This is a genomic window from Natrinema halophilum, from assembly GCF_013402815.2.
Lineage (GTDB): Archaea > Halobacteriota > Halobacteria > Halobacteriales > Natrialbaceae > Natrinema > Natrinema halophilum.
In genome coordinates this window covers 2742438-2971736 of sequence record NZ_CP058601.1, presented here as the reverse complement: position 1 = coordinate 2971736, position 229299 = coordinate 2742438, and the positions used below count along the sequence as shown (strand labels likewise).

210 protein-coding genes, 1 tRNA gene and 7 pseudogenes (1 of these 218 cut by a window edge) are annotated in these 229299 nt (G+C 60.8%); 112 read left to right on the top strand and 106 right to left on the bottom strand.

All coding sequences use genetic code 11. From position 1 onward, the window contains the following. Together HYG82_RS35065 and HYG82_RS35060 are read left to right on the top strand one after the other, a co-directional pair. A protein-coding gene (locus tag HYG82_RS35065) for an SWIM zinc finger family protein (RefSeq protein ID WP_179261913.1) crosses the window boundary here: on the top strand, positions 1 to 505 show its 3' portion. The gene continues 128 nt to the left of window position 1, outside the view; 505 of the gene's 633 nt are visible here — the last part of the coding sequence; its start codon lies beyond the left edge, outside the window; the stop codon is at positions 503 to 505. A gap of 239 nt (positions 506 to 744) precedes the next feature. Next, positions 745 to 2673, top strand: coding sequence for an acyl-CoA dehydrogenase family protein (locus HYG82_RS35060; RefSeq protein ID WP_179261911.1), 1929 nt, complete (start codon positions 745 to 747; stop codon positions 2671 to 2673). 134 nt (positions 2674 to 2807) lie between these two features. Here HYG82_RS35060 and hjc read toward each other — a convergent pair whose 3' ends face one another. From hjc to HYG82_RS35045, 3 genes are all read right to left on the bottom strand, one after another. After that, entirely contained in the window at positions 2808 to 3332 is a 525-nt protein-coding gene (gene hjc, locus HYG82_RS35055) for a Holliday junction resolvase Hjc (RefSeq protein WP_179261909.1), read from the bottom strand. 86 nt (positions 3333 to 3418) lie between these two features. Continuing rightward, on the bottom strand, positions 3419 to 4237 hold the full coding sequence (locus HYG82_RS35050) for a CPBP family intramembrane glutamic endopeptidase (RefSeq protein ID WP_179261907.1): 819 nt from the start codon (positions 4235 to 4237) through the stop codon (positions 3419 to 3421). A 56-nt stretch (positions 4238 to 4293) separates the two neighbouring features. Continuing rightward, entirely contained in the window at positions 4294 to 8592 is a 4299-nt protein-coding gene (locus HYG82_RS35045) for a PAS domain S-box protein (RefSeq protein WP_179261905.1), read from the bottom strand. A gap of 302 nt (positions 8593 to 8894) precedes the next feature. On the opposite strand from HYG82_RS35045, the gene ddfA reads away from it, so the two are divergent. Continuing rightward, positions 8895 to 9152, top strand: coding sequence for a DdfA family disk-determining factor (ddfA, locus tag HYG82_RS35040; RefSeq protein ID WP_179261903.1), 258 nt, complete (start codon positions 8895 to 8897; stop codon positions 9150 to 9152). Positions 9153 to 9404: 252 nt separating this feature from the next. Here the strand turns inward: ddfA and HYG82_RS35035 are convergent, their stop codons facing one another. The 3 genes from HYG82_RS35035 to HYG82_RS35025 form a co-directional block, all read right to left on the bottom strand. Next, the gene (locus HYG82_RS35035) at positions 9405 to 10694 is read right to left on the bottom strand and encodes an adenosylhomocysteinase (protein ID WP_179261901.1); all 1290 of its coding nucleotides are present in this window, start codon (positions 10692 to 10694) and stop codon (positions 9405 to 9407) included. A gap of 137 nt (positions 10695 to 10831) precedes the next feature. Continuing rightward, complete coding sequence (locus HYG82_RS35030; protein ID WP_179261899.1) at positions 10832 to 11419, bottom strand: hypothetical protein; 588 nt, start codon at positions 11417 to 11419, stop codon at positions 10832 to 10834. A 162-nt stretch (positions 11420 to 11581) separates the two neighbouring features. Continuing rightward, complete coding sequence (locus HYG82_RS35025; protein WP_179261897.1) at positions 11582 to 12880, bottom strand: amidohydrolase; 1299 nt, start codon at positions 12878 to 12880, stop codon at positions 11582 to 11584. 94 nt (positions 12881 to 12974) lie between these two features. Here HYG82_RS35025 and HYG82_RS35020 point away from each other — a divergent pair, with 94 nt between their 5' ends. Both HYG82_RS35020 and HYG82_RS35015 read left to right on the top strand, forming a co-directional pair. Continuing rightward, complete coding sequence (locus HYG82_RS35020) at positions 12975 to 13646, top strand: stage II sporulation protein M (RefSeq protein ID WP_179261895.1); 672 nt, start codon at positions 12975 to 12977, stop codon at positions 13644 to 13646. Between the two features lie 108 nt (positions 13647 to 13754). Then, a complete protein-coding gene (locus HYG82_RS35015; RefSeq protein WP_179261893.1) occupies positions 13755 to 14690 on the top strand; it encodes a DUF4382 domain-containing protein in 936 nt (311 codons plus the stop codon). 339 nt (positions 14691 to 15029) lie between these two features. Here the strand turns inward: HYG82_RS35015 and HYG82_RS35010 are convergent, their stop codons facing one another. Continuing rightward, complete coding sequence (locus tag HYG82_RS35010) at positions 15030 to 15617, bottom strand: AsnC family transcriptional regulator (RefSeq protein ID WP_179261891.1); 588 nt, start codon at positions 15615 to 15617, stop codon at positions 15030 to 15032. Between the two features lie 128 nt (positions 15618 to 15745). Here HYG82_RS35010 and HYG82_RS35005 point away from each other — a divergent pair, with 128 nt between their 5' ends. Further along, positions 15746 to 15943 carry a heavy-metal-associated domain-containing protein gene (locus tag HYG82_RS35005; RefSeq protein ID WP_179261889.1) on the top strand — a complete coding sequence of 66 codons (198 nt, stop codon included), beginning with the start codon at positions 15746 to 15748 and terminating at the stop codon, positions 15941 to 15943. Positions 15944 to 16153: 210 nt separating this feature from the next. On the opposite strand, the gene HYG82_RS35000 is transcribed toward HYG82_RS35005, so the two are convergent. Beyond that, positions 16154 to 17551: a permease gene (locus HYG82_RS35000; protein ID WP_179261887.1), complete on the bottom strand. Its 1398-nt coding sequence runs from the start codon at positions 17549 to 17551 to the stop codon at positions 16154 to 16156. Positions 17552 to 17965: 414 nt separating this feature from the next. Between HYG82_RS35000 and HYG82_RS34995 the strand changes: the two genes are divergently transcribed. Continuing rightward, positions 17966 to 18334 (top strand): SHOCT domain-containing protein, encoded by a 369-nt coding sequence (locus tag HYG82_RS34995; RefSeq protein ID WP_179261885.1) that lies wholly within the window; start codon positions 17966 to 17968, stop codon positions 18332 to 18334. A 112-nt stretch (positions 18335 to 18446) separates the two neighbouring features. On the opposite strand, the gene HYG82_RS34990 is transcribed toward HYG82_RS34995, so the two are convergent. Together HYG82_RS34990 and HYG82_RS34985 are read right to left on the bottom strand one after the other, a co-directional pair. Further along, positions 18447 to 19343 carry an ABC transporter permease subunit gene (locus HYG82_RS34990; protein WP_179261883.1) on the bottom strand — a complete coding sequence of 299 codons (897 nt, stop codon included), beginning with the start codon at positions 19341 to 19343 and terminating at the stop codon, positions 18447 to 18449. Beyond that, positions 19340 to 20299, bottom strand: a complete 960-nt coding sequence (locus tag HYG82_RS34985; RefSeq protein ID WP_179261881.1) for an ABC transporter ATP-binding protein — start codon at positions 20297 to 20299, stop codon at positions 19340 to 19342. The genes HYG82_RS34990 and HYG82_RS34985 overlap by 4 nt, the downstream gene beginning before the upstream one ends. A 176-nt stretch (positions 20300 to 20475) precedes the next feature. Here HYG82_RS34985 and HYG82_RS34980 point away from each other — a divergent pair, with 176 nt between their 5' ends. Next, complete coding sequence (locus HYG82_RS34980) at positions 20476 to 21123, top strand: helix-turn-helix domain-containing protein (RefSeq protein ID WP_235217705.1); 648 nt, start codon at positions 20476 to 20478, stop codon at positions 21121 to 21123. Positions 21124 to 21293: 170 nt separating this feature from the next. Here the strand turns inward: HYG82_RS34980 and HYG82_RS34975 are convergent, their stop codons facing one another. After that, positions 21294 to 23648: a heavy metal translocating P-type ATPase gene (locus HYG82_RS34975; protein ID WP_425495353.1), complete on the bottom strand. Its 2355-nt coding sequence runs from the start codon at positions 23646 to 23648 to the stop codon at positions 21294 to 21296. Between the two features lie 138 nt (positions 23649 to 23786). Here HYG82_RS34975 and hisG point away from each other — a divergent pair, with 138 nt between their 5' ends. After that, a complete protein-coding gene (gene hisG / locus HYG82_RS34970; RefSeq protein ID WP_179261879.1) occupies positions 23787 to 24647 on the top strand; it encodes an ATP phosphoribosyltransferase in 861 nt (286 codons plus the stop codon). Positions 24648 to 24658: 11 nt separating this feature from the next. Here the strand turns inward: hisG and HYG82_RS34965 are convergent, their stop codons facing one another. Further along, the gene (locus HYG82_RS34965) at positions 24659 to 25078 is read right to left on the bottom strand and encodes a DUF7344 domain-containing protein (RefSeq protein ID WP_179261877.1); all 420 of its coding nucleotides are present in this window, start codon (positions 25076 to 25078) and stop codon (positions 24659 to 24661) included. 331 nt (positions 25079 to 25409) lie between these two features. Continuing rightward, entirely contained in the window at positions 25410 to 25970 is a 561-nt protein-coding gene (locus tag HYG82_RS34960) for a TATA-box-binding protein (RefSeq protein ID WP_006671604.1), read from the bottom strand. A gap of 218 nt (positions 25971 to 26188) precedes the next feature. On the opposite strand from HYG82_RS34960, the gene HYG82_RS34955 reads away from it, so the two are divergent. Further along, complete coding sequence (locus tag HYG82_RS34955) at positions 26189 to 27292, top strand: THUMP domain-containing protein (protein ID WP_179261875.1); 1104 nt, start codon at positions 26189 to 26191, stop codon at positions 27290 to 27292. Between the two features lie 212 nt (positions 27293 to 27504). Here HYG82_RS34955 and HYG82_RS34950 read toward each other — a convergent pair whose 3' ends face one another. Together HYG82_RS34950 and HYG82_RS34945 are read right to left on the bottom strand one after the other, a co-directional pair. Next, positions 27505 to 28509 carry an AAA family ATPase gene (locus tag HYG82_RS34950; RefSeq protein ID WP_179261873.1) on the bottom strand — a complete coding sequence of 335 codons (1005 nt, stop codon included), beginning with the start codon at positions 28507 to 28509 and terminating at the stop codon, positions 27505 to 27507. A 55-nt stretch (positions 28510 to 28564) separates the two neighbouring features. Next, a complete protein-coding gene (locus HYG82_RS34945) occupies positions 28565 to 29695 on the bottom strand; it encodes a DUF7282 domain-containing protein (RefSeq protein WP_179261871.1) in 1131 nt (376 codons plus the stop codon). A 301-nt stretch (positions 29696 to 29996) separates the two neighbouring features. Here HYG82_RS34945 and rnz point away from each other — a divergent pair, with 301 nt between their 5' ends. Further along, positions 29997 to 30923 (top strand): ribonuclease Z, encoded by a 927-nt coding sequence (gene rnz, locus HYG82_RS34940; protein ID WP_179261869.1) that lies wholly within the window; start codon positions 29997 to 29999, stop codon positions 30921 to 30923. Between the two features lie 71 nt (positions 30924 to 30994). On the opposite strand, the gene HYG82_RS34935 is transcribed toward rnz, so the two are convergent. Beyond that, entirely contained in the window at positions 30995 to 32986 is a 1992-nt protein-coding gene (locus tag HYG82_RS34935) for a fibronectin type III domain-containing protein (RefSeq protein ID WP_179261867.1), read from the bottom strand. Between the two features lie 868 nt (positions 32987 to 33854). Between HYG82_RS34935 and HYG82_RS34930 the strand changes: the two genes are divergently transcribed. Together HYG82_RS34930 and HYG82_RS34925 are read left to right on the top strand one after the other, a co-directional pair. Then, positions 33855 to 35831, top strand: a complete 1977-nt coding sequence (locus HYG82_RS34930; RefSeq protein WP_179261865.1) for a DUF460 domain-containing protein — start codon at positions 33855 to 33857, stop codon at positions 35829 to 35831. Positions 35832 to 36032: 201 nt separating this feature from the next. Further along, complete coding sequence (locus HYG82_RS34925) at positions 36033 to 36542, top strand: hypothetical protein (protein WP_179261863.1); 510 nt, start codon at positions 36033 to 36035, stop codon at positions 36540 to 36542. 126 nt (positions 36543 to 36668) lie between these two features. On the opposite strand, the pseudogene HYG82_RS34920 reads toward HYG82_RS34925, so the two are convergent. Both HYG82_RS34920 and HYG82_RS34915 read right to left on the bottom strand, forming a co-directional pair. Then, positions 36669 to 36902 (bottom strand): annotated as a pseudogene (locus HYG82_RS34920) (DUF8015 family protein); the annotation flags it as partial. A 91-nt stretch (positions 36903 to 36993) separates the two neighbouring features. Next, positions 36994 to 37173, bottom strand: coding sequence for a DUF7470 family protein (locus HYG82_RS34915; protein ID WP_179261861.1), 180 nt, complete (start codon positions 37171 to 37173; stop codon positions 36994 to 36996). Between the two features lie 145 nt (positions 37174 to 37318). On the opposite strand from HYG82_RS34915, the gene eif1A reads away from it, so the two are divergent. Then, positions 37319 to 37609 carry a translation initiation factor eIF-1A gene (gene eif1A, locus HYG82_RS34910; RefSeq protein WP_179261859.1) on the top strand — a complete coding sequence of 97 codons (291 nt, stop codon included), beginning with the start codon at positions 37319 to 37321 and terminating at the stop codon, positions 37607 to 37609. A gap of 453 nt (positions 37610 to 38062) precedes the next feature. Then, positions 38063 to 38659 (top strand): hypothetical protein, encoded by a 597-nt coding sequence (locus HYG82_RS34905; protein ID WP_179261857.1) that lies wholly within the window; start codon positions 38063 to 38065, stop codon positions 38657 to 38659. Positions 38660 to 38739: 80 nt separating this feature from the next. Here the strand turns inward: HYG82_RS34905 and HYG82_RS34900 are convergent, their stop codons facing one another. Beyond that, the gene (locus tag HYG82_RS34900; RefSeq protein ID WP_179261855.1) at positions 38740 to 38910 is read right to left on the bottom strand and encodes a hypothetical protein; all 171 of its coding nucleotides are present in this window, start codon (positions 38908 to 38910) and stop codon (positions 38740 to 38742) included. A gap of 202 nt (positions 38911 to 39112) precedes the next feature. Between HYG82_RS34900 and HYG82_RS34890 the strand changes: the two genes are divergently transcribed. From HYG82_RS34890 to HYG82_RS34880, 3 genes are all read left to right on the top strand, one after another. Next, entirely contained in the window at positions 39113 to 39262 is a 150-nt protein-coding gene (locus HYG82_RS34890) for a hypothetical protein (RefSeq protein WP_179261853.1), read from the top strand. Positions 39263 to 39825: 563 nt separating this feature from the next. Continuing rightward, positions 39826 to 41415, top strand: coding sequence for an ATP-binding protein (locus HYG82_RS34885; RefSeq protein WP_179264538.1), 1590 nt, complete (start codon positions 39826 to 39828; stop codon positions 41413 to 41415). A gap of 56 nt (positions 41416 to 41471) precedes the next feature. After that, positions 41472 to 41714 carry a hypothetical protein gene (locus HYG82_RS34880; protein WP_179261851.1) on the top strand — a complete coding sequence of 81 codons (243 nt, stop codon included), beginning with the start codon at positions 41472 to 41474 and terminating at the stop codon, positions 41712 to 41714. 367 nt (positions 41715 to 42081) lie between these two features. Here the strand turns inward: HYG82_RS34880 and HYG82_RS34875 are convergent, their stop codons facing one another. The 3 genes from HYG82_RS34875 to HYG82_RS34865 form a co-directional block, all read right to left on the bottom strand. After that, the gene (locus HYG82_RS34875) at positions 42082 to 43194 is read right to left on the bottom strand and encodes a pyridoxal-phosphate-dependent aminotransferase family protein (RefSeq protein ID WP_179261850.1); all 1113 of its coding nucleotides are present in this window, start codon (positions 43192 to 43194) and stop codon (positions 42082 to 42084) included. 401 nt (positions 43195 to 43595) lie between these two features. After that, the gene (locus tag HYG82_RS34870) at positions 43596 to 44090 is read right to left on the bottom strand and encodes a plastocyanin/azurin family copper-binding protein (RefSeq protein WP_179261848.1); all 495 of its coding nucleotides are present in this window, start codon (positions 44088 to 44090) and stop codon (positions 43596 to 43598) included. A 122-nt stretch (positions 44091 to 44212) separates the two neighbouring features. Further along, positions 44213 to 45445 carry an MFS transporter gene (locus HYG82_RS34865; protein WP_179261846.1) on the bottom strand — a complete coding sequence of 411 codons (1233 nt, stop codon included), beginning with the start codon at positions 45443 to 45445 and terminating at the stop codon, positions 44213 to 44215. 146 nt (positions 45446 to 45591) lie between these two features. Between HYG82_RS34865 and HYG82_RS34860 the strand changes: the two genes are divergently transcribed. Continuing rightward, positions 45592 to 46248, top strand: a complete 657-nt coding sequence (locus HYG82_RS34860) for a DUF6517 family protein (RefSeq protein ID WP_179261844.1) — start codon at positions 45592 to 45594, stop codon at positions 46246 to 46248. A 271-nt stretch (positions 46249 to 46519) separates the two neighbouring features. Then, positions 46520 to 47242: a hypothetical protein gene (locus HYG82_RS34855; protein WP_179261842.1), complete on the top strand. Its 723-nt coding sequence runs from the start codon at positions 46520 to 46522 to the stop codon at positions 47240 to 47242. Between the two features lie 275 nt (positions 47243 to 47517). On the opposite strand, the gene HYG82_RS34850 is transcribed toward HYG82_RS34855, so the two are convergent. Next, positions 47518 to 47856, bottom strand: a complete 339-nt coding sequence (locus HYG82_RS34850) for a DsrE family protein (RefSeq protein WP_179261840.1) — start codon at positions 47854 to 47856, stop codon at positions 47518 to 47520. 273 nt (positions 47857 to 48129) lie between these two features. Here HYG82_RS34850 and HYG82_RS34845 point away from each other — a divergent pair, with 273 nt between their 5' ends. The 3 genes from HYG82_RS34845 to HYG82_RS34835 all read left to right on the top strand — a co-directional run bounded on the left by HYG82_RS34845 (position 48130) and on the right by HYG82_RS34835 (position 51735). Beyond that, a complete protein-coding gene (locus HYG82_RS34845) occupies positions 48130 to 49446 on the top strand; it encodes an O-acetylhomoserine aminocarboxypropyltransferase/cysteine synthase family protein (protein WP_179261838.1) in 1317 nt (438 codons plus the stop codon). Positions 49447 to 49621: 175 nt separating this feature from the next. After that, positions 49622 to 50830, top strand: a complete 1209-nt coding sequence (gene metX, locus HYG82_RS34840) for a homoserine O-acetyltransferase MetX (RefSeq protein WP_425495352.1) — start codon at positions 49622 to 49624, stop codon at positions 50828 to 50830. 134 nt (positions 50831 to 50964) lie between these two features. Then, on the top strand, positions 50965 to 51735 hold the full coding sequence (locus HYG82_RS34835; RefSeq protein WP_179261836.1) for a DUF7978 family protein: 771 nt from the start codon (positions 50965 to 50967) through the stop codon (positions 51733 to 51735). Positions 51736 to 51960: 225 nt separating this feature from the next. Here HYG82_RS34835 and HYG82_RS34830 read toward each other — a convergent pair whose 3' ends face one another. Both HYG82_RS34830 and serB read right to left on the bottom strand, forming a co-directional pair. Beyond that, complete coding sequence (locus tag HYG82_RS34830; RefSeq protein WP_179264534.1) at positions 51961 to 52344, bottom strand: hypothetical protein; 384 nt, start codon at positions 52342 to 52344, stop codon at positions 51961 to 51963. Positions 52345 to 52541: 197 nt separating this feature from the next. Continuing rightward, on the bottom strand, positions 52542 to 53186 hold the full coding sequence (gene serB, locus HYG82_RS34825) for a phosphoserine phosphatase SerB (RefSeq protein ID WP_179261834.1): 645 nt from the start codon (positions 53184 to 53186) through the stop codon (positions 52542 to 52544). Positions 53187 to 53309: 123 nt separating this feature from the next. Between serB and HYG82_RS34820 the strand changes: the two genes are divergently transcribed. Beyond that, a complete protein-coding gene (locus tag HYG82_RS34820) occupies positions 53310 to 54005 on the top strand; it encodes a DUF7978 family protein (RefSeq protein WP_179261832.1) in 696 nt (231 codons plus the stop codon). A 23-nt stretch (positions 54006 to 54028) separates the two neighbouring features. Here HYG82_RS34820 and HYG82_RS34815 read toward each other — a convergent pair whose 3' ends face one another. Continuing rightward, positions 54029 to 54484 carry a universal stress protein gene (locus tag HYG82_RS34815; protein ID WP_179261830.1) on the bottom strand — a complete coding sequence of 152 codons (456 nt, stop codon included), beginning with the start codon at positions 54482 to 54484 and terminating at the stop codon, positions 54029 to 54031. A 206-nt stretch (positions 54485 to 54690) separates the two neighbouring features. On the opposite strand from HYG82_RS34815, the gene HYG82_RS34810 reads away from it, so the two are divergent. The 9 genes and pseudogenes from HYG82_RS34810 to HYG82_RS34770 all read left to right on the top strand — a co-directional run bounded on the left by HYG82_RS34810 (position 54691) and on the right by HYG82_RS34770 (position 62536). Then, positions 54691 to 55587: a DMT family transporter gene (locus HYG82_RS34810; protein ID WP_179261828.1), complete on the top strand. Its 897-nt coding sequence runs from the start codon at positions 54691 to 54693 to the stop codon at positions 55585 to 55587. A 70-nt stretch (positions 55588 to 55657) separates the two neighbouring features. Then, positions 55658 to 57244 (top strand): phosphoglycerate dehydrogenase, encoded by a 1587-nt coding sequence (serA, locus tag HYG82_RS34805; protein WP_179261826.1) that lies wholly within the window; start codon positions 55658 to 55660, stop codon positions 57242 to 57244. A 158-nt stretch (positions 57245 to 57402) separates the two neighbouring features. Then, complete coding sequence (locus tag HYG82_RS34800; RefSeq protein WP_179261824.1) at positions 57403 to 57678, top strand: hypothetical protein; 276 nt, start codon at positions 57403 to 57405, stop codon at positions 57676 to 57678. 207 nt (positions 57679 to 57885) lie between these two features. Beyond that, on the top strand, positions 57886 to 58692 hold the full coding sequence (locus HYG82_RS34795) for a hypothetical protein (protein ID WP_235217703.1): 807 nt from the start codon (positions 57886 to 57888) through the stop codon (positions 58690 to 58692). Between the two features lie 6 nt (positions 58693 to 58698). After that, a pseudogene (locus HYG82_RS44665) lies at positions 58699 to 59072 on the top strand (zinc ribbon domain-containing protein). A 336-nt stretch (positions 59073 to 59408) separates the two neighbouring features. Then, positions 59409 to 59894: a hypothetical protein gene (locus HYG82_RS34785; protein WP_179261822.1), complete on the top strand. Its 486-nt coding sequence runs from the start codon at positions 59409 to 59411 to the stop codon at positions 59892 to 59894. Positions 59895 to 59910: 16 nt separating this feature from the next. After that, a complete protein-coding gene (locus HYG82_RS34780) occupies positions 59911 to 60354 on the top strand; it encodes a hypothetical protein (RefSeq protein WP_179261820.1) in 444 nt (147 codons plus the stop codon). A 633-nt stretch (positions 60355 to 60987) separates the two neighbouring features. Then, positions 60988 to 61356 (top strand): phosphoribosyl-AMP cyclohydrolase, encoded by a 369-nt coding sequence (gene hisI, locus HYG82_RS34775; protein WP_179261818.1) that lies wholly within the window; start codon positions 60988 to 60990, stop codon positions 61354 to 61356. A 1-nt stretch (position 61357) separates the two neighbouring features. Next, positions 61358 to 62536 (top strand): DUF7118 family protein, encoded by a 1179-nt coding sequence (locus HYG82_RS34770; RefSeq protein ID WP_179261816.1) that lies wholly within the window; start codon positions 61358 to 61360, stop codon positions 62534 to 62536. Between the two features lie 172 nt (positions 62537 to 62708). Here the strand turns inward: HYG82_RS34770 and HYG82_RS34765 are convergent, their stop codons facing one another. Both HYG82_RS34765 and HYG82_RS34760 read right to left on the bottom strand, forming a co-directional pair. Then, positions 62709 to 64178 carry a PH domain-containing protein gene (locus HYG82_RS34765; protein WP_179261814.1) on the bottom strand — a complete coding sequence of 490 codons (1470 nt, stop codon included), beginning with the start codon at positions 64176 to 64178 and terminating at the stop codon, positions 62709 to 62711. Beyond that, a complete protein-coding gene (locus tag HYG82_RS34760) occupies positions 64175 to 64624 on the bottom strand; it encodes a PH domain-containing protein (protein ID WP_179261812.1) in 450 nt (149 codons plus the stop codon). Before HYG82_RS34760 ends, HYG82_RS34765 begins: the two co-directional genes overlap by 4 nt. A gap of 156 nt (positions 64625 to 64780) precedes the next feature. Here HYG82_RS34760 and HYG82_RS34755 point away from each other — a divergent pair, with 156 nt between their 5' ends. Continuing rightward, positions 64781 to 65122 (top strand): hypothetical protein, encoded by a 342-nt coding sequence (locus HYG82_RS34755; protein WP_179261810.1) that lies wholly within the window; start codon positions 64781 to 64783, stop codon positions 65120 to 65122. A gap of 33 nt (positions 65123 to 65155) precedes the next feature. Here HYG82_RS34755 and HYG82_RS34750 read toward each other — a convergent pair whose 3' ends face one another. Further along, positions 65156 to 66016, bottom strand: coding sequence for a halocin C8-like domain-containing protein (locus HYG82_RS34750; protein WP_179261808.1), 861 nt, complete (start codon positions 66014 to 66016; stop codon positions 65156 to 65158). 148 nt (positions 66017 to 66164) lie between these two features. On the opposite strand from HYG82_RS34750, the pseudogene HYG82_RS34745 reads away from it, so the two are divergent. Further along, positions 66165 to 66467: pseudogene (locus tag HYG82_RS34745) on the top strand (universal stress protein); the annotation flags it as partial. A gap of 194 nt (positions 66468 to 66661) precedes the next feature. Here HYG82_RS34745 and HYG82_RS34740 read toward each other — a convergent pair. From HYG82_RS34740 to glmM, 5 genes are all read right to left on the bottom strand, one after another. After that, positions 66662 to 68869, bottom strand: coding sequence for an amino acid permease (locus HYG82_RS34740; protein ID WP_179261806.1), 2208 nt, complete (start codon positions 68867 to 68869; stop codon positions 66662 to 66664). A 3-nt stretch (positions 68870 to 68872) separates the two neighbouring features. Next, the gene (locus tag HYG82_RS34735) at positions 68873 to 69313 is read right to left on the bottom strand and encodes an NAD-binding protein (protein ID WP_179261804.1); all 441 of its coding nucleotides are present in this window, start codon (positions 69311 to 69313) and stop codon (positions 68873 to 68875) included. A 284-nt stretch (positions 69314 to 69597) separates the two neighbouring features. Beyond that, positions 69598 to 70068 (bottom strand): Lrp/AsnC family transcriptional regulator, encoded by a 471-nt coding sequence (locus HYG82_RS34730; RefSeq protein WP_179261803.1) that lies wholly within the window; start codon positions 70066 to 70068, stop codon positions 69598 to 69600. Positions 70069 to 70515: 447 nt separating this feature from the next. Continuing rightward, entirely contained in the window at positions 70516 to 70689 is a 174-nt protein-coding gene (locus HYG82_RS34725) for a DUF1059 domain-containing protein (protein WP_179261801.1), read from the bottom strand. Between the two features lie 407 nt (positions 70690 to 71096). Further along, positions 71097 to 72473, bottom strand: coding sequence for a phosphoglucosamine mutase (gene glmM, locus HYG82_RS34720; RefSeq protein ID WP_179261799.1), 1377 nt, complete (start codon positions 72471 to 72473; stop codon positions 71097 to 71099). Positions 72474 to 72567: 94 nt separating this feature from the next. Here glmM and HYG82_RS34715 point away from each other — a divergent pair, with 94 nt between their 5' ends. The 3 genes from HYG82_RS34715 to HYG82_RS34705 all read left to right on the top strand — a co-directional run bounded on the left by HYG82_RS34715 (position 72568) and on the right by HYG82_RS34705 (position 75358). Next, positions 72568 to 73464: an HVO_0234 family beta-propeller protein gene (locus HYG82_RS34715; RefSeq protein ID WP_179261797.1), complete on the top strand. Its 897-nt coding sequence runs from the start codon at positions 72568 to 72570 to the stop codon at positions 73462 to 73464. A 122-nt stretch (positions 73465 to 73586) separates the two neighbouring features. Further along, positions 73587 to 74444: a ribose-phosphate diphosphokinase gene (locus tag HYG82_RS34710; RefSeq protein WP_179261795.1), complete on the top strand. Its 858-nt coding sequence runs from the start codon at positions 73587 to 73589 to the stop codon at positions 74442 to 74444. Positions 74445 to 74818: 374 nt separating this feature from the next. Further along, positions 74819 to 75358 (top strand): heme NO-binding domain-containing protein, encoded by a 540-nt coding sequence (locus HYG82_RS34705; RefSeq protein ID WP_179261793.1) that lies wholly within the window; start codon positions 74819 to 74821, stop codon positions 75356 to 75358. A gap of 215 nt (positions 75359 to 75573) precedes the next feature. Here the strand turns inward: HYG82_RS34705 and HYG82_RS34700 are convergent, their stop codons facing one another. Continuing rightward, complete coding sequence (locus HYG82_RS34700) at positions 75574 to 77700, bottom strand: hypothetical protein (protein WP_179261791.1); 2127 nt, start codon at positions 77698 to 77700, stop codon at positions 75574 to 75576. A 280-nt stretch (positions 77701 to 77980) separates the two neighbouring features. Between HYG82_RS34700 and HYG82_RS34695 the strand changes: the two genes are divergently transcribed. Then, entirely contained in the window at positions 77981 to 82024 is a 4044-nt protein-coding gene (locus HYG82_RS34695) for a glucodextranase DOMON-like domain-containing protein (protein ID WP_179261790.1), read from the top strand. A gap of 474 nt (positions 82025 to 82498) precedes the next feature. On the opposite strand, the gene HYG82_RS34690 is transcribed toward HYG82_RS34695, so the two are convergent. From HYG82_RS34690 to HYG82_RS34675, 4 genes are all read right to left on the bottom strand, one after another. After that, entirely contained in the window at positions 82499 to 82708 is a 210-nt protein-coding gene (locus tag HYG82_RS34690) for a hypothetical protein (protein ID WP_179261788.1), read from the bottom strand. Positions 82709 to 82757: 49 nt separating this feature from the next. Next, positions 82758 to 83393, bottom strand: coding sequence for a hypothetical protein (locus HYG82_RS34685; protein ID WP_179261786.1), 636 nt, complete (start codon positions 83391 to 83393; stop codon positions 82758 to 82760). Between the two features lie 305 nt (positions 83394 to 83698). Further along, positions 83699 to 86905: an isoleucine--tRNA ligase gene (gene ileS, locus HYG82_RS34680; protein ID WP_179261784.1), complete on the bottom strand. Its 3207-nt coding sequence runs from the start codon at positions 86903 to 86905 to the stop codon at positions 83699 to 83701. Between the two features lie 96 nt (positions 86906 to 87001). After that, a complete protein-coding gene (locus HYG82_RS34675; protein ID WP_179261782.1) occupies positions 87002 to 87232 on the bottom strand; it encodes a DUF8151 family protein in 231 nt (76 codons plus the stop codon). A gap of 118 nt (positions 87233 to 87350) precedes the next feature. Here HYG82_RS34675 and HYG82_RS34670 point away from each other — a divergent pair, with 118 nt between their 5' ends. The 6 genes from HYG82_RS34670 to HYG82_RS34645 all read left to right on the top strand — a co-directional run bounded on the left by HYG82_RS34670 (position 87351) and on the right by HYG82_RS34645 (position 90996). Then, complete coding sequence (locus HYG82_RS34670; RefSeq protein ID WP_179261780.1) at positions 87351 to 88073, top strand: uracil-DNA glycosylase; 723 nt, start codon at positions 87351 to 87353, stop codon at positions 88071 to 88073. Positions 88074 to 88632: 559 nt separating this feature from the next. Beyond that, complete coding sequence (locus tag HYG82_RS34665; RefSeq protein WP_179261778.1) at positions 88633 to 88959, top strand: DUF4870 domain-containing protein; 327 nt, start codon at positions 88633 to 88635, stop codon at positions 88957 to 88959. Between the two features lie 190 nt (positions 88960 to 89149). Then, positions 89150 to 89524, top strand: coding sequence for an SRPBCC family protein (locus HYG82_RS34660; protein WP_179261776.1), 375 nt, complete (start codon positions 89150 to 89152; stop codon positions 89522 to 89524). Between the two features lie 170 nt (positions 89525 to 89694). Further along, entirely contained in the window at positions 89695 to 90114 is a 420-nt protein-coding gene (locus tag HYG82_RS34655; RefSeq protein ID WP_179261774.1) for an HIT family protein, read from the top strand. An 83-nt stretch (positions 90115 to 90197) separates the two neighbouring features. After that, positions 90198 to 90425 carry a hypothetical protein gene (locus HYG82_RS34650; RefSeq protein WP_179261773.1) on the top strand — a complete coding sequence of 76 codons (228 nt, stop codon included), beginning with the start codon at positions 90198 to 90200 and terminating at the stop codon, positions 90423 to 90425. A gap of 154 nt (positions 90426 to 90579) precedes the next feature. Further along, positions 90580 to 90996, top strand: a complete 417-nt coding sequence (locus HYG82_RS34645) for a hypothetical protein (RefSeq protein ID WP_179261771.1) — start codon at positions 90580 to 90582, stop codon at positions 90994 to 90996. 84 nt (positions 90997 to 91080) lie between these two features. Here the strand turns inward: HYG82_RS34645 and HYG82_RS34640 are convergent, their stop codons facing one another. The 5 genes from HYG82_RS34640 to HYG82_RS34620 all read right to left on the bottom strand — a co-directional run bounded on the left by HYG82_RS34640 (position 91081) and on the right by HYG82_RS34620 (position 96720). Next, on the bottom strand, positions 91081 to 92145 hold the full coding sequence (locus HYG82_RS34640; RefSeq protein ID WP_425495351.1) for an A24 family peptidase: 1065 nt from the start codon (positions 92143 to 92145) through the stop codon (positions 91081 to 91083). Positions 92146 to 92232: 87 nt separating this feature from the next. Next, entirely contained in the window at positions 92233 to 93381 is a 1149-nt protein-coding gene (locus tag HYG82_RS34635) for an ABC transporter ATP-binding protein (RefSeq protein ID WP_179261769.1), read from the bottom strand. Positions 93382 to 93400: 19 nt separating this feature from the next. Beyond that, a complete protein-coding gene (locus HYG82_RS34630; protein ID WP_179261767.1) occupies positions 93401 to 94312 on the bottom strand; it encodes a carbohydrate ABC transporter permease in 912 nt (303 codons plus the stop codon). Then, on the bottom strand, positions 94309 to 95352 hold the full coding sequence (locus tag HYG82_RS34625) for a carbohydrate ABC transporter permease (protein WP_179261765.1): 1044 nt from the start codon (positions 95350 to 95352) through the stop codon (positions 94309 to 94311). Before HYG82_RS34625 ends, HYG82_RS34630 begins: the two co-directional genes overlap by 4 nt. 30 nt (positions 95353 to 95382) lie before the next feature. Next, entirely contained in the window at positions 95383 to 96720 is a 1338-nt protein-coding gene (locus HYG82_RS34620; protein WP_179264528.1) for an ABC transporter substrate-binding protein, read from the bottom strand. A gap of 250 nt (positions 96721 to 96970) precedes the next feature. Here HYG82_RS34620 and HYG82_RS34615 point away from each other — a divergent pair, with 250 nt between their 5' ends. Continuing rightward, positions 96971 to 97477: an HPP family protein gene (locus HYG82_RS34615; RefSeq protein ID WP_179261763.1), complete on the top strand. Its 507-nt coding sequence runs from the start codon at positions 96971 to 96973 to the stop codon at positions 97475 to 97477. 1554 nt (positions 97478 to 99031) lie between these two features. Here the strand turns inward: HYG82_RS34615 and HYG82_RS44660 are convergent. Next, positions 99032 to 99181 (bottom strand): annotated as a pseudogene (locus tag HYG82_RS44660) (creatininase family protein); the annotation flags it as partial. A 1283-nt stretch (positions 99182 to 100464) separates the two neighbouring features. Here HYG82_RS44660 and HYG82_RS34610 point away from each other — a divergent pair. The 3 genes from HYG82_RS34610 (at position 100465) to HYG82_RS34600 (ending at position 103053) form a co-directional block, all read left to right on the top strand. Further along, on the top strand, positions 100465 to 101601 hold the full coding sequence (locus HYG82_RS34610; protein ID WP_179261759.1) for a 2,5-dihydroxypyridine 5,6-dioxygenase NicX family protein: 1137 nt from the start codon (positions 100465 to 100467) through the stop codon (positions 101599 to 101601). 6 nt (positions 101602 to 101607) lie between these two features. Continuing rightward, entirely contained in the window at positions 101608 to 102012 is a 405-nt protein-coding gene (locus HYG82_RS34605) for a hypothetical protein (RefSeq protein WP_179261757.1), read from the top strand. Positions 102013 to 102252: 240 nt separating this feature from the next. Continuing rightward, positions 102253 to 103053, top strand: a complete 801-nt coding sequence (locus HYG82_RS34600; RefSeq protein ID WP_179261755.1) for an IclR family transcriptional regulator — start codon at positions 102253 to 102255, stop codon at positions 103051 to 103053. A 23-nt stretch (positions 103054 to 103076) separates the two neighbouring features. Here the strand turns inward: HYG82_RS34600 and HYG82_RS34595 are convergent, their stop codons facing one another. After that, positions 103077 to 104396 (bottom strand): nickel pincer cofactor-dependent isomerase, group 22, encoded by a 1320-nt coding sequence (locus HYG82_RS34595; RefSeq protein WP_179261753.1) that lies wholly within the window; start codon positions 104394 to 104396, stop codon positions 103077 to 103079. A gap of 221 nt (positions 104397 to 104617) precedes the next feature. On the opposite strand from HYG82_RS34595, the gene HYG82_RS34590 reads away from it, so the two are divergent. The 6 genes from HYG82_RS34590 (at position 104618) to HYG82_RS34565 (ending at position 111284) form a co-directional block, all read left to right on the top strand. Further along, complete coding sequence (locus HYG82_RS34590; protein ID WP_179261751.1) at positions 104618 to 105844, top strand: mandelate racemase/muconate lactonizing enzyme family protein; 1227 nt, start codon at positions 104618 to 104620, stop codon at positions 105842 to 105844. A gap of 183 nt (positions 105845 to 106027) precedes the next feature. Continuing rightward, positions 106028 to 106645, top strand: coding sequence for an ECF transporter S component (locus tag HYG82_RS34585; protein WP_179261749.1), 618 nt, complete (start codon positions 106028 to 106030; stop codon positions 106643 to 106645). A gap of 374 nt (positions 106646 to 107019) precedes the next feature. Further along, on the top strand, positions 107020 to 107469 hold the full coding sequence (locus HYG82_RS34580; protein WP_179261747.1) for a nucleoside 2-deoxyribosyltransferase: 450 nt from the start codon (positions 107020 to 107022) through the stop codon (positions 107467 to 107469). Positions 107470 to 107700: 231 nt separating this feature from the next. Beyond that, on the top strand, positions 107701 to 108552 hold the full coding sequence (locus tag HYG82_RS34575; protein WP_179261745.1) for an energy-coupling factor transporter transmembrane component T family protein: 852 nt from the start codon (positions 107701 to 107703) through the stop codon (positions 108550 to 108552). Next, positions 108549 to 110309 carry an ABC transporter ATP-binding protein gene (locus tag HYG82_RS34570; RefSeq protein WP_179261743.1) on the top strand — a complete coding sequence of 587 codons (1761 nt, stop codon included), beginning with the start codon at positions 108549 to 108551 and terminating at the stop codon, positions 110307 to 110309. Before HYG82_RS34575 ends, HYG82_RS34570 begins: the two co-directional genes overlap by 4 nt. 150 nt (positions 110310 to 110459) lie before the next feature. Beyond that, entirely contained in the window at positions 110460 to 111284 is an 825-nt protein-coding gene (locus HYG82_RS34565; RefSeq protein ID WP_235217700.1) for a mycofactocin-coupled SDR family oxidoreductase, read from the top strand. A 377-nt stretch (positions 111285 to 111661) separates the two neighbouring features. Here the strand turns inward: HYG82_RS34565 and HYG82_RS34560 are convergent, their stop codons facing one another. Together HYG82_RS34560 and HYG82_RS34555 are read right to left on the bottom strand one after the other, a co-directional pair. Continuing rightward, positions 111662 to 111928 carry a hypothetical protein gene (locus tag HYG82_RS34560; RefSeq protein ID WP_179261741.1) on the bottom strand — a complete coding sequence of 89 codons (267 nt, stop codon included), beginning with the start codon at positions 111926 to 111928 and terminating at the stop codon, positions 111662 to 111664. A 232-nt stretch (positions 111929 to 112160) separates the two neighbouring features. After that, positions 112161 to 112988 (bottom strand): NAD-dependent epimerase/dehydratase family protein, encoded by an 828-nt coding sequence (locus tag HYG82_RS34555; RefSeq protein ID WP_235217699.1) that lies wholly within the window; start codon positions 112986 to 112988, stop codon positions 112161 to 112163. Between the two features lie 132 nt (positions 112989 to 113120). Here HYG82_RS34555 and HYG82_RS34550 point away from each other — a divergent pair, with 132 nt between their 5' ends. Beyond that, positions 113121 to 113858 carry an MBL fold metallo-hydrolase gene (locus tag HYG82_RS34550; protein WP_179261739.1) on the top strand — a complete coding sequence of 246 codons (738 nt, stop codon included), beginning with the start codon at positions 113121 to 113123 and terminating at the stop codon, positions 113856 to 113858. Positions 113859 to 114261: 403 nt separating this feature from the next. Here the strand turns inward: HYG82_RS34550 and HYG82_RS34545 are convergent. After that, positions 114262 to 114706: pseudogene (locus HYG82_RS34545) on the bottom strand (integrase core domain-containing protein); the annotation flags it as partial. 629 nt (positions 114707 to 115335) lie between these two features. On the opposite strand from HYG82_RS34545, the pseudogene HYG82_RS44655 reads away from it, so the two are divergent. Then, positions 115336 to 116161, top strand: a pseudogene (locus HYG82_RS44655) (winged helix-turn-helix domain-containing protein). 522 nt (positions 116162 to 116683) lie between these two features. Here the strand turns inward: HYG82_RS44655 and fer are convergent. From fer to HYG82_RS34525, 5 genes are all read right to left on the bottom strand, one after another. Then, positions 116684 to 117073 (bottom strand): ferredoxin Fer, encoded by a 390-nt coding sequence (gene fer, locus HYG82_RS34540; protein ID WP_179261737.1) that lies wholly within the window; start codon positions 117071 to 117073, stop codon positions 116684 to 116686. Positions 117074 to 117429: 356 nt separating this feature from the next. After that, positions 117430 to 117762, bottom strand: coding sequence for a hypothetical protein (locus tag HYG82_RS44500; RefSeq protein WP_343233058.1), 333 nt, complete (start codon positions 117760 to 117762; stop codon positions 117430 to 117432). 102 nt (positions 117763 to 117864) lie between these two features. Continuing rightward, the gene (locus HYG82_RS44495) at positions 117865 to 118218 is read right to left on the bottom strand and encodes an inorganic phosphate transporter (protein WP_343233057.1); all 354 of its coding nucleotides are present in this window, start codon (positions 118216 to 118218) and stop codon (positions 117865 to 117867) included. Positions 118219 to 118346: 128 nt separating this feature from the next. Continuing rightward, on the bottom strand, positions 118347 to 119528 hold the full coding sequence (locus tag HYG82_RS34530; protein ID WP_179261735.1) for an inorganic phosphate transporter: 1182 nt from the start codon (positions 119526 to 119528) through the stop codon (positions 118347 to 118349). Between the two features lie 36 nt (positions 119529 to 119564). After that, on the bottom strand, positions 119565 to 119717 hold the full coding sequence (locus HYG82_RS34525) for a hypothetical protein (protein ID WP_179261734.1): 153 nt from the start codon (positions 119715 to 119717) through the stop codon (positions 119565 to 119567). A gap of 170 nt (positions 119718 to 119887) precedes the next feature. Between HYG82_RS34525 and HYG82_RS34520 the strand changes: the two genes are divergently transcribed. Continuing rightward, on the top strand, positions 119888 to 120313 hold the full coding sequence (locus HYG82_RS34520; RefSeq protein ID WP_179261732.1) for a hypothetical protein: 426 nt from the start codon (positions 119888 to 119890) through the stop codon (positions 120311 to 120313). 11 nt (positions 120314 to 120324) lie between these two features. On the opposite strand, the gene HYG82_RS34515 is transcribed toward HYG82_RS34520, so the two are convergent. The 3 genes from HYG82_RS34515 to HYG82_RS34505 form a co-directional block, all read right to left on the bottom strand. After that, the gene (locus HYG82_RS34515) at positions 120325 to 120753 is read right to left on the bottom strand and encodes a universal stress protein (protein WP_179261730.1); all 429 of its coding nucleotides are present in this window, start codon (positions 120751 to 120753) and stop codon (positions 120325 to 120327) included. A 36-nt stretch (positions 120754 to 120789) separates the two neighbouring features. After that, on the bottom strand, positions 120790 to 121968 hold the full coding sequence (locus HYG82_RS34510) for an inorganic phosphate transporter (protein WP_179261728.1): 1179 nt from the start codon (positions 121966 to 121968) through the stop codon (positions 120790 to 120792). 315 nt (positions 121969 to 122283) lie between these two features. Continuing rightward, a complete protein-coding gene (locus HYG82_RS34505) occupies positions 122284 to 124146 on the bottom strand; it encodes an SLC13 family permease (RefSeq protein WP_179264522.1) in 1863 nt (620 codons plus the stop codon). 118 nt (positions 124147 to 124264) lie between these two features. Between HYG82_RS34505 and hisA the strand changes: the two genes are divergently transcribed. Beyond that, the gene (hisA, locus tag HYG82_RS34500) at positions 124265 to 125026 is read left to right on the top strand and encodes a 1-(5-phosphoribosyl)-5-[(5-phosphoribosylamino)methylideneamino]imidazole-4-carboxamide isomerase (RefSeq protein ID WP_179261727.1); all 762 of its coding nucleotides are present in this window, start codon (positions 124265 to 124267) and stop codon (positions 125024 to 125026) included. A gap of 171 nt (positions 125027 to 125197) precedes the next feature. Here hisA and HYG82_RS34495 read toward each other — a convergent pair whose 3' ends face one another. Next, complete coding sequence (locus tag HYG82_RS34495) at positions 125198 to 125467, bottom strand: DUF8028 family protein (protein ID WP_179261725.1); 270 nt, start codon at positions 125465 to 125467, stop codon at positions 125198 to 125200. Between the two features lie 305 nt (positions 125468 to 125772). Between HYG82_RS34495 and hisB the strand changes: the two genes are divergently transcribed. Further along, positions 125773 to 126360: an imidazoleglycerol-phosphate dehydratase HisB gene (gene hisB, locus HYG82_RS34490; RefSeq protein ID WP_179261723.1), complete on the top strand. Its 588-nt coding sequence runs from the start codon at positions 125773 to 125775 to the stop codon at positions 126358 to 126360. Positions 126361 to 127016: 656 nt separating this feature from the next. Here the strand turns inward: hisB and HYG82_RS34485 are convergent. Continuing rightward, the gene (locus HYG82_RS34485) at positions 127017 to 127961 is read right to left on the bottom strand and encodes a hypothetical protein (RefSeq protein WP_179261721.1); all 945 of its coding nucleotides are present in this window, start codon (positions 127959 to 127961) and stop codon (positions 127017 to 127019) included. Between the two features lie 153 nt (positions 127962 to 128114). Here HYG82_RS34485 and trpY point away from each other — a divergent pair, with 153 nt between their 5' ends. Continuing rightward, positions 128115 to 128618: a TrpY family transcription regulator gene (gene trpY, locus HYG82_RS34480; protein WP_179261719.1), complete on the top strand. Its 504-nt coding sequence runs from the start codon at positions 128115 to 128117 to the stop codon at positions 128616 to 128618. A 21-nt stretch (positions 128619 to 128639) separates the two neighbouring features. Here trpY and HYG82_RS34475 read toward each other — a convergent pair whose 3' ends face one another. After that, positions 128640 to 129083: a DUF7522 family protein gene (locus HYG82_RS34475; protein WP_179261717.1), complete on the bottom strand. Its 444-nt coding sequence runs from the start codon at positions 129081 to 129083 to the stop codon at positions 128640 to 128642. Positions 129084 to 129302: 219 nt separating this feature from the next. On the opposite strand from HYG82_RS34475, the gene HYG82_RS34470 reads away from it, so the two are divergent. Next, positions 129303 to 129911, top strand: a complete 609-nt coding sequence (locus HYG82_RS34470; protein WP_179261715.1) for an IMPACT family protein — start codon at positions 129303 to 129305, stop codon at positions 129909 to 129911. Positions 129912 to 129960: 49 nt separating this feature from the next. On the opposite strand, the gene HYG82_RS34465 is transcribed toward HYG82_RS34470, so the two are convergent. Further along, positions 129961 to 130713, bottom strand: coding sequence for a hypothetical protein (locus tag HYG82_RS34465; RefSeq protein ID WP_235217698.1), 753 nt, complete (start codon positions 130711 to 130713; stop codon positions 129961 to 129963). 384 nt (positions 130714 to 131097) lie between these two features. On the opposite strand from HYG82_RS34465, the gene HYG82_RS34460 reads away from it, so the two are divergent. Next, positions 131098 to 131301: a YgaP family membrane protein gene (locus HYG82_RS34460; protein ID WP_179261711.1), complete on the top strand. Its 204-nt coding sequence runs from the start codon at positions 131098 to 131100 to the stop codon at positions 131299 to 131301. A gap of 86 nt (positions 131302 to 131387) precedes the next feature. Here the strand turns inward: HYG82_RS34460 and HYG82_RS34455 are convergent, their stop codons facing one another. Both HYG82_RS34455 and upp read right to left on the bottom strand, forming a co-directional pair. Next, positions 131388 to 131765 carry a cupin domain-containing protein gene (locus HYG82_RS34455; protein ID WP_179261709.1) on the bottom strand — a complete coding sequence of 126 codons (378 nt, stop codon included), beginning with the start codon at positions 131763 to 131765 and terminating at the stop codon, positions 131388 to 131390. Positions 131766 to 131879: 114 nt separating this feature from the next. After that, entirely contained in the window at positions 131880 to 132557 is a 678-nt protein-coding gene (gene upp, locus HYG82_RS34450) for a uracil phosphoribosyltransferase (protein WP_179264520.1), read from the bottom strand. A gap of 412 nt (positions 132558 to 132969) precedes the next feature. On the opposite strand from upp, the gene HYG82_RS34445 reads away from it, so the two are divergent. The 4 genes from HYG82_RS34445 to HYG82_RS34430 all read left to right on the top strand — a co-directional run bounded on the left by HYG82_RS34445 (position 132970) and on the right by HYG82_RS34430 (position 136513). Beyond that, the gene (locus tag HYG82_RS34445; RefSeq protein ID WP_235217697.1) at positions 132970 to 133572 is read left to right on the top strand and encodes a hypothetical protein; all 603 of its coding nucleotides are present in this window, start codon (positions 132970 to 132972) and stop codon (positions 133570 to 133572) included. A gap of 120 nt (positions 133573 to 133692) precedes the next feature. Beyond that, positions 133693 to 134415 (top strand): DUF5828 family protein, encoded by a 723-nt coding sequence (locus tag HYG82_RS34440; protein ID WP_179261707.1) that lies wholly within the window; start codon positions 133693 to 133695, stop codon positions 134413 to 134415. A 115-nt stretch (positions 134416 to 134530) separates the two neighbouring features. Beyond that, a complete protein-coding gene (locus tag HYG82_RS34435) occupies positions 134531 to 135718 on the top strand; it encodes an inorganic phosphate transporter (RefSeq protein WP_179261705.1) in 1188 nt (395 codons plus the stop codon). A 48-nt stretch (positions 135719 to 135766) separates the two neighbouring features. Next, positions 135767 to 136513 carry an LptF/LptG permease family protein gene (locus HYG82_RS34430; protein WP_179261703.1) on the top strand — a complete coding sequence of 249 codons (747 nt, stop codon included), beginning with the start codon at positions 135767 to 135769 and terminating at the stop codon, positions 136511 to 136513. Between the two features lie 10 nt (positions 136514 to 136523). Here the strand turns inward: HYG82_RS34430 and HYG82_RS34425 are convergent, their stop codons facing one another. Continuing rightward, entirely contained in the window at positions 136524 to 137930 is a 1407-nt protein-coding gene (locus HYG82_RS34425) for a hemolysin family protein (RefSeq protein ID WP_179261701.1), read from the bottom strand. A 199-nt stretch (positions 137931 to 138129) separates the two neighbouring features. Between HYG82_RS34425 and HYG82_RS34420 the strand changes: the two genes are divergently transcribed. From HYG82_RS34420 to HYG82_RS34410, 3 genes are all read left to right on the top strand, one after another. Beyond that, entirely contained in the window at positions 138130 to 138435 is a 306-nt protein-coding gene (locus HYG82_RS34420; RefSeq protein WP_179261699.1) for a glutaredoxin family protein, read from the top strand. Next, positions 138435 to 138950, top strand: coding sequence for a redoxin domain-containing protein (locus HYG82_RS34415; protein WP_179261697.1), 516 nt, complete (start codon positions 138435 to 138437; stop codon positions 138948 to 138950). Before HYG82_RS34420 ends, HYG82_RS34415 begins: the two co-directional genes overlap by 1 nt. A 61-nt stretch (positions 138951 to 139011) precedes the next feature. Further along, positions 139012 to 139596 (top strand): L-threonylcarbamoyladenylate synthase, encoded by a 585-nt coding sequence (locus HYG82_RS34410; RefSeq protein WP_179261695.1) that lies wholly within the window; start codon positions 139012 to 139014, stop codon positions 139594 to 139596. A 45-nt stretch (positions 139597 to 139641) separates the two neighbouring features. Here the strand turns inward: HYG82_RS34410 and HYG82_RS34405 are convergent, their stop codons facing one another. From HYG82_RS34405 to HYG82_RS34395, 3 genes are all read right to left on the bottom strand, one after another. Next, positions 139642 to 140325 carry a CRISPR-associated protein Cas4 gene (locus HYG82_RS34405; protein WP_179261693.1) on the bottom strand — a complete coding sequence of 228 codons (684 nt, stop codon included), beginning with the start codon at positions 140323 to 140325 and terminating at the stop codon, positions 139642 to 139644. Between the two features lie 239 nt (positions 140326 to 140564). Next, on the bottom strand, positions 140565 to 141155 hold the full coding sequence (locus HYG82_RS34400) for a conditioned medium-induced protein 4 (RefSeq protein WP_179261691.1): 591 nt from the start codon (positions 141153 to 141155) through the stop codon (positions 140565 to 140567). A 141-nt stretch (positions 141156 to 141296) separates the two neighbouring features. Next, on the bottom strand, positions 141297 to 142529 hold the full coding sequence (locus tag HYG82_RS34395; protein ID WP_179261689.1) for an RNA-guided endonuclease TnpB family protein: 1233 nt from the start codon (positions 142527 to 142529) through the stop codon (positions 141297 to 141299). A gap of 55 nt (positions 142530 to 142584) precedes the next feature. Between HYG82_RS34395 and HYG82_RS44340 the strand changes: the two genes are divergently transcribed. The 3 genes and pseudogenes from HYG82_RS44340 to HYG82_RS34385 all read left to right on the top strand — a co-directional run bounded on the left by HYG82_RS44340 (position 142585) and on the right by HYG82_RS34385 (position 147948). Beyond that, positions 142585 to 142713 carry a hypothetical protein gene (locus HYG82_RS44340; protein ID WP_284144999.1) on the top strand — a complete coding sequence of 43 codons (129 nt, stop codon included), beginning with the start codon at positions 142585 to 142587 and terminating at the stop codon, positions 142711 to 142713. 906 nt (positions 142714 to 143619) lie between these two features. Next, positions 143620 to 145197, top strand: coding sequence for an oligosaccharide flippase family protein (locus tag HYG82_RS34390; RefSeq protein ID WP_179261687.1), 1578 nt, complete (start codon positions 143620 to 143622; stop codon positions 145195 to 145197). 568 nt (positions 145198 to 145765) lie between these two features. Then, a pseudogene (locus HYG82_RS34385) lies at positions 145766 to 147948 on the top strand ((Fe-S)-binding protein). A gap of 96 nt (positions 147949 to 148044) precedes the next feature. Here the strand turns inward: HYG82_RS34385 and HYG82_RS34380 are convergent. The 6 genes from HYG82_RS34380 to HYG82_RS34355 form a co-directional block, all read right to left on the bottom strand. Next, a complete protein-coding gene (locus HYG82_RS34380; protein ID WP_179261685.1) occupies positions 148045 to 148332 on the bottom strand; it encodes a hypothetical protein in 288 nt (95 codons plus the stop codon). A gap of 126 nt (positions 148333 to 148458) precedes the next feature. After that, complete coding sequence (locus HYG82_RS34375; protein ID WP_179261683.1) at positions 148459 to 149199, bottom strand: type 1 glutamine amidotransferase; 741 nt, start codon at positions 149197 to 149199, stop codon at positions 148459 to 148461. 197 nt (positions 149200 to 149396) lie between these two features. Further along, positions 149397 to 150638, bottom strand: a complete 1242-nt coding sequence (locus HYG82_RS34370; protein ID WP_179261681.1) for an AMP-binding protein — start codon at positions 150636 to 150638, stop codon at positions 149397 to 149399. A 223-nt stretch (positions 150639 to 150861) separates the two neighbouring features. Further along, entirely contained in the window at positions 150862 to 151656 is a 795-nt protein-coding gene (locus HYG82_RS34365; RefSeq protein WP_179261679.1) for an alpha/beta fold hydrolase, read from the bottom strand. A 210-nt stretch (positions 151657 to 151866) separates the two neighbouring features. Continuing rightward, positions 151867 to 154641 (bottom strand): alanine--tRNA ligase, encoded by a 2775-nt coding sequence (gene alaS, locus HYG82_RS34360; protein ID WP_179261677.1) that lies wholly within the window; start codon positions 154639 to 154641, stop codon positions 151867 to 151869. A gap of 7 nt (positions 154642 to 154648) precedes the next feature. Further along, positions 154649 to 154834 (bottom strand): hypothetical protein, encoded by a 186-nt coding sequence (locus HYG82_RS34355; protein ID WP_235217696.1) that lies wholly within the window; start codon positions 154832 to 154834, stop codon positions 154649 to 154651. Positions 154835 to 154919: 85 nt separating this feature from the next. Here HYG82_RS34355 and HYG82_RS34350 point away from each other — a divergent pair, with 85 nt between their 5' ends. After that, the gene (locus tag HYG82_RS34350) at positions 154920 to 157133 is read left to right on the top strand and encodes a sensor histidine kinase (RefSeq protein WP_179261674.1); all 2214 of its coding nucleotides are present in this window, start codon (positions 154920 to 154922) and stop codon (positions 157131 to 157133) included. Between the two features lie 280 nt (positions 157134 to 157413). Here HYG82_RS34350 and HYG82_RS34345 read toward each other — a convergent pair whose 3' ends face one another. From HYG82_RS34345 to HYG82_RS34320, 5 genes are all read right to left on the bottom strand, one after another. Next, complete coding sequence (locus HYG82_RS34345; protein WP_179261672.1) at positions 157414 to 158058, bottom strand: hypothetical protein; 645 nt, start codon at positions 158056 to 158058, stop codon at positions 157414 to 157416. A 753-nt stretch (positions 158059 to 158811) separates the two neighbouring features. Beyond that, positions 158812 to 159015, bottom strand: a complete 204-nt coding sequence (locus HYG82_RS34335) for a hypothetical protein (RefSeq protein ID WP_179261670.1) — start codon at positions 159013 to 159015, stop codon at positions 158812 to 158814. 606 nt (positions 159016 to 159621) lie between these two features. After that, entirely contained in the window at positions 159622 to 159762 is a 141-nt protein-coding gene (locus HYG82_RS34330) for a hypothetical protein (protein WP_235217695.1), read from the bottom strand. Positions 159763 to 159807: 45 nt separating this feature from the next. After that, positions 159808 to 160266: a response regulator gene (locus HYG82_RS34325; protein WP_179261668.1), complete on the bottom strand. Its 459-nt coding sequence runs from the start codon at positions 160264 to 160266 to the stop codon at positions 159808 to 159810. Between the two features lie 272 nt (positions 160267 to 160538). After that, positions 160539 to 161531 (bottom strand): replication factor C small subunit, encoded by a 993-nt coding sequence (locus tag HYG82_RS34320; RefSeq protein WP_179261666.1) that lies wholly within the window; start codon positions 161529 to 161531, stop codon positions 160539 to 160541. Positions 161532 to 161789: 258 nt separating this feature from the next. Between HYG82_RS34320 and HYG82_RS34315 the strand changes: the two genes are divergently transcribed. The 4 genes from HYG82_RS34315 to HYG82_RS34300 all read left to right on the top strand — a co-directional run bounded on the left by HYG82_RS34315 (position 161790) and on the right by HYG82_RS34300 (position 164392). Beyond that, complete coding sequence (locus HYG82_RS34315) at positions 161790 to 162884, top strand: bactofilin family protein (RefSeq protein ID WP_179261664.1); 1095 nt, start codon at positions 161790 to 161792, stop codon at positions 162882 to 162884. Positions 162885 to 162973: 89 nt separating this feature from the next. Then, positions 162974 to 163237 (top strand): ubiquitin-like small modifier protein SAMP2, encoded by a 264-nt coding sequence (samp2, locus tag HYG82_RS34310; protein WP_179261662.1) that lies wholly within the window; start codon positions 162974 to 162976, stop codon positions 163235 to 163237. 249 nt (positions 163238 to 163486) lie between these two features. After that, complete coding sequence (locus HYG82_RS34305) at positions 163487 to 163918, top strand: GNAT family N-acetyltransferase (RefSeq protein WP_179261660.1); 432 nt, start codon at positions 163487 to 163489, stop codon at positions 163916 to 163918. Positions 163919 to 164017: 99 nt separating this feature from the next. Further along, positions 164018 to 164392, top strand: a complete 375-nt coding sequence (locus HYG82_RS34300) for a hypothetical protein (protein ID WP_179261659.1) — start codon at positions 164018 to 164020, stop codon at positions 164390 to 164392. 114 nt (positions 164393 to 164506) lie between these two features. Here HYG82_RS34300 and HYG82_RS34295 read toward each other — a convergent pair whose 3' ends face one another. From HYG82_RS34295 to HYG82_RS34285, 3 genes are all read right to left on the bottom strand, one after another. Next, positions 164507 to 165031 carry a hypothetical protein gene (locus HYG82_RS34295; RefSeq protein ID WP_179261657.1) on the bottom strand — a complete coding sequence of 175 codons (525 nt, stop codon included), beginning with the start codon at positions 165029 to 165031 and terminating at the stop codon, positions 164507 to 164509. Positions 165032 to 165620: 589 nt separating this feature from the next. Further along, positions 165621 to 166631 (bottom strand): twin-arginine translocation signal domain-containing protein, encoded by a 1011-nt coding sequence (locus tag HYG82_RS34290; protein WP_179261655.1) that lies wholly within the window; start codon positions 166629 to 166631, stop codon positions 165621 to 165623. Between the two features lie 448 nt (positions 166632 to 167079). Beyond that, on the bottom strand, positions 167080 to 168258 hold the full coding sequence (locus tag HYG82_RS34285) for an aspartate kinase (protein WP_179261653.1): 1179 nt from the start codon (positions 168256 to 168258) through the stop codon (positions 167080 to 167082). A 220-nt stretch (positions 168259 to 168478) separates the two neighbouring features. On the opposite strand from HYG82_RS34285, the gene HYG82_RS34280 reads away from it, so the two are divergent. Next, entirely contained in the window at positions 168479 to 168916 is a 438-nt protein-coding gene (locus HYG82_RS34280; protein ID WP_179261651.1) for a hypothetical protein, read from the top strand. Between the two features lie 211 nt (positions 168917 to 169127). Here the strand turns inward: HYG82_RS34280 and HYG82_RS34275 are convergent, their stop codons facing one another. Continuing rightward, positions 169128 to 170702, bottom strand: coding sequence for a DNA-directed DNA polymerase II small subunit (locus HYG82_RS34275; RefSeq protein WP_179261649.1), 1575 nt, complete (start codon positions 170700 to 170702; stop codon positions 169128 to 169130). A gap of 180 nt (positions 170703 to 170882) precedes the next feature. On the opposite strand from HYG82_RS34275, the gene HYG82_RS34270 reads away from it, so the two are divergent. Continuing rightward, on the top strand, positions 170883 to 171761 hold the full coding sequence (locus HYG82_RS34270) for a S24/S26 family peptidase (RefSeq protein ID WP_179261647.1): 879 nt from the start codon (positions 170883 to 170885) through the stop codon (positions 171759 to 171761). Positions 171762 to 171825: 64 nt separating this feature from the next. Beyond that, entirely contained in the window at positions 171826 to 172785 is a 960-nt protein-coding gene (locus tag HYG82_RS34265) for a S24/S26 family peptidase (RefSeq protein ID WP_179261645.1), read from the top strand. Positions 172786 to 173301: 516 nt separating this feature from the next. Here HYG82_RS34265 and HYG82_RS34260 read toward each other — a convergent pair. Further along, entirely contained in the window at positions 173302 to 175065 is a 1764-nt protein-coding gene (locus HYG82_RS34260; RefSeq protein ID WP_179261643.1) for a Cdc6/Cdc18 family protein, read from the bottom strand. 1557 nt (positions 175066 to 176622) lie between these two features. Between HYG82_RS34260 and HYG82_RS34255 the strand changes: the two genes are divergently transcribed. The 5 genes from HYG82_RS34255 to HYG82_RS34240 all read left to right on the top strand — a co-directional run bounded on the left by HYG82_RS34255 (position 176623) and on the right by HYG82_RS34240 (position 179961). After that, complete coding sequence (locus tag HYG82_RS34255; protein ID WP_179261641.1) at positions 176623 to 177261, top strand: Era-like GTP-binding protein; 639 nt, start codon at positions 176623 to 176625, stop codon at positions 177259 to 177261. Between the two features lie 5 nt (positions 177262 to 177266). Beyond that, positions 177267 to 177668, top strand: coding sequence for a DUF2073 domain-containing protein (locus HYG82_RS34250; RefSeq protein WP_179261639.1), 402 nt, complete (start codon positions 177267 to 177269; stop codon positions 177666 to 177668). Continuing rightward, entirely contained in the window at positions 177668 to 178738 is a 1071-nt protein-coding gene (locus HYG82_RS34245) for an OapC/ArvC family zinc-ribbon domain-containing protein (RefSeq protein ID WP_179261637.1), read from the top strand. Before HYG82_RS34250 ends, HYG82_RS34245 begins: the two co-directional genes overlap by 1 nt. Positions 178739 to 179083: 345 nt before the next feature. Continuing rightward, positions 179084 to 179173 (top strand): hypothetical protein, encoded by a 90-nt coding sequence (locus HYG82_RS44650; RefSeq protein ID WP_425495350.1) that lies wholly within the window; start codon positions 179084 to 179086, stop codon positions 179171 to 179173. Next, positions 179173 to 179961, top strand: coding sequence for a DUF7089 family protein (locus HYG82_RS34240; RefSeq protein WP_179261635.1), 789 nt, complete (start codon positions 179173 to 179175; stop codon positions 179959 to 179961). The genes HYG82_RS44650 and HYG82_RS34240 overlap by 1 nt, the downstream gene beginning before the upstream one ends. A 44-nt stretch (positions 179962 to 180005) precedes the next feature. On the opposite strand, the gene HYG82_RS34235 is transcribed toward HYG82_RS34240, so the two are convergent. Next, positions 180006 to 180584, bottom strand: coding sequence for a DUF7090 family protein (locus tag HYG82_RS34235; RefSeq protein WP_179261633.1), 579 nt, complete (start codon positions 180582 to 180584; stop codon positions 180006 to 180008). Positions 180585 to 181038: 454 nt separating this feature from the next. Here HYG82_RS34235 and HYG82_RS34230 point away from each other — a divergent pair, with 454 nt between their 5' ends. Beyond that, positions 181039 to 181719 (top strand): class I SAM-dependent methyltransferase, encoded by a 681-nt coding sequence (locus HYG82_RS34230; protein WP_179261631.1) that lies wholly within the window; start codon positions 181039 to 181041, stop codon positions 181717 to 181719. A gap of 320 nt (positions 181720 to 182039) precedes the next feature. Here HYG82_RS34230 and HYG82_RS34225 read toward each other — a convergent pair whose 3' ends face one another. The 3 genes from HYG82_RS34225 to HYG82_RS34215 form a co-directional block, all read right to left on the bottom strand. Then, positions 182040 to 182618, bottom strand: a complete 579-nt coding sequence (locus tag HYG82_RS34225) for a DUF1684 domain-containing protein (RefSeq protein ID WP_179261629.1) — start codon at positions 182616 to 182618, stop codon at positions 182040 to 182042. Between the two features lie 279 nt (positions 182619 to 182897). After that, positions 182898 to 183278, bottom strand: a complete 381-nt coding sequence (locus HYG82_RS34220; RefSeq protein WP_235217694.1) for a hypothetical protein — start codon at positions 183276 to 183278, stop codon at positions 182898 to 182900. Further along, entirely contained in the window at positions 183275 to 184072 is a 798-nt protein-coding gene (locus HYG82_RS34215) for a PKD domain-containing protein (RefSeq protein ID WP_179261627.1), read from the bottom strand. Before HYG82_RS34215 ends, HYG82_RS34220 begins: the two co-directional genes overlap by 4 nt. A 116-nt stretch (positions 184073 to 184188) precedes the next feature. On the opposite strand from HYG82_RS34215, the gene HYG82_RS34210 reads away from it, so the two are divergent. Both HYG82_RS34210 and HYG82_RS34205 read left to right on the top strand, forming a co-directional pair. After that, entirely contained in the window at positions 184189 to 186612 is a 2424-nt protein-coding gene (locus HYG82_RS34210) for an ATP-dependent DNA helicase (protein ID WP_179264513.1), read from the top strand. A gap of 125 nt (positions 186613 to 186737) precedes the next feature. After that, positions 186738 to 188615 (top strand): SLC13 family permease, encoded by a 1878-nt coding sequence (locus HYG82_RS34205; protein ID WP_179264511.1) that lies wholly within the window; start codon positions 186738 to 186740, stop codon positions 188613 to 188615. 16 nt (positions 188616 to 188631) lie between these two features. On the opposite strand, the gene HYG82_RS34200 is transcribed toward HYG82_RS34205, so the two are convergent. From HYG82_RS34200 to HYG82_RS34180, 5 genes are all read right to left on the bottom strand, one after another. Further along, positions 188632 to 188844 (bottom strand): hypothetical protein, encoded by a 213-nt coding sequence (locus HYG82_RS34200; RefSeq protein ID WP_179261625.1) that lies wholly within the window; start codon positions 188842 to 188844, stop codon positions 188632 to 188634. Positions 188845 to 188921: 77 nt separating this feature from the next. Then, positions 188922 to 189233: a carboxypeptidase regulatory-like domain-containing protein gene (locus HYG82_RS34195; protein WP_179261623.1), complete on the bottom strand. Its 312-nt coding sequence runs from the start codon at positions 189231 to 189233 to the stop codon at positions 188922 to 188924. A 72-nt stretch (positions 189234 to 189305) separates the two neighbouring features. Then, the gene (locus tag HYG82_RS34190; RefSeq protein ID WP_179261621.1) at positions 189306 to 190343 is read right to left on the bottom strand and encodes an ABC transporter ATP-binding protein; all 1038 of its coding nucleotides are present in this window, start codon (positions 190341 to 190343) and stop codon (positions 189306 to 189308) included. Beyond that, complete coding sequence (locus tag HYG82_RS34185) at positions 190340 to 192253, bottom strand: ABC transporter permease (RefSeq protein ID WP_179261619.1); 1914 nt, start codon at positions 192251 to 192253, stop codon at positions 190340 to 190342. The genes HYG82_RS34190 and HYG82_RS34185 overlap by 4 nt, the downstream gene beginning before the upstream one ends. Positions 192254 to 192257: 4 nt before the next feature. Beyond that, complete coding sequence (locus tag HYG82_RS34180; protein ID WP_179261617.1) at positions 192258 to 193379, bottom strand: thiamine ABC transporter substrate-binding protein; 1122 nt, start codon at positions 193377 to 193379, stop codon at positions 192258 to 192260. A 64-nt stretch (positions 193380 to 193443) separates the two neighbouring features. On the opposite strand from HYG82_RS34180, the gene HYG82_RS34175 reads away from it, so the two are divergent. Together HYG82_RS34175 and HYG82_RS34170 are read left to right on the top strand one after the other, a co-directional pair. Next, positions 193444 to 194586, top strand: coding sequence for an AI-2E family transporter (locus HYG82_RS34175; RefSeq protein WP_179261615.1), 1143 nt, complete (start codon positions 193444 to 193446; stop codon positions 194584 to 194586). Positions 194587 to 194662: 76 nt separating this feature from the next. Further along, positions 194663 to 195274 (top strand): DUF5518 domain-containing protein, encoded by a 612-nt coding sequence (locus tag HYG82_RS34170; RefSeq protein WP_179261613.1) that lies wholly within the window; start codon positions 194663 to 194665, stop codon positions 195272 to 195274. Positions 195275 to 195322: 48 nt separating this feature from the next. Here the strand turns inward: HYG82_RS34170 and HYG82_RS34165 are convergent, their stop codons facing one another. Genes HYG82_RS34165 through HYG82_RS34155 form a run of 3 tightly spaced genes read right to left on the bottom strand, consistent with a single transcriptional unit; the run spans position 195323 to position 197595 of the window. Further along, positions 195323 to 196642 carry an ABC transporter permease gene (locus HYG82_RS34165; protein WP_179261611.1) on the bottom strand — a complete coding sequence of 440 codons (1320 nt, stop codon included), beginning with the start codon at positions 196640 to 196642 and terminating at the stop codon, positions 195323 to 195325. Further along, the gene (locus tag HYG82_RS34160; protein WP_179261609.1) at positions 196639 to 197391 is read right to left on the bottom strand and encodes an ABC transporter ATP-binding protein; all 753 of its coding nucleotides are present in this window, start codon (positions 197389 to 197391) and stop codon (positions 196639 to 196641) included. Before HYG82_RS34160 ends, HYG82_RS34165 begins: the two co-directional genes overlap by 4 nt. 21 nt (positions 197392 to 197412) lie before the next feature. Next, positions 197413 to 197595, bottom strand: coding sequence for a hypothetical protein (locus tag HYG82_RS34155; protein WP_235217692.1), 183 nt, complete (start codon positions 197593 to 197595; stop codon positions 197413 to 197415). A gap of 196 nt (positions 197596 to 197791) precedes the next feature. Between HYG82_RS34155 and HYG82_RS34150 the strand changes: the two genes are divergently transcribed. The 3 genes from HYG82_RS34150 to rpiA are packed head-to-tail and all read left to right on the top strand — an operon-like array spanning position 197792 to position 200329. Then, the gene (locus HYG82_RS34150; protein WP_179261607.1) at positions 197792 to 198730 is read left to right on the top strand and encodes an ABC transporter ATP-binding protein; all 939 of its coding nucleotides are present in this window, start codon (positions 197792 to 197794) and stop codon (positions 198728 to 198730) included. Further along, a complete protein-coding gene (locus HYG82_RS34145; protein WP_179261605.1) occupies positions 198727 to 199569 on the top strand; it encodes an ABC transporter permease in 843 nt (280 codons plus the stop codon). Before HYG82_RS34150 ends, HYG82_RS34145 begins: the two co-directional genes overlap by 4 nt. Positions 199570 to 199621: 52 nt before the next feature. Beyond that, complete coding sequence (rpiA, locus tag HYG82_RS34140; protein ID WP_179261603.1) at positions 199622 to 200329, top strand: ribose-5-phosphate isomerase RpiA; 708 nt, start codon at positions 199622 to 199624, stop codon at positions 200327 to 200329. 526 nt (positions 200330 to 200855) lie between these two features. On the opposite strand, the gene HYG82_RS34135 is transcribed toward rpiA, so the two are convergent. Both HYG82_RS34135 and HYG82_RS34130 read right to left on the bottom strand, forming a co-directional pair. After that, complete coding sequence (locus HYG82_RS34135; RefSeq protein WP_179261601.1) at positions 200856 to 201332, bottom strand: hypothetical protein; 477 nt, start codon at positions 201330 to 201332, stop codon at positions 200856 to 200858. 177 nt (positions 201333 to 201509) lie between these two features. Next, positions 201510 to 201677 (bottom strand): DUF1931 family protein, encoded by a 168-nt coding sequence (locus tag HYG82_RS34130; RefSeq protein WP_008013450.1) that lies wholly within the window; start codon positions 201675 to 201677, stop codon positions 201510 to 201512. Positions 201678 to 201950: 273 nt separating this feature from the next. Between HYG82_RS34130 and larB the strand changes: the two genes are divergently transcribed. The 5 genes from larB to HYG82_RS34105 all read left to right on the top strand — a co-directional run bounded on the left by larB (position 201951) and on the right by HYG82_RS34105 (position 205933). After that, the gene (gene larB, locus HYG82_RS34125) at positions 201951 to 202709 is read left to right on the top strand and encodes a nickel pincer cofactor biosynthesis protein LarB (protein ID WP_179261599.1); all 759 of its coding nucleotides are present in this window, start codon (positions 201951 to 201953) and stop codon (positions 202707 to 202709) included. 119 nt (positions 202710 to 202828) lie between these two features. Further along, positions 202829 to 202978 carry a DUF7563 family protein gene (locus tag HYG82_RS34120; protein WP_179261598.1) on the top strand — a complete coding sequence of 50 codons (150 nt, stop codon included), beginning with the start codon at positions 202829 to 202831 and terminating at the stop codon, positions 202976 to 202978. 74 nt (positions 202979 to 203052) lie between these two features. Further along, positions 203053 to 203301, top strand: a complete 249-nt coding sequence (locus HYG82_RS34115; protein ID WP_179261596.1) for a GIY-YIG nuclease family protein — start codon at positions 203053 to 203055, stop codon at positions 203299 to 203301. A 111-nt stretch (positions 203302 to 203412) separates the two neighbouring features. Beyond that, the gene (locus tag HYG82_RS34110) at positions 203413 to 204393 is read left to right on the top strand and encodes a DUF8054 domain-containing protein (RefSeq protein WP_179261595.1); all 981 of its coding nucleotides are present in this window, start codon (positions 203413 to 203415) and stop codon (positions 204391 to 204393) included. A 139-nt stretch (positions 204394 to 204532) separates the two neighbouring features. Further along, entirely contained in the window at positions 204533 to 205933 is a 1401-nt protein-coding gene (locus HYG82_RS34105; RefSeq protein ID WP_179261593.1) for a phosphoglucomutase/phosphomannomutase family protein, read from the top strand. A 21-nt stretch (positions 205934 to 205954) separates the two neighbouring features. Here the strand turns inward: HYG82_RS34105 and cysE are convergent, their stop codons facing one another. Further along, positions 205955 to 206470 carry a serine O-acetyltransferase gene (gene cysE / locus HYG82_RS34100; RefSeq protein WP_179261591.1) on the bottom strand — a complete coding sequence of 172 codons (516 nt, stop codon included), beginning with the start codon at positions 206468 to 206470 and terminating at the stop codon, positions 205955 to 205957. 256 nt (positions 206471 to 206726) lie between these two features. Continuing rightward, entirely contained in the window at positions 206727 to 207395 is a 669-nt protein-coding gene (locus tag HYG82_RS34095) for a metallophosphoesterase family protein (protein ID WP_179261589.1), read from the bottom strand. Between the two features lie 250 nt (positions 207396 to 207645). Here HYG82_RS34095 and HYG82_RS34090 point away from each other — a divergent pair, with 250 nt between their 5' ends. Further along, on the top strand, positions 207646 to 208431 hold the full coding sequence (locus HYG82_RS34090; protein WP_179261588.1) for a methyltransferase domain-containing protein: 786 nt from the start codon (positions 207646 to 207648) through the stop codon (positions 208429 to 208431). A 215-nt stretch (positions 208432 to 208646) separates the two neighbouring features. Here HYG82_RS34090 and HYG82_RS34085 read toward each other — a convergent pair whose 3' ends face one another. Then, positions 208647 to 209237, bottom strand: coding sequence for an IMP cyclohydrolase (locus HYG82_RS34085; RefSeq protein ID WP_179261586.1), 591 nt, complete (start codon positions 209235 to 209237; stop codon positions 208647 to 208649). 101 nt (positions 209238 to 209338) lie between these two features. Here HYG82_RS34085 and HYG82_RS44490 point away from each other — a divergent pair, with 101 nt between their 5' ends. The 3 genes from HYG82_RS44490 to HYG82_RS34070 all read left to right on the top strand — a co-directional run bounded on the left by HYG82_RS44490 (position 209339) and on the right by HYG82_RS34070 (position 211249). Then, a complete protein-coding gene (locus tag HYG82_RS44490) occupies positions 209339 to 209782 on the top strand; it encodes a homing endonuclease associated repeat-containing protein (RefSeq protein ID WP_343233056.1) in 444 nt (147 codons plus the stop codon). A 504-nt stretch (positions 209783 to 210286) separates the two neighbouring features. After that, positions 210287 to 210359 (top strand) — tRNA-Gln (locus tag HYG82_RS34075). Positions 210360 to 210487: 128 nt separating this feature from the next. Further along, complete coding sequence (locus HYG82_RS34070) at positions 210488 to 211249, top strand: rhodanese-like domain-containing protein (RefSeq protein WP_179261584.1); 762 nt, start codon at positions 210488 to 210490, stop codon at positions 211247 to 211249. Positions 211250 to 211276: 27 nt separating this feature from the next. On the opposite strand, the gene HYG82_RS34065 is transcribed toward HYG82_RS34070, so the two are convergent. Together HYG82_RS34065 and HYG82_RS34060 are read right to left on the bottom strand one after the other, a co-directional pair. Then, on the bottom strand, positions 211277 to 212656 hold the full coding sequence (locus HYG82_RS34065) for an oxidoreductase (protein ID WP_179261582.1): 1380 nt from the start codon (positions 212654 to 212656) through the stop codon (positions 211277 to 211279). A gap of 127 nt (positions 212657 to 212783) precedes the next feature. Next, on the bottom strand, positions 212784 to 213827 hold the full coding sequence (locus tag HYG82_RS34060) for an NAD(P)-dependent alcohol dehydrogenase (RefSeq protein ID WP_179261580.1): 1044 nt from the start codon (positions 213825 to 213827) through the stop codon (positions 212784 to 212786). Between the two features lie 182 nt (positions 213828 to 214009). Here HYG82_RS34060 and HYG82_RS34055 point away from each other — a divergent pair, with 182 nt between their 5' ends. Together HYG82_RS34055 and HYG82_RS34050 are read left to right on the top strand one after the other, a co-directional pair. Continuing rightward, the gene (locus HYG82_RS34055) at positions 214010 to 215074 is read left to right on the top strand and encodes an amidohydrolase family protein (RefSeq protein ID WP_179264509.1); all 1065 of its coding nucleotides are present in this window, start codon (positions 214010 to 214012) and stop codon (positions 215072 to 215074) included. Beyond that, positions 215074 to 215880: an iron-sulfur cluster assembly protein gene (locus HYG82_RS34050; protein WP_179261578.1), complete on the top strand. Its 807-nt coding sequence runs from the start codon at positions 215074 to 215076 to the stop codon at positions 215878 to 215880. Before HYG82_RS34055 ends, HYG82_RS34050 begins: the two co-directional genes overlap by 1 nt. 75 nt (positions 215881 to 215955) lie before the next feature. Here HYG82_RS34050 and cgi121 read toward each other — a convergent pair whose 3' ends face one another. Both cgi121 and HYG82_RS34040 read right to left on the bottom strand, forming a co-directional pair. Next, the gene (gene cgi121, locus HYG82_RS34045) at positions 215956 to 216462 is read right to left on the bottom strand and encodes a KEOPS complex subunit Cgi121 (protein WP_179261576.1); all 507 of its coding nucleotides are present in this window, start codon (positions 216460 to 216462) and stop codon (positions 215956 to 215958) included. Further along, the gene (locus HYG82_RS34040; protein WP_179261574.1) at positions 216462 to 218831 is read right to left on the bottom strand and encodes an ATP-dependent DNA helicase; all 2370 of its coding nucleotides are present in this window, start codon (positions 218829 to 218831) and stop codon (positions 216462 to 216464) included. The genes cgi121 and HYG82_RS34040 overlap by 1 nt, the downstream gene beginning before the upstream one ends. 131 nt (positions 218832 to 218962) lie before the next feature. Here HYG82_RS34040 and HYG82_RS34035 point away from each other — a divergent pair, with 131 nt between their 5' ends. Beyond that, a complete protein-coding gene (locus HYG82_RS34035) occupies positions 218963 to 219403 on the top strand; it encodes a universal stress protein (RefSeq protein ID WP_179261572.1) in 441 nt (146 codons plus the stop codon). 18 nt (positions 219404 to 219421) lie between these two features. Here the strand turns inward: HYG82_RS34035 and HYG82_RS34030 are convergent, their stop codons facing one another. After that, positions 219422 to 220627: an inorganic phosphate transporter gene (locus HYG82_RS34030; RefSeq protein WP_179264507.1), complete on the bottom strand. Its 1206-nt coding sequence runs from the start codon at positions 220625 to 220627 to the stop codon at positions 219422 to 219424. 388 nt (positions 220628 to 221015) lie between these two features. On the opposite strand from HYG82_RS34030, the gene HYG82_RS34025 reads away from it, so the two are divergent. From HYG82_RS34025 to HYG82_RS44325, 5 genes are all read left to right on the top strand, one after another. Continuing rightward, positions 221016 to 221261, top strand: coding sequence for a ferredoxin (locus HYG82_RS34025; protein ID WP_179261570.1), 246 nt, complete (start codon positions 221016 to 221018; stop codon positions 221259 to 221261). A gap of 396 nt (positions 221262 to 221657) precedes the next feature. Continuing rightward, complete coding sequence (locus HYG82_RS44335; RefSeq protein WP_179261568.1) at positions 221658 to 223139, top strand: carbohydrate-binding protein; 1482 nt, start codon at positions 221658 to 221660, stop codon at positions 223137 to 223139. An 837-nt stretch (positions 223140 to 223976) separates the two neighbouring features. Further along, the gene (locus tag HYG82_RS44330) at positions 223977 to 225461 is read left to right on the top strand and encodes a carbohydrate-binding protein (protein WP_179261566.1); all 1485 of its coding nucleotides are present in this window, start codon (positions 223977 to 223979) and stop codon (positions 225459 to 225461) included. A 291-nt stretch (positions 225462 to 225752) separates the two neighbouring features. Then, positions 225753 to 225950: a hypothetical protein gene (locus HYG82_RS34010; RefSeq protein WP_179261564.1), complete on the top strand. Its 198-nt coding sequence runs from the start codon at positions 225753 to 225755 to the stop codon at positions 225948 to 225950. Positions 225951 to 226340: 390 nt separating this feature from the next. Further along, entirely contained in the window at positions 226341 to 227495 is a 1155-nt protein-coding gene (locus HYG82_RS44325) for a carbohydrate-binding protein (RefSeq protein ID WP_179261562.1), read from the top strand. A gap of 160 nt (positions 227496 to 227655) precedes the next feature. On the opposite strand, the gene mdh is transcribed toward HYG82_RS44325, so the two are convergent. Then, complete coding sequence (gene mdh / locus HYG82_RS34000) at positions 227656 to 228570, bottom strand: malate dehydrogenase (protein WP_179261560.1); 915 nt, start codon at positions 228568 to 228570, stop codon at positions 227656 to 227658. A 215-nt stretch (positions 228571 to 228785) separates the two neighbouring features. Here mdh and HYG82_RS33995 point away from each other — a divergent pair, with 215 nt between their 5' ends. Continuing rightward, complete coding sequence (locus tag HYG82_RS33995; RefSeq protein ID WP_179261558.1) at positions 228786 to 229244, top strand: TIGR00725 family protein; 459 nt, start codon at positions 228786 to 228788, stop codon at positions 229242 to 229244. Positions 229245 to 229299: the final 55 nt, after the last annotated feature.

Here is a 229299-nt window from a genome sequence, read left to right as displayed (position 1 = left end):
CGAATCTGCAAGCGACCACACCTACCTCATCGATCTCGAGAGCGGTCGATGTACCTGTCCGGATCACGTTTTCCGCAAGGCCCGGTGCAAGCACATCCGCCGGGTCGCGATCGAGATTACGGAGGGCCGGACTCCGCCGCCGGGCGAGATCGCAGCCGACTGCCACGACTGCGATGAGACGATGTTCGTCGACGAGAACGCGGACGCGCCCTTCTACTGTGCGGATCACGAAATCTTCCCGAGCGATACCGTCGTCGACCGCGAGACCGGCGACCGGCTCACTGTCGTCGACGTCTCGGAACTGCGAGCCGACGCGGTCGAGATCGGGGCGGCCGACACCACCGTCGCCGAATACGCGACGAACGAGAACTACGACCCGGACGTCCCGGTCGTCGGCGCGATCTATCCCCACGCGCGAGTCGCTCGAAACGGCGTCGTCCCATCGTCGCTGAAGGTCTACGTCTTCCCGCGGACACGACTCGAGCGAGAGGTCCGAGCGGAGTGAGGGCTCCGGACGGAAAAGCGGAGCAGAACGATCCGCAGCAAGAGACCCGAGCGATTTGAGACTGAACGTTTCAAGCCCTGCGGGTAGAATGCCGCGCGAAGACGCGGTGAGGCACTCGAAGGACGGCAGCCGCCGAACCGGCTGTCGCCTCCGCCGTCGTCTCTGCGCCGAAACGACTTGCAACGCACCGGGCGTTGACAACGCCCGCTTTCTTGGTGGCTGCTATCGATAGAGGTGCCATGGGAGCGGGTATCGATTACGGCGAACTCGACGGGGGACGACATGTGAACTACTGGACGCTCGATCGCACGCTCCAGCGCGAGCTTCGCCGGGTTTACGACGACGACGAGTTCGAATGGGCCGAGCCGAAGCTCACCGAGTTCGGCGAGCTGATCGGGCATACCGTCGCGGAAAACGCGGATTACGTCGACGACCACGGGCCGGAACTCGAGACGTACGACGAGTACGGCAATGTGCAGAATTTCGTCCGCTATCCGGCCGAACAACTCGAGAACGATCGAACGGTCTACGAGATGGGGATCATCGCCGACGCGTTCGAGGCCCCACCCGGGCGCGACGAGCCGATGCCGTTCAGCCACTTCCTCGCGATGTTGCACCTGCTGTGTTACGCCGACGCCGGGTTCGGCTGCCCGATCGCGATGACCGCCGGCGCGGCGCTCGTCCTCGAGCGCTTCGACGACGGCACCGCCGCGAGCAACGCGACGTCAGCGCGTCGCTCCGACGGCGACCTCGAGCCCTACTATCGGGGACTCGTCAGCCGTGACTACGACGGGCTGATCGAGGGGGCGATGTTCCTCACGGAAGAGCAGGGCGGCAGCGACGTCGGTGCGAACGAAACGATGGCTCGGTACGACGATGAGGCCGATTGCTGGCGGCTCACCGGCGAGAAGTGGTTCTGTTCGAACGTCGACGCCGAGGGAACGCTCGCGCTCGCCCGAACCGAAGACGCTCCGGCGGGAACCGACGGTCTCTCGATGTTCCTCGTCCCGCACGGCGATCCCGACGAGGGTGTCCTGACCAAGGGCGATCGCAAAGCGTTTGACGGGCCACCGCCGGGAGACGCGCTGAACGAGCAGTTATACCGACGCCTGAAGGACAAGCTCGGGACGATCGCCGTCCCGACCGGCGAAGTCGAATTCGAGGACACGAAGGCGTTCCTCGTCGGCGAGCAGGAGGGCGGCTTCGAACAGATGACCGAGATGCTAAATCTGGAGCGACTCGCGAACGCCGCCGCTTCCTGCGGGGTCATGGGCCGTGCGCTCCTGGAGAGCAAAGTCCAGGCCGCGACCCGCGAGGCCTTCGGCAAGACGATCGACGAGTTCCCGCTGATGCGCGAGGATCTCGTCGATATGACCGTCGACTACGAGGCTGCGACCGCGTACGTCTCCGAGGTCGGCCGGCTGTTTTCCGAACGTGAGCGAGCGCGACGGCGCGAGGGATCGGGCAACGTCTCTCGGAAGACAACCGACGGGAACGACGATTCCGAGGGAGCCGGCGACGAGGACGACGACTACCAGTTACTGCGGCTGTTGATTCCGATCGCCAAACTTCGCACGGGCAGGATGGCCGTCGACACTACCTCCTATGCCATGGAGATCCAGGGCGGAAACGGGTACGTCGACGACTTCGTAACCAATCGCCTGCTTCGGGACGCGCAGGTATTGCCGATCTGGGAAGGGACCGAGAACGTCCTCTCGCTCGACGTCCTCCGCGCTCTAGAACGGGAAGGCGCCCACGAGCCGCTCATGGGGGCAATCGAAGCGCGACTCGAGGCCGTCACGCATCCGGCGCTTGCAGATGCAGCCGACACGGTTGCGGCGGAGTACGAGGAGCTAACAGCAGCGTTCGTGACGCTGGCGGGCGAGGACCCCGACTACGCCCAGCTCTCGGCGAAGCGGCTCGCACACTACGTCTTTGAGGTGTTCACGGCCGCGCTCTTGCTCGAAGAGGCACAGACCGATCTCGAGAACGGCGACGGGCGAACCGCGCTCGTCGCACGGCGATTCGTTACGACGGAACTCGAAAGCCGCGAGGCTCGGGGCATCACCGGCGGCGACCGGTCCGTCCTCGAGACGTTCGAGCCGATCATCCAGCACACGCCGGTCGATCCCGACACGATCTCGGAGACCGTGGCCGCCGACGACTGAGGGCGATCGATTCGGTTTGGGCGTCCCTCCTTCCCCGGTTCAACCGCGAACACGATCCGCAGCGGGATCGTCTCGACCGTACTCGATCGAGATCCCTGTCGGACGATTACTCGATCTGAAAATCCGACGGCCGATCACTCGAGCAGTTCCGCGGCTTCGGTGGCGCCCATCACGCCCTGCTGGACCGCGTTCAGAACGCGAAGAATCTCTTCGTCCGGGCCGTCGTCGTCGGGGTCGTCGCCGACTTCCTCGAGTGTGATTTTCTCCGACTGGCCGGTGAACTCGGGAAAGTCGATTCCCTCGGCGAGTGCCGTTTCCTTCTTGACGCGATAGTTCCCGCCGTCGGTGACGTAGAGGTCACCGGGATGGAAAAAGTACCAGTCTTCGCGGTCGAAGCGGACGCCGATTCGGGGTTTCGCGCCGAAGTTCCGTGCGAAGTAGATCAGCGCTTCGACCTCCTCGCCGGTTAGATAGATCGGATCGCCGGAGCTCGATTTCGCTTCGATCGCGTAGAACTGCTCGCCGTCACCTGCGAGAACGTCGGGGAGTTCTCGTTCGGTCGCGGAACCGCTTGCGGGCGCTCGCATTACCGCGAACCCGGCCTCGTCGAGCGCGTTGACGAGTTCCCGTTCGCGGCGGTCGCCCTTCGACTGAGACATACCCGTCTCTCACCCGCGGGCGGTAATAAAGGGCCGGAGAGTGCAGCGAAAGTGGTGATCCGGGCGGACCTGATAACCGAAATCGGTTACGGGGGGAGGGAGGGAAGGATGCCGACGATCGCCGATGGGGAGGTCCCGACGCCCTCCACGTTGTATTCGATAGCGAGGTAGAGCACGCCGAATTGGAAGGCGTTCAGTGCGGCGTGTGCAGCGATCGGCACGACGAGGTTTCTGGTCTTTACGTACAGGGTACCGAAGATGATCGCGCCGCCGAACATGATGGCAAGCGACGTAAGCGTTGCAGCGATCGAGTCGGCGAGCGCGACGTACATCGGGAAGTGAACGAGGGCGAAAATAGTGCTCGCGAGCAACACCGACTGCATCCTGGTGAAGGCCTCGTAGAGCCGTTTCTGGACGACGTTTCGGAAGAGAAACTCTTCGGCTGGTGCGTTGAAGAAGACCACGATACCGATCATGATCAGAATCATCGTCTGATCCTGTCCGACGATCGCGACGACCTCGCTTTCGGCGGCGGGCAGGGACAAGAGCTGCACGACGATATTGACGACAAAGAGAAACGCGATGCTTGCACCCATGCCGACGAGGACGTATATCCACCCCGTCGTGGATGGCAGACGAAAGTCGACGTACGACCATCCCCGTCCGGTTGCGGCGAGGTAGATCGCGCCGGCCAGTGCCATCCCGACGAAGTTCAGGATCATGTAGAGGGTCTGCCCTTCGATCGAAGCGGCGGCCACCCCTTTGGCGAGCATCGGATCGACGAGCACTGCCGGAAGCGTCGCGATGGCGGCCCCCAGCAGACCGAAAATTGTCAAACCGATCGCGACCAGCGTCGATCGAAGCGGGGCACTTTCGCGACGAGCCGAACGAACGGGCGTTTCCATACCCTCGACTACGGTAGCCGCGGCCTTGGATATTTCCCTGCCGAAGGCGCCGGAACTTACGACGTACCGGCGGACGAAAGCGGATCGGTCTCGAACAACTGCGCCAACAGGCGCTGCTGGCCGATCCGCAAGTGCCGGTTGACCGTCGGCTGGGTCACCTCGAGCATGTCGGCGAGTTCCTCACCGTTCGTCTCGCGAGGCCAGTCGAAGAAGCCGGCGAAGTAGGCGGTCCGGAGCACCTCGAGCTGTCGATCGGTCAGTGCATCGAACAGCGTCGTTACGAGTTCGCTTCGGGTTCCCATGGAGCGCTCGACGTGACGGCGGCCCTGCAACTCGACGGGTGCGTGCTGCTCGCGGAGCATCTCGACGAATTCGCGGACGTCGGTACCCATCGGGACGTCAACGGTGACCTCGATCCGATCACCGTCTGCGTGCATCGAGCGCGGACTCCCGCCGTGGCGGACCAGCCGCGAGGCGATCGTGTCGCCCGAGACGGACACCTCGAAGCGACAGTCGTCGTCGGCGTCGCTAATCAGCCGGTAATCGGTGACCGAGACGATCTCCTCGAGCGCGGAGCGGACCTCGTCGGGCGGGATGCCGCTCGTTGCGAAGAACAGCAGCGTCTCATCGGCGGTGTGTGTCCCGAGCCCGTCGTATTCGACGTGCGCACCCGTCATCGCCGCGATCCGGGAGAGCAGGTCGGTCGACTCATCGATCTGAAGTGTGAGCTCGATTACAGTTTCTGCGTGTAGCGCTTCCCGCGTTTTCACCGCCGTAATCGCGTTTGCAATCCCCTCGCCGAGTTCCGTCACGACCGATCGCTCGAGGTCGGCAAACGCATCCGGCTCGGTGGCGTACATCGTGAGCACCCCGTAGGTGTACTCGGCGTAAGACAGCGGGACGCTGATGACCGATTGAAATTCTCGATCCAGTGCATCTCGTCGCCAGGGCTCGTTCTGAAGCCCCTCGACGACGTTCGGGACGACGGTCGGGGTTTCCGTCCGGGCGGTTCGGGCGGCCGGTTCGGTCGACGCGTCGTAGGACAGCGAGACATCGTCCAGATACTCCTGTCCCTCGCCGGCCCAGGTACGAGGGACGAGATGTGTGCCGCTGGATTCGAGTGAGCCGATCCAGGCGAAGGCGATGTCGTCAGCCTCGACCAGCCGTTCCGGAACGGTCCGCTCGATTTCCTCCTGGCTGTCCGCACCGATGAGCAACTGGTCGATCCGCCTGATGAGTTCCGTGGTTGCCATCTGGCGGTTGAGCCGACGGTTTCGGTCTTCGAGTTCCGCCTCCCTTTCGAGAAGGCTGGCCTCGCTCTCGATGCGGTCGAACGCGGCTTCGGTCGTCGCGGCGAGCGTCTCGATCAGTTGCCGAGCCTCGTCGTCGATCGGGTTCTCTCCAGACGCAACTGCGAAGAGACCGTGATCACCGATCGGTACGACGACGCCGCTTTCGACGGTGGGACCAAAGACTCGTGATCGATCGAACGTCTCCGGGTCGTCGACCTCAGTTCTCGTCCCTGAGACGTAGGTGTTCCAGAAGACCGCATCAGTGTCGCCCACGTCGACCGAGGGAGCGCCGTCACTGAGCGTCTCGAACCCGTCGGTGTACGCGAGCGGGTCCAGCCGGTTTACGTCCGGGTCGAGTCGATAGACGGCAACGCCCGTGGCTTCGAGGATGTCGGCCGCGGTCTCGACGACGAGTTCCGCGGCCTCTCGGTCGGAGTCGGTTCCGAGCAACTCCCGTGCACCGCTGTGAAGCGCCTCGAGCGCCAGTTCGTGTTCCTTGTGCGCGGTGATGTCCTGAATCGTCCCGCGTATTCCGGCGGCCGCGTCGGTCTCGGACCCCCCCTCGTTGCGCGAGGAACGACCCTCGCCATCGGCCCTGAGCGGTTCACCGATGGATCTCACCCACCGTACGTTTCCCTGTTCCGTCTGCAAACGGTGTTCGATCTCGTAGCTCTCGCCGTCCACGAGCGCCGATTCGATGGTTTCGATGACCCACTCTCGATCGTCCGGATGTGGGAACTGAGACGCCCGCTCGAAATCGATATCCGCATCCGGCGGGACGTCGGCCAGCCGGCGGAGCCCATCCGTCAGGGTAAGGTCCCTCAAGTCGCCGCTTTCGACGAGCTCCCAGCCGCCGATGCCGGCGAGCCGTTCGGCCTGTTTGAGTAGCTCGGTCGTCCGCTCGAGTTCGCGTTCGTGCTCCTTGCGTTCGGTGATGTCACGGATGACACCTGCAGTTCCGGCGAATTCGCCGTCGGACATCGGCAACAGCGCCATGTGATTCTCCACGTCGATCACGTCGCCGCCGTCAGTCTTGAGGTGCGTCTCGAACGTTCGGGAGAGTTCGCTGGATCGAAGTAATTCGCGGATCCGGTCCCGGGTGATTTCGAGGGGATCAGAGGACATCACCACCGATACGTGTTCGCCGATCAGTTCCTCGGGCTCGTAGCCCAGAATCGACGCGGTCGCGTCGTTCAGGAAACGGAACCGGCCCTCTGCGTCCAGCGTGTACACCATTTCGTCGAGGGCCTGGATGATCGTCTCAGCGCGCTCGAGTTCCCGCTCGCGCTCCTTGCGTTCCGTGATGTCCTGAAACGCCCCGAACACTTTGACGACCGCTCCGTCATCCGTGCCGGACCAACCGTCGGAGAGACCGTCACCCTCCCCGCCATCGCGGAAGGGATCACCGATTGTCCGCACCCACCGCAGATCGCCGTCAGCCGTGATGATTCGGAGCTCCAGATCGAACGTCTCACCGTGCTCGATGGCTCGTTCGACCGCCTCGCGGATCTTCGGCCGGTCGTCTGGATGGTAGAAATCTATCGCCTGATCCAGATCGATATCCTCGTCCGAGGGGACGCCGTGAATCCGACAGATCTCGGAAGACCACTGGAGTTCGAACGGCTCCTCGGATACGTCGAGTTCCCACGCGCCGACCTTCGCCTGCCGCTGGGCTTGCTTGAACATGTGCGTCGTCCGCTCGAGACGCGCCTCGCGCTCCCGGAGCCGCCGTTCTTTCGCCTGCCGTTCGCTGACGTCCCGGCCGACGCCGGCGATTACCCGGTCACCGTCAGGGTTCTCGAGGCACGATCCGGTGAACTGGTACGGAATCCGTTTGCCATCGCTGGTGACGAGTGGAACGTCGATGCGTGCGTTTCCGGACTCGAGTACCTCGCCGATCGCATCCATCACCCGATCGTGATCCGCTTCGTCGAAGAAATCGAGTGCGTGCATCGACTCGATGTCGTCGTTCGAATAGCCCGTCGCCTCGCATAGACTCTGGTTCCACCGTCGCACCTCGCCGTCCTCGTCGAGCAGGTAGACGACGTCATTGACCGCATCCAACATATCGTCGGTGAACTCACGCGCGCGCTCGAGTCGTCGCTCTCGCTCGCGGATCGCCTGGATGTGTGACCGCCGTTCGATGGTCTGGCTTATACAGCGGGCCACCAGGTCGACAAACGACGTTTCGTCAGGCGTGAAGGGGGCGTCTCGAGGCTGCCTGTTCGTAAAGCAAAGCGCCCCGTAGAGGTCGCCTTCGACGCCGATAGTGTCACAGGCGTAACAATGTATCTCGGCATCGGTGCTGGCGAGCAGCGTTTCCGTTCCCATTTCCGCCGCGTCGGAGACGGTCAGTACGTCGTCAGATTCGAGCGACTCATCGAGAGCCGTTTCCGACAGGTCCATCGTCGTTCCCTCACGGTCTGTCGCCTGTCCGACAGCCGTCTCGATCTCGTACCGGTCGGTCGATTCGTCGAATCGGGAGATGAATCCAGTTTCGACCTCGAGCCGATCACATCCCAGCTCGAGCAGTCTGCGGATCGTCGCTTCACAGCCCAGCGACGGATCGGACGTAATCCGGGACAACTGCTGGCGATAGCGTTCGTTCTCTGTTCGCCGTCGCTCTCGGTCTCGCACCGCCGTTGCCAGATCGTCGATCGCCTCGGACAGTCGCCCGACTTCGTCGTCCCGGTCTAGGGTGAAGTCGATCGGTTCATCGACGTTCTCGAGTCGGTCGGCGGTCTCGGACGTCTCGGCGGTTTCGGTCCCTCGGACTGGGGCGTCTCCGTCGAGCCGACTCACGAACTGTCGAAGGTCGCCCGTGAGTCGTTCGATAGCGGTCGCCCGATCGGATCCACTCCTGGCGGCGAGACCGATCAAAATCAAGCTGGTTCCCGGTCCCAGCGGTCCCCCTATAGCGACGCGGTTCAGAATCGGTATCTCGATGGCAAGTTCGACGATCGCTCCGATCATACTGACGATACCAACTACACTCGAGAGGATCGCGAACATCTCAGCTGTGGCATCTGCAAGTACACCAACGCTGGCCACGGCAACGAACATAACCCCGTTACGTCCCGACCAGCAATGACACGTGCGGTTAATTTTTCAGACACTGGCAGAGCGATATTTTCAGCAGTGGGCTATGCAAAGCGAGCCGTTTCGATCGATATCGCTCGCCCCCGCGACGTATTCGTGACAATACTCGAACCCTTCGTTGGTGCCGATATCGAACGTTAGAAGCCGTGTAGGCCGGTTGACAAGCATCGGCTACCGAGACACTATACACGTAGTGTCGTCCCAGGAGCAAAATTATGCATATAACGGGTAACCCGATACCGCCAGGTCCCGTTGTCTCAAACAGCATGACTGGCACTACCTTAGACTACCACCACGATTCTATGAGTCTCCGGGTCATCGAGGCCATCGCAAGCGAGACGAACACGGACGCACACGAACTCGATCCGCTGTACTACGTCGTTGATCCGGAAGCACTCGACCAGCTCTTCCAGTCCGACTCGAGCGCGCCCGTTCGCGTCGAGTTCGAGTACGATGGCTTACTGGTCGAAGTACGACACGACGGGACGATAGCGGTCGACGGAACGGTCCATAGACGAGGGTAAGTAACGGCACCAGTATCGCGTTCTGGCCCGGGTGCGCTTCCGATCCGTCCACGTCCCGCCAGTCATTCTCGGATCGTGCAGGATCGAGAGAACCGATCGTCATCGGTGCGATACGGGTTTCATCGCAGGGGTCACGATCGGGAGAGAATGCATTTTTGAACTACGCCACCAACTCGTCGCTGAGAAACGGCCTCGTTTCATCGAGGAAGGGACGACAGTCGACCGATTCGATAACCGCCCATACCGTCGAGATTACGTTCCGTGATCCCAGCTCTCCATGTAGTCGCGCTGAGCGTCGGTCAACGAATCGAAGTCAACGCCTTCCGCTTCGAGTTTGATCTCGGCGATCTCTCTGTCGAGCTCGTCGGGAACGTCGTGGACGCCCGCATCGTACGACTCACCGTTCTCGAGTAGCTCGCGGACGCAGACGGCCTGGACGCCGAACGACTGGTCCATCACTTCGACCGGGTGGCCGAGCGAAACGGGCGCAGCCAGGTTGACGAGGCGGCCTTCGGCAATGACGTTCAGGCGTCGGCCGTCTGCCAGCTCGTAGGCTTCGACGCCGTCGCGGGCCTCGTAGCGGTCGGACGCGAGTCCGTCGAGCGCCTCGAGATCGATCTCGATGTCGAAGTGACCGGCGTTGGCGAGCAGGACGCCGTCGTTCATCTTCTCGAAGTGTTCCTCGACGATGACGTCACGATTGCCCGTCGTCGTCAGGAAGACGTCGCCGATTTCGGCGGCTTCGTCCATGGGCATGACGTCGTAGCCCTCCATGTGGGCCTCGAGCGCGCGGCGAGGCTCGACCTCGGTGACGATGACGTTCGCGTTCTGTCCCGACGCCTTCTGTGCGACGCCCTTGCCGCAGTAGCCGTAACCCGCAACGACGACGTTTTTACCTGCCCACGAGAGGTTCGTGGTCATCGCGATCGACGCGAGCGAGGACTCGCCCGTGCCGTGGACGTTGTCGAACAGACGCTTCATCGGCGTGTCGTTGACCGCGAAGACGGGATACTCGAGCGCCCCGTCCGCGTCCATCGCGCGCAGGCGGTGGACGCCGGTCGTGGTCTCCTCCGCACCGCCGATGATGCCGTCGATCAGTTCGGGGTAGTCGTCGTGGATCGCGGCCACGAGGTCCATGCCGTCGTCGACGGTGATCGTCGGTTCGTGAGCGATGACGGCCTCGATCGCGGCGTAATATTCCTCGTCGTCGACGCCGCGTCGAGCGTAGCTGATAATGTTTTCGTGTGCGTCGAGTGCCGCAGAGACGTCGTCGTGGGTCGATAGCGGGTTGCAACCGGTGACGACGACCTCCGCGCCGCCGTCCGCGAGCGTCTCGACGAGGATCGCCGTCTTCGCCTCGACGTGCATCGCCATCCCGATCCGTTCGCCTTCGAACGGCCGATCTGCGGCGAACTCCTCGCGCAACCGCTCCATGATCGGCATGTGCTGTGCAGCCCAGTCCATCTTCCGGCGCCCCTCCTCGCGAGCCTCGTCGACGTCCGTCAGTTGCTCGCTGATCGGGGGGTACTCGGTATCGGTCATGAGTCGACTGAGAGGGACCGAGGCCAAAACGGTACCGAACCGTCCCGAGGGCGATTTCGAACGGCGCGAACGGGGGTCACGGGCGTCAAAACGGTGGTGGGTGTACTACGTGTCTGATCGAACGCGGTGGTCTCGCGTTATTCTTCGGTGACTTCCGTCGCTTCGATCCCGTCGTTACCGGGCGATCCGGCGTGATCCGGCGGACCACCGCCCGATTCGTCCCCGTTCCCGGTTCCATCTTCATCCGGCTGGTCCGTGTGACCTGGCAGGCCGCTCTCGTTACCGCTCTCGTTGCCATCTGCACTCGGCGGTCCGTGCTCGTCACCGCTCTCGTTGCCGTCCTCACCCGGCGGGCCCGCGTGTTCCGGCGGGTTACCCGGGTTATTGTCGAGGACGAAATTCGCCACCGCGATGCCGACCGACTCGGTGGAGTCGTTCTGCTGGTTCGAGACGAACTCGGAAACCATCGCGCCGAAGTTCAGCCCGGTCTCGGTTTCGTTGTCGGTCTCGTTGGTGTCGTCGTCGGTCTCGTTGGTGTCGTCGTCGGTCTCGTTGGCGCTGTCGGCATCGGCGGTCAGCGTCGCGGTCGTCGCCGTGTCGTTTCCAGTCGAGGCGGTGACCGAGAGGTCCCCGTCGCCGTCTTGCGCCGCCGTGGCGGCGGGCGCAAACGCGGTCAGAACGACGGTAGCGACCAGTGCGATCGTGAGTAGTTGGTTCCGTTGCATTCGATCGTGACTTTCAGGATATCGGAGATAAAGCCGGCCGGCAGTTCTCGGCGTTTGTCTGGAGACAAAACCGATAGAGATTCGTTCAGATGGTTTATCTGAATATCTGTGAGTTTATTTTCCGTTTACCGATCGTGACAGTTCTGCGACTCGAGTTCGCGGCTATCCGTCGACTCGAGCCGACAACGCCTCGGCTGCCTCGAGCGCGTTTTCCCGGACCGCCGCTTCGTCGAGCGTGAGGACCTCGCGGTCGCGCATGAGAATCCGTCCATCGCAAACGGTGTGGCGGACGTCGGCCGCCGCAGCCGCGTAGGTGAGGTGACTGACGAGATCGTGTGGCGGCGTCAAATGCGGCTGTTCGAGGTCGATCACGGCGAGGTCGGCCGGCGCACCCACCTCGAGGCGGCCGGACTCGAGACCGATCACAGCCGCGCTCTCCCCGGTCAACATGTCGACGACGGCCTCGGCGGGCACCGCGCTCGCGTCGTCGGCGGCGAGTTTACCGAGCATGGCCGCGTCGCGCGCCTCGTCGAGCATCGAGAGGTCATTGTTCGAGGCGGCGCCGTCGGTTCCGAGCCCCACGGTGACGCCTGCCTCGAGCAGTTGCTGAACGGGAGCCATTCCGCTGGCGAGTTTCATGTTCGACGCCGGGCAATGGACGACACCTGTCCCGGCCTCTGCGAGTAAGTCGATCTCGGTATCGTCTACGTGAACGGCGTGAGCGACGAAGTCCTCGGGTTCGAGCATTCCCATCTCGGCCGCGTACTCGAGCGGCCGAACACCGCGTTCGTCGACGATCGGTGCAACCTCGTCTTCGGTCTCGTTTGCGTGATAGTGGACCGGCACGCCCGCCGCACGAGCGTCGGGAACGAATTCGTCGAGATACTCGCTCCCGACCGTCGTCAGCGAGTGGGGCATAAACGCCGTCGAAATACGGCCGTCGGCCGCGCCGTCGAACTCGCGAGCGATCTCGAGGCTCGTCCTGGCGTCTTCCCGGGCCGCGTCGCCATCCTTGCCGACGGTGACGATACCGTGACCGAGGCGGGCACGGAGGCCAGCCGTCTCGACTGCATCGGCGATATCGGGGATGTGAAAGTACATGTCCGCAAAGGCGGTTATCCCCGATTTGATCATCTCGAGGAGGCCCAGTTCGGCTCCGGCACGAACGTCATCGGAGGTGAGCGCACCCTCCGCGGGCCAGATGTCCTCCTGCAGCCACGCGTCGAGCGGTTTGTCGTCGGCGTACCCCCGCAGGAGCGACATTGCGACGTGACAGTGTCCGTTGACGTACCCCGGCGTGACCAGCGAGTTCGCCGCGTCGAGCGTCTCGTCGGCGTCGCCGGCGAGATCGGGACCGATCGCCGAAATCTCGCCGCTGTCCCGATCGATCAGTACGTCGGCTGCCGTCACCGACAGATCGGGTCGGAGGATCCGCCCCTCGGTGATCGCAAGCATGGTCATGGGAACAGCGTTCTCCTCGGAGGGCCTTAGCCTGTCGATAGACGGCGGCGAGACGAGTCGCGGGGTTTATGGTTTATATCGGTCACGTGAAACTATGGACGAGCAAACTCGACGCGAGCGTGATCGGACCGGAAGCGGTGGTGGGTATCCTCCGCGCGAGGCGCTCCGGGACGCGTGGGACGAACACAGACGATACGTCGAGTTCGCCACCGGACTGTTCGCGGTCGGGATTCTCGTCGGTATCGCCCTGATGGCCGCCGGATACAATCTGCTCGAGATCATCGAGGAGGCCGCCGGTGAGCCGCTCTTCCCGGATATCGGCGGTGAAAGCAAACTCGAGTTAGCCCGGTTTTTGCTCGTGAACAACACGCGAGCGTTCGTCGTCTCGATACTCGGCGCGTTCTCCCTGGGTCTGCTCACCGCCTGGGCGATGCTCTTCAACGGTATTATCGTCGGAAATATCGGCGCGTTCGTCGCCAGCGACGCGGGAGTCGGCTACATCCTCGTTGGGTTGCTCCCGCACGGAATCTTCGAACTCTCCGCGCTCTTCGTCGCCGCCGGCGTCGGCTTCCGACTCCTCTATCGGATCGGACAGCGCGTTCGCGGCACTCGAGACGCTATCTTCTCGAAACCCTATCTCTATCGGACCGCCATTTTCGTCTTCGTCGCGTGGCTACTGCTCGTCGTTGCCGCCTTCGTCGAGGCGTTCGTCACGTCCGCTCTACTCGAGACGCTGTTTACCGGGCAAGGGCAGACACCCCCCTAATTCGAACGGGGCGACCCTCCAATTTCGGCCAGTTTACGGGTCTGAACGATCCTGAACGGAGTGGATCGACGCCCCCCTTTTTATCTGATTGATAGACTGTCATCGGATATGAACAGACGTGCGATCCAACTGATACTCGTGGCGGCCCTCGTCGCAATCGCCGGCTGTGCAGGCGGTATGGGCGGGGAGCCAGCACAGAGTCCGGAAAGCGACGATCCGCAGATGGCGGACGACTCGAGCGGCGAAACGGGAACGGCCGCGTTCTACGTTAGTGACGAACCGAGCCAGATCGATAACTTCAAACACCTCAACGTGACGATCACGAAAGTCGGCTTCAAGAAGACCGGAGACGCAACCGACGGGGAGAGTGACGAAGGCGACGGCGGAAACGAATCCGACGAGAACGAGACCGAGTCGGACGACGGAACTGAAGACGGAACCGAATCGGCCGACGATGACGAATCGACGAACGAAACGGTAGCCGACGAGACGGAACCCGACGACGAAGACGAAGGGAAAGAGGGCAACGGAGATGACGGAGGCGAAGACGGGAAAGATGACGGCGCGTCCGAGGAGCAGTGGGTCGAATACGACGTCGACGAACGAACGGTCGACCTCACCGAGTTGAAAGGCGCGAACGCGTCCATGATCGACGAGTTCGAATTGCCGGCCGGCGAGTACGAAACGGTCTTCATCTACGTGAGCGACACCGAGGGAATCCTAACTGACGGCACCGAAACGAACGTGAAGCTACCGAGCAACAAGCTCCAGTTGCACACGACGTTTACCATCGGGAACAACGAATCGGTCGACTTCGTCTACGACATCGCACCGCACAAAGCCGGTGGGAGCGAGAAGTACATCCTCAAGCCGGTTGTCAGCCAGAGCGGCACGGGCGACGACGTCGAAATCCGCGATGTCGACGAGAAGAAAGAAGCGAACGAGAAACGAGACGGCAACGAGAGAGACACAGGCGAGAGCGACACCCCTGACGGTAACGGTACCGATAACGGTAACGCCAAAGAAAGACCGAAGCAGGACTGACGCGATCGTTCCGCTCGAGTACGAGACGGCCTCTTTTCGGGTACTGTCGGAGTTTCGACCCGCGCCATCGAACGAATCCGCGAATTCGCCGATCGGTTACAACCGGGTCCCGTTATCGCACCGTGGCGGATCAGGTGTACAGTCCGCGGACTCGCGACGGACGGTAGTAGATCAGGTGTACAGTCCGCGGACTCGCGACGGACCGTAGTGGATCAGGTGTACAGTCCGCGGACTCGCGACGGATCGCTGGCGGAACGCACCCTACTGCTGATTCGGACGGCGCTCGTTTTGTCGATAGAAGTACAAAGCGTTACGCGCCGGCAGCTCCGGAACCGGACGTCACACTCCTTCCTCGAGCCGCTCGTATCGTCCCTCGAACCGGCTCGAACAGGAGGAACAACAGAAGTGGTAGACGTCGCCGTCGATGCGGGTCGACTCTCCCTCGCTGTCGACGGTGTTGCCACACTCGGCGCAGGTGAGTGCGAACGACGTGCCGTCGAGCGAGGGTGACCACTCGGCGTCGTCGATCAGCGTCACCTCGTAGTCGGCGTCGTCGCCGGGGAGAATCCCATCCAGCCACTCGCGGACCTGCTGAACCTGCGCACGAGCGTAAAACAGGATATCGCCGTCCGCGGACACGAACACGTGTTCGACGGCATCGGCGGCGGCGATCGCGGCTCTGCAGTCGTCGACCTCGCTCGCGGGAACGGACACCCGAACGAACACCGGGACGCCCGCCCGGAGCTGCGACTGGTCGACGTTGACGGTAAAGCCTTCGATGACTCCCGCGTCCTCGAGACGCCTGACGCGGTCCGAGACAGCCGGCCCGGAGAGACCGACCTCCTCGGCGATGTCGCTGTACGGCCGACGAGCGTCGTCGCCCAGCAGTCGTAGAATCGTCATATCCGTCTCGTCGAGATCGCGCATGTCGCACGGATAGGAGTTCGATTGCAAAGAACGTGGCGGCTATCGCTTTCGATACGAAAGGCTTGGTCGGAATTCACTTATCACCGAGAAGAGTAATCCACAAAGAATAGCGACCCGTACGTACTCACATGAGCCAGACGATTACCGTCGAAGGGATGTCCTGCGAGCACTGCGAACAGACCGTCGAAGCGGCACTCGAGGACGTCGACGGCGTAACGACCGTCGACGTCGACCGCGACGCGGAACGGGTGACCGTCGACGGGGATGTAGCGCCACAGGTGCTCGTCGACGCAGTCGACGAGGCTGGCTACGACGCATCCGCATAAAAGCGCCGACGCGTCGGCGTACCCGCTTTCTCGAGTCGACCAGCAGAACCGCTGTTCGAACTACCCTGTCGCGTGGTGAGCGGTGCAACGGATACCGTCGGTTTCGGCCGGAACGGACGGCCAAGCAGTACGATCGCTTCGGAACGATATCGGGAGTGTTGTTGCCGAACGACCGCGATCCCCCGCCAAATAGCCCCACAAATCCGGTTTTCAGTGGTGATCGTGTGCTGTTTCGGAACCGGAACTGTGCGATGGGTGCCCTGCGAACTCGGATGGCGAATCTTCGAACGTCCGCTTGCAGGCGGTCGAGCAGAAATAATAGGTATCACCGTCGTGCGTGGCACTCGGGCCAGTATCGTCGGTCCGCATGCCACACACCGGATCGCGATGCTGTCCAGGTGCGCCGAGTCCGCGACGGTACACGTACAGGAGGAAGCCGGAAAGTGCGAACGCGACGAGGTTAAGATAGAAGGTGTAGTTGAACTCGAAGTACGTCGCATCGGTTGCCGTTTCGCCGCCGGCCAGGTTCGGCACGATTCCGAGCGCGTCGAAGAGCAGTTCCATGAGAAAGCCGGTAAAGGCCATGGTCACGAAAAAGACGCCGAGGATGTACAGCATGATCGACCAGCCGTAGTACTTCCGGTAAACGTTCAGTACCGGGATCGTGATGAGATCAGCGTAGACGAACGCGATGACGCCGGCGAAGCTGATACCGCCGCCCCAGAGCGCGACCGCAAACGGGACGTTCCCCATGCTCCCGACGAAGCTGATGACCGCGATCGCGACGCCCATGATCGCGTTCTCGGCGGTCACGAACAGGCCGTCGCCCTGAACGAACAGCGCGTTCCAGACCCGCTGGGGGACGAACACGATGACGAATCCCGAGACGAGAAAGCCCGCGACGACGTCCTTCCAGATCATCGACCACTCTTTGCGGTACTGGTTGCCGAGTTTGTACCAGCCTCCCCAGGAGCGGAGTTCGTCGTGCCACTCACCGCCGCCCGCCGTTTGCTGACGATAGGTCTCGAGACATCCCTCGGAGCAGAATTGCAGCGTCTCGCCGCCGTCGGTCACGATGGAGTGCTCGTCGCTCCCTTCCATCCCGCACGTCGGGTCTTCCGTGACACCGCGGTCGCGGTCACGCCGATTGAGTTCCGCACGAACGTCATCGAAGAGCGCCTCCGGGAGCGTCAACTGGACGATAGCGGCCATGACCGCGATGAGGATGAGTCCGCCAAGGAGTTCCGCGACGAGAAACTCCCACCCCAGGAGGATCAGAATCATCAGTCCAAGTTCGACGATCAGGTTCGTCGAGGCGAACATGAACGCGAGAAAATTCACTGCGTGAGCGCCCTTCGCGAAGAGGCCCTTGCCAATGGCGACGGCACCGAAACTACACCCGCTGCTCGCCGCGCCGAAGACGGTCGCCTTCGCGAGACTTTCGAGGTCGCTTTCACCGAGCACTCGCGCCATACGCTCCTTCGAGACGTACACCTGGACGAGGCTCGTGATCGTAAGCCCCATGATGATCGCCCACGCCGCCGTCCAGAGGAATCCGAGTCCGATCCGAAGTGACTCGAGGACCCCCTCGACAAGTGTCGGTTCCATGTATAATACGTCGGAAAGATCGGCTATTGCAGTTGTCGTTCAGAATCCTATGCGTTGACGGCCGAAAAACACGGGTGCGAAAGCAAGGGCCGGAATAGAGGAGGGTTTCCAACGTGAAGATCGCCTGGGAGTAGTCGACTGGTGCGTAGACGGCTTCGATAGCAGGAACTCACACCGCCAGAAGCGCTCGAGTATCGGCTGCGGATTTTCGCAGAAACGCTGCCAGACGGCACGATACCCTCGAATGCATTGTTTCGAGGAATTCAGAACCGATCTCGAAAGTCGAGTGCAAATAGACTATGGAAAATGAAGAAGACCGCGGAATCAAACCAGATATTCTAAAGGACAACTGCATTGAGAAAGGCGCACGTTTCTCTACCTGGAGGCGGAACGATCCGTCACCGGTGAGATCCCATGACAACACGAACTGAAGACACGAATATTGTCACGATCGTCCTCGTTACCCTCGGTATCCTCGTGGTTCTCCCCGCGATTTTCATGGGCGTCGGAATGATGGGGTTCGGCCCGATGATGGGTGGCGCGTGGGGCCACGGAATGTGGGGTGGCGGCACGGGAGCCGGTTGGATGGCTCTCGTCGCCGTCCTGATGCAGCTCCTGTTCGTCGCCGCCATCGTCGGCGCCGGATACTACCTCGTTCGCACACTGGCCGGCGGAGACGACACCGATCGAGCGCTCGAGGAACTTCGCCTCGCGTACGCCCGCGGCGACCTGAACGACGAGGAGTACGAACGGCGACGAGATGCACTCGAGCGAAACGAGTGACCGACTTCGATGGGCGAGGATCAGCCGACCGAATCGGCTCGAGACCTCCTTCGCCGAAGTGATGCTGGTACTCGTCTCGCTCGGCTCCGAATCGGTCGCAGGCGAATCGAGGTCAACCGAGATCCGCGTTCTCGAACCGCCAGTAGCCGACAGCAATGGGAACGAGTCCCCACGTGAGCAGGACGACAACGGAGAACCAGTCCGCGAGGTAGAACGGAATTTCGCCCGCGACGCGATTGGCGAGTTCGAGTTGGTCGGGCGAAACCGACGCGGGGACGTCTTCTATGGGAAACTCGGGAACTTCGGCCACCCGCCGGTCGAGGACGGCTCCGGTGAGGACGCGGTAGGCCTCGAGCGGATTCAACCGCTTCAGGAAGAAGTACCATCGATCCGCTCGAACCCCCGGGAGTGCGCCGGTGACGACGTAGTACAGGCCGACGACGATCGGTTTCCAGAAGAATACCATTCCGACGAACGAACCGATCGTGAGCGTCCGTGCTCGCCCTCGAGTCGACGCGGCAGCCGACCCCCCGACTGCGAGGCCGGTGAACGTCACCCCGAGCAGAACGCCGGTCGCCACGAATCCGATGAACGTCATCGTGCCGGAAAACCCGTACAGCGACACTGTGATGGCGCTGGCAACGGCGAATCCGACGGCCAAGGCCGTACCGGTGACGAGCAGTCGACCGACGAGTTTTCCGGCCACCACGTCACTCCTGGAAAACGGATAGCTCAGCAGCACCCGGAGGCTCCCGGTGCGGCGCTCGCCGACCACCGACATGTAGCCCGCAACCAACGCGATTCCGGGAACGAACAGCTGTGCGAGCATCGCGACACCCGTTAGCGCCATCGTCGCGTCGACGGTCACGGACTCCGAGAAGAGTTGGTCGGCGGACAGCAACGACATCACCAGAAAGGCGACAAAAACGGTGATGAGCCCCCACAGGAGCTTCGACCGCACGGCGTCCTCGAAGTCCTTCCGGGCGACATCCGTCCAGGAGGCCGTCACGGAATCACCTCCCTGACCCCATCGGGATCAGCATTCACCGGTTCGAGACCGTTACTCTCGGAGGTATAAGCCGTAAAGACGTCCTCGAGGGACGCGTCCTCGGAGTCGACGTCGAGGATATCGACGCCGGCGTTCGTCAACTGCGTGACGACTCGCGCTTTCGCACGCGAATCCGAGCAGGTGACCCGAAGGATGCCACCAGAAAGCTGCACCGAATCGACGCCCGCGGTGGCGGCCACGTCGGCATCGATATCGCCGGCCACGCGGAGCCGCAGTTCGGAGCCAGCCCCGACGGTCGTGCGTAATCCCTCGACCGTGTCGACGGCTACCAGTTCGCCCTCGTACAAGATACCGACGCGATCGCAGACCGCGTCCACCTGATCGAGGATGTGGCTCGAGAAAAACACCGTCGTTCCGTTCGCCGCCTCCCGGCGGACCAGCTCCCGCAGCTCGCGAATACCGTGCGGATCGAGCCCCGAAGTGGGTTCGTCGAGGATGAGCAGGTCGGGATCGCCGACCAGTGCCATCCCCAGTGCGAGCCGTTGTTGCATCCCCTTCGAATAGTCGCCGATCGGGCGAGCGGCGTCGGACTCGGTCAGTCCCACTCGAGCCAGCACCGCGCCGGGATCGTCGCCGGCGTCGGCCCACTCGATCGCGAACTCGATGTGGCGGCGGCCCGTCAACCGGTCGTAGAGGGAAATCCCGTCGGGAAGCACGCCGATACGCTCCCGGAGCGCCGCTGAGTCCTCGTGAACGTCCATGCCGAGGACCGTCGCGGTTCCATCGGTCGGGCGGACGTAGTCCAGCAACATATCGATGGTCGTCGATTTGCCGGCGCCGTTCGGCCCGAGGAAGCCGAATACTTCGCCCTCGTCGACGTGCAGGTCGAGCCCGTCTACGGCCAGGATATCGTCGCCGAAGCGTTTGGTCAGGTCGGTCGTCTCGATAGCGGTCATCGGCGAACGATACCGGACTGAAACGCATGGATCGTTCTCCGAGTATACTGGGCCGGTTTATGTCCCCCTCGTGCGGCCGCCGGACCACAGCCTCGGGCAAGGGACGAGTCGACGGGCGGCCGCTCGGCACGGACACGAAGCGCAACGGTGGAAAACGCTTTGTTCGTGCGCGACTGATGTCACCGTTGACCATGCGCGAAGCGCGGGTGGCGCTCGGCGAGACGGCGTTCGAGACGATGGGTATCGCGGAACTCGTGTCCCTCAGTCGTGACTCGGGCGTTCTGGGATTCGAGGCGCTCGCGTGTCACGGGACCGGTGCGATCGTCCAGGTCGCGGTCGAGCGGTCGATCGACGAAGACCGACTCGACGCGCTCGAGTCCGTCGACTGGTGGGAGCGGATCGCGGAATCCGCCGACGAACACCGCTACGTGATCGCGTTTACCGCGTCGGAACTCCCCGAAAGCCTCGCCGACAGCGCGGACGATCTGGTCGGAACCTGCGACCCGAACGTGAGTCGGCGAGGTGTCACCCTCTCGTTGGTTGGATCGCAGGAAACGATAGCCGGAACCGTCGACGATTACGAGGCTGCGGGAGTATCGCTGGACCTGCGGAAATTCGGACCGTATGAGGGGCGCGACCACCCGCTGGCCGAACTGACCGCCCGCCAACGGGAGGCGGTCCGGACCGCTCACGAACTGGGGTATTACGAGGTCCCACGAACGGTGACGACCGAAGACGTCGCGGCCGAACTCGGCGTCGATTCGTCGACGGTCGCCGAGCACCTCCAGCGGGCCGAGCGGAATCTGTTCGGCCATCATCTCTGACTCGAGACTGGACCCGTTCGTCCGCCCGGGGGTGGCGTTGCGGGCGCACGAATCGTCGAGCGGATCTGGTACTAAAAGGGCTGTCGCGATCAGCTCCCACCCGATGGCAAACGGGAGCGCAGTCGGCCAACGGGAAACGTCTGGTGAGCGCCTCGCGATTCGCTCGCCGGTCAGTCTGCCGGTTGTGGTTCCCGCGGCGCGGAGACCCCCGGTAGACTCGGCACGGAGAGGTCGATGCGCCGGAGGAACTGCGCGTTGATCGCGACGATCACCGTGCTGAGCGACATGAGCAGCGCGCCGACGGCCGGCGAGAGGAGGATACCGATCGGAGCGAGGATTCCGGCAGCCAGCGGGAGCGCGAAGACGTTGTACCCAGCGGCCCAGACGAGATTCTGTTGCATCTTCCGGTAGCTCGCTCGGCTGAGCGTTACGAGCCGGACGACGTCCATCGGATTGTTCTGGACGAGAATGATGTCCGCAGACTGGACGGCGACGTCCGTCCCGCTCCCGATCGCGATGCCGATATCCGCTCGAGTGAGCGCCGGTGCGTCGTTGACGCCGTCGCCGACCATCGCAACCATATCACCCCGCTCGCGGAGTTCCGTCACTTTCGCGTCCTTGTCCTCCGGTAACACCTCGGCGAAGACCGTATCGATCCCGAGGTCGTCCGCGACGGCGCGGGCCACGTCCTCGGAATCGCCGGTCAACATTGCCACCTCGAGCCCGAGTTCGTGGAGCGCGTCGACGACTTGATAGCTCTGGTCGCGGATGACGTCGGCGAGCGCGAATGCGGCCACCGGAGTTCCCTCCCTGACCAAATAAACGACCGTCTGTGCGTTCTCACCGGCCCGGTCGGCGAACTGCTCGAGTGCTGCCGGCACGTCGCCTTCGAGTTCGGAGAGGAGATTCGGGCCACCGACGTGGACGCGTTCGCCGTCTCGCGGCTCATCGCCGCGAGACAATCCGGCCGCGCGGAGCGCCGCCCCGTCCACCGTCGCGCGAACGCCACGTCCTTTCAGCGCCTCGAAGTCGGTCGCGGTCAGCCTCGAGATGCCGCGTTCGTCGGCCGCCTCGCGGATCGCTTGCGCGATCATGTGTTCCGAATCCGCTTCGACGGAGGCTGCGAGCGTGAAGGCTTCCTCCTCGGTGACGCCATCGACGGTTGCGATATCGACGACGCCCTGCTCGCCCTCGGTGAGCGTCCCGGTCTTGTCGAAGACGACGGTGTCGAGGTTCCGTGCCTGCTCCATGGCGATTCGATCCCTGACGAGCATGCCGTTGCGCGCGGCGAGCGAGGTGTTGATCGCGATGACCAGCGGGATCGCCAGCCCGAGGGCGTGCGGACAGGCGATGACGAGGACGGTGACGACGCGTTCGATCACCGACGAATCGAACCCCCTCGCGACCGTCCACGCGACGGCCGTGACGACGGCCGCACCGAGCGCGACGTAGAACAGCCAGCCGGCCGCGCGATCCGCGAGCGCCTGCGTCCGCGACTCGCTCTGCTGGGCCTCCTCGACGAGACGCATGATGCCAGCCAGCGTCGTCTCCTCGCCCGTCGCACTAATCCGGACGCGAAGGCTCCCGTCGCCGTTTACCGTTCCGCCGATCACCTCGGCACCGGGTTCCTTCGAGACGGGCGTGGACTCGCCGGTGATCATCGACTCGTTGACGTCCGAATCACCCTCCTCGACGACGCCGTCGGCGGGGACGCTCGCACCGGGCCGGACGAGCACGAGATCCCCTTCCTCGAGTTCGTTCGCGGGAACTTCCTCCGTCTCACCGTCGTCGGTGATCAGCTCCGCAGTATCGGGCATGAGCCTCGCCAGTTCGTCCAGCGCGCTTGAGGCCCGCCGGACGCTGCGCATCTCGATCCAGTGGCCGAGCAACATGATGTCGATGAGTGTGACGAGTTCCCAGAAGAACGCCGATTCGGTGGGGACGACGACGCTCGCGAGGCTGTAGACGAACGCGACGGTGATCGCCATCGAAATGAGCGTCATCATCCCCGGCGCGCGCTCGCGCAATTCGGGTGCGGCCATCCGGAGGAACGGGACCCCGCCGTAGGCGAAGACGATCACCGCGAAAACGGGGTTGATCCACTCGCTGCCGGGAAACGCCGGGACCGAGAAGCCGAGCCACTCCTGGAGCGTTTCGCTGTACAGGAGGACCGGAATCGAGAGCAGCGTCGAGACGAAAAACCGTCGACGGAACATGGTTTCGTGGCCGGCGTGCATACCGCCACCGCCGTGATCGTCGTGCTCGCGGTCGGTACTGTGCATCCCATCCCCGCCGTGGGTATCCCCGTTGTTGCCGCCACCGCCGCCCCGGTGGGCGTCACCGGTCTCGTGTTCGTGCCCCGCGTGGTCCCCTTGGTGCTCCTGTCGGTCGCGGATCTCGTCGCGACCTCGCTCCGCGTCGTCCGCCTCGTCTTCGAGCATCGACTCCTCGACCCGATCCGACCGCAGGTGGTCATCTCGGTCGTCGTCGGACGCGTTCCCGGTTCCGTGATCGCGGTCGTCCATCATTCAGTTCACGGGCGGAAAGACGGGATCATGCACCAAGGAGCTGCGGGTGGCGATGTCCGGAACGAGGCCGCAACGTGAGCCGGCCGCTCGGCTGGATGAAAAGACAATTCCCCGCTGACGTGCAACGCGGCGTATATGCGAATTGCCGTTCCCAACAAGGGCCGCCTGCACGAGCCGACGATCGACCTCCTGGAGCGGGCGGGGCTCCACCTCGAGAACGGGGCCGATCGGAAACTCTACGCCGATACCGTCGATCCGGACGTCACGGTGCTGTTCGCCCGCGCGGCCGATATCCCGGAGTACGTCGCCGACGGCGCGGCCGATCTCGGTATCACCGGCTTCGATCAGGTCCAGGAAGCCCGCGTCGACAACGTCGCCGAGTTGCTCGACCTCGAGTTCGGACGCTGTCGACTCGTGTTAGCAGCACCCGAAGACGGGGACATCGAGAGCGTCGACGACCTGGCGGGCAAGATCGTCGCCACCGAGTTTCCGAACATCACCGCCGATTTCTTCGCCGGTACCGGCGTCGAACCCGACATCGTCGAAGTGTCGGGCGCGACCGAACTTACACCCCACGTCGAAATGGCCGACGCCATCGTCGACATCACGAGCACCGGGACGACGCTGAAGATGAACCGACTGGCCGTCGTCGAAGAGGTTCTCTCAAGTTCCGTCCGACTATTCGGCCGCGATGACGTCCTCGAGGAATCGAAGGTCGAAGAGGTCAGGACCGCCCTCTCGTCGGTGAAACGCGCCGAGGGGAAGCGGTACCTGATGATGAACGTTCCCCGGGATCGACTCGCGGATATCCGTGACGTCATTCCCGGCCTCGGTGGGCCGACGGTGATGGACATCGCCGACGAGGACGAGGACGAAGCGACCGTCGCGGTTCACGCGGTCGTCAACGAGGGGGACGTCTTCGAGACGATTACGGAGGTAAAAAACGCCGGCGCGAGCGATATTTTAGTGACGGAAATCGAGCGACTCGTCGAGTAGTCGCAGGCGGTTCATCCCAGCCGACCGGTGATTGGACGTTCGAGCGACTCGTACTCGAGTACTGATTCGAACGCAGCGAGGTTTGCTCCAGGCCCGACGAGACTTCGAACCCGATCGTAGGTCACGATATCCTGTTCATCGAGCAACGGAAGGTGGGTCCGACACAGGGAGACGTGAATCCGCTGGCGTAGCTGATGGATCGTCGTCTCGAGGGTCGCATCGTCTTCCGCGTCTGCAAGGCGGCCGACCAGCGTTCGGACCGCGATCGGCCCGTCCGCAGCGAGGAGGCATCGAATCACCTCGCTCCGACGGTCGCTGTCGAGTACTTGATCGAGTGTCTCCCGCGGAAGCGACCGATGACCGACTGCGCCGCCGTTCGCGGATACCATCCGATCAGAAACGGGCGTCGTTCGGTCCGAGTGAATCGTCATGGGCACGTGAGACTCGGCGGTCGATTATGGAATAAACGCAGTCGGTCGTTTCGTCGAATCAGCACCGATTCACGCGATTCTGGCCCCGTCGACCGTATTTGAACGATCGGTAATCCGATCCAACCGACGCGAAGTGTCGGGTCGAACGATAGTGTGACGGGTATAGCGTTCGGTGATCTCCAGTGGGCCGGGTCTCGAAATCGAGTGCGACGGGAATCCGGAATTCGAGGAGAGAAGCGATCGGATACGAACGTGACTGGACCGAACGCCGAAACGAGGTGAGTGTGGCGTCGGTGATCTCTCGAACGACCGGCGAGGAAAGCTGACGACGTTATTCGAGCAAGCCCAGATCCTCGAGTCGGGAGACGATCTTGTCGACGGCGTGTTCGGCATCTTCGGGCTTTTTACCCCCGGTGATAACGAGTTTGCCGGAGCCAAAGAGCAGAGCGACGACCTCCGGTTCGTCGAGGCGGTAGACGAGGCCCGGGAACTGCTCGGGTTCGTACTCGATGTTCTCGAGTCCCAGCCCGATGGCGATCGCGTTCAGGTTGAGATTTCGGCCCAGATCGGCCGAGGTAACGATGTTCTGGACGACGATTTCGGGGTCTTCGTTGACCTGAATCTGGAGTTCGCGAAGCTTATCGAAGACGATGCGAAGACTCTCGTGGACGTCGTCGGTGCTTTTCGCGCCGGTACAGACGATTTTCCCCGATCGAAAGATCAGGGCGGCGGACTTGGGATTCTGGGTGCGGTAAACGAGACCGGGGAACTGTTCGGGGTCGTAGTCGGCCCCTTCGAGGTCCATTGCGACGCTCTGGAGGTCGAGTTCCTGCCCGATGCCGGTCGACGCCACCACGTTTTCGATGTTGATGGTGTCCTTCGGATCCGTCATTAGTCGCTTAAAAAGACGTATTTAAGGTTTATAAAGGTTGGTACCGCCACCTGATATATCCGGTATATACGACTAACATCAATTCAGGGCCATCGTAGACGGCCAGCAGTCGACGCTACCAGCCACGATCCCTCGAGAGCGACGATCGACCCGGACGCAGCGACGACCGAGTCACCGAAAACGGCAGCCTCATACGCAAGTGGCGGTGACAATTCACCGTGTATCTGCTCGAGTTGGGTGGAGAGGACGACGCGTTCGCGGCTCGAGAGGCCCGAAGCGCGGCGGCCGGCGTCGATCGGATCGCGCCCGGTCTCGCCGTCGCCGACGCGACCGTCCCCGAGCGCGTCCGAGGTCTCGCCTACACCCACCGCGCCAGCGAGTGCCTCGGCCGGGGCGAGGCGGACCTCGCGAGCGCCCGCGCAATTCTCGAGGCCACGGCGATCGACCGAACCGGATCGGTCGCAGTGCGCGGGACCGACGTCCACGGTTCGACCGGCGTGAGTACCGAGCGTGCGGAACGGGAACTGGGTCAGATACTGGTCGACCGGGGCTTTACGGTCGATCTCGAAGATCCGGACCATCTTTTGCGGGTCGTCTTTTCCGAGGGGATTCTCGAGTCCGGCGGGGAATCCAGCGGGCGGCGGTCTCTCGGAGACGGCTTCGAAAGTAGCGACGACGACCCGGATGGCGAACCGGTCTCCGTCTGCGCGCTGGGGTGGCTGGTCGCCGAGAGCGTCCGCGACTTCGGGACTCGAGCGCCGACGGACAAACCGTTTTTCCAGCCCGGGAGTATGGACCCCTTGCTCGCGCGCGCCGTCGCGAACGTCGCAGGTGCTCGACAGGGCGCGACGATCCTGGATCCGATGTGTGGAACCGGCGGCGTCCTCGTCGAAGCCGGTCTCGTCGGCGCAGACGTGATCGGTACCGACGCGCAAGCGAAGATGGCCGCGGGAGCGCGGGAAAATTTGAGGCACTTCCTCGAGACCGACGAACCGTCGCCGACCGGCGTTACTCGGGGCTCGTGGCACGTCGGCCGCGGCGATGCGACGCGGCTTCCATTGGCGAACGACGCCGTCGATGGCGTCGTCTTCGACGCGCCCTACGGCCGCCAGTCGAAGATCGACACCCACCGACTCGAGGACCTCGTTGCAGGTGCGCTCTCCGAGGCTCACCGGGTCGCGCCGCGAGCGGTCGTGATCGCGGATCGGACGTGGGCCGGCGAGGCCCGAGCGGCCGGCTGGAAACTCGAGTCGGCGTTCGAGCGGCATGTACATCGGTCGCTAACGCGATACGTGATGGTGCTCGAGCGGCGATCGAAGTAGGCCGGGGAAACCAGCTACGACCGACGACACGTGTCGATGGGGTCACCGGGATAGATTCGGACCAGATCCGTCCGAGTGTGCGTCTCACCATAATTATCCGGTTCCCGAAACGGTGCTCGAGTGCTTTCACCACGTTACCGAGTCGTGAGGCACTACAGATCGACCGGTCGGACAACGGAACGCTCAGATCGTGTAAGTCGACAGCAGGGGGCTCAGGCCTCTCGGCCGAGTTCCGCCAGCAGGTGCGAGACGTGGACTCGGTCGCTCGTCCCCTCGTGCATCTCGAATTCGATGTCCGCAGCCAGCCGGTGGATTCGCGCGAGCTGTCGCCCCTGGTACCGCTTGCGTCCGATCCGCAGAATCGCCTCGAGCACCTTGGTACCGTCCAGTCCTTCGTCGACGAGCAGTTCGTCCAGCGTCTTGCGGGCGTCCGTAAACTCGCCGGCTTCGGCGTCGTCCAGCATCGATTCGACTTCGTCGTCCAGACCGACGTCGCCGATCGTCTCGTAGGCCGCGCTCATCGTCAGTTCGCCCGCGTCTTCGACCGTCGTCTGCGCTGCCAGGATTGCCTGCCTGAGGTTCCCGTTAGCGTAGCCCGCGACGAACTCGAGGCCGTCTGCGTCGTAGTCGACACCCTCTTGGGCGACGATGCGGTCGAGGGTAGTAACGATTTCCTCGCTCGTGGGGGCGCGAAACGAAACGGGGAAGCATCGCGACCGGATCGGCGGGATGAGCTTGGTGGGCTGGCGTGTGGCGACGATAAACTGCGTCGTCCGGTGGTGTTTCTCCATGATTCGCCGGAGGGCCTGCTGAAAGTCTTCGCGAACGTCCTCGGCGTTGTCGAGCAAGATGGTGGTGTATCCGCCCGAAACGGGAGCGTAGCTCGCAGACTCCTTGAGGACGTGATTTATCATATCCCGTTTCGACATCGAGGAGCGACCGACGAGGAAGTGTTCGAACCGTGGATCGTTTTTGATCTCCGTCTTGGTCCGGCCGAAGAAGTCGGCGACGTTGATCTCGACGAAATCGTTGTCCGGGTCCTCGTGAGCCTCACGGGCCAGCGCGCGTGCTGCGGCCGTCTTTCCGCTCCCGGGCGGGCCTTGCAAAAGGAGGTTGATCGGCTCCTCGACCGCTCGCTCTAAGTACTCGCGAGCGTCGTCCTGTGGCAACTCGGCCAGCTCCGGGGCGTGGGTTTCGGTCCACAGCGGCGCGTCCATCGCCAGCGGATAGGGGAGGGACGGGTAAGAATCGGTCGATTGTACTGTCGGCCAGTTAGCCAACGTTCGACTCGTTGTCAGATCCAGGGCCGGTGGCTTCGGAGTCGTCGGCAGCCGCCTCCGCGATCGTGAACGTGGTTCGCACGGGCGCGCCCTCGTACTCGATCGTCGAAGCCGCATCGACGTTTTCTGATGCGCCGCCGTAAAGCGTCGCCGTCAGCTCGGCCGTGGCGTTCACCGAGCCGTCGTCCTCCAGATCGACGGTGACGTTCTCGTGCTCGCCGGGTCGGAGTTCGTCGCTGGTCCCGAGTACGATCCCGTTTCGCTCGACGGCGACGAACCCGCGTTCGGGAATCGCGGCCGACACCGTCACGCTCTCGTTGCTCGCGTCGGAAACCGCGACGGTCGGATCGGTGTGGAACTCGAGGTCGATCGAGGCGAGTTCGCCGTCGTCCTCGGTGTAAACCCCGATGGTCTGGGTGCCGGCTGGTGCGCGGTTCGTGTTCGTCTCGAGGGTCACGTTCCGAGTCTCGCCGCCTTCGAGTTCCAGAACCTGCCTGTCGATGACAGAACCGTCGACGCGAACCTCGACCGGCTGTTGCGTCCGGAACTCGGTCGGGTTGCGGACCCGAGCGTCTATCTCGATCGTCTCGTTGGTCGTCGCCGTCGCCGGTGCGTCGATCGACTCGACGAGGAAGGAGTCACTGAGCGCGCTCTCGTCGGACGAGGTCACCGTCGCAGTGTCGCTGACCGGGAACCCGTCATCGAGGTACGGCTGGTCTTCCTCGCCGTTGCTCGACTCGTAGGCGTAGCCCGCTTCGTCAGCAGTGTCCTGATGCACCGTCGCCGTCAACTGGCCGATCAGTTCGCGCGTCGCATCGTCCTCGCGCTCGACCGTGACGTTCTCGTGGGTACCCGCCTCGAGACGGTCGGAGACGGCCAACGGCTCGTCGCCGCCGTCGGTGATGACGACGTAGCCGCCGTCCGAGAGAGTCACTTCCCGGATCGTGACGGTAGAGCCGTTGCCCTGTTGATCTTCGAACGTGATCGACGCCTTCGGTTCCTCCTCGACGCCGAAGATCATGGGGGCCTGACCCACGACGATACCGGCTGCGGCGACGATCACGATCGCGATCAGGATCGCACCGATTCGCTTGACCGTGCCAAGCGTCTGTCTCGAGCTCATTGGGGTGTCGTCGTCACGGTGGTAGCATTCGACGGACGTAAAACGCGCAGTCCGTTCGCAAACTGACGATCCGATTCGGGGCAGCTTATCTGAATAATCTCGAATTACGACGGTTCGGACGCGTCGTTCGAGGACGAAACGAACGGGCTCTATGCGAGAACCGAACGAGTTGCCGGACGGTAGGCGCCCTCGATAGTCCGTTTGGCACCCCATACCATGTCGGGCCGGGGAGAATGCCCCACAGATACCGTCGGCGAGCGATCCGAAGCGGGTTTAGCCGCGGCCCGTCGAACGTTTACCGATGCCACTGCGCGTGACGTTCCTGGGGACGGCCGGTGCGATTCCGACGACGGGGCGGAATCCGAGCAGCGTCTTCGTCGCCCGCGACGGAGAGGGACTACTGTTCGACGCCGGCGAGGGGACCCAACGCCAGATGATGCGGTTCGGAACGGGGTTTTCCGTCTCGCAACTGTTCGTCACGCACCTCCACGGCGATCACGTCTTCGGAATTCCCGGATTGCTCCAGACGATGGACTTCAACGACCGCGAGGAGCCACTGGCAATCTACACACCCCGCGGCACGCGCCGCCAGCTCAAATCGCTCGTGTCCGCCCTCGGAAACCACCCCTCGTTTCCCGTTCGGATCAACGAGGTCGGCGGCGGGGACGTCGCCTCCCGCGCGGAAGAGTACGAAATTCGGGCGTTCGATACCGATCACGACACCCGGTCGGTCGGCTACGCGCTCGTCGAAGACGAACGCAAAGGCCGTTTCGACCGCGAGCGCGCCGAAGAGCTGGGCGTCCCGGTCGGCCCGAAATTCTCGACACTCCACGCGGGCGAATCCGTCGAACTCGAGGACGGCACCGTCGTCGAGCCCGATCAAGTAGTCGGTGACCCGCGTCCGGGCCGGGCGGTCGTCTACACGGGCGATACGCGTCCCACCGAGTCGACGATCGGCGTCGTCGACGATCCCGACCTGTTGATCCACGACGCGACGTTCGCCGACGACCGCGCCGATCGGGCCACCGATACCGCCCACTCGACGGCACGACAGGCCGCAGAAATCGCGAACCGGGCCGGTGCCGACTGCCTCGCGCTGATGCACCTGTCCTCCCGGTATGCAGGCGACACCACGGGCCACGAACGGCAGGCCAGGGAGGTCTTCGAGGGTGACGTCATCCTCCCCGACGACGGCGACGCACTCGAGATTCCGTATTCGGACGACTGACCGGCGACGCTCGAAGTACGGCCGTACAGTTCGAGGGCGGAAGACGACTCGGCCGGCGCTCTGGGCCGCGGTCAGGAGACAATGATCTCGATTTCGTGGGTTGTCTGTCGTCCCAAGTTATCCACCGCCGTGAGAGTCACGGCATAGGTGCCACTGGAATCGTAGGAGTGACCGACGTACCAGCCGCTGGCGGTCGTTCCGTCACCGAGATCCCACTGAAGCGTGTCGACCCAGTAACTGGAAGCCGTCTGCTCCCGAACCTGGAAAACGATTCGTTCGCCGACTCCGACTGTTGTCGCGCTCGGTTTGATCTTTGCAAGGTAGTCCACCTCGAGCGGGATCTCGCCGTTTAGTGGAGCCCAGGCGTAATTCACCTCGTAGCGGGGCTCCGCGTTTTGATTTTTCCACTGTGCGACCCAGACTTCGCCGTTCCAGCGGACGCGATCACCCGACTGGTAGAGAACGCTCGAGTCCCACTCGGGGTAGCCGCCACTGCCGCCCTCGTTCTGATCGCCCTCACCGTTGCCGGCATTTTTCGTCGTCGCCTGCACGGTTACCACGTCCGACCTGGCACCTCCCTGACCGACGGCGCTGACGCCGACCTCGTAGGTCGTGTCCGCATCGAGTCCGGTGATGGTCGCGCTCGTCGACGTCGTCGTCGTTTGTTGTGTGCCGTCGACGAATATCGCGTATTCGACCGCGTTCGAGACTGAACCCCACGATAGTTCGACCGACGTCTCGGTCTCGGCGGTGACTTCGAGCCCCTCAGGGGGAGTGGGCGACTCGGGGTCTGAATCGCTTTGGCCGCCGACGGTAAGCGTCGCATCCTCGACCGTGGCCTCGACGCTATTGGCATCCGTGTCCTCGAGCCGGACGATCTCGACCTCGACAGCGGTTTCACCGTTCGCAACGGCCTCGAGTTCGACGTGACCGAAATCGATGTCGGTAGTGCCGGCGTCGAGGGTGTATATCGCGCGGAGCATCGCGGAGCCCGCTCCGGTCTCGACTTCGCGGAACAGGGTCGATCTGTACGTCTCGCCGAGTTCGGCATCGACGATGGTCGCGACTTCAGTATCGACGCTGGGCTCGATCTGGAAGCCAACCAGCCCGGTTGGCGCTTCAGTCAGACCGAAATTGACAGTCGTCGTCTCGCCGGGCTGGATCATCGCGGTTTCGAGGTCGACTGTGAGCGTTGGCGTGTCCGCCTGCGCACCGGCGGCCGTCGTTACCTGTACGGTCGCGGCGTCGGACGCGACGCCGCCCTGCCCGACGGCGCTGACGCCGATCTCGTAGGTCGTGCCCGCGTCGAGTCCGGTGATGGTCGCGCTCGTCGAAGTCGTCGAGGTTTTCCGCGTTCCGTCGACGGAGACGGCGTATTCGACGGCGTTCGAGACCGAACTCCACGAGACCTCGACCGACGTCTCGTTCCCGGCGACGACTTCGAGATTCGTGGGCGTGTCGAGCGCAACGGGGTCGGCTCCGGACCCGGAGTCCGTGCCGACGGTTACCGACGGTGCGTCGTAGCTTGCGTTCTCGATTGTGCCATCGTCCGGCGGAGTCAACACGAAGTCGACGAGTTCGAGTTCGGTTGTGCCGTTCCCCTGGCCCTCGAGTCGAAGCGTTGCCAACTCGTACTCGGTCTCGTCGATCGATCCGAAGACGCTCGGGTCGATCGACGAGACCGAGCCGCCGTTGGCTTCAATTTCGCTGTTTAGCTGGTCTTCGATGATATCCCTCCCGTACTCGCCCAGTTCGACCGCAGTGATCTGGGCGACGTCGGGGTCGACCGCGAACTCGGTGGTACAGCCGGCCGAACCCTCAGGCGAGTTCTCGATCCGAATCGTTGCGGTTGTCGCCCCGCCGGATTCGATCTGATCGTCAGCGAGCGTAACCGATACCGTCGGCCGACTCTCCTGGGCCGAAGCCGGTGACGCCCCGAGTGCGAGCGTTCCCGCACCGGCACCGGCGGCCTGTACGAAAGTGCGTCGTGAGGGGGGCGAATTCGCCGGAGTGTCTGATTCGAAGAACTGTTCATCGTCGTCTGTATCGTTCGGATGAGTCATTGCTGTGTTCCCATAGCGATCATGTCATCTACATTTTACATCCCATCTGTGGGTGCTAAATACAGAAGCGCACGGGCCCTTGCAGCGCGCTCGTTGCTCCCCCTGCCCTCGGTGCAACCGTTCATCGCAACAGATTCCGTGTCAGTTTGTACCATTGTCTCAGATGATCTGATTTCCAAGAACCACTCGAGAGGGTCTGCAAAGGCGACTAACGAGGTCCCTCGTTCAGTAGCGAATCGCCAATCTAAGCCGTTGCAACGCCCGTGACGACGCCGGGGCTGCCGATCGAAAATGTACTCGCCCCCATGAGGCGCCGATATCGTTCGATAGCCTGCCGAGACGCCACCGTTTCGGCTAGTAGACTGCGCCTTCGAATCCGTTTGATTTTCGTTCTCTGACATGGTCTGACGTACGCACCTGAGGAACGAAACTTTCGATTCGTCGTCAGGGAACGCTGGCCCCGATATGTATACGATAGAAAGCGTAATGAAATTTTATACTACTGGCTCAGTAATTATATCTTCACAGGCAAAATAATGATTTTTGTTTCATATTCTCGCTCACAGCCGATTCAGGACCGCGAAATCGTCTGACTGACTGCCCCCGACAGAACCGGATCGTAACCCACGAAAACGGACTAGACGGTCCGTCTGGTGAAACGCGCCTGTAAACCGGATACCCGCTCCACTGGCTACGTCGTACCGTCAGCGCCCGCCTCCTGAACGCCTCGCACATCCCGGTATCGGCGGTCAGCATCCACTACTCGGGAAGAGTGCCGATCACGACCGGGACACCAATCAGTTCCGGGCTGACTCACGGACAGAAGTGCCGCGTCGGATTTATAGCCGACTCGTTCCTATACCCCCCTGTGAGTACGCGAACGAGTGCGCTCGATGCGGTCGTCTTCGGAGTCGACATCCAGAGCGGTGACGTGCGTGGTGATGCGCCATCGTACGCACTGACGGTTTTCAACGGCGACGACGTCACCCGTGACGTCGTTTCTCACCGGAAACTCAGGCGTCTAATCGACGACGAAGAGCCGGCAATCGTCGCGACGGACAACATGTACGAGCTCGCAGCCGACAAGGATCAGCTCATCCACTTCCTCGGTTCGCTGCCCGCCGGCACTCGACTCGTCCAGGTGACCGGTGACGAGCAACCCGAGCCGCTCTCTCGCGTCGCGAAACGCCACGGAATCCCCTACGGAAAGGACCCAATGAAAGAAGCCGAGGCCGCCGCTCGGCTTGCCGCCCACAACGTCGGTTACGAGGTATCCGCGTTTACGGATACGACCGAAGTCAAGGTCTCGCGGGGCCGCTCGACCGGCAGCGGTGGCTGGAGCGAAGACCGCTATACCCGTCGCATTCACGGCTCCGTCAAACGCCGATCCCGCGAAGTTGAATCCGAACTCGAGGACGAAAACCTCGAGTTCGAAAAAGAGGTTCGGGAGTCCTACGGCGGGTACGCAAACGCCGTCTTCACCGTCCAGGCCAAGCCGAACGACATTCCCGTCTCGCGCAATCGATCGGGCGACGTCCGTGTCGAGATCGAGCGCCAGCGCCGCGACGGCATCGAGTTCAGCCCGCTCGTCAAACGCCGAGATCACGTCGTCGTCGGGATCGATCCCGGAACGACGACTGCCGTCGCGATCGTCGGCCTCGAGGGAGAGGTGCTCGACGTCTGGAGTTCACGTACCAGCGACACCGCCGACGTAATCGAGTGGATCGTCGAGCGGGGCCGACCGATCATCGTCGCAGCCGACGTGACGCCGATGCCCGAGACCGTCGAGAAGTTCCGCCGGAGCTTCGATGCCGCGGGCTGGACGCCCGACCGGGACCTGCCGATCGACGAGAAACAGCACCGAACCCGCGACCACCCCTACGACAACGACCACCAGCGCGACGCGATGGCAGCCGCACTGTACGCCATCGACGCCCACGAGGGTCAATTCAGGCGGATCGCGGACAAGCTCCCGCCGGGAATCGATCGGGGTGAGGTCACCGCCCGTGTCGTCGCCGGCGAGGAAAGCGTCGAGGCAGTCCTGCGGGACCTGACCGACGACGAAGCCGGCGATGAAGAAGAGGCAACCGAACACGAACCCCGCGAGCTTACCGCAGAGGAAAAGCGAATCAAAGATCTGGAACGGCAGGTCGAGCGCCTCCAATCACACGTCGAGCGCCTCGAGGGACGCATCGAGGATCGCGACGACCGAATCGACGAACTCGAGACGGAGCTCAGTACCGCTCGCCGCGAGGAACGACAAGAAGTCCGTCGCAATCGGGAGGTGAGCCGCCTCGAGCGGAAAGCCAATCGGCTCGAACGCGAGCGCGACGACGCCCGCGAGGAGGTCGAAACGCTCGAGAAGAAAGTCGAGCGAATGAAAGCGCTCTGGAAGCTCGATCACTCGAACTTCAGCGACGTCTCGGCGAAGAAAGAGGGGTTGGTCCCGGTCAAGGTCGTAGAGAAGTTCACGAAGGGCGCGATCCGCAAGGCAGACGAACAGTACGGCATCGCGTCCGGCGACGTCGTCTACATCCGGGACGCAAGCGGCGCGGGCCGATCGACGGCCGAACTCATGGCGGAGTTCGACCCCCGCGTCATCATTAAGGACGGCGGCCTCTCGGAGATTGCCGACGAACTCCTCTTCGACGCCGAGATTCCGGTCGGCCCCGCCGACGACGTCGCGATGCAGGAAGTTGACGAACTCGCCGTCGCCCGCGAGGACGACGTCGAAGCCGTAATCGACGACTGGCACGAGCGCGCGCGGGATCGAAAGCGGGACCGCAAGGCGGCGATGGTCGACCAGCTCATCAGCGAACACCGGGCAGGCGATAACGAAGTGTAGCGGCGAGTTCCCGACCGACGGCGATCGAAATCCGTCGGTGTCTCCCGTTCGATCCGGAAGCGAGCTCAGTCCGGACTTTATTTTCGTCCCTGTCCCACGAGTATTATGCGCGGCTATGCTATCGGCACCAGTACGACAGGACGGTGTTCGGGGTGAACTGAGGATGCTAGCAATCGGTTCGTCCCCGCGTTCCTCTATCAGGTGGTCGGGTCGGAAGCGATACAGTTCGTTCCCCAGTACCATCCTGGCGATGGAGCGGCGACAGCCGCGTTCTCCGTGATCGTAATCGGCATCCCGTTCGTCGTCAGCTACCGGGCCGCTCATCGGGGTGATTACGTCGCCAGTGATCGTATCGGTCGACTGTTCTTCGCCGTCGGGAGTAGCTGTGGATTTCTCGGGCGGATATTCGCATTGCGACTCGGTACAGGAGCTGCGAGTGTCGATCGACCGCTGCTGGAAATCGTCTTTCTCGCTGGGTTTACGGGCATCTTCGTGGGCGGTGGCGTGATCTGTGGCTTCGGTCTTGCCACTGCGATCACCGAACCCGAGCGTTTCCATAGTCGACTGCCGGCCCTCGCCGGGATTGCGATGACGCTCACCGGGCTCGTGTCTTTTGTAACCCCGTACGGATCGCCCGACTTTACCCTCGCATCGGGAGGGTGGTTTCTCGCAGTAGCGTGGCTTTCGATGGCTGACGAGGCCCCGGATTGACGGGATCCTGGCGGACCAAGACTCTGCCAGCGCTCCGGCAGAGCACAGCGACCGGATACCGACGTACCAGGGAAAGTGGGATTCCGAACTCGCTCTCGAGCCGCGCAGATACGCAGGGATGCGATCTCAGTCTGCCGATTCCATCGGCGACAGCACCATCGGCACCTCCACTATGGCGACCTCTTCGGTCAGGTCGTCAATGTCGCCGACCGGGCCGTTGAGGAACAGCGCGTGGGCGATGAGCCCGATCGCGACGGCACCGAGCCCGACGATCGCAACTGGAGACGGGATGGACGTCACGTCGCCGATCAGGACTCCGATTCCGAGGCTCGTCCCGATACCGCCCAATATGAGATCGGAGTACTGGAGCGTATATCCATACGAGGGAGACGCGGATCAGGAGTGAAACGCTTCAGCCTTGGTACGTGGGGCAATCGACGCTCGAGAGCGGTCAGAACATGCCGAAGTTCTGTAGCAGCCCGGAGATCAACGATCGGACGACGAGGCCGAGACCGGCGACGATAAGCGCCATGCCGACGGCGATCAACAGGTTTTCGTACGCGATGAGAGCGATACCGGCGAGCAGGAGAGCGATACCTGCGAGACCGAGCGCACCGAGGTTTCGCAACATACGGAGGGCTGTCGAGGCGAACGAAATAAACGGCGTGGTTTCTCCGCTCGCAAACGCCTCACGCATCCCCGCGCTCGCCACTCACGCCGCTGGACCGGCGCAGGATCGATAAAACGTTAAACCCCTCGACCGCGAACCCGCGGCCATGAGCGACGACGGTGACGGCGGTCGGAAGAACCTCCGGATGCCCGAGGACGACGAGGTCTTCGCGACCGTCACCAACATGCTCGGGGCGAATCGGGTGAAGGTACGCTGTGCCGACGGGAAAGAACGCACCGCGCGGATTCCCGGCAAGATGCAAAAACGCATCTGGATCCGCGAGGACGACGTCGTCCTCGTCGAACCGTGGGACTGGCAGGACGAAAAGGCCGACATCACCTGGCGCTACGAGAAAAGCGATGCCGACCAACTTCGGCGCGAAGGCCATATTCAGTAAACCGGAATTTTACGCTGCGGTCTCCGACGGCGCCCGGCAGCGTCGCTACCGGCGCCGTCGCATCCCTCGGCAAAATTTCGATCAAAAACACTCCTCGTTCCCCACCATTCACTGCGTTCATTCCGGATCAATCGTCGGCCCGCTCGCGCCTCCCGCGCTCGCGGTCAACGGCATCACTTGGATTCTGCGAACCGCTCGTTCGCCGGTGCTCGAGCGAGTTCTCGAAGGGGGTTCCGATATTTCCACTCGGCTCTGTTGAAATCGTCAGTAGATGACGAAAAATCCCTGCTTACTAGAGCGGTTGAATTGATCAGCGCGGTCGCTCACGAACGAACCGTTAGGGAAGTCCGAAACACCGGATGTTATTTTTTAGTATCTAAAGAAAATTCTCCGAAATAGCGCCAGCCATATTATGCTCCTGCTCATCGTATCCGGAGAACAAAGAGGGATCGAATGAGTATTACAGTGAATCTCAAGGAAGATCAGAGCGTCCAAGTAACCGACCAAGTCATCGAGACGAAACCACCGGCTCGAGTCGCATTTGCAGCCGAGGGGGTGATAACGATGACTAGGGACGTGCTGGAAGAATTCGCAGGATCGTCTCTGAGACCGGTCGAGATCGAGATGGCAATCGGCGAGTCAGAAACCGTCAACATCGACCTTTCGAAAGAGGCGTCTCTCCGGCTCGATACGGTAGACATCGGTGTAGAGAGTCCCGATACGAACGATCTTTCGCCCGGAATGGATACAATTCCCTCGTCATCAGACGACAACTCCGACGTGAACAACACACATCCCGGTGCGATTGCCTTCACCGTCGAAGGCGTGATTCGAGACACGCCAGAGGAGGTACGCAAACCTATCACCGATGCCTCCCCGCGTTTGGAGGCAATCACGTTCGCTGCCAAAAACGCACTCAGAAGCGACGGTGGCTCTGGTACTGACATCATTTTGGAAGTTTCCCTCCTCGGATACGGCATCAGTATACACCGAAACGGTGTCATCGACATCGGTACAGGCAGCGATGTGACCGACGTTGGACTTCCCTAATGGCGCATCCGGTTCAGAGTCCATCGATTGTATTCAGGTGACATCCTCCCCGCCGTAAACGGAGAGGGACCGTCGGTCCCTCAGGCAGTCGGGCGTCGTCCGACGACGGCGGGGCTTCCCCTCCACGGGGAATCCAGGTTGGCAGGTTTCAGTCCGAGCACGCCGCGAGCGTCATTTGCGAGGGGTTCTCGCTCGTCGATCCGCCACTCGGTGGCGTCACGTTCCTGCAGGCGCTTCAGAGTCGTGAACATCTCTTTGCGGAGGTGTCGCGCTCGACTGCCACTTTCGAGCGTCAAAGGCGGCGTGGAGTGCGTCGCGGTAGGTGTCCAAGAGGTTCTGCAGGCGTTGCTCTTTGCCCGTGGTGGGCGTGGCAAGTGTGGCTTGCAGCGTTTTCGTCACCGTCTCGGACACACCAATTACTACGACACTATCTCTCTTTAATGTAATATAGGTATGAAACTAAACATCGGGTGCGTCAAGATAGAGTTCGACGTCGAATCACAGTACGGAAGCCTGAAAGAGACGAAAGAGCACCACGGTCTTACGGGGAAAGGGATGCTACTCCACGCTCAGCGGGAGTTGGATTCCGAGAGTGCCGATTGAGCGGTAGAGAGTGGAGTCACGTGATACGATTCCCTATCCGGCCTAAAGGTCGGGGTTCCCTCGCTGGTTAAAGATGGATCGTGGCATGCTGTCACTGAATTAGCTACTCCATTGTTCATCTGTACGTAACGCCAAAGTCGGGAGGGTCTTGTGACCGATATGCGCTCTGTATTTAGCACCGGCGATAGCCGTTTACCAATAATATGTCGGTGGAAATGCACTGAATGTAGAGGATGAGTTTAGCATGCTACCACCGTTAGTTCCGGAAGATCGAGGCGGAATCAGCCGGTCCGTAGATATGTATGGTTACCAGAAGAAGTTCTGTCAACAGCAACGTGCGTCCATCGGTTCGTGCTGGAGACGTGACTCTTATTTTGTAGCCAGCGTTGGCACTCGCCTTGCAAAGTGTGGCTCCTGACTGGTACGGAACGCTAATTGTCTCTCCGTAAACAGCGTCCGATAACTGTTCCTTTCGTGTATCCTTCAAGAGAAAATCTCTGTTTGAGCAAACTGTATATTGTGGAGAATATTTATAAAAGGCGTATGTAATTTCACGATGTGTGATGGATACGCGTATGAACTATAGCGGTTTCGTCATCGCTGGGATCGGATTCTTCACGACGCGGTTTACGGTTACACTCGCTATCTATGAGGAACCGATCCAGTTCTATCTTGGGGGAATTGTGCCGCTGGCACTCGGTCTTGGATTGGCAGCCTTCGGCATGGCGCTGGCAGTCGCTGATGTGAAAGTGTCGCTGGTCCGGACGACGGCACTTTGGTGCGTCATTGGTTTTGTTACGATGTTCGCTCTTGTCGTCCTCACTATTTTGGGATCCTCTCAAAATGGCTTCGCGGACTTTGCGACGACTCGCTCGCAAACGTATCTCTCGAACTTTCTTATCGGCGGGAGTATCGGTGGTACCTTAACAGGACTCTATGCCTCACGCACCCAACAACAACGGAGTGACCTCCAGCAACAGGCAAACCGATTGGTAGTTTTCAACCGGTTGCTCCGTCACGAAGTACTCAACGCGGTGTCTATTATCCAGGGATATGCGACGGCAAATAGCAACGAAAACCTAGATGCCACGAAAGCGATTGAGGAGAGTTCACTTGTCATCGAGCAGACCATTGAAGAAGTGAAGTTCCTCAGCCAGCAAACTAACCAAGGAAAGACGCCAAGTGTTCCAGTCTCTCTGGAAGAGTGTCTACGGGAGAGCATATCAACAGTCACCGACCAACATCCGAACGCCAATGTCTCGGTCGGAAACGTCCCGGAAAATCTCACGGTACGAGCCAACAACCGGCTACCGCAGGTTTTCACACATTTGATTGATAATTCCATAGTCCACGCGGTGGACGACAACCCTGTAGTCACAGTTACCGAGATGAAGAATAGCGTCCGTGTCAGCGTGGCAGACGAAGGACCTGGCCTCCCCGAGAATCAACAGCATCTGCTTGAAACCGGCGATATTGAGGAGTTCGACGATCCCACAGCAGGATTCGGGTTGAACGTCGTTCGTCTACTCGTCGAGAGTTATGAAGGGAGGATCGAAACTGAGGTCACGGAGAACGGGACAACAGTCACGGTCGTACTTCCCAAGGTGGAGGATGAGATCAGAAGTGTGGAGGCGAGTCATGCGAACCTAGCTGGCGTACGCCTCGCTCTTCCTTCCCTGCTCGTCACCCTACTGGCAGCGTTGATTGCGGGCGTGCTATATGGAATTACGTCGGAGGCTCTCGGGGGTGCTATCGCTGGTATTGGGGTTTTTTACGGGACCGCGAATCAAACCGTCGGTTGGATAACGCATGAGTTTCACAGCGTAGTTTTCGGCTTCGTCTTCGTCAGTCTCGTCTCATTGGCACCGGAACAATATCGTGAGAGCGTATTCACCTACGCGGCTATCGGAATTGGCTGGGCGCTCGTTCTGTGGATCGTTGCCGCTGGTGTCATTGCACCGATTTGGTTGCGACTGTTAGGGATTCCTGCATCGCTTCCGAATATCTCGTTTTCGTTGATGCTGAGTCACCTCGTTTGGGGACTGTCGCTTGGAGTGTTCACCGCGTGGGGATACAAATACGTCCTCCCCTGGGTAGCCCGTATCGATGAGCAATTAAGACGTAGGGTAAGAAACGCTGACCGTCTCTTCTGACCTAATGGGCAATGGGTTTCATCCGTAGAGTTACCATTTCCGTGCTACATTCTATCGTGGTTTCAGGGAATCGTTTCGAGGTCTGGAGCAACGACCCACCGTATGCAGACCGCTGCGATCGCCCCGGCGAGGCGGTACGCGGGGATCGAGTGATCCGCGTCTCGAGCGAGCCGTGTCCCGACCTCGCCGATCGGTACCGAGCGGTCAGCCGAAGCTACTGTCCGGATTGTGTGGCCGGCATCGGGTTACTCGCGGTTTCGACCGACACGATGGCTCGTCTGCCGACGAAAACCGAGTGAGCGGTCCTGCGGTGGACTTCTCCCGCTAGATAGTTCAGTCGACAAGAATTAAGTCGCGGGGCCAGCGCATCGACGGCATGGAATCGTAAGGCTTCGCCGTTCTGTTCGTACTCGACGTAATCGCGACCACCGTCGGTATCTTCGTCTACATCGCAATCGGTGGGTCGTTCTGACCGGTGATTTGAGGGGCGTATCGGAGAGTTCGACACAGCCGATACCGCGAACGTTTGAACGAGCGTATCCGACTGCAATCTGGCTCGTGTACACCCTCAAATCGGTCCGCGACCGGTCCCCGAGGCGGAGATGTCGGGGGCGGCTTCGGCGAGTCGGATCTAGATTCGCGCCCTCGAACGTTTGCGAACGAGACTTACAATCCGGCGACGTCTTCGATTGCGTCGGTGAGTTCCGTGATCGACTCGAGGTCGTGTTCACCCATGTGACCGATCCGAAACGTCTTTTCGCCGAGTTGGGAGCCGTACCCGTTCGAAAACACCATGTCGTACTGTTCATCGACGGCCTCGATGGTCTCGGCCACGTCGATTCCCTGCGTGTTCTCGATGCAGGCCACCGTCTGCGATTCGTACCCCTCCTCGGGAAACATGTCGAAGTGGTTGCGGGCCCACTCGCGCGTGTACTCGGCCATCTCTCGATGACGCTCGTCGCGGGCGTCGTGGCCCTCCTCGAGCATGTACTTCATCTGTTTGCGGTAGGCCAACATGATCGGAATCGCCGGCGTCGAGTGGGTCTGGCCCTTCCGGTCGTAGTAATCGAGCGTCCGCTGGAATCCGCCGTACCACGACGCGGAGTCGCTCTCGAGTTCGCGCTCGTAGGCGTCGTCGCTGACGACGCAGACCGCCAGTCCGGGGGGCATCGCGAAGGCCTTCTGAACCGAGGTGAAGATGACGTCGATGCCGTGGTTGTCGATGTCGACGTAGTCGCCGCCAAGCGACGAGACGGCGTCGACGACGAAGTACGTGTCCGGATACTCGGCCACGACGTCGCCAATCTCCTCGATGGGGTTGCGGACGCCGGTCGAACTCTCGTTCATCACGCAGGTCACGGCGTCGTACTCGGTATCCCTTTCCTCGAGCGCTTCGCGGACGTCCTCGGGTTTGACCGCCCGACCCCACTCGTACTCGAGGGTCTCGACGGACTTGCCGAGACGTTCGGCGACGTTGGCCTGTCGCTCGCTGAAACTGCCACAGGTCGTACAGAGGACGTTTTCGTCGACGAGGTTGAGGATCGAACTCTCCATGAACTCGGTCCCCGACCCCGTCAGGATGACGACGTCGTTGTCGGTGCCGAGGAACTCTTTCGTGTCTTCGACGATGGTCGTGTACAGGTCCGTCATCCGGTCCATGCGGTGACCGAACATCGGCTCGCACATCGCTTCGATAACGTCCGCACGAACCTCGGTCGGGCCCGGGATATACAGCGTTTTGTCTGGGTAGTCGTCTTTATATTCGCGTTTCGTGGTCACGCAATTCACCTGAGTACAGCCTACTGGGTCGCGAAGTGGTATGGTACTTTTGATGGCGCATCGGGAGACCGTAGCCGGTCGGCGGGCTAATCTGTCGAGCAGCGAACCGTGACGCCGCCGAACACGACGCTTCGTTTCTCACTGACGGCGTCGTACCGGTTTGGATAGCGCCACCGGCTCATCGGCCGTCACCACGAGAGCGCCTCAGGCAATGCTGTCGGCGGTACTGCCGCGGGTAGTGTCATCGAAATCGTTCCGCTAGCGGCCTGGAATGGCGCTCTGCGGATGAAACTGAAGAGAGAAAAGACGGTAGCTGTGGACCCTGTTCGTGAATGAACGGGCCAACCGGCCGTGTCGTCGTCGCGCCGACTCGAAGAGCGAAATCGAAACTATCGACGATCTTACTCGACTTCGATAGTGCCTTTCATTCCGCTCGAGTAGTGGGGAATACAGACGTATTCCGCGATGTCCGTGCTGGCCGTGAACTCGAGCGTCTGGCCCTCGCCAGTGCTGGAGGCGACCTCCGTCTTTTTGCCGTTGTACACGCTTCCGTCGCTGTTGTAGAGCGCGATGTTGTGGCCGGGTTCGTTCTGCGTCCAGCCGATCGTGTACGACTCGCCGTCAGTGAGCTGAATCGTCGGGTTCGTCTTGCCTTCGATCCCGGACGGTTCCTTGCCGACCCACGACTGGCCGTCGGCTTCGAACATGATCGTCGATCCGGCCTCGATTTCGACGGGGCCGCTGCCGCTGCCGTTACCGTTACCGTTGCCGTTGCCGTTTCCATTGCCGTTCCCGTTGCCGCCACCGCTGCTGCAACCGGCGACGAGCGCTGTCGATGCGGCCGCGCCCGTCACCTTCAGTGCTGTCCGCCGTGAAACTGCCTTATCTCGTGCCATCAGCGGGATTTGGGAGTGTGAACATAAAAATTGATACCTTCCGCCCCCACAATGTTATGACCACACATACCACAAAGTAAGAGTCTTGCACCGGCTGATTACTTGACATGCCCCGGTCTTGATCACGCGTCGCCGTGATCGCCGGTCTGGAACCGATCGGTTCGTCCCACCGACAGTCGAAGGAATATCGGAACGGTAACGACGGCAATCGCGATCTCGAGGCCGCCCACGACGATGAATGCGAGTTCGTAGCCGTAGCTGCCGGCGACGATCCCGCCGAGGAGAAACCCACCTAAAAAGCCGACGCTGCCGGCGAGGTTGAATCCGGCCATGGCGGTTCCGCGCTCGCTCTCGTCGGCGAGGTCGGTGACCAGCGCCATCGTCGCCGGAGCGACCAGCGCTCCGAGAACGCCGACGCCGACCATCGCCACCGCAGCAGTCGGAACGGACGGTACGGCTCCGACGGCGAGAATGCCGACGCCGTAACACACTGATCCGACGACGATCGGAACGGTTCGGCCGATTCGATCCGAAAGGGCACCCATCGGATACTGCAACAGGGCGAACGGGCCGAAAAAACACGCCAGCAGGAGGCCAGTCGTCCCGGCTCCGATTCCGAAGGTGTCCTGAAAGTAGAGCGTCCCGACGAGGGCGAAAAAGCCTGCCGTGAGTCGATCGACGAAGCCGAACGCGTACGGAACCAAGACTGTCGGTCGTCCTCGGACGCCTTCGACGAGTGCGCGAGCCGTCCGCCGGTCGTCAGGCGTGCGGTCGCCGACGAGCGAGACGAGCGCGCCCACGCAGACGAGAAGGCTGGCCGCGACGACTAGCGGTGCGATGGGAGACAGCTCCGTCAGTTGCCCGCCGGCGGGGGCGCCCAGAGCAGCGCCGAGCCCGATCGCGATGCCGGCCGCGCCCATGTTCCGACCGTGACCGCCCTCGAGATCCATCAGCATGGTCATCGTCAGGGAGAACGCGCCGATGGTCATCGCCCCCTGGAAAACACGCAGCAGAAGGACGCCCTCGAACGGAACCGCTCCAATCGTGGGGACGGCAGCGAGGGCGGCGTAACCGACCGCACCGGTCAGCGCACCGGCGACGATGAAAGAGCGGCGGCGGCCGGTCACATCGCTCGCAACCCCCCAGACGCCGACGAACGCGACGTAGGCGGCGAACTCGGCGACCAGAAACCACATGCTCGCGTCGAGCGCGGTCGCCGCAAACGCCGACGTCCCCGCGTCAGCACCCAGCGTCTCCACGAGCGTCGCGACGCCCGGATAGAGCAACACCTGCGAGAACAACACCGCGAAGACGAGCGCGGCGAGCACGACCCGATCGCGGTCACTCGAGTGCACGGCGGATCCTTGGCGCTCCGAGCGTATGAAATCCTCCGATTCGGCGCGATCGAATTACCGGCACTCCGTCGGGCCGAACGTCTGGTCCCCGTCACGGCGCAGCTGAAACCGATGTATTTTCCTTCGGTGCCGTCCCGTAGCTACCGATGACAATCACGCGTCGACAGCTCCTCGCGGCGGGAGCGACGACCGGGATGGGGTCCCTCGCCGGCTGCACCGGGTTGCTTCGAGACACGCTTTCATCGACGCCGGCGACCGTCTCCGGGGGGGCACTCGAGGAAAGCGGCTACAGCAAACACGCAGTCGATGAGGTCCCCATCGAGCGGACCGTCGGCCGGTTCGGGATCGAGCGAACCGTCGAGGTTCGAAACTGGTACGCCGAGTATGACCGGTCGGTGTCACTCGATGAGCTCGGGCTGACACGCGTGCAGGCGGCTATCGTCGCTGCCCTCACGACGCCACAAATATCGTTCCTCGGGAAGACGTTCAATCCCGTCGGAGAGTACTCGACGGCGGATCTCGTCGAGTTGATCCAGAGCCGGTACGACCGTCTCGAGGACGTCGAGTACGTCGACGCGGAATCGATCTCGATTCTGGGTACCGAAACGACGCTCGCTCGATACGACGCGCGCGCCCGATTGCTCGCCCAGGAGACTACGCTCGACGTCTACGTGCAGGTTAGCGAGCCCGTCGCTCACGGCGACGACTTCGTGATCTGTGTCGCGGCCTATCCGCAGGTCCAGGGCCTCGAGACCGAGTCCGACGAGGTCCGAACGCTGCTCGAGTCGCTCGAGCACGAGTAACGAGGCACCCTGCTGGTACAGTCGAGCCGAAATGGTTGGGCTGTCGGGCCTCGAGGGGCTGACGCGGTGACGTTTCGAAGACCGGTTACCGAGGAGGGGACGCGGTGGCCCGTGACCGTTCTCTCACTGGCGGCGATAGTCTGATCCTCGAGGGATGACAGGCAGTGGTCGTGTAGCCTCTCGTAACTGAGTCGTCGATGCGGCGCCTCAGTTCTCGCTGTCGGTAATCTATCTATACTAAACAAACGCCCGAGTGTACGCACGCGCTCAGATGAAACGAAGACGCGTCATGCAAGTCGTTTCACTGGGAGGTCTCGCACTCCCGCTTGCCGGCTGTACGAACGATGTAGCCGAAGACACCGACGACCCTGAGGGTACCGGGGGTGCCGACAACGGAACTGACACTGATAGCGGAGACGATACCGGAAACGAGACCGACGAGGACGGGGGCCCCGCGACCGAGTCGGGCCAGCAAGAGTTCTCCGGAAGCGGTGAGTCGCTTACCGATGACTTCGCTATCGAGGGTGGCCTCACTATCGTCGACGCCACGCACGATGGTGACGGCGACTTCGGCGTCCGACTTATGCCCGAGGACGGCGGCGAAGGAACAATCTTTGCCGATTCATCGGGGACCTACAATGGGCAGACGGCCATGCACATGACCAGCGGATCGTACCGACTCAGCGTCGTGGCCGGGGGTGATTGGGAGGTGGTCGTTCAACAACCGCGTGACACGAGCGGGGAAACCCCGCCGCTTTCTTTCAGCGGCAGTGGGAACGAAGTTCACGGTCCGTTCGAATTCGACGGGACGTACCGGCCGTCCGGCGAGAACGATGGGGAGCGCATCAGCGTCAACCTCCTCTCGTCGACGAGCGACTCCCGCGAATTCCTGTTCCACCATGATAGTATCAGGAATCCGTCGTCGTTCGAGTCCCACGATGTCGGCTACATAGAGGTCAAATCTGACGGCGAGTGGTCGGTCGAGATCGAGTGACTGCCGCTCGGTTGAGATTGTAACGGACACGCATCCTCGAGTTCGGTTCGACGCTGCCGTCTGTTGTGCTCATCGGAACTCCGGATGCAACCGAGAGCATTCAGATTCCGTGGCAACGGCGATCGAAGCGGTTGGTAATCGAATCAGTCTCTGTGACTCCGTACCGACAGTTCCGTACCGTGCGGTTACTGCGGCGTCGACGAGTTGAGGTTACTGCGGCGTCGACGAGTCGAAGTTACTGCGACGGTGACGAGCCGAATTGCGAGTTCGATCGCCTACGGTCGGATGTAGGCGTACCCTTCGCTTTGCAATCGTGTCAGTTCGCCGCCGCCGGACGGGACGGTTTCGACGTCCGCTACGAGGTCCGATTCTGCGAGGTCTTTCAGATCGAGGGTGTTGCTGCAGGCTTTGACCGAGATGCCGTCGTCCAGTAGCGATTCGACCATGTCGCTGCCGTTCCCGCCTGCTTTCAGCGGTTCGATGCCGTCGCCCTGCGCGACGATAGCGACGTCGTCGATTTCGACTGACTCGTCCTGTGTGAGGTTCTCAGCGATGGTGAGCGCAGTTTTCTGTTGGTCCGGATCGCCGGCGATGAGGTGGAACACTGTCTGCATGCTCGAGACGAGAGGTCATCGGGCAATAGGAATTGAGCCTGCAGGCGAAGCGCTCGTTGGTGCTGGCCGTGCAGGCGAAACGTGCCACAGGGACAGAAACCGTGGTACGGGAACGGACACTCGTGAGACTACGTCTCGGGTCCTGTGCGTTGTCCGCTGTCTGACGAGTGGGATCGTTTCGAGCGGCCCACGACCGTGAGAGACGTTCGCTAGACTGGCCGTATTTGCCGTTACTGAGACGCATATGAATGTGGAGAAGTATGCATACTAAACATGAGCGACGACGCGAGCGACGGACACGATACCGATGCCGAGCGTGGCGAGCGCGGCTTCGGAACGCGCAGCGTCCACGCGGGCCAATCCCCCGACTCGGACACCGGCGCGATGGCACCGCCGATCTACCAGACGACCTCCTACGTCTTCGAGGACGCTGACACGGCCGCCGCCCGCTACGCCCTCGAGGATGACGGCTACCTCTACTCTCGCATCGCCAATCCGACCGTCGTGACCCTCGAGGACCGTCTCGCCTCGCTCGAAAGCGGGGCCGGTGCGGTCGCGACGGGAAGCGGCATGGCCGCGCTGGATTCCGCCGTGTTGATCCTCGCGAAAGCAGGCGAGAACGTGGTCTGTTCGACCGACACGTACGGCGGAACGACCGCGTATTTTTCGAAAACTGCGAGTCGGCGAGACATCGAGCCCCGGTTCGTCCCAACCCTCGAGTACGACGAGTACGACGACGCAATCGACGAGGACACGGCATTCGTCCACGTCGAAACGATCGGCAACCCGTCGCTGGTCACGCCCGATTTCGAGCGCGTCGCGAAGATCGCACACGAAAACGGCGTCCCGCTCGTGGTCGACAACACGTTCGCGACGCCCGCGCTCTGTCGCCCGCTCGAGCACGGCGCCGACGTCGTCTGGGAGTCGACGACCAAGTGGCTCCACGGCTCCGGGACGACCGTCGGCGGCGTCCTCGTCGACGGCGGGTCGTTCCCGTGGGGCGAGCACGGCTACGACGAAATCGCCGGACAGAATCACGCCTATCACGACGTCGACTTTTCGCGGGACTTCCCCGAAGCACCGTTCGCCGCCACGGCCAGGTTCCGCTCGCTGCGTAGCCTCGGCAATCAGCAATCGCCGTTCGACGCCTGGCAAACGCTGCAGGGGCTCGAATCGCTGCCCCTGCGCGTCAGCAAGCACTGCGAGAACGCGGCGATCGTCGCGGAATACCTCGACGATCACGAGGACGTCGCGTGGGTCACCCATCCCGGCCTCGAATCCCATCCGACCCACGAAAACGCCGAACGCTATCTCGAGGACTTCGGCGGCATGGTCGCGTTCGGACTCGAGGGAGGCTACGAAGCAGGCAAGGCCTTCTGCGAGAACGTCGAGGTCGCCCAGTTCCTCGCGAACATCGGCGACGCGAAGACGCTGGTTATCCACCCGGCCAGTACCACTCACGGCCAGTTGACGTCCGAGGAGCGCGAGGACGCGGGCGTGACCGACGACCTCATCCGGATGTCCGTGGGGATCGAAGATCCCGCGGACATCCTCGCGGATCTCGAGCAGGCGATCGAGAGCACGAAGTAACGAACGACGCACTCACTCCGGCATCGACGGGTCAATCGCGAAGAAGCGAATCTTGCCGTAACTGCGAGTTATTAGATCGTCCGGTAATATGCACCACATACATGATACGCGACCGAACGGAGACTGAGCCGACCCGCCGGCAGTGTCTCCGAAAGACGCCGACGAGGTGGCCGACGTGAGTACGACCAAAGACACGGTCGACCTCGGCGAGTTCCAGTTCGAGTCCGGGGAATCGATCCCCTCGCTCGAGGTGGCCTACGAAACTTACGGCGACTTTACCGGAGATAATGCGGTACTCGTCTGTCACGCGCTGACCGGCAGCGCCCACGTTGCCCGCCGGCCGGACGCCAGCGGTGAGACTGCCGGCCAGGCCCGCGCCTGGTGGGGTGACGTCGTCGGCCCCGGGAAAGCGATCGATACGACGGAGTACTACGTCGTCTGTGCGAACGCGCCGGGGTCGTGTTACGGGACGACCGGACCCGCAAGTGAGAACCCCGAAACGGGTGAGCCCTACGGCACCGACTTCCCGCCGGTCACGGTCGGCGACTGGACGCGCGCCCAGCGCGAGTTACTGGACGCACTCGGCGTCGGACGGATTCACGCCGTTATCGGCGGCAGCGTCGGCGGAATGAACGTCCTCGACTGGCTGCGACGGTTCCCGGACGACGTCGAACGAGCCGGCGCGGTCGCCGCCGCCGCTCGACTCGACGCGCAGTGTCTCGCGCTCGATACCGTCGCCCGACGGGCGATCACGTCCGATCCGAACTGGAACGGTGGCCACTACTACGGCGGCGAGGAACCCGAAGACGGACTGGCTCGAGCCCGCCAGATCGGGCACATCATGTACCTCTCGAAGGCTTCGATGGCCCGCAAGTTCGGCCGCCGTTCGGCGGGCCGAGAGGCGGTCCGCGAGGAGCCGCCGGACGCCGCTGCCGCATTCTTCCCGTATCGTGAAGTCGAATCCTACCTCGATTATCAGGCCGACAAGTTTACCGATCGGTTCGACGCGAATAGCTACCTCTACATGACCCGCGCGATGGACGACTTCGATCTATCGGCGAGCTACGAGTCCGACGCGGACGCGATAGCGGCGTTCGAGGGCGAGCTCCTGCTCCTCTCGTTTACCGGGGACTGGCACTTCACCGTAGAGCAATCCGAGGCACTGGCAGAATCCTGTCGGGAGGCTGGCGTCGACGTGGCCCACCACGTGATCGAATCCGACCACGGACACGACGCCTTCCTCGTCGAACCGGAGAAGGTCGGACCGCCGCTCTCGGACCTGCTCGAGGACGGTCTCAGCGGCCGTGCCATTACCGATACAATGCGCGAAGCCGACGATTCGGGGGAGTTCGCCCCAGTCCACACGAGCCTGTTTTCGGAGTGATTTGTCGTAATAATTAATTCTGGAAGCTTCCCGGTCGTTTTAGCGGTGCCTGAGCCGTTCTGACACCATTTTATATTGACAGGTTGATGAACTATGCCGAAAAATATAATATTCCGCTCTTTGATGTATTAGTGATGTCAGATGGGAAGCAACTGGACTACGAGGAGGAATCGGCAGGCCAACAGCAGATATCACGGGACGCCGGAAGTGATTTGCCGCTCAAAGAGGGTGCCGTATTCGGGATTGTCGGGGTAGTTATAACGTATTTGACTCATCTCTATTTGACGGTCGCACAGGCCGGTCAAACGACGCCGGTATCGTACACTGACGACGGTTCGACGGTCGTGACGGACCTGGTGAGCTCGTGGGTCGCAGCGGGCTGGAGTTTCCTCGGAACGTTCGGCGTCAGTTTCGAGGCGGGTGGTGAACGGGCCGCGCTCGGTTCCGCTCCGAACAACGTCGCCGCGCTCGCAAACGGTTCCGCTCCCTTCGTACTCGCGGACACAATCCTGTTCATCGTGACGGTTGGGACGCTTGTCGGGCTCGGCTACGGCGTCGCACGGTACACGGATGCCGAGGGGCCGGTCGAAGCGGTGAAAGCCGGTTTGACAATCGTCCCACCGTATATCGTCTTCGCCGCACTTGCTGCGTTCGTGATGACTCACGAATACTCCGACCCGCAACTCATTTCGAGCGTCGTCAATAGCGTCGCTCCGCTCACGGGAGACACGTTCTTCAACAACAGCGGTGAGGTCGTCTCCAACCTCACGTTCAAACCGTCGCTCAACGAGGCTATCCTCTTTGCCGGGATCATTTTCCCCGCTCTGTTCGCGGTTCTGGGGGCAATCATCGCCCAGGGCGAAGACGTCATCGACACCGCGGTTGCCAAGGTAAACGAACGGTAAGTGCCGCCGAACGAGCGAGCAGTTCGCTCGGACACCGTTTTTATTCGCCGATCCGATCGACGTTCGTCGCGTCACCGAGACTCGAACGGAACTCACCAGCCACCGCCGACGACGTCGATTCGGTACCACCGGCGCAATCGCGACTGCGAACTCTAGAACGGACGGATAGTGCTCTCCGATACTCGAACGACGTCTCAGGTCGCGTGAACACGAGGCGAGACGGCCCTAACGGCCGTTTCCCTGGCCGCGAGGGTCATCGAACGAGACGAAATAATCGGCGTGCGAGCGCTCGGAGCGCCGACGATCGATCCAGTACTGCAGGTCAGAGACGAACAGGGCGAGATTTTCGCGGGCGAAGAGTTTCATCGAAGCCCCACAAGGCGAGCGGAACAGGGCGATGAGAGACCACATCGAACCGGCGGCGAACGCACCCAGTGCCGAGAAATCCATCCCGAGCGTGAAAAACGTCGTCGCGTAAACGAAGCCGATCCCCATCGACGGAAGGCTCGTTCCAAGCGGGACTCGCGCACTGGTGTCGCTCAGCGTCGGCGCGAGAAAAATGATCGAGAGGCCACTTCCGAGCATGAATACGAGGTCTTGCCACATCATCATAGTTACTTACTCGGTCACGAGTTAATAACTCCATTGGTGCTACAATCAGTTCTTAGTACTGACAATCGCCGATGGGGACCACTTGCGAATCGCGACGGAAACGAAAGCGAGCGCGGGTGCTTTGAGGTGGTATCGAGTGTTTCGGAACAGTAACGCGAAATTACGGGAGTATACACGCTGTGTACGAGCCCCAATCAGCCCTCGAGGATTGCGGTTTCCGCGAGCAGCGTCTCGCGGGCTTCGGACATCGACGTGACGACGACGTCACAGTGGGGTTCGACTGCTGGTTTCGGTTCGAAGCCGATCGCCAGGCCGGCAACCTCGAGCATCGGCAGGTCGTTCGCCCCGTCACCGATGGCGATGGTCTCGGCGAGGTCGACGCTCACGTCGTCGGCGAGGTCTTCGAGCGCGTCGTCTTTGGTGCCGTCGATCAGCGGTCCCTCGACTGCGCCGGTTAGTTCACCTGCCTTCATCGGGAGTCGGTTCGAGACGATGTGATCGACGGAAACGTCCTCGCGCTCCAGGGCGGCAGCAACACCGCGTTCGAAGCCACCGGTAAGGATAGCGGTCGTGACGCCGGCGTCGTTCAGTTCCGCGATGAGATCGGCGGCCCCCTCCCGGAGGACGACATCGTCGAATGCGGCCTCGGCTTCGGCCTGGGGAAGCCCCTCGAGCAGGGCTGCGCGCTTGCGCAGGCTCTCAGCGTAGCCGATTTCGTCGTTCATTGCGCGCTCGGTAATGTCTGCCATGTCCGCGGCGACGTCGCGGCGGTCCCCAAGCAACACGGTCATTTCGGAGTCGGAAAGCGTCCCGTCGAAGTCGAAAGCGACGACTGTCATTGCCCCACGATTGTCGGTCCCCGGATAAACCTGTTCAGGTTTCTATCCTCCGTCCACCCGCAGGATGGTTTCGAGTTCGTACCGACCGAAACATATTATCGGATCGCCACCGATAACGGGCACATGTCGTCTGAGCGACGATTCGAATACGAGAAGGGCCCCTCCCTCACGAACGAGCAAGAAACCGACGACAGTGATAGCGAAGACGGTGTCGATGGCGATCCGGACGACACGAACCAACGCGAGCGAACGCGACTAGTCGTCCAGCCCTGGAAAGCCGGGACCGTCTCGGGTGTCAGCGCTTTCGTCGTCGTCTTCACAGTGCTTTACAATTTCGTCGGGGCGATGGTCGCAGGGGGGTTGTTCAACGGACCGGAGAACAAGCCAAGTCGCTGGGTGGTGACGGGACTAATGACACTGGGAAACCACGGAGTGACGATCGAACAGGGCGAAGAGACGATACAGGGCGCGTTCGGATTGGGTCGTGGACTGACCAGCCACGTGACGGCCCTCGTCCCTGTCGTCGTGTTGCTTACCGCCGGTTACCTTCTCGTCCGACACGTTCGCCTCGAGACGCGCCGGGAGGTCGGATTCGCGCTCGGTTCCCTGGTCATGAGCTACATCATCCTGCTGATTGGACTCGCGATGACCGCCCAGTGGACGCCAGAGCAGGCATCCAGTACCACCGAGGGAGGGGCGACGATTGCCGCTGCGACCGATCTCGGGACGGTCGTCTCGGTCGGTACCACCGCACTCGTGTTCGTCGCGATCGGAGCCACCGTGGCCGCTCTTCCGCAGATACGGGCAGCCAAACGGTGAGTTCGGCGCTCGAGCCGATCCCCCTATTCGCTTCCCTCGACCGGAGTCTTGACGATCGTGACCGGCCGCGAGGCGAGGCGAGCGACGCGGTCGGTGACGCTCCCGAGCAACTGGCGGTACTCGCCGGGGCGTTCCTTCGATCCCATGACGAGCAGATCGACGTCCGCCTCGTCGGCGTAGGCGAGGATCCGCTCGTGGGGCGACCCGTGCTGGACGACCGTCGTAGTCTCGATCCCCGCCTCCTGGGCCGCCTCGGCCGCCGAGGCGAGGGCATCCTCGCCGACCTGCTCGAGGGCGGCCTCGAGTCCCTCGAACTCGTGGACGTACTCGTCGCCGCTGTACGAACTATAGACGTCGCTGTCGACGACGTAGAGCAGGTGCAACTCCGCGCCGGCATCCTCGGCGACTGCGATCGCGTGTTCGATCGCGTGCTCGGTCCCCGCTTCCGCATCGGTCGGCAACAAGATTCGATCGTGCATGGGTACCCATACGTAGTCGGGGGCAAAATCCGAATCGGCTATTTTCGCGCTGTGGGAACGGCATCAAGACCGGCGGATCGCAGTCTCGGACGGCTAACGCGTACGGTGCACGGTGGAGCGATATCGCAACACTCTCGCCGGGGTACTCAGAACGGTTCCACTGTGCGATCGAACGTCGATCACCGATCAGCGACGGGGCCGAACCGATGACGAGTTCGGTCCACGAAGTCATCGTGCTCGCGTTGGTACCGGCCATCCTCTGGGGGTTCACCCCAGTCTTCGACAAGCGCGGAATGAACGCGGGCGGCAGTGCCCTTCAGGCATCGCTAGTCGTCGTGATCGTCGATTCCACGCTCTACTGGCTGGCCATCGCGGTATTGTACGGCCGCTCGGCGTTCGCAGGACTGACTCCCGAAATTCTCTTAATCTTCGCATTCGCGGGTGTCGTCGGCACCGCGCTCGGGCGAGTCACCATCTTCGTCGGCGTCGACAAAGTCGGAGCGAGTCTCAACAACGCAATCCTCAGTTCTCGCCCGCTTTTCGCAACGGTGATCGCACTCGGCTGGCTCGGCGAGCCGCTGGGCCCGATAACTGGCGCCGGCATCGCCGTCCTCGTGGCGGGCCTCGCCCTGCTTGCGGTCTCGAAGGGCGGCGATCTCGATGGGTGGGAACCGCGCGACCTCTGCTGGCCGATCGCCGCTGCAGCCACCTTTGCGATCGCGAACGTCAGCCGTCGGTACGGCATGCTCCAGACACCGCTGTCCGCGCTTGAGGCGGTCGCCCTCAACGAGACGGCTGGGCTGATCGTACTGGTCGCGTACGTCCTCGCTCGCGGCGGCCGCGACGCGCTCGAGAGGCCCCGGGCGTCGTATCGGTACTTCGCCGGTAGCGGCCTTCTGACGACTGCCGCAATGCTTTCGCTGATGGCCGCACTCGGTCTCGAAAGCGGCCGGATCGCCATCGTCGATCCGCTCGTCGCAACCGCACCGCTGTTTACGCTACTCTTCGCCGCAATCCTCCTGCGCGACCTCGAGCGGGTGACGAAAGGAGTCGTCGGCGGTGCAGTGCTGATCGTCAGTGGCGCGATCCTGATTACGAGCTGAAATTGCGGTATTTTTTGCCGGCCCCGGCCACAACGGAAGGGTTTACCTGCTTCGCCCGGTTGTCTCTCGCATGAAGGTTCTCGTCACGGATCCGATCGCGGATGCGGGTCTTGACGTACTCAGAGACGCCGGCCACGAGGTCGAAACGGGCTACGAACTCGAGGGCGACGACCTCCTCGAGGCGGTCTCGGACGCGAACGGATTGATCGTTCGCTCCGGTACCGAAGTTACCGACGAGGTCCTCGAGGCCGCCGAAGAATTGGTTATCGTCGGACGAGCGGGGATCGGCGTCGACAACATCGACATCGACGCTGCGACGGACCACGGCGTCATCGTCGCCAACGCCCCGGAGGGGAACGTTCGCGCCGCCGCCGAGCACACCGTCGCGATGACGTTTGCGGCCGCCCGCTCGATCCCGCAGGCACACATCCGCCTGAAGAACGGCGAATGGGCGAAAAGCGACTATCTCGGTGCCGAGCTCGACGGGAAGACGTTGGGCGTCGTCGGCCTCGGCCGCGTCGGCCAGGAAGTTTCCAAAAAACTCGACTCGCTGGGAATGGACATCGTCGCCTACGACCCCTACATCAGCGAGGAACGTGCCCAGCGCATCGGTGCCGAGCTCGTAGACCTCGAGGCGAGCCTCGAGCGGGCCGATTTCCTGACCGTCCACACTCCGCTGACGCCGGAGACGGAGGGGCTGATCAGCGAGGACGAACTCGAACTGCTCGGAAACGGCTACCTGATCAACTGCGCTCGGGGTGGCGTCGTCGACGAGGACGCGCTGGCCGCCAAGGTCGACGACGGCACGGTTGCCGGCGCGGCACTGGACGTATTCGCCGAGGAACCGCTCTCGGCTGACTCGCCGCTGCTCGAGCACGACGACATCATCGTCACGCCCCACCTCGGGGCCTCGACGGAGGCCGCACAGGAGAACGTCGCCACGTCGACAGCCAAACAGGTCAACGCTGCACTGGTCGGGGAACCAGTCGCCAATGCGCTGAACGCCCCCTCGATCGACGAGAGCGCGTTCCCCCGAGTCGAACCGTACATCGAACTCGCGGATACCGCCGGCAAGGTCGCAGCCCAGTTGCTCGACGGCCGAATCGAGGACATCGAGGTCACCTACGAGGGCGACATCGCAAGCGAGGACGTCGAATTCGTCACCGCCTCGGCACTCAAGGGCGTCTTCGAACCGCTCGAGTGGCAGGTCAACGCGGTCAACGCGCCCCAGATTGCAGAGGACCGCGGCGTCGACGTCACCGAGTCCAAAACCCGACAGGCCGAGGACTTCCAGAGCCTGATCACCGTCACCGTCAGCAACGACGATGACCAAGTGTCGGTCGACGGAACCCTCTTTGCAGGTGACGATCCGCGGATCGTCCGCATCGACGGCTACCGCGTCGACGCCATCCCCCACGGCCGGATGGTCATCACGCGGAATACCGACGAACCCGGCGTCATCGGCCTGATCGGTACCGTCATGGGCGACCACGGCGTCAACATCGCCGGCATGTTCAACGCCCGCGAGGCCATCGGCGGCGAAGCGCTGACCGTCTACAACGTCGACAATGACGTCCCCGCGGCGGCCAAAACAGAACTCGAGGAAGACTCACGGATCATCGGCGTCAGCGACATTACGCTGAACGGCCAGGGCTGACTGCTCTCGAACAACGATATCGATGCAGGAGTCGAGTTCGCTTCGAGTCGATTACTGAACCCCTTCTGTCGAAGCCTACCCGCGAACCGGAGAGTCCATATCGCCACAAACGCCGTTTATGCTGGTAGATAGACTCCGTTCAGGCGGTGAGGAAGGAGATGACAAATCCATACCGCGGCCCGGAACACCAGCCGACCTCGAGCGCTCGCGAGGACGCCGCAGAAACGAGATGGATGGTCCGCGAGGGGATCGGCCTCGCGATCGCCTCGATGTTCGGCCTATTGCTGCTGGTAGTGGGCCTCATGCTGGCGTCGGGACAGATCGCGGCGTCGACGACCACCGCTATCACGATTGGCGTTGCGATCGGCTTCGTCGTACTCGCCGTCGCGCTCGTCGCTCTCGCGAGTTGGAGGTGGAACGGGCGAGAGTCGTAGCCGCTGGTCCCACCGTGGCACGACCGTCCTCGAAACCGGATCTTCCGTTTGAATTCGCTCAGCGTACGCTGATCGCTCACTTGCTCGCGATGCCAACCAGCGAGTCGAGAGAATGGAGAACTACCCGCTTGCAAAGAAGCGATCTCCTCGAGTGCGATTCGCAGATCACCGGTCGCAGCGATATAACGCTAACCGGGCAGTAACGGATTGTCGGACGATCTGCCACACACTCATTCTGATAAATACTGTGCCAACACCGCGAGCGAGTGGTGCTGGCACGGAGACGACGGCTACCACGTCACATCGAAAGCCAAGGCCGAACGCGGCCTGTACGACCAGCTACGTGAGAACACGAAGTTGACCGCGAATCTCATCCAGAAGGGGATTCGCCAAGCCGTCGAATCAGTCAAGAGCGGCGTCGAACGCCTCAAGAACGGCCAAGATACGTCTCGTCCGACGTTCACGGCTGATACCGTCGTCTACGACAAGCGAAGCGCCACGTTCCACCGCAACCACGGTTCGCTATCAACCGTGAACGGACGTATCGAGTGCGAGTACATTCTTCCCGACGACGTCGAAAAATCGCCGACGAAGTACGTCGCCAACGAGGACTACGAGTTTCGGCGGGCGACACTCCACCGACGTGATGGTGACTGGTATCTTCATGCGTCGATGCTCAAAGAGGACGGCGACACCAATTCCACCACCGAGCACAGAACAGTCCTCGGTGTGAATCAACTCGCAGTCGCATCGACCGGACGGTTCTGGTCGGCAGACGAGTTTAACCCCTGGAAGCGAGAGTACGAGAAGCAGCGTGGCGACCTCCAGCAGTGCGGGACGCGGGCCGAACACGACGCGATAGCAGGCGTAGAGCGCAAAGCGGACTGTCGCTTCGAGATATTCCTGCATCGTGTCGCCAACGAAATCGTGGCCGAAGCTCTCACTCACACCTGTGCGCATATCGTGTTCGGGAACCTGACCGACATTCGTGAGAACGTGCCAGAAGCCTCGTGACACCATCTGTGGGCGTTCCGTCGTCTTTATCAGTACGTCGTATATAAAGCCGGAGAGCAGGGCGTCGAAGCCGTCCAAGTTGACCCACGGAACACGTCGAAACGGTGTTCGACTGTGGGTTTACCCACGATGACAACCGCCGCGGCGAGGACTTCGAGTGTCAGGATTGCGGCTACCAGAACCACGCCGACTACAACGCGGTCATCGGATTACATCCGACAGGCACCAAAGTCGTGCAGCGACTTTGCGACGGCAAAGAACATCGATTTTCAGTATCCCCGACGTCGGCAAAACGCAGACGACGGAGGCGAACCTGTAGACGTGCGCTTGAATCGCGGGACGCTGAACGTGAGTGGAGAGTACGACCTTCCCGCCGCTGATGCGGCGTAGAACGGGAGTCCACGCGAAAGCCCTACCCTCAACGAGCGAGTGGGGCCATTGCCCCCGAGCGAAATAGGGTAGGGTAGTTTACGTACCGGTTTGTCTATCTGTGGTTGAGACACTGTTTTCTTACCAATCGGTATCTCTTGATCACGTTCTCATTAGAACCTCGAGTTCGGTTAGACATTGTAACTAAACGCAACAACTATTGAATTTTTTAAGTATCGGGGACCCTTTGTGAGATGTATTCACATTTTTACCCATAATATAAATAATTGATTTTAATATTGTATTCAAAAGCAAAGCTTATTACCATGTTTAATCTACTTCATAGTATGATGGATAGAATTACTCGAAGAGGTGCTATTATTACCTTGGCATCAGTTATGACCGCTTTCACCTCACTATCTGGGAAAGTTATGGCCGAAAACAAAGATTATCGCAATTTTAACCCATATAGGTTTGAAGAAGTATATGATTTCATAAGGCAATACCGGGAGTGTGAAGAAGACGAACGTGAGGAACTTGAGGAAAATCTCTCAGAAAAAGAACAGAATGCAATAATGATATTCAACAGGCCCGCTGAAACTGTAATATATGAAATTCGTGCTTCTGGCCGCCGCAATCAGTTGGAATCATTGGACCCAATTGAGATGGTTAGAAGTAACAAAATTGCCACATCAAGAATGAGGACACAAAGCAATCGAAGAGATGTGAACGATAATAATACGATTGGCTCTCTAAAATGGAACAGAGATAATGTGGAACAACTCATAAACGAAGATAACCAAGAATCGCTCGCTCTTTATCAAAAAAAATGATCTATGGAAAGATAGTGTGACAACAAACAGATCACAGACTGTTAGAACTGCAGCACGCAGAGGAAGTGATAGCTATGCAAATATAGTTGAAGAAAACAGCCTTTTAGGCTCAACTACATTTAGATGGCAGCATAAAATCTATTGGGATTGGAGGATAGATAACAAAGGAGGAAGAATTTATAACACTCGAAACAAACACAGCCCAAAACACACTACATACTTCATGTCTTATGATGGTAAAGTTGATGAATGGGAGAAAATTGACCGGGTTGGAAAGACTGGTCCTCAAGACAATATATTTCAAGAGAGGTATATTTCGTATATACAGGGCCATATGGAACATTTTGCGCCGGTGATTGGTGTATCAGCCTACGATGGATATCCATATTCAAAACTTCTCGGGAGAGATGGAGGTAGTGATACAGATTCCTGGACCATTGATTCCGGAATAGAGACTTGACAAACGTTTCAGGATCATCTGATCTAGTTTCGAGTGTTATATTCAAAAGATGATTTTGTATATAACTGTAGATAGTTTATATAATAAGGATTTTAGTATATTAGAACAAATCCACCAATAATGGCCGGGTTAAACATACCATTGGGACCGATAGAAATTGCCATCTTGCTTGTATTGGCAGTATTACTAGCAACAGCCATCTATATCGACGCGAGAAAAAGAAATATAAACAGACCGTTAGTGACCTCTTTAATTATCCTGGTTTTGCTGTTGATCAATATTGTTCCAGGCATTCTCGGGATATCCTTGTATCTGATTCTCAGGAATGAAAGCAGTGAATAGGTGTGATTTGTCTATGGAGTGCCTTTTGCCAGACAGATTCTCAGTAGGAAAGTTATCAGAGAGAGCTATCAAGGAAACAGATATTATAGCCGAAAAGTGCGAATTGCTTTCGCGAATTTCCGACAGTTCGACCCGGATCGATCGACAACGCCACGAAACGGAACCAACCTCGCATCGGACACCTGAAACGAGCGGGCGGGAGTCACCAGCGGAAACTCGGACCCGATAGTTCGACATCGGCGATTCGTTCGCGGCAAAAGACCTATCGCTCGGACGAACATCACCTCGAGTATGGACGACGACGTTTCGGTCGACTTCGGCGAGGACGGACTCGTCCCCGCCGTGGCACAGGACGCCGGAACCGGCGAGGTGCTGATGCTCGCGTACGTCTCCCCGGAGGCGCTCGAGCAAACGCGCGAGACCGGGCGGGCCCACTACTACTCCCGGAGTCGGGACGAGCTCTGGGAGAAAGGAGCGACGAGCGGCCACGTGCAGACGGTCGAGGAGGTCCGAGTCGACTGCGACGCCGACACGCTCCTCTACCTCGTCGATCAGGAAGGCGGAGCGTGTCACACCGGCCACCGGTCGTGTTTCTATCGGACAGTCGACGGCGAGACCGTCGGCGAACAGGTGTTCGACCCCGACACCGTCTACGAATAGGATGAGCGAGCGCGCCCACCCGTCGGACGTCGGCTCCAATGGCGGTACCGGGAGCGACGACGAACCGACCCCGCTCGAGTCGCTCGAGGCCGCCCGGCAACGCCTCGAGACGGTCGAACGACGGATCGCGGAGTACGGCAACGAGTCCGTTGAGGAGGTTGCCACGGCTTACCACGACGCGACGAACCTGCTGGACGAGTACGTCGACCGCGCGACCGGGACCGGCCGAGAGAACTTTCAGGCGTACGTCGAACTCGAAGGGCGGTTCGATACGCTCGTCTCGAACCTATCCGACGATCTCATCGAGCACGAGGCGTTCGAGGACGCACTCGACGCGATCGACAAGCGGCGACTCAGCGAATCCGACTTCGAGCGGGCCCACGACGCTCTCGAGCCCGCAGCGACGTTCTCGGAACTGCTCGACGAGCGCGAGGCCGCCCGCGAGGAACTGGCGGATGCGCGGACGGACGCGAACAAACGTCTGCGGACGATCGACGACGAGATCGGCGAGCGCGAACGGCTGCTCGAACTGGCGACGGCCGACCTGGACGCGCCGGTCGAACGGCTCCGGGACCCCGTCGAGACCTACAACGATGCGATCCGCGACGCGTTCGAATCGTACCGCCACGAGGCCTCCACACGCGAGGTATTCGACTTGCTCGAGCGGAGTCGATGGTACCCGTTCGTGAACTACGAACGGCCGCCCGACGATCTCGAGCGCTACGTTCGGACCGATCCGGCCGGCGACTACACGATTCCGGAACTGCTCGAGTACGCCGAGTATTCCCGGTCGAAGCTCTCCCACTACGTCGACAGCGCGGACGAACTCAAGCGCAACGTCGCAACCCAGCGGACCTATCTCGACGGCATCGGACCCGAGCCGCTGACGATCGACTGGCCGCCGGAACCGGCCGGCGCGCTCCGCTGCCGTGCGCGGGAGTATCGCCCGTTCGTCGACCGCGTCGCCGACGAGGACACCGTCGCGGCACTGCGCGACGTTCGACTGCTCACGACCGACACCGACTACGACCGCCTCCAGACCGCAGCCCAGGCCGTCGATCAGCTTACGGCCGCCGAGCGCGAGCGGTTGACCGACGGCCGTGTCGAAGCCGAACTCGAGGATCTCCGACGCGAACGGGAGCGCCTCGAGGACGCGCTCGAGAACGATTATCTCGAGTAACTCGGCTCACGTCGGTTCCGTCTCGGAATAGCCACACGCCGAGTTTCTGGCCGCTTGCTCGACGTCCAGTCGTTCGATTCGGGAACGAATGTCTCTAATCACTCGACTCGTGATCGCGGCTGTGTCACATCGACAGCGGTGCTCCGGCTGTCAGGCGACGGCTGATCGTTGGTTACAGGTGCCTGCGCAATCGATCACCGAATCCTATCGCGGTTTCAGTATCCATGTCGGGGACACTCGCACCGATCGAAAGCGGAAATGCGGCCGTTTCGATCCGCAGCGTCGAGAGATCGTGACGGCGCTGCAGTATAGTCTGTGAGACGGTGTACCGCTGTACGTTTCGGTAGGGCAGGATGTACTCCCGCCGTCGCCAGAACCCGTTACAAATCCGAAGATGGTCTGTTCCGAAGGTATACGAGATACTGGACCAGCGAACGTGTGCCGCGACTGGTACCATTAACATCGGAATAGCGTACGCAGCAAGCGGGATCGATGCGAGCGCAGCGGCATAATCCCGACCGAAGACTGTCGCAGAGAGAGCGAGCACCACGACCAGCAGATACCGGACAACGTATCGCTTCCGTGCGGATTTCGGGATGGTCGCCGCATCGTCGAGGTCAAAGGGGAGGATCAGTCGTGCGATTTCCTCGGCGTCTGCGCGAGGCGCTAACGGAACGAGCGTCGTCTTCGAGTCGAACGGCATGATCTCGCTTCCACCCGCCGTCTGGATTTCGAGTTCCGTCTGCCCGAAGGCTCGAACGAGCGGGTTGTCACTACACCGGACGATCTGGACGTTGTCGATCGGGATCTCTTCTTCGACTCGAGTGAGGAGTCCGTGACGTCGGTACAGCGTGCCGTCATCGCGCGTGAGTTGAAATCCATACAGTCTAATTGCCGTCCGGGCGGCACCGACGACCCAGCCAGCGATGATCGCGAGAACGATCAATACTCCCCACTTCGATAGTCCAAAGCCGGCGGGAAGCGCAGACCGGACGGACGTAACGACCAGCGCATCGAGCGAGGCCGTCGCCTCGAACGGAAGGACCGCAATCGAAACGACGGTTCCGACCGCGAAGATCACCGGGGCGTAATGGATTCTGAGCAGGCTGTACGCCGCTAACTGGCGCGCCGAGAGGTCGTATAACCGCGTTTCGTCCGAACGAGACTCGTGTGGCCGATCGAGACGGCTCGACTCGAGCGTTTTCCGCAGCCGGCTCGCCGTCTCCGGAGAGACGTATCGGAGTTTGACTTCGCTTTTATCTCGCGTTCCGGCGGTCTCGCAGTGGACGCCGGTAACGCCGAACAGACGGCTCGCGGGGGATTCGAGCAGCCGTACGTGCTCGATCCGACCGAATGGAACCGTGCGGTGACGACGCCGAAGCACGCCGGAGCGGATGCTTATCTCGTCTTCGTCCGTCACGCGGTAGGTGAATCGATACCAGTAGAGACTCTCCCACAGCGCTGCTGCGAGAAAGTACAGGAGGACGAACGGAAGCAGATAACGAAGATTGCGAACCCCGTCCTGGTACACGAACAAGACGCCCGTTACCAGGACGACTGATCGACTCATGTCGTCCATCGCACGGCAAACGATCGACCTGACGTGGAGCCTCGAGCCGTCGGGTATCGTCCGTTCCTTCATGACAACTTCTCCTGAAGCACGAGCGCATCGCTCGAGTCGAGTCCGGGGACCACCAGGTCCGAACGCGGTGTACCGGCCGTGTAGACGACGAGACGGGACAGTCCGAACACCCGCTCGAGCGGTCGTGCTTCCACGTCAATATGCTGTATCTGCTTGTAGGGAATAAACGTCTGTTTCGTCCGGAGGACGCCACGTTGAAGGCGGAGTTCCTCGTCTTGCATCATGACGTCCCAGGATCGATACTGAAGCATTAGATAGGCGAGTCCGATGACGAAACTGACTCCGGGGACGACGATAGTCACGGTCGCTGAAATCGAGGTCACGGACGATTGCAGGACGCGCAGCGAACCATACATGATGGCAGAAATGACGAGGAGATACACAGTCCAGACGAATACGATGCGCCTATTCAACCCGACCATAGTACCATCGAACCGTAGTTGCATGGTCAGGACGGTTTCCGCTCGAAGCCAGATTCGTTCCGGTGGATATTTTCTCTAACGCCGTCATAGGAACCATTTCAGGGACTCGACACCGATCGGCAAACTGTTCGCAGTCGATCACACTATGTTTTAATAACCGAGGCGGGATAAATATATCTGATGGAAATGGCAGATGGATTGATGACGAGCACGAAATCAACCGTGAAGATAGGCTTTGGAATCGTCATAGTCGCGCTCGTACTCGGGTCACTGCTTGTTGGGAGTGAACAGGCGGAATTCGGCCTTCAAATTCTTGTTCAGGCTGCGATACTAACGTATGGAGTGAGCGAAGCATATCAATGGAGACAGCAGGCGACTCCCATGATAGCGTCCATCCTTCTCGTCATTGGCGGTGGCTATGGGTGCTACCTCGTCTGGATGGGCGCCAACGCATTCACAAACGTACTTTATCTGGGGCTCGTCGGCGGTGGGTTACTAGGCGTGCGCATTGTCGACGAGTAAGAAATCCCACCCCCCAGACACTCTTTTCGCGGATTAACAGACGTCGATTCCGGCACAGATAGTCCCGGCACCGACCGCACAGCCGTAGTTATTGATCGCATCAACGATCACGAAGCATGCGCCGCCACAGGCACCGTATCCCCACACGCTTCCGAGGAAGGGTGCGCAGGCTTCCAGACACGCATACCGGGAAACGGAGCCGGTGGCACCGTCACAGAGCGTCCCGACGATGGCAGTGCACGCACCACAGCCGAGTGCGTCTCGCCAGTCCTGCGTAGTCACGCCACCGTCGGCATCCGATGAGCCGTCGGCAACCGGATTTCGAACCGGTTCGCGCTGAACCACCGACGCAGTTCCCTGTTCATCAGCGGTGATCGTCTTTAGTTCGAAGTCGCCCGCCGAATGCGAACTCACCGACACCCGCTTTTCGTTCGGTGAGTCGATCGTCCGTCCGAACGCCATCATTGGCTCTCTCGTGCTCGTTTCCTCGTCTGGGGTCGTATCGACAACGATCGAAACCAACATCCCAGCGGCCTCCCGCCCGGGTTGGTCAGGCCGGTATCCGCCAAAGAGGATCACCGGGTCCGTTTTGTTTATTTCAGGATCGTCAGTTTCGAACTGGATCCCGAACCGTCCGGCTACCTCGACGTCCGATTCCGCCTGGATCGCCCGATCGAGATTCTGGACCGCAGACGACTCCAATAGGTGACCAAATTCGGTCTGCACCCGGTCGTCTGAGAGTTCAGTTTGATTTACGACCTCGAAATCGGGAGTTCCCTGCTCTGCAGAGGCGGTGTTTGCGGCCGAAGCGAGCGTCACTGTGGCCGCGCTCGCAGCGGTCTTTCGCAGTACACTTCTTCTGCTGAATCCGTCGTTTTTATTTTTCTCAGCCATTGTCGGCAGCTGATAATTCCAGGCTATTATTATTAAAAGTTTCCACTAGTTAACGCCGTAGAAAATTCTGCCGGCGGTCTATATTCCGTTCCGATATTCTCCCTAAACTGGCCCGGAAGCGATTCAACAGGAGGGATCTGGGTTTGGGACGCTCCTCTCCGTGATCAGCGACCTCGAGGCGAGCTATGGCAGTGTAGCGGCCGCAGATCCAGAACCTGAGTTCTTCGCCGACGTTCGATGGGTAGCCGACGAGTACGATCGACAGGTCGAGACAACCGTCGTCGAAGGGGCTGGAACGGCGGATTCGATCCTCGAGTACGCGTCGGATGCGGGTGTCGACGCGATCGTAATGGGGGGCGAAGGCAAGGCAGGCGTCTCGCGGATGCTGCTGGGTAGCGTCGCGGAAGGAGTTACGCGGCGGGCGTCAGTCCCGGTGACGATCGTCCTCTGACCGCGGCCGGGAGAGGATCTCGTCTTGACGACGCCCGAAATGGTCGGGACTGACGAGGCTGGCAGTGCAGGGCTACCCGCCGGTATCCGTTACGCTGGCGGAACCTCCAGCGAACGTGCCGTCTTCCGGGAATACTGACCGAATCTTACCCGAAAACCACCAGTGAGCCGGATGCGTTACGACCGCGTGCTGGGTTAAAACACGAGCCGTTCGACGAACCGCCTGAGCGGGCCGGACGTGCGGCGATTCGGATTGACCTGAATCGCCGTGCAATCGACGCTGTCGACGATCTTGTCCGCCGGACGGCCGAACAGGTTCCCCCATACTCGCCCACCGTCCGTCCCGATGATGAGGACGTCGTCGGAATCGGCCTTCGAAACGAACTCCCGATCGGGATCGTCCGTCTCGATGATCGACCGGTCCACCGGGACCGAGCAGAGTGACTCGAGTTCGGCGAGATACTCGTCTAGCGTGTTCCGTTGGGTTCCGGTCGCAGATGTCGCGAGCGGGTACAGGAGTTCGATGGTCGCCCCGGCTTCACTCGCCAGCGCGTTTGCGACGGTGATCTTCTGGGGATCGAACGGCCCCCGATCCGTGACGACCGTCACGGAGTCGATCCGGTCGACGTGGCGGTCCTCGATCAGCAAGACATCACACGGCGAGTTCCGGGTGACCCACTCGATAGGCGTCCCGAATATTGGGGCGTACAGTGGATCGCCACTCCGCTCGAGCAGGAGGAAGTCCGCATCCTCGTGTTCGGCGAAGTTGACGATCGCTCGCTTCGTGTCGTGACTGACGATTTCTCCGTAGTTGACCGGCACGTCGAACTCCTCGGTAAGAGGCTCCGTTCGCGCCTCGAATTCGATGTCCGCCGGCGATTGCGTTTCAGATGCCTGCTGGAGCGACACCTGGTCGGGAACCTCGTCGAACTGGATGACGCTGACACAGCCGTCATTGTCGCGGGCGATATCGGCTGCGATCCGCAGTAGCGAGCGCTCTCGCTGTTCGCTCGTTTCCTCTGTAATCGCAACGAGCACCTCGTATCCGTCACCCATCTCGAAGGTAGACCTCGTCTGTTCGACGGCCTTGCGGCCGACAGTGCGGCGGAACACGTCCGTCGCGGCACCTTCTCGCTGGACTCGGCTGCGAGCGTAGTAGGCATACCAGAGTGCCGATCCCGCGATGATAACGGCGGCGCCGACGAGCGGGATCAACCCCATATATCCAATCAGAAGGAATCCGCCGAAGATTCCGACGATCTGCGTCCACGGATACAGTGGGGACCGAAAGGATGGATCGTATCCGTCGGCATTTCCTTCGCGAAACGCGATGACGGCACCGTTGACGAGCGCAAACACGATGATCTGGAACGCGCTCGCGAGTTTTGCGATCTGGAGGATCGGAACGAACGCGATGAGCAGGAACATAACGGCACCGGTGAGTGTAATCGCCTGAACCGGTGTTCCCCACTTTTCGTGGATTGCCGTCAACGACGGCGGCGCAAGGTTGTCACGAGCCATCGCAAACGGATAGCGAGACGACGATAGGATACCCGCGTTGGCCGTACTGACGAGTGCGAGCACGGCAGCGACGATGACAGCGATTACACCGGGCCAGGCGAGCGTCGCCTCGGCCGCGTGGATCATCGGCACTGCGGAGTCGCTCAATAGATCCGGAGGTGTCACACCGACCATTACCACGACGATCAGGACGTACAGAAGGGTCGTGAAGGCGAGCGAGCCGAGAATCCCGAGCGGAATGTTTCGGTCCGGATTCTCGATTTCCTCGGCGACGCTCGCTATCTTGGTCACACCCGCGTACGAGACGAATACGAGCCCGGTCGCGGCGAGGAGACCACCCGATCCCTTCTCGAAAAACCCGTCATAGCTGGCGCCACTCGTCGACGAAAGCCCACCCACGACGAACCACACCATGGCAGCGAGCATCACGGCGACGATGGCAATCTGAAGACGCCCCGTCTGTTTCGCGCCGACGAGATTGACGACTACGAGAACCGCGGCCAGTGCAAGTGCGATCGGCTTCACCGGCAGGTCGAACAGATACAACAGATAGGGGACGCCGCCGACCAGCGCCAATGCGCCTTTAAACGAGAGGGAAAACCACGTTCCGACGCCGGCGATCGTGCCGAGCAGTGGTCCCATCCCGCGCTCGATGTAGATGTACGTCCCACCGGCCTCCGGCATCGCCGTCGCCATCTCGGATTTGCTCAGGGCGGCTGGCAAGACGAGGACACCCGCGAGCAGGTATGCCAGAATAACCGCCGGTCCAGCCGTCTTCAGCGCCAGACCCGGAAGTATAAAGATTCCACTCCCGATCATCGCGCCGATACTGATAGCGACTACCGCGAACAGTCCGAGGTCGCGTTCCAGTTCTTTTGGCATAGATTAGCTCGTGAGGCGATCGAGAACTTCCGTAGTTAGCATCGAAGCGATACAGACGGTTTCGACGTCGATCTCTTCGAACGCGCTTGCGTTGTGTGGATTAGCGAGACGAACGATGATTTCGTCGACACCAGTTGTCATTTTGATCGTCTGTGCCAAGAGGAAGTTTCGAGCATCGACGCTTGAGGCAACGATCACGGTGTCCCCGTCCGAGAAAGTAGCGAACGCGAACGATCGCAGATCGGTGACGTCGATCTGGCTCGTTTCGAGTCCAGCACGCGCTGCACTCGCCGTTGCTGTCTCGTCGACGCCGACAAACGACGTATGCACGTACGTAGATAGTTCTGAGGCGAGGAACACCCCGACGCCGTCGTCGCCGACGACATGAATTCGACGGGGGGCTAGATCGATATGTCCGTTGGACGCTATCCGTGAATCAGCCATGGTCCCTCGCGAAAACATGGCACAAAACGTGCGTTAAAGAGCCTGAGCTGCTGATCGAAGCGAGCCGTGCCGCGGAGGTGAATTCCATCTCCATAGTGGTCTCTATGTGAACGGGCGACCTGGGTCCGCATAAACTAACCGGTTTAATTTCGGTATCGTGAATTTACCACATATAATTCTGCGAAAACAGCGACTGGAATTATATCGGCCCTGGCGTTGCACCCACTGTAATGGACACGATGCGACGGCCAGGCTTCGGATCTATATGGCGAAAAAGCGGACGTCTACACGTCCTCGACGCTGAACCCGTGAAACGCACACTCGTACTCGTTCCGGATGAGGTCCTCGTCGACGACTTCGAGACCGATCTCGTCGAGATCGCGGCCGATCCTGCTCAAGTCGTCCCCGTCCGACCCGACCGCTTCGACGTGGACGTTCTCGGTCCCTGTCATGATTTCTCTGACAGCGACGACACCCGGGACGTCGAGGGCCTGCTGTGCGAGCGCTTCTCGATCGGGAATAGACGCGGTGCAGACGATCAGCGTGTGAAGCTGATAGCTGGCTGCCTCGTAGTTCACTTCGGGTCGGTAGCCGGTCAAAACGCCTGCCTGCTCCAGATTGTGGATCCGATTGCGGACCGTGCTGGCCGAAACGCCGGCTTGCTTTGCAATCTCGCTCGCCGAGGTGTTACGAGCGTCCTGTTGGAGACTGTGTACGATTCGCCTATCGAGATCGTCAATCGAACCGTCGCTCATACGGACACGTATTCGTGCCGGTGAAAGTAACTTTCCACAAACGAGGGTCTCTCCCGCGGAAATACGTCGACCGAATCGTATATCGCCGTTCCATCTCGAGGATCGGGCCTCGAATTCCGTCTGTGGTCCGAAGTTCCGACGGGTGACCGTGGCTACTGTGTGGTGGTTCGACGATCGGGTTGCCGAATCCGTGGCTCGGTCGCATCCGGGCGGAACTCCGATCGATCACCGAAACTCGAGCGGCGAGGCGGTACTCGCGGCCGCACTGTACGGTGCCGGGGAGAACCGGACAGCCACAGGGGCGGACGGACCCGGAGAAGGGGCCGGCTATTTTGGCTCTGCGATACGCGAGCGCGAACGTTTGGCCAGCATCACCCAGAAAACCGGATGGCAGCGAAATTAGATAATTCGGAAAAGAGAAAACGAGACCAGTAACTCCTCGGATCGTCAGACGACTTGCAGGTGTTCCTCCCGGAGTTCGTCGTCCGAGTACTCCTGGTCGTGAACCTCTTTCATGTGATTTCGAGCCAATTCAACCGCCTCTTCTTCGTCTTCCGATTGGACGATAAACCGGCACGTATCCGATACCGATTCGCAATCGAGTTTGTGCGCGTCTGCCATGGTTTTCTCCCCCGTGTCGTGAGTTTCACGAGTGCTCGGTAGTATGATTATTGTTACCAAGCACCACTGAACCTACCACAGTATATTACTTATTCATTTTCGTCGGAAACTAGTTACAATTCAGACGGAGACTCGTTCTCGCGGTCCAGTCAGGCGGCTGACCACAGTGCCCCCGAAGGTCACACATCGATAGACACGACGCGGTCGATACGGATGCCGTCCGTCCACGGTATCCGATTTCCGGTGTCTCCGACGAACTATTCGGTCCGATCGCACTGCACTCGGTCGCTCGAGTCGCCGTTCCGATACGAACGGCGAGATTCGGTGTGAGGAACCTGTGGCGGCGACGGCGCGACCCGGAACATCGAACTTCGGACGGCTGCGACGAATCGAAACAGAAGATCGAATCAGGCGTCGGCTTTCGCCGCGGCCAGCGCTTCGTACATGTCGTCGGCGAGTTCCTCGGCGCGGTCGCCGTCTCGGGCTTCGGCGTAGATTCGGACGAGCGGTTCGGTTCCGGAGGGGCGGGCGAGGACCCACGCATCGCCGTAATCCAGTCGGTAGCCATCGCGGGTGTTGAGTTCCGCCTCGGCGGTCTGGGCCTGGTTGGCCGCCGCGTCGAGCATCGCGTCGCGTTCGGCCGTCGACTCGTACTCGATGTTGCGCCGAACGTTGACGTATCCGTCGAAGGGAGCGACGATCTCGCTGACCGGGCGCTCCGCGATCAACTCGAGGAAGCTCGCCGCTGTGTAGGCGCCGTCGCGCGAGAGTCGATAACTCGGGAAGAAGACCCCGCCGTTGCCCTCGCCCGCGATCGGTACCCGTTCGCCCTTGTCCTCGAGTTCCTGGATGCGCGTAATGATGTTGGTCGATCCGATCGGGGTCAACTCGAGTTCGGCACCGACATCGGTGACGACATCGACGAGTCGCTGGGAGACGTTGACCGCGGAGACGGTGGTGTCGCCGGCCTCGAGTTCGGCGGCGGCGAGCGCGGCGAGGGTGGCGTCGCCCTCGACGTACTCGCCGTTTTCGTCGAAGAAGATGGCGCGGTCGGCGTCGCCGTCGTGGGCGATGCCGACGTCGGCGTCGGTTGCGCGGACGAGTCGGCCCAGGTCGGCGAGGTTCCCGGGGACGGGCTCGGGATCGCGGCCGGGGAAGTGGCCGTCGGGCTGACTGTTAACGGTGACGACGCGACAACCGAGTTTGCGAAAGAAGCGGGGACTGGTCAGCGATCCCGCGCCGTGGCCCGGATCGAGAGCGACGGTGAGATCGGCGTCGGCGATCGACTTTCGGTCGGCGGCTGCGAGTAGTTCGTCGACGTATTTGCGCGCCGCACCCTCGATTTCGTGGACGCGGCCCGTTTCGTCCCAGGACGCGACGGTAAACGACTCGGCGAGCAGCGTTTCTTCGATTCGCTCGAGTGCCGAAGTCGACAGTTCGACGCCGTCGCTGCCGATGAGCTTGACGCCGTTGTACTGCGGCGGGTTGTGCGAAGCCGTGATGACCACGACGGGAACCCCTTCCCGTTCGGCGTAGGCCTGTGCACCCGGCGTTGGGACGATTCCGAGTCGGTCGACGTCGGTACCCGTACTCGCCAGTCCGCTGGCGGCTGCGTCGGCCAGCATGCGCCCGGTATGGCGAGTGTCACGGGCGATCGCGACGCGACTCCCACCACGGCCGTCGTCCCATGTCGTCCCGGCCGCTTTCGCGACGCGCAGGACGAACGCGGGCGTCAGTTCCTCGTTGGCGACGCCCCGCGTCCCACTCGATCCGAAGACTTGCATCACTCCCTAGTCTGTCCGGATTCCCCAAAGGGATTCCGAAGCGCATTCCAGCGCCGGACGGAACGTTTTCGGTTCGGCCCCTCCACGGTCACGTATGGACTCGATCGAGGAAAAGCGCGTCTTCGGGGACCGCCAGGGGGCGCTCACCGCCTACGTTGCGAGCGCGGTCGGCGTCGTCCGCGTCCGCGTCGCCGGTGACAGCGTCGGAGAATTCGGTCTCTGCGAGCGCTGTACGGCCCGGGACGTCGCGGCGACTCGAGGCAGCGTCGCTATCGCGACCGACGAAGACGTCCGTGCGTTCGGGCTCGAAGACGGAGCCGAAGCCGAGGAGTCCGATACGGCGCCGGTCGCGGGCGACGAGACGTTCGTCGAAACGGCATTCGGCCCGGCAGTCGCCGTCGGCTACGACGGTGGCGATTTGCTCGCGGCCGGTCCCGACGGCCGTATCGCACGCCGGACAGCCGACGGCGACGAGTGGACGACGCTGGAAAGCGATCTCGACGCGACCGTCCGGGCGATCGACGGCGACCTCATCGGCACCGCAGACGGCATCTACCGCGTTCACGACGGCGGGCTGGATCATGCGGGCCTGACGGACGTTCGCGACATCTCCGTCGCCGGCGTCCCGCTGGCCGCCACCGCAGATGGCCTCTACAAGTTGGGCAACGGTTGGATGGAAGTGCTCACTGGAACCGTCGAAACCGTCGCGGCGGATCCGCGTTCCGGACGCGGTCGCCTCGAGCGCGCGGCTGCCGTTTCGGACGAAACGATCTACGAATACGCGGCCGGAGGCGAGTGGACGGCCCGCGAGGACTTGCCCACCCGAAGTGACCGGATCGTTGCCATCGGATTCGGGCACGGCGAAGCCGTCTACGCGGTTACGGAGCGGGGAACGTTTCTGTCAGCGGACGACGGCGGCTGGCGGGCGCGAACGTTGGGCGTCACCGACGTGTCCGGGATAGCGATCCCCGCGATGGTCGTCCGGGCGTAGACGGTGGCGGGCCCGACCGGGCTGGCAGAGCCGACCGAGACGAGCACAGACCGAGCCGAGGAGCAGCGGCAGATGGCGGGGAGAACGAAAACTGGTTTAATCCCCGTGCTGTCCCACCGACTATGATCGTCAGCGGATCCGCGTCGCAGGCTCTCGCCGCGGCGCTTGCGCGCGAACTCGAGGAACCGCTCGCCGCCGTCGAATACGACCGTTTTCCCGACGGCGAGCTTCTCACGGCCGTCCCCGGCGTCGACGAGATTCGACCAGAGAGAGCGATAATCGTCGCTGCCACCGTCTCGAGCGATGCCCATCTCGAGGTGCTCCAGCTCCAGGACGCCGTCCGCGAGGCCGGCGTCGACGAGATCGTTACTGTGCTGCCATACATGGGATACGGTCGGCAAGACAAAGCGTTCGAATCGGGTCATCCCGTGTCTGCGCGCGCGGTCGCCCGCGCAATTTCAACCGGAACGGACCGAGTGATAACCGTCAATCCCCACGAGGAGGGCGTCTGTGAGTTCTTCGACCCGACGGCGACGGCGGTCGATGCGGCGGGACGACTGGCCGAACCGTTACCCGAAGAACTCGTGGACCCGGTCTTTCTCGCACCAGACTCGGGCGCAATCGACCTCGCGGAAACCGCTCGTGATGCGGCCGGTGCGGGCGAGATCGATTACTTCGAGAAGACCCGTCATTCCGGCACCGAAGTCGAAATCGCGCCGAGCAACGTGAACGTAATGGAGCGCGACGTCGTCATCGTCGACGACATCATCGCGACAGGATCGACGATGAGCGAAGCGGTGGCCGTTTTGAAGAATCGAGACGTCGGTCGGATCTTCATCACCTGCGTCCACCCGCTGCTCGCTCGAAACGCCACCACGAAGCTCTCGCAGGCAGGTGTCGAGGGTATCTACGGGACGGACACGATAGAACGGAGCGTCAGCGCCGTCTCGGTCGCACCGACGCTCGCAGCACACCTGTGACGTCCGTCCCGCCGTAAACGGAGAGGAACCTTCGATCCCTCAGGCGGTCGGGCAGAGCCCGACGACGGCGGGGCTTCGAGTTACCTACTTGTTTTCCGACAATCGCCGCGGTCGGCTTACGGTTTGTTTCGACAACCACCGAATCAACTGCCAGTTTCCGTGCACAGTTATTGTGGCTTCAGATTGACAGTTACGCATACGGCCCCCATCGCCACCCTGAAGGGAGGGATTTGTACCTGTTTGAAGATAATTCCGGAGCATTCGGCTCGAAATCCTGTAAACGGTTAAGTAGGCGACAGACACTGATGTAGGTGATAACACGTCGTGCAAGCGGTGATGTGTGAACGAAGCGACGTGGCGAGAGAACGGGCCAGATGCACGGAATCGTCCACAAATCCCTCAAGGAGTACGTCATCGAACGGACCGGCGACGATATCTGGGACACGGTCATCGAACGATCCGCAATCGAGCCCAAGCTATACCTTCCCGTTTCGTACTACGATGACGGAGAGATCGACGCCGTTCTCGAGACGCTTACGGGAATAGCAACCCAGAACAGGCAGGCGATCGAACGCGATTTCGGTCGGTCGCTCGCCCCGCGACTGCTTTCGACGTTCAGCGCCCACCTGCGGCGCGACTGGGACCTGACGGAACTACTCGACTCGTTCGAAGACGTGTACGAAGACGTCGACGTCGCGACGGAAGAGGCGACGCTTCCGGAGCTGACCTGTACCCGTAACGGTGACTACGCGGTCGTCTCGTACGAGACGCACCGAAACCAGCAGTACTGCGGACTGGCTCACGGGATCCTCGAAGGAATCATCAGCGCCTACGATACGGAGGCGACCGTCACGAAAACAGCCTGCGTCGACCACGGTGCCGATGCGTGTCGGTTCCGCATCGATCTCGAGTGACCCGGCCGTAGACACCTTCGTGTGTCAAACGCGCCTACTGAACGCGCGATCGGCCTGCTGGCAGTAGACGAGCGGGTCTCCGTCGAGAGCGAGCCGTGAACGTTATTGGCGATGAGAGTAAGCCGTGAGCGTTACTTGCGATGAGAGTAAGCTGTGACGTTACTTGCGATGAGAGTAAGCTGTGACGTTACTTGCGATGAGAGTAAGCTGTGACGTTACTTGCGATGAGAGCGAGCCGTGAGCGTTACTGCGACCACAACCACGACGGCGCCGAGCGCCGCCGGGACGCCGAAGCCGGACATTTCCTCGAGTGTCGCGCCTGGACCGGTACCGACGTCGACGATGGTCGTTTCACCGGCCACGGCGATCTCGTACCGACCGCGTTCGTCGAACTGAAGGTCTGCACCGACCGTCGTCGTCTCGTCGGGTCGGAGCGCTAGGGGCCGCGTCGCGACGACACCCTCGGCGGTTCGGAACTCGAGAACGGTCGCGGCCGGCCGCTCACCCGCGGCTTCGACCGTCGCGGTCGCCGTGACGGGGTCACCGGGGCTGGTGCTCTCGGGTGCAACCTGCAGGTCGGTGACGGTCACGCTCGACGGTGAGCGGACGACGGCGGTCAGTCGCTGGGTACCGACGCGAACCTCGTATTCGCCGGGTCTGGTCGGCGTCCACGAGAGACGGTGGGACGCCCGCTTGCCAGGCCCCAGCGTCCCGCGTTGCTGATCGGCCACCCTGCCGTCGACGGACAGGGTCGCGTCGTAGGTACCGTCGCGGTCGCCGACATTGCTGACCGCGACTGGAACGGACACGGGTTCGCCGACCGGAACTGCGATCACGTCACGGACGTTCCCATCGGTGTCGTCGGTTTCCGACGGTCCCCAGCGCTTCCAGTCCTGGCCGGCCACCGTTAGCGGCTCCGAACCGAGTTCGTAGTCGAAGGCCGCGACCGGCTGTTCGAAGGCAGCTCGGTGCTGTTTTCGGCTCCACATCTCCGGAGTCGCGTCCGTTTGCGTGTACCGTTCGGCGACGGCCCGGACGTCCGTTCCGCCGGCGTCCTCGATCGCCTCGAGAAAATCGGCCTCGGTTATCGGCCCTTGCTGGGCGTTCAGCGTCCGGAAGACGTCCTCGAGCGTTCGATCGCCGTCGGTCGCGACCCGTAGTTTGCGGTCGATCTCGCCGTAGACGAGCGCCCCTTTGGTGTAGGCTGTCTCACGGTCCTGCCACGACGAGCGGTCGGTGAGAACGCCGTCTGCATACGGCGATTGCTCGCCTCGCTCGAGTAAGGTGGCGAAATCGTCGAAGTCGGAGCGGCCGCTTTCGAGGGCGAGAAGACCAGCGTAGTAGTCGGCCTGGGCCTCGACGAGCCAGTCCGTTTCCGGTGCGGTGCCGGTTTTCACGCTGGAGAAGCGTTGGCGAACGTGTACGTACTCGTGGAGCCAGACGGGGTTCGCTTCGTCGAACGTGGCATCGTCGACGACCCAGGCGTCCGACCGCCCGTACTGGATCCCTCGCTTCGGACCCCAGTCGACGTCGCTTGGCACCGCGACAACGAATACCTCGTCGCTTTGAGCGCCGACCTCGAGGCGACCGCGGGCGTCGGCAAGGGCCGCAAGAATCGCGTCTGGGGACTCCTGTAGTTGCGCAACCTCGGGGACGACCAGCCTGATCATCCCACCGTCGACGGCGCGCTCGTGCTCGGTTACCTCGCCGAAAAAGGCGATGTCGCCGCCGGTCGCGCCGGGGCCGTCGACGGATACTGCCTCTTCGACCCCGACCGGCTCAGTTACTTTCTGCGAAATCGAAACGTCGGGAACACGGACGACACCCCACTCTCCGGTATCGACGAACTCGTAGCCCTCGCGTGACGATTCGACCGATTGCTGCTCGCCGTCCCCTCCGCCGGCTGGCATCGTGTACCGTACCACCGGTTCATCGGTTTCGCCGGTCCAACGGAGCGTTCGCTCGCCGGACCGCTCGAATCCGGTCCTCGATTCGACGGTGGCACCGTGCCCGAGCGTTATCTCGAGATCCGTAACCGAATCCGGGATGCGAAACGTCATCTCCGTCTCGAATACGTCCGGATCGTCAGGTCGGTGTCGAAGGACGATCGTCTGGTGGAGGATGTCCGCCGCGGAGTCGGTTGCAGTCGCGTCGGTGCCCGACACGGCCGTCGCCGTCCCCAAACGAGGGACGGCGGTACCGGCGGTCGGTTGCACCTCCGCTCTGATCGACTGATCAGCAGGTGCATCGACGGGCGGGCCGATTCCGATCGCACCGACGCTGCTGGAGAGCGATCCAGCGAGCAGTACGATGACGAGAACGACGCCGACGCGGGAGTTCACGGACGTACACTGGAAAGTGACTGTCAAGACTCTTGTGGCATCGTCTTCCGTCCGTCGGACGGCCCTCTCCCCCCGCACGGGCGGGCTGTCCGAAGGTATAGAGCGAATTCTCCGGGTGCGGGGACGAAATATCATCGGGAACTATCATAGCAATTTATATGTGATGAAATAGGTAATCACACTTTGTAATGTGCCAGACGGTGTCACATAAACGGACGACTTACGGTGGGGTTGGACGGCCGAACGACGCGAACTCGGTAGCGAGACGGGTGAAGGAGGTATGAGCGGCTATCACCGTGACCTCTCGCGCCGAACGGTTTTGAGCGGGTTAGCTGGCCTCGGTTCGCTCTCCGCGACGGCTACTGCAGTGGGAGTGGATGCAGCGACGGGGCGTTCGAAAGCGGAGTACACGCCGACTGTCGATCGATCTCGACATCCGGGACACCCGCGGTTCGTCGAAGTCGGCGACCGACTCACGAACCCCGTTTTCGTCGGCGAGGCCACCGGCCACGATCAGGGCGTCTACGGCAGTCGGGACAATCTCGCACCCGGGGCCATTCCGTCTCTGTCACCCGATAATTACGACCAGGCCGACTTCGAGTGGTCTGTCGCGGACCGACCGGCCGGGAGCACTGCCGAGGTTACATTCGCCTCACCGAGCGAGGAGCTCGGCGAAGCCCGCTACGACGAAGGCCGCGAAAACGTCGCCGAATTCGAAGCCGACGTTCCCGGGCGGTATACGCTCGAGCTCGAGGACGAAACAGGTGAGACCCACCGATTGACGATCCACGCCTTCCCCGAGGGTGACGGTCCGCCGCCCCGAATCGAACTCGAGGGCCGGTACGCGCGTGAGGAGGACCGATTCGTCATCGAATCGAACCCGCAACTCGCACCCGAGGCGAGTGCGACGGCTGCCGACCTTTCCGTCGAGTTTCTCGCGGACGACCGTGACGCGCTGACTACGGCCGACATCGAGGTCGAGGGCACCCGTGCGTTCGTCGATCGGGCCGCTCTCGACGGTGAGACGGCGCGAATCCACGCCGCAGCCTGGGACGGAAACGCACACAGCATGCTCGATACGGTCGAAGTCGATCCCACCGACGAATCGGTTCACCTCCCGAATCGTCCCCCGGAGTGGATCGACGACGCCGTCATCTACCAGATTTTCACTCGGTCGTGGGCCGGCGAACGCTACGCCACCGACTTCGACGTGCTCATCGACGGCGACGAAGACCTCGGCGCAGCGGGCGTCGACTACCTCGACGATCTCGGAGTCGATGCGATCTGGCTTACGCCCATCATTCCCTCGGTCAGTTCGACGATGCACGACGACGAGTTCATCGTCGGCGGCGGCCCACACGGCTACGATGCGACCGACTACTTCGACGTCGCGCCCGACCTCGCACCCGACGGGAAAGATCCGATCGAAGCCTATCGGGACTTCGTCGACGCCTGTCACGAACGGGATATCAAAGTCGTCTTCGACACGGTCATAAACCACGCCGGTCGGTTCCACGACTTCTTCCAGGACACGATCGCCGCGAAAGACGGGGCCGTCGATGACCTCTGGTGGTACTTTCCCCGAGTCACCCAGTGGAACGAAAACTCGTCTTCATTCGACTGGTTCGATCGGGTCGAAGAACCCCGCGTCGCCGAGGACGGCCACCCGGAATTCGATGCCGGAACGGTCCTCGAGCCGTCGCCGCGAGCGACCGGCTTCTTCGGCCTGCCGGTGATGCCGAACTGGAACTACGACAACCTCGCCGTCCGGGAGCACTTGCTCGCGATGGCGGACTTCTGGACGGGGGAGATCGGCGTGGACGGGCTCCGGTGTGACATCGCGTGGGGAGTACCCCACAGCTTCTGGAAAGAAGTCCGCGACGTCGCCCGGACGAACAACGGAGACGTGCTACTGTTCGACGAGACGATCCCGAAAGAGCCCTCCTTCGCCGAAAACGAGTTCGACATGCACTACGACAAGGCAGCGTTTACCGACACCGCCTTGCACATCGGCCAGAACAACGGCGACGCCAGCGGGTTCCGCGAGGCGATCGAGACGCGGAAGAACGAGGGGTTCCCGGATCACACGCTGTTCTACAACGCTATCGAGAATCACGACGAGAAACGCGTCCTCGACGCGGCACTCGACGCGTACGACGACGACGCGTACGCCTCCAAGCTCCAGCGGGCGTGCTGGGCGGCCGGCGTCACGCTTCCCGGCGTCCCGGCAATTTACTACGGCCAGGAGCGCGAGATCAGCAAGTACGGCGAGGGTCGCCACCGCGGCGAGGACGATCCGCGCGACGGCGACATCTCGCCCGGTGACAAGCGCCGCGCGTTCATGAACTGGGGAGACGAATTCGACGACAGTCACCTCCAGTTCTACAGCGACCTGATCGACGTCTACCACGAGTACGAGGTCTTGCACACCGAGGCCGCGGTACGTGACGACTGGTACGATCCCGGCGGAGATCACGTCCTCGCGTTCGGGCGCGACGCGAGCGATCTCGATTCCATCGACGGCCCGGAACGGGTCCTCGTCGTGATCAACTACGAACCCGAACCGATCGAGATCGACCTCCGAAGTGCCGTCAGCGGTCGCGATCTGGTAAGCGACAGCGATATCGACGTCGGAACGGACGACGGAACGATGACCGTCGCGGTCGACACCGTCGCGATCCTCGAGACGCCGGATTTCGAACCGATCTCCGAGACGATCGCCCAGTGGTCCGACGAAACCGGCGACGATCATGGCCCCGGCTGGTACGAGTACCCGACGGCCGACGCGTTCGCCGACGGCGCATTCGACATCGAGCGACTCGAGGTCCGCGACACCGGCGACGGCTACGAATTCGCCCTCGAGGTCGGCCACCTCGAGAACGTCTGGGACCTCGAGTTCGGATTTTCCGTCCAGTTCCCTCAGATATACGTCCACGACCCTGACGCACCCGACGGTCAGGGCCGGACGGACCCGAACCGCGATGGCGTCGGCGTCACCTTCGATAAGCCGTATCACCACGAAATCATGGGTACCGGCCAGTGGGGTGCGTGGATCGACCCCGCCGACGGCGGCGACGGGACGGGGATCGACGTCACGACGGACGCGAGCCGAAACGAGATCATCTTCGAGGTCCCCTCGACCGCGTTCGAATCGGCGTTCGAGGACCTCGAGTTCGCGCCGCTGCTGCTCGGCTTCGACGGGCAGCGGGCAGGCGGCATCCGTCCCGTCACCGCGAGCGGTGGCGAGTGGACGTTCGCAGACTCGGAGTACGGCGCGGCGGCAGACGGCACCCGCCACAACGTGCTCGATGCTCTCACACCTCCGGACGCGGACAACGCGTCCGCACTCGCCTACGATACGGACGGGCGTGCAACGGTTCCGTTCGTCACCGCGGCAGAGGGGAAGCGAAACGTCATCGTCCCCGGCGAGCGCGCCGTCCGGGTCGAGATCGGGACCGGGACCGACGATGGCCCCGGAACGTACGCGTACCCGACGACAGACCAGATTCCCGCGGGGTCGCTCGACGTCGAAGCCGTCGAACTCTACGAGAGTGCGGACTTCTACACGTTCGTCTATCGGATGGCGGAGCCGATCACGAACCCGTGGGGCGGCGACCCCGGATTCTCGGTCCAGTTCCCGCAGGTGTACGTTCGAAATCCCGACGGAAGCGACGGAACCAGCGACGCCCGCCCCGGCGTCAACGCATCCTTCGAGAACGACTACCACTACTGGCTTGCCGCCACGATGGAGTGGACGGCGCTCGAGGACGCGGCCGGAAACGACGTCGGACAACTTCACGTCGATACGCTGCCCGAGGAGAATGCGATCGTCATGCGCTTCGCGACGGATGCAATCGACGGTGAGCTGACCGAAATGGATGTCGCCCCCCTGATGCTCGGCTACGACGGGTTCGCCACCGGCGGAGTCCGCGGCGTTACCACGGGCGACCCGACGACGTGGAACTTCGGCGGAGCCGAAAACGACACCGCGCCAGCGGTCATCGATATGGCGACGCCGACCGGCATTTCCCGCTCGGAGGCGCTCGCCTACAGCGGCGATGCTCGAGCCGAGATCCCGTTCCGGCCGGTCGTCGCGACCGTCCGCGAAGCCATCGTCGGCCGCGACGAGCCACCGTCGCCCGGCCACATCCACGAGGCCAGGGAGTACCGAAAGAGCGGCGACCCCGTTCCCGGCACCGGCGGCAAAACCGTCGACAAGACGGTGTTCCGCGAACTCGCCCGCGATTCCCGCGGATACGGATGGAATCGTAACCGCGGTCGTGGTCGTGGCCATGGCCGTGACTGCGACCATGATCACTGCTAACGAGTAAGCGACCCAAACTCGGCGGAAATCGACGACTCCGCAGGTCGAGGTCGCCGTCTCGCTGTATCCGCCGCTTTCCATTCAGGACGCTCACGGGTCACATCTCCTACTGACCGGCATTTCTTCTCGAGGGCTTCTGCTGGTCGCCGCTCTCTTTGACGGACTCACTTCATTCTTCCTCACGAGGCTCGCGACTACTCTCTGCTCATGGACGTTTCGCTCGTTCGCACGGCTCAAGGGCACCGATACCAGTCGACAGGTTTCCGACGAGTAAGACGAGAGAAACGAGGACTCAAAACAGGGGTATCATATCCGTTGCTAGTGAGACAGTGCTCAAGACTTTTATGGCGGCCGTACTATCAGATAAGGACGAAAGGAGACATTTCGTGAGTCCCATCTATTCTGATCTCATCGTAACAAAGCGATCAAGAACGTTGCGTGAACCGGTCATCTCCGGTCACTGTGGCTCATCACTTAATTGCGTCTCTTGACCCGGATCAGCATGCCAAGGCTAATCAGAATAACAAGCGGAAGCACGATGAGCGCGGTGGCGTAGTACGGATTGGCCAGGTTCACGCTCTTGCTACCGGACAGATAGGGAAAGAAGAGAAAGAACAGAACCATGACTGAGGAAAAAATCGTGATTTTGATCGATTTCTCTTTGGAAATAAGTTCGGAAGTCATCGGTAGTATCTAAGGGTATTAAACTAGTGTGTTTTTCGGTGGTGAACTGCTACTGTGGGCGAATCTCGTAGACGTCGATGTCGGCGATGTTCGGGCCGTGGAACCAGAGTTTTATCCCACTTCCCTCGTTGTTCGCCGTAATGAGGCCCGCTCCGCCACCCATGAGGATGCCTGCGACGGCCGCAACCGCAGCGGCCCCCTGTCCGACACCGGGGGCGGCGTTTGCGACGACAGCAACGACTTCGGACAGGATCGCTCCACCCGCCAGCTTATTCCGGAGTTCGGTGGAGGTGCAGTCATCGAACCAGAAGATGTGACGTAGCCCTTGCCAGTGGAGTTTGGTCTCGTAGTCGTCTTTCCCCTTACAACCAAGAATAGAGACAGAGTCGGACGAATCCACTGGAATAATGTTCACTCGGTCGTCCCGTTCCTCGAACCGGATTTCACCGCTGTCTTTGGCTTCGTTGAAACCGTCGACAGCACTCGCTAGATAGTTGTTTCGTCCCTGATTAGGGCCGACGTAGACGAGATCACCATCATCGGCAATCTCGTAGTATCTCGTCTCTTCCTGTGACTCTGCTGCGCGAGCGCGTGAGGCAGCCAATGGAACGACAGAGAGACCTCCAATGCCTGCTACTGATCGGATCACGTTTCGTCGGGTCTTCGAATGGTTATTTCTAACCATTTCATACACAAATAATTTGTTCTGGTATATAAATTTTTACTGTGTTTGCTGGAGTAGTAAACGCATCGCTTGTTTCATTCAGCAGACGCAAATCGAGGACGAGTACCTCATCCTGACGCCGATTTCGGTGGCTGCTAGTTTTTGATCAGGTCGGCCGCGATTTTCGTGACCGATTACAAAATCCGTCCAACGAGAACTCCGCTTTCGCTGGTTAGTACCCCGTTTCACTCGAGAGGAGTTCTAGCCTCACTCCCAGAAGGGCAACAACTCCGACGCTTCCGCGGCCCCCAGCGACTCGAGCGCGATTAATCCGACGCTTCCGCAGTTGCCAGCGGGTCGATCGCGATTTCCATCGTCACTCCATCGACGTCCCACTCCTTGCGGTGGCCGTCTTCGACCGCGCGGCGTTCGTCGGCGCGGACTTCCTCGCTGATCAGGGCCTCGCGCTCGGCGACCAGATCGGCGACCCGGTCGTCGTCGATCTCGAGTTCGAGTGCGATTCGCTCTTCGACCTCGAGGTCGAGGTCCTTGCGCATCTCCTGGACGCGACGGATGACCTCGCGCGCGTAGCCCTCGCTCTCGATGTCGTCGGTCAGCGACGCGTCGACGTAGGCGACGCCCCGGTCGTCACCGGCGATACCGAAGGCAGTACCCGCGACGCCGTCAGGCGTCTGGGTGACGAACGACACCATCTCCTCGGTGATGGATTCGTCGTCCTCGAGTACGTCGTCGACGGCGGTCTCGAGTTCCACGAGGGTCGGCTCGTCGATGCGAGCCTCGTTGAATGCGTTCATCACCTGCCCGGCTCGGTCGCCGAAGGTCGGACCGAGTTCGCTCATGTCCGCCTCAGCGCTGTACTCGAGTTCGCCCCAGCGGTCGTCGGGAGCGACGAGTTCGATCGCGCGGGCGTTGAGCCGATCCTCGAGGAGTCCAGTGTGGCGCTCGACGGCCTCGACGACCCGCTCGTCGTCCGCCGCGACGACCACTCGAGCCACTGGCCAGCGCAGTTTGCGTCCCGCCTGCTGGCGAGCGTTCGCGCCCGCTTCCTCGATCGCACGGAGGAGAGCGACGTCCTCCTCGAGCTGTTCGTCGACCCAGTACTCCTCGACGTCGGGCCAGTCGCACATGTGTACCGTGTCGTACTCGGCCTCACCGGTCAGCGTCCCGTAGATCTTCTCGCTGATGAAGGGCGCATATGGGGCGAGGAGGGCGACGCTCTCCCGGAGAACGTGGTAGATCGTCGCGTAGGCTGCCCTCTTCGAGGCGCTGTCCTCTTCTTCCCACATGCGCTCGCGGACGGCCTTGACGTAGAACCGCGAGACGTCTTCGACGATGAACTCGACTAGCGCATCGATCGCCCGGTCCTGCCGGAAGTCCTGGAAGTGCTCGGTCATCTCGGCTTTGGTGGACTGGAGCCGAGCCAGCACCCACTCGTCGATCAGTTCGAGATCGTCGTCGACGTCTTCCAGACGCGTCTCCTGCGGGTCGAAGTCGTCCAGTCGCATGTACGGCAGCGGGAACCGGAAGACGTTCCACAGCGTGCGGAGGTGGTTTTCCATCGTCTGCATGCCGTCCCAGGAAAACCGCATGTCGTCGCCCTGTGGGTTGTTCGACAGCAAGAACATGCGCATGACGTCCCGGCCGTGGCGGTCGATCGCCTCGTGGGGGTCGATCAGGATGTCTTTTGACTTCGACATCGCCCGCCCGTCGGGCATCAGCGCGTGGCCGTGCATCAGCACCTCTTCGTACGGGATCTCCCCGATCGCAGCGGTTCCCATGCCAAGTTGGGACCAGAACCAGCCGCGGGTCTGGTCGTGGGCCTCGAGGATGAGATCGGCGGGCCAGCGGTCGTCGAACGTGCTGTCATCGGCGGGGTAGTCGAGGGTGCCCCACGACGCCACGGAGGAGTCGAGCCAGACGTCGAAGACGTCCGGAACGCGCGTGTAGGTGGTGTCTCCGTCGGTGATCGTCAGATCGTCGACCGTGTCCTTGTGGAGGTCGACGTCCTCAGGGTCGATAGCTTGGTCGACGCACTCGGCGAGTTCCTCGCGCGTCGAGATGACGATCATATCCGCATCGTCATCTCGATCCTCAGGGGTCCAGATCGGGAGCGGGATCCCCCAGTAGCGCTGCCGGGAGACGTTCCAGTCGGGCGCCTCCTCGACGAAATCGCGAAACCGGCTGTCGCGGGCCCAATCGGGATGCCACTCGCTGTCCTCGATGTTCGCGAGGAGGTCGTCTTTAATGTCCGTAATCGTGATAAACCACTGGTCGGTGACGATCTGCAGAATTCCCGTATCACAGCGCCAGCAGTGACCGTAACTGTGTTCGACAGTACCGGATGCGAGCAGCGCGCCGTTTTCCTCCAGATCGGCCGTGATCTCGTCGTCGGCGTTCTTGACGAACTGACCCGCGTACGTTCCCGCTTCGTCGGTATAGACGCCGTCCCCACCGACCGGACAGAAGATCGGGAACCCGAGTTCGCGGCCGCGCTCGAAGTCCTCCTCACCGTGGCCGGGTGCGGAGTGGACGAGCCCGGTCCCGTCGCCGTGGGTGTCGACGTAGTCAGCCGCGTAGACCTCGCACGCGCCCTCGTGGTCCGGATGATCGGGTACTTCCTCGGCCAGGGGGTGGTCGTAGGACCAGCCGGTCAGGTCCTCGCCAGTCAGTTCTTCGACAATCTCGTAGTCCTCGTAGCGTCCTTTCTTCAGGACCTCCTCGTGTTTGGCTTCGGCGACGTACAGGACCTCCTCCTCGCCGTCTTTTCGGGCGCGAACGCCGACGTACTCACCCTCCTCGTCGACCGCGACGAAGGTGTTCGCCGGGATCGTCCACGGGGTCGTCGTCCAGATGACGAGCGAGCCCTCGCGATCCGTGAGGTCGAATTTTACGTAGACCGAGGGGTCTTCGACGTCCTCGTACTCGACCTCGTTGTTCGCGATGGCGGTTTCACAGCGGGGGCACTGCGAAATGGAGCGGTGACCCTTCTCGACCAGGCCGCGCTCGGCGGCCTTCGAAAAGCCCCACCAGGCCGCTTCCATGTACTCGGGGCTGACCGTCCGGTAGGGGTTCTCCCAGTCCATCCAGACGCCGAAGTCCTGGAAGTCCGACTGCAATCCCTCGAGTTGCTCCTCCGCGTACTCTTTACAGGCCTCGATGAAGTTCTCCTCGCCGTACTCCTCGATGTCTTTCTTATTTTCGAAGCCGAGTCGCTCCTCGACGCGAGTCTCGATGGGAAGCCCGTGCATGTCGTATCCGGGCCGATCGGTCACGTCGTACCCCTGCATCCGCAGGAAGCGGATGTAGACGTCCTTCAACGACTTGTTCCAGGTGGTCCCCATGTGCGCCGACCCCGACGTATACGGCGGGCCGTCGACGAAGAAATAGAATTCACCGTCGGATCGGTGCTCGACCGTCTGCTCGTAGGCGTCGACGTCGTCCCAGTACTCGAAGACCCGCTGCTCCAGATCGTGTGGGTCGTACTGGTCGTCGACCTCGCCGAACCTGCTCATACCCGACCTAATCGCCTCCGGCAGTAAAGAGGAATCGATATTGCGGATCGCTCGTGACGCCGCCGACTCGAGCAGCCAAAGCGTCGTCGCTGCCGGTTAGACGTACTCTGTAAGGACCTTCTGATACCCCAGACTGTACGCGCCGGCATAGAGCATGACGACGCCGAGTGCGCCAAGCCACACTGCGATCATCGCCTCGCCGGCTCCGAGGTGCTGGAGGCTCGCCTGTTCGACGAGGACGCCGCCAACTGTCAACACACCGGCGACGATGGCGTAGACGACCTGCAAGAGTGAGTCAGCGAGTAGCTCCGGACCGATGGATGTCATTAGCAGTCCTTTACCCACCCACCGAAGGTAAACCTGTCCCCTCGCGTGCAACGCGACCGCACGATTGCGACCGCGCCGAACCGACCGACACAAATCAATCGCGTACGGATGCTCGAGTGTGCCCGCCTCCGACCCAGACTCGACCACCGATCGCGGTCCAGACACCGCCGACTCCGCCGGCACTGACAAGCCGGCCTATCCGACCGACCGCACCGTCCTCGAGGCCGACTGCGCGCGCTGTCCGGCGCTGACCGAATCACGCGAGCGCATTTCGTGGGGCACCGGCAGCCTCGACGCAGAAATCGTGGTCGTCGGCGAGGCACCCGGCTACGGGAATCCCGACGCCGACCGATGGCGGGGCGGCAACTGGACCGGCAAAGCCTACACCTCACGTCACTCCGGTCGGCGAATCCGGCGCATGCTCGAGCGAATCGGCTACAGCGACGACGCATACTATACGAACGCGGTGAAGTGCTTCCCAGCAGATTCCGAGGATCCCACCACGAACCGCGAGCCGACGCCCGAAGAGCGGGCGAACTGCCGGCACCATCTCCTGACCGAACTCGAGGCCGTCGATCCGACGGTCGTGCTCGCGACGGGCAAGCACGCGACGACGACCGTCCTGGCGGCCGAAGAGGGGGATCGAGAACTCGAAGGGTTCGTCGATGGCGTGCTCGAGCAGAGATACTGTGAGCGCCTTGGGGTCCACCTCGTCCCGATCTTGCACCCATCGTATCAGGACGTCTGGCTCGGCCGACTGGGGTACGAGCCCGAGGAATACCTCGAGGCGATCCGAGAAACGCTCGACGAACTCTCCGAGGCCACCGATGACCGAGGCTAGAATCTCCCATCGTCGACTGCAGGATCGAATCCGACGATGTGAGACGATTCGGCACTGCAATTCGGATCTAGAACGCCACTCGAGCCCGCTTTCGTCGACGCCCGGCAGTTGAACGTGAGAACGGGGCTTCCGTCTCGGCCGCACGTGAAACGACCGGGACTCGCGGACGCGGCCTCGGGTCCGTCTGCTGTGAGTGGCTCGAAGGACGGCGACTTCGATTCGATATCCGTGATATCAGAGTGGTTTTCATTCTCACTACGTACAATAGATCGTACACCATACATGGTGGTGAAAATCGGCAGAGATAGAATGCGGATTGCGAACGAAGACCAAGATCACCAGGACAGGTGCGTCGTTGAACACTCGCGCACATATCGTGGCGAATGGATCCGATACGCCGGTTCTGGCGTTCCCGGGCCGTAATCGTATCGGTTCGCATTGCCCCGATTGTGAACTACTGAGAAAATGAAATGTGCGGCCAGATTTGACATTTTTCAGAACTGTTGTGTAGAGATTATATATACTAGTTATTATGTATGTTGGGTTGAATGTTCACTCCATGTCGAATCATGCGGACGGCGATACGACGATGGCAGCACTGGCACACTTATCAGCGCTCGTCGCAGCGTTCATCGGACCATTGATCATCCTCGTGCTCGCAGACGACAATGACACGCTAGTCAAGGAGAACGCAAAGAACGCACTGAATTTTCAGATCATTATGACTATCGCGATCATCATCTCCGTTGTTCTAATGGTGGTTCTGATCGGCCTCGTTCTGCTCCCGATAGTCGCACTGATAGATCTCATTCTGGTCGCCATCGCGACCGTCAAAGCCAACAACGGCGAAATCTACTCGTACCCGTTCACGCCGAGCATCATTTAATTCAGGCCGCTGTCCGTCAGAGGCCGAAACGCGTCTCTTTTTCCGTCGAGCGGGGATCTCGATCCCCCCAGTTCGCTTTCTGCCAGGACAACACCTCGAGCCGACCGGTGAGCCAGTTGACCGGTTCTGCAACGACAGCGACCGATACCGGACCGGCAAGGTCGAACTGAAGATCCTGACGCCAGACTGGATGGGGCTGCGTATCCCCTGCGTGATCGGTCCGGACGGGCGCCGGGATCCAACCGGCTACGAGGGTGGGACGGAGGTCCACCTCCGGGGCCCGCTGTTCGAGCCGATGTCGGGTGGCGAATGGGTAGTCCGGATCACCGAGTACGAAACAGACGAGGAGCACGCCCGGTTCGTCGACGGACAGGTCGGCGACAGCGGCCCGTTCGAACAGTGGCGGCACACGCATCGGTTCGCGGATCTGGGTGGGCAAACCGTGGTCCACGATCGGGTGAAGTATCGGCTCCCGGTCGCTGGCGACCTGCCCCTTGCAACGCCGTCGCTCACGGCCATGCTCTGTTATCGTCACCGTCGGACTCGAGTCCTGCTCGAGGACTGACACACCCGAACCCTGTTTGCCGACGACCACCGTCGACGGCGGGTTGCCCCAGATCGATCCAGTAAGGCGCGAGTGGACGACTCGCGAAGGGTGACGGCAGTCTGCCGTGTCGTTCGCCGACTGCGACGAGGCGAGTAAGTTTCTTACGACGAGCCGACACACACTCGCGTATGAGTACGATCTTTACCCAGATCGTGGAGGGAGAGATTCCAGCGCGCATCGTATACGAAGACGAGACGACGATGGCCTTCCTCGACGCCAATCCGCTGGCCCCGGGCCACACGCTGGTGATCCCGAAAGACGAATATGAACGGTTGAACGACGTCCCCGACGACGTTGCGTCGGATCTCTACGAAACCATCCACCGGCTGGTCCCGGCCGTGGAGGACAGCGTCGACGCCGACGCGACGACGGTCGCGTTCAACAACGGTGAAACCGCCGGTCAGGAGGTCCCCCACGTCCACTGTCACATCGTCCCCCGCTTCGAGGGCGACGGCGGCGGGCCAATCCATGCCGTCGCGGGCGACCGACCCGACCTCGCAGACGACGAACTCGACGACATCGCCGCCGACATCGAGTCTCGAGCCTGATCGGCGGTCGAGCGCGGGTAGTGTCGGCCCGGCACACCCCCGGGTGCCGGTGTGTTTTTGGGCCCGCGCGCGAGTTTCTCCGTATGGTCATCGTCGGGATCGCCGCACAGTTTCGAACTCACCCCGTCGCCACGACCCTCGAACTCGGCAGCGTCCTCGTCTGTTGCCTGCTGTTCGCGGGGACGTTCGTCCTCCTCTCGAGTGGTCTTCCGACCGGGAGAGGCGACGCGTGGCTCGTCCTGATCGGCGCCGGCGTCGCGTTCGTGCTCGTCTGGACGGTGCTGGTGCCGCTGTACGAGCGGATGCTGTAAGCGATTCGTATTGCCGCAATCGATACTGCGGACCGTTCGTCCCGACAGAACGAACGTTCTCGTCCCCCTCGATTTTGACGTCCCCCGATAGTCGAGTCCGGGTGATAGCAGTAAGATCATAAATATTTTCCAGATCGGGTCGGAATTATCCGACATGTCCACTGAAAGCGAAGGGATCGACGGTCGCACTCTCAGGATGATCGGTGGCGGTTCAGCGATGATGAATACGATCGTTTTTATCGCTATCGGTGTACTCGTGCTGGATTCCAGTGCTTACGGGGTGATCATGGGCCTCTTTGCAGGTACCGGCACGTTCCTGTTTTTACCGTGGATTATCGGTCGGTCAGCTGACCAGAATGCGAGAGATGATCGCACAGTTGGAGAAAACGTCCGTGGACCGGGTTCCAATACACAGATGGGTGTTTTCGGCCTCGGACTCGAACTCGGCGCCATTGCGATGCTCTCCATCGGGTTCGTCGAGACCGAACCGAATCTCACCATGGGGCTAGGCGTCGCGGTCGGCGTCGCACTCGCAATCTCGCTCGTACTGAGCGTGCTGGTCAACAGGTGACGGGCACGAGACGGACCACGAGTTGAGCTAGCAGCGCATCTCTGCCAGCGAGCACCCGCGTAAATACGAGTTGCTATACACCCCTCAGAAGATCGCTCCAACCAGCACGTCACCGTAGATCAGGGCGAGTATCAGTCCGGCAAATACCGGCACGAGAAACGGCGTCCCCGGTGAGACCCAGACGGTCTCTTCGGTCGCGAGTACGTCCAGCCCATCGCGCAAGGTTTCGGGTGTCGTCCCGTAGGCCGTGCCCTCGATATCGTTCAGAAAGACTTCTGCACCCCACGGATCGTCGAATTCAGCTGTCGCGGGGCGCACTTCGGAGTCGCCGCCCTCGACTGTCGCCGGGTCCACATCGGAATCGCCGGTTTCGGAAGTCGACTCGAGCGCTCCGCCGTCGCTGCGAGCCTGCGTCTTCGCAGTCACTGCGCCGTCGGACGGCGGGTTTGGCTCGGCGGGGAGCGTCGTCGGATCGCGGTATCGATCGGGTCGATCGCGCAGGTCAGAAAGCGAAAGTCCTCGCCACCGAAGATACATCCGCAGGGCGTCGAGGTCGAGTCCGCCTCGAGTGAGCCCCGCGGGTGTCTCGAGCAACCGGCCGTGGGTTTCCGGAATCCGCTCCCAGGAGACGGGCCAGCCGATGAACATGACCGGAGCGATCCGGCCTGCGATTGCGTTTCGAACAGCGAGAACGAGGGGGAGCGCGATGCCGACGAGAACGGCGTTGGTCAGGATGGTAAACGAAAACGCCCCGATCGGCGGCGTCTCGAGGGGGAACGACAACGGTCCGAGACCGTACGCCGGGAACGTCGGGAAAAGAACGGCAAGCACGAGTAGCGCTTTCGCGTCTGCGCCGCCGAAGCCGCCAAACCACCAGAACAAGTACGCGATCGGGACGACCAGCCCGAGGCTGATCGCAGTCGGGACGAGAAACTCGGTGGTCCAGACGTTCCCCCCGGTAGACCAGGCCAGCCAGCCATCCCAGACGAGCACTGCAGTTCCGAGAAGCGAGAGGGGGACCCAAACGGTACTCGAGACGCGGCGCGTCTCGATGTCGCGGTAGGCTGTCCAGGCGAAGACGGGGACGGCGACGAGTCGAAGCAGATCGGGACCCGTCGCTGAGATGCCGGGGACTGTCACGGCCGTCATTCTCGAGCGGAGATGCGTTACGTTTTCGGCTCGCTCGACACAGCCGAGACGAACCGCCAGCGCTGTCCGTTTCAGGGAGGTGCCACCTCACTGGATCGGCTGATCTACTTCGACCGTCTCGAGGCGGCGGTTGTGCAGTGCGTCACCGGACGTCCGATCGAAGACGTGAATCGCGTCCTCGGGAAGGCCGACCGTCACCGATTCGCCGCTCTCGAGTCGACGCATCCCGTCGACGGTCGCGACGAGCGAGACGTCCGCCGCTGCGAGTTGCAAGTAGACGACGTTGTCGTCGCCCATCGGCTCGACGACGTCGATGGTCGCCGACAGCGTGTGTTTATCGGCCGTCTGTCCGCCTCCGACCACAAGGTCTTCGGGTCGGACCCCGAGAACGAGATCTGTTGCATCCCCAAGATCACCTGCAACGGCCGATGAGAGGGGATACGTGAATCCATCGTCCGACGTCACGAGCGCGTCATCGCCCCGTCGTTCCACGTCGAGGAAATTCATCGAGGGTTCGCCAATGAAATCGGCGACGAAGCGGTTCGCCGGTCGATGATAACACTCCAGCGGGGTTCCGACCTGCATCAACCGCCCCTCGTTGAGGACGGCGATTCGATCCGACATCGTCATCGCTTCGGTCTGATCGTGAGTGACGTAGATAGTCGTCACGCCGAGTTCCTGTTGGATTCGCTGGAGTTCGGTCCGCATCTGCGAGCGTAGTTTGGCGTCCAGATTCGACAGCGGTTCGTCCATCAGAAAGACCTCGGGGTCGCGGACGATCGCCCGTCCGAGCGCGACGCGCTGTTGTTGACCGCCGGAGAGATCGCTCGGCTTTCGGTCGAGCAAGTCTCCGATTCCCATCATCTCCGCACTCTCTTCGACGCGACTGTCCATCTCCTCGTCGGAGAGGTCCGTCGATTCCTCGAGTCCGAAGCGCATGTTCTCTCGTACGGTCATATGCGGGTACAGCGCGTAGGACTGGAACACCATCGCGACGTTTCTGTCCTTCGGCTGTCGGTGCTCGATCGATTGACCGTCGAGTTTGATCGACCCGTCCGTTACCGTCTCGAGTCCGGCGACCATCCGCAGAGTCGTCGATTTTCCACACCCCGACGGACCGACGAGGACGAGGAATTCTCCGTCCTCGATATCAATCGTTACGTCGTCAACTGCGACAATTTCGCCGTTGCTGTCCTGAAACGTCTTCGTTACGCTGTCGATCGTTACTCCTGTCATCTATCGTAATTCTCGAAACTCATACCGTTGCACCTTTCGCGAACTGTTCTCCGAACGCGATGTAAACAAGCAGCGTCGGCAGTGCCGCGATGAACGCGCCGGCCATCTGGACGTTGTACATGCTCTGCATCGACCCGGCGAGCGCGTTCAACTGCATCGTCACCACGTAGTTCTTCGACGAGTCCTGGATGACGAGCGCGATCAGGAATTCGTTCCAGATCTGCGTGAACTGATAGATCAGGGTCACCGCGAACATGGGAACGGAAAGCGGCAGGACGATCCGGCGGTAGACCCGCCGTTCCGGTGCCCCGTCCAGTCGCGCCGCCTCGAGTATCTCGTCGTTGAGTTTCTGATAGTACGACCGAAAGAGGATCGTACAGATCGGAATCCCGTAGGCCGCGTGAGTGATCGTCAGTTCGAACAGGCTGGTTCGTGCCGCCAACGTGTCGCCGATGACTGGAATCAACGCGAGCGTATGCTCGAGTCCGACCATCGACCAGCCCTGTTTCAACGGAACGAGGACCGCCTGATACGGGATGAAAATCGCCGCCAGTATCAGCGCGACGATGGCGATTTGTCCGCGCCACTCGATCTTCGTGAGCCCGAACGCCGTCATACTTCCGAACAGTGCCGAAAGGACCGTTGCCGGGATGGCAACTGCGGCGCTGTTGAGCATCGATCGACCGAGCCGCGAGAACGCGGTCGACCACGGATCGAGCGTCGCAACGTCGGGCGTCGGGGGGGCGAACGGTAGCGTCGTTGCGAACGCGTTGCCGTCCTTGAGCGATGCCATCAATCCGCTATGTAAGGGAATGAGAAAGAGGACGGCGATCACGGTCAGCACGACGTAAAGGCCAACACGCCGATAGTTCAGTCGTTCGAGCCGCGATTCGGTCGTTTCCTGTGCTGAGTGTGGTTGTGCGTTGCTCATAGGTCACCTCGTCGATACTGCGCGAAGGCATAGGGAGCGATCACGACGAGTGCAAGGACGAACAGCACCATCGCGATCGCCGATCCGTACGCCCACTCCGAACTACCGGAGAACGCTTCGCGATACATCATGATGCCGAGAATGTCGGCCGATGGGCCCGGTTGTTCCCCGCCGTAAATCACGTAGATGAAGTCGAACGCTTTCAGCGCGAACACCATGATCACGACCGTCGCGCCCATCGTCGCCGCGCGAAGTTGCGGAATAATCACGCGCCGGTAGAGTCGAACGGTGGACGCACCGTCGACGCGGGCCGCCTCGTAATGGTCGTCGGGAATAGCTCGCAGCGCTGCCAGGTAGACGATCATGCAGTAGCCACTGAACTGCCAGATGAGCGCGATGACGACCGCCCAGAGCTTGAAGCGAGGATCGCCCAACCAGTTGGGAGCGATCGCACCGAGCCCGACCGCCTGAAGCGCCACGTTGATGACGCCGTCTTGAGCGTTGTACATCCACTTCCAGAAAATGGCGGTGACGACGAACGAGAGGCTCATCGGCAACAGGTAAATCGTCCGAAATCCGTTGCCGAAGCGAATCTCTTGATCCATCAGGATTGCCAGGAAAAGCCCGACTGCGAGCGCGACGACGGTAAACGATACCATCAACACGAACGTGTTCCACAATGCGTTCTGGAACACGCTGTCCCGGAAGAGTTGAACGTACGTATCGAACGAAACGGTTGCATAGTTCGGCGATCCGAATCCGGACCAGTCGGTCAGCGAGATCAGGAAATTCCACCCGATCGCGCCGTATACGAACGCGGCTACCAGAAGGAATCCGGGGAGCCAAAACGGAAGCGACCGCACGAACTCGTTTCGGTGGAGGGACTCGACTGTCGACGCCGACGGTCCGGGATCGGTCTCGTCCGGTCGGCCGAGACCGGACTCCGTGGTATCGACTCCGCCATCGGATCGCAAGGGTCGAGACGAGTCCGCGGCCGAATCACCGGACTGTCGAAGATAGCGCACGAGTCGCGCGATCATGGATACGAAGTGCCGTTTCGATGATCCATATTATTCGAGTGCATCGACGATGCCGTCGTACGCCTTGTCTGCATCCCATTGTTCGGCCATCGATGTCATGACCCGTTCGACGTCCGATTGCTTCCCGGGCGACAACGCCAGTCCGTGTGCCATCGACGGTGGCTGGGTATCGGACGACTGGAACTGCTCGATCTGGCGCTTGTGGAAGTCGGTGTACTCCTCGGTATCGACGTCGGTCCGCGGCGGTATCGACCCTTTTTTCTCGTTGAACCGCCGTTGGGCGTCCGGCGTTCCGACGTACCTGAGGAACGCAAGCGTCGCGTTCGGTGACGGATTGCTCTTCGGAAAGACGAACGAATCCATGTTCAACGCGTACATCCCCGCCGTTCCCGGGAACGGAATGTAGTCCCAGTCTTCTTCGTAGTCGAATCCGTCCTCGCTGAGATATTCACCGGCGGCCCAATCGCCGTTGTGGTGGAACGCAGCGTCACCGGCGATCACGTCGCCGTTGGCCTCGTCCCACGCGACGGAACTTGCGTCGTCGGGGAAGTACTCCGAGAACTCCACGACCCGTTCGAGCGAGCTGCGAACGGTGTCTTCGTTATCGGAGACGTTTCCACTGATAACCGAATCGTAGGTTTCAGCGCCGCCCTCCCCGAGCAACGTCATCGCCCACAACTGAACCAGCATGAACGTATCGTTACTCGACTGTGCGAAGCCGGTGTAACCGGCGTCTCCGATGGTCGCAAGCGAATCGACGAAGTCGCCGGGGCTTTCGAGGGAGTTCGGGTCGACGCCCGCATCCTCGAGCACCGAGACGTTGTAGAAAACGTTGTTGAGCCGGTGGATATTGAGTGGAACCGCATAGTAGGTCCCGTCGATCTGAGCCTGCTCCTTGGGGCCCGAAAGGTAGGCGTCCTGCATATCGCTCTTCCAGACGTGTTCGCCGATGTCGAACAACCAGTCGTCTTGCGTATACGTTGTCAGGGCCTGCCCAGGCCAGATCTGGAACGTACTCGGCGGATTGTTGTCGACGAACTGGCTTCGAACGTCCGTTTCGAGTGCGCTTCCGCCACCACCAGGAGATTCCTGCGATTTCACGTCGATGTCGGGGTGTTTCTCTTCGAATCCCGACCTGAGAGCCTCGAATGCGTCCTTTTCACCACCTGCGGTCCACCAGTGACCGATCTCGAGTGGTTCGTACTCGCTTTCCTCGAGGTCTCCGTCGATCACCTCGTCGAGCGACTCAGCTTTTGATCCTCCGCCACCGAGGCAGCCGGCGAGCGCCAGCCCCCCTGTGGCACCCACCGCGCCGAGAACACGACGCCGGTGGAGCGTTTTATTCTCGGTATTTTTCGTTTTTGTCATGTCTTGGTTCGACATGATACAATACTCCTTATCGACTGGTAATAAAGTTTTGCGTGTTAATTCTTCGTCGAGTAAAAGATATGATTGTCAGCCTGAAGGGCTGATGAGACGGGATATCGGACCGTATGACGAAAACCGATCCCGACGCTTTCGGAACGATTCGTTCGATTATCAGAGCTGTCGTCCGACTTCGGGTGCACAAATTTTCGCAACGAGCAGTATATGAGTCCGTGCTGACAAAGCGGCGGATATGAGAGAGGGAGCAACGGTTTCGACGCTGTACGTCGGCGTGCTGCTCGCGGTCCCCGGATTACTTGCCTGGGTGACCGGGCGGACCCTGCTTTTCCCGAGTCTCGGACCCTCTGCCTTTCTGTTAGCAACTGTTGGGAACGCCGAAGTTACCAGTCCGCGAAGAATCGTCGGCGGACACTTCATCGGTGTCGTCGCCGGGTTGATAGCGTACCACACCATCGCGCCAGGGCTCGAGGTGACCACGAGTGCGCCGATGCTCGCAGCCTCACAGTTGCGTCTCGTCGCCAGTGGTGTACTCGCCGTTACGCTCACGTCAGGCGGAATGCTCGCGACCGAAACGAGCCATCCGCCTGCTTGCGCGACGACGTTGATTGTCTCACTCGGGTTGCTGTCGTCGCTGGTCGATGGAGCACTCATCGTGTTCGTCGTCGTCGTCCTCGTGGTCGTGCATGCGCTCGTGACCAATGAGTGGTCAGCCGAAAACGTCGTTCCGATCACCCCTTGAGATCCCCCCAGGGACTCGAGTCTGGAAGCCGAAACCTCGAACCCGGTTTCGCCCTGTAATGAAGGTCAGACGCCCCCAGTCGCGTGTGACTCAAGACGACCGATGCCAGGTTGTAGCCGTTGTGATCGTGACAAGACGCTGTGGGGAAATTGTCTCCCAGAGTGAACGCAGAAGACCCCCCAGGTGACGCTATTGGATGGATGAATTGTCGGCCACATCTCAGCAAGGTCTTCCGGCCTGGCGTTTTACGGAATCAAACCGCAGTCTATCAATCGAAGATGCACAGAAGGCGGACGAAACTCTCTGACGATTGTGTGTTGTAAAGAGTTTCAATCGAAGGGGATTCGTGTAGACACTTGCACCCGTCTTCTCAGCGTTTACCCTGCTCTTTCGCGTGCGACTCGTTTTAAAGTCGTCTTGGTTAGCGCTTTCGTGTCTCCGACACTCTTCAAGTGTGATTTTCGTTCGACAGGTATGGCTTTCTAATCCAAATCGATATTAAACTGTTATACTGTTTTCTTATAGGGTGCCATAGGAAATGCGAAGCCTACATAGAAATTAGGTACGGGGATTTCGGGAATCCATCTCTCGATCCGTGTTACCGTTGCTATGGCGATTGCTGTCGACTCAAATCCCGGCAAAGCCGCTGATTCCAAAGGGGATGTCGGCTATACTATGGGGGCGATGCTAACCATACACATCGTATTGCGCACAACAAACCCTATTGTCGAACCGAATATTTACGAAGGAAAATACCCATGATCCGTGAAAAGAACAGCCTCAATCGGTTTCGATTGCATCTGTCCGGTTCGCCTCTCTGCAAGCTATATATTCTTCTCAAAGGAATCGTGTCTCATCCGTTAAATAGACCACTACCAGTGAAATAAATATATAGATAATAAACTATATAGACATTTAGACCTAGATACAGTTCAGCATCAGCACATGTGAATTTGAGAGGTGAGATACCCAAAGTCACGATGTAATACCCGCCACTGAACCATTCACTCGCGAACGCGTGACGAGCGGAAATCTGTTCGTCGCGGTAGTGGAATAGTGCGTCACTCGGTTCAACGACTCAAGGGTCGCCATTCTAGCCGTGATCGTCGGGTGAGTAGATTAGCCGGGACGTGAGAGGACGCTGAGTCCGAACGTCATTTCAATTGAAACACTGTTCGGCGATCAAGAAACGCACGCTCGTGTGCGGTCTGGTGGGGGTAGGCAGCCGCCACCGTTTCGAGAATCGCGGTCCCTATTTCAGGCGTCGCGACAGTTGGACCACTGTGCACGCCTTCTGTGGTCACCTGAAATACGTTGGTTAGAGGGTGAGCAGAAGAGGCAAGACACTCGACTCAGCAGCGATCGCGGTTTCATTGACAGGGGCTGGATCGATCGATATCAGTAGCGCGGTTTCAAATGCACTGGCGCGGGCGGTTTATTCCTCGTAGTCGATATCTGCCCGTGGGAGAGTGTGGTTGAGGAAATTGACGTACCGATCGAAATCCGCAAACGGGATCACCGCAGCTATATCGATCTCACGGGTACGTTCAGGTACTACGTGGGGATCGGTGCGAATTTTCCGCCGTGTGAGGACAGGTAGACGACATACCCGAATTCGCTGCCAGCAAAAAGTCGGACGCTATTGCGGACCACGTAGAGAAACGTCTCAAGCGATAGCGACACCGTCCCTGGAAACGAACGATGACCGTGACATGACCGAGACGGATTGCAGGGACAATGACCGCATCACAAGATGGTCTGTCAGACGACTACCGAATTCGGTTCCGATCACCGCGATCATGCAAGCGACGGTTTTTAGTAATACAAAACTCCAGGGAGCGATGTGAATGAGACGTGATCCACGATGGAAACACTGACCCGGACTCAATTCCAGTCAACATGGCACGCGATATTACACTCATACGAGTGTAATTGGAAGCGATCCAAACCAGCATGCAACCGAACTGCTCGAGTTTCGGACTGTGGATCGACTAGTCTTTCACATGTGGATATTGGAGGTCAAACTCCACGACGGCCGTCTCTCATACGATTTTCAGGCGCTGGACGATGATACTCAATTGTTTAGTTATACAAAAAACGGTGAGCGCTGGGCCCGTTCAAACTGTCGACTGCTGAGCGAAACGGCAACCAGCACGCGGTTTCGCCTATCACCCCCGTAGAATGGCGCTAGTGCGAGGAAGAGGTTGCCCATCGAAGCCCGCCGTTCTCGGTCACCAGACGGGACCGACAAATCCGTTACAATCCGATAGATGCGATCACTGTCGGTCCAAGCAGGACCAATACAGGGGTGTAATCGGAGTGGACAGATGACCCGGCAGGCCCACAAAAGTCAGAGTGAACGATACGCAAGACCGATCGAACGGGAGCACGAGATTTCTCGCACGGTCCCACCCGGTGACCGATCAGATCCAGAACCGCGTGCAGGCGTACGAACAGCGGATTAAATAGACGAGTGGATACAGTATTTTCGGTCGGTAACCGAGAAAACAGGACGAACGAGCGACGTGGAAACGTGGCGACGGCAGCACTATGCTCGGGTACGGAAGGCGTGCTATACGAGCATACCATCCACCGATTACAGCGTAATCCCCCTCTAGTAGACAGTGAAAGTCACTGCACCGCCCGCTCACGGATTTGCGGCCAGCCTGTGCTCGCTGGCCGCAGCACTGCGAGCAGTGAGTAAATCGGTTCAATGACTATAAGATGCGTATTATCACCAGTTGGATAGGGAGGCGGTTAACACCGTATTTTGTACCGCTCGGTAGGCTTTCGCCACGTATTTAGTAATATAAAACTCAACAAGCTGTCTTTCCGGACAGATCTGTCTATGGACAGCCACTGAATACTGTATCAAGCGGCGGTGTCCCCGGCGTACGCAGCCTCAACGTATTCGTAACAATAAAATAGGTCGATCGCAAATCGAGCGTTATGGTTCGAATATCAAATACTAGTGTTTGTGATCGGCAATGAGTATTGCACGAACGAACCGACTCTGGCAAACAGTAGGAACAAAAGTACTCGAGGCACCCCATATAGGACCCGGGACAGAGGTCGCGGTGGTTCGAAGCGAACCAGCGGACCCGGTCGTCTCGGAGATCATCGCCGCAGCAGCACGGGAATCGGGCGCGTCGGTGACGATACATCAATATCCCTCGTTCGAGGAATGGCGGGAGGACCTCAGGCTTCCTGCCCCGATCGAACAGGCGATTCGAAACTGCGACGTCCTCATTTCCCATCCGTACCTCTCCGCAGCCCAGTTCCAGTGGAGTAAATCGGTCTTCGGTGCAATGATGGACCGAAACGTTTCGCACATGTCGTTCAGTCCATCGGCCGACGTTCTCGCGGGTCCGGTTCTCGAGTGGCCCCACGAACTCGCCGTGACGGTCGCCGGGACCATCTCAGAACGGATGTTCGGGAACGACTGCGAGATTCACGTCACGGACGACCGGGGAACTGACTTACATCTGATCGGTGCCGGTGAGGCGACTCACCCGGACAAACCCTCCCTTCTGCAAGCGGCACAACCCCATTTCGGGCCAGACGAGTCCCCCTGGGGAGAGCTGTTGCGGATATTCCCGACGGGAGAAGTCGGATGGCACCCATTCGATAGCGCAACGGGGACGTTCGTCGTCGACGCTCTCGATGGGTATGGTGTCCTCGACGAATCAGTGACGTGGCAAATCGACGACGGGGCGCTCGTCGAAGTCACTGGCGGAAGGGTCGCGGATCACTTCGAGGCCGCTCTCGACAGTCACGCGAAAGAGGGGACGCGTAAGATGATCGCCGAGGCCTCGTTCGGGTTCAACCCGAACTGTACGTGGGATTCAGATCGTCGGGGAACTGCAGGCTTGCTCCCGATGGCCGGTACGTTCCACATCGCGACCGGTATCTCGACGAACAAGGCCGTCCCTGTCGACGCAAACCCAACCCACGTCGACGCGTTGAACCGAGGCCCCACCGTCACTGTCGACGGTGAGACGATCATGGAAGACGGGACGCTCTACCTTCTCGATGAGGTTCGGAACGACCCAACGGTACGAGAGGTCGCGGCGGAGTACGGCGATCCGGACACCTTGCTCAGCCCTGGCACGACAGACTGGTGACAATACATGACACGACAAACACTTTCCAAGAAACTCGACGACAGACTCGCCGCAGTCTGTGAAACAGAGGACGGACAGGCTGCGCTCAAAACGAACCCGCTCGATCAGGATTTCGTTTTCGCCCTCGAGGACGATGAACCCATTACGGTTTGCCTTCGGGCACACGAATCGTCGCTCGACGTCGTGCTTGCTGACGACGACACTCACCCTGTCGCCCCAGGCTATAACAAAACATCGACACCGGAGTACGAGACGACCACGATTTTCCTCTCGAGCGCACAACTGCAGGAGTTGCTGGATGGCACCTTCCTGTCCGAGTTGTATCTCGAGGGGGATATCGAAGTGCGAGGATTACAGCCCGCCTGGCTCCTTCTGGGGTACTTATTCGGAATCAACCACGATCTTCGATAGAGAGAACGGGAGTCAGTATCAGCGAACACCATGCTAGAAACGGTTGCCGGAATTAGAACGGGAAATCGAGCGCGGCAGTGAACCCGACCCCCCGGGGACCGGCAGGATATTTTCGAGAGTTGTTCGGAGGCATCTCGGCAGGCCGTTCCAACGGGTACGGCGAGGCGACGATACTGTGATCCGCAAACTGACTCATTTAGCCCTCCTAAACACTATAGTGTTCGACTGCAAAGGACCGGTATGAAAACGGCCAAGAACCCGGTCCAGGCGGTTGCGCTAACGACACATATCCTGCAGGCGTTAAAAGAGAAAGATGGAGCAGGTATCACCGAACTGGAAGACACGGTGGACCTTTCGAAAGGGGCGATTCACAACCACCTGACGACGCTTGAGGAAAACGGTTTCGTCGTCAAAAGCGATGGAATCTACGAACTGGGGCTACAATTTCTGATCTTTGGGGAATACGTACGGAATCACAACGACCTCTACGTCAACGGGAAGGAACCGACAGATGCGTTAGCCGACGAGACCGGTGAGTATGCACACCTTTCGACCGAACAACACGGGCAGGGCATCAAACTCTACAAGTCGAAAGGCGACCAGGCAGTGGGGACCAGATACCAGCAAACGAAACTACAGAAGCCCGAACATCTGCATCACACGGCGACCGGCAAAGCGATTCTCGCGTTTTTACCACAGGAAGAGGCCGACCAAATCATCGACCACTACGGCCTGCCAACGAGGACGGAAAACACGATCAGCACCCGTGCGGAACTGAACGAGGAACTCGAAACTATCGCACAACGAGGATTTGCCTGTAACGACGAGGAAGAAGTTGAGGGAATCCGCGCTGTCGGAGCGCCAGTTAGAGACCGTAATGATCGCGTGATCGGTGCGGTGAGCGTCTCTGCTCCGGTCCGGCGGATGCCGGACGTGCAGTTTTACGAAACGCTCCCGGAGAAGGTTATGAAAACGGCGAACGTCATTGAGGCGAACATCAACATGGCCAAAAAAAGTTCCGAGTTGCGCGATCGAATGTAGGGGTCTCGAGCAGTCGAGTACCGTTAGAGGGCGTCTTCTGTCGGCGGCGTCGTCTCGAGGAACGTGGCGGACCCGTCTTCGAATGTGACGGTGTCCCACCCCACGACGGAGATGTGGTCGGACGCGTCGTTATCGTCTAGCAAAGCCGGGGATACGCGAAACGATGTCAGAGAGGAAGTATCTTCGATCCAGGCAATTCGGGCTGTTTCCGGATCGTACGGTCCGATAGTCGAGACGGCAGCCGTCAGCGCGAGTTCGTCATCAGGCGCGACCAGCGGGATCTTGGCTTTCGACAGGGAGTTGCTCGTCAACGTGTTTGCGTATACCTGCTGAAGGTCGACGTCATCGATCACGCTTCGCCGTGTGATATCTGCAAGTCCGAGGCCGTTTCCGTTGCCGTGAGATCGTTCCGAGAGGTTCCGCAAATAAATACGTTTTATCTGTGGCGTCTCGGGTTCCGGTTCGTTTAAAATTTGATACCGGCCGATGACGTTCGTATCCATCCCGGATCCAGAAATGTCCTTTCCGAATCTATCGACGACCAGAACATCGAGTTCGTCGTACGGAAGGGTGGGCATCCACTCGTGTGCCTGTGTGAGCAGTTCCGGTTCGCGTTCGAGGAGGCGATTTGCCGATACCCCCTCGATGAGCCCCACTTCGTCTGCGAAATTCTCGACGATAGCGATGCCGCCCACGACTGGCGCTTCGCGTCGGATAATGTCGACTGCGTCTCTGATTACCGCCTCGTAGCCTTCGACCAGCGCGTTTGCGTGGGCCGTGTCGGCACCCTTCTGTTTTCCAAGACCAATAGTCAGCATCTTACAGAGGCCACTCTCGATGTCGCCCGTGAAGTTCGTATGCGCTTTCACGCGATTGACGACGAGACAGGCGTCTGCTTCCAGCGCAGCCTCCGAGAAGTGAACATCGAAATCCAGATCCCCACGGCCCAGAACCGCCGTGTCCATCCGTGCATCGATAGGACAGTCAAGCGTCTCCTCGGAGATCCCCAGTGCCGCAAGTGTCTCGCGCTGTCCCTCGGGTGTGGCCCCCCCATGACTTCCCATGGCGGGAACGACGACCGGGTCGAAGCCAGCATCCCGAACCGAATCGACGACCGAAGTAGCGATTTCGACGATGTCGTGGATGCCCCGTGACCCGATCCCAATCGCAACCGTTGCACCGTCTTGCAGGGTCGACAGCGGCAGTGACTCCACCGCTTTACGCGTCCGCTCAGTCGGATTCGAAAGAGACGGAGTCGGTGGGTCATACTGCACGCGAGCCAGCGGCGGCAACGTTACGTCTCCAACTATCGAATCAAATGATTCGGGCTCTGGGAATTCCATACGTATGGTGCTGTCTGATTCGGAGTTAATACTTTGGGAACGACTGATCGGCGATTCATAGTCGATCTCCCGCGAGCCGACCCGCGTCGAGTCTATGGACCCAAAACTATTTGTTGTCCGCCTCCATCTGCCGGAGATAGTATGCAGGCAGCGCCCGCAGACTCGTCAGTGCAACGGATAGGAACGACGACCAACGATTGTATCCGCGGTGGTGGATACTGATGCGAGATTACTCGAATCACGCGAACACGCGAACTCCAGAGCGGGACGTCGAAATTACCGACATCGAAACCTGCGTCGTTGAGGGGAACTTCGAGTGGAATCTGGTGAAAGTCCACACAGATGCGGGCGTCACCGGTATCGGGGAGTCGTATCGCGGTGGGGGCGTTACGGAAATTATGGAGTACATGAAGCGGTTTCTGATCGGCGAAAATCCCCTCGATGTCGAACGACTGTTTCGCCGCATGGTTCAAGAAATGTCTGGGCACGGCGGTACGACCGGTAAAGTGGTTACCGCAGCGTCTGGTATCGAGGTTGCTCTCTGGGACGCCACGGGAAAGATTCTCGGGTTACCGGTCTACCAACTTCTAGGCGGCAAGTACCGTGATGATATACGAATCTATGCGGATTGTCACGCTGGCGAAGCCTACGAGGTCGAAGACGGCTTTACGGAATACCACGACGAGGGGGCGTACAGTCCAGCGGCATACGCTCAGGAAGCCCAGCGAGTAAAAGAAATGGGCTTTTCGGCACTGAAATTCGATCTCGACATGCCCATCGACAACAGGCCGGACCCCTTCAACGGTCGTCTAAGCAACGAAGCTTTGGACAGAAAAGTTGAGATCGTCTCTGCTGTCCGCGAGGCGGTTGGTGACGACATTGACCTTGCTTTCGATTGTCACTGGGATTACTCACTCGACAGTGCGAAACGCCTCGCGCACGTGCTCGAGCCCTACGACCTGATGTGGCTCGAGGACGTCGTCCCGCCGGAGAACGAAGACGTCCAGCGTGAAGTGGCCCGTTCGACACAGACGCCACTTGCGACTGGCGAGAACCGATTTCGCGTTCACGAGTTCACAGACCTGATATACGAGTACGGCGTCGATATTCTCACACCAGACCCGATGACCTGTGGAGGTCTTGCAGAGTCGAAAGCCATCGCCAATCGCGCCGAGGAGAACTACATGGCCGTATCACCACACAACGTCTGTAGTCCGATAGGGACGATGGCCTGTGTTCATCTCGCAGCCAGTATCCCTAACTTCGACGTACTCGAGTATCACGCCCTGGAGGTCGACTGGTGGGACGACCTCGTCGCCCAGGAAGAACCGCTGATCCAGGACGGATACATCCAAGTTCCCGAAACACCCGGACTGGGGATCGAACTCGACGAGGACGTCGTCGACGATCATCTACTTGCAGGAAACTCCGGCTTTTCGGACGTCTGAACACGTTTCTGAGTGGCTACCTCTCTTTTTCTACTTTTCTTGATCCGCTCTTACAACAGCCGATCCCATATTCACCAGTTGGTTCAGCCATCCCGCTTCATCGTCCACCACATATGTAATTCAAATGGCTGATGTTTGAGAACACGACCCAAATTATAAATACCAACAATACAATCGCCCGGTATGGGTTCGACAACGACACTAGATCGTGTACAGAGTGATTTCACCACGACAGCCTGGGTGTTAATTCCCGTTGCTGTCGGCCTCAATCTCGTCGGACGGTTCATCGTCCAGACGCTTCGATTGCCATTATTTTTGGACTCATCGGGGACGATTCTGTTAGGAATCATCGCCGGACCGTGGGTCGCAGCTGTTGGCGGTGGACTTACGAGCATTATGATCGCAATTGGATTGAACCCGGGGTCGTTGCCGTTTATTTTCGTCCAAATTGCGTTCGGGATCGTAAGCGGGACGTTGGCCTACCGGGGCTGGTTCGTCATCGAAACGATGATTGATTACTGGAAACTAATCACCAGTGGTGTGATATTGGCGATCGTCTCCACCCTGATCAGTACGCCAATCGCCGTTTACCTATTCGGCGGGGTCACAGGTGCTCCAGCCGACGTCATGACGGGCGTTCTCCTCGCGTCGGGACAGGATCTGTTTCAGGCAGTGTTAGGTGGAAGGATTGTAATCGAACTGATCGACAAAACCGCCGCGATCATCGTCGCCTACTACGTCGCGGTAAACATTCCGAAGCGGTATCTCCCGAAGCGCGGGCGCGAAGCGCTCGGTGAATAAGGAACCCATAGTGCTGATTTTTTGCTGTGTGGTGGACCGAAGCTGAGTCGTGAGTACCGTAGTCTCCAGCACGACTACATAATGGTGATGCCGGTTCTACGACAGCCTCATTTTCAGCCGCCCGGTGGACGAGGAACAGCTGGTGAAACCCGAAAGCTCGGAGCGTTCGATCGAATGTACGTGAGGGGATCACTGATTTCCACCACGAGTCCTACGCAATTCGACGACCCTGAGAAACTGTTGCCCATTTCGTCGACATCAGTGCGGGGCGGCAGTCGAGTTCGATTCACTACGGGTGACTGGTGCCTTCGGCAACCGAAAACCGGATCAGAAAAAGAAAATGAATTTATACCAGGGACATCACTCTCCAGTCGATGCAAAAGGTATACTTTGCAGGCCCATTGTTCTGCCAAGCCGAACGAGAGTTCAACGCACGCGTCACGGCTATGCTCGAAGACGAGGGATACGACGTCTTTCTTCCGCAACGAGATAGTGGCGACATCGGTGAATTGAATCTCAAGGAACAGGAGGGATACGACTCCGACGAAGACGTCATGCAGTACATTTTCGAGGTCGACCGCGAGGGCGTGCTGGAAGCCGATCTCGTGACGACGGTTCTCGACGGCCGAGTCCCATCGGAGGGAACGGTGATCGAAGCCGCCATCGCACACGAACACGACATCCCCGTCATCGCGTTGAAAACTGGTAGAAGAGTGTTTGCAGAGGGCGAACCCTACAATGCTATGGTATGGGGAGTCATCGACGAAGAAGTCGAGTCGCCCGACGAATTGGTCGAAGCAGTTAACAGACGACTCTCCAACTAGGCGAGCAATCAGGTACGTCCCGAAACTGACGGACTTGTTACAGACGATTCTACCGAACACACCGGCGGCAAAATGACAGGGGCGCTCTGCAAATCGAGGGCAACCTGACACCACACACCATCCAAATCGGAACGACGTAAACGTCGGCAACGGGCCCGATTTTGCTCTTTTCGGGACACCCCAAGTCAGAATTTCACAAGACTTAATAGGCACAGTGTGTCTCCCATTTGCATGGCAGAGGATTACCAAATCTATGGGAAACCACTGGATTCCCTCATTACTGAATCGGAGGGCCAGGGGCATCTCCTGGAATATCAACCAGGAAATACGATTATTCACCGTCTCAATCCCATAACCAAACTGGTGCTGAGTCTTGGATTGATCGTCATCGCATTTTTGATGCCGGATTTCAAGGGCCCACTCGTTCTCGTATTACTCCTCTCACTCGTTGCAATAGTAACCGGTGTCTTTCGGTCGATTGCAAAGATACTGGCGTTTGCTGGGCTACCGCTTGCGCTTTCGTTACTCCTGATTCAGGGGCTGTTGTATCCGGGTAACGAAACTGCGTTCTTCGTGATCGGGTCGGTTCCACTCGTCGACCAGCTAACGTTTTACGAGGAGGGATTGCTGTTTGCGCTTCTATTTTTATTCCGTATCGCAACGCTGATGCTATCGTTGCTGCTAGTTATCGTTACGACACATCCGAAGCGAATGACGACCGCCCTCATGGACCGTGGAATGTCGAACAAGTTCGCATACGTATTCCTGGCGTCGCTTCAGTTGATCCCCGAGGTGCAAAATCGCGCTCGGTCGATCCTCGAGGCTCAACAGGCACGGGGGTTAGATACGAAAGCGAACATTCGCAAGCGATTGAAATCGGTCTTGGCGCTATTCACACCGTTGATGATCAGTATGTTGATTGCGACAGAGACGCGAGCGCTCGCGTTAGAGTCACGGGGGTTCACCCGGGATGGCGAACGATCAGCATTGATCGAGGTCCCGGACACCAGGACAGATAGTTTGCTCAGGGCCACGATGGTACTTGCCGTCATCGCTGTTGCCGTATGGAGGTTCCTCGTATGAGTTTGATTGAATACGACAACGTCAATTATTCATATCGATCACAGACGGACGAACAGGCAATCGAAGACGTCTCCCTCTCGATCGAAAAGGGTGAATTCGTCGGTATAACGGGTGCAGCCGATGCTGGCAAGTCGACGCTTGCGAGAATGATCCCGGGTTATATACCGAACTTTTTCGAAGGGGAATTCGAGGGGAACGTTACCGTCGATGGCGCAAACACTCGCGAGACGTCTATCGGAGACCTCTCGACCAAGGTCGGCATGCTGTTCGAAAACCCGTTCGATCAAATGACCGGTGCGAGTACGACGGTGTTCGAGGAGGTAGCGTTTGCACTGGAGAACCAGGGTATCGCTGTCCCTGAGATGGTAGAACGGGTGAAGTGGAGTCTGGAACTCGTGGGGATCGAAGATCTGTACCAGCGGAATCCAAATCAGCTTTCCGGCGGTCAGTCCCAGCGTGTCGCCCTGGCCTCGATTCTGGCATTACGACCGGATATTCTGATCCTCGATGAACCAACCTCTCAACTAGATCCCGAGGGGACAGAGAGCGTCTTCGAGGTCATCGGAAACCTCGACCGGGACGAGTTTACCATCGTGCTAGTCAGTCAAAAAGTCGAACGACTCGCGCCGCACATCGATCGCATGGTCGTCGTCGAGGACGGACAGATTGCCCACAACGGCGATCCAAAAGACGTACTGGCGACGCTCGCAACGCAAGACTCGAAGATATCGGTCCCCACTCAGATTTCGGTCGGGAAATGGCTTCGCGACAACGGGTTCGTCAGTACAGAGAAGCAACTTCCTGTCACGTACCAAGATGCACTTTCCGAACTCCAGGACGTGTATCGAGCGGAGGGGTTGTTGGCGTCCGACGACGCCACCCCAGAAATCAGTGCGTCGTCGGGAACCGAAGCCATATCCGATTCGGCCGAGGACTCACAGTTAACGCTCGATTCAGTCACCTACCGCTATTCTGACACTGTCGAGGCACTCACGGACATCTCAACTGAGTTCGATCACGGAGTCGTCTGTTTGATCGGTCAGAACGGTGCAGGGAAGACCACCTTTGCGAAGCATCTCAATGCACTATTGACACCGTCCGAGGGAACGGTAACCGTCAGAGGGAAAAACACACGGGATCACCGTGTCGCGGAGATGGCTAAGGATGTTGGCTTGAGCTTCCAAAACCCGAACGACCAACTGTTTCACGACTCTATCGACGAAGAAGTTCGGTACGGGCCGAAGAACATTGATCTCGACGCCGATACGATGGACGAAAACGTCGATGATGCCATCGACCGGTTGAACCTGAACGATGTTCGAGAACGAAATCCCTACGATATCGGTCAAGCGAGGCGAAAACACGTTGCCGTCGCATCCGTACTGGCGATGGATTCGCCGATTTTCGTCCTCGACGAACCGACTGGTGGGCAGGACGCAGACGGGGCCGAACTGTTAGGTTCCCTCATTGAGGAGATGGCCGACGCTGGAAAACTGATTATCGTCATCACGCACGACGTGGATTTCGCAGCCAGACACTCGGATCGAGTGATCGCCCTCCGACAGGGTGAACTCCTTCTCGATGGCCCCCCTGAAGAGGTTTTCAACCAGCCCGAAGAGCTGCAGAAGACGAACGTGGATTTGCCGACGGTAACACAGCTCTCGCTCGAGTTAGGCCACGATACGACTGTTTTGACCATCGACGAACTGCTCGACAAACTCCGACGAGACCTCGACGTTCCGGTTACACCTACGTAACGCTTCGATCGAGTACTCGAGTTTTTGAGTTCAGATACTACTGAGACCGGGCGGTCGACTGGACTAACGGAAAACGTGCGATCGGTCGGCAGACAGATCGATCGGTGCGAATTCGGAACCTATTTTTCCCTTGGCTGTGACGAGAAGATCATGAACCTGCCGAGTTATGACTTCAGTGATCAGGTCGTGCTAGTCACCGGAGCAGCCAGAGGGATGGGTCGAAGCCATGCTGTCAAATTCGCAGAACATGGTGCGGATATCGTAGCGCTCGACCTATATGAGGACACTGACAATTTAGAGACGCACAGGGCCAACAGCGACGATCTTGACGAGATGCTTTCTAGCGTCGAGGAAACCGGCGCAGATGTACTGCCAGTCAAGACGGATGTAACGGACGAATCCGATGTCGAAGAGGCAATCGAGGCCGCTATCGACGAATTTGGACGGATTGACGTACTCGTGAACAACGCAGGTATCGGGGATTTCGGGCTTCTGACAGAGGTCAGCGAAGAGGAGTGGGACGCCGTGTTAGATGTGAACCTCAAGGGCGTCTGGCTCTGTTCCAAACACGTTGGCAAGTACTTCATGGAGCGAAACGAGGGTGGAAAGATCGTTTCGACGTCGTCGACGACCGGTATCGTGGGCCAACACGGAATGGGTCATTACAGCGCAAGTAAGCACGGTGTGATCGGGTTGACCAAGTCGCTAGCACTCGAGTTGGCCGAATATGACGTCAACGTCAACTGCGTCCTTCCGACAGGAACCAATACCCCAGGTGTAGAAGAAACCAGCAGGGTTTACGGCAGTGAATACGTCGAAAAAGCGGCCGAGCTATCGGGGCCGTGGAATATATTCGGCACTGGCGCGATTGAACCGGAGCAGGTGAGCGAGGCGTTCCTCTGGTTGGCGAGCGATGCCGCTCGGTACGTCACTGGTGCGGCTCTCCCCGTCGACGCGGGCTTTACAATCAAGTAACCTGTTCCAGTGTGTGCCAAACTGAACCGTACCAGTCTTCAATTCCAGCTGTTTGGGCAGGAGGCCTCGCAGGCTTCCAACACCGTTGGAATGGCATCGGTGGGTGACTACTGCGTTGCTGTGAATCCGGCGTCGACAGGAACGGCTGGACCGGTAACGCACCGTGTGGCGGCGCTTGCAAGCCAGAGGGCTGCCTGCCCTCCGTCGTCAGAACCCAACCCGGTCCAGAGATGTTTCAGGCGGCGGAGAATCCACAGAAGTAGGCGAGGAATTCGATGCTGAATACGTCTGCTGGCGCTTCGACGTCGAGTGTATTCGCGGCCGTCGAATAGACGCAATTGACAGGCAGTCGTACTCGGACGTATCGGATGCCGTCTCTACTGCCGCCTCGACTTCGTTTTCATCGGAAACGTTCGAACGCTACGGTAGGCACAAGCGGCGTACTCGCGGATTCCGACAACCGTCTGCCTGGGATCAGCTTTCGTTCCGAGTTCGACGGGGAAACCAGCAGGCCCAGCGTATACATCGACGGCGACGGTGCCTGCATCGAACTCTGCACCCCAGAAGGCATGGTTGCGCCAGAGACCCCTTGCAGCACCGATCAAAACCCCTGAGTCACTGAAACCGAGGTAGAGGGTATTCATGCGGGAACGACGGCACTATGCGAAAAAGCTCCGAATAAAGACGGTCGATTCACCTATCGTACCAGTACCACGCGGGGTGTGTTGGACATCGTCGCCTTTGTCCGTCGAACGTGACGCCGGTACAGAAGTACGACAGAGGGTGACCGGCAAATAGCGGTTTCCTGTATCCCCATCCGCGCCAGCGGCAGGAACGGGCTTTCCTCACCCACAGAGACGCGCAACTGGTAGCAAATTACCGTGGTGGCTCGGACCACTCGTTGCCGTTGTCCTGTGGCTCGTATCCGAGAACCTCACGCGCGTGCTCGATATCGAACCAGCGACCGTCGTTGTCGCTGACCCCGTTGAAGATGTCGAATTCGACGGTATCATCCTCGAGACAGCATTCGATCAACTGTGCGAGATCGCGCCGCGAGTGCCACATCGCTTTCATTCGATCAACCATTTCGTCATACTTTTCGCTTCCACGCTCCCACTTTCCGTTGTCGACACCGTGTTCGGCGTCACCGTAGGGGTGGTCGTACTCCTGGTGACGGACGCTGCAGATGCGAAGCGCGTAAAAGCGTTCAGGGTACTCGAAGTTCTCGACGTAGAATCTACCGATAGCCTCGTCAAACGCCTTCGAAGATCCGTAATACGAGTCCGGCCGCACAGGTGAGGTATGGTCGACGGTCAGGTCGAAGTCGGGGTCGTAGATGTCCGGCGCGTTGTCGACCTCGTACATACCGACGACGTGATTCGTCGACCCGAAGATGAACGACTCGACACCAGCGTCACGTGCGGCTTCAAGTGTGTTGTACATCCCGATGATATTGCTTTTGAGAACTTCTTCCCACGTTCCATCCGGTTCGGGATACCCCGCAAGGTGGATAACAGCATCCTGTCCGTCGAAGGCCGGACGGATTGCCTCGTAGTCGTTGACGTCGGCGACGACCGTCTCGTATGCATCGCGGTCAGATCTGTTCAGGTACGAAAATTCGTATTCGTCGTGGTCTGCTATGTGGTCGATAATCGCGTGCCCAACACGACCGAAAGCACCAGTCATCAGGACGTCTGTAGTCATTGGTACAGAGAAAAATACTCGCGATTGTATATAAAGCGTTGCCATCGGCTGGAACGGATTCAACGATGACGAAAACGCGTTCGTATTCGGTGAAACGATGGGGATATAAGGAATCCGTCCATGTGATACGCTATGAGCGTTCACGTGGAATTGACCTACTACGGCCTCTCGTCGTTCGAAGTGTGCGTCGACGGCACTCGACTATTATTCGATCCGTGGATCACGGACCCACCGTGGCAAACCCCGGATATCGACGCGTTTGACGACGTCGAGTACATTTTCGTCACCCACGGTGCCAGTGATCACCTCGGCGACACCTTCGAGATAGCATCTCGGTCTGGCGCGACCGTCATCACCGAACCCGCGGTCGTCGAACATCTCGTGGGCTTGGGGCTGACTGAAGATGCCGTTGAACGCGTAATCTGGGGCAACCGATTCGAACTCGAGGGGTACGAGGTACGAGCCATGGAAACCAGACACCTGTCGTACTTCGAATCTTCCGTGGGAAATCGGTCGGGGATGGCGATTGGCTTTTACCTCGATTTTGGCCCGACAAGCCTCTACTACGTCGGCGATACATCGCTTTTCAGTGATCTTGAACTATTCGTTGATCAATACGAACCCGACCTCGTCCTGCTACCCGTCGGCAGCGCACCAGGCGCTCATCCGCCATTGCCCCCGGATGACGCTGCAGTGGCCGCGAACTGGTTCGACGGCGTCGATATCCTGCCGGTTCATTACATTCCAGGAAGCGACGAACTAGACGTGTTCCGAGACGAATATGCGCGACTCTCGGGAACGAAGCCCCGGAATCTTCTGAAACTGTCCGCAGGCGAGACTCAGACGCTTACCGACTACTCACAGTCGTAATCTTCTCGCCGAGTTCAGACTGGAGTGGGTCCAACAGATAGATCGTCGTGGCGCTGCTGAAATTCGGCGCACAGACGGAGAAAGTAACTGGTTCCAGTGGCGCATGTGTCTCAAGAATGATATTTCGTTGATTGCACGAGCAGTGATCCGAAACCGGTGAGAATCATACATACTGTTCCAGCGATCAGTAAAGAGAATTATTGGAGTCCCCGATTTTCAAGTTGTCCTATGTGTATTCAGTCCGGTGATTTCGACCCAATTTTAAGCCAGGCGTTGAGGTGACGGGAAACGTAGCGGCATCTGCACCGATTTTCTTTCGATGGACGCTGAGAAATCGTCAGGAAATAAAACAAATAATGTCGCTTACTATACGACGTGGTTAATTCATTCGTTTCGTCAGTAACTAGTTTAGCACCTCTGCTGGTGTTTGACCGTTGAGTGACTGGTGTGGTCGCTGTGTGTTATAATAGTGTCTGAACTGTTCAAGCCACTCTCTGATGCTAGCCCGACTGCCGACCCACGGGTTATGGAAACGGTCGACCCGCATTTTGAGGGTGTGAATCCACTGTTCGATCAGGTTTCTCTCGACGTAGTCGAGTTGGCCACTCAACCCAAATCGAGCGAGGGCAGTCAGATAGCCCCAGCCATCGACGAGAAACACAGCTTCGGAGAGATCGTGTTTCTCAGTCAATCTATGAACGAATGCTGCGACTGGATCAGTCCCTCTCCGCCGAAGACTGCGACATCGAGAATCAACGTGAGTCGGTTGCGAATGCATTATTTGACCAAAACCAGTTTCCATTGGTCTTGACAGCTGTCTCATCAATGGCGACCTGCGACAGCGAAGCCGTTGCTAGGCACTATTATCAAAATTATTATTTATATAGTTGCTGTTCTATATTGCCGATAATTTGCAATATCGAGTGGCTCAAAAGACGATCCTGCTAATGCAATCTTCGGTTGACAAAGCACCAATTCAGCCGATATACTTCTTCATCATGTAACAGAGGGCCACAACCGCTCTAAGTATGTTTCTGGCTGGTGTTTACGACAATCTGACTTCCAATTTCCGATACGGAATGAAGACACAACTCGGTTTTGTCGAACAAAACTGATCGAAAAATGGATGTATACCCCGGCAATCTGCAGTGGTCACTTCCTAATTTGTGGATGGGAATCGGGCGAAAACCAGAAGAAAAGTTTACATTTTATACACTGCTATAACACATAGAAATCTCATTAGTCACTTTCCGGATATACAAAGCCAATGGTGCTATCTTTCTTCGAGGAGAGAATTCCCCGCCGTTTCCGGCGGGGAGGATGTCACACTACCCTGCGCTCACGACGATAACACGGTGTAGTAAACGATATTCGTACTGTCCTTTTTGTGTCGTCATCTGGGGCACAGAATTGCGTCTAATAGCCAAAACTATAGTACTCATTAGAATTTTCTTCCCAATCCATACTGGCTCATCCAATGGATCACCGCACCGAGGTACCCGTCGAAGAACTTCAAAGCGCACACGCCAATATTGAGGCGAATAACCCAACACAACGACTGTTAGCAGCAATTACGTGCCAAAATAGTGCCACGCAGACCGGCCTTGTGAAGTGGCACGACACAGGCTGACGAACAATCAGTAGATTGTTCATTCGACTCGACACTGACGAGTCGGTTGAACAAGCCGTTACTGATGGTGACCGAACCTGGAAAGAGCGAAAACGCTCAGAAACACAGCATGCGAGGTTCAAGAAGATCGTCCACGGACCACCGAGGAAGGACTGCATCGAAGTGCCAGCGTGGACGACGGCACTGATCTAGCAGTACCTCGAAGAAACGCACAGTGGCAAGTGTTCGCTCCCAAGTTGCCGCCGGTTACTGAAAGAAGCGGGATTGAGTTATCAAAAACGGTGTCTTCGAGCCGAAGAAGACGAACCAGCCGAATTCTCTGATGAACGCAAACAATGCACCAGAGGATAGATGCCACAGTAGTAAGTATCAATCACGCCAAGAAATTCGTCCAATTTCTTGGCCGTTCAGGTCAAGTCCCGTGCCGTGTGGTTTCCGTGCTCACGCACCGATCCGTCGAACTCTCGGGAAACGTGACTGAACAAGTTTGGTGAGCGCTATCTCCGTAGACGGTGACCGCATTTTCGTTCACTTCGAAGAATATGCCACGAGTCCTGGAGACAATTGGAGTCACATCTCAGCGACCGATTCTTCGACTCCCTCGAGGTAGCAATCACAGCGATCAGGACTCCCCCTGATCATTTCAGTACCAAAAGTGGGCAGTTATTTCTAATCACCACTATAGGTGCATGCAGCAAACCCCGAATTGTCTCAGCCCGCGGACGTAGCGTATCCCGGTGGAACGACTGTTCCGTTCATATTATTCAGCCATCGATGATCGAGTTCATGCACAACGCGAATTCGATCCAGAGACAGGTTCTGCAACCTCACCAGCAGACACCTACCCCGGATGACTGGATCTTCCGTGGTCGCGGTTGCTCGTGATTGCCGAACCAGTCGATGGCTCGTTACGATTGCTGGCTGCTTGCGGTAAAGTTTTCGACGTTTCAGTGAAACGTGATCTAAGCCGCAGACTGGTGGTCACGAACGACAACAACGGTATCTGAATCTCTGCACTTGCCGAGTGAATGACACGACGGGGCCCGCTCGTAACCACCCCGTTAGCAGATTTTCGCTCACTTTGCACTGTCTCACGAAGCAGTTGCAACTGCTTCTGGGCGGTAAAAAGTAGTAGATTCGGGAGTTATACAACCCCGATACGGATGTATGTAAAACGGGTGTCGTACGCTGTTGCTCAGATGACGCGATTCTGCAGGTAGTCGAGGTGCTTGGCGTTGTAAACGATTTTGACCTCGTCGGTCTCTGCCGATCCGATGCAAGTGAGGCGGACGTTTTTCTCTTCGACTTCCTCATCCGAGAGGATTTGCTGCATGTCCATCTGGATTTCGCCTTCTTTGATGATCGCCGCACAGTTCGCACAGGCCCCTGCACGACAGGAGAACGGCCAGTCGTAGCCCTGCGCTTCGGCCGCCTCGAGGATGTATTCGCCCTCGGCGACCTCGAGCGTGCCGTAATCCTCCTCGTCGAGGCCAGCGTCGGCGGCCTCGTCGAAGAGATCATCGTCGTCCATGTCCCAGCCCTGATCATCCAGTACTTCGTAATTGAGGTATTCTACCGTGGGCATCACTCACCGATTCGAGTCCCGTACTGGTATAGCTTGCTGTTCAGTCCTACATTGTCTTTGAGTCAGAATTGACAATTTCGAAGGGAAGAATGGGCAGTATCGTTACAAGATCGAACGTCGAACGGGAGAGAAAAAAGATACGTCCAGACATATTCGCCGACCATCGTGTTAGTTGCCGGGTTCGACACCTCACGTCGTCGGCGACATCTCCCGGCTGTGAAGCGACTTCGTCTCCCACACACCTCATCCAGTTGTCGTTTTCGTCGTCCCGCCGACTCGATCAGAGACGTGGTTCTCGGCACAGGTGTCGGGTAGCGAAAGGACCGTCTCTCGCGAACCTGGACGAGGGCGGTCAGTCAGGTGCATCGTGAAGGAGCTCGTCGATTTCCGGCCACCGTCGTCATCTCAGATCGGCACGAGCAGACAGAACACGTACGCCAGTCCGGCCGACGCAGACGGGCCGATGATCCAGAACGCGCTGAACCGAGCAACCGCCCCGGGCCGCCCAAGTCGTCCGCATCGACGACCTCTTCGGGTTCTTCTTCGCCGATATTGAGAACTTCTTCGGCCGGTTCCTGTGTGAGGGTGAGGACGTTCATCGATAACTCGAGTTGTTCCTCGCTGCGTGCGAGGCCGGTAATCGTCGCTGTGTGACTTGCGCGCCTCCAGCCCAGGCCGACGATGGCCATCACCGTCGCCATCACGGGATGATCGGAAACCCCATCGAAGAGAGGAAGGTGGTGATCGACGCGGCGGTGACGGCGACGATAAGCGCTGCCAGCAGCGGGAGTTCAGTGAGATCGTTGCCGACCGCTTTCATCGTCCGGCGAGCGATCGTAAACCCGCCGAGGCTGATCGCGAGTGGCTGATCCCGATGCCGAGATCGGTGCCGTCGTAGCCCGCACTCGCCTGAAGCGGAAAGATTTCGGGTGGACGATGTCGCCACCCATCGTCTCGATGACGTTGCGCCCGACGCTCCAGCCCCCTACGAAGACGTAAATCGACATGAGCGCCGCGGCCGCGGTCTTGCCGATGGCACCCGCACCGACGGCCGGCTCCCTGGCAATTCCCGTGGACGACCCACCGATGTTGAAGCCCACGAAAACAGCCACGACGAGCCCGAGAACGAGAATCGCGGAAACCATACCGAACACCATTCCGTCTTCCAGAAAAGACGTTTCGGAGCGATGAGAGGAATATCATCGGGTGTGACAGGTGTTGCGACGGGAGTCGGGCAGTCCGTGGCTCGATCCGGGACTACTGTCGCGGCTGGTCAGAACCCGAAGATGGGCACGAATCGGAAGGTGAGGTACGCGCCGACGGTCGAAAGGGCTGGGACCACGTTTTGCATGAGAATGACTCGAGCCGTCGTCGACGGGTCAAACAGGTCAGCAGCCCGAGGGATGTCCTCGGGTTCCTCCTCGCCGATCTTGGGCGACCGTTCGCCCTCCTCTTCGGCGGTCAGCGCTCCGACCGAGACGGGGGTTCTCTCGCCAGCCCGAACGTCGGAAAGTGTCGTCGTACGGGTTGCTCGTCCCCAGCCCAGTCCGACGATGCTCATCGTCGCGATGACGACGAAACTCGCGGGGATGCCGATCCACGAAAGCGTGACGACGATTCCCGAACTGATGACTGCGACGACGATCGCCGCGGTCAACGGCAAATTCGTGATGTCGCTCCCGAGCGTATCGAGGGTTCGGCGGGCGATCGTAAAGCAACCGACCGCAACCGCCACCGAACCGATCACAATCAGCGTCGTCATATCGACGTCGCCGGTGCCGTAGATCGGTGCGATCGCGTTCGCGATGTTGCTCGTTCCCGAGGCAAAGCCCATTAGGCAGCCGATACCGACGACGACCAACGCACCCGTGATCTCGCGTCGGTTGGCGCCAGCGCCGAATTGAAGTCGCGGCGCGATACCCGAGCGATCGAGGGTGACCATCGGTCGCCCCTCCCGGTTCCCTTCGATGGCAACCCAGGCGTTGATCCGCGGATAGAAGTACCTCCCGACGACGCCGGCAACCCAGAAGCCAACGATCGGTGCGACGACCCACCAGACAACGATCTCGCCGAGGATGTCCCAGTTGAGTTCACCAGTCGCAAACCCGAGCGCGGCGATCGCACCGACGGCGGTCATCGACGTCGAAGCGGGGACGCCGGCGTAGTTACCGACGAACAACGCGCCGCCGATGAAGAACAACACGGCTACGTTCGCCCGCAACGTAAAAACCGAGGTGTCCGCGACGAGTTCATTTCCCAGCGTGTCGACGACCTGCGGGCCGATCGTGTAGGCACCGAGAAAGAAGAAGATCGACATCAGTCCGGCAGCCAGTACCTTCGTGATCACGTTCGCCCCGACGGCCGGTCCGAATGCGGGGCCGGTCGTCGAGCCACCGATATTGTACCCGACGAAGATCGCCGTGATGATTCCTACGATAAGCAGTACTTCCGGCACGTCCAGAAATCACGCGATCCGACCGTAAAAAAACGACTATCCGCGGCCGTACCAGTGGGCCGTCAGCCAGTCGTGAACCGATCGCCACTCGTCGGCTGCGACCCGCTCGAGGCCCGCCCGACGGCCGACGTGTGCGCTCCCCGCGCGGACTGGATTCGAGCACCTCGAGACGAGCGGAGCTGGAGGCACTCGCCGCCGTCCCCGCGATCCCAAAGGATTTCATCGAGTCGGACCGTGTGTTAGGACAGTATGTTGCTACGCGTACCCACGGTTCGGTCGGACGACAGTCCGAGACCCGGATGCATTCACTCGGGATCGAAGCACGCGCTGATCGCTGCGGACTCGGACGTTATTCGGCGATGAGACCGGCGCGCGTCGACGCGCTCATCGACCTCGCGTACGGCGGATTGATCCTCATCTCGATCGCGCTGATCGCGACGCTCGATATTCGGGTCGGCCTGACGTTCGGGCTTGGCGTCTTCGCGTCGTATATCCTCCACGTCGTCTGGAAGATGGCGCGGTTCGATCCCGACTGGATGACGTCGACCGTACAGGAAACCGTCGAGCGGTCGGTCGAGGAGACCGTCGAGCAAACCGTAAGCGACACCGTCGAAGAGACGGTCGATCAGACGGTCGGTGAAACCGTCGAGGAGACGGTTGGCGAGCAACTGGAAGAGGTACAGGCGAAGGTCGAATCCGTCGACGACCGCGTCGACCGCCGCCCTCGAGAGGACGAAGTCGAGGAGATCATCGAGGAGTCGGTCGAGGACGAATCGAAGACCTAGGGACTGGGACGTCAGCGGACGATGGTCACCGGAACCGGTGCCCGTTTCGACACCGTCTCGGCTACGTTTCCGACCAGGAATCGGCGTGTCGCACGGCCCCAATCCTCGCCGTGACTGCCGAGGATGACCGCATCGTACGCTTCGGCACGGTCGATGATGTTTCGAGCCGGATGCCCGATGCCGACGATCGTTTCGATTTCGCGGTCGCGTTCGTCGGCGATCATGCGAGCGCGCTCGAAGACCCCCGCGGCGCGCTCCTCGGCAGCGGCGTCGAGGTCGCCCTCGAGCGAGAGACCCACCGCGTCCCCCATCAACATCGACGGGACGCCGACGACGTTGAGGACGGTGATCTCGGCATCGGGATTGTTCTCGAGCGCGTACTCAAGGGCGTGGCCGGCGTGTTCGGAGTCGTCCATCGGAACCAGAATGTCCGAGAGCATACGCCGGCCTAGGGCGGCCAGTGATGTAAGTGCCCGTTAGACGACTCCGGGGAGGATCGAGAAGAAGGCGTACGCGAGGATCGTCGACATCGACGGGCCGATGATCCACATGGAGACGTACTTGATGATCGCGCGGGGGTTGAAGAGGTCCTCACCGCGAAGCACCTCTTCGGGCTCCGGGTCGCCGATTCTGGGGGCCGTCTCGCCGGCTTTCTCCTCGGCGACGATGGCGCCCAGTTCGATCTCGGGGTTCTCCACGTCGCGGGTGACAGCCTCGCGGACCGTGATCGGACGGGTTGCCCGGCCCCAGCCGATGCCGACGATCGTCATCACCGTCGCCATCACGAGGCTGATCGGGATGCCGGCCCATGAGAGCACCGTCGTGATCGTGGACGCAGTTACCATGACGAACAGCGCCGCGAGCAGCGGGATGTCGCTCAGTTCGCCGCCGACGGAGTCCATCGTTCGCCGAGCGATCGTGAAGCCGCCGAGGCCGATCGCGAGCGTGGCGACGACGATCGCGGTGTCGGGTTCCAGTCCGCTGGCGGTCCCGACCAGCGGTGCGGCGGCGTTCGGAACGTTGCTCGCGCCGGCGCTAAACGCCATGTAACAACCGATGACGAGGACGGCGACCGTCGTGACGAGTTCCTGCCAGGTCGTGTTCGGACCGAGCGCCGGCGTCGGAACCGCGCCTTGCCGATCCAGCCGCAGCAACGGTCCCTCGGACTTCTCGATCTTCACTCGCCGATTGATCCATGAATAGATGTAGCGACCGATCAGCACACCGACCCAGAGGCCGATGATCGGCGTGACGATCCACCAGGAGATGATCCCCGCGATCGTCACGTAGTTGAGCGTCCCGGTTGCCAGTCCGAGGCCAGCGATCGCACCGACGGTCGTCATCGACGTCGGGACCGGGACGCCGAAGATGTTGGCGACGAGCATCCCCAGGCCGATGAAAAAGAGGACGGCGACTCCAGCAGTCAGCGTGAGGTCAGTCGTGATGATTCCCTCGCTGAGCGTGTCCATCACGTTCCGACCGACGGTCCAGCCCCCGAAGAAGACGAAGAAGGTCATGACTGCCGCCGCCATAGTCTTCGTCACGATCCCAGCGCCGACGGACGGACCCCACGTGATCCCCGTCGACGAACCGCCGATGTTGAAGCCGACGAAAACCGACGCGACGACACCGACCAACAGCACGGTTTCGACCATCGATCCACGGTACACTGCTGTCGGCCAAATAAGTGGGGGAATTGCGTGATACGTTGTCCGGTTGATACCGATATCTCGCGGTCTCGATCGCTGATTGTCCGTACGGTAGCAACCGAGAACAGATTCGATAGCTGTCACGTGTCGGTCAGACGGTCGGCTGTATCGCGAAGGTATAGCCGATTCCGGCGGCCCTGATTCCGCAGCCAGCCGACGGCGGGACGGCGTTCGGGCTCGAGTCGGCCGGACCGTCTCCACTGAAGGATCGACTATCGCGTCGGAAAGTGTTCAACCGGTGATCTATCGTTCATCCACCCCTCAGACGCCCCAGAAGAACACGATACCGAGTACGGTCACGATCGACAACAGCAGTTGCAGCGGCGCACCGATTCGAAAGTAATCGCCGAACCGGTAGCCGCCCGGGCCGTAAACGAACAGGTTCGTCTGGTACCCGATCGGCCCCAGGAAAGCGGTGCTCGCGGCGAAAGTCACCGCCAGCACGAACGCGAACGGATTCGAACCGATACCCGCCGCCGCTGCCGCTGCGACCGGAATCAGAAGCACGACGCTGGCGTTGTTACTGATGACCTCCGTGAGGAGGCCGGTCAGGATGTAAAACAGCCACAGCACGACGATCGTCGGCAGAAATCCCGCCGACTGGACGACCATCCAGGCGAGATACGCGGCCCCGCCGGTCTCCTCGAGTGCGATCCCGAGCGGAATCACGCCTGCCAGCAGAAAGATGATGTCCCACTCGACGGCGTCGTACAGTTCGTTTGGCTCTAACACGCCGGTGACGACCATCGCGACGACGCCCGCGAGCGCGGAGATCAGGATCGGGTAGAGTTCGAGGGCGGCGACGGCCACGACGGCGATCATGATAGCGACGGCAGCCGGTGCCTTATCCGCGCGGTAGTCCGGCCGGGGCGGTTCGCGGGCGACGATCACGTCGTCCCGACGGGCGAGTCGATCGAGCGTGTCCGGCGGTGCCTGAACGAGCAGCGTATCGCCGACATCGAGGCGTTTGCCGACGATGCGCTCGGCGACGAGTTCGCCGTGGCTCCGCAGTCCGAGAACTGCGGCGTTGAACTCCTCGCGGAACTGCTCGGGGTCGAGGCGTTCACCGACCAGCCTGGAATCCAATGAGACGACAAGTTCCGTGAGGATACCCATCTCGTCGTCCGTCGAAAGTGTCGCCGTCGGCTTCGGACTGCCGACGAGTTCCAGACCCGTGGCGCCCTCGAGCGTCGCGATCGCGTCGCGGTTCGTCCTGACGACCAAGACGTCGCCCTCCCCGAGAGCGGTCGCCTGGCGAGGGGCGATCGACCGCGTCCCGTCGTGGATCACCTGAACGACGTCGACCTCCGAGCCGAGCGCCGCGGTCGCATCGCGGACCGTCCCGCCGACGAGTGGCGAGCCCGGAACGACGGCGACGTCGGCGATGTAATCGCCCAGGTCGTACGCCTCGAGATAGTCGGCACGCGGCGGGACGCGTTCCGGCAGGAGGTAGTGGCCGGCGAAGATCAGGTAGAGGCTCCCGACGACGACGACGAGGAGACCGAGGCGCGTGAACTCGAACATCGAGAACCGATGCAGTTCGGGGTATTGCGTGCCGAGACGGGCGCTGACGTCACTCGCGAGGATGTTCGTGGACGTCCCGATGAGCGTGAGCATGCCCCCCATCTGCGAGGCGTACGAAAGCGGAATGAGGAGCTTCGACGGTGACGTTCCCCCTCGATTTGCGACGTCGGTAACGACCGGAACCATGAGCGCGACGACCGGCGTGTTGTTCAGAAACCCGGAGACCGGACTGGACGCAGCGACGGTCGCGAACAGTTGCTTACGCAGGCTGTCGCCCGCAAATGTGGCCATCCGCCGGCCGACTTCCTGAACGAGTCCCGTGCGGCTGATTCCACCGCTTAGAATCAACATCGCCAACACCGTGATCGTCGCTTCGTTCGCAAAGCCCGAGATGCCGGTTACGGGATCGATTCCCGTCCAGGGCTCGAGGACGACGAGCACCACGATAAGCAGGATCGCAGTCACGTCGATCGGCAGGCGCTCGGTGAGGAACAGGACGACCGCGAGGGCGACGACGCCGAAGACGACGAGCGCGTCGGTCGTCAGTTCGGGCCGGGTTGCGGTCGTCTGTGCGAGTAACACGCACACCGGCAGGAACATAGCGAGTTCCACACCGACCATACATGTAATATTTCTGTTGGGAACGAACACAGTGTAGAGACGATGGTCGTCCGACGAAACCGTCGCCTTTACTCGCGACGGCCACGGTCACAGGGATATGACGAGCGAGACAGACGAGGGCTCGGACCGGCCCGAGTCGTTCGAGGTAATTCCGGCGGTGGACATTCAGGGGGGCGAAGTCGTTCAGTTAGTTCAGGGCGAACGCGGAACGGAAACGGCCTACGGCGACCCCGTCCAGGCTGCAAAGCGGTGGGTCGATGCCGGTGCAACCACGCTTCACCTCGTCGACCTCGACGGCGCGTTCGAGGGGCAACGAGCGAACGCCGAGGCCATCGACGCGGTGATCGATGCCGTCGACGTTCCCACGCAACTCGGCGGCGGGATTCGCACGGCGGACGAGGCCGTCGACCTGCTCGAGCGCGGCGTCGACCGCGTCATCCTCGGCACCGCAGCGGTCGAGAACCCGGACATCGTCGGCGAGATTAGCGAGGAGTTCCCGGATAGCGTGGTCGTCAGCCTCGACGCGAAAAACGGCGAGGTCGTCGTCGAAGGATGGACCGAGAGTGCGGGTATTTCGCCCGTCGAGGCTGCCACGCGGTACGAGGACCTTGGCGCTGCCGCGATTCTGTTCACGAACGTGGACGTCGAGGGACAACTCGAGGGCATCGCGACCGACCCGGTTCGGAAACTCGTCGCGGCGACCGACGTCCCCATAATCGCAAGCGGGGGTGTAGCGACGATTGAGGACGTCGAAGCGCTCGAGGCAGTCGGCGCGTCCGCGGCGGTCGTCGGCAGTGCACTGTACGAAGGAAAATTCACGCTCGAGGAGGCACAGGCCGCAGTCGACGACCACGAGTAGTTCATCCTCGACTGGCGACCCGCCCGCAAGCACGAGACGATGGAATCTGTAACCGCGACCCGTCTGCCGCTGGTGTCGGCCGCTGGATCGGTAGACGGGCCCGGGTTCGAAAGCGACGATGCTGACGAAACTGGCCGGATCGAGGTCTAGCCAATGAACTCGAGAAGGGCGTTAACTTCGGTTGTATCCGTGACCCAGATAGAGCGCGAAGACGTTAGCCACCAGCAAAATGGAAAACGTCAGCGTCACTGACGGATCGCCGAGGCCCTGTGCGAGGAGGGGGAGGTGCACGAACGGCAGCATGATGGCGACCCAGAACGACAAAAACTGCGTCGGGCCTTTGAGTGAGTGGACTAAACGGCGGCGGCGTCCGGGTCGTGACTCCGCCTCAGGGGAGGACGAAGCGATCGATTCGTTCGAAAGGGGGGAGGGATTGGACATCAGGTCGGGACACCTCTTCTCGATATCAACATTCAATCCACAGATCATATAATGGGCTGAATATTGGCGCCGTTTCGGCCCGTTTTACCCCGACTAGTCCGAGAAATAGCGATTTTTATACTCGTTTAAAACCGTTCAAACCTTTTAATACCTCCTCTCGTCGGGTATCTCGATTCGTCTCCAATCGAGGGCGAACCCGCCGCGACTGTCGCGAACCGAGCGGTCTCGTCGCGACTGACGCTACCCGCAGCAGACGGACGGCGACGAGCGGAATCCCCTTGTACCGGGGGCAGCATTGATCCGTCATGAGCGAGCGAACGGCAACCGTCACGCGAGAGACGGCCGAGACGTCGATCGAGTGTACGCTCGAGATCGACGGGAACGGAGCTGCGACGATCGACACCGGAATCGGCTTCTTCGATCACATGTTGACGTCGTTCGCCAAACACGGACTGTTCGATCTCGAGATCGAGTGCGACGGCGACCTCGAGATCGACGACCACCACACGGTCGAAGACGTGGCCATCGTCCTCGGCGAGGCGTTCGACGACGCGCTCGGCGATCGCTCGGGAATTGTCAGATACGCCGACCGTCGGGTTCCGCTCGACGAGGCCGTCGCCAGCGCGGTAGTCGACGTAAGCGGGCGGCCGCGCTTTTACTTCGACGGGAACTTCTCCCAGGACTCGGTCGGGGGGTTCACGAGCGACATGGCGCGTCACTTCGGGGAGTCGCTGGCGATGAACGCTGGTCTGACGCTTCACCTCGACGTTACCGGCGAGAACGCACACCACGAGGTCGAGGCCCTGTTCAAAGCGGTAACCAGGTGTCTCGACGACGCCACGCGAATCGACGACCGTCGGGACGGAACGCCGAGTACCAAAGGCACCCTGTAAACTACCCCGCCCTACTCGCTCCCTTCCACCTTGCGGCGGTCGGTCACTCCTCGAGGACGGGGCTTTACCGCGCCGACATTGTGCCCCGTGACCCCATGCATGGACGTGGCCCGGCTTCCTCTTACCGTCCTTGCCTCGGCGTGGGCGCGATTTTATACGCCTCCCACTCCAACCGAGGCTGGGATCGTCCCGCCGATTTACTTCCCGGTGTTCTCACGCTCTCTCCCCAAGCGGGGAACGGGACTTCCACCCGTTCGCGGTCGTCGTTCCCGAGTATTGGGTGCGTGTGTATCGCACCACGGGAGCCAGTCTACTGGTGGCTCCTACCGACCCCGACGTGTGCGAGGACGGCAGTAAATATTGATGTGGTTTCGGGCGTATTAAACGTTCTCGAACGGGTTTCCCCTCCTCCCTACTCACTTCGTTCGTTGCGGAAGGAGGCTCCACCCTACCACTTGCTGAATCCTCGCCGCCCGAACAGATGAGACGGGAGCTTCGAACGGCCCGTACCCGGCCACACGATACGACACGACAGGTCGCAAATTCCCGTCTCTACCACGTCCTCGTACCCGTCTCTACCACGTCCTCGTACCCGTCTCTGACTTCGTCCTCGTCCGCGACTCGTGTGCGGAACGAACGGTGTATGCTCGCCTCGACTACGGCCGAACGAGCAGTTCCCGTTCCTCGTCGAACTCCCCGTTCTCGACGGCGTAGTCGACTATCGTCTCGACTTCGTGTTCCTCGAGGTCGTACGCCCCCGCCGCCAATTCCTCGACGGCGCTGCGTTGCATGGGGAAATGACGGTTTCGAAGGAGCCGAATGACCTTGCTGTAGGCAGCCGGTTTTCGGTTCGTCGACTCAGTTCCCGTCGATCCGACCTCAGCAATCCCGTCATCGGTCGGCGACTCGGTGGCCGACGCTGACCCATGGTCTTCCTCTGCATCGGTTCTCGCGTCACCTTCAGCTCTCGCGTCATTCCCGGTTCTCGCGTCACCCGCAGCTCTCGCGTCATTCCCGGTTCTCGCGTCACCCGCAGCTCTCGCGTCATCCCCGGTTCTCGCGTCACCCGCAGCTCTCGCGTCATCCCCGGTTCTCGCGTCACCCGCAGCTCTCGCGTCACCACGGTCAACCATCTCGGGTTCATCACCGACCGTTTCCACGTCGGTTCCGGCCGTGGGATCGGTGCGCTCGAACGTGATCCCGTCCTCGAGTACCGACTCGGCGGCAGCTTCCGTGTTGGGATCGGAATCCGTTTCAGCGTCGAATCCGTCGCTGGCGTTTGGCTCGGTAGTAGTCGAATTCGAGCGTGAGGTTCGACGTCGTTTTTCCGTCGATTCGTCCGCCGTCGCGACGGCGGATTCCGTCTTATCGGTCCGTCCGGCTCCGGACACCTTCGACTCTCTCGTTTCAGTGTGGGACTCGGTCTCGGCGCCGGCACGAGCGAGCAGCGGTTCGATCAGCGCTTCGAGTCGGTCTTTGCAGTCGGAACAAAGCACGACGCGGCGCTGTTCGGTCTCGGTCGGTTCGAGTTCAGGCGGAACGATCTCGAACGCGCCGGCAGCGGTGGCACCACAGAAATCACAGCTCCGGAGTTCGCGCATAGTCTCGTCTCTCCGATGGAGAATAAAAAAGCATCTGCCAATTCACTCCGCGAGAAGACGAAACGACACTGCCCTGCAAGCGGCGCCGATTGAGCGATTCGATCGGGAGAATCACCGACCATTATACTGCGGCGCCCGTAGAGCCAACATCGAATGTTCGACGAGATCATGGAGAAGTTCGAAGGGTCACCGAGCCAGCAGGCCGTCATCCGTCTGCTGCTCGAGCGGGGCTTTTCGGTCAACGACGACGGCCGGGTCGTCTCGGGCGGGATCGAGATTCCAAACACCGGAATCGCCCGCGAAATCGGCGTCGACCGACGCGTCGTCGACTCGACGACCGACGTCATCCTCGAGGATCCCGAGCTGCGCCGAATTTTTCAGAACATTTCGCAGGTGCCGAGCCTGATGGATCTGGCTCCCGTACTCGACCTGACGGTGCTGGCGATCGCCGTCGACGATGCCGAACGGGAGGGGATCGTCGCCGAGATTACGGGAACGCTGGCCGACCACGGGATCTCGATCCGGCAGACGATAAGCGAAGACCCGGAGTTCACCGACGAGCCACGACTGTATCTGATCACCGACGAGAACCTGCCGGGCGACGTGATCACCGCGATTCGCGATCTCGGATTCGTCCGGAAGATCGAACTCCAGTGAGGGCGTCGGTAGACGCAGGGGTCACTCGTCGCCGACCGGTTCGCCGCTATCGTCGGTATCACCGTCGCCATCGGGATCGACGGCATCCGCAAAGTCGTCGAGAACCGACGCGAGTGCGCTCGTCAGCTCCTCGAACCGCTCGATCGACATATCGTCGGTCGTCACCCAGGCGCCGTGAGGCCCGCGGATCACCCGCGAGAGGAAGCCGTTCTCGAACATTCGGATCGTCGCCTGATACTCGCCGAGTTGCGTGTTTCGGTAGGCCGACTGCGAGTGAAATCCTAGCCGCTCGTGGTCGGCGAAGCCGACGAGGTCCGCGGTCTGCTCGAGGTCCGAGCGGAGGTACAGCTGTTCGACGTCGTCCTCGGTGAAGTAGGTGATACTACGCAGTTCGTCACCGACCGTCGTTCGGCAGACGCTGTAAAGTTCGTCCGCAAGTTCAGAATCGATAGTCTCACCGTCCATAGGTGAATACACCACGTGGAAAAATAATAGCGTACGGGTCCACCCAAAACTGTCTCCGAAACCATCGGTTGCAGTTGCAAACGCGAAAGGAGAACCGACCGCACTCGACAGTCGGGGACCGACGCTCTCATTTCGCGGGCCGTCGTATCGATTCGCCATGGTGGGCTTCGAACCGCGGCCCGGACGGCGAGCCTCGCGGGACATGCGAGGTGGACCGCCGTGAGCCGCGCGTATCGAACCGTCGCGGAGCCCGCAACTGCCGCGTTCGTCGTTCAGGGCTCAGAGTTTATCGGCCACGTCCGACCCGTCGATTCCGTCCCGGCAGCTGAAGCGTTCGTAGACACGGTACAGACCGAGTACGACGATGCAACTCACAACGTCCCCGCCTATCGAGTGCGGGCCGATGGCGACGGCGACTTCCTGCGCGAGTACTCGAGCGACGAGGGCGAGCCCTCCGGTTCGGCTGGCAAGCCGGCGTTGAACGTCCTCACCCAGCAAGAACTCGAGAACTGCGCGGTCGTAGTGACCCGCTACTACGGGGGAACGAATCTCGGCGTCGGCGGTCTCGTCCGGGCCTACTCCCGGGCCGTCAAAGAGGCCACCGAGAACGCGGGGGTTGTGAAAGAACGACCCCACGAGCGCGTCGCGATTACCGTCGACTACGACGATTCGGGAACCGTCCGCTCTATTCTGGAAAGCGTTGGGTACGAGTTCGACGCCGACTACGAGGCGAGAGTCACCTTCGACGTCCGCGTTCCGACCACGGAGGGCGACGCGTTCCGTGATCGGCTTCGAAGCGCAACGAGCGACCGGGCCGAACTCGAGTGATCGAAGCGGGACCCGGTTCACCGGTAGTGACCGGTTCGGGGACGAGCGCCTACCGCGGGAGCAGACGGAATCCGTCGATTTGAACGCGCTCGAGAATCCGTTCGATATCCGTCTGTACGGCCTCGAGGTCCGCGACCTCGTCGCGGTCGAAGCGCACGTCGAAGAAGCCGCGGTCGAAGACGAGTTCGTCATCACGCAACCGAACGTGCGAGACGTCCTCCCACAGCACGATGGATCGCCTGAACGGCCGTTGTATGACGAGCCCAGCCTCGTGGACTCGGATCGCTGGCGTCGCCCCCATCCGTTCGAACTGCCATACCCCTTCGTCGACAGCGATACAGAGCCAGCTGATGGCGAATCCCGCCACTGCAATCGACGCCATCCACCGTCCGGACACGGCGTATTTCACCCCGTCCAACAACCATACGACGACGAAGATCCCGTACAGCCACGTGTTGCCCGGAGGCTCCCATTGCCACGTCGCGACCGGATCATCGTCGGTGATCGAATCGACGTAGCAGGTCTCCGCCAGCCGCACGGCGACCCAGCCCGCGACTGTGACGGCGACCGTGGAAGCGAGCGCGGCGACACCGACTCGAGGCTCGACTCCGCCGAGTGCTGCAGCGCCGGCGGCGATACTGAACGGAACGACCGAAAACAGAACCGTCACCCGTTGGTGCCAACGGCTGCCGAGGCGATCTGCGAGTCTGCCGTCGAGTCGTCCGATCCCGATTCCGACAAAAAAGCCACCCAGAAATCCACTGACGGCTACTCCAGCGACGGCGACAACCGACGCGTCCATAAAAGCCGTCCAAACCAGTACGAACCCGCCTACGAGCGCGCCGATGTATCCACCGAACGCGAGTCGAAACGCCGAATCGCGTGTTTCGGACGGTCGATCGGCGGTTAGGGGACTATCGATCGAACCACCACCATTCATTCCGTTGCTATCGTTCGCTGTTGCAATTTGTATTACGATCGGAAGGAAACGAGAGCGACCGATAGATGCAACAACTATACCCCGAGGGGTAGTCCGACCGGGTGATCGGTTCGACTGGAGCACTTCGCGACAAATTCAGCAGACGGGGGGCGGGTTCGACTGGAAACGGAGGGGTACAGCAAGGAACGTCAGTATAGGACGGATGCAGGGGCCATGAATATACGCGGGACACACGTACAGCCGCCTGTGAAGCGAAACGTCTGCGGATTCGACCGCCTCGGCCGCACCATCCTCGCAGCGATGCTACTACTGGTCGGGTATCGAAACCGAAATCGGACGGTCGGTACCCTTGCGTTCGTCGCTGGAAGCGACCTCCTCGCGACCGCGGTCGTTCAGCGATGCCCGATAAACGCACTGCTGAGGGTCGATACGTGCGGAACTAATCGATAATACCGCTGCGGGCGATGCGATCGAGATCCAGGATAGCGAGATCAAGAGTATCAGGGCCGAGGATACCGGGCCGGCGCGTGGGCCGGTCATTCGTCGGTCTCGTCGGGAACCGCATCGCCGTCGACAGGCGGGGCACCGATCGCGACGACGGAAGCCGGTTCGTCGGCATCGGCGGGATTGTACGCTCGGTGAGGCGCCTCGGGCGGGGCTGTGAACATCGATCCCGCCGCGACCCCGAACTCGCCATCCGGCGTCTCGACGTGCAACGTTCCCGAGCAGACGACGAACGCTTCCTCCTGAGTCTCGTGGTAGTGGTACGCCAGCGGTCGCTGTTCGCCCGGGTCCGCGTCGAAGCGATTGATCGCAACGCGATCCATTCCGGCCGCCTCGCTCAACCGACGGAGATCGCACGGACGATCGGCGACGTACTCGAGGTCGTCCGGATCGACGACTGAATAGTCCATAGGGGTCGATCCAAGGGTATCTGCAAAAATCCGTCGACGGCTGCGACGCGAGTCGGGGTCATCGTCGACGGTCACAAGCGGGTTCAGGCGGCCGACGATTCGACCGACGTGGTCTTAGGTCGTGCGGAACGCGCGGTCGCCGGCGTCGCCGAGGCCGGGAACGATGAAGCCGTCGTCGTCGAGTCGGTCGTCGATCGACACCGTCAACAGGTCCGCGTCGGGACACGCCTCGCCGACCCGGAGCAATCCCTCCGGTGCTGACAACGCCGAGAGGACGATCAGGTTCTCCGGTTGCGTCGCGTTCTCGACGACGTGCTCGAGGACTGTACACATCGTACTCCCCGTCGCGAGCATGGGATCGGCGATGATGACCGTATCCTCCTCGTGTATCTCGGGCAGTTTCACGTAGTCGACGGTGATCGGGAAGGACCCGTCTTCGTCGCGACCCGCCTCTTCGTCGCGGCTCGCGCTGATGACTCCCTGACGCGCTCGCGGGAACGCTTTCAGCAGTCCCTCGACGAACGGCGTTGCGGCGCGCAGGACGTTGACAATCACGACGTTGTCGAGTCCACGTACGCGCTCGCCCATCGTCATCTCGAGGGGGGTTTCGATTTCGACGTACTCCGTTTCCATTCGACCGTCGATGATTTCGTACCCGCAGATTCGGCCGAGTTTGACCAGGCCTTTTCGGAAGCTGACCTGCTCGGTCTCAACGTCGCGCAGTCGCGAGAGCGTGTCCTTCGCCAGTGCGTGGGTAACGAGATAGGCATTTTCCCGGTCTTCGATCGGCATATTCGTATGGCCACGCGCCGGGTAGTTCACAGTGTCGGTCGGCCGAAAGTGGAACCCTGCATCGTAATTTTGTGCGATCCGGCAGGTATCGAAATCCGGTATTGCGATCGCTAGTACAATATTACTGGCTCCTGTGTCCTGCCTGGGGACGATTTCGACCGTCCGCTGTTGTGCCGCGGTCTCGACGGCGGCCATCAGAAACGGTCGTAACAGTGGACCCGGTTTAATCGATCGATCGGTGTAGCCTCCGGTGCCCTATCACGGGCAGCTACTACCGATGAGCCACCAGTTCAACCAACAGCCACAGCACGGACAGCCGACGGAACAGTACGGATCGCAGCCAACTCAGTCGATGGGCGGCCAACAGATGCGTGGCCAATCGAGGGGCGGCCAACAGACAGGTGGGCAGTCGATGAGCGGGCAACGAACGGGCGGCCAATCGATGGGCGGGCAACAGACGGGCGGCCAATCGATGGGCGGGCAGAGAATACAGGGCCAGCAGTCGTTCGAGGACCACCTCACTAACGAACTCCGAATCGCTCTCGAGGATTTCACCGAACTGACGAACATCGCCGATTGGTGTGCGAAGGAGTGTGCATTGGAAGGCCCGCAACTCGCGACATCCGCACAGATCTGTCACGACATCTCGGAGTTGGCCGAACTCAACAAAAAGCTGATCGCGCGCGACTCGATGTTCGGGCCCGAAGTCGCGGATACGTTCATCAGGGTCGCGACCGAGAGCCTGCCCGAACTCCAGCAGTACCAGCAACACCCGCATATCTCCGAGACGATTTCGGCGATCGACCGAACGATCGATTCCTGTTCGACGGTCCTCGAGATGGTTGGCGGCGGCCAACAGATGGGCGGTCAACAACCGATGGCCGGCGGCCAACAGATGGGCGGTCAACAACCGATGGCCGGCGGCCAACAGCTTCCAACGCACGAAACAGGCCAGAGTCGCGGAATGAGCGGCCAGGGAACGGCCCGGAGCCAGGAGCAAAGGCAGCAGTACTAGCGTATACCGACTCGCCTCACCCATCGTGACCACCGACGTTCGACCGTGATCCACTCCCCTCCCTGCTGGCGACGGCAGAGAAGTTTATACTGATCCGCACGCTAACAATCGGCCAGCCGAATGGAAGAGAGCATTTCGGGGTTCAAGGTTCGCGGTGACTGGGGCGACATCGTCGAACACGGGGAACGCATCACACGCGCGCTTCAAGATGCCGGGGCTCACGATCCCGATCGATCCGACGGTGCGCAATATGCCCGCGCGTTCGAGGAGTGGGACGAGTGGCGTCCCAAGGCCCACGAGACCCTCGATTCCGATGTCAGTGAAAAAACCGCAGACCAGGCCAGCGTTGAGGAAGGCAAGGGTGAAAAGGCGGGCAAAAAGCCCGACGAAGACATCAAGACTGCCGGCGAAAAATTGTCCGAATCCTACGAAAAACTCGAGGATGACGACGCCGAGGCCGCCGTCGGCAATTGGAAGGAGTCGATCGATTACGTTGCGCGAGCAGCCGACTCCGCGGGGCGCAAAGCCCTGCGCCGAGTCGAAGACACGGTCTATCAGAACGTGATGACCCAGCTCGCGCCCTACTACTTCGATAACGAACTCGTCAGCGCAAACGTTCAGCAGTCGACGCGCAACGGCGGGAACGGTGAGCAGTTCGTCTTCGAGGTCAACGTCAACGATGACGACCTCAAAGAGGACGTCTCCGATCGGCTCGCGGAGTTCGAAGACGAGATCGACCGCTGGCACGTCGAGGTCGAAAAAGACACCGACGCCGCCGAAGCCATCGAAGGCGCAGAGCCACCACCCAAACCCGACGACAACTCCAGGTCGACGACGAACTGACGGGAAACGGAACCAACGAAACGGCGACGAATCCCGTCGTTCGCGAGCGAGCAGCCGCTATCGACAATCGGAGGTCGGCACACACTTGTAGGATCAGCCAATTGGAAGCGAGTAGATGGTCGATATCGCCACGCTCGGAACCGTTGCCGTGGCCGGACTCGCAAGCCTCTTCATGGCCTGGGCAATCGGTGCCGGCTCGAGTGGCTCCACTCCGTTCGCACCCGCCGTCGGAGCGAATGCGATTTCGGTAATGCGAGCCGGATTTCTCGTCGGCTTGCTCGGTTTCAGCGGCGCAGTCCTTCAGGGAGCAAACGTTTCCGAAGCAGTCGGCACCGAGCTGATCGGCGGGGTGACGCTGTCGTCGATTGCAGCTACCATGGCCCTCCTGATCGCGGCCGCCCTCGTCGCAATCGGTATCTTCACTGGTTATCCGATCGCGACCGCATTTACCGTAACCGGGGCAGTCATCGGTGTCGGCCTCGCCATGGGTGGCACCCCGGCGTGGGCCAAGTACACCGAGATAGCTTCGCTGTGGATCCTCACACCGTTCGTCGGTGGCGGGATCGCCTACGCCGTCGCCCGGTTACTGCGAGCCGACTGGATCTCTGAGGCGTACTTTATCGTTGTCCTGGCCGGACTCGTCGGCGGGATCATTGCCAACATCAAATTCGCGATCCTCGGACCGCCGGAGGCCGGAGGCGCCTCGGTCGCCCAGGTCTCGAGCGGATTGCTCCCCGGTTCGGAAACCGTCGGCATCGTCGCCGCGACGCTTGCGATCGCGGCCGTCTGGTCGATCCTGATCGGGTTCGACCTCAGCAACGGCCTCGAGCGCGGCGAGCGACATTTCCTGCTCGTGCTCGGTAGCCTCGTCGCCTTCTCCGCCGGCGGCAGTCAGGTCGGACTGGCGATTGGCCCACTGATCCCCCTCTCGGGCGAACTCGAATTGCCGCTGCTCGCGATGCTCGTCGGAGGGGGCTTCGGCCTCCTTCTCGGATCGTGGACCGGCGCACCGCGAATGATCAAGGCGATTTCCCAGGACTACTCCTCGCTTGGTCCACGGCGGTCGATCGCTGCGCTCATCCCCTCGTTCATCATCGCACAGGCGGCGGTCTTCTACGGGATTCCCGTTTCGTTCAACGAGATCATCGTCAGCGCGATCATCGGCAGCGGCTACGCTGCAGCCGGTGGCGGGGTCAGCGCTCGAAAAATGGGCTTTACCGTCCTCGCGTGGATCGGCTCGCTCACCGGTTCGGTCCTCGTCGCCTACGTCGGCTACACTGCCATCGACGCGATCGCGCTCTGAGCCGGCTGACATCGAACGGTCTTTACACGGTGGGTCGTGAATTCGACTATGGACGAGGACACCGTCGACCGCACTGGAGACGGAGAGAGCGACGAGACGATCCAGTGGCGACGGGACGCCAGTACGTCCCGAACCGTCCGGCTCCTGTGGTCGTTCGGCGTCGGCACCTTCTTCGCCGCGATCGGCATCGTCATCTGCTGGCGTCTCTACCGGCTGGCCGGCGAGGCCGCCGGTGAGGTCGGTCGGAGCGCCGTCCTCGCTCTCATTGCAGCCCTCGCAGCGACTGTCCTCGCGCTCGCCATCGCCGACGACACCGAGCGCCACCTCACGCGACTCACTGGGTCGATCTCCATCGACGTTCCGTCGGGAGTGCGCCTGGATCGAGCGATGGACGCCGCAGTCGGCACCGTCGCGATGGCCGCGATCATTGGCGTGCTGATGGGAGTCGGGCGATACGTCTCCCAGAACGAACTGCTGGCCGTCGGCGCGGGTCCCTTCACGGGACTGGCGGCACTGTTTCTCCCCTTTGCGCTGGTCGCGCTCGTCCTGGCATCGTTCTTGCAGTCGGTCGGGATGCTCGACCGGTCAGAGGGGACGATATACCTCTACGAGCCGAAGCAGCGGGTCGACCTTGCGGTGATTACCGACGTTTCGATCCGACGGCTCGGCGACGCCGCCATCCTAAATCTCAGGTACGCGCAACCGGACGGCCAGTACGTTCAGGGACCGCGGAGAATCGTCGTCCCGCCCGCGGTCGCACGCGACGTCGCCGCACTGGTCGACGCGGACAGCTGAGTTCCTCGACTTACGTATCGTTTTCGTCGATCTCGAGGGCGGGTGCGCCGCCTTCCTCGTCCGTATCGGGTTCTTCGTCAACGATTTCGAGTTTCCGAAGGCGGGCCTTCATGATCCTGGTGTTTTCGACGGTTTCGACGGTGATGCGGACGCCGTCGTAGGTGATTTCCTCTCCTTCCTCGACGAGGCGTCCCGCGCGGTTGAAGATGAAGCCAGCGATGGTTTCGAACTCCTGTCCTTCCGGGAGGTCGATCTCGAGCGCCTCGTTGACGTCCTCGATGTTGACCTCGCCCCGGACGAGGACGGTGTCTGCGTCGATTTCCTCGATCGGTTGTTCCTCGCCGCCTTCCAGGATCTCACCGACAATCTCCTCGATCATGTCCTCCATCGTCACCAGCCCCTCCGTGGTGCCGAACTCGTCGATGACGATCGCCATGTGCATCCGGTTTTCCCGCATTTCGGAGAGCAGTTCGTCGACGTTCTTCGACTCCGGCACGTGTAGCGTGGGCTGGATGAGGTCACCGAGTTCGAGTTCGTTCCCCCCGGTCTCGCCGTAGTTGAGATCGCGAACGAGATCACGGATGTGAACGACGCCCTGGACGTTGTCGAGGCTCCCCTCGTAAACCGGGACGCGAGCGTGGCCGCTCTGAATGCAGGTTTCGATCGCTTCATCGATGCCGGCGTCTTTCGGCACCGCCGTCATGTCAAGTCGTGGCGTCATGACTTCCTTGACGATCGTGTTGTTGAACCGGAAAATACGCTGCAGCATCTCGTGTTCATCTTCCTCTAAGACGCCCTCGCGCTCGCCGGATTCGATCATCTCCTGGATTTCGTCGCGAGTGACGTACGGCGTCTCGATCGCCCCCGTCGATCCGGTGAGCCGGTTGATCTGGCGCGTGAGATAATCGAAGAGGATGACCAGGGGGTACATCAGTCGCTCCGCGGCTTTCAACGGTCCTGCGACGCGGATGGACCACGACTCGGCGTTTTCGACGGCGTAGGACTTGGGCGCGCTCTCGCCGAACAGGAGGACGATCGCGGTAATCCCAAACGTCGCGAACAACACGGCCGTCAGGCCGCCGAAGTAGAGCGCGAGCAAGGCCGTCGCGATAGACGACATCGCGATGTTGACGATGTTGTTTCCGACGAGGATCGTCACGAGCAACCGATGCGGGTCCGCCTTCAGCGACTTCACTCGCTGTGCACCCGGGATGCCGTCCTCGACCATTCCGTCGACGCGATGTTTGGGGATGGAAAACAGCGCTATCTCGGACGACGAGAAGAACCCGGAGAGAGCGACGAGAACGACAAGGGCGAATGCACCGAGGATCGTCACCACCGACTGATCGATCTCGAGGCCCACCACCGGGATCTCGTACAGGACCAACATAACCTCGGGGGATGGAGACGGCGCCATTGATATACTGGGTTATAGCTGAATCGGTTAACAGTTTCCCATTTGTGGATTGGAAACGGCGATCACCGCCGGTCCAGACTTACTACGGTCAACACTGCCGGTCACGGCCGTTCACAGCTTTCACTGCCGACGCCGACCTATTACGGCCATCCCCGCCGGCGACGACACGGTTTTCCGCTCGTTTCCCGTACGCGTGAGCATGAGCGAGACTGCCGACCCACCGATCACGTTCTACCGGCTGCAGGGGTGTCCGTTTTGCGAGCGCGTTACCCGATTGCTCGACGAGTACGACCTCGGCTATCGATCCCGGTTCGTCGAACCGATGCACTCGAAGCGAAACGTCGTCAAACGCACTGCTGGCGTCCGTACCGTCCCCGTCATCGTCGACGGGAACACCGGCGTCACGATGGCGGAAAGCGCCAACATCGTGAGCTACCTCGAGTCGACGTACGGTGAAGGAGACCGGCCCGACGGGGCCACGGCGAATGCAGGGGGTGACGACTGATGCCCGACTTCGAGGTCGTCGATCTCGGCCCGACCGACCATCCCGAACCCGGCGAAGAAGCTCCCGAATTCACCCGCCCGCTCGTCACTGCCGAGTTCTGGGAGGACCGAACGCTCTCGGATCTCGTCGACGAGGCGGATGGGCGGACGATCCTCGTCTTCACGCCGATGACCGGCTCGTTCGTCGCGAAATACGTCTGGGACGAACTCGCAGAGAGGAACTGGGACGAACGTGCGGCTCGTGTCGTCGGCGTCACGGCCTCGACACCGTACGGCGTCAAGCGATTCCTCGCGGACAACGACCTCCCCTTCCAGTTTTTCACCGATCCGAGCAACGAGGTCGCAGCGTCGTACGGCATCGATCACGCGCTCGACGGTATGACCGGACTCAGTGAACCGCGCGTCGCCTTCTTCGCGCTCGGTGACGATCGCACCGTCGAGGGCGCATGGGTCGCCACCGACTGGCCCGAGTTCCCTGACTACGACGATCTCGAGTCGGAACTCGGACTCGCGTAACGGGCGACTCGGTCGGAACACCCGACAGCTTTTTGCTCCGTATCAGACGATGTCGAACCAAATGAGCGAACTAGACCGCGCGGCGGACGCGATAGATACGGGGTCTCTCGTCGTTTACCCGACAGAGACGGTCTACGGTCTCGGCGCGGCGGCACTCGACTCCGACGCAGTCGGTCGCGTCTACGAGGTGAAAGAGCGTGACCGATCGAAACCCATCTCGTTTGCCGTTCCGTCGGTCCCGTCGGCACTGCAGTACGTTCGCGCGACCGACCGTGAGCGGCGGTTTATGGCCTCGTTCCTTCCGGGGCCCGTGACTGTCCTCTGTCGTCGTCGTGAAGCCGTCCCGGACGAGCTCACGGCGGGCCGCGGCCGCGTCGGTGTCCGCGTGCCCGATCACGACCTCGCGCTCGCGCTCTGTGAGCGCGCCGGCACGCCGGTCACCGCGACGAGCGCGAACGTAAGCGGCCGAGAGAGCGCCCGTACCCTCGCAGCCGTCGATCCCGAAATCAGAGAAGCCACCGAAGTCGTCCTCGACGGAGGCGAAACCCCCGGCAGCGAAAGCACCGTCGTCGACGTCTCGGCGGGGACGATCCACAGACGCGGCGCGCTGGCCGACGAGATAGAGAGGTGGCTCGAGCGCCACTAGCGCTTTGGATCGTGGACGGAATCAAAACTCCGAGCTGAGACGCCACTAGAGCCCCAGTAGCGATCGCAAGGTTCTCGTTTTCACCCCGCAGTCGGCCACGAACTCGCACGCGTCGCACTTCGAGCGGTTGGTCGTCCGGGCCGGCGGCCCGTCCAGTTCTCGGACCGTCCGAAGTGCGTTGCGAAACTGCGCTTTCCGCCGGGTCGTAAGCTCGAGCGATCGAATCACGCCATAGGCCGGATACTCGAGCCAGGCTCGCTCGACTCGCTCGCCGCGTTGCCAGGCCAGCGCCTTTGCGGCCGCGACCGCGTGAACCGACTGCGGCTCCCAGACCCCGGTATCCGGTGGTTCGCCGGACGAAATTAATACCGGCTCGAGCGGGTTTCCGAGGACCTTGTGGACGATACCCCGGCAGTGTTTGCCGGCCGCGAACACCCCCCGGTCGCTCGGATTGCAGAGACGGTCCCAGTGGCCCGCAGCTTCGAGTCGCCGTCGGGTCGACGTCAACCGATCGCGGTACCGGGTCGGAGGGATGGCGATCGGCTCGCGCTCGAGGGCGGCCGGCGGTGCCTCGAGTAACTCCTCGTACCGGGTTGCGAGCACGCGGATGGCGTCGACTTCGGATGGTGGCTCGCGGTCCTCGTCCGGCAGCGTCCGCTGATAGTAACACTTCCGCGGGCAGTACGCGGCGGTCCGGAGATCGCTAAACGAAACCTGCGTTCGGGTCACGGGCCGTCTGGCCGCGCCCCGATATAAGAAGTCTCGCTCAGCCATCGAAGCAACGCGTCACCGGGAGGCCAGGTGGACGCGCTGCGGCTTCAGTTCGAGGAAGGTATTCGCGATCAAAGCCTCTGCAGTACGAGCGTACTTGTCCCGAGCGCTCGCCTCGCTCGCCCTCGGCCTTTTCCATCGATGTTTTTGACCGGATTCGAGCGAACACAGTGAGCGAGGACCCGCTGAAAAGGTCGTTAGAAATCCACCTCGGTTTCCATCCCCTCGGTCGCGTCCTCGAGTCCGTCTTCACGGACGTCGGTCGTCATGCGCTCGGAGAGTTCGGCGTCCGCGAGGATGCTGTCGAATTCATCGCGGTAGCGGTCGTTCGCGGCTCGGGACTGGTCTTCCGCCTGTGCGACGCGGCGGTACCGGCGGATCTGGGCTTCGCTGACGTCGTACTCGTCGGCCAACGTCGCATCGTCCTCCTCGCGGTCGCGAATCGCCGCGAGGTCGACCTCGTCTGCATCCTCCTCGCCGACGAGGTGCAGCGACAGTCGAGCCACGAAGACCTCGTCCGGTTCGACCCCCAACCCCCCGGCGATCGCCGCGTCGTCCCGGTCGTCGTAGAACTCCCTGGCGACCGTTATCAGTTCGTCATCGGAGAGGTCCGTGTCGAACGCGTAGCGCTCGCGCATCTGCGTGACGACGCTCTCGAGGCGTTCCTCGTCGGTTCGCTCGTCGCGCTCGAGGGAGCCGCGGGTGTCCTCTTGCGATTCGGTGATCGTGTCTTCGCCGTCGGTAACGCTAGTGAAGATATCCCTGAGTTCTTCGGTTTTGTCTTTCATGGGTGGACACTCCCGATGGGTGGCTATTTAAGCCTGTTGCCAGCTTAGATCGGTGTGACATCCTCGCCCGCCGTAAACGGCGAGACTTCCAACACGGTTGGATTCCGGTCCTGCCACCGATGTAGCAAGCCCGGTGAGGTTTCAGTCCGTGTACGCCGTGAGTCTCATCTGCGAGTGTTTCTCGCTCGTCTCACGGTGGACTGTGGCGCTGTCACGCGCGCTCCCATCCCGAGGCGAGTCATTGCCTGTCGGTTCCCAAGACAGGCTCTCTCCCCACGGGTCAACACGGCCAGCGATATTCGCCGCCGCGTTCAGATCGGCGTGGAACACTGTTATGTGGCAATCATCGTTCGTACACCGAAAGTCGTCGCCGTTACGACTCCCGATGTGGCCACAGGCGTGGCACGTCTGGCTGGTGTACTCCGGTCGGATGTATTCGACCGAGATTCCAGCCTCCCGCGCTTTGTCCTCGATACGGCCCTGCAATCGGGCGAACGCCCATGCGTGGAGTCGTCGGTTCATGTACGAACCGTAGTCCAGCGACTCGCGGATGTACGTCAGATTCTCCATCACGATTACCGGCTTCTCGAATTGTCGGGCGTACTCGACGGCCTGCCGAGACACCTTCTCGACAATATCAGTGAGCGCGTTCTGGTAGTGGCCGAACCGCTCGTCAATCCGCCACTCGGCGGCGTCTCGCTCTTGGAGTCGTTTCAGGGTGGTGTGCATCTCTTTCCGCAGATGCCGCGCTCGATTGCCACTGACGATGATCGGCTCCCGTGGCACGTCGCGTTTCAGGGCACAGCCCGTAATCAACGCGCTCTCACCAACGTCGAAGCCGATGTACGTCGGGTCGTTCGGCTCTGCCTGTTCGATCTCGTGCTTGACGGTGACGTGCAACTCCCACGACGTTCGGTGTCGTTGGAGTCGGATTTCGCCGGGTTCTGCTCCGTCATCGCTCAACAGGTCGGCCCACAGCGATTCCTGTTCGGGATTGATCTGAAGTGGTATCCAGAAATTCGTCCCGCGACCGGGTTGGGGAACCTGCCAGACGTAGCCATACTCGCGCTCGTCGGAGTAGTCGAACGTCGCGGCACGGTTGACGAGCCGAAGCGGATGCTCGTCGTCCAACTCCGAGGCGTCGTAGGTATCCCGAAGTTTTGGGACGTAGGATTTGAGCGCGTCTTTGGCCTGATACGGCAGGTCGTAGGGCGTCACAAGGTCGTTGACCGCAGACATTGTATCGGCCCCGGCGTCGAAGGCGTCGTGCAGTGCCTCACGATATGTGTCCAGCAGACGCGACAGACGTTGCTCTTTGCCCGCCGTGGGTAGAGCGAGCGTAGCCTGAAGCGTCTTCGTCACCGGATCGGACACACGACGGAGTACACACTAAACACACTTATGCGCATCGAACACACAGATGCAGGTGATGATACGGAAGAATATCACCATCACAGAGGAACAGGCCGAGTGGATAGACGAGAATCACATCAACCTGTCGAGTCTCGTCAGAGAGTGTATCGACAACAAACGAGAGGAATCCGGCAATGCCGACTGACAGCAGATGCGTCTAAGAGTGACGCGATTCCCGCCCGGCCTGAAGGCCGGGATTCCCTCGCTGTTTGAAGATGCGTCACGTTCGAGCAGTCTTTCGGGGCGTCCATGTGGCATTTTAACCGGTTTCTAAGCTATCGAGTCGGCTGGTTTCGTACAGCCGGTAGCGCCGGGTCGGGGAGCGTGATTCTGCGTGTCATAGCCGCGTGAGACAGCTTCATCGCCGGCACCGGCTGCTTCTGGGGCTCGATTCTTGCTCCACCGAGGCGAAGACAGACGGGCGCATCCGCCTCGAGGACCACCACATTCCTTCACATCCGACTCCGACCAGTGACGTACTGATCTCGCTGAAAGCGTGTGCGGATCATCACTATAACCGGTCCGAAATTCGTTTGATCGTGGCCGGTGCATCGATACGTCCAGCCCCGAATCCGGACGTTGCCTTGCCGAGCAACTCGGCCGCCCCCATTTCGATTGCCTGTTCGATGCGACGGGGGGAGGGTTGGGGCACGCTCGCGTAGTAGACGCATCCTTACCAGCGTCATCGTACGTATTACTCGTAATGATTTGAATTGATAACCTTAACTTATTTATAATTCTATATGGTGATAAAAAATACCATCAGAGAAATAAAATGGTGTCATCCAATCATCGGATACTATACTACCGCCGATTGTACATGCGGCTGCTAAGATATCGACAATCCCCTCCAAATCTATAAGATTTTACTATATTTCCCCCGAAATACCATGTTGCTGAGTATATTAACCGTTGTCGATAAAACAATAAAAAGCGAACATCTGACATGGGCGGTGAATGGTAGATGGAGTCATATCGTGCTCAATCTGCCCGATTTTCAACAAGTGACAGTAAGTCATTCCACCTGTTTTGAATTTCCAGCAACGACATCATGGATCGTAGTATCTTAAGCGGTATCCTTTCCGTCTCGGCGAGCAAGTTCGTTGCGCTCATCGTTGGGCTCCTCTCGAAACCCGTTCTCGCTCGATTGCTCGGTCCGGAGCAGTTTGGCGAGTACGCGACGGTAATGGCCGTTCAGGCGATATTCATGATCTTCGTGAGCGCTGGGATCTCCGACGGCGTTCGAAAGTACCTCGCCGAAGATCGCGATGGAGACAGGTGGAAAGCGTCAGTCATCGGGTTCTATCTTCGGACCGCGACTGGTCTCGCTATCGGCGGGACAATCGTCCTCGCGTGTGCGACATATAGTGATTTTTTCGCTACCGTGTTTAGCTCTCGGTTCTCACGGTATTTTTACGTCCTCATCGCGCTCGTGATCACGGCACAGTATTGGGAGTTCGCGCGGAAATCGCTCATGGGGTTCGGTCTCGAGCGGTATTCCGAACCGCTGAAAATTCTCTATTCGGTTTCCTTTCCGCTCGTCGCATTGCCCCTAATTGCTGCTGGATACGGTGTTATCGGTGCGATCATCGGCCAGATTGTCGCAACGGGGCTAGCTGCGATCGGTGGGCTAACTGTACTTCACAACCGCAAATCCCTCAAGAACGTCTTTCGTCGACCCCCAGAGGGGTTCCCTCGGAGGGAGATGCTGACCTTCAACTCGCTGTCGATCGCCCTTATTTTCCTCCTTATGTCGCTGTATCACGTCGACATTCTCATGTTACAGGCATGGGTCGGAGGTGATGAGGTTGGATATTACAAAGCCGCACTAGAATTCGCAGAGTTCCTCTGGTTCGTCCCTATCGTATTCCAGACGGTCTTTGTTCATTCGACGGCCGAGCTGTGGTCGAACGGAAAAACAGAACAAATATCGCTGCTGGCCGCAAAGACGACGAGATACACGTTCTTGCTCACTGCAGTGATGAGTATCGGGATAGCCTCCCTCGCATCAGAGGTCATCCCTGCTTACTGGAGATACGGAATGGAACCTGTTGGTCCGTTGCTCCTGTTGCTTCCCGGGTCGCTTGGTTTTGCACTCGCTCGTCCGATACTTGCAATCAGTCAGGGCAACGGCGAGTTGCGGTACCCAATCGCGGCAACTGGTGTTGCTGCGGTTGTCAACCTCTTGCTCAACCTGATATTGATCCCTCGGTACGGGATGCAAGGGGCTGCCGTTGCGACGAGCATAGGATACACATCGATGGTCGTCCTCCACGTCTGGAGTGCACGGAAAATTGGCTTCGATCCGCTCGCCGATGCGCGCGTCGGCCGTATTACACTCGCATCACTCATCACAGCCGTACCGATATTCGGACTCGCATCGGCTATTACTTCCGTAATCACGGTTCCGTACGTTGGCACGCTTCCGGTTTCGATCCTTGTTGTCCCGCCACTCGGACTCGGAATCTTTCTCCTCGTTGCGATTAGTGTCCGCGCGATTGGGGCCCTTGAGATACTCGAGATTCTTACGGAGTTCCCGGATCCAATCGGCGCACTGGCGAATACGCTCTGCAAGCATCTCCGCCGGCTCAAGGTCGAGACTGGGGTTGGCGAGTTTTTTCGTCCGTGATCGCTTGTTCGACCCGATCGGGATGGGACAAATCACGGAGCTCGACACCACGACCCGGCGTCGTTGCCGCTGTTGGATAGACGTTTCTCAGAAGGGGTAGTTCGAGCGGTAGACGTCGCTCTGAAGGGGTCTTTCGGATACCAGGTTCACCATTTCAAACGAGTTCCCAACTGACAGGTGAACCGTTTATTTCTCGAACAGGTGTCAGTTGTGGGGAAATTCGTTCGAAACAGGATCGATAGTGACGTACAGCCGGTAGCGCCGGGTCGGGGAGCGTGATTCTGCGTGTCGTAGTCGCGTGAGACAGCTCCATCCCCGGCACTGACTGCTATCGGGGCTCGATTCTTGCTCCACCGAGGCGAAGACAGACAGGCGCATCCGCCTCGAGGTCCATCGCCTCGCTCCGGCAATCGCCACTCTGAATACCATCGACCAAGTCGAGAATCAAATCGAACATGGTCAACTATTATAAACTCGAAATTTGAGGAAAATTTTCGCAAGACAGCGTTGGGGAAGCCTGACGGACGGTGTGATAAGAATTAAGTTACAGCCCTGCCCCTCATTGGACATGAGCGCCTTAGCACAGTCGGACGTGGCGAGGGAGACGTACTGGGGGATCACCAGCGTCGAGTACGCGGTGTTCTACCTCCTTGCGTTTACCGCCATCGCCGTTTTCGTTTACGGCGTCTACCAGCGGTTCGCACGCTACGCCGACGGCGACGACGACTCGTTCGCTCGACTCGACGATCTTCCTGACCGAATCGTACGCAGCGCAAAAATCGTTCTCTCGAACGAGAAACAGTTCAATAGGGATCTCTACGGCGGCCTGATGCACTCGTTTATTATGTGGGGATTCTTGACGCTGTTGATCGCGACCATAATTATCGGGTTCGATCAGTACGCCTTCCAGAAGATCCTCCACAGGACGTTCTGGGAAGGGGACTTCTATCTCGCCTACTCGTTCGTCGTCGACGCGATGGGACTGCTGTTCGTCGTCGGCATCGGAATGGCGATGTACCGGCGCTACTGGGTGCGCAATCACCGCCTCTGGGATCGACACACCTCCGTCGAGGACGACCTCTTCATCTGGACGCTGTTCGCGCTGGGCGCCGGCGGCTTCCTGCTCGAGGGACTGCGCGTCTACAGCGCCGGCATCCCCGACCACGAAGTCGTCAGCTTCGTCGCCTACGGGATGGCGCTCGGCTTCGATGCGATCGGACTCTCGACGCTCGGCGCACAACAGGCCGGGCTCAACGGCGCCGGATTCAACGTCGAGAACCTCCACTGGCTCGCCTGGTGGACCCACTCGCTGATCGCCTTTTTCTTCATCGCCTGGATTCCGTACGCCAAGCCGTTCCACATGATCTCCTCATTCGCGAACGTCGTCACGCGTGACGAGAAAGCCGGCCGGCGCCTGCCGAACGTCCCCTCGGATCTCGACGCGACCAACGCCGAATCCATCGACGACTTCACCTGGAAGGAAATCCTCGACCAGGACGCCTGTACCAAGTGCGGTCGGTGTTCTCGGTCTGTCCCGCCAAGGCCTCAGACCGCCCACTGACCCGCAACGTCATCCTCGACCTGAAATCCTACCGCGAAGACCTCGAGGCCGGCGGCGATGACCAACCCATCATCGCCGACGGCGGAACGTCCGTCATCAACACGGAGACGATGGAGTCCTGCATGGCCTGCATGGCCTGCATGGACGCCTGCCCCGTCGAAATCGAGCACCTCAAGAGCTTCACGCGGCTCAACCGCCAGATGACCGACCAGGGCGACGTCCCCCCCAGCATGCAGGACGTCTTCCAGAACGTCATGCAAAACGGCAACACCTTCGGCGAATCACCCCGAAACCGCGGCGACTGGACCGACGAACTCGAGTTCGACGTCACCGACGCCCGCGAGGAGGAAGTCGACTACCTCTGGTACGTCGGCGACTTCCCGAGCTACGACGCGCGAAACAAGCAGGTCGCCCGCTCGCTGGCGACCATCCTGAAGGAAGCCGACGTCAGCTTCGGCATCCTCTTCGACGACGAGAAGTTCGACGGCAACGACATCCGCCGCGTCGGCGAGGAACTGCTCTACGTCGAACTGGCCGGCCACCACGTCGAAACCTGGGAGGACTGCGAGTTCGACACGATCGTCTGTACCGACCCGCACTCGTACAACACCTTCAAAAACGAATACCCCGAACTCAACTTCGACGAGTTCTCGGACGACCCGATGATGCCGTTCGACTACGACGACCAGTGGAACGACGACGGCGACATCGACGTCCTCCACTGGACCCAGGCCGTCGAAGAACTCGTCACCGAGGGCAGACTCGACCTTACCGGCACCGAACTCGATTATACGGTCACCTACCACGACCCGTGTCACCTCGGCCGCTACAACGACGAGTACGAGGCCCCACGCGAACTCATCACGGCGACGGGCTGTACGCTCGACGAAATGCCGCGCAACCGCAGCAATTCGTTCTGCTGTGGTGGCGGCGGCGGCGGCCTCTGGATGGACTTCGAAGAAGAACCCAAACCCAGCGAAGAACGCATTCGCGAGGCCTTAGAGGACACCGACGCCGGCAGTGGCGTCGAAAAATTCGTCGTCGCCTGTCCGATGTGCATGACGATGTACGAAGACGGCCGCAAAACCGGCGGCTACGAAGACGAAATCGAAATCGTCGACGTCGCCGAACTCATCGTCGAAGCGATCGAGAAGGAAGACGAGGCGAAGATCGAAGTCGCTGCGGACTAACGGAGAACCGGTCTCGGTAGTTTTTTCGCCGTTTTGGACGTCGATCTTCGACGCCACATATCCGTTCGACGAGGAGTGTCGAGACCGGAACGGAATTCATTCCGTTTCGCTATCGTAGATCATGTCGTCGATGTCGTCATCGTCGATGGCATCTCCCGACTCTGCCGTCCTCGAGAGCAGGCCATCGATATCCTCGTCGGAAAGTTCGTCCCACTCGTCGCGAAGCGACTCGATAAACTCAGAGCGGGACTCGTAGACGGAATCGACCAATCGCTCGAGTAGTTCCTGCTGGGTTACCGTGTGACCGGTCTGTGACTCGATCTCGGTCTGTAAATCCTGCAGTCGCCCCTTCGTTCGATCGTCTATTTTTACCGAAGTTATCATACTCGGTGTAAGTGTTTTGATGACCTAAAACTTTTCCTGGTATGCAGCCGACACGATAGACGTAGTGGACGATGGCCTCGGCGGTGCCGGCAGTACAGTACGGCTCTGGGTGTCTGATACCGCCTTTCAGTCCGTGGAACCGGCTCGAGTCGGCGCCTCTCGGGTTGCTCCATCGGCAACGATGCTGGTCTCGTTTGTCTCCTCGACGAACGCGAGAAAATTGTCGAAGACCAGTTTCGCCTCGCTGGCCAGCCGATAGTTCTCCTCGGTAATCTCGCCGAGGACCGACTCGAGGCGTTCGTCGGAGAGTTCTTTCCGGTGGACGAGTTCGCGAGCGGTCTTGCTATCGTACTCGGGATGGAACTGAACGCCGAAGACGCGATCCATTCGGAACCCGTGGTTCGAATACTCGTTACTCGCGAGGGGGGTGGCGCCCGGCGGGAGTTCGACGACCTCGTCGGAGTGGCTGGTGAAGGCGGTGAACGTCTCGTCGATTCCATCGAACAGCCGGGAGTCGCCGGTGTGTTCGATCTCGCTGTACCCGACCTCGTAGACGCCCATATCCGCGACGGTGCCGCCGAGAACGTCGGCAAGTAGCTGGTGGCCCCAGCAGATACCGAGGAAGGGAACACCCCGATCGATCGCTTCGCCGACCCACTCCGCGACCGGCGATATCCAGTCGTCGTCCCAGTAGACCGACGCCCGCGAGCCGGTAACGACGACCCCATCGTACTCGAAAGTGTCGGGAACCGTACCGTCGGTAACATCGAACTCTGCCAGCGACGCGTCGAGTTCGCGCCGGAAGTTCCGCGTCGTGTTTTCGTCCCGATGAGCGGCGTTCAGGACGGCGATACGTAGCTGACTCATTGCACGCTACTGGCAACTCGATAAAAATAGGCCTTGCGCACGGTTGCAACGTTGCCGATATTCGGGACACCCGTGGAAGGGCGGGCGAGCCAGAGGGTGGTGTGGGACCGACGGGAGACACTCGCTTCGGGGCGGATATCAGTCACAGCGTAAATTGGGCCGACGGAAAATCCGCTCTCGAAGACACGACGGTACGATCATCGGAGGTGATAGTTACCGCCTTCGTCCCGGCGGAAGCGCTGGCCCGTGTCGAACCAGCCGTCGGTAAACCGGCCGCGGTCCTCGGCCGCCTCGCGCTCGCTGCCCTCGAGATCAGCGGGTTCGCCACCTTGCTCGTCACCGGTGCTGGACGGAGTTACGTAGCCGTCGGCGACCATCGGTCCCGCAAGCTGGAGACGACCGGTCGCCGCATCCTCGAGGACCGAGTCCTCGCCGTCGATCAGTCGAGCCCGGCAGTCAGGAACCGGACGGCCGACGACGGAGGCGGTGCTGTCGGACTCACCTCGATCTGCGCCAAATCGCTGGCTGAGAGCGGTCGGACACTCTAGACGGCCGTAGGCTCGAGCAACTGTAACGCCGCAGTCGTGATAGGCCGCGACTACGTCGTCGGCGACCGGTCCCTCGCAGACGACGCGCTCGAGCGAATCGACTGCGTTCTCGAAGCCGGATGCGTTCGCAATATCGCGAATCGCCGGTTCGCGTCCAGGGAGAAACGTCGCGTCCGCTTCGGCCATCGCCGTCGCCGCGTCGCCGGGGTCGAACGCACGGTCGAGCAGGAGCGTCCCGCCGACAAAGAGCACCGACAGCGCCACGCGAACGAACCCGTCTGCCGTTGCAAGCGGTAGCGTCAGCGGGACGACGTCGTTCGCGGCGAGCCCCCACGCGACGATGCCTGTGACGCAGTTTCGCTCGAGGGTGTCCGCGGAGTAGCGGGCGACCGGACGCCCCGATACGCCGTGGAGCGCCAGCGGCGAGTGTGTTCTCGCGCGGTCGTCATCGAACGCCACCGGAGCGCGTTCGGTTTCGGTCAGTTCCTCGATCGTCACCGCTCGATCGAACGGGATCGAGCGCACCAGATCGCGCTGGGCAGCCTCGGCGACGACCAGTTCGGGCTCGAGGACGTCGAACGGTCGGTCGACCGAAGCCGGTGTCAGGAGGTGCGAGATCGGCGCGAGGGTCGCACCCAGCCGCCGACACGCGAAAAAGAGGGCGAGCGAAGCGACCCGGTTTCGCGTGACGAGACAGACCGTATCGCCGGGGCCGATCCCCCTCGACGAGAGACGGGCAGCCGTCCGCGTCGCAACCGTCGACAGCCCGTCGTAGGTAATCCGATCTTCGTCGATCGTTTCTGCAGGGGCGTACAGCCGATCCTCGGAGATGTCGACGACCGCCGTTCGGTCCGGGAAGTGCTCCGCTCGACGCGCCAGCGAGAGAGTCACGGTGAACCCTCCCACGCTCGAGTACGTAGTAGACCGGGGGTCAGTCGCAAGCACGGACCTTTCGCCGAACGACTTGGCGGGATAGTGCGTCGCGACCGCTAGTTGACTCGATCCGTCGGGAACGGCTGCGACTGAGCCAGGCGATACCGAGCGTAACTGCGACTCCCGAGTTCGAGCACCGGCCGTCCGTCGACTACGACGAATCCCGCGGGCCGTTCGTCGACTACGACGAATCCCGCGGGCCGTCCGTCCGCTCCTCGAGAAAGCCCAGCAACAGGTCGTTGACCGTCCGCGAGCGCTCGACGAAACAGAGGTGTCCCGCCCCCTCGAGTTCGACGAACTCGCCACGCGGCAGCCCTTGCGCCAGCGCTTCTCCTGTCGCAGGCGAGACCAGTTCGTCCCCGCCGCCGTGGATCACCCGTGTCGGCTGGGTCACCTCGACCAGCCAGTCGGTCGCGTCGAATCCCTCGAGCGCTTCGACCTGTGCCGTCCAGCCCGCTCGATCGGCATCTCCGTCGGCCCGCCAATCCGCGATGCCGTCGCAAACGTCGGGCTGGGCCTCGAGAAAGTCTTCGGAGAGTCCTGCCTCGAGCGACGACCGAAGCGCCGCTCGATCGTCCGGCGGCGCGAAAAGCGCCTCGAGGTCGAACGCGCTTCCCCGAGGTGCAGTTCCGAACAGTGTCAACGTCTCGACGCGTCTCGAGGTCCGGGCCGCCGCGAGCGCAATCGCCCCGCCGAGACCGCACCCGACGAGGTGGGCGTTGCGGATATCGCAGTCTCCAAGCACCGCCTCGAGGTCGGCGACGAGCGTCTCGAGGTCGTAGGGGCCGACGGGGGCGTCCGAGCGTCCCGTCCCCCGGAGATCCCAGACGACGACGTCGTAGGGTCCGGCGAGTGCGGCGTGTTGCCAGCCCCAGAGCCAGCCACCGAGGCCTGCTTCGGAGACGAACACGACGGGTGCTCCCTCGCCGTCGCGATCGTAGTACAGCGAGACGGTCCCGTTCGATGCGGTTGGCATGGGTGACTCGAGGGGACGAACGCCGAAAGAAGCGAGGGATTTCGATCGAGTCGACGATCACTGGACGGAAGCGTGGAGTCGACAGAGGAGTAGAGTCGAGTCTACCGTCGCCCGACGGAGGGGTGACGGTACGTCGACGGACGCCGGAACGACGATCCGCTCGAGCCGAACGAGTCAGCCGTTCAGGCGTTCAGGCGTTCAAAATCGGACTCAGGCATTCAGGATCTGTCGCAAGACATCAGGGGCGTCCTCGAGTGCGTCATCGAGATCTTCAACGTTTGGGCCGCCGCCCTGTGCGAAGTCCGGTGGGCCGCCGCCACCGCCGCCGACCCGGTCGGCGAGTTCGCCGACGACCTCGCCCGCGTTGACGCCGACGCCATCCGGAACGGCGACGACGAACTGTGCCCCGTTCTCACCGCTGCCAAGCACCGCAATCGTGTCCTCCCTGACGAGGGCGTTGGCGGTCGCGCGCAGTTCGTCCATGTCGGCGTCGATCCGGTCGACGACGGCGGTCGTGTCGCCGACCTCGACTTCCTCGCCGCCGCCACCGCCGCCGGCGCGGGCCTCTGCGAGCTGTTCCGTCAGGTCCTCGATCTCCTTGCCTCGCGCTTTCCACTCTTCGAAGAACCGTTCGGCGGTCTCGGGAACCGCTTCGGGCGAGACGTCGAGGATCTCGGCCGCTTCGTAGAGCGCGTCCTCCGTCTCCTGGGTCGCGTCGATCGCCGCCTCGCCGGCGGCGAACGTGATGCGCTCGACGCCGTCCTGAACGCGCTCCGTGTTGAGTACCTTGATCGAACCGATATCGCCGGTTCGAGCGACGTGGGTCCCACCGCAGGCCTGTACGTCTTCGTCGACGTGGATCAGCCGGATCTGCTCGCCCGGCGGAATGCCGCCCTGATAGAGGTCGAAGCCGTGGTCGGCTTCCGCATCGTGTCTGTCGGGCCATTCCTGACTAACCGCGGTGTTGTTCATGACGATCGCGTTGGCCCGATCCTCGATGGTTTTGACATCCTCGCGGGAGATTCGGTCGTAGTGGCGGAGATCGATTCTGGAACTCTCGACGCCCTTCTGGGCACCGGCCTGCCTGATGTGTTCGCCGAGTACCTGGCGCGCTGAGTGAATAACGATGTGGGTCGCCGTGTGGTGGCGCATGAGCTGGCGTCTTCGCTCCCCGTCGATCTGTCCGTTGACCAGGTCACCCTTCCCCGGTTTCTCGTCGGTCCGATGGAGGATGACGCCGTCGACGATCTGGACGTCTTCGACTTCGACCGTCGTGTCGTCGGTCGAAAGCGTTCCCCTGTCAGACGGCTGGCCACCGCCTTCGGGGTAGAACATCGTCTGATCGAGAACGACGTCGTAGCCGTCCTCGCGTTCGAAAACGTCGAGGACGACTGCCTCGAACTGGGTTCGGTCCTGATCGTCGTAGTAGAGTTTCTCCGTCTCCGGGAGGTCGTCGAATCGCTCGGCGTCGCCTTCTTCGGTGCCCGTGACCGCCTCCGGCGTCTCGTGACGTTTCGCGACGAGGCTGTAGAAGTCGTCCGGCACGTCGACGTCTGCGCCGGTTTCCTCGGCTATCTCCGCAACCATATCCGGCTGAATGCCGTGAGAATCGTAGAGTTCGATCAGTTCGTCGGTCGGAACCGGCTCGCCTTTCTTCGCGTACTCCTCGGCCAGGGTTTCGACCCGGCGACCGCCGCGTTCGAGCGTTTCGCGGTACTTTTCGACCTCGGTGCGGACGATGTCGCGGATCGTATCGCGGTTTTCGTATCCCAGGCGTTCGGCCTGCATATCGACGAGTTCGTCGAGCGGCGCGTCGACGCCGGCGGTGTCACAGAGGCGTTTGGTCCGCCGGAGAACCATCCGCGCGAGGTAGCCCGTCCCGACGTTCGAGGGGACGATGCCGTCTCCGAGCATGTACGCGAGCGTCCGGCAGTGGTCTGCGATCGCGTAGATGTCCTCGAGCGGCTCCATCAGATCCTCGAGATCGCCAGCGTCGACGCCGAGTTCGGCGGCTATCTCGCCGCGTGCGGTCTCCATATCCTCGGCCTCGTCGATGTCCATGTGGCCCGCGAGTTTCGCGGCCCGATGGATGAGTTCCTCCTGCTCGTCGGTATGCTCGAGCCCCGCGTTATCCTTCAAAAAGGCAATCATGTCCGGATATACCGCCTCGTAGACGGTCGGTGTTCCCTGCGAGACCCAGGTCCATCGCTCGAGTCCGTAGCCGGTATCGACGATGTACGTGTCCATCGGGCTGTAGCGGTTCCCGTCTTTCATCTCGTACTCGCCGTCGGAGTCCTGTTCGAGGGACATGAAAACGAGCGTCGCGAGTTCGACGCCGCGGTAGATGACCTCTATCGCGGGACCGGCGTTCCCGCCGCCGACCCACGGGTCCTCGATGTAGATGACCTCCTCGAGATCGACGCCCAGCGAGTCGAAGAAGCCGTCACAGAGTTCGACGGTGCGATCTTTCCAGTAGACTTCGCCCTCGTACGCGTAGTCGCCGCCCGCGTCTTCGCGGGCGTTGAACGCGTGGTGGGCCATCATTTCGAAGGCCATCGTGTGCCGGCCGGTCTTGCCGACGTTGTCGATGTCCTGCATTCGGATACAGGGTTGTGAGACGCACAGCGGGTTCGCCGGCGGCGGCGTCTCGCCGCTCGTCACCAGCGGCTGGAAGTCGTAGATAGACGCCTGGGTCAGCAGGACGTCGTCGCGCCATCGGTTCGCCGCGACCGGATACGGCTCGATTCGCTCGTGGTCGTTGGCCTCGAAGTAAGAGAGAAAGGCCTCGCGCATCTCCTCGAGACTGTACGACCCCTCGAACCCCGCGTTGTCGATGAAGCCGTACTCTTCGCACGGCGGCTCACCGCAGGTTTCTCTGCGCTGATCTCGCGTCCAGAAGTGAGCGCCGCATTCAATACATTCCTTGCGCTCGAATCCTTCCTCCTCGAAGTACTCGAGGCGGTATTCCTCCGCCAATTCGCTCATTACGCGTCTAGTCACCCTGCAACGTGTAAAACAGTTCCGCAAATCGCCCCGCGAAACCATCGTCAGACGCGGCCGCGATAGCGCCTGAGTCGGCAGATTCTCGACCCGAAACGGGGGCGATCTCATCGATTCGATCCGCCGGAGACGGACCGATCGACCGGCAGCGAAACGAATTCGCGACGGGCATTGGCATGGACGACTCACCGATCGATACATCCAATAAAACCTTTAGGATGGCTCTCTGTCTCCACGTATAGACTGTCGCCACTCTCGACGCAATGACCCAGCCGCCAGCGACCACGCGACCGCGTACGATTCTCTACGTCGCCGCAACCGATGCTGCGGCCAGCGACGGCGCCGCCACGCTCGAGAACGTCGATTCCGGACCCGAGCGCTCGGTCCGGCCGGCGACGACCGTCGAGCGCGTCCGCAACTGGGCCCCCGCGGTCGACTGCGTCGTCTTCGGTGAAACGCCCACGACGGCGGCGGGGTCGAACCTGCTCGAGATAGCCGATGCCTGCGGTTCGACACCGCTCGTTCTCTTTTCCGAATCGACGTACGCGCCACCGGCTGCCCGGTCGACCGACGGCATCGACGGCTACGTTCGCCGCGACACCGACGACGCCGTCGCGCATCTCGCAGACGAGATCGAGTGGGTCTGCAACGATCGAGACGCGACCGACTCGGGGCTCGGCGATACTCGCGAGGACGAACCGATCATCGCCGCAGGGGAAACGTCGGCAGCGACCAGCGGGTCGACGGCCCCGCTGCTCGAGTCGTTCTCCGAGCTGATCGCCTGTCGCGACCGCGACCGGTTCTTCGAATTGCTCGTCGAGGCCGTAGCCGACAGCCTGGAACGCGAGTATTGCTGGCTATCGACGGTCCACTTCGGCGATTTCACCCCGCAAGCGACCGCGTCGGCAGTCCCAGACGACGACCTCGGGACGATGGCTCGGTCCGGCCAACTCGGCGACGCCCTCGGTACGAACGAGGCGATTCGGTTCGACGAAATCGGCGACGACGATGGTCCGGAGCCCCCGCTCGAGGGAGTCGAATCCCTGTGCTGCGTCCCCGTCGGCACCGTCGGAGTATTGCAGGTCGCCGCCGACGAACCGGCGGCGTTCGACGAACGAGACTGCGACCTGCTCGAATCGTGGGGGGCGATCGCCGCCCGATTCCTCGAGCGAGCCGACGCCGAAGCGGCCAACGAGTCGGAACGCGATCGACTGCGGGCGGCGCGAGACCGGTTGCTCGAGACGCGAGACCGGTTGGCGGAAGAACGCGACGCCGTCGCGGCCGACCGCGATCGAATTGCGACCGAGCGCGACCGCTACCGCACGCTCTTCGAAAACGTACCAGAGCCGGCGATCAGGTACGAGATCGATGACGGCCAGCCGATCGTCCGGACGATCAACGACACCTTCACGGAGGTGTTCGGCACCGACCCCGAGTCGGTCGTCGACGGCGTCGTCGACGAGGACACCGTTCCGCCGGGACTCGAGCACCGACGGGCGACGCTGCTCGAATCGCTTCGCTCGGGCGAGCGTCGCCAGCTCGTCTGTCGTCGGGAAACCGTCGACGGCGTCCGCGAGTTCCTGCTCACGCTCGTACCGCTCGAAGCGAACGTCGATGGGAACAGGGGGAGCACTGCAGTCGATAGCGGTTCAGACGGCGACCCCGAAACCAGCACTGGCGACGGAAAGCCCGACGCCCGCAACTCGGAGGGGATGATCGTCTACAGCGACGTGACCGAGGCCAATCGACGCGAGCGACGGTTAGCAGCCGCCGAGTCGCGCCTCGAGACGATCGCTGATCTCGTCGACGACGACGTGCGAAGCCCCCTGAACGTCGCCCGGGGGTACCTCGAGCTCGCCGCCGAGACCGGTGACAGAGAACACTTCGCGGAGGTCGACGACGCTCAGGAACGACTGCGGGAACTGATCGATCAGATCGTCTCGATCGCCCGGCGGGACGCGGTGGTCGTCGAGACCGAACCCGTTGCAATCCACGACGTTGCGCGGCGAGCATGGATCGCCGTCGAAACCGGCGACGCGCGACTCGTCACTCGGAAACCGGAGGATCGCGTCCTCGAGGCGGACAAGACGCGGCTGCGAGAACTGTTCGAACACCTGTTTCAGGCGGTTCTCGACGACGCGGTCGAGAGTAACGACGACCATACCGCGGATGGAGACGACGAAATCGAAGTCGGAAACTCCGCCGGGCGCGAGGAGACGACAGTCGTCTCCGTGGGCTCGACCGACGACGGCTTCTACGTCGCTCGGCACGCACCCGAAACCGACGCCGAAGCCGTCGACAGCGGCCTCGAGGCGAATCCCGTCCCGGATCGACTGGCAGCAGCCGACGGCACCGGCTTCGGGATCGGCACCGTCGAGCGCATCGCCGACGCGCACGGCTGGAACCTCGGCGTCGCGGAGGACGACAGCCGCGTCGCCTTCGCGTTTCGGGGGGTCGACTCTCGCGACGACGAGTGAGTGAGCGATTTCGATGGTGATGTCGACTTCTTTCGTGTTCGGGCTCGAGTCAGTCGTCGGCCACCACGGAGAGGTTACCGATATCGGTCTCGAGGGCTTCGTACACGGGGCCACCATCTCAAGTTTGGTGCTTGTATGGGAATCTCAAGTGGCCAGACATCAGAAAATCCCTGACAGTAATTGGATTTGTAATGACCGAAACGGGATGCGTTCTTTCAGGCAGTTCTACCGAACCCATGTCTGAACGACGCATTCGAATATACGTCGGCCGTCAACCCTGTTATGGAGTTGAATCGCGTGGGTCGATTTCGGCCTGCGTGGTTACTGCGCTGCCTGTTCGAAGCTTGTAACCGAGCACCAGATTCGTGAATGTGAGAACTGCGACTACGGCAAGGATTTTGCTCACTGGATTGAAGCCGGCGATGCCGGTCCCGAGGTTGAACAGGAAGGTGAGCACCAAAAGCAAGAAGAGGAGGCCCATGTCCCGTGTATAAGTAGAGGTTCGGAGGGCGGCGATGCCATACAGTCCGCACCCCAGCACGATGCCAGGGAACATGCCTGGGAGGAAATATGGGGTGTAATCACCCAGTGTGCCGCCGATGACACCAGCAGAGAGACTGATCGAGACGACAGCCATGATTAGATTGGTGATCAGCCCGATCACAGCGAAGATGCCACCAAGGCGTACGAGCCATCGGTTCCGGTCAGCGAGATCACGGTGGAATCCGAGTAGCCCGATGAAACTTGCAGTCCACGCCGCTCCGATGAATGCCTGCCCCACGGTCATGTACTGCTCCTGAGTTCCTGCGGCGAGATTGAACGCTAAAATTGCGGCGTCGGCGGCGAAAATTACGCCTGCAATTGTAAACGCTGTTGCACGCCACGCTTCGATCGCTCCTCCTTGATGTGCGTTCTCACTTGTCATATCAGTACGATTGATCGAATTGTAATAACTTTTTCCTGAAATTCTTTATTGATGAGATATCGTCGCGATTCGAGTACCCTCTATGCCGAGGCGAAGAAGGGGACGTGCCACTATGGCGCCTGTCTCTCGTACGGTTGGTGACGGCTTGCCGAGAAGGTGTCAGGGCGAGCCCGAGAAGACCGTGTGTAGCGGATGGAAACGGTACTCGCGTTCCGTTTAAACGATACATACGATATATCTTCATACGCACGTGTGGCGGTTCCGAAACTCGACGAGAAGTGCCGTAGCCGAGAGAAGGAGCAGAGTACAGTTACGGGGACGTATACTCTACTCCAATCGTTCATAGCAATTCCGTCTGAGATACATCTCCTCGACCAGTTATTCGTCCCCCTCGAGCGCCAGCGACGCCAGCATCGCCTCGAGGTGCAGCCGTCCTTTACACCCTCGGTGATCCGGTAGTCGACCACGCAGAGGCGCTCGAGCAGGCGGACCGTCGCCTGCTCGGGGATGTCAAACACACAGGCCGAGGGTGTGACCGGTCGATTACGTCGCCGCCGACGAGGCCGCGGCGGACGGCGCTAGCTCCGGGACCAACACCGTCGAGCGCAATTGCAACTGTACACGACCGGAGCGTCTGCGTCACGGAGGACGGTAGTCGTGCCACCTTCGCGTTTTGGCTGCCGACGCTCGCGACGACGAGTGAGCGACCGAATTCGGTGGTGGTCTCTGACTTCCTGCGCGTCCGTGCTCGCATCAGTTGTCGACAACCACCGGGCGCTCGCCACTATCGGTCTCGAAGGTTTCGTACGCCGCGATGATCATCTCGATATTCGAAATCGCCGGCTCGAGGGTCAACGGCCCGCGGAGGTGACCGTCGAGCGTTTCGACCTCCGCGAGGACCTCCTCGAGGCGAACTCGCATGCGGTCGCGGTCGCCGTCGCGGTCACGGGTGGTCACGCGCAATCAACCTCGACACCACTGGCCTCCACACCGCCGGCCTCGACACCGCCAGAAGCGTTTGTAGGTGCTGGCGGGAACGGAGACTCGAGCGGCCGGATACCGCGTCCAGCAGCCCCAGCGGCCGAACCGGGGGTCCGGAAAGCAGCGGTCATTTGTTTAGTCGGTACTACCGAAACCATTTCGTAGCTACGTGATTGAATATACATTGTCCTTCAGCATCGGAGGACGCAGGTCGGGTGTTCCTAGCACCCGGCCAATTTTACGCAAATTGGCGATGCTGCGCCCTAATTTTCCAGTCACTACTTAGTCACTTATAACTTGCCATGACGCGAAATTAACGGATTCTTGGTCGTGTAGTATCGAGTCGTCGTGAAACTGTCTCCCACTAGATCCGGGCATCAGTTTGGGCGATAGGTTCAGGAAAGATTGGTATCAGGGCGGGGCCCCTACCTCGACAGTTCAATCAGCCGAGAAAATCACTGGTGTCCGTTTAGTGATTCTCGTGACCGAACCGACCGAATGAGGACGGGGAACCCACGTTACCGTACTGTTTTCGGAGGTCCGTAGACGACGGCTGACGCCTTCTACGAACCCGAAAGCACGTCAGTCGCCCTCAACAGAACTCCCGGAGTGCAGTTTCTCGGGCCAGATGATTCCTGCGATCCCGATTATCGTGAGAACTCCCCCGACGACGACCAGTGCTGATAGTTCGGATTCCGGCGGCGGATAGCCACTCGAGGCCATCGAGAGGCCAACGACGGCGATTCCGAGAGAGAAAAAGTAGGATACTCAGTTCTCTGTTGATTTCTGTTGGATAAGCCCGATCCACAACTCCTCAATTTCCTGTACGAAAGTGATGAAATCTTCCGGTTCAACTGGCTTTTGAACATAGTGATCCGCATCCAGACCATGCGTTTTGACAATGTCCTCTCCAATTTCTGAACTCGTGAGGACAACAACAGGGATCCCACATATTGCTGGCTCATTATCCAGCGCAGACAACACGTCCATACCTTTGTCTCCGGGTAACTTTGGCTCAAGCAAGATCAGATCAGGACGCGGGGTATCTACATACTCACCGCGCTGAGTAACGAAATCGAGAGCGGCGTCAGCATTAGAGACAGTGTAGAGGCTATTCTTGAGTTTCGCATCTTTGAATGACTCTGTGAAGAGACGTGTGTCTCCGGGATTTGGTTCAACCAGTAAAATATTGACTAGCTTATCCTCCTGCTCATCGTTCGAAGCCATTGCGAACTGTTTCAGGTAGCCATTTAAAAGGTTGAGGTCAATTATATTGACCAGTCTATTTCTGTACTGAACGGTCGCTATTTTCGCAAATCGAGCCGGTTTTCGTGTTGCATTCGCGCCCTGCGTTCAGTCCGACTTTTCCATCATCACCGGTAGCTGATAGAAGCACTCCCGATAGATTCGCATCTCGTCTCTGTGTGAGCCATAGTTTCCGAGAACGCGGATAGAACTGAATAAAAACCGCGAGTCAATAGTGCAGCTGACTCCGGTAGTTACGCATCTGCTTCGAGGGCCAGCGACGCCAGCATCGCCTCGAGTTGCAGGCGCTCGTTCGCGCCTTCGGTGATCCGGTAGTCGACCTCGCCGAGGCGCTCGAGCAGCCGAACCGTCGCCTGTTCCGGAATATCGAACTCCCAGGCGGAGCGGTGGAGCTGGTCGATGACGTCGCCGCCGGCGAGCCCCCGCTCGGTCAGGAGGTCCTCGAGGGCCGCGCGGGCGGCGGTGAAGTCGCCGTCGATGGCGTGGTCGACCATCGCCTCGACCTCCTCGGGGCGGGCGGTGGCGGTGATCGCGAAGACGGTCTCCTCGTCGACGGTCTCGCCCATCACCGCGGCGGCCTGCAGGGCGTTGATCGCCTTTCGCATGTCGCCGTCGGCCGCGTAGACCAGAGCGCCGACGCCGTCGTCGGTTACCTCGATGCCCTCGATAGCGGCGATGTCGCGGACCTGCGACTCGATGGCGTCCTCGGTGAGTTCGGTAAATCGGAAGACCGCACACCGTGACTGGATCGGATCGATGATCTGGCTCGAGTAGTTACACGAGAGGATAAATCGGGTGTTGTTCGAGAACTGCTCCATCGTCCGGCGCAGGGCGGACTGGGCGTCGGACGTCAGCGCGTCCGCCTCGTCGAGAAAGATGATGCGGTGGTCGTAACCGCCGAAGGAAGAGCGTGCGAAGTCCTTGATCCGATCGCGGACGACGTCGATCCCGCGCTGATCGGAGGCGTTGAGTTCGAGGAAGTTCTCGCGCCAGTCGTCGTCGTATACTTCGCGGGCGATGGCCTGTGCTGCGGTGGTTTTGCCCGTACCGGCCGGCCCCGCGAACATGAGGTGGGGTAGGTCGTCCTGTTCGACGTAGCGCTTGAGTCGCGGGACGATGTTCTCGTGGCCCTTGATTTCGTCGAGCCGTTCCGGCCGGTACTTCTCGATCCAGACTTCGGTCCTGCCGGGGGTCGGCTCCGCCGCCTCGGCGTCGGCCTCGCTCATACTGGCCCAAGTGCGGGACGGAAGATAAATCGCCCGAAGGGCGGTCTCGATTCGGGCCATCGAATCGCCGGGCAAGGCAGCACCCCGTCCCCGACGACTTGATTGCGCCGACGATCTGATGGAATCGACGATCGACGGCGCACACGACCGATGGGACCGGAAACGGCGTGACGCTGCCGGGCATGTTCGACCCGAAATCGACACACATCCCGATATTTCCGTTACAGGTTTATCTGCGTGCCGGTGTGAGGATGCCCCATGGAAGGGGACAATCACCGCTTTCGGCCTGCTGTCGTGATACTCATCGCTCTCGTGATAATTAGTACCATCCCGATACCTGTCGCCGCCCAATCCGGCGCGCAAGCCGGCGGCACGGTCGTCGTCGAGGAAGGCGAAACGGTCGACGAACTCGAATCGTTCGCAGGGACCGTAATCGTCCGTGGCACCGTCACCGGCGACGTCAGCGCCGTTGCAGGCGACGTGACCATCGCGAGCACCGGGACGGTCGAGGGCGATCTAGAATCGGCAGCTGGAAGCGTGACGATCGCCGGGGTCGTTAACGGCGACGTCGAAATCGGAGCCGGGAGTGTAGAGGTTACCCGGGATGGCACCGTCGGCGGTACGTTCACTGCCGGTGCCGGCAACGTAGTCGTCGACGGCGTCCTCGAGGGGAATGCGGAAATCGGCGCCGAGACAATTCGGCTAGGCGAGACGGCCTCCATCGCCGGCGACCTGCGCTACGACGGTGACCTCGAGGGGAACACCGACTCGGTCGCGGGTTCGATAGAGGAGGATTCCTCGCTGGGAGTCGACGTCGCGCCGACGGTACAACCGTTCGCGTGGTGGATCGCCGCAGTCTACACCCTCGTGGTCAACCTGCTCCTCGGTGCCGTGTTGCTCGCGCTGTTCCCGCGATTCTCCGACAGCGTCGCCAGCACCGTCGCGACGGGTCCGTTCCGGTCCGGGCTGATCGGGCTGGGCGTCTTCGTTGGCATTCCCGTCCTGCTGATTGCACTCGCGATCACCATCGTCGGCATTCCACTATCCATCGTCGGCGCGATCGCCTTCGCCTTCTTGCTCTGGATCGCCACCGTTTACGGCTGGTTCGCCGTCGCAGCGGGCATCTTCCGGGCAGTCGGGATCGGGAACCGCTGGCTCGCACTCGTCGTCGGACTAGTCGTGGGTGCGGCCGTCTCCAGAGTGCCCATCGTTGGCGGTCTGCTCACCTTCCTCGTTCTCCTCCTCGGACTCGGTGCCATCGCTCGCGGGTTGTACGGCCATCGGCGAAACATCCGAGAGCGAGATCGAGGTCAACGAGTCGGTCCCGGCTCCGACGAACCGACCACGGATTGAACGGAAGCGACTCGTTCAGTCGCAGCGGTTCGATGCACTTTACGGAAGCGGAGCGACGCGCTCAAGGCCGTTCCGCCGTAACTGCGCGTATGCACGTCACCGTCGACGTCAAGGGCGAGACCACCTACGAAATCGATCTCGAGGCGGTTGCAGAAACGGCGGCCAGCACGAGCGAAAGCGAATCCGAAACGACCGACGCACCGCCGACGTACGCGGACCTGCTCCGCGAGATCGAGTTGAGCCCGCACGAGGTTAGCGTCCTCGTCGACGGGCGACCGGTGCCCGAGGATCAGCCGGTCGAAACCGATCACGTGACGGTGTTGCGACTCATCAAAGGCGGGAGCAAATGGTGACTCGACCGCCATGATCGCGGACGGCACCGCTACGGGACCCGCAACATCGAGAACTCAGCGTCACAAGCGCAGCGCAATCGAGCGGAACAGGCAGGGCAACGAAAGCCCGATCGTTTTTTCTGGTCACACGGAACAGAACGTATGAACGGAGATACCGTCGCGGGTTCCACGACGATCCGGCGGCAGCAACTTCACGATCGACCCGTAACCGACACGTCGTTGCCCGCCGTCAATCGAGGCGACTGACGAATGTACGTCCGCACTGCCACCCCAGATGACGCCCTCGACGTCCGGCGAATTCTCGACGCAGCCATGCTCGAGCCCGGCAACGTCGAGGATCGTATCGACGGCGAGAACGTCTTCGTTGCGGGCGATCACCGAGGCGGAGCGATCTCGAGCGGGGCCGGCCACGACGACGGCGCACGAATCCTCGGCACTATCGTTCTCGAACCCCTCGACACCGGGTCCGGCGCACACGTCGGCGCTATCGGCGTCCGTCGCCGCCATCGGGGTCGCGGGCTCGGCCGCGCACTGATCGAACGAGCGCTCGAGCGAGAAGGCCAACTCACGGCCAGATTCGACGACGACGTCCGCCCGTTCTACGAGCGCCTCGGGTTTTCGATCGAGCCGATCGACGACCGACGCAACCGGGGTATCGCAGTGACGACGGAACGCGCTTGATAGCTGTCGTCAGTGCGGTTGCAGCGCTGACCGCAAGATACGGGAACCCGTCTCCTGCCAGCGCAGTTTTATCCGACAGAACGTGGTAGCACCCTCCGCATGGCGCTCCAACGGATGCTCAGCGGCGATCCGTCGAAGAGTTCGAAGGTCTATCTCGCGATCGGTGCACTCTCGCTTGCGAAAGCGATCGCGGTTCGAAAGGATCGAGAGCGGTTCCGGCGGGAACTGCTCGATGCCGGCCTGTTCCTCGGTGCCGGGTTTGTACTGCGCCGGTTTAGCCAGCTCAAAGCCGAAAAACGTCGAGAACTCGAGTCCCAGCTCCCGGAGTGGGCGGTCGACGCGATAACCTCCGAATCCGCCTCGAAAGGGGTCCAGACCATTGCGAAACAACGACTGCGGAGCCGGTCGGAACCCGAACCGGAACCAGAACGGAGCTTCCGAGACCGAGCTCGCACCATCCTCGCGGATCTGTAATCGACGGGCCCGAAGCGGACGGCCCGGCGCAAAATCGTTCGACGTGACTAGATTCGATCGGTCGTCTACTGCAACTGCAGCGGGTTCGTCGCGGATGCCGGTGTCTCCGTCCCCTCAGCGGCGGGTCTCGGCCGGTTCCGGATCCGACCACTGAAATTCCGACGGATCGCCCGCCGAATCCGCGAGGCCGAAGGCGTCGTTTGAAACTCGCGTCGTAGTCGGTTCGGGGCCGAGGAGTGTCAATGTCCCATCCGAATCGGGTGCACTCGCCATCACGTTCGCGGGCGAATCGTCGGTTTCCGACGCGGTATACACCGCCTGTTCCGCAACGCGCGCTGCGTCGGCCGAACCGCTGTCGCTCTCGGACGACTGCGTAATCGTCGGTGTCGAATCCGGTCGACCATTTCCGTCCGATCCTGCACTCGCTTCTGCCGCGTCGACCGCCATCGCCTGGAGGGAGGCGAACAGCGTCCCCGCAGTCTCGTCGTCCGCATCGATCGCGGGATCGGTCGTCGCTTCGTGGTCGCCACCGCTTTCGACGAGTTCCGCCGGTGATTCCACGTCGTAGGCCTCGAGTATCGCATCCGGATCGGCCTCGACCGTTTCGAATACCTCCGTCACGTTCGAATCGGTGCTCATAGCTCCGCCTCCACCACTTTCCCCCTTCGTTACGCTGGGACTACCGCTACATTACTCTCGGAATACCCTCGAGAATGGGAGTTTCGCTGAATGCAACTAATCCGTAAAAACCGTTCTAGCCCCTCTAACCAGGCTTTTCGCTTTTCAGCATGTCTCACCTCTGGTTCGACGCTACCCACCCCCACTGTTTCAACTGTTCTCTATACACACCCCATCGCTTCAGGTGTTCCTCCGACCGTGAGTTACGGACGCGATGGGGTGGGGTTTCCCCTGATTACCATCCAAAACTTTTCAGGATATAGTTCGATCCTACTACCGTTATACCTACAAAAATGGTGAGTACCACTACCTGAGTCACGAATCCTGCTCCAAGGAGACCGTCGGTTATATACAATGCTTCGTATACAGCTACTCCAACCAAAAGAGCGGTTATTAGTTTCCCACTTTTTGGACGTTGCCACTCGCTGTCGGCCTTCTCCCAGATTTGGGTTAGTTTGTTACTCATTCGGGATCACACTTTAGTTCGGCCTGGTTATCTACTGAAATCATTCGATGTGGGATTAAATCAATCTTGGGTGCTTATCGGGAATCAGTCGGAAATATAGAATATCTCGTAGTAGCCTTCATCGGGAGTCGGGAACATATCGAGATGTGACCCGGGAACATGGTTCTGTGGAGGCTTGACATTTGGAGTGGGAACGTGGAGGAGTTCTCGATTTACGTCGAACCAGTATCCGCTTACGAAGACGTCTATCTCTGGTTTACAGGGTCCGTATCCAAAGAAGGAGCAGTTATCTTTGTCACAGAGAATGAGGGTTAAATCGGTCGAATCCTTGAGGTCGCCGACAGCCTTTCCAGCGACTCCTCCGACGAGACCACCGACAAAAGCACCCTTGATACCACCAACAGAGCCAATCAGGGCACCAAGAATACCACTAATAGCGGCTTCAGTATATTCTGCCAGTACCTGTTCGTAGCCGATACACACTCCTAATTGATGGTGAGTATCGTTTTTGAAATAGTCACAGTCCCTATCTGCTGCACTTTTTAGATAATATGCTCCGAGTTGGTCTATCGAATCTTTCACTCCTGCTTTGATCTCCTTTGCGACATGCACGAGGAGTTCTTCTTCTTTTTGAATCCTGACCGTATTCGAGCCAGCACTGGCGTTGCTCGCGTCCCTGAGTTGGCCCCAGAGGCCGTTGCTACTCGAGCTCGCATCGGCTGTTCTGACCCGACTGGTGTTGCCGGTCGAAGTGGCATTCTCGAACGCACTCTCGTCGAGACGCTCGAGAACAGCATTGGAAATCTCGTACGGCTGTGTACTGTCGGATGCCAGTGGCTCGAACTCTCCGGCAGACTGATTGGAGGAATCCTCAACCGAGAGGATGGTTCCGTTTTTCTCTCCCGTCTCTAGGTTGTGAGCGATCGACGCGGTATATTGCGTTCCGTTGGAAGTGACAGTCTCGACGTTGACGTCGATATTGCTCTCGATACCGTGTTCGCGATCGTGAGCGGATGCAAGTCCACTAAATCCAGCCAGACCGGTAACAGCACCACTTGTCTGTACGAATCGTCTGCGGTTTATTTTATTACTCATATATTAGAATTAATACTGTTTTATTGTAAATGTTACGTTATTGGAAATTATCTACAGTGACAGCTAAATATGTGTGCGTGATTTTAGATAGGCACTCCCACACATATTCCTCGCGCCCCCACAGACTTGATACAGCGGTCAACTGCTTATGGAGCGCCAGTTGTTCGGTACAGTGGTGGCCGTTGTCGCTGCGACAGACTAGACACGCGAACGGGCTCTCTGGATTACTCGATCTGGTACCTCCTCGTTGGTAGTGGTCGTCGAATCACCTCGAGGAGGTCTTCGGCTGGTATGTCGCTCTCGATCGTTCGGTCGAGGAGCGCCGCCATTTCTGTGGATAGGCTTCGAGCACGTACAATGGCCGTGTAACGGCTCCAAAGAGTGTCGACGGACCAGCGTCCCGACGGCCGTTCGAAACCTGCTTTGTCGAGCCAAGCCCCGGTCGAACCTAGAACAGGTCCTGGGTCAACTCGAGCGTTTCCTCCCGGTCGTCCCAGTTGACGAAGAGGGCGACGCTCGTCGCGCTCGTGATGATGTCCTGCAGGTGAATGCGGGCCTCGGCGAGCGGGTTGACGATCTCGCTTATGATTCCCGGCTGGTTCGGGAGTTCGCCGCCGGTCACCCGAACGACGGCGATCGGGGAGTCGACGGTGACGCTCGAGAGTTCGTCGCGAGCGATGACCTCGCGGTGGAGGATGTTTTCGGCGCGTTCGGCCTCTGATTCGTCGATGTAGAACGTGACTGTGTCCATTCCGCTGGCGACGGCGTCGATATTGACGTCGCTCTCCGCGAGTGCCTCCGAGAGGTGATTGAAGATGCCCGGTTGGTTTCGGATCGCGCGGCCGGCGATGGTCAGGCAGGCGAGGGGACGCTCGCGCAGGTCGACGAGGTTGCTGAACTCGCCTTCGATGCTGGTCCCGCCCGAGAGGAGATCACCGTGCTGGTAATGAACGACGCGAACGTCGAGCTTTCCGCCTTTGTACGACAACGCGGACGGTGCGACGACTTCGGCCCCGCGGAACGAGAGGTTTCGAAGCTCGTCGACGGAGATTTCGCCGACGTTACGAGCCCCTTCGACGACGTGGGGATCGCCGGTCATGACGCCCTCGACGTCCGTCACGATAACGACTTCGTCGGCGTCCATGTACTTGCCCATCATAACCGCCGTGGTGTCGCTGCCGCCGCGACCGAGCGTCGTAATCGAGCCGTCGGGTCCTTCCGCCAGGAAGCCGGTGATAACGGGGACCGTCTCATCGAGTTCAGCGGCGACGTTCGTGGCGCGTTTCTGGGTCTCTTCGACGTTGACCTCGCCGTACTCGTCGGTCACGACGGGCCAGTCGTCACTACCCGGCTCGAGGAACATCGCGTCGATTCCGCGGGCCGACAGCGCGGCCTTGAGCATTCGAACCGACGTCCGCTCACCCATGCTGACGATCTGGGCCCGGTCGGCTTCGTCGGTTTCGAACGTAATTTCGTCGAGTAGTTCGTCAGTGGTCGACCCCATCGCACTGGCGACGACCGCGATTTCGTGGCCGTCCTTGACCGCGGCCGCGATAGAATCCGCGGCGCGGTTGATCCGATCGCCACTGCCAAGACTCGTTCCGCCGAACTTCGCTACGACGCGCATACTGCCACCTCGCAGCGGACCTGCATTGCGATGCTGTGACTCATACTCGGTCCGTTACCAGAGCGAGCAAATAACTGTGTCCCATCGACTGCGTCGTTACCGGTCTGCAATCGAACGGGAGTCGACCTTCGGTCGTCCCAAAATTTGACAATCACAAAACCACTCACGCACCGCATTTGCGACCGGGATTTATTGTTGTGCGCAGCATTACCATACGTCGATGAACGTACGGGATGCACTCGAGGCCGACGCCGACGCGCTCGCGTCGATCGCGGACTCCCCGACAGACGTGATGCGAAATCTCGTCCACGATCGGACGGTGCGCGTCGCCGAGGACGGAAGCCACGATCCGAACGCCGACGTGTCGGACTCGCAGTATGACGGCTCCGATCCGGAGGATTTGCTGGGTTTCATCAGCTTCGATGCGCGCGAAGACACCGTTCACGTCACCCAGCTCGACGGGACGGGCGAGGCCTGTAAGCGACTGCTTGCCGAACCGGTTCGATTCGCCGAACGGGAGTCGATGGCCGTCGAACTACTCGCGTCACAGGACGCCGACTCCGTCGAGACCGCAGCCGAAGAACTTGGCTTCCAACGTCACGGCCGAGGTCCCCGATTCGACGGATCACCGACGGTTCGGTTTCGACTCGAACCGTAGGACGAGTTCCGGCGTGAGAGACCGAGTCGTCGACGAAGGGCAAAAGTGAACCAGTCATGCGGGGGTGTGAGCGGACAATTTCCGCGAGTATCGGATTCTCGAGCGGGCCGACCGCCGCCGAAAAGAGTGCAACAACCGAACGAAACGGACATCGAGACGGGATTTGCCACTGGTGGCGGCGCCGTACGCGGAAGGTCGGCCTCGAATTCTATTAGGAGAATTTCTGTACGGTCACATCCAGCGTGTTGAGGTCGACGATCGGAGCGAACCCGGCGTCGGGATCGATGTTTACGCTCTTCTGGAAGTCGGTCTGGGCTTGCCAGCAGCCGGAGTTGATCGCGAGGACGTTGTGGTACTTCCCGAACCCGAGTTTGTGGACGTGGCCCGTATGGAAGATGTCTGGAACCTCGTCGATGATGAGGTAATCCTTCTCTTCCGGCGCGAGTCGCGTGTGACCACCGAACTGCGGGGCGACGTGGCGTTTCTTGAGGAGGTGATACATCGCTTTGTGCGGCTCGTCGTAGCTGGCTTTTTCTTCGGGGAGTTCCGCGATCACCTCGTCCAGCGACACGCCGTGGTACATCAGGACGGAAACCCCCTCGAGAGTGACCATCGACGGGTTACTCACGATACGGGGATCGTGGGCAGACATGATCTCCCGCAACTCCTCGTCGAATCCGGGTTGGGGTTCGGCGAGGCGAACCGCGTCGTGATTCCCCGGAATCATGACGATCTCGATATCGCCGGGTACCTTCTTCAGATGCTCGCTGAACGCCTCGTACTGCTCGTAGATGTCGACGATGTCGAGTTCGTCGTCCTGATTCGGATAGACGCCGACGCCTTCGACCATGTCTCCCGCGAGCAGCATGTATTCTACGTGCTGTGCCTGCTCGGTATGGAGCCACTCAGCGAACGCGTTCCACGCGTCGACCATGAATTCCTCACTACCGACGTGAACGTCGCTGATCAACGCCGCCTGGACGTGTCGGTCCGCCGTCGACGGTTCGTGAGTCCGCGGTACGTCCGGGAAGTACATCGAATCGACGAACGCGATCCCTGAATCGTCGGCAAGCGTCCCTTCCATCGCGAGGACCTCGTCGCAGAGCAACTCGTCGACGAGGTCGACGTACTCCCGATCCTTCATCACGAGCCAGGGGAAGGTTCCGGTCGCGTCTTCGAGTTCGATCAGCCAGTGACCGCTCGCGGTCGATCGGATGTCGTTGACCAGGCCGACCATCCCAGCCTCGCTCCCGCCGGGCATGGATTGAATCGCCGACGCGGGCCGATGGTTGATCCGGGCGCGAAGCTTCGCGCCCAGTCGGTCGAGTCTGTCCCGGAAGACCGAGACGAAGTCACCGTACTCCCCCGTTCCAGTGCTCTGGCCGGTCATATCCCCGACGATCTCGAGCGAACGTTTCGACGGGTCGACGGAGCGAGCTGCGGCGGTCGACCCCCCCGTTTCAACTGGAGATGGGTCGATCGATTTGGACGTCCGTGCCGAGTCGGCTCCAGTCGAAACGGAGGGGGTTGGGTCCGCGGATTCGGACGCGCTACTCGCGCCGACAGCGTCCCCTCGAGTTGAATCTGCGGATTCGTTCGTCGAGAGGACTGCCTGGACGTGATCAGTCCGAACGACCAGTGCATCGTCCGGCACTTCCTCGAGAACGCGCTCGAGGGCTGCAGTTGGGTTCGGGGCCGCGGCGAGTTGCGTCACCGCCTCGCGTTCTGCATTGTACCCGCGGGTCGTGAGTTCGCTGACGATCCGAGCGGGAGCCTCGAGTGGCACACGCCACGCATTCTCGAGCGACGGCAAAAGGATAGCGAATCCCGGTCCGTGAATCGCAGCTACCCGCCGCGAGACGTGTACCGAATCGGAGAGTTGTACGGAAGGCTACACGACGGCCGGATTTCCAGAACCCGACCTTCGCCGGAAAGTTGATGCTTCGTTCCGAGAAACGGGGTCTCGATGGACGGTCCCGACGCCGGGAAACGGAATTTCGATCAGCCCGACTCTCGGAATGAGGACCCGAGACCCGGCGTGACGATAGCGGACGACGAGAACGAGACGAGATCCGACACCACGTCTCGATACGGTAGATCCGACGCGGTCAGAATCGAGGATGGGATCGGTCGCTGGCTTCTCGAGACCGACGACCGCATGGTTGCCGTGAGTCGGAACATTGCGATGGCCTTCGTCGGTGTCGCCGTCGCCAGCCTGCTTCTCTTCGCGATCAGCGGCCAGTTTCCGGTACTGGTCGCCGTCGAAAGCGGCAGTATGTCGCCGAACATGCAGACAGGCGACCTCGTCTTCATCGTCGAAGAAGACCGATTCGCCGACGGCGCCGCCATCGACGGAACCGGTGTCGTCACCCTCGATCGTGGCCAGGAAAGTGAGTATCAGAAATTCAACAACCCGGGAGACGTTATCATCTTTCGGCCCAACGGCGATCCGACGGCCACGCCGGTGATCCACCGCGCCCACTTCTGGGTGGAAGACGGCGAAAACTGGGTCCAAACGGCGGCTGATCCGGGTTTGATGAATGGAGCAACCTGCACGGATATCCCGTCGTGTCCAGCATCCCACGACGGGTTCGTAACGAAAGGTGATGCGAACGAGGCGTACGACCAGGTCCCGCATTCGGGTGCGGAGACGACCGTCGTCAGCCCCCACTGGGTGACCGGCAAAGCGATGACTCGAGTTCCGTGGATCGGTCAGATTCGACTGACGATCGACTCGATACGGATGGCGACCGGTTTCGGATCGATCGCTATCGTCGGTGCATCGAGTATACTCGCACTCGTTCTATTCGTGGTAGCGGCCGGAACTGATACGGGCCGCTCATAGTTTGGCCCATTCAGTATTCCTCTGAACAGAAAGTTGATTGTTGGGCCGGTCAAAGCGAGTTACGATGAGCGGTTCTAGCACCGACAACCCCCCTGACGATTCTGGCGACGAACCCGACCGACGGAACCAAATCGGCGGTCGCGCTCACAGGTCGGAGGAGACAACTCGATCTGATTCTGATTCTGACGCCGTTACGATCGCCGACGACGGCTTCGTTCGCTGGTTCCTCGGTACCAACGACGAGAACGTGGTGATGATTCGCGATATACTGAGCAGCGTCGCCATCGTCGCCGTTGTCGGCCTTCTTCTGTTCGGAGTAAGCGGCATCTGGCCCCCTCTCGTCGCCGTCGAGAGCGGAAGCATGCAACCGCACATGGAACGGGGTGATCTGGTATTCGTCGTCGAGGAAGGCAGATTCGTCGGCGACGGGTCCGTCGAAGGAACCGGCGTCGTCACCCTCGAGCAAGGGCAGGAGACGGGCTATACCAAGTTCGGGAAAGCCGGTGACGTTGTCGTCTTCAAGCCCGATGGTAGTGGATTTGATACGCCGGTGATCCATCGCGCCCATTTCTGGGTCGAGGAGGGAGACAAGTGGGTCAATACCAAGGCCAATCCTGAGTTTACCGACGGTGCGACGTGTACAGAAGTCGCGAGTTGTCCTGCTCCTCACGACGGATTCGTTACCAAGGGCGACAACAATCCCAGTTACGACCAGATCGGGAGAACCAGTGGCGCCGATACTTCGATCGTCAAAACCGAGTGGATCAAAGGGAAATCGAAGTACCGAATTCCGTGGCTCGGCAAGATCCGATTGACCTTCGATAGACTTCTCGGCGGGATTCTCGTTCCCGAATATCCGTCGAGCCCACCGCTACAGGGAGCGTCACCTGCAACGGCTACGGCATCGCCGACGCCCGCAGAGACTGGTGCTCCCGGGTTCGGATGGAATGGCGGATTTGCCGCCGTTGGCGGCGTCGCCGGTATCGCCGGTGCCGCGGTGACCATCGATCGACACAGTCGCTAATCGTCTCATCGCCTGCGGTTCGACGCACGTTTCGTCGGCTTGACTCCGGTCTTTAGCTGGAAGAGAGGGTGCTATGCCCCGTCTGCTCACGGCTCCGCCGTTCGCATGGTCAGCGGGACCTTCGGTCCCGCGCGATCCTTACGGAGCGACCGAAGGCGACGAGTAGGGCGGGGTAGTTCACTTCGTCCGTCGCTGTTTCGGTTCGGTGTCTCAACCATCGATCGGGATCGGTCGCGAATCCCTGGGAAAGCGGAAAGTCGATCGATCTGGAGTTGAAACGGAGGGGGTGAGAAATGTCGTGGGACACCGTTTGCGGTGCAAGAAAGGTAGGATGCCAGTCGAGAAATCGTGAGGCGCGATTGCTCTGCTGAGATGCCTCTGCAGATAAGATGGACGGGATTGTCTGTCTATGGGCGGATAGCCTGTCTATGGGCGGATAGCCTGTCTATGGGCGGATAGCCTGTCTATGGACGGATAGTTTGTCTAGCAGCCAGGAACCGGAACAGCGTTACCGTCTCAGTTTTCGAACCGTGCCTGGACGAACGGCTGTATGTCGTCGATATCGCTCAAGCGAGAGTCGCTCAACAGCACGGCCTCCGTTTCTTCGAGTGGAACGGAGAGGCTGATCTCCTTGGTACGTCCGTAGCGTCCCTTCGAGACGACGATCGCGTTGACGATACCGAGCATATCGAGTTCGCTGATCAGGTCGGTGACGCGCCGCTGCGTGAGGACGTCCGCATCGATCTCCTCGCAGAGGCGCTTGTAGATGTTGAACACCTCGCCTGTATTGATGCTGTGGACACCGTTTTTCTCGAGCGAGATAATCGCAAAGAGGACGAGTTTACTTTGCGTCGGCAGCGTGCGGACGACCTCGACGACGCGATCGAGTTCGATCTTGTCCTGGGCCTGTCTGACGTGTTCCTCGACGATCGTCTCGGCCTGGGATCGTTCGGCCAACTCACCGGCTGTCCGAAGCAGATCCAGCGCGCGCCGGGCATCACCGTGTTCTTGCGCCGCGAAGGCAGCACACAGCGGGATGACGTCCTCGGAGAGTGCACCCTTCTTGAACGCGACCTCCGATCGTTGCTCGAGAATGTCGCGCAACTGGTTCGCGTCGTACGGCGGGAAGACGATTTCCTCCTCACCCAGCGAGGATTTGACCCGTGGATCGAGAAAGTCGGTGAACTTCAGATCGTTGCTGATCCCTATGATCGATACACGCGAATTCTCGAGTTCGGAATTCATCCGCGAGAGGTTATAGAGCGTGTCGTCGCCGCTTTTTTCGACGAGTTTATCGATCTCGTCGAGCATGATGACGACGACGCGTTCGTCGTAATCGACGGCATCGAAAAAGACGCTGTAAACACGGTCCGTCGGCCATCCGGTCATGGGAACGTCTTCGAACGAGTCCCTGTCGTCTTCGAGTTCCGTGATTCGATCTTTTACCTCGTCGCTCGTGGCAAACGGTGTCGACTCGAGAGGATGATTCGCCGAAAGGCGTTCGGACCCACGGTGGTTGTCATCCCCGTCGATTCGGTCGACTTCGTCCCCGGGTACTGGCGATGCGTATTCCTCATTCGACCCCTCCGTTTCAGGTGGAGAATCGACCGACTCAGGACTGATACCGTCTCCAGTCGAACTACTAGTATGCAGTTCGGACTCGCTGCCGGGGTCGACGTCGAATGGATCCGACGACGTCTGGAGGCCTGCTTCTCCACCGGCATCAGTACTCTGAGTACTCTGACTATCAGAAGACTCGTAGGCATCGACGGCTTCGAGCAGAGACTCGAGCTCGTCGACCCTATCGGCGATCCGCCTTTTGTTCTTTTCGATAAATTTGTTTGCCAGCTGTGCGAGAACGCGATATTGCGTATCGGTAACCTCGCAGTTGATATACTCGACGTCACAGGGGACGCTGTACTTTTGAGAGGTACTCTCGAGTTCTTTACTAACGAATTTAGCACTTGCAGTCTTTCCAGTGCCTGTTTTCCCGTAAATTAGAATATTTGACGGGGTTTCGCCACGGAGTGCAGCGACGAGAATCGTAGCCATCTTATTGATTTGATCGCTTCGATGAGGAAGCTCGTGTGGCGTATAAGACGGGCGAAGAACTTCCTTGTTCTCGAAAATCGGTTCCCCGCTGAGCAGGTCGTCGAACAACCCTTGGTTTGACTCCCCCTCGTCATCGATATCAGCGTTCTCGAAATTCGACGAAAACCTGTTCGTTCCGTCTATCTCGACCTCGTCTGATCTCGCGATTTCTGAATCGTCGTCTGACATTCGTCGTATGCGAACCCCTTTGTTTCGAGTGGAGCACGAACCAGCGGTTAGGTATTATACAGTGTGATGGCCTCCTGCAGAGGATCCACTGCTTCAGTTATCCGATTCGGGTCCAGTTGATGCAAACGAAAGAGAGGAAAAGCATGATAATAAATTCTTCCCTTCCTTTTTGCTCGTGGTGCTATTTCATCAGAGTCTATCCAACAGTATAATTATACTAGCCAGGGTGAGATGAGGGGATACATCAAGAATAGAATGGTGTGAGGAGTTTGTCAGATCCTGGCAAATGATTATTTGCGTGTATTGTATTCTTGAGATCGCATGTGTGCTATTTCGGAATTGGTATCACGTTCAGGAACGTGATTACCGTAAGATACGTGATGTCGAAGATGGGTGAGTTCCCCTGCATTTGACATCCTCAGCCTGTTGGAATTCGCCCCCCCACATTGGAGTTCGAGACTTCCTCCGGGGGACAACACGAAGGTGTCCTCGAAGACCGAAAGCGTGTGAGACTCGGTCGTCGTTCGTCCGTTTCTGCGTTAGATCTGTTTGACCCCCAACGAGGTAGCGCGTGCTTGAGTATTTCTGCTCGCACTACTACGGACTGTGCCCTGACCCAACTCGAACGCGTTCACTGACCCAACTCGATCGAACTCGACTGGCAAGTGGACCGATGACGATATATTTCGGGTCGGTCACCTTCTCGACCCCCCCACCCCTTCGTTTCAACTGGAACAGTCCGAAGGAGGGGTAAGGAACGCGAACCTCTGAACAGTGGGGTTTTATGTATTTGGGGGGAAAACTCGGTCCGTAGTATTAGGAATAGCTAGTTTTTACTAGACTGGTTGTTCTTATTCATAACGACTTCTTGACTGCTTCTCCCTTGCTCTGTAGAGTCCTCCGCCTCTATATAGCTGAAGGGTTCGATAACTCATACGTGCTGAATCGACCGAATATGGGTCGTATATCGTCCGTATACAAATCCGAGTCGAAGTTCGTTCTTGCCCTCGTACCAGAGACGATTGCTCGCCCCTTATCTCAGGTGCAGAGTTTCCACTTGAAACGAAGGGGTGGGGGGTCAATACGGCTCTCCCTCTTCCACCGTGTCCGTTCTCCCTCACGTGATCAGTGTGCTGTCAACAGAAGATATCACATGTTCAGCGCGCTGCATGGCCAGCGTACTGTCAACAGAAAATCTGTAGAGTGAGCAAAATCGGCGGAAAGACATCAGACACACAACGATCCTTTCATTCCAATACCTGTCTTTCTGTCTTTGATCGCTCGATAGACTGTTTGCACTAGAGATCTGCTGCTATCGATCTTCGTATCTACTGCATTCGATAGTCGGATAGTGTCGACCCGGCAACTATTTTCGGCACCAATCCGTCGGTCATCTAAGCTATTACTCGCAGCTCTCCACTTGTCCTAATAAAAAAGAAAAACGACGCCAAGCGATAACTCTCCGATGTCGGACTATCAACTCGTCTGACGTAGGCTTAAGTGAGTCCAGTCTGTAGTCAGCGCAGATGCACCCCGCGGTGCTGGAGGCCCCCACAGATGGGACTGTTCACAGAACTCAAAGATAGTATCTCTCGGGTTACGGATCGCCTGTTTTCCGAACAGGAGCCAAAACGAATCGGTATCTACGGCCCACCCAACGCCGGGAAAACGACGCTCGCGAACCGTATCGCACGCGACTGGACCGGCGATGCGATCGGTACTGAGAGTCACGTCCCTCACGAAACGCGACGCGCGCGGCGGAAAGAAAACGTCGAGATTGAACGAAATGGCAAGACGGTGACCATCGATATCGTCGACACGCCCGGCGTGACGACGAAAGTCGATTACGAGGAATTCACCGACGAGATGGACGAAGAAGACGCCATACGGCGCTCGCGTGAAGCGACGGAAGGCGTTGCCGAGGCGATGCACTGGCTTCGAGAAGATGTAGACGGCGTTATCTATGTCTTGGATAGTGCGGAAGATCCGATCACGCAAGTCAATACGATGCTGATCGGCATCATCGAATCCCGCGATCTCCCGGTTCTAATCTTCGCGAACAAAACCGATCTCGAGGAATCGAGTGTCAAGCGTATCGAAGACGCGTTTCCCCAACATACTACCGTTCCCCTTTCCGCAAAGGAAGGCAACAACATGGACGAAGTGTACGGCAAGATCGCGGAGTACTTCGGGTGATTACGATGCCGAAAGCTACAAACGCGGACGATTCGGAGCCATCCGACGGCGTACAGATCGACCTGATCAGCGGCGAGCGAATGGACGGGATGGCGACGATGGAGAAGATCAGGATGATCTTGGACGGCGTTCACGACGGTAACATCGTCATTCTCGAGGAGGGACTGACTCCCGACGAAGAGAGCCGGCTCATCGAGGTGACGATGGCCGAGATAAGTCCCGACGAGTTCAACGGGATTGAGATAGAGACGTATCCGAAATCCGAAACCCGTGATTCGTCGTTGCTCGGTCGCATCATGGGCAACGATCAGACGGAAACGAAACTGACAGTGATCGGCCCAGCCAATCAGATCGAGACGCTTCACAAGGACGAAACGCTCATCAGCGCGCTCGTTTCCCGTAACTAATGCCACATCAGTGTACGAACTGCGGCCGGACGTTCGCCGACGGCTCCAAGGAGATGCTGTCGGGCTGTCCTGACTGCGGCGGCAACAAATTCCAGTTTGCGCCGACTGCCGCGGCCGCAACTGAATCGTTCGACGAGGGTGGTGATTCGGGTTCGGTCACGACTTCTGGGAAGGGGGACACCGCCGTCGACTCGGCGGGATCGACCGATGCTGCCGGTTCTCCAGAGCGATCCGCGTCGTCTGCGTCGAACAGCGTCACTGCGCGAGCCGCGGAGACAGTTCGGGAGTGGGTATCAGCGGACTCGTCTGAAAGCCCGGCTGAAGATCCGGTGGCACCCGCTGAGAATTCTTCTCGGAATGGAGCGGACTCTGACGAACAACACTATTCCGGGCCAACAACGGCATCCTCTCAGCCGAATGGCTCCTGGCCGACTCGCGGAAAAGCAGAGGACAGCGAAGAGAAATCAACGAGAACTGGGGAGTTCCCGGAGTGGCCCGAAACGGCGCGGCGGCCTGAGGACCGATCCGGATCTTCGATCGATATTTCGGACGACGATCATGAAGAACAGGCCGATCCGGTCGCCGATCAGTCGAACCCATCTCCGGACGCCTCCAACCCCTCTCTTGAAGACGACGAGAATTCGGCACAGGCCAACGCCCGTAGCGAAGTGGTCCCGTCGGACGACATCCCAACCAACTCGGAGGCTACCGATCGAAATCGCTTGGAGCGTACTACCGATACCAGAGGCTCAGTCGAAATGTCGGGTGACACAGAAACGTCTGATGTAGATGGTAACGATCTGCCTCCCGAGGGTGGTAACGACGGCCAGCCTCCCGAACACGGACGGGTCGTGAGCGAACCGAGCGGCGATCGCCCTTCGATCGAAGATCTTCGCGCGGAACTCAACGAACAGTTCGAGAGCATCAAAATCGTTCGACCAGGACAGTACGAACTCAACCTTATGGAACTCTACAACCGCGACGAGTACATCATCTCCCTCCAGGAAGACGGTCGGTACGTTATCGATGTCCCGGACTCGTGGCGTGAAGGTGACGACGGAGACGTGTGATCGTCACGATCACAACTGACCGAACCAAGAGGGTTTTTACTATTCCTCATTGCCACCGAACCGTTTCTACTGCACCGTTCCCCTTCGCCACCGGGTCGTTTCTCCTCTAACTTTTCTACTGACTTTCGGCTTGCAGGCTGTGTTATCCGTATCCGTTCCACACGAAATAATGGGGTTCGAATCTCTTTCGGGTGCGGAATCGATGCTTTCGCCTCGAATGAGACATTGATACGAGTGCCTGTGACCGGCCGAGGCTCACACAACGTGGTAAGCCGAGAGTGAGAATCACCGTCGGGCCGAGGTCAGACAGATGGATTTAAGCGATACGGAGACGACGCCATGCACATGAGCACTGCAACCAAGGTCGTTCTCGCTACGGTCGCTGTATCGGCGCTGCTGTCGATCCTGCTCGTCTTCCAAACCGCGCTCTCCTGATGTTCGAGACCCGTCCGATCCCGGACCGGGTCGAGGCCGTTCGGGAGTCACACGCCCCCGATACCCTCGTCTTCGACTGCAAACGCGACTTCGAAACGCTACCACCGGCTCAGGCCGAAGATCTCGGTCTACTCGTTGACGCACTCGAGCCCGCGAGCTATCCTGCAACATGGCTTCCTGACGACGCACCGACCGTGCTCGAGCACTACGTGAGTTCGGATTTCACCATCGGGATGCCCGGCGACGGCAGTATCGTCTGGACGCGTCAGACCGAACCACCAATCGTTATCGTTAAACCCCGAATCGAAGGCTCGCCCGATTCGTTCGTCGATTTCCTGCTCGCCGAAGCGTTCGTTCAGTTAGGACTCGAGGAATCCGAACAGTTCATCGGCTTCTTCGAGGAGTCCTACCGCGACCTCGACGCGGCAGTTGCTCTCGATCCGAACGCCACCTACCAGGTCGCGGCGGCACTGTACGATGGCTGGGTCGGCCTCCAGACACGGGACGAATTCGCAACCTGGCCCGGCGACCATCCCGAACTCGCCGACGCCTGGCAGGACGCCGGGAACCGTCTCGAGGATCGGGTAGCTGGGCTGCCTCGAGCCGTCGCGCGCGGTGATACGTCGTTCGCTGACGCGACTGAACTCGCATGTGCCGCGATCAAGCACGCAATCGAACTACCGCCCCCCTTTGCTGCCCTCGATACGGATGCATATCGAGACCACGGTCCCGAGTACGCGATTCGCTGGGCCGAGAAGACGTTCGACGTATTCGCTGATGAGTCGTAATCGACGTGGTAGCAGGTATCGATCCGCTCGCTGACTGACTTGCGCTAAAAGTCGGCGTCGACGCTGCCGTCTTCGTCGAGATCGATTATGCCGTCGAACAGTGCGCGAAACTCATCGACGGTCGCCGTATCATGCGGTTCTTCTGAGAGGTGAAAGAGGCCGACCGCATCGTGCTCGGCGAGTCGTTCGAGGATCCGTTCGACCGCTTCGAGGGCTCGTTCCTCCCCGGCATAGTAGGCGAGTTCGGTGACGGAGTCGAAACTAATGCGGAGTTTTCCATCGTGCTCGTCGAGGAAGCTGTCGATGTGTGCGACGATCCCATCGATGTCATCAGGTGCGGCAACGTAGTGGACGGTGTCGCTCGACCGGCGCGAGTAGCCGCGTTCGATGCTCAGCGTGTCAAGAATTTCGGCCCGTTTTTCATCGACGTCGTAGTACTCGAGTTTCTGCCGGACTTCTCGAGCGGTGGTTCGTGTCGAAACGACGAGGAAGTTGTCAGTGTCGGTTTTCAGGAAGTCTGTGTCGATTCGATCCGTTTCACCGGTGCTCGGATGAAGAAGCAACACACCAGTCCCACCTGGTACCGTTTCCGGTGTCCCGTCAATTTCAAGCGTATAATCCATAGTAGCGTGAACAACTTTCGGCATTCCCTTAAGAGTGCGGATGTAGTTCTCGCTGTATACCTGATTCCGGAAATCGGAGGAAGGGTCTGAAATAGTTCGAGGGTGGGACAGAGAGACTCACCGAGTATCGAGACGAAATCCAGATGCCCACGGATTTCGTTCGGTGACGACCCTTCACCATCACTATTTTAGGCAAACCTAAAAAACTACCGCTAACTATCAGCACAGTGGAAACGGGTGACAGAGTCGCATTGGCGACACTTTCGATGGACAAGGGTGACGCTATAGCCGTGATCAGTGTCGTTATCGTCGGATATCTGAGACGCGACCGTCGCCGATCAGCCGCATGCGACAGAATCACCACCCGAATAGAAGCGGCCGAACACCGGCGGACGGGTTCGACCAGAGAGTTCTATGCGAACGGGTTTATTTCTGGACAACCCATCGACTGGACATGAGCGTTCGCGAAGAGTTCGACGACTGGGCAACGAGTGGTCGGGATCGAGGGATGGAGGAACGCCACTGGAACACCGCGAAACAGGCATTGATGCGGATGCCCGTTGAGCCCGACGATACGATCCTCGACCTCGGCTGCGGGAGCGGCTATGCAGGGCGAGCACTCCGTGCCACCAGAGAGGCTGGTCGAGTGTACGGCCTCGACGGGTCCACTGAAATGGCTCGAAACGCGACAGGCTATACGGACGACGAGAACGTGGGCTACGTCGTCGGTGATTTTGACTCGCTGCCGATAGCCGACGACTCAATCGACCACTGTTGGTCGATGGAAGCGTTCTATTACGCTACCGATCCAGTCGAAACGCTCCGCGAACTCACCCGCGTCCTCCGACCCGGTGGAACGTTCTACTGTGCCGTTAACTACTACGAGGAAAACGTCCACTCTCACGAATGGGATCAGTTCATCTCGGTAGAAATGACTCGCTGGAGTCGTCGACAGTACCGGGATGCGTTCCGTGATGCAGGCTTTCACGTCGCAGAACAGGACAATATCCCTGACCGCGAAGTTACGATACCAGACGAGGCTGACTTCCCGCTCGAGGAGTGGGACACCCGCGAGGAGATGGTCGAGCGATACCGTGAGTTCGGAACGTTGCTCACCGTCGGTGTAGTTCCCTGATCTCTCGACACCGATTTCACGACAGCTTTCTACACGGTATCGCCGTCGAATACCAGCCATCCCGAACCCCCTTCGTTTCCACTCGAGAAACACCGCATCGTACGGTTAGCCCTCCATCCCTTGCGGATACCGTGTAACGGGCTCGGAAGTTCCAGTTGAAATACTCCTGTCTGTACACTGGGGACATTTTCCTGATACTCCCTTCTCTTACTCCCTTCTCTTACTCGCGACGACCAACGGCCGTACTAATTAGAGGAGAAATGAGCATATTCCTTGGACTGAGTATGATACATGCGGTGGAGAAGGCGAAGATTACGCACTCACTTCTCGTGCCGTTCGCCGGCCGGAATCGCGACCTCGAGCCAGTTTTCCTCCGGTGGGAGCGGGCAGTCGAAGGTATTGCTGTAGGCACAGAACGGGGAATACGCGAGATTAAAGTCGACAACGATTTCGTCGCCGTCTTCGAGCGCTTTCTCCGACTCGAGTTCCATGTATCGACCGCCTTGATAGCTCTGCTGGCCGGTGGTCTTGTCACGGAACGGGACGAACAGCGGTTGTTCGTTCGGACTCTCCTGTCGGTAGGCTCCGAGTTCGAACGTTCCGTCTTCCAGGTCGCCGTCCGCCCGCGATAGATCGAACTCGAGGGTCGCGGTCCGGCGGTAGCGCATCTCACGACCCGCGGTGGTATCCATCAGAACGACATCTGGGTCGTCGGAAACCCTCGCGATCGCAGTCACGCGATAGGTCGGGTTCGGCTCGAAGTAGTCGAGGCCGTCGAACGAGTCGCGTTCTTCGGGCGGGATCGGCGACTGCGGATGATCGGCGAAAAAATCGTCTTTCTCGGCGCGTTTCGACTCGAGATCGTCGCGCCAGCGGTCGACGTCGAACGAATCGTTCATATCGATCGTTATCGCCGGTGACGGGAAGAGGTTGTGTTTCCCCGGGACAGTGGTATTCGAAGCCACCCAGTGAAACGGTATTATCCGAACCCACCCAGTGAAACGGTGTTATTCGAAGCCATCCAGTGAATCGGTATTATCCGAACCCACCCAGTGAAACGGTATTATCCGAACCCACCCAGTGAAACGGTATTATCCGAACCCACCCAGTGAAACGGTATTATCCGAACCCGCCCAGTGAAACGGTGTTATTCGAAGCCGTCCAGAAAATTGGCGAGATCAATTTCTACACTTCCGCGCTGTGGCGTACGCGCTGAAACAGAGCGCGAGGAGGGTCCCGACCGCACTGAATCCGGGCGTGCCGTCGACGGAACTGCTTGAAGTTACCGACACCGAGATCGGTTTGATCGCTTTCTGCTGGACGTTCGACTTGTTTCCGTAGTAGTACGCTGATTGTGCACTGATCTGGTACTCGCCGGGTTCGTTGAACCGCATTCTGACACGAAGCGATTTCTGTTCACCGCCGGAGACGGTGACGAAGTTCGTCGAACTCCGACTTTCGACGCTGTCGCCTTCGACACCGGCGATCGAGACGCCAGTCGAGGGCAGATCGAGCTGCAAGCGGGCATCGACGGGTCGGTCTGGGATGTTGTTAGTCACGCTGAACGTGACGACGGCCGTTTCGCCAGCCTCGATCGTTTCGAGGTTCGACGTGAGTTCGAACGACGCTCCGGATCGACCGAGACTACGCGTGACGTCTTATTGACGATGCCTTCCTCGGTTACTACCGTCACCTGTACCGTGTGATCACCAGATTTCCAGAACGTATGTTCGACGGATCTACCCGTGTAATCCGTATTACCGTCTCCGTCGACGTCCCATTCGTACGTGTCGATCGGGTCGTCGGAACGAGCCTCGAACTGAACAGGCGTTCCCGCGATAGGCTCCGTGGGTTGGACTGCGATATCTACCGACGGTTTCGGATAGACGGAGACTGTCCCCGTCGTTTCGACCCGGTGTCCCGAGTCGTCGACGACGATCAGCGTCACCTCTTGTTGGCCGAGTACAGAGAACGATCGTGTCACCGACTCGCCGTGTTTTATCTCGCCGTTCTCGAACCGCCAGATGTATTTCGTGATCGTCCCGTCTCGATCGATCGAATCGCTGGCATCGAACGTCACAGGCTGATTCCGGCCTATGGATTCAGTCGACGCAGTAAGTGAGGGCTCTGGCGGCAGACTCACCGGAATTGTCGCCGTAGCCGTCGAACTAACACCTCCGTTGTCGGACACCTGCAGCTGGACAGTATAGCTCCCATCGGAGCTAAACGAGAGAGTTGTCGTCTCTCCGCTCGATGCGTCCTCGTACTCGCCGTAGTATCCGTCACCGTCGGTATCCCACTCGTAGGACGTAATCGATCCGTCGAGTCGGCTCGCGACGACACCGTTGCCCACTCCTCTCCCGTTATCCTTTCATCTCTGTTCGATCTCGAGGGCCGCAGGTTTACGGACGATGCCGGCCCAACGTGGTCCGTCAACCCTATGACTGACCGACGATGAGTACGGGCAGCATGACGAACTGGCGGACGGTGTTCGGCCACGAGAGCCCCTACGATCCGCAAGTCGACGGCATCGAGACTGCCATCGACACCGCACGAGAGGGCGGCTACACCGTCATCGAGGGGGCCTGTGGCACTGGAAAGACGATGATCGCGCTCACAGCGGGAATCGAGCTCGTGCGCGATCCGGAGACCGACTACGAGCGCGTCCTCGTTCTCACGAGCGTCAAACAACAATTGCGTCAGTTCGAGGCCGACCTCGAGACGATCAACGCGAACTTGCCCTCCGACTGGGACCCGGTTTCGGGACTCACGCTCGTCGGCAAAGCCGACGTTTGTCCGTACAACCGCGAGCGAAAAGCTGGATTCGACGACGGAACCGTCTACGACCGCTGTGAGTCCCTTCGAGAGCGAACTCGGGATCTCACCGGCGAAGGCGGTGAGACGACGGCACAAAACCTGACCGCCCGCGCTCGAAGCCAGCAGATCGGGCTGGCCGACAGCGGAGCCCGATCGACTGGCGCCTTCCTCGAAACCGCGGGCGAACCGACACCCTATCCAACCGAATTGCCCGAGTACGGCGAGGGCGGTCCCGTCGGTGCCGAAACCGAGTACTGCCCGTTTTACGCGCAATATCTCGAGGATTTGCCGGACGGGGGAAGCGACGGAGACGTCGCCGAAGCGGTTCCATACGACTTCACCGCCGCCGGTATGGTCACGCCTGAGGATTTAGTCGCCCGTTCGGCCAGCCACGGAACCTGTCCACACTCCGTGATGGGGGCCGCCCTCGGCCACGTCGAGGTCGTCATCGGAAATTACTATCACGCCTTCGATCCGCGAACGGTCGGTTCCTTTACGGGCGCCTTAGTAGACGACTCGACGTTCGTCGTCTGCGACGAAGCACACATGCTGGAGCCCCGGGTTCGCGACCTCGTCAGTGAGGGCATCGCGGACTCGACGTTACGTGATGCCGAAACGGAACTCTCCCGGGTAATCCAGCCGATCAAATTCGAGCGTGAGGGTCGGCAGGTTCAGGGCGGGTCCAAGACCGCCGACGCGGACCTCGTCCGTGCGGAACTCAACGACAGCGACGTCTCCTACGAGGAACTCAATCGGACACTCGAGTTCGTTCGGGATCTCCGTGCCGAACTGGACCGTCGAGTGACTGACTTTCTCGACCGGAAACACAGGGGATGGCAGTCGAATCTGAACGACCTCACCGACGAAGAGATACCGCTTCGCGATCCTGCAGAGCCCGCCGAAGACGAACTCACCGAGTGGGCCAGAGAAGCCGGGTACGGCGATGCAGACTGGGTCCGCGCTGAGGCCGTCGGAGCGGTCGTCGCGCGGATTCTGAACGAGGCCGAAGACGAAGATCGTACTCGCGCCGTACCTGCCGTCGGCCGCATCCTGGGCGAATGGTACCGCCAGGGTCACACCGATTACTTCCGCGAGATCGAACTCGAGCGCACGTGGGACGAGACCGAACCGACGGACTCGTGGCGGCGGGCCTACAACGCCAGGCTCGGTCTCCACAACTGCGTTCCGAGCGACGCCATCGGCTCCCGACTCGCCTCCTTCGGCGGTGGTATTTTGATGAGCGCGACGCTCGAGCCGATGGACGCCTTCACCGAGGTGACGGGACTTCAGTACCTCGAGCGCGCTAAGGATCGACCAGTCACCGAGCGTCGGTACGGCCTTCACTTCCCTGCCGAAAACCGAGAGAGCTTCGCGGTCGCCGCGCCGAAGTTCACGTACGACAATCGCGGCAGTCCTGACGAGGCGAGTAAAAGACACCCTGGCTCGGGTGACGCGAGCGAACAACGCCAGCGGAATCCGACCAGAACCCATTACGCGGACGCCGTCCAGAAAGTCGCTCGACTCCCCGGGAACGTCCTCGTCGGAATGCCGAGCTATGCCGAAGCCAAGTGGATTGGGAACGTCCTCGAACAACGAGTCGACAAGCCCGTCTTGCTCGACGCCGCAAGCGACGACGAGACGACTCAGTTGCTCAAAGACGAGTTCTTCTCAGGTGACGGGAAGGTTCTCGTCACCAGCCTGCGTGGGACGCTGACCGAGGGCGTCGACTACAGCGGCGACCGACTCGCCGCGGCGGTCGTCTGTGGCGTCCCGATCGTCAACACCTCGAGTCCCCGAACGAAAGCCGTCCGCCGGGCCTACGACGACGAATTCGGCGACGGGTTTACGTACGCACTGACGATCCCCGCGGTTCGGAAGGCTCGGCAAGCTATCGGACGCGTCATCCGAAGCCCCGAGGACGTCGGCGTTCGCGTCCTGCTCGACGAACGCTACGCCCGAGACAGCTGGGACTCCGTTCGTCCGTATCTGCCGGACGACGGCGAATTTCAGACGGTGAGCCCCGATATGCTTGACGTCGGTCTCGAGCGGTTCCGGTCACGGCTCTCGTCACAATAGAACCGAGTATTTCAAGCGTGACCGTCACGGAATTCGGACTGTCAACTGTGTCCGGATTTTTCCCGCTCGATATCGGTGCGATTCCGCTGGCCAGTAAATCCGGTTCGCTCGCGGTAACTCCCGAGATGCTGGTCGTTTTCGCCATCATCCTCGTCGCGCTTGTCCTCTTCGTGACCGAACTCCTGCCGATCGACGTGACCGCTATCCTCGTGATGGTGCTTTTGATGGTGCTCGGAGTTGACGGCGTAGTGAACTTCACCGAAATTTCGACGGCGGAAGGCACGTCGGGCTTTTCGAACTCCGCCACGATCACCGTGTTGGCGATGCTCATTCTCAGTTCGGGGATCAGCCAGACTGGCGTCGTTCAGATACTCGGGCGCAAGATGTCCGCGTTCGCGGGAAACGATCTCGATAAGCAACTGCTTGCAACGATCGGCGTCAGCGGTCCGATATCGGGATTTATCAACAACACGCCCGTCGTTGCCATCCTCGTTCCCGTCGTTTCCGACATCGCACATCAGGGGAAGACCTCGCCTTCGAAGCTCCTGATACCGCTCTCGTACGCATCGATGTTCGGCGGCATGCTTACGCTCATCGGCACGTCGACGAACATCCTCGCGAGCGACGTTTCCGCCCGCCTGATCGACCACCCCTTCTCCATGTTCGAGTTCACGAAACTCGGCATCGTCGTCCTCGTCGTCGGCAGCCTCTATCTCCTCACCGTCGGCCATCGACTGCTTCCGGAACGGGTCCCCGTCGACGAGGACTACGTCCAGGAGTACGCGATCGAGGAGTACCTGACCGAAGTCGTCGTCGACGCCAACTCGCCGCTCGTCGACACCACCGTCGACGACGCCATCGACTACGTCGAGTTCGACGCCGACATCCTGCAGGTCGTCCGCGACGGCGAGGAATTCATCGAGCCGATCGGCCAGAAGACGATCCGGGCTGGCGATCTGCTGCGATTGCGCGCCGGTCGTGCCACCGTCCAGCAACTCGTCGACCGCGAGACCGTCACCCTCGCGGGGAATCCACAAACCGCGGCGGACATAGAGCCAGACGAAGTATCCGATCGGACCCTCGTCGAAATCGTCGTCCCGCGAGGCTCGTTTCTCGTCGGCGAATCGCTCGAGAGTTCGACGTTCCGCCAGCGCTACGATGCGACTGTACTGGCATTCCGGAGCCGTGGCGAGACGGTCCGGAGTAACATGGACGAGCGTCGAATCCGCGTCGGCGACACGCTGCTGATCCAGGCAGCGCCGGATAGCATCGACCGCCTCTCGAAGAACGACGATTTCATCGTCGCACACGAACCCGAGGAGCCGGATTACCGGACCGAAAAGATACCCCACGCGGCGGCCATCATGGTCGGCGTCGTCGGCTTTGTCGCCGTGCCGTGGGGAGTAGTCGGCGCCGCCCTCGCGGGTCTGACGAGTATCGGTGCATTCGAGGGCCTGTCTGCGTTATCGCTCCCAATTCTCGTGACGGCCCTCGCAGGTGTCGTCGCGATGGTAGCCACGGGGGTTCTCAGGCCGACCGAGATTTACGACGCTGTCGAATGGGACGTGATCTTCCTGCTGGCCGGGATTATCCCGCTGGGGATGGCATTAGAGCAGACCGGTGGCGCTGACCTACTGGGCAGCCTCGTCGCAGCGACGGGAGCCTATCTGCCGGTGCTCGGCGTTCTGTGGGTGTTCTATCTCGCGACGGGGCTCATCACGGGCGTCATCTCGAACAACGCGAGCGTCGTGTTGATGCTCCCGGTAGCCGTGGAGACGGCTAGACAGATCGGTGCCGACCCCTTCGCGTTCGTACTGGCGGTCACGTTCGCGGCCTCGACCGCGTTTCTCACGCCGGTCGGCTACCAGACAAACCTGTTCGTTTACGGCCCCGGTGGCTACAAATTCTTGGACTTCGTCCGGGTCGGCGCGCCACTGCAGTTGCTGCTGTCGGTCGTTACCGTCCTGGGAATCGCATTCTTCTGGGGGCTGTCGCCGGCGTAGTTTCGGGTACCAGCGGTTATCCGTCCGCCTCGTTGGTTTTCTCGGAGTCCCCGTCCGCCTCGTTGGTTTTCTCGGAGTCCCCGTCCGCCGAGTCAGCCTGGTCCGCTTCGTCCTCGAGGGATGGTTCAGTTTCGTCGCTCCGCTCGAGTTCCTCCTCGAGTTCCCGCTTGCGCTGGCGCGTATCGGCGTCGTCGGCCTGTTTGTTTCGACCGTCCTTCGTATCTGCCATAGAGCACCACACAGCCGCGAGCGGCATAACGCTGTGCCCGGTTGGTTCCAACTGGCGACGACTTCGTCTGCCAATCGCTATCGGTAGCCGACCCGTCCGAGGGGCCGAAGCGCAGCCCGGTTCGGAACGACGCGTATGAGTGCCGACGCTGGCTCGTACTCGACGCGATCGCTCGCAGATTTCGCAGCGACGAGTTTCCAGAATCCAGGTGAGTCGAACCGCAATTTGCACAGACCACGTTCATCCGTTCGCACCGATTTGATTCCGGTCGTGACGAGGGCCCCCTCGACGGGCCGTCGGCGAGTATCACGAACGCGGATGGTTATCGGGGCCCCGACGGCGACTTCTCTCCGTTCGACGGCAATCCGGAGCCGACGGGTGACGTGCATGTCTAGTGTGACCACGGGAATACGGAAAAGCGATCACTTGCTCATTCCAGTTCGTCCGAGCGGGCCGACGACTCACTGCGGGGCGACGACGTGGACGTCCTCGGGCGAGAAGCCGACGGCCAGTTCATCGCCGTCGGGGACGTCCTCGAGTCGTAACGTAATCGCGCGTCCGTTCCACCGACCGTGAACGCGGACGGTCTCGCCGAGAAATTCAGTCGTCTCGACCGCCACGCAGATACGGTTGCAGTCGGCGGTTCGCGAGAGCGCACCCGGTCGCACGCAGACGGTCGCGCGCTCGCTTCCGTCGGGGAGTGCGGGTATATCGAACGCCTCGCAGTCGACGACCACTCGAGCGCCATCCCGATCGTTCGAGCGCACCGTCGCGTCGAAGACGTTGTTGTCACCGACGAACTCGGCGACGAACCGCGTCGACGGCGTTCGATAGATAGCCTCTGGCTGACCGACCTGTTCGACGCGGCCGTCGCGCATCACTGCGAGGCGATCCGAAACCGCCAGCGCCTCGGCCTGATCGTGGGTAACGTAGACGGTCGTAATGTCGAGTTCGGACTGGATCCGCGCGATCTGCCGGCGTAACGACTCCCGTAGCTGCGCGTCGAGCGCGCTCATCGGCTCGTCGAGCAAGAGCAGATCGGGTGCCGGTGCGAGCGCCCGAGCCAGCGCGACCCGCTGTTGCTGACCGCCGGATAACTGGTCGGGACTGCGCTCGCCCATTCCCTCGAGGTCGACCAGCGCGAGTAACTCCGCGATCCGTTCGTCGACCGTCGTTCCGTCGGGCGGGTCCCGAAACCGTAATCCGTAGCTGACGTTTTCGGCGACGCTCATGTGGGGAAACAGCGCGTAACTCTGGAAGACGACGCCGACGTTTCGGTTCTCGGGCGCGACGCCGGCCATCTCCCGGCCATCGAAGCGAACGCTCCCGGCAGAGGGCTCCTCGAATCCGGCGATCGTTCGGAGGGTAGTCGTCTTCCCGCAACCGGAGGGGCCGACGAGTGTGAAGAATTCCCCGTCGCGGACCGTGAGGTCGACGGACTCGAGCGCGACGGTTTCGTCGTAGGCTTTGGAAACGCCCTCGAGTCGAAGCGTCGTCATCGCTCGAACCTCCCGCCGACGCGATCGACGACGACGAAGCTCGCAGCGGTCACGAATAGCAGGACCGCTCCCATGGCGATCGCGGGACCGGAGCGGCGACCGAGATAGCGCTCGACGGCGACGGGCATCGTGTACGTGTCACCGCCGCCCGTCAATATCACCGTCGAAGAGAATTCGCCGATCGAGATGGCGAACGCGAAGGCCGCGCCGGCGACGATGCCGCTGGCTACCAGCGGCAGCTCCACGTCGACGAGCGCACGATATCTGGAGGCCCCCAGGGCGCGAGCGGATTCGACCAACGCCGGGTCGAGATTCGACAGGAGCGGCGAGACGTTTCGCGTCACGAAGGGATAGGCCGCGACGGCGTGAGCGGCGACGATCGCGACCGCACCCGTTACCTGGAATCGCCAGCCGCCGGGCAGTGGAATTCCGAAGACCAGCCCCTGCAGGAGACCGATGCCGAAGACGACCCCGCTGACCGCCAGTGGAACCATCGCCAGCGTATCGACGATCTTCCCACCGCGGCCGGCACGGACCGTCACTGTCGAGACGACCACGCCCATCGGGAGGGCGACGACGAGCGTCGCGACGCCGAAGAGAAGCGAGTTTCGTATCGCGACCACCGGCAGCGTCTGATACGATTCGCCCTCGAACTGGCGCTCGAGCAGGAACGCAAAGTGTCGCAGCGTGAGACCACTGCCGTCCGTCAGGCTGCCGACGACGAGACTTCCCATCGGTCCGGCGAAGACGACCAATGCGACGAGTCCGTAGCCGATGATCGCCAGCCGCCGGGGTGACAGCGCCGTCTGAAGATCCGGAAAGAGCGGCTGGCGTGACGGGGCGGACGTCGCTCGAGCCAGTCCCGTTTGTGCGGACTCGTATCGAAGGTACGCGTAGGTCAAACCCAGCGAGAGGAGGGTTTCGAGAGCCGCGAGTGTGGCAGCCTCGCCGTAGGCCAGTTGGCGGACGCGGTCGTAGATCCAGACTTCGACGGTCGCGAGCTGTAAGCCGCCCAGTGCGAGGACGATGGGGAACGTCATGAACGTAAAGATGAAGGTAAGCAACGCGCCGGTCAGAACCGCCGGAAGGAGCTGGGGCACGACGACGTCGCGGAACGCGCGGCGAGGGCTCGCACCGAGGCTGCGAGCGGTCTCGACCGTCCGAACGTCGACTGACTCCCAGGCTGCGACGGTGATGCGCGCCACGAGCGGCGCGTTGTAGAACGCGTGAGCGACGATCACGATTGCGAGCGGATTCGCCTCGATGAACGAATACGGACCGAATCCGACGATTCCGAGCAGCTCGTTGAGCGTTCCCGCCCGCCCGAACATCGCGTAGAAACCGACGGCGACCATGATTCCCGGAAGCACGAACGGGAGGATCGTCAGCGATCGCAGCGTCTTTCGCCCCCGGAACTCGTAGTTCGCGAGGACGTACGCGGCGGGCAGTCCGAGCAGGACGCTCGCGACGGTCGAGAGAGCCGCCTGATAGGCGGTGAACCCGAACAATCCCGTTCGAACGTCGGGTGCGACGACTCGCAGCCACGGCACCGGGACGTCGAGCCCGGGGATCGGCGTTTCGACCGAAATCGAGACCGAAACGGCCGCGAGCCAGCCGACGACATCCACGACGTGTTCTCGAACCGCCAGCGGCTCGGCGAACAGGTCTGCAAGGACGCCGACGTAGAACGGATCGGTAAGAACGTCGGCGAACTGAGAGAGCGTGAGCCGCCCTTCATCGAGGATGGCGTGTGCAAAGACGACGCCGACCGGGAGGTAGAGCATGACCGCGAGGACGGCCGCCGTAGCAAGCGCTGTCAGCCAAAGTGCGTGGTGCTCGAGACGGTCGCGAGCGGCCGTGGCCCCCGCTCGAACTCGGGACCATCGCTCGAACGCTCTCGATCGGGCCATCGGCCTATCGGCCGGCGAACTCGCGCGCCCAGTCCTCGACCCAGCCGTCGAGGTTGCCCCGGAGGGCATCGTAGCCGAACGTCACCGATTCCGGGGGTTCGTGGGCGTACTGGTCGAACTCGGGATCGAGGTCGACGTGCTCCGACGCGACGGCCGGGAACTGGACGTTTCGCTGGGCGATTTCGGCCTGCGCATCGCTCGAGAGGGCGAAATCGAGGAAGGCGTAGGCGAGGTCGAGTTCCGACGCGCGCTCGAAGATTCCCATTCCCTCGGGGTTTGCGTACCCCTGATCGTTCGGGAACCCGATCTGATGTCGACTCATGTCGTAGTCGTACTCGTTTGCGTACACCTGATCTGTCGAGTAGGAGACGACCATCGGCCGCTCTTCCTCCATGTACGATCCGGTATAGGATTCCGTCCAGTCGTCGAGGATTCTGACGCCGTTGGCTTCGAGGTCGCGCCAGTAGTCGAGGTAGCCGTCTTCGCCGTAGGTGTCGATGGTCCACAGGAGGAACGCCTTCCCGGGATCCGAGTGCTGTGCGTTCTGGGCCAACAACGCATCCTGATAATCTGCTTCGAGCAGATCGTCGAAGGTTTCTGGCTCGTCGACGACGGTTTCGTCGTAGACGAGGCTGATATAGCCCGTATCGTAGGCGAGTACCCGTCCGTGCGGATCGCCCATATCGAGCCGATCGCGGATCCGCTCCGAGTTGTCGATTCGATCGACGTTGAGCTCTCGAAGGAGGCCCCCGTCACCGAGGGTATCGTCGATCCGAACGAGGTCGTCGACGTTGAGACCGAAGTAGACGTCCGCCTCAATATCGGCATCCTGTTGCTCCCGATTGATGTAGCGGTTGAGACCTTGACTCGGGACGGTCCACGTAAGCGTCGCGTCGGGATACTCCGCCTCGAATGCCTCCTTGAGCCACGGCCCGGCCGAGTTGTCGCTGTCGACCATCGACGTGTAGGTCGCGACGGTCAGTTCTCCCTCGAGATCGGGATTCTCAGGCTCCGCATCGTCAGTTCCGCCGTTCGTACCGTTTTCTCCCCCATCGCGAGTCAGACAGCCGGCGACTCCGGCTATCGCGCTTCCACCGACTGCACCGACGAACATCCGCCGTTTCATTACGCGGTGGTTGCACTCGGTGGTCTTAAGCAGCGTGATTGACGGTCACCGAGACCGAAAGGTTATGCCGCGCGCACGTGAGGCACGTTCTGTGACAGGGACCGGGGATCGGACCGCGAGCGCGCGTCACCGATACGTTCTCGCAGGGGTCGTCGCGGCTCTCGGAGTCGTGACCGCCGGTATCCTGCTCAAGGTACTCGGGACGATCCTTCTTGCGCTCACGGTGGCGTACGTTCTCGTCCCGGTCCACGGCTGGCTCGTCAGGCGCGGCCTCTCGGAGTGGGCGAGCGCCATCGTCGCGACCTTGATCGGCTTTCTGAGCGCGATCGCCGTCTTCTCGCCGGTGGTCGTCGCGCTCTACTTCCGGATCGAGCAGGTGCTGGCGGTCGTCGAGGGACTCCCGCAGGAGCTTACGATCACGGCCCTCGGCGCGGCGTACACGGTCGAGGCTGGCCAGGTACAGGCACTCGCTGTCGACACGATCAGCAGTGGGGCAACGTCGTTTGCGCTGGCGTTACCGGTGCTCGCGATCAAGTTCGCGCTGTTCGTCGTTCTGTTGTTCGGGCTCTTGCTCAAGGGCGACGAGGCGGGCCGGGCCGCCGTCGCACCGATTCCCTACGGCTATCGATACATCGTGTATGCGCTCGCTACGCGGGCACGGGAGACACTGTATGCGATCTACGTGCTGCAGGTTGCGACGTCGATCGCGACGATGGCGGTCGCCTACCCCCTATTCTGGGGCCTCGGATACGACGCCCCATTGACCCTCTCGATTCTCGCTGCAGTCCTCCAGTTCGTTCCGATCGTCGGGCCGAGCTTGCTCATCGCTCCGATTGCGCTCTATCACGTCGTCGTGGGTGATCTCGTCGCGGCGGTCCTGATCGGCGTGTCGGGACTCGTCCTCGTGGGCTGGCTCCCGGACGTCGCCGTTCGGCCGCGATTGGCCCGGCGCTCTGCGGGGCTCTCGGGCAGCCTCTACTTCGTCGGCTTCACCGGCGGACTCTTCACCCTCGGCGCAATCGGCGTCATCGTCGGCCCGCTGATCGTCGCGGTCTTCGTCGAAGCGGTCGACCTGCTCGCCGACGAGGTAAACAGCGACGCCTCGTTCAGCGAGATTATCGAGAAGGATCTCGAGACGACGCCCGACGACGCCGAAGAGACGCAGGTGGCCTTCGAGGAGTCGGACACGCGGACCGCAGACGACTAGCTGTCGGCCCTATCGACACGATTTCTGACACGAACGACCACCGACACTTTTCTCGGTGCCGCGCGTTTAGTAACGCATGGTCCGTAGTCGAACCGCCGTCAACGCGCTCATCGGTGCCGTCGTCGGCGTCGTCCTCTCGTTTATTCCGCTGTCGCCCGTCATCGGCGGTGCCGTCGCCGGCTTCCTCGAGGGCCCAGACGAACGTGCCGGAACGAAAGTAGGCGCTCTGGCCGGGGCAGTCGCGTTCCTCCCGATCGCGATCGGCGGGTTTCTCGTGCTCGGCTTTCTCGGGTTCGGTCTCGGATTCGTCGGTGGAGCCCCCGCAGCGGGTGTTTTCTTTCTCCTGATTATGATCGTCAGCATGCTCCTGTTTTTCCTCCTCTATACAGTCGGTCTGTCCGCACTCGGAGGGTATCTGGGCGCGTACTTCGCGGACGAATATCCGACGAAGCGACGGCGGACTCGAGAGACGATCGGAATCGAATCGGCGTCGGATCGATCCGCCCGCTCCGTCGATGCGGCTCCCATTCGCGACCGCGACTCGAGACCGGACCGAAATCACGATCACGACTCGGAAACGGACCGCCCGTCGAATCGGGACGCCGATCGCGATCAGAACCTGGGCCCCTCGGAATCCACCGGGAACCGGAACTCAGACGGGGACCGAGACCGGGATCGGGCCCGGTAACCCGACCGATCGAGCGGACGATCGAGGCCGATCGAATCAGCGGTCGGACTACTCGTATCTGAGAGCGTCTATCGGATCCGTGCGCGCGGCCCGCCAGGCCGGATACAGTCCGGCGAGGACTCCCACGAGCATTCCGACGACGATAGCGAGCGCGACGTACTCGAGGGGATAGACCAGCGGGAGGTCGATGTACTGTGCCCCGAAATACCCGGCGACGAGTCCCAGTCCCGTTCCCAGTATCGCGCCTATCACCCCGAGAATCACCGCTTCGGTCAGGAACAGCCCGAGGACGTCTCGGTTTTGTGCGCCGACGGCTTTCATGATACCGATTTCGCGGGTCCGTTCGGTGACGCTGACGAGCATGATGTTCGCGATACCGATCGAGCCGACCAGCAATGAGATCGCAGCGATCCCCACGATGAAGTTCCGGAGGAGATCGAGCACGTCCTGAAGCTGTTGGAGCAACTCCGTGCTCGTTCGAAGTTGTACCTCGAGGTCGTCTCCCATGCGCTCGCTCGCGTCGCTGCGGTCGCTCTCGAGGTAGTCGACTGCAGCCTCGCGGGCGGCGTCGATGGCCGCCTGATCGTCGGAGGGTGCCTCGACGACGATGGCGAGGAAGCGTGCCGGGTCGTCGGTGGCGCTCTCGTTCCCACCGCCGCGGTCGTCCCCTCCTCCGTTCGCGGTATCGCCGTTCCCGCCGCCGAACCCGAGTCTGGCCGCCTGCTCCGTGTAGTACGGATCGGTCGGCACGTAGACCCGAGGCGACGACTCGAATCCTTCGAACGGGCTCAGCCCCTCGCTGGTGTCGGTGATGCCGACCACCTCGATCGTGGTGCGCTGGCCCCCCAGAAACGCCACGGTGAGCTCATCGCCGACGGTGACGTTCTCTTCGAATTGGCCCGCTGCTGCGGGGTTGATCACCGCCTCTCGTTCACCCATCTGGAACCGTCTCCCCTCGGCCAACTGCTCTTCGCGGATGTACGACGGCCCCGATGCGACCAGCCCATTCCCCTGTGCGACGGTCTCGTTGCCGTCAGAGAGTGCCTGCGTCTGGATCGTCGCGTAGCCGTAGGCCGCTTCGACGTCCTCGAGTTCCTCGACGGCCTCGAGGTCATCCTGCGTAAAGACGGGCTGGGCACCCGCCAGCGGTCCGCCCTCGGTGTTCGGTTCGGCTGCCCAGCCGTAGAGGCTGCGCTGGTCGTCGGGACTGATGTCGCCGATAATTCCCGCTTGCAGGCTCGCGCCGAGACTGACGAACGCAATCACCGCGGCGATTCCGATTACGATTCCAAGCGTCGTCAGCGCCGACCGGAGCTTGTGGCCGCGGATCGATCGCCACGCCAGCCGAAGGCTTTCGAGCGGGTTCATGCCGTGTCGTCCCCCGGTTCCCGATCTGGCGCCGATCCCGCTGTCGGTTCATCAGCACCATCGAGCTCCTCGATTCGTTCGATTTTCCCGTCGAGGAGGTGAACGATTCGATCTGCTCGTTCGGCGACGTGGCGCTCGTGGGTAACGACCAACATCGTTGTCCCTCCCCCGTGAAATTCGTCGAAGAGGTCGAGTATATCGCTTTCAGTCTCCGTATCGAGATTCCCTGACGGTTCGTCAGCCAGTACGATCGCTGGATCGTTGATCAGTGCCCGAGCCAACGCAACTCGCTGTCGCTGTCCGCCGGACAGTTCGTTCGGTAGATGGTCCGCCCGATCGGCCAGTCCCACGCGCTCGAGGAGGTCCCGCGCTCGGTCCCGCCGTGTCGCTCGGTCGACGTTCTGGAACAGTTGCGGCAGCGCCACGTTCTCGAGCGCGTCCAGCCTCGGCATGAGGTTGAACGTCTGGAAGACGAATCCGACCTCGGTTCCCCGGAGGGTGGTGCGTTCGCGGTCGCTGAGCGCGCCGACATCGCGACCGCCGACGACCACGGTTCCTTCGGACGGCGTATCGAGGCAGCCCACGAGATTCATGAGCGTCGACTTGCCGGAGCCGCTCGGCCCCATAATCGCGATATAGGCCCCGCGTGGTACCTCGAGAGTGACACCGTCGAGTGCGTGGACGGGTTCGCCGATCCGATACGTTTTCCGGACGTTCGAGAGAGAAACGGCCGTGTCCGAAGACGCCATGCGCGTTCGACCACGGACTGTTCAAAAAAAGTTCCGCGCAGTCTCGAGTCGATTTGCGCGTGTTACGCGGGCACAGATCGTCTCGGCCCAATGTCCGATTCGGATTTCCGACCGCTCCATGTCCTGGTCGCGTGCCGCCCCCGTCGCCGCCTGTCGGTTCGCTCCCTCACTCCGCTTCTGGTCTCGATTCCCTTCCTCCTCCATCCCGTTCTTTACTCCCCTTTCGCTGCGGTTCCTCGAGTCTCTTCCCGGTGTGGATATTCCCTTACGACTTGGTGTGGCACTCGACCGGTAGAGCCGTTACGACCGTTCTGGAGATCCGATCTATATTTATTTGCTAGTGATCATATACCAAACAAGATACTTATGTATTGGAATGGTACGACAGGATAATTGAACGATGGATGCAATCGATATCAACGGCGTAACGAAACGATACGGTTCGGAGACGGCGCTTGATGGACTCGACTTGACCGTCGAGCGCGGAGAAATCTACGGGTTTCTCGGTCCGAACGGTGCGGGTAAGTCGACGACGATCAATCTCATCCTCGATTTCATTCGGCCGACTGACGGCGAGGTGCGCGTGTTCGACCTCGACGCCCAGTCGGAGAGCCTCGAAATCCGTGAACGGACCGGAATCCTTCCCGAGGGGGCCGAACTGTACGACCGACTCACCGGCCGCCAACACGTCGAGTTCGCGATCGAATCGAAGGCGGCCGACGACGACCCTGACGCCCTCTTAGAGCGGGTGGGTATCGCAGATGCGGCCGAGAAAAAAGCGGGTGGGTACTCGAAGGGGATGTCCCAGCGCCTCATGCTCGCGACGGCGCTGGTCGGCGACCCGGACCTCCTGATACTCGACGAACCCTCGACGGGACTCGATCCCAACGGAGCCCGCGAGATGCGCGAAATCATCCGCGAGGAGAAATCGCGCGGCGCGACCGTGTTCTTTTCCTCGCACGTTCTCGGACAAGTCGAGGCGGTGTGCGATCGCGTCGGCATCCTCCGTGACGGCGACCTGATCGCGGAAGACACCGTCGAAGGTCTCCGCGACTCCATGCCGACCCAGACCCAGCTGCGGGTAACGCTCGATCAGAGCCCCGACGCCTCTTCGGCCGTGATCGATGCCGTCGAAGCGCTCGATGGCGTTTCGTCAGTGACTCCTGACGGACGGACACTCGTCGTCGCCTGCGAGAGCGATGCGAAGACGCGCGTACTACAGACGATCGAAGACCACGACGTGACCGTCGAGGACTTCGAAACCGGCGAGTCATCGCTCGAGGAGCTGTTCGTCGCGTACACGTCTGATGCAAAAGACGAGATGGGGGTGGTCCAATGAGCTCGATCATCGTCGCGAAAAAGGACTTTCAGGACGCCGTTCGTTCGCGTGCGCTGATCGGTCTGACTCTCCTCTTTGCGCTGTTTACCGTCGGCGGCTCATACCTCGCATCAGAGGCATCGTCGATCTTTGGGTCGGGCGGCGGCAGTTCGACGTTGGATCTGCTCATCGCGCTGCAGACACCGGCGTCCTATCTGGTCCCAATCATTGCGCTGTTCGTCGGGTATGGTGCGATCGCCGGCGAGCGAGAGAGCGGGAGCCTCAAGTTCCTTCTCGGGCTTCCTCATCGTCGACGGGACGTCGTTCTCGGGAAGATCCTCGGTCGGACGGGCGTCGTCGTCGTGTCGATTCTGGTCGGCTTTGCCGTCGGATTGGTCGCCCTCTTTGCCTTCGTCGGCTCGGTCTCGCTTCGCTACTACGTCCTGTTTACCCTGATGACGGTACTGTTCGCGTTCGTCTACGTTTGTATCGGCGTCGGACTGTCCTCGATGACGCGGTCGACGACCAGAGCGGCCGCTGGCGCGTTCGGATTTATCGTGTTGTTCAAACTCCTTTGGGGGACCATCGGGCTGGTCTTGATGCACTTCATCGAGGGTGAGATGCTCGCGCAACCGATGCCTGACTGGTATCTCGTGTTCGTTTCGGTGCCGCCCGATAGCGCCTTTAATTCCGCGACCAGCGCCTTGTTAAACGCAACCGAGTTCGCGAACACCAACGGATTTAGTCCCGAGAACCTCCCGCTCATCGCCGAGCCGTGGTTCGGATTTGTCCTGCTTGCAGCCTGGGCGCTGGTGCCACTCGGGCTCGGAATCTGGCGCTTCGACAGCGTCGACCTCTGAGGGCCGACGACGAGATGCAACGTTTTTGGCGTCGCCGCTCGCTTGCATAGCCATGAAGACGGAGGGTGGTTCCGACGGAGCGAAACGTCGCGCCGGCGATCGTGCAGCCGAGGCGGTCGAAGACGGGTTCGTCGTTGGTCTGGGCACCGGCTCGACGGCCGCCTGCGCGATCCGGGCGCTCGGTCGTGCCGTCGACGACGGCCTCGAGATTCGCGGCATTCCCACCTCGTTTCAGGCCCGCAAACTCGCTCTCGAGGTCGGAATTCCGCTGACCGACCTCGATGCAGTCGACGGCGTTGACGTTGCGATCGATGGTGCGGATCAGATCGTCGATGCTCCCGATGCACCGGCACACGGCGCACTGATCAAAGGCGGCGGTGGGGCCCACGCGCGAGAGAAACTTGTCGATTCGGCGGCCGACCGGTTCGTCGTCGTCGCTGATCCCTCGAAACTGACTGACAGACTCGACAATCCGGTCCCGGTCGAAGTTCTCCCCGACGCCCACTCCGTGGTGGCAGATCGCATTCGAGAACTCGACGGTGAGCCGATGCTCCGGAACGCCGAACGAAAGGACGGACCGATCGTGACCGACAATGGCAACCTCGTACTCGACTGCGCGTTCGGTGCGATCGACGACCCAGACGGTCTAGCGATGCAACTCTCGAGGCTCCCGGGTGTTGTCGAACACGGATTGTTCGTCGGTCTTGCCGATATGACTTACGTCGGTTCCGAAGACGGAGTCGACACCCGTCGGTACTGAGACGAATGTGGTTCTCCCGTTGCGACACAACGGACGACGTCGTTACGGTGGACAAACTGGTATCGCGTCAGTCACTGCTCTCCATAGCCGAATCAGTCGGCGCATCGACCGATGCCGGAACTGCCAGCGAATACGCAGATAATTTCTAGTACCCGCATCGATGGTACTATCCCCCTTCTCAGCTCGAGTTCGTCGGCGTTTTCGCAATCGAGGTCGAGATTTCGTTCGACGGTCGTCCGGGGAAACAACGTCAGAACGAACCCCGAGACTGACAGATACCGGTTCACTGACCGCTGATGGACTCGCTTTCCGTCTGCCCAGCCGGACGAAGGAAAGCCCAAAACGGGCAATCGGAATCGTCGAGGATCGCAACCGCCTATCGCCGGAATTCACGGATACGGCCGTTCGCTGACGCCGATGAGCCGGTTCGGAGCGATCTCCCCGAGGGGGCCGAATCCGGCTGCCAGAGCCCGTGTGCAATTCATCGATCGTAGTTCGAAGCCGTCGGTTTTGCCGTTGGAGGTCGTTACCGTGTCGGAAGCCGAAGCCGACGTCCTGCTGTCGTGTCGCCGTCGCTGGCGTCGTCGTCGCTCTCTGCGTTCTCCACGTCGACGACATCTCTATCGGTGTCTCGGGAGAGCAGCGTTACAGTCAGGTAGAGGACGCCGAGCAGACGCGCTGCTGGAACCACCCACGGCTGTAACTCGAGATCGTCCGTGTTAGCGTAGACGAGGTGTTGACTGACCGTGATAACCGGTTGCGGAACCATCACGAGCACCATGCCAGCCAGTCCGAGGAGACCGCTGATCAGCGTTGATCCCGTCCGTCCGCGGGCGAGCAGCCAGACGAACGCCAGCCCCTCGAGTCGAGCGCCGGTAAGCGCAAGCGGGCGTCGCTGGGTGGCCTCCGGGTTCCGCAGGCCGATCCGCTCGCACATCCTGATGACCGGCTCCGGCTTGACGATCTCGACGATTCCAAAGCCGATCAAGAGTTTGCGCAACATGCATTCCGGAGGTACGATGGCACACGGCAAAAAACGCGAGCCGGCAACTGGAGCGACCATCGGGTATCCCCGACGCTGGAGATGTCACGTGTCGGGGTCCATTCGACGGCCGATCCATTGTCCGGACGGTTACGTCGCTAGTCGCGAAGCGATCGAAAAAATTTCGAGTGGCGTCCCTTACAGGTCGCGAGGCTGAACCGTCTTTCGGTCGTTGGCCTCTGCCCGTCGGGCAGCGTCGTCGAGCAGTTCGGAAACTTCCTCGTCGAGTGCGTCGTAGAAATCCGAGGCGACGTTTTTGTCATCGAGCGCTTCCTTAACGGCGGCTTTGACGATAAGGTCTGCCATACGATGTATCCGTTTCGCGTTACCTCATATAAATCTATTGGTTAGTAGCGGAAATACGGGGGATGCAGCGGTTCATTCGGCTGTTTCGACCGGCCGGACCACCGGAAAGTATATGTTTGATGAATGGCCGACACGGATTTCTCCACCGGGAAACGCCAAAATAGCGCTCGCGCGCGCTCCTCCGGGGCTCGCAGCACCTCTGGTGGGACGAACTGGTCGCCGGTCGAGCGAACAGGTCGACGGATTCGAGTATCTCGGCCGCAGAGGACGAGCATGCGAGAACTCCTCGAGGCTGTAGCTGACGGTTCGCTGTCGCCAGCCCAGGCTGAAGCGGAACTCAACGGGTACGTAACCGGCGATGCGGGCCGGTTCGATGCAGCCCGCGACCAGCGTCGCGGGGTCCCAGAGGCGATCTTCGCCGAGGGAAAGTCGGCCGACCAAATCGTCGCACTCGCCGAAACCGCTCTGGAAACGACGGATCGCGCGTTACTCACCCGGATATCTCCGCCTCAATTCGAAGCGCTCGAGAGTTACGTCGACGAGACGATCCCGGATGCGACGATCGAGCGGCGGGAGACGACGGTACGAGTGATGGCTCCCGACTACGAGCCGCCGTCGATCGACGCGGCGGTGGGGATCGCTACCGGTGGCACGGTCGACGGCCCAGTTGCTGCCGAGGCCGAAGCCGTCTGTTTGGATGCGGGGGTAACGATCGATCGAGTCGACGACATCGGCGTCGCGGCGCTTTCTCGAACGCTCGATCAACTCGAACGGCTCCGCGATGCGGACGTATTGATCGTCGCCGCCGGCCGGGAGGGCGCTCTGCCGACCGTCGTCGCCGGCCTCGTGGATACGCCGGTGATCGGCGTTCCGATCTCGAGCGGGTACGGCTACGCCGGCGACGGAGAGGGGGCGCTCGCCGGGATGCTTCAGTCCTGTACCGTTCTTTCGGTCGTCAACATCGATGCGGGATTCGTCGCCGGAGCGCAGGCCGTCCTGATTGCCCGAACGATCGCCGCGGCTCGCGACTGAAGAGTATACTTGATAGTAGAAAATTACTTTTTACAATCGAAAAGCCAAACGGTGTTGGGAGAAACTTACTTAGCCAGTCGAATAATAGATTGATGTACCGGCTTCGGCCGGTGTGACCAATGCCCAAGTGTGACCACTGTGGCGCGCACGTCTCCGAACAGTTCGCACGCGTCTTCGCTGACAAACACGGAAAAATCCACGCATGCATCAGTTGTTCAGCTAACGCCGGCATCGCAGAAGCTGCAAAAGAGCGCGCTCACGGTACCTGACGAACCACGACCGACAACCACGCGCCCTCACAGACGGGACGCTTTTTTTAGGCACCCGTCCCTGCCCACAGCGGATGACCGATCACGTCGTTTACGTCCTCGAGTGTGCCGACGGATCGCTGTACACCGGCTATACGACCGACCTGGAGCGACGGGTGGCCGAACACGACGCAGGCGAGGGTGCCAAGTATACACGCGGACGGACGCCAGTTCGTCTTCGATACCACGAACGATTCGAGTCGAAATCGGCGGCGATGTCGCGCGAGTACGAAATCAAACAACTGAGTCGCGCACAGAAAGAACAGCTCATTGACCTCGAGTGAGGGATGCCCGCTTTTTGTGCTGACTCGACGGCGACCGCCTCGCTCGATGCTAGTATCCCTCCGACCGTGTTCGAAAAATAGATGTATACTGGGTATGACAGTATACTCGAGATGCAACTCGACGTCGTCGACGATCTCAAACAGCCCGAATACACCGGCGAAAACCGGTGTGAACCCTGTACCGTGTTGAACCTCGTTATCGCGGCGGTGATCGGCTCCGTCGTCGCGCGAAAGTCCCGCCTCGGCGGTGCCCTCGCCGTCGCGGTGTCGATCACCCTGATTTATCTCCGCGGCTATCTCGTCCCCGGTACGCCGACGCTGACCAAACGCTACCTTCCACCGGAAGTCCTGCGCTGGTTCGGCAAGGATCCTGATCCTGCGATGGCGAGTGGCCTCGGCTCGGATGACGGCGGGGAATTGACCGAAATCGGCGACCCGGAGCGCGACCAACCGAAGCGGGAATCGGATGGTTCCGCCACCGAGTCGGTCTTCGAGGAGGACGCTACCGTCGGCCCCGCAGAGAGTGACGGCGGTTCGAGCGACGTCGGCGACGACGGCGACGAACCGGCCACCGTCGATCTCGAGACGTTCTTCGTCGAGCACGACGTTCTCGAGCCGTGTTCGGACAGGGACGACCTCTGTCTCACGGACGATTTCGAAACCGCCTGGCTGGCCGCGATCGATCCGCTCGACGAATCGGGCATCGACGCTGCGGCGGCCGTCGATGCCTTTGGCTTCGATGCGGATCCTGACGAGTTCGATCTCGAGACGCGCGACGAGACCCGAGTTTTGCTTTCCGGCTCTGTAGTTGCCGGCCGCTGGCCCTCTCGAGCCGCCGTGATCGCGGACGTCGCCGCAAGCCAGGCTCTCGAATCGTGGGTCGACGACTGGAGCGAGTACGACTCCAGGACGAAAGGCGAGGTGCTCAACAGCCTTCGGATGTTCCTCGAGACCTGTCCGTCCGGTGGCGACGTACAGATGGGAGAGGAAGTCGTCGAATCCTGCTGTACGTCCCACGAAGTCGTCGCAGTCACCTGTGAGGAGACGGGCGAACGCCTCTTCGAACAACGTCTCGCAGACGTCGATGCCTGATCGCCTCCTCGAGACCCGATACTACCGTTCCCGTCAGGAAGCCGACCGCCGAAATCGGCGGTGAAATCCCGTTCGGCTCCGTTCACGGATACTGTATTGGCCCGTCGCCTTTTTCGCATCGGCTCTCGACCACCGAAGTATGGAGACGATTCGCTTCGGCACCGACGGTTGGCGGGCGCCACTCGAGGAGTTTACGACTCCACGGGTTCGGATGGTTGGGCAAGCGGTCGCGACGTATCTCGCTGACGAGGGCCTCGAGGGCCCCATCGCGGTGGGCTACGACGCTCGCGAAACGTCGCGAGGATTCGCCGAAGAACTTACGCGAGTGCTCTGTGCGAACGGCTTCGACGTGTTGCTTTCAGACCGGGACCGGCCGACCCCGCTTGTCGCCTACGCGATCGTCGACCGCGACCTCGCCGGCGGACTGGTGATCACCGCCTCACACAATCCGCCCGAGTACAACGGCGTAAAATTCATTCCCCACGACGGCGCACCGGCCCTGCCGGCCGTCACCGACGCCATCGCGGATCGTCTGGCCGAACCAGATCCGCTCCCCGAGGACGACCACGGAACCGCTCGCGAGGTCGACTTCGCCGAGCCACACGCCGACGCTGCTATGGCTCTCGTCGAGGGGATCACCGGCAGTGCCGACCTCTCTGAACTGACCGTCGCTTACGATGCCATCCACGGCAGCGGTCGCGGAACTACCGACGCCTTGCTCGAGCGCGCCGGCGCTTCCGTGAAACGATTGCGGTGCGAACGCGATCCGGATTTCGGCGGCGGCTCTCCGGAACCCGCCGCCCAGAATCTCGATGCGCTGATCGCGACGGTTACGGACGGCGACTCCGATGGTGTCGTGGACCTCGGAATCGCGAACGACGGCGATGCCGACCGAATCGCTGTCGTCACGCCCGAACGGGGATATCTCAACGAGAATCTCTTTTTCGCTGCGCTCTACGAGTACCTGCTCGAGGACGAGTCGGGTTCGGTCGTCCGTTCCGTTTCGACTACCTACCTGATCGATCGAGTCGCCGAGGCCCACGGCGAGACCGTCCACGAGGTCCCGGTCGGCTTCAAGTGGGTTGCCAGGGCGATGGCCGAACGCGACGCACTGATCGGCGGCGAGGAATCGGGCGGCTTCACCGTCCGGGGTCACGTCCGCGAGAAAGACGGTGTCCTGATGGCGCTGCTCGCCGGCGCGATGCACGCCGAAGAACCGTTAGACGAGCGGATCGACCGGTTGCTCGAGGATCACGGCACCGTCGTCCAGGACAAGACGAGCGTCGACTGCCCCGACGATGAGAAAGACCGTGTCCTGTCGGACCTCGAAGACGAGATCCCCGAGACCGTCGCCGGAACCACAGTGGAAGATGTAAACACTGCCGACGGCTTCAAACTCTTGTTGGCCGACGGCTCGTGGCTGCTCGTCCGTCCCAGCGGAACCGAGCCGGTATTGCGGGTCTACGCCGAAGCATCCGATGCAGAACGGGTTCGAGAACTGCTCGAGGCAGGAGAGGAACTGCTCGAGCCGCTGGTTTGACCGTCCGAGTACGCTCCGCCGTCAATCGACGCGTTCCGCCGGACTTCCGGCGACGGTCACACCGGATTCGACGTCTCGGGTAACGACCGACCCGGCGCCGACAGCCGCCCGTTCGCCGATCGTGATGTCACCAAGCAGCGTCGCGTTGGCACCGATCTGTACGCCGTCTTCGACCGTCGGATGACGTTTTATCGGTTCGTTCGTGTCGCCGCCGAGCGTGACGCCGTGGTACATATGGACGTCGTCGCCGATCTCGGCCGTTTCGCCGATGACGACGCCCATCCCGTGATCGATCGTCACTCGCCGCCCGATTTCGGCGGCCGGATGGATCTCTACCCCCGTCAGCAGACGAACGATGTGAGAGCATAGCCGCGCGAACGGTCGCCCGGCCCCGCCGCCGTTCCAGCAGCGGTGGGCGAGGCGGTGAGCCCAGACCGCGTGTAGGCCCGGATAACAGCAAAGCACCTCGAGCCACCCCTTCGCGGCCGGATCCCGCTTGCGCATCGCTCGGACGTCCTCGCGGAGACGCCTAAACATCGACCTCGCCTGCCGTCCCCGCGGACCCGGTCTCGACGCGCGGTTCTCCTCGCGTCCACGGTTCTCCTCGCGTCCACGGTTCTCCTCGCGTCCACGCAAGTGCCGGGGATCGACAACACCGGCTAGCGGTGCGACGAGGTCGATTCCTGTCGAAACACGCGGTCTGACCGGTGGATACCATGGTCACACGTAGCGGTGGGTGAGTGTAAAGCGATTCGTTCCGATCTCATCGACGCGTTCCTTAGCTGCCGACCGGTCACTTGCCGCGAGCCAACCGCGTCCCGATTCGGTCGGGGAGCCCGGTCTCCGCAACGGCCGCCTGAACCGCTTCGAGGTCGTACTCGACGCGGCTCGTTTCGACCGTCAGCGCATCGAGATCCACGACGGCGTAGCCCGCTCGCGGATCGCCATCGCGAGGCTGGCCGACGCTGCCGGGGTTGACGACGATCCCTTCGGCGAACTGCTCGACCCCTTGCACGTGGGTGTGACCGAGCACCAGCACGTCCTCGTCGCCGAGCATTCGCGGCGAGAATTCCCTCGGGTACGTGTATCGCGTGTATCGTTCGGGATCGTCCGGGTGGCCGTGGACGAGTTTCACCCGTCCGTCGCATTCGAGTCGTTCGTCCGGCAACGAAGCCAGCCACTCGAGCTGATCCGCCGAAAGTCGCTTTTTTGCGTGTTCGACGCCCGCACGAGCCATGCCGTTGAACCGGAAGGCGGTCCCCTCGACGACCGCGGCGTCGTGATTCCCCATCACCGTTGGCACGTCCCGCTCCCGGTGTGCGTCGACGCAGTCGGCCGGCCAGGGGTTGTATCCGACCACGTCGCCCGCACAGCACAATTCGTCGACCGGGGGCATGTCCTCGAGGACGGCCTCGAGGGCGACCCGATTGCCGTGGACGTCCGAAATGAGTCCGACCCTCATGCTGGAGCATAACAGCCGGGAGGGATTTGTAGGTTATCCGCGGCCGGTATCGGGGTGGCCACCTGACTGGTCGGCCTGTGCGCTGTAAGGCAGGCGGCGACGCCGAGTTGCCTGACAACTGCTGCGTCGGATGCGAACCGACGTGGTGACGTCGACGGTTACTGATTCGCACGGTCGAATACGGAGTTCCCGATAGGTATTCGATCCTCCCCGACAATGCCGTAATTGACGAGGTTACTGAGTCACGGATATGGGAACGAAAACGGAATTCGATTCGAAAGAAGCAGCGGGCGTCGAATCGCTCTACCAGACGGATGCAGCCGAACGTCGCCGCAGATTCGTCAGAACGACTCTCGAACCCCAGCCGGGTGAGCGGGTCCTCTCGATCGGGTGTGGACCCGGGTTCGAACCGGTCGAACTGGCCGATGCAGTCACGTCAGACGGACGGGTTGACGCGATCGATGCGAGCGAACCGATGATACACCTCGCGAAGAAGCGATGCGAGGACCACGAGAACGTGACCGTACAACACGGACTGGCCACCGAATTGCCGGTCGAGGACGGAGCATTCGACGCCGCGACGTCGGTCCAAGTCTTCGAGTACATCGAGGATCTCGACGCCGCACTGTCGGAACTCGAGCGGGTCCTCCGACCCGGCGGTCGAGCCGCCGTCTACGCGACCGACTGGGATTCTCTCGTCTGGAACGCCGCGGATAGAGAGCGCTCGAGGCGCGTCGCCGACGCATGGGCGGATCACTGTCCGCGACCGCATCTAGGCTCCGACCTTCGCTCGCCGCTTCGGAGCGCCGGTCTCTCCGTCGATCGGGTCGCGCCGTTTACGATCGTCGAAACCGAACTCGAGGACACGTTCGCGGGATACATGCGAGGGATACTCCGTTCGTACGCCACGGAACACGACGAGTTCGACACGGAAACGCCACAGGCGTGGGGTGAGGACCTCCGTGAACGGGATCGGAACGGGGAAACACTGTTCAGTCTCACGGCGTTTCTGTACCTCGTGTCGAAGCCGGAGTAACTCGAGAACACCCCGTCGGTCGAGCAACGGGTTCGGGTCCTCCAAATCGGTGCCAGGCCATCGTTCAGAGGCGGAAATCAGCACCACCATCCTCGCAGACCGCAGAGAACGGCCCGATATGCGGTTCCCTGCATAGCCAGTACTCCCCCGCCGGAATCGAACCGTCTACTCGCGCGGACTGGCCTGGCTCGCGGTCGAACCGAACGCCGCGTCTATCAGTCTCCGTTCTCGATGGCCGTTTCGAACGCGTCGTCAGTGCGGGCGACGCCGGCCGCACAGACGGCGTGCTCGAACTCGAGATCGTACGCTTCGCTCGCGGCTGCTTCGGCGTCGTCGGCGCCGAAGTCGATCGGTTCGGGGGCGTTCTTCTCGTAGGTCGCGACCAGTGTCGGTTCGTCGACCGTCTCGACGAGCAACGCGTCTTTCCGAACCGTGCCGATCAGGGCCTCGCCGTCGCCGCCGATCGTCGCCGCGATTCGGGGCGTATCGTAGTCGTCCTTCTCGTAATCCAGCGCCAGCAGACTTTCAGCCAGCGCGTCGCGGGCGGGATAGCCCAGTTCGAGTTTCTCCGCGATCGGATCGACGTGCGAGCCGTTGCCGAACGCGGCCGTCTCGCCCGTCGGTGTCTCGACCACCCGCAGGCAGTTGTACGAGACGTACGGGTTGTCCGTTGCCGGCGCGTCGGCCGTGGGACCCACGGTGAGCGCCTCGTCTCGAGCGGTGATCTCTCGGTTCGGGAACGATCGCGAGGATACGCGGTACGCCCCGACTGCTGGGCCGACGACGACGAATCGTCCGACGTACATACTCGACCCTGCGCGGGAGAGGGGAAAATGGATGTCGGTTCGGGTTCGGGGTCGCCGGGTCCGCCCGTGCGTTTATCTGTGATAGCGATGCGAACGGCGGTGTGGCTACCGAAGACGAGTGTCTCGAGGCCTTACTCGAGGCCGCCGAGCGACTTGGCGAATCGCCGACGAAAGCGCAGTACGAGGAGCTAGAGTTGACGCCTGTTTCGGGGACGATACTCCGTGCCTGTGGAGGGTGGAACGATGCAAAAGAGATGGTTGGACTGGAGACCTCGTATTCGAGGGGGCCACGAGTTGCTCCGAAACCGGACGACATTGAATTCCCCCCGGAAACGTCGTCGGACGAGCTTTCGGTCGATCAGCGGTGGCAGTATCGAAATGTCGATCACAATACAGAACGGACGTTGCTCCGCCGATCTCGTCTCCGGTCTTGGGTAAACGAACGAATGCAACAACAGGGTTGTTCACAGTGTGGTGTCGATGCTCTCGCGTGTTTAGATTTCCATCACGTCGACGAATCGGCGAAGAAAATGGCCGTCGGATGAATGGTCACCTTTGGCTACGGGAAGGAAGCACTTCGTGATTGGCTACAGGAAGGAAGCATTTCGTGATGAGATGGCAAAATGTGAGGTGTTGTGCGCAAACTGCCATCGGAAGCATCATTCGACGCAACCGAACCGGAAACGCAGACGATGGGTCTTCGATCACAAACGTGCTGAGGGGTGCGACACGTGTGCAGAATCCGACCCTGCCTGTCTGGGTTTCTATTACCATAGTGATACAAAAGAACCAACCGTGGCGGAACTGCTTTCGAACGCTCAGGCGAAAGATCGCATTCAAACCGAAATCGAACGATGCCGGGTACTTTGTGCAAACTGCCACCGAAAGGTACACCGTGTGGAATTGATGCGCTGATATATACCGCAACAGGGCGACAGACTTCAGGGCCTCGAGAGAACCCGATTCGCACTCGAGTTCGTAACACTCTAATACAAACGTCGTCTACTGATTGGTATACCGTCGGTGGTAGAAGCCGGCGATTCATGACAAGTCCATTAGGGTAGTGGCCAATCCTGAAGCCTTCTGGGGGCTTCGACGCTGGTTCGAATCCAGCATGGACTACTTCTCTGCGATTTCGACTCGAGCCGATTCCCCCTACAGCCTCCTGATTTCCAGTTGAAACGAGGGGGTGGTCGGTGGGAAACGAGTCACCAGAAACCATATCTTTCCGTCGTCATTACACTCAAAGTATGAACCGACGGACGTTCCTCGCTATCACCGGGACGGGTGTACTCGGCGGGGTTGCCGGTTGTCTTGGCGGAAATTCTAACGGCAATGATTTAGATGGCTACGGCCCGAAACCAGAGACGGTTCCCGAAAAGCGATCGATCGACACTGGTGCATATAAGACACAGAAATTCGACGGTGTCGATGTTCCGCTTGCACCAATCGACGACGTCTTTTACTGGTACCAACGACAGGAAGCCAGAGTCGCCGATGCTCGCGGATCATCACAGTACGAGAAGTCCCATATCGCCGGTGCGGTACTAAGCACTGCACCGCCTTACACACCAGACGACGATCCGGTTGCTGACTGGTCCAAAAGCGATCGAATAGTGACCTACTGCGGCTGTCCCCACCATCTTTCCGGGCTCCGTGCCGCTGCGCTGATAAACAACGGCTACGAAGAAGTGTACGCAATCAACGAAGGTTTCGGTGCCTGGATCGACCGCGACTATCCTCTCGAAGGCTCGGAAGTTTCGTCGGATCGTGCTACGTACGAGATCAAAGGCCAGTCCGACCCCGCCTACGTGGGCAAGATGGTCAGGCTCGAGCAAATCGACGCTGAACGTCTCGAAGCAGCCCCGATTACAGACGACGGCACCTACACCATGCAACTCCACTACGCCGGGTCGACCGACTCCCGGTTCAGAGTCGAAGCACCCGACTATACGGTCGAGGGAACGCTCGAGGAGTTGACGAGTGGCACTCTCACGTCGGCACAGAACTGACGCCCGCCACTATCACGGCCTGCGTTTCTACGGCTCGGTTCGGTCGTAGGCGCCTGCGTGTTCGAGTTCGCGCCGTTTTCGGAGCACGTCGGGGGTCCGGCAGATTCCCGGCGCACCCGTCACCTGTGGGACCGTACAGTTATTGCAGCTCTCGCAGATAACGCGCGGATCGTCGCCCGTCGACTCACTCTCGAGCAATCGCGCACCAAGTCGCGGCTCGGCGTAGAACGGCCGGGCCATGCCGACCATGTCGCAGGCAGGTCCGTCGTCGGTCGCGCCGCTCACGGTGCTGGCCTCGGGCTCGCCGCTCGAGCCGAGCAGCCGATCCATTTCTTCCCGCCCGCGGATCCCACCTTCGGCGAGGACCGGGATCGACAGTCGTTCGCGAACCCGCCGACAGAAATCCTCGTTCCACGCCGGCTCGAAATCGTACTGGAGCGACTGGACCCGGTTCGCCAGGGCGACGAGTCGTCTGCGAGTCGAGCCGCCGAACGCGGCGTCGTACTCCTCGTGCAGCGCCTCGTTGTCCCAGGCGTGGTCGGGATACTCTCCGCGGACGATGCTCATGTCCCAGACGACCGACGTCTGGACGGGAACCACCGCGTCGTAGCCGATCCGCTCGAGTCGACGGGCGATTTCGACGCCGTCCTCGAGCGAGAGCTTCCGTCGAACCACGGGCGCGGGCGGTGCCGGCGTTTCTGCCGGGACCTTGGTCATCAGCGGGACCTCGCCCGCCCGATCTCGAATCTCGTCGTGAACGACCGCGAGGAACTCGAGGCGCGCTTCGGGCGACCCACCGAACTCGTCGTCTCGCCGGTTGTAAAACGGCGACAGGAACTGCTGGACGATCCCCATGTTGGCCCCGGCGAGGTGAACGCCGTCGTAGCCCGCGCCGACGGCTCGAGCCGCCGCACGGCCGAAATCGGTCGCTAGCTCGTACACCTCCGCGGTCGTGAGGACGTGCGGATCGTACTCGAGAAACCCGATTCGATCGAGCAATCGCAGCTGCCACGGCGGGTCGGACACGGCGAGTTGCTCCAGGTCCGGGTGTTCGCTCCGGTACTCGGCGTGCCACGTTTCCATGCTCCGGAGACCGCCGTGTTCGAGCTGGATGAAAATCCGGCTCCCGTGATCGTGGATTCGGTCGGTCAGCCGCGAGAGTCGGGCGACGAATTCGGGGTCGTGGACGCGGGTCATCCCCGGTGCGGCGCATCCGCCGTCGCCACGAACGATCGTCGCCCCCTGGCAGATGAGTCCGACGCCCGATTCCGCAGCGGGCTCGAGATCCTCGATCAGCGTCTCGACCGCGTCGGGGCCGTTGCCCGCACACTCGAGCAGCGGCGCGCGATAGAGCCGATTGGGGACCGTCACGTCGCCGATTTCGAGGGGTTCCTCGAGGGTGGCCATGCCGGTCGTACTGTAGGCGTACACAAGAGGATAGTGCTGATTCCGACCGCCTGTGCCCGTGGGAGCTGACCGTGACCACCCGTGCCCCCGGCCCCGCTGTTCCCATCTACCGACCTGCTTGCGGCGGTCAGGGCGGGAGAACGACCGCACGACCCTCGATTTCGTTGTGCTCGAGGCGCTCCGCGACCGTGTTGATGTCATCGAGCTCGTGGCGCTCCGTTCGGAGTTCGACGTCGCCGCGGTCGACGAGCGCGACGAGTTCCTGTAGTTCCGCGTACTTGCCGACGAGCGTTCCGCGGAACGAGAACTCGCCGTTGACCAGCGCCTGGCTGGGTTCGTGGATGTGGCCGCCGTAGCCGACGACGTGGTGATCACCGCCGGCGGCGACGATCTCGGGCGCCGTCCCGGTCGTCTCGTCGCCGCCGACGAAGTCGACGACCTGCTGAGCACCCTCGTCATCAGTCAGGTCCGTGATGACGTCGGCGAGGTCCTCTTCCGCGGAGTTGACGGTGTGTCGAGCGCCCAGGTCTTCAGCCAACTCGAGCGCTTCGTCCTTGATGTCGACGGCGACGATCTCTGCGGCGCTCATCGCCTCGAGACACTGCAGGCCGATGTGGCCGAGTCCGCCGACGCCGATGACGACGCACGTATCTCCGGGATTCAGTTCGTCGACCGCTTTCTTCACGGCGTGGTAGGCCGTGATTCCCGCGTCGGCGTGGGGCGCGATATCGGTCGGGTCGACGCCGTCGGGCAGGGGGATCACCGCGCGCTCGTTGGTCTGGAGGTATTCGGCGAAGCCACCGTCGGTGGTGAGTCCATTGAACGCGCTGTTCTCGCAGTACATGTCCTCGCCGAGCCGACAGGGCCGACAGATACCGCAGGTCTGTACGGGGTGGCAGATCACTGGATCGCCTTCCTCGACCAGCGACACCTCGTCGCCGGTCTCGGCGACGATACCCGCATTCTCGTGGCCCAGCGTCATCGGCAGATCTTGCGGTGCGTAGTCGGTCCACATCCCCTCGATGATGTGGTTATCGGTTTGACACCACCCTGCGCCTTCGACCTCGACCAGTACCTGATCGGATCGATCGAGGTTCGGCCGGTCAACTTCGTCGATCGAGAGCGCCTCGTCCATCTCGTCGGTGTACTCGTGGAGTCTGGCTGCTTGCATGGTACGTTACAGTTCGCCCCCAATCGTGATAATATTCCCCACGACCATCGCCGTGTGCGAATGTATTTATATTTACACATAATCTGTAAACGCCAATATTGGTGCTGGAAACTAATTCAAGCGGGAAATTCGGATGTGTCTGAAAAAGAGTAATGATCTATGATAACAATACACAATGTGGGATGTATCAGTACAACGGAGAGGAGATATTCGTAATCGACGGGCACGTCCACCTGTGGGACGCCACGGAAGAGAACATCAAACACCAGGGTGGGGAGGAGTTCATTCAGTGTTTTTACGATTATCATACGACGTTCACGCCGGAGGAACGGCAGTGGAGCATCGACGAGTATCGCAGGTACGGTGCCGACCGGATGGTCGAGGACCTGTTCGGCAACGCCGCCGCGGACATGGCGATCTTTCAGCCGACGTACCTCACCGACTTCTACACGGAGGGGTTCAATACCACCGAGCAGAACGCCGAACTCGCGACCGAACATCCCGAGCGATTCGTCCTCAACGGTACCTTCGATCCGCGTGACGGTGACGAGGGCCTCGAGTACCTCGAGGAACTCCACGACGAGTACCGGATACCCGGCGTCAAACTCTACACCGCCGAGTGGCGCGGCGACTCGAAGGGCTGGCGACTCGACGATGAAGAGGCCTTCGAGTTCCTCGAGAAGTGTTCCGAACTCGGCATCGAGAACATCCACGCGCACAAGGGGCCGACGATTCGACCGCTGAACCGCGACGCGTTCGACGTCGCCGATATCGACGACGCGGCTTCGTCGTTCCCGGAGCTCAACTTCGTCGTCGAGCACGTCGGATTGCCTCGCCTCGACGACTTCTGCTGGATCGCCGCCCAGGAGAACAACGTCTACGGGGGGTTGGCTGTCGCCGCACCGTTCGCTCAGAACCGGCCGGGCAAGTTCTCCGAGATCATGTCCGAACTCCTCTGGTGGCTCGGCGAGGACCGCATCCTCTTCGGCTCGGACTACGCCCTCTGGAACCCCGACTGGCTCGTCGAGGAGGTCGTCGAAGCCGAACTCACGCAGGAAGACCGCATTGAGTACGGCGTCGAATGGGACCTCGAGACCAAGAGAAAGGTGATGGGCGAGAACGCCGCCGACCTCTACGATATCGACATCGAGGAAAAACGGCGGGCGTTCCGGGAGGACGAAATCAGCCTGCAGTTCGATCTCGAAGACCACTACGCGAGCGAAGAGCCCGCACCGGCGGACGACTGATGAGCGCACGGACTTCCGACGGCCCGACTCGAGCGGCCGTCCGCGACCGCCTGGACCGGGTCACCGATCCGGAACTCGACCGCTCGATCGTCGCACTCGAGTACATTGACGCGATCGAGATCGATGGTGGACACGTCACCGTCCACCTCACGCTCCCGACGGCCTGGTGCTCACCTGCGTTCGCCTGGATGATGGCCGTCGACGCCCGCGACGAAGTCGAGTCCCTGCCGACGGTCGAGACGGCCCGCATCGCGCTCCACGATCACATGCACGAGACGGAGATCAACCGTGGCGTGAACGAGCGGCTCACGTTCGCGGCGGCGTTTCCGGACGCCGACGGCGACGTCGACGCGGTCCGTTCGGAACTCGACGACACGGCTCGCGTCGCTCGACAGTACGACGCGGTCGAAACGCTCCTCGACGCCGGTCTCGATGCGGATGCGATCGTCGATTTTCGCCTCCGCGACCTCGAGGAAGACGAGCTGGTGCCAGACCGACAGTTCGAATCCGACGGCGACGCCTCCGAGACCGTCGCCGTCTCCGTTCGCGATCGCGCCTTCGCTGTCGTCGTTCCGGCGGCCCCTCTGGCGCGCTATCTCGAGAAGGCCCGCGAGACGGAACTCGTGGCGAACCCGGCCGACGTCCTGTTTCGAACGCCGGAGGGCGACCCGATCGACGCCGAGACATTCGACCTCGTCCACCGGAGAGGGCGGCTCGCGACGGTCTCCATGTCGAGCCAGGGAGGGATCTGTGACGGGCTTCGAGAGGCGAGGGAGGGTCGCCTCGAGGGGACCGCCAACGACTGACCGTGGGTCCGCGCGGTCGATGGGTCCGCGGCTCGCGCTTGGCGTCTCGGGTCGACGGATGGACGATCGGGGCGACTACTTCTCGACCTCGAGCAGCGCGACCCGCTCGCGAACCAGCGCCGACAACGGCGCGTCGGTGGCCGCCCGCTCGGAATCGGTGATGTGGAAGAAGCCACACAGCGTCTCCGTATCTTCGGGCTCCAGCGTCGCTTCTCGCTCGACGCACGCGTCCAGTGCCTCGATCGCCTCGAGAGCACTTTCCTCGTCCTCGTCGGTATCTCCATCGACGAGGACGACCGCTCGAATGTCGCCAACGCGTACGCCCATCTCGAGCGCCTGGTCGATTTGCCGGCGACCGGCGGCGTACAACAGGATCTCGACGGCGCGATCCCGGGCGATGTTCTCGCTGCGCTCGATGGCACGGTCGGCAAGTTCGGTGGCCCGCTCGAGATGGCGACGATCGGCGACGTAGCGCGCGTCGAAGGCCTGGACCGTCACGCCGTGGCGGTCGCCGATCCCGCCGATGGTGGCCACGAACGAGTCGAGGTCGTCGATCGCGAATCGACATTCGAGTAGCCGCACTAGAAATCACCCAGGCTCGATTGTCCGTCGTCCGCGTCTCCATCCGTCGCTTCCGACTCCATCGATTCGTCGTTGCGATTTCCGTCGCTCGAGGCGGCTGTTGCAGTCCCGGTCGACGACCCCGCCGATTTCGGTTCGATGCCGTCCATCGACGGGTCTTCGCGTCCGGCGTTCTCGAGGATGGTTTCGGCCGTCTTCTCGCCTTTGAGGGCGTCGAGGACGACACCTTTGTCCGCGGTCCGAAGATCGGACGGCGTCTCGATGCCGCGCTCGTAGAGACTACGGGCGCGCTTGCGCCCCACGTCGCCGACCGAGACGAGCTCGAGGAGTTCTTCGCCGACGCCGTGTTCGACGCGGGCGCGAGCCTCCCTGACCGCCACTGTCCAGTCGCTGTCGATCTCGGCGGCCAGCGACTCGGCCGCGCCGAGTAGCCACTCGGCCGTGTCGACCTTTCCGCGCAGGTCGCCCGGGCCGATCTTGTATCGATCCGTCAGTCTGGCTTCGTCCGTTTCCTCGGCCCAGTCTTCTAGGAGCTTGCCGGTCTTGAGCGCTGACAGCCAGTCCTCGAAGCGGTCCTCCTCGAACTCGCTTGGCGCATCGCCCAGAAGTTCTGCCTCGCGCTCGTAGTACAGTTCGCCGAATTTCTCGTCCTCACCGGAGCGTAAATAGAGCTCGTACATGTCCGGCGTCCGCGAGACGAGCTGGTAGAGTCCGAGCGCCGTCGGACGGTCGTCCGCTCGCTCTAACCCGTGTACGATTTCGGCTGCGCTCATCGGATCGAGGTAGAGCCGCGAGACGGTGTGGCCGAGGCTCGTCGCCTCGAGTGACTCGTCTCTGCCACCGCTCTCGGCGAGAGCCGCTGCGGAGGTAAACGCCCCGTCGTCGGCCTCGGCCGATCCGTCACCGCCGTCGCGCTCGATGAAATCGTTGGACTCGAGGTACTGCAGAACCGTGTCTGTCACCGTCTCGAGTCGGCCGGCTTCGGTCGACTGACTGGCGTACAGCGTCGCTTCGAGGAACTCGAGGAGCCCGTCTCGTGTGCGAGCGAAGCCGGAGGCGATGGTCGCAAGCACGTGCGTCCGCAGTGCGGGTTCGGCCGCGAGCTTCGACCGAACCGGCTCCGGATCGGCCCAGACGTATCTGTCGAACAGTTCCTCGCTTTCGTCGTGGCTTTTCGCGAGCAGGACGGCCTCGCCGTAGGGGTCGAGCCCGGGTCGACCGGCCCGCCCCATCATCTGGTGAACCTCGAGAACGTCCAGCGGGGCCATCCCGCCGGCGCTCGGGTCGAAGCGCCGCCAGTCGCGGACGACCACGCGGCGCGCGGGCGTGTTCACCCCCGCTGCGAGGGTCGGCGTCGCAGAGATTACTTTCAGGAGCCGGTCGCGGAAGGCGTCCTCGACGAGGCTCCGCTGGGTATTCGAGAGACCGGCGTGGTGGAAAGCCGAGCCGTGCTCGACGCAGTCGGCCAGATCCGCACTGGTCTCGGTATCGCTGTCGTCCCGGATGTCGTCGGCCAGTTCGGCCAGCGCTGCTTGCTCCTCGGCTGCCAACTCGGAACTCGTGACCTTCCCCAGCCGTTTCGCGGCGGCTTCGGCGTTCCGTCGGGAGTTGACGAAGACGAGCGACGAACCGCCTTCCTCGAGGATGTCGCGGACGAGTGCGGCTTCCTGTTTTTCCGACCCGTCGACCGCCACCTCGCGCGTCGATCCGTCGTCGAAGTTCAGGGCGTTGCCGTAGTGGACCCCCATCCGCAGGTCGATCGGTCGCCAGTCGGTTTCGACGAGCGCGGCGTCGAGCCAGTCGGCGATCTCGTCGGCGTTGCCGACCGTCGCCGAGAGCGCGACGACCTGCAACTGGGGCGTTAGCTGGCGGAGTTTCGCGAGCGTCACCTCCAGCGTCGGCCCTCGGTTCCGGTCGTCGATGAGGTGGACTTCGTCGCTGACGACGCAGGTGAGATCGGAGAGCCAGTCCGCGCCGTTTCGCACGAGCGAATCGACCTTCTCGCTGGTGGCGACGATGATGTCTTTGGTCGCGAGCCAGTCGCTGGTACTCTCGTAGTTGCCCGTCGTCACGCCGACCGTGACGCCGAACTCCTCGTAGGCCTCGAACTCCGCTTTCTTCTCGCTGGCGAGGGCTCGCAGGGGGACGATGTACAGCGCTTTCCCGCCGCGTTCGATCGCCGACAGCATCGACAGCGCGGCGATCATCGTCTTCCCGCTCGCAGTGGGGACGGCCGCGACGAGACTCTCACTGTCCGTCGCCCCGGCCTCGACCGCCTCGGCCTGTGGCGGGTACAGCTCCTCGATTCCCTCGCGCCGGAAGTGGTCGACGGCACCGGCTGGGAGCCTCGACAGCTCCTCGACGTTCATTACCCGCCGTTGGCGCGTCCCGCGGTTTAAACTATCGTCTTTCGAGCCCCGTGCGGTCGCCGACCGCTCGCCCGACCGTCTTCGAACCGAGCGGCGATAGATCGATGACGACGGCCGCCGAAGGGCATCCCATGACCGACTTCGCTCCCGACCGCGTCCTGGTTCCGGAGCTCGGCCGTCCGCGAGCCGACGAGGCGCTCGCCTACGCCCTCGAGACATTTCCCGATGCCGAAATCGTCCTGCTGGCCGTCGTGACGCCGTTGGATGCGCCGCTCAGCGAGGGCGGCGTCCTCGAGCGACACGAGGAACGGACCGCGGAGGCCCGGGCCAGCGCGACCGAATTGCTCGAATCGGCCGCCGATTCCGCGGCGACGGATCGGGTTCGGATCGAGACGGTCGAAGGACGGCCGGGAACCGTCGTTCCTCGATACGCGGCCAACGAAGGGATCGATCACGTCGTGATGATCGGCTCCGGTACCGGCTCGGACGGTTTCCTCAGGCGGTTTCTCGGCCGCGGGATCGCGGGGACCGTCGTCGAACGGACGTCGCGTCCGGTTACGGTCCTCGGCTGATGCTGCGGCCCCGCATCCTCAGCCGATCACCCTCGCGAACAGCTGATACAAGCCGTAGCCGACGACGACCGAACTCCCGAGCGTCAGCAACCAGAACGTGATCGTGACGCCGATCTTGCGCCGCGAAACGCCGGCGGAGCCGCCGGCGAGCCCCCCTCCGATGACGCCCGAGAGGACGATGTTGTTGAGCGAAATCGGAATCCCGAGTGCGATCGCCAGCTGCGCGACGATAAACCCCGGAACGAGTGCCGCGATAGAGCGACGGACGCCAAGTTGCGCATACTCGCGCGAAGTGGCTTGCAACAGCCGCGGCGCGCCCATCCAGGCCCCCGCGAGGATTCCGACGGCGCCGATCGCGAGCAACACGATTCCCGGCAGGCCGAGTTCGGTGCGAAAGAGGTTCTCGAGGGGCCCGGTCGCGAGCCCGACCTGGGACCCCCCCGAGGAGAACGCGACGATCCCGCCGAGAACGAGCAGGAACGAGCGGATCCCCTTTTCGACTGAAACGAGGATCCGCCGTCGGACCCAGTAAAACGCCAGCCCGCCGACACCGATCGTCGCGAGGACCGTTCCGAGGTCGGCACCTGCGACGAGCGTCGGACCGCCGCCGAACTGGCGGGCGATAAACCCTGCGAGGCTGCCCTGCTCGGCTGTGGGATCGGGGATGATCCCGAGTCGAACGTTCGCGACGATCGCGCCGACGATTCCTGCGAGTATCGGGACGGCGATCGGTTCGGGAATGTCCTCGCGTCGCAGCACGATCGCCGTCACGTACGCGAGGCCTCCAGACATGATCGGAACGAGCAACCAGAAGGTCCCGAGCTGTCGGTACGTAGCCATCGCGGGATCGCCCCCGAGTGAGAGCCCGACACCGATCATCGCGCCCGTCGTTGCGAACGCCGCCGGGATCGGATACCGCGTGTAAATCCCGATCGCCATAAACGTCGCCGCCGTCAGCAGGCCCGCAGTTGCCGCCAGCGGCGTGATCGCGACGCCGTCGATGAGCGCCGCGCCGACGGTTTCGGAAATGCTACCGCCCTGCATGAGGGCACCGGCGGCCGCGAGCATGCCGATGATGAACGCCGCTCGCATCGTCGATATCGCGTTCGCGCCGATCGCGGGGGCGAACGGTGGCGAGTTGCTGTTCGCCCCGAGGACCCACGCCATGAACAGACAGGTGAGAACAGCGGTCCCGACCAGGACCGCAAACGAGAGTGCGACCATTCCGTGTCTTGTACCGAATCGTTCGACGACCGACTGGAAAAGCGTTCCCTCGGTATCGATCCGTCGATGTCTCCCGTCACCACTTCGTCGACGAGTCACGTCGTTACCTCGGCCCGACACACCCCGAGAACGCGCTGCGGTGTTCCGACCGCCGATCCACGGAGTCTAGAGGGCGATCAGCGCAGCACCTGTCGCGTCCGACCGGTGTCGCGGCGTCGGTCACCGCTTGGTGTCTCGCCCTCGAACTCGAGGTGGAAACTCCGGTGGGCGTTTTCCTCGCGAGAGTCGGGACGGAGAGATACCGTTCCCCTCGATCTGTGGTCCCACGAATTGCGTTACGGGGTCGACGACCGCTAACGATTTACGGGGATCGACCTAACCCTCGCTCATGAAAGTCGAATACGACGAGGATACCTGTATCGGGATGTTTCAGTGCGTCGCCGAGTGGGACGCCTTCGAGAAGGACACGTCGAAGGGAAAAGCCGTTCTCGATGGCAGTGAGGAGGTCGAGGGCGGCCTTTTCGTTCGCGAAGTGCCCGAAGATGCAGAACTCGATGCGAAGTTCGCCGCACGGTCCTGTCCCGTCGATGCGATTACGATTTACGACGACGACGGCGAACAGCTGATCCCGTAAGTCGAACGGCGTTCCTCTCACAAACTCGGCTCGATTAACGGCAAATCGACGGAACCGAGCCGGTCTCGTGGGCGCGTTCGTTTGCGGGACTGTTCTCGCTCTATCTAGAGACAAATACATTTTCACCACCACAATCATATCTATTCTATCATTTATTCCTCCATCGAATGATGGCAGAATTGACGATCTAATCGCTGTTTCGTTCGCCTCAATGTGACTGGTTCACAGTTGTTGTCACACCAAACGTAGCACATGTGAGTTATTTTCATCATATTATTCGCCGGATACGACTACCTATCGTGTGATGCGCCATCGCTGGAATGAGGGCGGACGAACAGTGGAGCGACTTCGCGCTCTCGACCGCGATGACGTACAGCAACAATCACGGGTACAATCATGACACAGGACGGTCCGCACACAGGAAACACGGGGGATCGACGAATCGATAGCGAGAAGAAGCAACTGACGACGATGCAGAGTGACCACCCATCGACGATCGAGGTAGACAACGGCGAAGTCAGCTCGTCAGGTGGGTCCCGCCGACGGTTCCTCCAAGTCGGTGCGACCGCGCTCGCGGCCACTGCAATCGGTAGTTCGTCTGTCGCTGCACAGGAGGCCACCGAATCATGCGGTTCGTTCGACGAGATTCAGGTCGGCGGCGGCGACTTCGTACTCGTCAACAACGACTGGGGCGGGGACGTCGATATGTGCATCAAAGCCAACGCCGACGGTTCGTACGGCTACGAGTGGGCAACGCGGACGACCGGCGGGCAGCCGAACTACCCGCAGGCCCTGCTCGGAACGAAGCCCTGGGGCTCGGACACTGGTGTCCAGGACTTTCCGATCCGTCGAGGGAACGTCGACCAGCTCGAGCTCGAGATCGATATCGACCAGAACATCTCCGGGGGCGAGTGGGACCTCGCCGAGGAGTGGTGGTTGATGGACGCGCCGGTCTCCGAGCAGACGGAGACCCACACCCACGAGATCATGCTGGTCCTCGACTGGGGCGGCGGACACAACCACTACATGGAGGAAGAAAACGTCTGGACCGACACATTCGGCAACACCATCGACTACTGGGCGAACTACAGCAGCGGCGGCACGAGCGCCGATTTTCACATCTTCCGGGTCCGCGGCGGCCTCTCGACCGGCCGCGTCGACCTGACGGAAGTCATCGACTTCATGAGCGAGCGCCACGGCGTCGGCGGTCAGAAGTGGATTTCCGGGATCGAACTCGGGAACGAATACTGGCAAGGCAGCCAGGGCGACGTCACCTACAACCAGTTCGACGTCACCATCAACGGCACCACCTACTCGAGCGGCAGCGGTACCAGTAACGGTGGTGGAAATAACGGCGGCGAGAACGGAAACGACGACCAGAACGGAGACGGCGGCGAGAACGGAAACGACGACCAGAACGGAGACGGCGGCGAGAACGGAAACGACGACCAGAACGGAAACGACGACCAGAACGGGAATGGCGGCGAGAACGGAAACGACGACCAGAACGGGAACGAGGGTGACGCGGGCAACGGCGGAAGCGACGGCAGTGAATCGTACCCGGTCTGGCAGGAAGACGAAATCTACCTCGAGGGCGACCGCGTGATCCACGACGGTGCCGTCTGGGAGGCCCAGTGGTGGGCCCAGGGTGAGGAGCCGAAAGACGAGCAGTGGTACGTCTGGAAGCGGGTCAAAGACGCGAGCGGCGTCATTCCCGTCGATCCTGGTGCGGGTCCGACCCCTGCGTGGGACTCGTCCAAAATTTACCGCGAGGGCGACCGAGTGACCCACGACGGCACAACCTGGGAAGCCCAGTGGTGGACGCAGGGACAGGAACCCCGCAACGAGGCGTGGTACGTCTGGCAACCGGTCGAGTAGTACTCCCTGTAGAACGCGTAGAACTGGCAGCGAACGCCACTGACACCCGTTTCGAAGCCAAACCCGGCGGTGACGATCATCCGCCCTCAAAACGGGCCGGTCGATCGCACCGACGCCCATTTCTCGAGCGCAAGACTGGATGCTCCCTCGCGCGTATCCAGTGGCAGGCATCGACGCAACTGCAACTGGTCTCATCTCGATCGGAGAGTCGATATAGGTTGGTTGTCATTGACTTTCAGTGGCCGCAATCGTTGCGCAACGATTGCCCGCTCGGCCTGACGGTCACCGATTTATCGTGAACAGCTAAACCCTCGCTTCGAGGCGTCAGATGAGGGGGCCTTCGTCCGCACGGAACCTGAAGGCGTGGACCTCGACGCGACGTTCCCTGTACGTTCCTGTCTCGTCAACGCGAGTACGAATTACGACGCCGCCGAACAGGTAATTCCGTGAGTCGAACGAAGAATCCGCCGTAAATCCGGCTTGATTGACTTTAAAGCGACTGTACTCGTCCGTTGTACTGCGCAATTTTACTGCGTGACGGTTCCTGCAGTACGTTCGTTGTCTGACCGCGCTGTCTGTCTCGTTGTATCGGTCTTCTGGCTCGCTCGATCCGGATTTCCGCTCTGATCGTTGTTTCGTTTATCCAAACCTGCTCATTTGACGATTGTCGCGGTTTCAAAGGTTCATAGCGAAATTTACCACAATTATATTATTGAAAGAATCACTCCATACTCCCGATGGTACGCCATTGCGGTCGTACTGGCAGTTCGTCGGTGACTCGTCTCCGCGCTCGCCACTCCGACCGCAGTGACGTGCGGCGACAATCAGCAAGCAATCATGACACGAGACGATTCCGATACCGGAAGCCTGGGGGGTCGACGGATCGACAAACGGACGCAGCAATTGACAAAAAATCACAACGATCGAGCGGCGCTCGAGCGAGACGACGACGGAGGCGCCTCGTCTCACGGGTCTCGCCGGCGGTTCCTGCAAGTCGGTGCGACCGCGCTCGCAGCCACGGCGATCGGTACTTCTTCTGTTGCAGCACAGGCGGCCGACGAAGCGTGTGGTTCGCACGACGAGCTCGTCGTCGGCGGCGGCGATTTCGTGCTGAAGAACAACGACTGGGGCGGGGACGTCGACATGTGTATCAGGACGAATACCGACGGCTCGTACGGCTACGAGTGGGCGACGCGGACGACCGGCGGGCAGCCGAATTACCCGCAAGTCCTCCTGGGGACGAAACCCTGGGGCTCGGACACGGGCGTCCAGGACTTCCCAGTTCGCCGGGGAGGCGTCGATCAGTTAGAACTCGAGGTGGACGTAGACATTAACATCTCCGGCGGCAAGTGGAATCTCGCCGAGGAGTGGTGGTTGATGGATAGCCCCGTCTCAGAGCAGACGGAGACCCACACGCACGAGATCATGCTGGTCCTCGACTGGGGTGAGGGCTTTACCAACGGCAGCGTGGAAGAAGCAAACGTCTGGACGGACACATTCGGCAACACCATCGACTACTGGTCGGCTCACAGTGCCGGCGGCACGAGCGCCGACTTCCACATCTTCCGGGTCCAGGGCGGCCTTTCATCTGGCCGCGTCGACCTCAAACCGGTCATCGACTTCATGAGCGAGCGACACGGCGTCGGCGGCCAGAAGTGGATCTCCGGGATCGAACTCGGGAACGAATACTGGCAAGGCAGTCAGGGCGACGTCACCTACCACCAGTGTGACGTCACCATCAACGGCACCACCTATACGAGCGGTGGTGGCAGTGGTGGCGGTAACAACGGTGGCGGCCGAAACGGGGGCGATGAGACCGATCCCGGAAACGAGGACGGCGACACCGGAAACGGCAACGAGGACGGCGACACCGGAAACGGCAACGAGGACGGCGACACCGGAAACGGCAACGAGGACGGCGACACCGGAAACGGCGGCGAGAACGGCAACCAAAACGACGATGGCCAGAACGACAACGGCGGGAGCGATGGCAGCGAATCGTACCCGGCCTGGGACCCCAACCAGGTCTACCTCGAGGGCGACCGCGTCGTCCACGACGGTGCCGTCTGGGAGGCCCAGTGGTGGGCGCAGGGTGAAGAGCCGAAAGACGAGCAGTGGTACGTCTGGAAGCGAGTCGAGGACGCAGACGGCGCTCCCTCCACCGAGCCCGACACCGGTTCGACTCCCGCCTGGGACTCGTCCAAAATCTACCGCGAGGGCGATCGAGTGACCCACGACGGCACCACCTGGGAGGCCCAGTGGTGGACGCAGGGACAGGAACCCCGCAACGAGGCGTGGTACGTCTGGCAACCGGTCGAGTAGCAATACTGCAAAACGTATAGATTTGGAGTAATCGTTTCACCGACTCTATATTTCACGAGCGCGAGACTGACTGATCACTCGAGTTTCGCCGGTGGCTGGTATCGTCGCGATTGCAACTGTTTTCGCCTCGATCGGAGAGTCGATACGGATTGGTTGCCACCGTCTTTCAGTACCCGCTATCGTTGCGGAACGCCACCTCACTGGTTCTGTCGACTCGCGATCGTCCGGATCGCGTCCTGTCGTTTTCGAACGCCCAATACGACGAAGTCGTCTGTCTCGTGATGTTTTAGTGTGCCGTCGAGTGGGACGCCCTCGAGACAAGCAGATCGAGGGAGGTCAGTCCTGCTCGAGGCCGCTGCGAAACTCGAAGGTGGCGATCTCGTTCGCAGGGTGACCGGGAACGTGGAATTCGATACGTTGTGTGCCGCACGGATCTGTCCCGTCAGCGCGAGTACGATTGACGACGACGGGGAGCGGATCGGTCTGTGAAGTCGGCAGATGTCTCTCCATTAATTCGTTTTGAACGGCCGTAACGCGGTCAAGCGGACGACTCTAACACGTGAAATCGTTCGCGATGGTCGCTGAAATGTAAATATATTAACACGTTCATTCACACAGTTATCGTGGTCGTCGCCGGGGGTACAAACGTCGTTCGATGTGCGGGCCTAACCGCTGTTTCGGTCGCTTCAAGGGAATCCGGTACTGGTTTACACGAGACAAAATTTCCCTAATATGATTCAATTCGCGCATATTATTTTACCAATACGACTGCGACCTTCGTGGGACGTCTTCGCAGTCGTGACATCGACTGTCGTGCTTCGTCTCCGCAATGGCTCCGTTCGGCCACAACGACGTTCGGAAATCATCACTACACTAACAATGACACGAGACGATTCCGACACCGGACGCACAGCTCCTCGATGGCTCGACAACAGGAAACAGCTGTTGACCGCGACACAGAGCGATTCGATGGCGACGGGCGAGCGGAGGCGCGACGATGAAAACTTATCACATGGTTCTCGTCGGCGATTCCTCCAGGTCGGTGCGACCACACTCGCGGCGACGGCAATCGGCAGTTCGTCCGCCGTTGCGCGGAGTCAAACTGCCGAGCGGTGCGGTTCGGAAGACCAGCTCGAGATCGGAGGCGGCGATTTCGTGCTGAAGAACAACGACTGGGGGAGTTCCGCCGTCGAGATGTGTATCCGAGTCAATGCCGATGGGTCGTACGGCTACGAGTGGGCGACGCGGACGACCGGGGGCCAGCCCAACTATCCGCAGGTTCTTCTCGGGACGAAACCCTGGGGCTCGGACACAGGTGTGGCCGATTTCCCGATCCGTCGGGCAGCCGTCGACCAGCTCGAGATCGAGGTGGATATCGACCAGAATATCTCCGGCGGCAAGTGGAATCTCGCTGAGGAGTGGTGGCTGATGGACCAACCAGTCTCCGAGGCAACTGGGACTCACACCCACGAGATCATGCTGGTCCTCGACTGGGGCGGCGGTCACGGAAACAACTTGGAGGAAGCAACCGTCTGGACGGATACATTCGGCAACACCATCGACTACTGGACGGCCCACAGCCCCGGCGGCACGAACGCCGACTTCCACATCTTCCGGGTCCAGGGCGGCCTCTCGACCGGACGCGTCGACCTGAAGGAGCTCATCGACTTCATGAGCGAGCGCTATGGTATCTCCGGTCAGAAATGGATTTCCGGGATCGAACTCGGCAACGAATACTGGCAGGGGACCCGGGGCGACGTCACCTATCACCAGTTCGATGTCACTATCAACGGCCAGCGCTACACGAGCGGCGGTGGCGGACAGGGTCGCGGTGGGGGCAACGATGGCGAGAGTGGAAACGAAGGCGACACCGGCAACGGCGGAGGCCAACCCTACCCAGCCTGGGACTCGTCCAAAATCTACCGCGAGGGTGATCGGGTGACCCACGACGGCACCACCTGGGAGGCCCAGTGGTGGACGCAGGGACAGGAGCCGCGAAACGAGGCATGGTACGTCTGGCAACCGGTCGAGTAGTAACCTCTACAGGGAGGGGTGATCTGGCGATGTTCGGCGCGGCGACATCGGTGGTGTCGCCACGTAACCAGTCGGTCAGCGGGAGTCCAAAGCCGGACGCCAGAGAAAGGCGAAGCGGCGTTGCTTGTGGCACAAACCCGTCCCGACTGTATTCGATCCGTTACGAGATTTTGTCGTACTGCTCCGAGAGTTTCTCTGCAGCCTCGCCGAGCTGATTGCGCTCGAACTCGGTGAGATCCCATTCGACGATCTCTTCGACACCGGTGGAGCCGAGTTTGACCGGGACGCCGAACGCGGTGTCCTCGTGGCCGAACTCACCCTCGAGTTTGACGCTACCGGGGAGAACCTCCCCCGTGTCGCGGAGGATGGCCTCCACCATGTGGCCGACGCCGGTCGCCGGGCCCCACTCCGTTGCGCCCTTCTTCTCGATGACGTTCATCGCCGACGTCTGAAGCTCGGACAGCAGTTCCTCTTTCTCGTCTTCGCCGAACTCTCGGTCCTGTCCGTTTACGCGGACCTTCGAGAACACGGGAACCTGTGCGTCTCCGTGTTCACCGAGGATAGTCGCGTCGACGTTCTGGACGGGTGCATCGAAGCGCTGAGAGATGACGTAGCGGAACCGAGCGGAGTCGAGTCGGCCGCCGAATCCGATCACTTTCTCGCGTGCACGGTCGCCCGTTTCGTAGAGATGACGGTTCAATAGGTCGACAGGATTCGACGTGGTAACGGTGATAAAGTCGTCGTTGTGCTCGGCGATCGAGGACCCGATGTCCTCCATGATGGGTGCGTTGTCGCCTGCCAGGTCGATCCGGGTTTGACCCGGCTGTCGCGGGATGCCCGCGGTGATGACGACGACATCCGATCCTTCGGTGTCCTCGTAGCCTCCCTGCCGGATCGTCGTATTCGAATCGTAGGCAGCGCCGTGGTTTGCGTCGGCGGCTTGCCCGATCGTATCGTCTTCTTTGTCCGGAATGTCTACGAAGACGAGTTCGTCTGCGATGTCCCGAAGCGCGATGTTGTAGCCTGCGGCGGCCCCGACCGTCCCGGCCGCGCCGACCACGCTAACTTTCGTCATACCACGTAACACTCCACTTGCCCCTGCGTTAAATCCGTCGAAACCCGCCGCTTCGCACGATTTGACGATGATTATTTCGACAGTTGTCGAATGGCGCGGCGCGTCACGTCATCGGACGTCTCCACGTGACCATGGATCACCGTTTCGTGGCCCGAACACGGAGGATACGCTTCGAGATCGAACCGACCAAAGCACTCCGCGTTCGTTGCTCTGGTATGCGCGTCAGCGTCATCGGCGGCGGAACGATTACCGACGGTCAGGCGAACCGAGCGGAGGAAGTCGGTCGCGAACTCGCCGTCAGCGATCACACGGTCGTCTGTGGCGGCGGCAGCGGTACGATGGAAGCGGTCTGTCGGGGTGCGAAATCCGAGGGCGGGACGACGATCGGTATCCTTCCCGACGCAGACCGCGACGCCGCAAACGAGTACGTGGACCACCCTATCGCGACCGGACTCGGTCACGCCAGAAACGCGCTCGTCCCGCTGAACGGTGATGCCGTTATCGCGCTCACCGGCGGCGCTGGAACGCTCTCCGAGATCGGCTTTGCCGGAATTTACGATCGGCCCGTCATCGGTCTCGAGACTCACGACGTGTCCACACCCGAGATCGACCTCGAGACCGTGGAGACGCCTGCACAGGCGGTAGCTGCCGTCGAAACGGCAGCGAAATCGTAGCTATTCGTTGACTGTCGGTTGTCGCAGCTTTTTCGACGCTCCGAAACGTCTAGAT

Excerpts from the sequence above, each read along its gene's own strand:
- HYG82_RS34050 (WP_179261578.1), top strand. The coding sequence starts at position 215,074 with ATGAGCGCACGGACTTCCGACGGCCCGACTCGAGCGGCCGTCCGCGAC.
- HYG82_RS34835 (WP_179261836.1), top strand. The coding sequence starts at position 50,965 with ATGTCAGATGGGAAGCAACTGGACTACGAGGAGGAATCGGCAGGCCAA.
- HYG82_RS35045 (WP_179261905.1), bottom strand. The coding sequence starts at position 8,592 with ATGTTCGTTGCCGTGGCCAGCGTTGGTGTACTTGCAGATGCCACAGCT.
- HYG82_RS34830 (WP_179264534.1), bottom strand. The coding sequence starts at position 52,344 with ATGATGTGGCAAGACCTCGTATTCATGCTCGGAAGTGGCCTCTCGATC.
- HYG82_RS35015 (WP_179261893.1), top strand. The coding sequence starts at position 13,755 with ATGAACAGACGTGCGATCCAACTGATACTCGTGGCGGCCCTCGTCGCA.
- HYG82_RS35030 (WP_179261899.1), bottom strand. The coding sequence starts at position 11,419 with ATGCAACGGAACCAACTACTCACGATCGCACTGGTCGCTACCGTCGTT.
- HYG82_RS34160 (WP_179261609.1), bottom strand. The coding sequence starts at position 197,391 with ATGGCGTCTTCGGACACGGCCGTTTCTCTCTCGAACGTCCGGAAAACG.
- HYG82_RS34130 (WP_008013450.1), bottom strand. The coding sequence starts at position 201,677 with ATGGCAGACCTTATCGTCAAAGCCGCCGTTAAGGAAGCGCTCGATGAC.
- HYG82_RS34565 (WP_235217700.1), top strand. The coding sequence starts at position 110,460 with ATGAACCTGCCGAGTTATGACTTCAGTGATCAGGTCGTGCTAGTCACC.
- HYG82_RS34250 (WP_179261639.1), top strand. The coding sequence starts at position 177,267 with ATGCCGAAAGCTACAAACGCGGACGATTCGGAGCCATCCGACGGCGTA.
- HYG82_RS34245 (WP_179261637.1), top strand. The coding sequence starts at position 177,668 with ATGCCACATCAGTGTACGAACTGCGGCCGGACGTTCGCCGACGGCTCC.
- HYG82_RS34550 (WP_179261739.1), top strand. The coding sequence starts at position 113,121 with ATGAGCGTTCACGTGGAATTGACCTACTACGGCCTCTCGTCGTTCGAA.
- HYG82_RS34300 (WP_179261659.1), top strand. The coding sequence starts at position 164,018 with ATGGCGCTCCAACGGATGCTCAGCGGCGATCCGTCGAAGAGTTCGAAG.
- glmM (WP_179261799.1), bottom strand. The coding sequence starts at position 72,473 with ATGCAAGTCTTCGGATCGAGTGGGACGCGGGGCGTCGCCAACGAGGAA.
- HYG82_RS34270 (WP_179261647.1), top strand. The coding sequence starts at position 170,883 with ATGGACGGTCCCGACGCCGGGAAACGGAATTTCGATCAGCCCGACTCT.
- cysE (WP_179261591.1), bottom strand. The coding sequence starts at position 206,470 with ATGTTTAGGCGTCTCCGCGAGGACGTCCGAGCGATGCGCAAGCGGGAT.
- rnz (WP_179261869.1), top strand. The coding sequence starts at position 29,997 with ATGCCACTGCGCGTGACGTTCCTGGGGACGGCCGGTGCGATTCCGACG.
- HYG82_RS34660 (WP_179261776.1), top strand. The coding sequence starts at position 89,150 with ATGGGGCTGCGTATCCCCTGCGTGATCGGTCCGGACGGGCGCCGGGAT.
- HYG82_RS34635 (WP_179261769.1), bottom strand. The coding sequence starts at position 93,381 with ATGACAGGAGTAACGATCGACAGCGTAACGAAGACGTTTCAGGACAGC.
- HYG82_RS34030 (WP_179264507.1), bottom strand. The coding sequence starts at position 220,627 with ATGGTCGCACTCTCGTTTGCGGTCCTGGTCGGGACCGCTGTTCTCACC.
- HYG82_RS34135 (WP_179261601.1), bottom strand. The coding sequence starts at position 201,332 with ATGTTGCGCAAACTCTTGATCGGCTTTGGAATCGTCGAGATCGTCAAG.
- HYG82_RS34785 (WP_179261822.1), top strand. The coding sequence starts at position 59,409 with ATGATGGATAGAATTACTCGAAGAGGTGCTATTATTACCTTGGCATCA.
- HYG82_RS34750 (WP_179261808.1), bottom strand. The coding sequence starts at position 66,016 with ATGGCTGAGAAAAATAAAAACGACGGATTCAGCAGAAGAAGTGTACTG.
- HYG82_RS34965 (WP_179261877.1), bottom strand. The coding sequence starts at position 25,078 with ATGACGATTCACTCGGACCGAACGACGCCCGTTTCTGATCGGATGGTA.
- HYG82_RS34740 (WP_179261806.1), bottom strand. The coding sequence starts at position 68,869 with ATGCCAAAAGAACTGGAACGCGACCTCGGACTGTTCGCGGTAGTCGCT.
- HYG82_RS34280 (WP_179261651.1), top strand. The coding sequence starts at position 168,479 with ATGAACGTACGGGATGCACTCGAGGCCGACGCCGACGCGCTCGCGTCG.
- HYG82_RS34375 (WP_179261683.1), bottom strand. The coding sequence starts at position 149,199 with ATGAGTCAGCTACGTATCGCCGTCCTGAACGCCGCTCATCGGGACGAA.
- HYG82_RS34065 (WP_179261582.1), bottom strand. The coding sequence starts at position 212,656 with ATGGCCACCCTCGAGGAACCCCTCGAAATCGGCGACGTGACGGTCCCC.
- HYG82_RS34640 (WP_425495351.1), bottom strand. The coding sequence starts at position 92,145 with ATGACGGCCGTGACAGTCCCCGGCATCTCAGCGACGGGTCCCGATCTG.
- HYG82_RS34845 (WP_179261838.1), top strand. The coding sequence starts at position 48,130 with ATGAGCGACGACGCGAGCGACGGACACGATACCGATGCCGAGCGTGGC.
- HYG82_RS34715 (WP_179261797.1), top strand. The coding sequence starts at position 72,568 with ATGGACTCGATCGAGGAAAAGCGCGTCTTCGGGGACCGCCAGGGGGCG.
- HYG82_RS34390 (WP_179261687.1), top strand. The coding sequence starts at position 143,620 with ATGGATCGTAGTATCTTAAGCGGTATCCTTTCCGTCTCGGCGAGCAAG.
- HYG82_RS34615 (WP_179261763.1), top strand. The coding sequence starts at position 96,971 with ATGAGAGAGGGAGCAACGGTTTCGACGCTGTACGTCGGCGTGCTGCTC.
- HYG82_RS44330 (WP_179261566.1), top strand. The coding sequence starts at position 223,977 with ATGACACGAGACGATTCCGATACCGGAAGCCTGGGGGGTCGACGGATC.
- HYG82_RS34290 (WP_179261655.1), bottom strand. The coding sequence starts at position 166,631 with ATGAGTAATAAAATAAACCGCAGACGATTCGTACAGACAAGTGGTGCT.
- HYG82_RS34400 (WP_179261691.1), bottom strand. The coding sequence starts at position 141,155 with ATGAAAGACAAAACCGAAGAACTCAGGGATATCTTCACTAGCGTTACC.
- HYG82_RS34515 (WP_179261730.1), bottom strand. The coding sequence starts at position 120,753 with ATGCTCTCGGACATTCTGGTTCCGATGGACGACTCCGAACACGCCGGC.
- HYG82_RS34860 (WP_179261844.1), top strand. The coding sequence starts at position 45,592 with ATGACAATCACGCGTCGACAGCTCCTCGCGGCGGGAGCGACGACCGGG.
- HYG82_RS34800 (WP_179261824.1), top strand. The coding sequence starts at position 57,403 with ATGACAAATCCATACCGCGGCCCGGAACACCAGCCGACCTCGAGCGCT.
- hjc (WP_179261909.1), bottom strand. The coding sequence starts at position 3,332 with ATGTCTCAGTCGAAGGGCGACCGCCGCGAACGGGAACTCGTCAACGCG.
- HYG82_RS34260 (WP_179261643.1), bottom strand. The coding sequence starts at position 175,065 with ATGTCAGACGACGATTCAGAAATCGCGAGATCAGACGAGGTCGAGATA.
- HYG82_RS34730 (WP_179261803.1), bottom strand. The coding sequence starts at position 70,068 with ATGAGCGACGGTTCGATTGACGATCTCGATAGGCGAATCGTACACAGT.
- HYG82_RS34445 (WP_235217697.1), top strand. The coding sequence starts at position 132,970 with ATGAGCGGGCAACGAACGGGCGGCCAATCGATGGGCGGGCAACAGACG.
- HYG82_RS44500 (WP_343233058.1), bottom strand. The coding sequence starts at position 117,762 with ATGGCCATCGTCGGCCTGGGCTGGAGGCGCGCAAGTCACACAGCGACG.
- HYG82_RS35025 (WP_179261897.1), bottom strand. The coding sequence starts at position 12,880 with ATGACCATGCTTGCGATCACCGAGGGGCGGATCCTCCGACCCGATCTG.
- HYG82_RS34025 (WP_179261570.1), top strand. The coding sequence starts at position 221,016 with ATGAAAGTCGAATACGACGAGGATACCTGTATCGGGATGTTTCAGTGC.
- HYG82_RS34760 (WP_179261812.1), bottom strand. The coding sequence starts at position 64,624 with ATGCAACTACGGTTCGATGGTACTATGGTCGGGTTGAATAGGCGCATC.
- larB (WP_179261599.1), top strand. The coding sequence starts at position 201,951 with ATGCGAGAACTCCTCGAGGCTGTAGCTGACGGTTCGCTGTCGCCAGCC.
- HYG82_RS35000 (WP_179261887.1), bottom strand. The coding sequence starts at position 17,551 with ATGGAACCGACACTTGTCGAGGGGGTCCTCGAGTCACTTCGGATCGGA.
- hisG (WP_179261879.1), top strand. The coding sequence starts at position 23,787 with ATGCGAATTGCCGTTCCCAACAAGGGCCGCCTGCACGAGCCGACGATC.
- HYG82_RS34350 (WP_179261674.1), top strand. The coding sequence starts at position 154,920 with ATGACCCAGCCGCCAGCGACCACGCGACCGCGTACGATTCTCTACGTC.
- HYG82_RS34850 (WP_179261840.1), bottom strand. The coding sequence starts at position 47,856 with ATGCAGACAGTGTTCCACCTCATCGCCGGCGATCCGGACCAACAGAAA.
- HYG82_RS34230 (WP_179261631.1), top strand. The coding sequence starts at position 181,039 with ATGAGCGTTCGCGAAGAGTTCGACGACTGGGCAACGAGTGGTCGGGAT.
- HYG82_RS34890 (WP_179261853.1), top strand. The coding sequence starts at position 39,113 with ATGAAACTAAACATCGGGTGCGTCAAGATAGAGTTCGACGTCGAATCA.
- HYG82_RS34590 (WP_179261751.1), top strand. The coding sequence starts at position 104,618 with ATGCGAGATTACTCGAATCACGCGAACACGCGAACTCCAGAGCGGGAC.
- HYG82_RS34315 (WP_179261664.1), top strand. The coding sequence starts at position 161,790 with ATGGAAGGGGACAATCACCGCTTTCGGCCTGCTGTCGTGATACTCATC.
- fer (WP_179261737.1), bottom strand. The coding sequence starts at position 117,073 with ATGCCCACGGTAGAATACCTCAATTACGAAGTACTGGATGATCAGGGC.
- HYG82_RS44495 (WP_343233057.1), bottom strand. The coding sequence starts at position 118,218 with ATGGTTTCCGCGATTCTCGTTCTCGGGCTCGTCGTGGCTGTTTTCGTG.
- HYG82_RS34690 (WP_179261788.1), bottom strand. The coding sequence starts at position 82,708 with ATGACTTCCGAACTTATTTCCAAAGAGAAATCGATCAAAATCACGATT.
- HYG82_RS34355 (WP_235217696.1), bottom strand. The coding sequence starts at position 154,834 with ATGCCAATGCCCGTCGCGAATTCGTTTCGCTGCCGGTCGATCGGTCCG.
- HYG82_RS34150 (WP_179261607.1), top strand. The coding sequence starts at position 197,792 with ATGGATGCAATCGATATCAACGGCGTAACGAAACGATACGGTTCGGAG.
- HYG82_RS34725 (WP_179261801.1), bottom strand. The coding sequence starts at position 70,689 with ATGGCAGACGCGCACAAACTCGATTGCGAATCGGTATCGGATACGTGC.
- HYG82_RS34650 (WP_179261773.1), top strand. The coding sequence starts at position 90,198 with ATGGTCATCGTCGGGATCGCCGCACAGTTTCGAACTCACCCCGTCGCC.
- HYG82_RS35020 (WP_179261895.1), top strand. The coding sequence starts at position 12,975 with ATGGACGAGCAAACTCGACGCGAGCGTGATCGGACCGGAAGCGGTGGT.
- HYG82_RS34900 (WP_179261855.1), bottom strand. The coding sequence starts at position 38,910 with ATGTTCACGACTCTGAAGCGCCTGCAGGAACGTGACGCCACCGAGTGG.
- HYG82_RS44650 (WP_425495350.1), top strand. The coding sequence starts at position 179,084 with ATGAGCACTGCAACCAAGGTCGTTCTCGCTACGGTCGCTGTATCGGCG.
- HYG82_RS34980 (WP_235217705.1), top strand. The coding sequence starts at position 20,476 with ATGTCACCGTTGACCATGCGCGAAGCGCGGGTGGCGCTCGGCGAGACG.
- HYG82_RS34330 (WP_235217695.1), bottom strand. The coding sequence starts at position 159,762 with ATGGCCTCGAGTGGCTATCCGCCGCCGGAATCCGAACTATCAGCACTG.
- HYG82_RS34555 (WP_235217699.1), bottom strand. The coding sequence starts at position 112,988 with ATGACTACAGACGTCCTGATGACTGGTGCTTTCGGTCGTGTTGGGCAC.
- HYG82_RS34105 (WP_179261593.1), top strand. The coding sequence starts at position 204,533 with ATGGAGACGATTCGCTTCGGCACCGACGGTTGGCGGGCGCCACTCGAG.
- HYG82_RS34705 (WP_179261793.1), top strand. The coding sequence starts at position 74,819 with ATGCACGGAATCGTCCACAAATCCCTCAAGGAGTACGTCATCGAACGG.
- HYG82_RS34630 (WP_179261767.1), bottom strand. The coding sequence starts at position 94,312 with ATGAGCAACGCACAACCACACTCAGCACAGGAAACGACCGAATCGCGG.
- HYG82_RS33995 (WP_179261558.1), top strand. The coding sequence starts at position 228,786 with ATGCGCGTCAGCGTCATCGGCGGCGGAACGATTACCGACGGTCAGGCG.
- HYG82_RS34675 (WP_179261782.1), bottom strand. The coding sequence starts at position 87,232 with ATGACATCCATCGGTCCGGAGCTACTCGCTGACTCACTCTTGCAGGTC.
- HYG82_RS34040 (WP_179261574.1), bottom strand. The coding sequence starts at position 218,831 with ATGAACGTCGAGGAGCTGTCGAGGCTCCCAGCCGGTGCCGTCGACCAC.
- HYG82_RS34180 (WP_179261617.1), bottom strand. The coding sequence starts at position 193,379 with ATGAAACGGCGGATGTTCGTCGGTGCAGTCGGTGGAAGCGCGATAGCC.
- HYG82_RS34435 (WP_179261705.1), top strand. The coding sequence starts at position 134,531 with ATGGTCGATATCGCCACGCTCGGAACCGTTGCCGTGGCCGGACTCGCA.
- HYG82_RS34855 (WP_179261842.1), top strand. The coding sequence starts at position 46,520 with ATGAAACGAAGACGCGTCATGCAAGTCGTTTCACTGGGAGGTCTCGCA.
- HYG82_RS34520 (WP_179261732.1), top strand. The coding sequence starts at position 119,888 with ATGAGACCGGCGCGCGTCGACGCGCTCATCGACCTCGCGTACGGCGGA.
- HYG82_RS34205 (WP_179264511.1), top strand. The coding sequence starts at position 186,738 with ATGCTGGTCGTTTTCGCCATCATCCTCGTCGCGCTTGTCCTCTTCGTG.
- HYG82_RS34425 (WP_179261701.1), bottom strand. The coding sequence starts at position 137,930 with ATGGCGCCGTCTCCATCCCCCGAGGTTATGTTGGTCCTGTACGAGATC.
- HYG82_RS34580 (WP_179261747.1), top strand. The coding sequence starts at position 107,020 with ATGCAAAAGGTATACTTTGCAGGCCCATTGTTCTGCCAAGCCGAACGA.
- eif1A (WP_179261859.1), top strand. The coding sequence starts at position 37,319 with ATGAGCGACGACGGTGACGGCGGTCGGAAGAACCTCCGGATGCCCGAG.
- HYG82_RS44325 (WP_179261562.1), top strand. The coding sequence starts at position 226,341 with ATGACACGAGACGATTCCGACACCGGACGCACAGCTCCTCGATGGCTC.
- hisI (WP_179261818.1), top strand. The coding sequence starts at position 60,988 with ATGGACGACGACGTTTCGGTCGACTTCGGCGAGGACGGACTCGTCCCC.
- HYG82_RS34510 (WP_179261728.1), bottom strand. The coding sequence starts at position 121,968 with ATGGTCGAAACCGTGCTGTTGGTCGGTGTCGTCGCGTCGGTTTTCGTC.
- HYG82_RS34605 (WP_179261757.1), top strand. The coding sequence starts at position 101,608 with ATGACACGACAAACACTTTCCAAGAAACTCGACGACAGACTCGCCGCA.
- HYG82_RS34585 (WP_179261749.1), top strand. The coding sequence starts at position 106,028 with ATGGGTTCGACAACGACACTAGATCGTGTACAGAGTGATTTCACCACG.
- HYG82_RS35050 (WP_179261907.1), bottom strand. The coding sequence starts at position 4,237 with ATGGAAACGCCCGTTCGTTCGGCTCGTCGCGAAAGTGCCCCGCTTCGA.
- HYG82_RS34735 (WP_179261804.1), bottom strand. The coding sequence starts at position 69,313 with ATGGCTGATTCACGGATAGCGTCCAACGGACATATCGATCTAGCCCCC.
- HYG82_RS34165 (WP_179261611.1), bottom strand. The coding sequence starts at position 196,642 with ATGAACCCGCTCGAAAGCCTTCGGCTGGCGTGGCGATCGATCCGCGGC.
- HYG82_RS34905 (WP_179261857.1), top strand. The coding sequence starts at position 38,063 with ATGAGTATTACAGTGAATCTCAAGGAAGATCAGAGCGTCCAAGTAACC.
- HYG82_RS34190 (WP_179261621.1), bottom strand. The coding sequence starts at position 190,343 with ATGACGACGCTTCGACTCGAGGGCGTTTCCAAAGCCTACGACGAAACC.
- samp2 (WP_179261662.1), top strand. The coding sequence starts at position 162,974 with ATGCACGTCACCGTCGACGTCAAGGGCGAGACCACCTACGAAATCGAT.
- HYG82_RS34035 (WP_179261572.1), top strand. The coding sequence starts at position 218,963 with ATGACCGACTTCGCTCCCGACCGCGTCCTGGTTCCGGAGCTCGGCCGT.
- HYG82_RS34295 (WP_179261657.1), bottom strand. The coding sequence starts at position 165,031 with ATGAGCACCGATTCGAACGTGACGGAGGTATTCGAAACGGTCGAGGCC.
- HYG82_RS34600 (WP_179261755.1), top strand. The coding sequence starts at position 102,253 with ATGAAAACGGCCAAGAACCCGGTCCAGGCGGTTGCGCTAACGACACAT.
- HYG82_RS34765 (WP_179261814.1), bottom strand. The coding sequence starts at position 64,178 with ATGAAGGAACGGACGATACCCGACGGCTCGAGGCTCCACGTCAGGTCG.
- HYG82_RS34620 (WP_179264528.1), bottom strand. The coding sequence starts at position 96,720 with ATGACAAAAACGAAAAATACCGAGAATAAAACGCTCCACCGGCGTCGT.
- HYG82_RS34570 (WP_179261743.1), top strand. The coding sequence starts at position 108,549 with ATGAGTTTGATTGAATACGACAACGTCAATTATTCATATCGATCACAG.
- HYG82_RS35005 (WP_179261889.1), top strand. The coding sequence starts at position 15,746 with ATGAGCCAGACGATTACCGTCGAAGGGATGTCCTGCGAGCACTGCGAA.
- HYG82_RS34085 (WP_179261586.1), bottom strand. The coding sequence starts at position 209,237 with ATGTACGTCGGACGATTCGTCGTCGTCGGCCCAGCAGTCGGGGCGTAC.
- HYG82_RS34595 (WP_179261753.1), bottom strand. The coding sequence starts at position 104,396 with ATGGAATTCCCAGAGCCCGAATCATTTGATTCGATAGTTGGAGACGTA.
- HYG82_RS34090 (WP_179261588.1), top strand. The coding sequence starts at position 207,646 with ATGGGAACGAAAACGGAATTCGATTCGAAAGAAGCAGCGGGCGTCGAA.
- HYG82_RS34195 (WP_179261623.1), bottom strand. The coding sequence starts at position 189,233 with ATGCACGTCACCCGTCGGCTCCGGATTGCCGTCGAACGGAGAGAAGTC.
- ileS (WP_179261784.1), bottom strand. The coding sequence starts at position 86,905 with ATGAGCAGGTTCGGCGAGGTCGACGACCAGTACGACCCACACGATCTG.
- HYG82_RS44340 (WP_284144999.1), top strand. The coding sequence starts at position 142,585 with ATGATACGGAAGAATATCACCATCACAGAGGAACAGGCCGAGTGGATA.
- HYG82_RS34060 (WP_179261580.1), bottom strand. The coding sequence starts at position 213,827 with ATGCAAGCAGCCAGACTCCACGAGTACACCGACGAGATGGACGAGGCG.
- HYG82_RS34240 (WP_179261635.1), top strand. The coding sequence starts at position 179,173 with ATGTTCGAGACCCGTCCGATCCCGGACCGGGTCGAGGCCGTTCGGGAG.
- serB (WP_179261834.1), bottom strand. The coding sequence starts at position 53,186 with ATGACAGTCGTCGCTTTCGACTTCGACGGGACGCTTTCCGACTCCGAA.
- HYG82_RS34415 (WP_179261697.1), top strand. The coding sequence starts at position 138,435 with ATGCCCGACTTCGAGGTCGTCGATCTCGGCCCGACCGACCATCCCGAA.
- HYG82_RS34420 (WP_179261699.1), top strand. The coding sequence starts at position 138,130 with ATGAGCGAGACTGCCGACCCACCGATCACGTTCTACCGGCTGCAGGGG.
- HYG82_RS34120 (WP_179261598.1), top strand. The coding sequence starts at position 202,829 with ATGCCCAAGTGTGACCACTGTGGCGCGCACGTCTCCGAACAGTTCGCA.
- HYG82_RS34440 (WP_179261707.1), top strand. The coding sequence starts at position 133,693 with ATGGAAGAGAGCATTTCGGGGTTCAAGGTTCGCGGTGACTGGGGCGAC.
- HYG82_RS34495 (WP_179261725.1), bottom strand. The coding sequence starts at position 125,467 with ATGTCCAATCCCTCCCCCCTTTCGAACGAATCGATCGCTTCGTCCTCC.
- HYG82_RS34975 (WP_425495353.1), bottom strand. The coding sequence starts at position 23,648 with ATGGACGACCGCGATCACGGAACCGGGAACGCGTCCGACGACGACCGA.
- HYG82_RS34285 (WP_179261653.1), bottom strand. The coding sequence starts at position 168,258 with ATGCGCGTCGTAGCGAAGTTCGGCGGAACGAGTCTTGGCAGTGGCGAT.
- HYG82_RS34430 (WP_179261703.1), top strand. The coding sequence starts at position 135,767 with ATGGACGAGGACACCGTCGACCGCACTGGAGACGGAGAGAGCGACGAG.
- HYG82_RS35035 (WP_179261901.1), bottom strand. The coding sequence starts at position 10,694 with ATGACCGATACCGAGTACCCCCCGATCAGCGAGCAACTGACGGACGTC.
- HYG82_RS34505 (WP_179264522.1), bottom strand. The coding sequence starts at position 124,146 with ATGTTCCTGCCGGTGTGCGTGTTACTCGCACAGACGACCGCAACCCGG.
- hisA (WP_179261727.1), top strand. The coding sequence starts at position 124,265 with ATGACGAGCGAGACAGACGAGGGCTCGGACCGGCCCGAGTCGTTCGAG.
- HYG82_RS34915 (WP_179261861.1), bottom strand. The coding sequence starts at position 37,173 with ATGTTGCGAAACCTCGGTGCGCTCGGTCTCGCAGGTATCGCTCTCCTG.
- HYG82_RS44335 (WP_179261568.1), top strand. The coding sequence starts at position 221,658 with ATGACACAGGACGGTCCGCACACAGGAAACACGGGGGATCGACGAATC.
- HYG82_RS34115 (WP_179261596.1), top strand. The coding sequence starts at position 203,053 with ATGACCGATCACGTCGTTTACGTCCTCGAGTGTGCCGACGGATCGCTG.
- HYG82_RS34345 (WP_179261672.1), bottom strand. The coding sequence starts at position 158,058 with ATGACAAGTGAGAACGCACATCAAGGAGGAGCGATCGAAGCGTGGCGT.
- HYG82_RS34175 (WP_179261615.1), top strand. The coding sequence starts at position 193,444 with ATGCCGCGCGCACGTGAGGCACGTTCTGTGACAGGGACCGGGGATCGG.
- HYG82_RS34170 (WP_179261613.1), top strand. The coding sequence starts at position 194,663 with ATGGTCCGTAGTCGAACCGCCGTCAACGCGCTCATCGGTGCCGTCGTC.
- HYG82_RS34070 (WP_179261584.1), top strand. The coding sequence starts at position 210,488 with ATGAACCGACGGACGTTCCTCGCTATCACCGGGACGGGTGTACTCGGC.
- HYG82_RS34380 (WP_179261685.1), bottom strand. The coding sequence starts at position 148,332 with ATGATAACTTCGGTAAAAATAGACGATCGAACGAAGGGGCGACTGCAG.
- HYG82_RS34465 (WP_235217698.1), bottom strand. The coding sequence starts at position 130,713 with ATGGACGCGTCGGTTGTCGCCGTCGCTGGAGTAGCCGTCAGTGGATTT.
- HYG82_RS34960 (WP_006671604.1), bottom strand. The coding sequence starts at position 25,970 with ATGACGGATCCGAAGGACACCATCAACATCGAAAACGTGGTGGCGTCG.
- HYG82_RS34810 (WP_179261828.1), top strand. The coding sequence starts at position 54,691 with ATGACGAGTTCGGTCCACGAAGTCATCGTGCTCGCGTTGGTACCGGCC.
- HYG82_RS34325 (WP_179261668.1), bottom strand. The coding sequence starts at position 160,266 with ATGGCTTCGAACGATGAGCAGGAGGATAAGCTAGTCAATATTTTACTG.
- HYG82_RS34645 (WP_179261771.1), top strand. The coding sequence starts at position 90,580 with ATGTCCACTGAAAGCGAAGGGATCGACGGTCGCACTCTCAGGATGATC.
- HYG82_RS34820 (WP_179261832.1), top strand. The coding sequence starts at position 53,310 with ATGTCGTCTGAGCGACGATTCGAATACGAGAAGGGCCCCTCCCTCACG.
- HYG82_RS34410 (WP_179261695.1), top strand. The coding sequence starts at position 139,012 with ATGAGCGAACTAGACCGCGCGGCGGACGCGATAGATACGGGGTCTCTC.
- HYG82_RS34950 (WP_179261873.1), bottom strand. The coding sequence starts at position 28,509 with ATGGACGCGCCGCTGTGGACCGAAACCCACGCCCCGGAGCTGGCCGAG.
- HYG82_RS34155 (WP_235217692.1), bottom strand. The coding sequence starts at position 197,595 with ATGGAGGAGGAAGGGAATCGAGACCAGAAGCGGAGTGAGGGAGCGAAC.
- HYG82_RS34560 (WP_179261741.1), bottom strand. The coding sequence starts at position 111,928 with ATGAATACCCTCTACCTCGGTTTCAGTGACTCAGGGGTTTTGATCGGT.
- HYG82_RS34655 (WP_179261774.1), top strand. The coding sequence starts at position 89,695 with ATGAGTACGATCTTTACCCAGATCGTGGAGGGAGAGATTCCAGCGCGC.
- HYG82_RS34210 (WP_179264513.1), top strand. The coding sequence starts at position 184,189 with ATGACGAACTGGCGGACGGTGTTCGGCCACGAGAGCCCCTACGATCCG.
- HYG82_RS34575 (WP_179261745.1), top strand. The coding sequence starts at position 107,701 with ATGGCAGAGGATTACCAAATCTATGGGAAACCACTGGATTCCCTCATT.
- HYG82_RS34110 (WP_179261595.1), top strand. The coding sequence starts at position 203,413 with ATGCAACTCGACGTCGTCGACGATCTCAAACAGCCCGAATACACCGGC.
- HYG82_RS34945 (WP_179261871.1), bottom strand. The coding sequence starts at position 29,695 with ATGAGCTCGAGACAGACGCTTGGCACGGTCAAGCGAATCGGTGCGATC.
- HYG82_RS34610 (WP_179261759.1), top strand. The coding sequence starts at position 100,465 with ATGAGTATTGCACGAACGAACCGACTCTGGCAAACAGTAGGAACAAAA.
- trpY (WP_179261719.1), top strand. The coding sequence starts at position 128,115 with ATGTTCGACGAGATCATGGAGAAGTTCGAAGGGTCACCGAGCCAGCAG.
- HYG82_RS34685 (WP_179261786.1), bottom strand. The coding sequence starts at position 83,393 with ATGGTTAGAAATAACCATTCGAAGACCCGACGAAACGTGATCCGATCA.
- hisB (WP_179261723.1), top strand. The coding sequence starts at position 125,773 with ATGAGCGAGCGAACGGCAACCGTCACGCGAGAGACGGCCGAGACGTCG.
- HYG82_RS35060 (WP_179261911.1), top strand. The coding sequence starts at position 745 with ATGGGAGCGGGTATCGATTACGGCGAACTCGACGGGGGACGACATGTG.
- HYG82_RS34320 (WP_179261666.1), bottom strand. The coding sequence starts at position 161,531 with ATGAGCGAGGCCGACGCCGAGGCGGCGGAGCCGACCCCCGGCAGGACC.
- HYG82_RS34625 (WP_179261765.1), bottom strand. The coding sequence starts at position 95,352 with ATGATCGCGCGACTCGTGCGCTATCTTCGACAGTCCGGTGATTCGGCC.
- HYG82_RS34235 (WP_179261633.1), bottom strand. The coding sequence starts at position 180,584 with ATGGATTATACGCTTGAAATTGACGGGACACCGGAAACGGTACCAGGT.
- HYG82_RS34055 (WP_179264509.1), top strand. The coding sequence starts at position 214,010 with ATGTATCAGTACAACGGAGAGGAGATATTCGTAATCGACGGGCACGTC.
- HYG82_RS34225 (WP_179261629.1), bottom strand. The coding sequence starts at position 182,618 with ATGAACGATTCGTTCGACGTCGACCGCTGGCGCGACGATCTCGAGTCG.
- HYG82_RS34985 (WP_179261881.1), bottom strand. The coding sequence starts at position 20,299 with ATGACCGCTATCGAGACGACCGACCTGACCAAACGCTTCGGCGACGAT.
- HYG82_RS34095 (WP_179261589.1), bottom strand. The coding sequence starts at position 207,395 with ATGAGGGTCGGACTCATTTCGGACGTCCACGGCAATCGGGTCGCCCTC.
- HYG82_RS34265 (WP_179261645.1), top strand. The coding sequence starts at position 171,826 with ATGAGCGGTTCTAGCACCGACAACCCCCCTGACGATTCTGGCGACGAA.
- upp (WP_179264520.1), bottom strand. The coding sequence starts at position 132,557 with ATGCCGATCGAAGACCGGGAAAATGCCTATCTCGTTACCCACGCACTG.
- ddfA (WP_179261903.1), top strand. The coding sequence starts at position 8,895 with ATGACTGGCACTACCTTAGACTACCACCACGATTCTATGAGTCTCCGG.
- HYG82_RS34485 (WP_179261721.1), bottom strand. The coding sequence starts at position 127,961 with ATGCGCGAACTCCGGAGCTGTGATTTCTGTGGTGCCACCGCTGCCGGC.
- HYG82_RS34870 (WP_179261848.1), bottom strand. The coding sequence starts at position 44,090 with ATGGCACGAGATAAGGCAGTTTCACGGCGGACAGCACTGAAGGTGACG.
- HYG82_RS34695 (WP_179261790.1), top strand. The coding sequence starts at position 77,981 with ATGAGCGGCTATCACCGTGACCTCTCGCGCCGAACGGTTTTGAGCGGG.
- HYG82_RS34365 (WP_179261679.1), bottom strand. The coding sequence starts at position 151,656 with ATGCCAACCGCATCGAACGGGACCGTCTCGCTGTACTACGATCGCGAC.
- HYG82_RS34200 (WP_179261625.1), bottom strand. The coding sequence starts at position 188,844 with ATGGCAGATACGAAGGACGGTCGAAACAAACAGGCCGACGACGCCGAT.
- HYG82_RS34770 (WP_179261816.1), top strand. The coding sequence starts at position 61,358 with ATGAGCGAGCGCGCCCACCCGTCGGACGTCGGCTCCAATGGCGGTACC.
- HYG82_RS34255 (WP_179261641.1), top strand. The coding sequence starts at position 176,623 with ATGGGACTGTTCACAGAACTCAAAGATAGTATCTCTCGGGTTACGGAT.
- mdh (WP_179261560.1), bottom strand. The coding sequence starts at position 228,570 with ATGACGAAAGTTAGCGTGGTCGGCGCGGCCGGGACGGTCGGGGCCGCC.
- serA (WP_179261826.1), top strand. The coding sequence starts at position 55,658 with ATGAAGGTTCTCGTCACGGATCCGATCGCGGATGCGGGTCTTGACGTA.
- HYG82_RS34455 (WP_179261709.1), bottom strand. The coding sequence starts at position 131,765 with ATGGACTATTCAGTCGTCGATCCGGACGACCTCGAGTACGTCGCCGAT.
- HYG82_RS34755 (WP_179261810.1), top strand. The coding sequence starts at position 64,781 with ATGGAAATGGCAGATGGATTGATGACGAGCACGAAATCAACCGTGAAG.
- HYG82_RS34145 (WP_179261605.1), top strand. The coding sequence starts at position 198,727 with ATGAGCTCGATCATCGTCGCGAAAAAGGACTTTCAGGACGCCGTTCGT.
- HYG82_RS34305 (WP_179261660.1), top strand. The coding sequence starts at position 163,487 with ATGTACGTCCGCACTGCCACCCCAGATGACGCCCTCGACGTCCGGCGA.
- HYG82_RS34815 (WP_179261830.1), bottom strand. The coding sequence starts at position 54,484 with ATGCACGATCGAATCTTGTTGCCGACCGATGCGGAAGCGGGGACCGAG.
- HYG82_RS34665 (WP_179261778.1), top strand. The coding sequence starts at position 88,633 with ATGTCGAATCATGCGGACGGCGATACGACGATGGCAGCACTGGCACAC.
- HYG82_RS34995 (WP_179261885.1), top strand. The coding sequence starts at position 17,966 with ATGACAACACGAACTGAAGACACGAATATTGTCACGATCGTCCTCGTT.
- HYG82_RS34885 (WP_179264538.1), top strand. The coding sequence starts at position 39,826 with ATGGATACGCGTATGAACTATAGCGGTTTCGTCATCGCTGGGATCGGA.
- alaS (WP_179261677.1), bottom strand. The coding sequence starts at position 154,641 with ATGAGCGAATTGGCGGAGGAATACCGCCTCGAGTACTTCGAGGAGGAA.
- rpiA (WP_179261603.1), top strand. The coding sequence starts at position 199,622 with ATGAAGACGGAGGGTGGTTCCGACGGAGCGAAACGTCGCGCCGGCGAT.
- HYG82_RS35010 (WP_179261891.1), bottom strand. The coding sequence starts at position 15,617 with ATGCGCGATCTCGACGAGACGGATATGACGATTCTACGACTGCTGGGC.
- HYG82_RS34475 (WP_179261717.1), bottom strand. The coding sequence starts at position 129,083 with ATGGACGGTGAGACTATCGATTCTGAACTTGCGGACGAACTTTACAGC.
- HYG82_RS34935 (WP_179261867.1), bottom strand. The coding sequence starts at position 32,986 with ATGACTCATCCGAACGATACAGACGACGATGAACAGTTCTTCGAATCA.
- HYG82_RS34185 (WP_179261619.1), bottom strand. The coding sequence starts at position 192,253 with ATGGCCCGATCGAGAGCGTTCGAGCGATGGTCCCGAGTTCGAGCGGGG.
- HYG82_RS34710 (WP_179261795.1), top strand. The coding sequence starts at position 73,587 with ATGATCGTCAGCGGATCCGCGTCGCAGGCTCTCGCCGCGGCGCTTGCG.